Source organism: Pseudomonas sp. SLFW (assembly GCF_009905615.1).
GTDB classification, from domain to species: Bacteria; Pseudomonadota; Gammaproteobacteria; order Pseudomonadales; family Pseudomonadaceae; genus Aquipseudomonas; species Aquipseudomonas bambusae.
Genome location: NZ_JAAAKW010000002.1, coordinates 229438 through 453670 on the forward strand (window position 1 = coordinate 229438; position 224233 = coordinate 453670).

General features: G+C 60.1%; 217 protein-coding genes, 1 other RNA gene and 2 pseudogenes (2 of these 220 running past the window's edge). 118 read left to right on the forward strand and 102 right to left on the reverse strand.

Annotated elements, in window-relative coordinates:
* Positions 1-148: the end of a DUF3299 domain-containing protein gene (locus tag GVN17_RS04370; RefSeq protein ID WP_166594012.1), read on the forward strand. The gene continues 389 nt to the left of window position 1, outside the view; the window shows 148 of its 537 coding nt (coding positions 390-537); the start codon falls outside the window, past its left edge; it ends in the stop codon at positions 146-148.
* 166 nt (positions 149-314) lie between these two features.
* On the opposite strand, the gene GVN17_RS04375 is transcribed toward GVN17_RS04370, so the two are convergent.
* Positions 315-1226 (reverse strand): D-hexose-6-phosphate mutarotase, encoded by a 912-nt coding sequence (locus tag GVN17_RS04375; protein WP_166594013.1) that lies wholly within the window; start codon positions 1224-1226, stop codon positions 315-317.
* Positions 1227-1324: 98 nt separating this feature from the next.
* On the reverse strand, positions 1325-1726 hold the full coding sequence (locus tag GVN17_RS04380) for an acyl-CoA thioesterase (protein WP_108236231.1): 402 nt from the start codon (positions 1724-1726) through the stop codon (positions 1325-1327).
* Positions 1727-2104: 378 nt separating this feature from the next.
* On the opposite strand from GVN17_RS04380, the gene GVN17_RS04385 reads away from it, so the two are divergent.
* From GVN17_RS04385 to GVN17_RS04420, 8 genes are all read left to right on the forward strand, one after another.
* The gene (locus GVN17_RS04385) at positions 2105-3397 is read left to right on the forward strand and encodes an MFS transporter (protein WP_166594014.1); all 1293 of its coding nucleotides are present in this window, start codon (positions 2105-2107) and stop codon (positions 3395-3397) included.
* Positions 3398-3554: 157 nt separating this feature from the next.
* Complete coding sequence (locus tag GVN17_RS04390; RefSeq protein WP_166594015.1) at positions 3555-4526, forward strand: phosphate ABC transporter substrate-binding protein PstS family protein; 972 nt, start codon at positions 3555-3557, stop codon at positions 4524-4526.
* 194 nt (positions 4527-4720) lie between these two features.
* Positions 4721-7006, forward strand: coding sequence for an ABC transporter permease subunit (locus GVN17_RS04395; protein WP_166594016.1), 2286 nt, complete (start codon positions 4721-4723; stop codon positions 7004-7006).
* 13 nt (positions 7007-7019) lie between these two features.
* Positions 7020-8690 carry a phosphate ABC transporter permease PstA gene (gene pstA / locus GVN17_RS04400; protein ID WP_166594017.1) on the forward strand — a complete coding sequence of 557 codons (1671 nt, stop codon included), beginning with the start codon at positions 7020-7022 and terminating at the stop codon, positions 8688-8690.
* 103 nt (positions 8691-8793) lie between these two features.
* Positions 8794-9627, forward strand: coding sequence for a phosphate ABC transporter ATP-binding protein PstB (gene pstB / locus GVN17_RS04405; protein ID WP_166594018.1), 834 nt, complete (start codon positions 8794-8796; stop codon positions 9625-9627).
* Between the two features lie 54 nt (positions 9628-9681).
* Positions 9682-10440: a phosphate signaling complex protein PhoU gene (phoU, locus tag GVN17_RS04410; RefSeq protein WP_166594019.1), complete on the forward strand. Its 759-nt coding sequence runs from the start codon at positions 9682-9684 to the stop codon at positions 10438-10440.
* Positions 10441-10624: 184 nt separating this feature from the next.
* Positions 10625-11521, forward strand: coding sequence for a response regulator (locus GVN17_RS04415; RefSeq protein WP_166594020.1), 897 nt, complete (start codon positions 10625-10627; stop codon positions 11519-11521).
* A 323-nt stretch (positions 11522-11844) separates the two neighbouring features.
* Positions 11845-12753, forward strand: coding sequence for a M23 family metallopeptidase (locus GVN17_RS04420; protein ID WP_166594021.1), 909 nt, complete (start codon positions 11845-11847; stop codon positions 12751-12753).
* Positions 12754-12893: 140 nt separating this feature from the next.
* Here the strand turns inward: GVN17_RS04420 and GVN17_RS04425 are convergent, their stop codons facing one another.
* From GVN17_RS04425 to phoB, 3 genes are all read right to left on the reverse strand, one after another.
* Positions 12894-14234 carry a hemolysin family protein gene (locus GVN17_RS04425; RefSeq protein WP_166594022.1) on the reverse strand — a complete coding sequence of 447 codons (1341 nt, stop codon included), beginning with the start codon at positions 14232-14234 and terminating at the stop codon, positions 12894-12896.
* Between the two features lie 98 nt (positions 14235-14332).
* Positions 14333-15634 (reverse strand): phosphate regulon sensor histidine kinase PhoR, encoded by a 1302-nt coding sequence (gene phoR, locus GVN17_RS04430; RefSeq protein WP_166594023.1) that lies wholly within the window; start codon positions 15632-15634, stop codon positions 14333-14335.
* A 51-nt stretch (positions 15635-15685) separates the two neighbouring features.
* The gene (gene phoB / locus GVN17_RS04435; RefSeq protein WP_062379821.1) at positions 15686-16375 is read right to left on the reverse strand and encodes a phosphate regulon transcriptional regulator PhoB; all 690 of its coding nucleotides are present in this window, start codon (positions 16373-16375) and stop codon (positions 15686-15688) included.
* A gap of 171 nt (positions 16376-16546) precedes the next feature.
* On the opposite strand from phoB, the gene GVN17_RS04440 reads away from it, so the two are divergent.
* The gene (locus GVN17_RS04440; protein ID WP_166594024.1) at positions 16547-16927 is read left to right on the forward strand and encodes a hypothetical protein; all 381 of its coding nucleotides are present in this window, start codon (positions 16547-16549) and stop codon (positions 16925-16927) included.
* A 34-nt stretch (positions 16928-16961) separates the two neighbouring features.
* Here the strand turns inward: GVN17_RS04440 and ubiA are convergent, their stop codons facing one another.
* Both ubiA and GVN17_RS04450 read right to left on the reverse strand, forming a co-directional pair.
* Positions 16962-17852: a 4-hydroxybenzoate octaprenyltransferase gene (gene ubiA / locus GVN17_RS04445; protein ID WP_166594025.1), complete on the reverse strand. Its 891-nt coding sequence runs from the start codon at positions 17850-17852 to the stop codon at positions 16962-16964.
* The gene (locus GVN17_RS04450) at positions 17852-18427 is read right to left on the reverse strand and encodes a chorismate lyase (protein ID WP_178115699.1); all 576 of its coding nucleotides are present in this window, start codon (positions 18425-18427) and stop codon (positions 17852-17854) included. The genes ubiA and GVN17_RS04450 overlap by 1 nt, the downstream gene beginning before the upstream one ends.
* A 201-nt stretch (positions 18428-18628) precedes the next feature.
* Between GVN17_RS04450 and GVN17_RS04455 the strand changes: the two genes are divergently transcribed.
* The 4 genes from GVN17_RS04455 to GVN17_RS04470 all read left to right on the forward strand — a co-directional run bounded on the left by GVN17_RS04455 (position 18629) and on the right by GVN17_RS04470 (position 21027).
* Positions 18629-18796 (forward strand): rubredoxin, encoded by a 168-nt coding sequence (locus tag GVN17_RS04455; protein WP_108236219.1) that lies wholly within the window; start codon positions 18629-18631, stop codon positions 18794-18796.
* Positions 18797-18828: 32 nt separating this feature from the next.
* On the forward strand, positions 18829-19977 hold the full coding sequence (locus GVN17_RS04460) for an NAD(P)/FAD-dependent oxidoreductase (protein WP_166594026.1): 1149 nt from the start codon (positions 18829-18831) through the stop codon (positions 19975-19977).
* 188 nt (positions 19978-20165) lie between these two features.
* Positions 20166-20441, forward strand: a complete 276-nt coding sequence (locus GVN17_RS04465) for an HU family DNA-binding protein (RefSeq protein ID WP_166594027.1) — start codon at positions 20166-20168, stop codon at positions 20439-20441.
* Between the two features lie 208 nt (positions 20442-20649).
* Positions 20650-21027: an SCP2 sterol-binding domain-containing protein gene (locus GVN17_RS04470; protein WP_166594028.1), complete on the forward strand. Its 378-nt coding sequence runs from the start codon at positions 20650-20652 to the stop codon at positions 21025-21027.
* 165 nt (positions 21028-21192) lie between these two features.
* Here the strand turns inward: GVN17_RS04470 and GVN17_RS04475 are convergent, their stop codons facing one another.
* The 6 genes from GVN17_RS04475 to exbB all read right to left on the reverse strand — a co-directional run bounded on the left by GVN17_RS04475 (position 21193) and on the right by exbB (position 27915).
* Entirely contained in the window at positions 21193-22587 is a 1395-nt protein-coding gene (locus tag GVN17_RS04475; protein ID WP_166594029.1) for an aminoacyl-tRNA deacylase and HDOD domain-containing protein, read from the reverse strand.
* Positions 22588-22672: 85 nt separating this feature from the next.
* Complete coding sequence (gene recG, locus GVN17_RS04480; protein WP_166594030.1) at positions 22673-24748, reverse strand: ATP-dependent DNA helicase RecG; 2076 nt, start codon at positions 24746-24748, stop codon at positions 22673-22675.
* Between the two features lie 8 nt (positions 24749-24756).
* The gene (locus GVN17_RS04485) at positions 24757-25686 is read right to left on the reverse strand and encodes a hydrogen peroxide-inducible genes activator (RefSeq protein ID WP_166594031.1); all 930 of its coding nucleotides are present in this window, start codon (positions 25684-25686) and stop codon (positions 24757-24759) included.
* 91 nt (positions 25687-25777) lie between these two features.
* Positions 25778-26521 carry an energy transducer TonB gene (locus tag GVN17_RS04490; protein ID WP_166594032.1) on the reverse strand — a complete coding sequence of 248 codons (744 nt, stop codon included), beginning with the start codon at positions 26519-26521 and terminating at the stop codon, positions 25778-25780.
* On the reverse strand, positions 26518-26943 hold the full coding sequence (exbD, locus tag GVN17_RS04495) for a TonB system transport protein ExbD (RefSeq protein ID WP_166594033.1): 426 nt from the start codon (positions 26941-26943) through the stop codon (positions 26518-26520). The genes GVN17_RS04490 and exbD overlap by 4 nt, the downstream gene beginning before the upstream one ends.
* Before the next feature lie 3 nt (positions 26944-26946).
* Positions 26947-27915: a tonB-system energizer ExbB gene (gene exbB / locus GVN17_RS04500; protein ID WP_166594034.1), complete on the reverse strand. Its 969-nt coding sequence runs from the start codon at positions 27913-27915 to the stop codon at positions 26947-26949.
* 211 nt (positions 27916-28126) lie between these two features.
* Here exbB and GVN17_RS04505 point away from each other — a divergent pair, with 211 nt between their 5' ends.
* Positions 28127-28987, forward strand: coding sequence for an SDR family oxidoreductase (locus tag GVN17_RS04505; protein WP_166594035.1), 861 nt, complete (start codon positions 28127-28129; stop codon positions 28985-28987).
* A gap of 156 nt (positions 28988-29143) precedes the next feature.
* Here GVN17_RS04505 and GVN17_RS04510 read toward each other — a convergent pair whose 3' ends face one another.
* The 6 genes from GVN17_RS04510 to GVN17_RS04535 all read right to left on the reverse strand — a co-directional run bounded on the left by GVN17_RS04510 (position 29144) and on the right by GVN17_RS04535 (position 34547).
* Positions 29144-29881: a hypothetical protein gene (locus tag GVN17_RS04510; protein WP_166594276.1), complete on the reverse strand. Its 738-nt coding sequence runs from the start codon at positions 29879-29881 to the stop codon at positions 29144-29146.
* 66 nt (positions 29882-29947) lie between these two features.
* Entirely contained in the window at positions 29948-30328 is a 381-nt protein-coding gene (locus GVN17_RS04515; RefSeq protein WP_166594036.1) for a RidA family protein, read from the reverse strand.
* A gap of 23 nt (positions 30329-30351) precedes the next feature.
* Positions 30352-32460 carry a bifunctional GTP diphosphokinase/guanosine-3',5'-bis pyrophosphate 3'-pyrophosphohydrolase gene (gene spoT / locus GVN17_RS04520; protein ID WP_166594037.1) on the reverse strand — a complete coding sequence of 703 codons (2109 nt, stop codon included), beginning with the start codon at positions 32458-32460 and terminating at the stop codon, positions 30352-30354.
* Positions 32461-32520: 60 nt separating this feature from the next.
* The gene (rpoZ, locus tag GVN17_RS04525) at positions 32521-32784 is read right to left on the reverse strand and encodes a DNA-directed RNA polymerase subunit omega (RefSeq protein ID WP_004887180.1); all 264 of its coding nucleotides are present in this window, start codon (positions 32782-32784) and stop codon (positions 32521-32523) included.
* Between the two features lie 265 nt (positions 32785-33049).
* Positions 33050-33670 (reverse strand): guanylate kinase, encoded by a 621-nt coding sequence (gene gmk, locus GVN17_RS04530; protein ID WP_166594277.1) that lies wholly within the window; start codon positions 33668-33670, stop codon positions 33050-33052.
* Positions 33671-33683: 13 nt separating this feature from the next.
* Entirely contained in the window at positions 33684-34547 is an 864-nt protein-coding gene (locus GVN17_RS04535) for a YicC/YloC family endoribonuclease (RefSeq protein WP_166594038.1), read from the reverse strand.
* Between the two features lie 287 nt (positions 34548-34834).
* Between GVN17_RS04535 and rph the strand changes: the two genes are divergently transcribed.
* Positions 34835-35557, forward strand: coding sequence for a ribonuclease PH (gene rph / locus GVN17_RS04540; protein WP_166594039.1), 723 nt, complete (start codon positions 34835-34837; stop codon positions 35555-35557).
* 60 nt (positions 35558-35617) lie between these two features.
* A complete protein-coding gene (locus GVN17_RS04545) occupies positions 35618-35986 on the forward strand; it encodes a DUF4870 domain-containing protein (RefSeq protein WP_166594040.1) in 369 nt (122 codons plus the stop codon).
* A gap of 200 nt (positions 35987-36186) precedes the next feature.
* On the opposite strand, the gene GVN17_RS04550 is transcribed toward GVN17_RS04545, so the two are convergent.
* On the reverse strand, positions 36187-36966 hold the full coding sequence (locus GVN17_RS04550) for an exodeoxyribonuclease III (RefSeq protein ID WP_166594041.1): 780 nt from the start codon (positions 36964-36966) through the stop codon (positions 36187-36189).
* An 82-nt stretch (positions 36967-37048) separates the two neighbouring features.
* Here GVN17_RS04550 and pyrE point away from each other — a divergent pair, with 82 nt between their 5' ends.
* On the forward strand, positions 37049-37690 hold the full coding sequence (gene pyrE / locus GVN17_RS04555; RefSeq protein ID WP_166594042.1) for an orotate phosphoribosyltransferase: 642 nt from the start codon (positions 37049-37051) through the stop codon (positions 37688-37690).
* Between the two features lie 22 nt (positions 37691-37712).
* The gene (locus GVN17_RS04560; protein ID WP_371928476.1) at positions 37713-38327 is read left to right on the forward strand and encodes a DUF4124 domain-containing protein; all 615 of its coding nucleotides are present in this window, start codon (positions 37713-37715) and stop codon (positions 38325-38327) included.
* A 65-nt stretch (positions 38328-38392) separates the two neighbouring features.
* Here the strand turns inward: GVN17_RS04560 and argB are convergent, their stop codons facing one another.
* From argB to coaBC, 4 genes are all read right to left on the reverse strand, one after another.
* Positions 38393-39298, reverse strand: coding sequence for an acetylglutamate kinase (argB, locus tag GVN17_RS04565; RefSeq protein WP_062379782.1), 906 nt, complete (start codon positions 39296-39298; stop codon positions 38393-38395).
* Positions 39299-39323: 25 nt separating this feature from the next.
* Positions 39324-41924 (reverse strand): phosphomannomutase/phosphoglucomutase, encoded by a 2601-nt coding sequence (locus GVN17_RS29865; protein ID WP_166594043.1) that lies wholly within the window; start codon positions 41922-41924, stop codon positions 39324-39326.
* A gap of 98 nt (positions 41925-42022) precedes the next feature.
* The gene (gene dut / locus GVN17_RS04575; RefSeq protein WP_166594044.1) at positions 42023-42478 is read right to left on the reverse strand and encodes a dUTP diphosphatase; all 456 of its coding nucleotides are present in this window, start codon (positions 42476-42478) and stop codon (positions 42023-42025) included.
* A 6-nt stretch (positions 42479-42484) separates the two neighbouring features.
* Complete coding sequence (gene coaBC, locus GVN17_RS04580) at positions 42485-43693, reverse strand: bifunctional phosphopantothenoylcysteine decarboxylase/phosphopantothenate--cysteine ligase CoaBC (RefSeq protein ID WP_166594045.1); 1209 nt, start codon at positions 43691-43693, stop codon at positions 42485-42487.
* A gap of 132 nt (positions 43694-43825) precedes the next feature.
* On the opposite strand from coaBC, the gene radC reads away from it, so the two are divergent.
* Positions 43826-44500, forward strand: a complete 675-nt coding sequence (radC, locus tag GVN17_RS04585) for a DNA repair protein RadC (RefSeq protein ID WP_166594046.1) — start codon at positions 43826-43828, stop codon at positions 44498-44500.
* A 148-nt stretch (positions 44501-44648) separates the two neighbouring features.
* Here the strand turns inward: radC and GVN17_RS04590 are convergent, their stop codons facing one another.
* Positions 44649-46238, reverse strand: a complete 1590-nt coding sequence (locus GVN17_RS04590; protein WP_166594047.1) for an ABC transporter substrate-binding protein — start codon at positions 46236-46238, stop codon at positions 44649-44651.
* 361 nt (positions 46239-46599) lie between these two features.
* On the opposite strand from GVN17_RS04590, the gene rpmB reads away from it, so the two are divergent.
* Together rpmB and rpmG are read left to right on the forward strand one after the other, a co-directional pair.
* A complete protein-coding gene (rpmB, locus tag GVN17_RS04595; RefSeq protein ID WP_108236194.1) occupies positions 46600-46836 on the forward strand; it encodes a 50S ribosomal protein L28 in 237 nt (78 codons plus the stop codon).
* 11 nt (positions 46837-46847) lie between these two features.
* Entirely contained in the window at positions 46848-47003 is a 156-nt protein-coding gene (rpmG, locus tag GVN17_RS04600; protein ID WP_062379766.1) for a 50S ribosomal protein L33, read from the forward strand.
* A 93-nt stretch (positions 47004-47096) separates the two neighbouring features.
* Here rpmG and GVN17_RS04605 read toward each other — a convergent pair whose 3' ends face one another.
* Positions 47097-47459, reverse strand: a complete 363-nt coding sequence (locus GVN17_RS04605; protein ID WP_166594048.1) for a cupin domain-containing protein — start codon at positions 47457-47459, stop codon at positions 47097-47099.
* 276 nt (positions 47460-47735) lie between these two features.
* Here GVN17_RS04605 and GVN17_RS04610 point away from each other — a divergent pair, with 276 nt between their 5' ends.
* Together GVN17_RS04610 and GVN17_RS04615 are read left to right on the forward strand one after the other, a co-directional pair.
* Positions 47736-49229, forward strand: a complete 1494-nt coding sequence (locus GVN17_RS04610) for an aldehyde dehydrogenase (RefSeq protein ID WP_166594049.1) — start codon at positions 47736-47738, stop codon at positions 49227-49229.
* A gap of 365 nt (positions 49230-49594) precedes the next feature.
* The gene (locus GVN17_RS04615) at positions 49595-50740 is read left to right on the forward strand and encodes an MFS transporter (RefSeq protein ID WP_166594050.1); all 1146 of its coding nucleotides are present in this window, start codon (positions 49595-49597) and stop codon (positions 50738-50740) included.
* Here GVN17_RS04615 and GVN17_RS04620 read toward each other — a convergent pair.
* A complete protein-coding gene (locus GVN17_RS04620; protein ID WP_166594051.1) occupies positions 50737-52320 on the reverse strand; it encodes a phospholipase D family protein in 1584 nt (527 codons plus the stop codon). The two genes, GVN17_RS04615 and GVN17_RS04620, sit on opposite strands and share 4 nt — an antisense overlap.
* A 54-nt stretch (positions 52321-52374) precedes the next feature.
* Positions 52375-53808 (reverse strand): PLP-dependent aminotransferase family protein, encoded by a 1434-nt coding sequence (locus tag GVN17_RS04625; protein WP_166594052.1) that lies wholly within the window; start codon positions 53806-53808, stop codon positions 52375-52377.
* 175 nt (positions 53809-53983) lie between these two features.
* On the opposite strand from GVN17_RS04625, the gene GVN17_RS04630 reads away from it, so the two are divergent.
* Complete coding sequence (locus GVN17_RS04630) at positions 53984-54217, forward strand: DUF1127 domain-containing protein (protein ID WP_166594279.1); 234 nt, start codon at positions 53984-53986, stop codon at positions 54215-54217.
* A 129-nt stretch (positions 54218-54346) separates the two neighbouring features.
* Here the strand turns inward: GVN17_RS04630 and GVN17_RS04635 are convergent, their stop codons facing one another.
* Positions 54347-55636 (reverse strand): FAD-binding oxidoreductase, encoded by a 1290-nt coding sequence (locus GVN17_RS04635; protein ID WP_166594053.1) that lies wholly within the window; start codon positions 55634-55636, stop codon positions 54347-54349.
* Between the two features lie 270 nt (positions 55637-55906).
* Between GVN17_RS04635 and GVN17_RS04640 the strand changes: the two genes are divergently transcribed.
* Positions 55907-56260, forward strand: coding sequence for a YkgJ family cysteine cluster protein (locus GVN17_RS04640; protein ID WP_166594054.1), 354 nt, complete (start codon positions 55907-55909; stop codon positions 56258-56260).
* Positions 56261-56266: 6 nt separating this feature from the next.
* Here GVN17_RS04640 and GVN17_RS04645 read toward each other — a convergent pair whose 3' ends face one another.
* Positions 56267-56755: a winged helix-turn-helix transcriptional regulator gene (locus GVN17_RS04645; RefSeq protein ID WP_166594055.1), complete on the reverse strand. Its 489-nt coding sequence runs from the start codon at positions 56753-56755 to the stop codon at positions 56267-56269.
* A 154-nt stretch (positions 56756-56909) separates the two neighbouring features.
* Between GVN17_RS04645 and dadA the strand changes: the two genes are divergently transcribed.
* The 7 genes from dadA to GVN17_RS04680 all read left to right on the forward strand — a co-directional run bounded on the left by dadA (position 56910) and on the right by GVN17_RS04680 (position 63488).
* On the forward strand, positions 56910-58211 hold the full coding sequence (gene dadA, locus GVN17_RS04650) for a D-amino acid dehydrogenase (RefSeq protein ID WP_166594056.1): 1302 nt from the start codon (positions 56910-56912) through the stop codon (positions 58209-58211).
* Positions 58183-58536 (forward strand): RidA family protein, encoded by a 354-nt coding sequence (locus tag GVN17_RS04655; RefSeq protein WP_166594057.1) that lies wholly within the window; start codon positions 58183-58185, stop codon positions 58534-58536. The genes dadA and GVN17_RS04655 overlap by 29 nt, the downstream gene beginning before the upstream one ends.
* A 142-nt stretch (positions 58537-58678) precedes the next feature.
* Positions 58679-59752, forward strand: a complete 1074-nt coding sequence (gene alr, locus GVN17_RS04660; RefSeq protein ID WP_166594058.1) for an alanine racemase — start codon at positions 58679-58681, stop codon at positions 59750-59752.
* Between the two features lie 149 nt (positions 59753-59901).
* Positions 59902-60450, forward strand: a complete 549-nt coding sequence (locus tag GVN17_RS04665; RefSeq protein WP_074754671.1) for a cupin domain-containing protein — start codon at positions 59902-59904, stop codon at positions 60448-60450.
* Positions 60451-60624: 174 nt separating this feature from the next.
* Positions 60625-61047 carry a c-type cytochrome gene (locus GVN17_RS04670; RefSeq protein WP_178115700.1) on the forward strand — a complete coding sequence of 141 codons (423 nt, stop codon included), beginning with the start codon at positions 60625-60627 and terminating at the stop codon, positions 61045-61047.
* Between the two features lie 35 nt (positions 61048-61082).
* Complete coding sequence (locus GVN17_RS04675) at positions 61083-61382, forward strand: DUF2845 domain-containing protein (RefSeq protein ID WP_166594059.1); 300 nt, start codon at positions 61083-61085, stop codon at positions 61380-61382.
* 180 nt (positions 61383-61562) lie between these two features.
* Positions 61563-63488, forward strand: coding sequence for an acetyl-CoA hydrolase/transferase family protein (locus tag GVN17_RS04680; RefSeq protein ID WP_166594060.1), 1926 nt, complete (start codon positions 61563-61565; stop codon positions 63486-63488).
* Between the two features lie 161 nt (positions 63489-63649).
* Here the strand turns inward: GVN17_RS04680 and GVN17_RS04685 are convergent, their stop codons facing one another.
* The 4 genes from GVN17_RS04685 to rep all read right to left on the reverse strand — a co-directional run bounded on the left by GVN17_RS04685 (position 63650) and on the right by rep (position 68318).
* Positions 63650-64465: a sulfite exporter TauE/SafE family protein gene (locus tag GVN17_RS04685; protein WP_166594061.1), complete on the reverse strand. Its 816-nt coding sequence runs from the start codon at positions 64463-64465 to the stop codon at positions 63650-63652.
* 201 nt (positions 64466-64666) lie between these two features.
* Positions 64667-65551, reverse strand: coding sequence for an MBL fold metallo-hydrolase (locus tag GVN17_RS04690; protein ID WP_166594062.1), 885 nt, complete (start codon positions 65549-65551; stop codon positions 64667-64669).
* A gap of 148 nt (positions 65552-65699) precedes the next feature.
* The gene (locus GVN17_RS04695) at positions 65700-66269 is read right to left on the reverse strand and encodes a xanthine phosphoribosyltransferase (RefSeq protein ID WP_166594063.1); all 570 of its coding nucleotides are present in this window, start codon (positions 66267-66269) and stop codon (positions 65700-65702) included.
* 39 nt (positions 66270-66308) lie between these two features.
* A complete protein-coding gene (rep, locus tag GVN17_RS04700; RefSeq protein WP_166594064.1) occupies positions 66309-68318 on the reverse strand; it encodes a DNA helicase Rep in 2010 nt (669 codons plus the stop codon).
* Positions 68319-68520: 202 nt separating this feature from the next.
* Here rep and GVN17_RS04705 point away from each other — a divergent pair, with 202 nt between their 5' ends.
* A complete protein-coding gene (locus GVN17_RS04705; RefSeq protein ID WP_166594065.1) occupies positions 68521-70188 on the forward strand; it encodes a bifunctional diguanylate cyclase/phosphodiesterase in 1668 nt (555 codons plus the stop codon).
* A 166-nt stretch (positions 70189-70354) separates the two neighbouring features.
* Here the strand turns inward: GVN17_RS04705 and GVN17_RS04710 are convergent, their stop codons facing one another.
* Positions 70355-71737, reverse strand: coding sequence for a NorM family multidrug efflux MATE transporter (locus GVN17_RS04710; protein ID WP_166594066.1), 1383 nt, complete (start codon positions 71735-71737; stop codon positions 70355-70357).
* Between the two features lie 165 nt (positions 71738-71902).
* On the opposite strand from GVN17_RS04710, the gene GVN17_RS04715 reads away from it, so the two are divergent.
* From GVN17_RS04715 to GVN17_RS29875, 3 genes and pseudogenes are all read left to right on the forward strand, one after another.
* Complete coding sequence (locus GVN17_RS04715) at positions 71903-72823, forward strand: LysR substrate-binding domain-containing protein (RefSeq protein ID WP_166594067.1); 921 nt, start codon at positions 71903-71905, stop codon at positions 72821-72823.
* A gap of 423 nt (positions 72824-73246) precedes the next feature.
* Positions 73247-74368 (forward strand): annotated as a pseudogene (locus GVN17_RS29870) (Cache 3/Cache 2 fusion domain-containing protein); the annotation flags it as partial.
* Positions 74369-74500: 132 nt separating this feature from the next.
* Positions 74501-75223 carry a methyl-accepting chemotaxis protein gene (locus GVN17_RS29875; protein ID WP_371928483.1) on the forward strand — a complete coding sequence of 241 codons (723 nt, stop codon included), beginning with the start codon at positions 74501-74503 and terminating at the stop codon, positions 75221-75223.
* Positions 75224-75228: 5 nt separating this feature from the next.
* Here the strand turns inward: GVN17_RS29875 and GVN17_RS04725 are convergent, their stop codons facing one another.
* Positions 75229-77013 (reverse strand): helix-turn-helix domain-containing protein, encoded by a 1785-nt coding sequence (locus GVN17_RS04725; RefSeq protein WP_166594069.1) that lies wholly within the window; start codon positions 77011-77013, stop codon positions 75229-75231.
* 207 nt (positions 77014-77220) lie between these two features.
* Between GVN17_RS04725 and GVN17_RS04730 the strand changes: the two genes are divergently transcribed.
* From GVN17_RS04730 to GVN17_RS04775, 10 genes are all read left to right on the forward strand, one after another.
* The gene (locus GVN17_RS04730; RefSeq protein WP_166594070.1) at positions 77221-77811 is read left to right on the forward strand and encodes an amino acid synthesis family protein; all 591 of its coding nucleotides are present in this window, start codon (positions 77221-77223) and stop codon (positions 77809-77811) included.
* A 223-nt stretch (positions 77812-78034) separates the two neighbouring features.
* Positions 78035-79027: a flavin reductase family protein gene (locus GVN17_RS04735; RefSeq protein WP_166594071.1), complete on the forward strand. Its 993-nt coding sequence runs from the start codon at positions 78035-78037 to the stop codon at positions 79025-79027.
* Positions 79028-79041: 14 nt separating this feature from the next.
* Positions 79042-80553, forward strand: a complete 1512-nt coding sequence (locus tag GVN17_RS04740) for an aldehyde dehydrogenase (protein ID WP_166594072.1) — start codon at positions 79042-79044, stop codon at positions 80551-80553.
* A gap of 33 nt (positions 80554-80586) precedes the next feature.
* Positions 80587-81657: an LLM class flavin-dependent oxidoreductase gene (locus GVN17_RS04745; RefSeq protein WP_166594073.1), complete on the forward strand. Its 1071-nt coding sequence runs from the start codon at positions 80587-80589 to the stop codon at positions 81655-81657.
* Positions 81654-82484, forward strand: coding sequence for an alpha/beta fold hydrolase (locus GVN17_RS04750; RefSeq protein ID WP_218576089.1), 831 nt, complete (start codon positions 81654-81656; stop codon positions 82482-82484). Before GVN17_RS04745 ends, GVN17_RS04750 begins: the two co-directional genes overlap by 4 nt.
* Positions 82481-82795 (forward strand): NIPSNAP family protein, encoded by a 315-nt coding sequence (locus GVN17_RS04755; RefSeq protein WP_166594074.1) that lies wholly within the window; start codon positions 82481-82483, stop codon positions 82793-82795. The genes GVN17_RS04750 and GVN17_RS04755 overlap by 4 nt, the downstream gene beginning before the upstream one ends.
* A 183-nt stretch (positions 82796-82978) precedes the next feature.
* The gene (locus GVN17_RS04760; protein ID WP_371928478.1) at positions 82979-84184 is read left to right on the forward strand and encodes a glycine betaine/L-proline ABC transporter ATP-binding protein; all 1206 of its coding nucleotides are present in this window, start codon (positions 82979-82981) and stop codon (positions 84182-84184) included.
* A complete protein-coding gene (locus tag GVN17_RS04765) occupies positions 84177-85076 on the forward strand; it encodes a proline/glycine betaine ABC transporter permease (RefSeq protein WP_166594075.1) in 900 nt (299 codons plus the stop codon). The genes GVN17_RS04760 and GVN17_RS04765 overlap by 8 nt, the downstream gene beginning before the upstream one ends.
* A 171-nt stretch (positions 85077-85247) precedes the next feature.
* Positions 85248-86279, forward strand: coding sequence for a glycine betaine/L-proline ABC transporter substrate-binding protein ProX (gene proX / locus GVN17_RS04770; protein WP_166594076.1), 1032 nt, complete (start codon positions 85248-85250; stop codon positions 86277-86279).
* A gap of 156 nt (positions 86280-86435) precedes the next feature.
* On the forward strand, positions 86436-87896 hold the full coding sequence (locus GVN17_RS04775) for an NAD-dependent succinate-semialdehyde dehydrogenase (protein WP_166594077.1): 1461 nt from the start codon (positions 86436-86438) through the stop codon (positions 87894-87896).
* A 259-nt stretch (positions 87897-88155) separates the two neighbouring features.
* On the opposite strand, the gene GVN17_RS04780 is transcribed toward GVN17_RS04775, so the two are convergent.
* The 5 genes from GVN17_RS04780 to GVN17_RS04800 form a co-directional block, all read right to left on the reverse strand.
* The gene (locus GVN17_RS04780) at positions 88156-88653 is read right to left on the reverse strand and encodes an Lrp/AsnC family transcriptional regulator (protein WP_166594078.1); all 498 of its coding nucleotides are present in this window, start codon (positions 88651-88653) and stop codon (positions 88156-88158) included.
* 146 nt (positions 88654-88799) lie between these two features.
* Positions 88800-90092: a 4-aminobutyrate--2-oxoglutarate transaminase gene (gabT, locus tag GVN17_RS04785; RefSeq protein WP_166594079.1), complete on the reverse strand. Its 1293-nt coding sequence runs from the start codon at positions 90090-90092 to the stop codon at positions 88800-88802.
* A gap of 159 nt (positions 90093-90251) precedes the next feature.
* Positions 90252-91175 (reverse strand): glyoxylate/hydroxypyruvate reductase A, encoded by a 924-nt coding sequence (locus GVN17_RS04790; protein ID WP_166594080.1) that lies wholly within the window; start codon positions 91173-91175, stop codon positions 90252-90254.
* A 99-nt stretch (positions 91176-91274) separates the two neighbouring features.
* Complete coding sequence (locus GVN17_RS04795) at positions 91275-92768, reverse strand: YifB family Mg chelatase-like AAA ATPase (protein WP_166594081.1); 1494 nt, start codon at positions 92766-92768, stop codon at positions 91275-91277.
* 172 nt (positions 92769-92940) lie between these two features.
* Positions 92941-93204, reverse strand: coding sequence for an accessory factor UbiK family protein (locus tag GVN17_RS04800; protein WP_166594082.1), 264 nt, complete (start codon positions 93202-93204; stop codon positions 92941-92943).
* 414 nt (positions 93205-93618) lie between these two features.
* Between GVN17_RS04800 and glnK the strand changes: the two genes are divergently transcribed.
* The 4 genes from glnK to sutA all read left to right on the forward strand — a co-directional run bounded on the left by glnK (position 93619) and on the right by sutA (position 96432).
* Complete coding sequence (gene glnK, locus GVN17_RS04805; protein WP_002555808.1) at positions 93619-93957, forward strand: P-II family nitrogen regulator; 339 nt, start codon at positions 93619-93621, stop codon at positions 93955-93957.
* Between the two features lie 34 nt (positions 93958-93991).
* Complete coding sequence (locus GVN17_RS04810; RefSeq protein WP_166594083.1) at positions 93992-95338, forward strand: ammonium transporter; 1347 nt, start codon at positions 93992-93994, stop codon at positions 95336-95338.
* 239 nt (positions 95339-95577) lie between these two features.
* Complete coding sequence (locus tag GVN17_RS04815) at positions 95578-96009, forward strand: secondary thiamine-phosphate synthase enzyme YjbQ (RefSeq protein ID WP_166594084.1); 432 nt, start codon at positions 95578-95580, stop codon at positions 96007-96009.
* Positions 96010-96102: 93 nt separating this feature from the next.
* The gene (sutA, locus tag GVN17_RS04820; RefSeq protein WP_166594085.1) at positions 96103-96432 is read left to right on the forward strand and encodes a transcriptional regulator SutA; all 330 of its coding nucleotides are present in this window, start codon (positions 96103-96105) and stop codon (positions 96430-96432) included.
* Between the two features lie 124 nt (positions 96433-96556).
* On the opposite strand, the gene GVN17_RS04825 is transcribed toward sutA, so the two are convergent.
* From GVN17_RS04825 to GVN17_RS04850, 6 genes are read right to left on the reverse strand one after another with little or no spacing between them, the layout of a single operon-like run.
* Positions 96557-97252 carry an HAD family hydrolase gene (locus GVN17_RS04825; RefSeq protein WP_166594086.1) on the reverse strand — a complete coding sequence of 232 codons (696 nt, stop codon included), beginning with the start codon at positions 97250-97252 and terminating at the stop codon, positions 96557-96559.
* A complete protein-coding gene (gene xerC, locus GVN17_RS04830) occupies positions 97249-98145 on the reverse strand; it encodes a tyrosine recombinase XerC (protein ID WP_166594087.1) in 897 nt (298 codons plus the stop codon). Before xerC ends, GVN17_RS04825 begins: the two co-directional genes overlap by 4 nt.
* A 2-nt stretch (positions 98146-98147) precedes the next feature.
* A complete protein-coding gene (locus tag GVN17_RS04835) occupies positions 98148-98882 on the reverse strand; it encodes a DUF484 family protein (RefSeq protein ID WP_166594088.1) in 735 nt (244 codons plus the stop codon).
* A 13-nt stretch (positions 98883-98895) separates the two neighbouring features.
* A complete protein-coding gene (gene dapF / locus GVN17_RS04840) occupies positions 98896-99726 on the reverse strand; it encodes a diaminopimelate epimerase (protein WP_166594089.1) in 831 nt (276 codons plus the stop codon).
* A gap of 5 nt (positions 99727-99731) precedes the next feature.
* Positions 99732-100979 (reverse strand): diaminopimelate decarboxylase, encoded by a 1248-nt coding sequence (gene lysA, locus GVN17_RS04845; RefSeq protein WP_166594090.1) that lies wholly within the window; start codon positions 100977-100979, stop codon positions 99732-99734.
* Between the two features lie 9 nt (positions 100980-100988).
* Positions 100989-101153 carry a lipoprotein gene (locus GVN17_RS04850; RefSeq protein ID WP_166594091.1) on the reverse strand — a complete coding sequence of 55 codons (165 nt, stop codon included), beginning with the start codon at positions 101151-101153 and terminating at the stop codon, positions 100989-100991.
* A 238-nt stretch (positions 101154-101391) separates the two neighbouring features.
* Here GVN17_RS04850 and cyaY point away from each other — a divergent pair, with 238 nt between their 5' ends.
* Both cyaY and GVN17_RS04860 read left to right on the forward strand, forming a co-directional pair.
* A complete protein-coding gene (gene cyaY / locus GVN17_RS04855; RefSeq protein ID WP_166594092.1) occupies positions 101392-101751 on the forward strand; it encodes an iron donor protein CyaY in 360 nt (119 codons plus the stop codon).
* Positions 101748-101966: a DUF1289 domain-containing protein gene (locus tag GVN17_RS04860; RefSeq protein WP_166594093.1), complete on the forward strand. Its 219-nt coding sequence runs from the start codon at positions 101748-101750 to the stop codon at positions 101964-101966. Before cyaY ends, GVN17_RS04860 begins: the two co-directional genes overlap by 4 nt.
* A gap of 332 nt (positions 101967-102298) precedes the next feature.
* Here GVN17_RS04860 and GVN17_RS04865 read toward each other — a convergent pair whose 3' ends face one another.
* The 3 genes from GVN17_RS04865 to GVN17_RS04875 all read right to left on the reverse strand — a co-directional run bounded on the left by GVN17_RS04865 (position 102299) and on the right by GVN17_RS04875 (position 106236).
* Positions 102299-105148, reverse strand: a complete 2850-nt coding sequence (locus tag GVN17_RS04865) for a class I adenylate cyclase (protein WP_166594094.1) — start codon at positions 105146-105148, stop codon at positions 102299-102301.
* A gap of 184 nt (positions 105149-105332) precedes the next feature.
* The gene (locus GVN17_RS04870; RefSeq protein ID WP_166594095.1) at positions 105333-105581 is read right to left on the reverse strand and encodes a TIGR02647 family protein; all 249 of its coding nucleotides are present in this window, start codon (positions 105579-105581) and stop codon (positions 105333-105335) included.
* A gap of 364 nt (positions 105582-105945) precedes the next feature.
* On the reverse strand, positions 105946-106236 hold the full coding sequence (locus tag GVN17_RS04875) for a hypothetical protein (RefSeq protein ID WP_166594096.1): 291 nt from the start codon (positions 106234-106236) through the stop codon (positions 105946-105948).
* 182 nt (positions 106237-106418) lie between these two features.
* On the opposite strand from GVN17_RS04875, the gene GVN17_RS04880 reads away from it, so the two are divergent.
* Positions 106419-107087, forward strand: a complete 669-nt coding sequence (locus GVN17_RS04880; RefSeq protein ID WP_166594097.1) for a glutathione S-transferase family protein — start codon at positions 106419-106421, stop codon at positions 107085-107087.
* Positions 107088-107149: 62 nt separating this feature from the next.
* Here GVN17_RS04880 and argH read toward each other — a convergent pair whose 3' ends face one another.
* Positions 107150-108544, reverse strand: coding sequence for an argininosuccinate lyase (argH, locus tag GVN17_RS04885; RefSeq protein ID WP_166594098.1), 1395 nt, complete (start codon positions 108542-108544; stop codon positions 107150-107152).
* A gap of 126 nt (positions 108545-108670) precedes the next feature.
* On the opposite strand from argH, the gene GVN17_RS04890 reads away from it, so the two are divergent.
* The 8 genes from GVN17_RS04890 to rsd all read left to right on the forward strand — a co-directional run bounded on the left by GVN17_RS04890 (position 108671) and on the right by rsd (position 116341).
* Complete coding sequence (locus GVN17_RS04890) at positions 108671-109753, forward strand: sensor histidine kinase (protein WP_166594099.1); 1083 nt, start codon at positions 108671-108673, stop codon at positions 109751-109753.
* Positions 109750-110496, forward strand: a complete 747-nt coding sequence (locus tag GVN17_RS04895; RefSeq protein WP_074754601.1) for a LytTR family DNA-binding domain-containing protein — start codon at positions 109750-109752, stop codon at positions 110494-110496. The genes GVN17_RS04890 and GVN17_RS04895 overlap by 4 nt, the downstream gene beginning before the upstream one ends.
* 278 nt (positions 110497-110774) lie before the next feature.
* The gene (gene hemC, locus GVN17_RS04900; protein WP_166594100.1) at positions 110775-111716 is read left to right on the forward strand and encodes a hydroxymethylbilane synthase; all 942 of its coding nucleotides are present in this window, start codon (positions 110775-110777) and stop codon (positions 111714-111716) included.
* On the forward strand, positions 111713-112486 hold the full coding sequence (locus tag GVN17_RS04905; protein ID WP_166594101.1) for a uroporphyrinogen-III synthase: 774 nt from the start codon (positions 111713-111715) through the stop codon (positions 112484-112486). Before hemC ends, GVN17_RS04905 begins: the two co-directional genes overlap by 4 nt.
* 51 nt (positions 112487-112537) lie before the next feature.
* Positions 112538-113680 carry a uroporphyrinogen-III C-methyltransferase gene (locus tag GVN17_RS04910; RefSeq protein WP_166594102.1) on the forward strand — a complete coding sequence of 381 codons (1143 nt, stop codon included), beginning with the start codon at positions 112538-112540 and terminating at the stop codon, positions 113678-113680.
* Entirely contained in the window at positions 113677-114924 is a 1248-nt protein-coding gene (locus GVN17_RS04915; RefSeq protein WP_166594103.1) for a heme biosynthesis protein HemY, read from the forward strand. Before GVN17_RS04910 ends, GVN17_RS04915 begins: the two co-directional genes overlap by 4 nt.
* A 247-nt stretch (positions 114925-115171) precedes the next feature.
* Positions 115172-115699, forward strand: coding sequence for a disulfide bond formation protein B (locus tag GVN17_RS04920; protein WP_166594104.1), 528 nt, complete (start codon positions 115172-115174; stop codon positions 115697-115699).
* A gap of 183 nt (positions 115700-115882) precedes the next feature.
* Entirely contained in the window at positions 115883-116341 is a 459-nt protein-coding gene (gene rsd / locus GVN17_RS04925) for a sigma D regulator (RefSeq protein ID WP_166594283.1), read from the forward strand.
* Between the two features lie 58 nt (positions 116342-116399).
* Here rsd and GVN17_RS04930 read toward each other — a convergent pair whose 3' ends face one another.
* Positions 116400-117077, reverse strand: coding sequence for an FKBP-type peptidyl-prolyl cis-trans isomerase (locus GVN17_RS04930; protein WP_166594105.1), 678 nt, complete (start codon positions 117075-117077; stop codon positions 116400-116402).
* Positions 117078-117257: 180 nt separating this feature from the next.
* Here GVN17_RS04930 and GVN17_RS04935 point away from each other — a divergent pair, with 180 nt between their 5' ends.
* The gene (locus GVN17_RS04935) at positions 117258-118406 is read left to right on the forward strand and encodes an AlgP family protein (RefSeq protein ID WP_166594106.1); all 1149 of its coding nucleotides are present in this window, start codon (positions 117258-117260) and stop codon (positions 118404-118406) included.
* Here the strand turns inward: GVN17_RS04935 and GVN17_RS04940 are convergent.
* Positions 118403-118870 (reverse strand): TIGR02444 family protein, encoded by a 468-nt coding sequence (locus tag GVN17_RS04940; RefSeq protein WP_166594107.1) that lies wholly within the window; start codon positions 118868-118870, stop codon positions 118403-118405. The genes GVN17_RS04935 and GVN17_RS04940 overlap by 4 nt on opposite strands.
* Before the next feature lie 46 nt (positions 118871-118916).
* Between GVN17_RS04940 and GVN17_RS04945 the strand changes: the two genes are divergently transcribed.
* The 3 genes from GVN17_RS04945 (at position 118917) to GVN17_RS04955 (ending at position 122178) form a co-directional block, all read left to right on the forward strand.
* Entirely contained in the window at positions 118917-120827 is a 1911-nt protein-coding gene (locus tag GVN17_RS04945) for an ATP-binding cassette domain-containing protein (RefSeq protein ID WP_166594108.1), read from the forward strand.
* Complete coding sequence (locus tag GVN17_RS04950; protein ID WP_166594109.1) at positions 120827-121432, forward strand: mechanosensitive ion channel family protein; 606 nt, start codon at positions 120827-120829, stop codon at positions 121430-121432. The genes GVN17_RS04945 and GVN17_RS04950 overlap by 1 nt, the downstream gene beginning before the upstream one ends.
* Positions 121433-121551: 119 nt before the next feature.
* Positions 121552-122178, forward strand: a complete 627-nt coding sequence (locus GVN17_RS04955; RefSeq protein WP_166594110.1) for a LysE family transporter — start codon at positions 121552-121554, stop codon at positions 122176-122178.
* Positions 122179-122311: 133 nt separating this feature from the next.
* Here GVN17_RS04955 and GVN17_RS04960 read toward each other — a convergent pair whose 3' ends face one another.
* From GVN17_RS04960 to GVN17_RS04975, 4 genes are read right to left on the reverse strand one after another with little or no spacing between them, the layout of a single operon-like run.
* On the reverse strand, positions 122312-123055 hold the full coding sequence (locus tag GVN17_RS04960) for a penicillin-binding protein activator LpoB (protein ID WP_166594284.1): 744 nt from the start codon (positions 123053-123055) through the stop codon (positions 122312-122314).
* Between the two features lie 2 nt (positions 123056-123057).
* Positions 123058-123648 (reverse strand): penicillin-binding protein activator LpoB, encoded by a 591-nt coding sequence (gene lpoB, locus GVN17_RS04965; RefSeq protein ID WP_166594111.1) that lies wholly within the window; start codon positions 123646-123648, stop codon positions 123058-123060.
* A gap of 35 nt (positions 123649-123683) precedes the next feature.
* Entirely contained in the window at positions 123684-124055 is a 372-nt protein-coding gene (locus GVN17_RS04970; RefSeq protein WP_166594112.1) for a YcfL family protein, read from the reverse strand.
* A 13-nt stretch (positions 124056-124068) separates the two neighbouring features.
* A complete protein-coding gene (locus tag GVN17_RS04975; RefSeq protein ID WP_166594113.1) occupies positions 124069-125472 on the reverse strand; it encodes a COG3014 family protein in 1404 nt (467 codons plus the stop codon).
* Positions 125473-125487: 15 nt separating this feature from the next.
* Here GVN17_RS04975 and GVN17_RS04980 point away from each other — a divergent pair, with 15 nt between their 5' ends.
* The 3 genes from GVN17_RS04980 to GVN17_RS04990 all read left to right on the forward strand — a co-directional run bounded on the left by GVN17_RS04980 (position 125488) and on the right by GVN17_RS04990 (position 128351).
* On the forward strand, positions 125488-125763 hold the full coding sequence (locus GVN17_RS04980) for a hypothetical protein (protein WP_166594114.1): 276 nt from the start codon (positions 125488-125490) through the stop codon (positions 125761-125763).
* Between the two features lie 59 nt (positions 125764-125822).
* Positions 125823-127718, forward strand: a complete 1896-nt coding sequence (locus tag GVN17_RS04985) for an FTR1 family protein (RefSeq protein ID WP_166594115.1) — start codon at positions 125823-125825, stop codon at positions 127716-127718.
* Positions 127719-127883: 165 nt separating this feature from the next.
* Positions 127884-128351, forward strand: a complete 468-nt coding sequence (locus GVN17_RS04990) for a YaiI/YqxD family protein (RefSeq protein WP_166594116.1) — start codon at positions 127884-127886, stop codon at positions 128349-128351.
* A 265-nt stretch (positions 128352-128616) separates the two neighbouring features.
* Here GVN17_RS04990 and elbB read toward each other — a convergent pair whose 3' ends face one another.
* Positions 128617-129294, reverse strand: a complete 678-nt coding sequence (elbB, locus tag GVN17_RS04995; protein ID WP_166594117.1) for an isoprenoid biosynthesis glyoxalase ElbB — start codon at positions 129292-129294, stop codon at positions 128617-128619.
* Between the two features lie 188 nt (positions 129295-129482).
* Here elbB and GVN17_RS05000 point away from each other — a divergent pair, with 188 nt between their 5' ends.
* Positions 129483-130721, forward strand: a complete 1239-nt coding sequence (locus tag GVN17_RS05000) for a sterol desaturase family protein (protein ID WP_166594118.1) — start codon at positions 129483-129485, stop codon at positions 130719-130721.
* Here the strand turns inward: GVN17_RS05000 and GVN17_RS05005 are convergent.
* Positions 130699-131322 carry a DedA family protein gene (locus tag GVN17_RS05005; RefSeq protein WP_256665079.1) on the reverse strand — a complete coding sequence of 208 codons (624 nt, stop codon included), beginning with the start codon at positions 131320-131322 and terminating at the stop codon, positions 130699-130701. The two genes, GVN17_RS05000 and GVN17_RS05005, sit on opposite strands and share 23 nt — an antisense overlap.
* A gap of 343 nt (positions 131323-131665) precedes the next feature.
* On the opposite strand from GVN17_RS05005, the gene ppk1 reads away from it, so the two are divergent.
* Positions 131666-133888, forward strand: coding sequence for a polyphosphate kinase 1 (gene ppk1, locus GVN17_RS05010; RefSeq protein ID WP_166594119.1), 2223 nt, complete (start codon positions 131666-131668; stop codon positions 133886-133888).
* Here ppk1 and ppx read toward each other — a convergent pair.
* From ppx to GVN17_RS05035, 5 genes are all read right to left on the reverse strand, one after another.
* Complete coding sequence (ppx, locus tag GVN17_RS05015; protein ID WP_166594120.1) at positions 133875-135377, reverse strand: exopolyphosphatase; 1503 nt, start codon at positions 135375-135377, stop codon at positions 133875-133877. The two genes, ppk1 and ppx, sit on opposite strands and share 14 nt — an antisense overlap.
* Positions 135378-135639: 262 nt before the next feature.
* Positions 135640-136374, reverse strand: coding sequence for an amino acid ABC transporter ATP-binding protein (locus tag GVN17_RS05020; RefSeq protein ID WP_166594121.1), 735 nt, complete (start codon positions 136372-136374; stop codon positions 135640-135642).
* The gene (locus tag GVN17_RS05025; RefSeq protein ID WP_178115704.1) at positions 136361-137011 is read right to left on the reverse strand and encodes an amino acid ABC transporter permease; all 651 of its coding nucleotides are present in this window, start codon (positions 137009-137011) and stop codon (positions 136361-136363) included. Before GVN17_RS05025 ends, GVN17_RS05020 begins: the two co-directional genes overlap by 14 nt.
* Positions 137008-137673, reverse strand: coding sequence for an amino acid ABC transporter permease (locus GVN17_RS05030; RefSeq protein ID WP_166594123.1), 666 nt, complete (start codon positions 137671-137673; stop codon positions 137008-137010). The genes GVN17_RS05025 and GVN17_RS05030 overlap by 4 nt, the downstream gene beginning before the upstream one ends.
* A 40-nt stretch (positions 137674-137713) precedes the next feature.
* The gene (locus tag GVN17_RS05035) at positions 137714-138499 is read right to left on the reverse strand and encodes a transporter substrate-binding domain-containing protein (protein ID WP_166594124.1); all 786 of its coding nucleotides are present in this window, start codon (positions 138497-138499) and stop codon (positions 137714-137716) included.
* A gap of 266 nt (positions 138500-138765) precedes the next feature.
* On the opposite strand from GVN17_RS05035, the gene GVN17_RS05040 reads away from it, so the two are divergent.
* From GVN17_RS05040 to GVN17_RS05080, 9 genes and pseudogenes are all read left to right on the forward strand, one after another.
* On the forward strand, positions 138766-139470 hold the full coding sequence (locus tag GVN17_RS05040; protein ID WP_166594125.1) for a FadR/GntR family transcriptional regulator: 705 nt from the start codon (positions 138766-138768) through the stop codon (positions 139468-139470).
* Positions 139471-139776: 306 nt separating this feature from the next.
* Positions 139777-140106, forward strand: coding sequence for a thioredoxin TrxA (gene trxA / locus GVN17_RS05045; RefSeq protein ID WP_166594126.1), 330 nt, complete (start codon positions 139777-139779; stop codon positions 140104-140106).
* A gap of 227 nt (positions 140107-140333) precedes the next feature.
* Positions 140334-141593, forward strand: coding sequence for a transcription termination factor Rho (gene rho / locus GVN17_RS05050; RefSeq protein WP_110948772.1), 1260 nt, complete (start codon positions 140334-140336; stop codon positions 141591-141593).
* A 101-nt stretch (positions 141594-141694) separates the two neighbouring features.
* On the forward strand, positions 141695-143659 hold the full coding sequence (locus tag GVN17_RS05055; protein ID WP_166594127.1) for an acyltransferase family protein: 1965 nt from the start codon (positions 141695-141697) through the stop codon (positions 143657-143659).
* Between the two features lie 73 nt (positions 143660-143732).
* On the forward strand, positions 143733-145199 hold the full coding sequence (ubiD, locus tag GVN17_RS05060; protein WP_166594128.1) for a 4-hydroxy-3-polyprenylbenzoate decarboxylase: 1467 nt from the start codon (positions 143733-143735) through the stop codon (positions 145197-145199).
* Positions 145199-146167, forward strand: a complete 969-nt coding sequence (locus tag GVN17_RS05065; RefSeq protein WP_166594129.1) for a CDP-6-deoxy-delta-3,4-glucoseen reductase — start codon at positions 145199-145201, stop codon at positions 146165-146167. Before ubiD ends, GVN17_RS05065 begins: the two co-directional genes overlap by 1 nt.
* Positions 146168-146354: 187 nt before the next feature.
* Complete coding sequence (locus GVN17_RS05070) at positions 146355-147029, forward strand: gamma-glutamylcyclotransferase (RefSeq protein ID WP_166594130.1); 675 nt, start codon at positions 146355-146357, stop codon at positions 147027-147029.
* A gap of 75 nt (positions 147030-147104) precedes the next feature.
* The gene (locus GVN17_RS05075) at positions 147105-147299 is read left to right on the forward strand and encodes an antitoxin (protein WP_166594131.1); all 195 of its coding nucleotides are present in this window, start codon (positions 147105-147107) and stop codon (positions 147297-147299) included.
* Positions 147289-147557: pseudogene (locus GVN17_RS05080) on the forward strand (type II toxin-antitoxin system RelE/ParE family toxin). Before GVN17_RS05075 ends, GVN17_RS05080 begins: the two are co-directional and overlap by 11 nt.
* Before the next feature lie 53 nt (positions 147558-147610).
* On the opposite strand, the gene glpT reads toward GVN17_RS05080, so the two are convergent.
* Entirely contained in the window at positions 147611-148960 is a 1350-nt protein-coding gene (glpT, locus tag GVN17_RS05085) for a glycerol-3-phosphate transporter (RefSeq protein ID WP_166594132.1), read from the reverse strand.
* 265 nt (positions 148961-149225) lie between these two features.
* Here glpT and GVN17_RS05090 point away from each other — a divergent pair, with 265 nt between their 5' ends.
* Positions 149226-149624 (forward strand): TonB family protein, encoded by a 399-nt coding sequence (locus tag GVN17_RS05090; protein WP_166594133.1) that lies wholly within the window; start codon positions 149226-149228, stop codon positions 149622-149624.
* Positions 149625-149683: 59 nt separating this feature from the next.
* Positions 149684-150271, forward strand: coding sequence for an energy transducer TonB (locus GVN17_RS05095; protein WP_166594134.1), 588 nt, complete (start codon positions 149684-149686; stop codon positions 150269-150271).
* Between the two features lie 45 nt (positions 150272-150316).
* Here GVN17_RS05095 and GVN17_RS05100 read toward each other — a convergent pair whose 3' ends face one another.
* Positions 150317-151294 (reverse strand): NADPH:quinone oxidoreductase family protein, encoded by a 978-nt coding sequence (locus GVN17_RS05100; RefSeq protein WP_166594135.1) that lies wholly within the window; start codon positions 151292-151294, stop codon positions 150317-150319.
* Between the two features lie 135 nt (positions 151295-151429).
* On the opposite strand from GVN17_RS05100, the gene GVN17_RS05105 reads away from it, so the two are divergent.
* On the forward strand, positions 151430-151837 hold the full coding sequence (locus tag GVN17_RS05105; protein ID WP_166594136.1) for a flagellar basal body-associated protein FliL: 408 nt from the start codon (positions 151430-151432) through the stop codon (positions 151835-151837).
* Between the two features lie 126 nt (positions 151838-151963).
* On the opposite strand, the gene GVN17_RS05110 is transcribed toward GVN17_RS05105, so the two are convergent.
* Entirely contained in the window at positions 151964-152413 is a 450-nt protein-coding gene (locus GVN17_RS05110; RefSeq protein WP_166594137.1) for an EVE domain-containing protein, read from the reverse strand.
* Positions 152414-152608: 195 nt separating this feature from the next.
* Between GVN17_RS05110 and GVN17_RS05115 the strand changes: the two genes are divergently transcribed.
* A complete protein-coding gene (locus GVN17_RS05115) occupies positions 152609-152758 on the forward strand; it encodes a hypothetical protein (protein WP_166594138.1) in 150 nt (49 codons plus the stop codon).
* 126 nt (positions 152759-152884) lie between these two features.
* Here the strand turns inward: GVN17_RS05115 and GVN17_RS05120 are convergent, their stop codons facing one another.
* The 4 genes from GVN17_RS05120 to GVN17_RS05135 all read right to left on the reverse strand — a co-directional run bounded on the left by GVN17_RS05120 (position 152885) and on the right by GVN17_RS05135 (position 154354).
* Entirely contained in the window at positions 152885-153511 is a 627-nt protein-coding gene (locus GVN17_RS05120) for a 5-formyltetrahydrofolate cyclo-ligase (RefSeq protein WP_166594139.1), read from the reverse strand.
* Positions 153512-153620: 109 nt separating this feature from the next.
* A non-coding RNA gene (ssrS, locus tag GVN17_RS05125) (6S RNA) lies at positions 153621-153799 on the reverse strand.
* A gap of 31 nt (positions 153800-153830) precedes the next feature.
* Positions 153831-154148: a cell division protein ZapA gene (locus GVN17_RS05130; RefSeq protein WP_166594140.1), complete on the reverse strand. Its 318-nt coding sequence runs from the start codon at positions 154146-154148 to the stop codon at positions 153831-153833.
* Complete coding sequence (locus GVN17_RS05135; RefSeq protein WP_062379587.1) at positions 154145-154354, reverse strand: TIGR02449 family protein; 210 nt, start codon at positions 154352-154354, stop codon at positions 154145-154147. The genes GVN17_RS05130 and GVN17_RS05135 overlap by 4 nt, the downstream gene beginning before the upstream one ends.
* A gap of 150 nt (positions 154355-154504) precedes the next feature.
* Between GVN17_RS05135 and GVN17_RS05140 the strand changes: the two genes are divergently transcribed.
* From GVN17_RS05140 to gcvH, 8 genes are all read left to right on the forward strand, one after another.
* Positions 154505-155056 carry a YecA family protein gene (locus GVN17_RS05140; protein WP_166594141.1) on the forward strand — a complete coding sequence of 184 codons (552 nt, stop codon included), beginning with the start codon at positions 154505-154507 and terminating at the stop codon, positions 155054-155056.
* Positions 155057-155133: 77 nt separating this feature from the next.
* A complete protein-coding gene (pepP, locus tag GVN17_RS05145) occupies positions 155134-156468 on the forward strand; it encodes a Xaa-Pro aminopeptidase (RefSeq protein ID WP_166594142.1) in 1335 nt (444 codons plus the stop codon).
* A complete protein-coding gene (ubiH, locus tag GVN17_RS05150; RefSeq protein WP_166594143.1) occupies positions 156465-157652 on the forward strand; it encodes a 2-octaprenyl-6-methoxyphenyl hydroxylase in 1188 nt (395 codons plus the stop codon). The genes pepP and ubiH overlap by 4 nt, the downstream gene beginning before the upstream one ends.
* A 71-nt stretch (positions 157653-157723) precedes the next feature.
* On the forward strand, positions 157724-158944 hold the full coding sequence (locus GVN17_RS05155) for a 2-octaprenyl-3-methyl-6-methoxy-1,4-benzoquinol hydroxylase (protein WP_166594144.1): 1221 nt from the start codon (positions 157724-157726) through the stop codon (positions 158942-158944).
* Between the two features lie 249 nt (positions 158945-159193).
* The gene (locus GVN17_RS05160) at positions 159194-160195 is read left to right on the forward strand and encodes an extracellular solute-binding protein (RefSeq protein ID WP_166594145.1); all 1002 of its coding nucleotides are present in this window, start codon (positions 159194-159196) and stop codon (positions 160193-160195) included.
* A gap of 182 nt (positions 160196-160377) precedes the next feature.
* Positions 160378-161994 (forward strand): iron ABC transporter permease, encoded by a 1617-nt coding sequence (locus GVN17_RS05165; protein ID WP_166594146.1) that lies wholly within the window; start codon positions 160378-160380, stop codon positions 161992-161994.
* Positions 161995-162149: 155 nt separating this feature from the next.
* On the forward strand, positions 162150-163232 hold the full coding sequence (gene gcvT, locus GVN17_RS05170) for a glycine cleavage system aminomethyltransferase GcvT (RefSeq protein WP_166594147.1): 1083 nt from the start codon (positions 162150-162152) through the stop codon (positions 163230-163232).
* Between the two features lie 70 nt (positions 163233-163302).
* Complete coding sequence (gene gcvH, locus GVN17_RS05175; protein ID WP_166594148.1) at positions 163303-163686, forward strand: glycine cleavage system protein GcvH; 384 nt, start codon at positions 163303-163305, stop codon at positions 163684-163686.
* Positions 163687-163758: 72 nt separating this feature from the next.
* Here the strand turns inward: gcvH and GVN17_RS05180 are convergent, their stop codons facing one another.
* From GVN17_RS05180 to GVN17_RS05195, 4 genes are all read right to left on the reverse strand, one after another.
* The gene (locus tag GVN17_RS05180; protein WP_166594149.1) at positions 163759-164076 is read right to left on the reverse strand and encodes a DUF2388 domain-containing protein; all 318 of its coding nucleotides are present in this window, start codon (positions 164074-164076) and stop codon (positions 163759-163761) included.
* Positions 164077-164199: 123 nt separating this feature from the next.
* Positions 164200-164646: an NfeD family protein gene (locus tag GVN17_RS05185; RefSeq protein WP_166594150.1), complete on the reverse strand. Its 447-nt coding sequence runs from the start codon at positions 164644-164646 to the stop codon at positions 164200-164202.
* 3 nt (positions 164647-164649) lie between these two features.
* The gene (locus tag GVN17_RS05190) at positions 164650-165603 is read right to left on the reverse strand and encodes an SPFH domain-containing protein (protein ID WP_166594151.1); all 954 of its coding nucleotides are present in this window, start codon (positions 165601-165603) and stop codon (positions 164650-164652) included.
* 111 nt (positions 165604-165714) lie between these two features.
* Positions 165715-166608, reverse strand: coding sequence for a LysR substrate-binding domain-containing protein (locus GVN17_RS05195; protein ID WP_166594152.1), 894 nt, complete (start codon positions 166606-166608; stop codon positions 165715-165717).
* A gap of 162 nt (positions 166609-166770) precedes the next feature.
* Between GVN17_RS05195 and GVN17_RS05200 the strand changes: the two genes are divergently transcribed.
* Together GVN17_RS05200 and GVN17_RS05205 are read left to right on the forward strand one after the other, a co-directional pair.
* Positions 166771-167541: a glucose 1-dehydrogenase gene (locus tag GVN17_RS05200; RefSeq protein ID WP_166594153.1), complete on the forward strand. Its 771-nt coding sequence runs from the start codon at positions 166771-166773 to the stop codon at positions 167539-167541.
* A 14-nt stretch (positions 167542-167555) separates the two neighbouring features.
* Complete coding sequence (locus GVN17_RS05205) at positions 167556-168605, forward strand: L-idonate 5-dehydrogenase (protein WP_166594154.1); 1050 nt, start codon at positions 167556-167558, stop codon at positions 168603-168605.
* A gap of 390 nt (positions 168606-168995) precedes the next feature.
* Here the strand turns inward: GVN17_RS05205 and GVN17_RS05210 are convergent, their stop codons facing one another.
* Together GVN17_RS05210 and GVN17_RS05215 are read right to left on the reverse strand one after the other, a co-directional pair.
* On the reverse strand, positions 168996-170780 hold the full coding sequence (locus tag GVN17_RS05210; RefSeq protein WP_166594155.1) for a GspE/PulE family protein: 1785 nt from the start codon (positions 170778-170780) through the stop codon (positions 168996-168998).
* Positions 170781-170892: 112 nt separating this feature from the next.
* Entirely contained in the window at positions 170893-171237 is a 345-nt protein-coding gene (locus tag GVN17_RS05215; protein ID WP_166594156.1) for a hypothetical protein, read from the reverse strand.
* Positions 171238-171388: 151 nt separating this feature from the next.
* Between GVN17_RS05215 and GVN17_RS05220 the strand changes: the two genes are divergently transcribed.
* Positions 171389-171859 (forward strand): Lrp/AsnC family transcriptional regulator, encoded by a 471-nt coding sequence (locus GVN17_RS05220; protein WP_166594157.1) that lies wholly within the window; start codon positions 171389-171391, stop codon positions 171857-171859.
* A gap of 127 nt (positions 171860-171986) precedes the next feature.
* On the opposite strand, the gene GVN17_RS05225 is transcribed toward GVN17_RS05220, so the two are convergent.
* Complete coding sequence (locus GVN17_RS05225; protein WP_166594158.1) at positions 171987-173354, reverse strand: inorganic triphosphatase; 1368 nt, start codon at positions 173352-173354, stop codon at positions 171987-171989.
* Positions 173355-173538: 184 nt separating this feature from the next.
* Here GVN17_RS05225 and argE point away from each other — a divergent pair, with 184 nt between their 5' ends.
* Both argE and argA read left to right on the forward strand, forming a co-directional pair.
* A complete protein-coding gene (gene argE, locus GVN17_RS05230; protein WP_166594159.1) occupies positions 173539-174687 on the forward strand; it encodes an acetylornithine deacetylase in 1149 nt (382 codons plus the stop codon).
* A 129-nt stretch (positions 174688-174816) separates the two neighbouring features.
* Positions 174817-176115: an amino-acid N-acetyltransferase gene (gene argA, locus GVN17_RS05235; RefSeq protein WP_166594160.1), complete on the forward strand. Its 1299-nt coding sequence runs from the start codon at positions 174817-174819 to the stop codon at positions 176113-176115.
* 123 nt (positions 176116-176238) lie between these two features.
* Here argA and gshA read toward each other — a convergent pair whose 3' ends face one another.
* The 3 genes from gshA to GVN17_RS05250 all read right to left on the reverse strand — a co-directional run bounded on the left by gshA (position 176239) and on the right by GVN17_RS05250 (position 180746).
* A complete protein-coding gene (gene gshA, locus GVN17_RS05240; protein WP_166594161.1) occupies positions 176239-177825 on the reverse strand; it encodes a glutamate--cysteine ligase in 1587 nt (528 codons plus the stop codon).
* A gap of 210 nt (positions 177826-178035) precedes the next feature.
* Positions 178036-178422 (reverse strand): PaaI family thioesterase, encoded by a 387-nt coding sequence (locus GVN17_RS05245; protein ID WP_166594162.1) that lies wholly within the window; start codon positions 178420-178422, stop codon positions 178036-178038.
* Entirely contained in the window at positions 178422-180746 is a 2325-nt protein-coding gene (locus GVN17_RS05250) for a Tex family protein (RefSeq protein WP_166594163.1), read from the reverse strand. Before GVN17_RS05250 ends, GVN17_RS05245 begins: the two co-directional genes overlap by 1 nt.
* 279 nt (positions 180747-181025) lie before the next feature.
* Here GVN17_RS05250 and ompR point away from each other — a divergent pair, with 279 nt between their 5' ends.
* Both ompR and GVN17_RS05260 read left to right on the forward strand, forming a co-directional pair.
* Complete coding sequence (gene ompR / locus GVN17_RS05255) at positions 181026-181766, forward strand: two-component system response regulator OmpR (protein WP_166594164.1); 741 nt, start codon at positions 181026-181028, stop codon at positions 181764-181766.
* Positions 181767-181931: 165 nt separating this feature from the next.
* A complete protein-coding gene (locus tag GVN17_RS05260; protein WP_166594165.1) occupies positions 181932-183245 on the forward strand; it encodes an ATP-binding protein in 1314 nt (437 codons plus the stop codon).
* A 102-nt stretch (positions 183246-183347) separates the two neighbouring features.
* On the opposite strand, the gene rimK is transcribed toward GVN17_RS05260, so the two are convergent.
* Positions 183348-184253: a 30S ribosomal protein S6--L-glutamate ligase gene (gene rimK, locus GVN17_RS05265; protein WP_093465889.1), complete on the reverse strand. Its 906-nt coding sequence runs from the start codon at positions 184251-184253 to the stop codon at positions 183348-183350.
* Positions 184250-184705: an ATP-dependent zinc protease gene (locus GVN17_RS05270; RefSeq protein WP_178115705.1), complete on the reverse strand. Its 456-nt coding sequence runs from the start codon at positions 184703-184705 to the stop codon at positions 184250-184252. Before GVN17_RS05270 ends, rimK begins: the two co-directional genes overlap by 4 nt.
* A gap of 288 nt (positions 184706-184993) precedes the next feature.
* Between GVN17_RS05270 and GVN17_RS05275 the strand changes: the two genes are divergently transcribed.
* The gene (locus GVN17_RS05275; RefSeq protein ID WP_166594167.1) at positions 184994-185395 is read left to right on the forward strand and encodes an RNA-binding S4 domain-containing protein; all 402 of its coding nucleotides are present in this window, start codon (positions 184994-184996) and stop codon (positions 185393-185395) included.
* 75 nt (positions 185396-185470) lie between these two features.
* Here the strand turns inward: GVN17_RS05275 and GVN17_RS05280 are convergent, their stop codons facing one another.
* Positions 185471-186280 (reverse strand): phosphatase PAP2 family protein, encoded by an 810-nt coding sequence (locus tag GVN17_RS05280; RefSeq protein ID WP_166594168.1) that lies wholly within the window; start codon positions 186278-186280, stop codon positions 185471-185473.
* A 99-nt stretch (positions 186281-186379) separates the two neighbouring features.
* Here GVN17_RS05280 and hslO point away from each other — a divergent pair, with 99 nt between their 5' ends.
* Positions 186380-187282: an Hsp33 family molecular chaperone HslO gene (hslO, locus tag GVN17_RS05285; RefSeq protein WP_166594169.1), complete on the forward strand. Its 903-nt coding sequence runs from the start codon at positions 186380-186382 to the stop codon at positions 187280-187282.
* A gap of 203 nt (positions 187283-187485) precedes the next feature.
* The gene (locus GVN17_RS05290) at positions 187486-189027 is read left to right on the forward strand and encodes a phosphoenolpyruvate carboxykinase (RefSeq protein WP_166594170.1); all 1542 of its coding nucleotides are present in this window, start codon (positions 187486-187488) and stop codon (positions 189025-189027) included.
* Between the two features lie 88 nt (positions 189028-189115).
* On the opposite strand, the gene GVN17_RS05295 is transcribed toward GVN17_RS05290, so the two are convergent.
* The 3 genes from GVN17_RS05295 to GVN17_RS05305 form a co-directional block, all read right to left on the reverse strand.
* Positions 189116-189832, reverse strand: a complete 717-nt coding sequence (locus GVN17_RS05295; RefSeq protein ID WP_166594171.1) for a hypothetical protein — start codon at positions 189830-189832, stop codon at positions 189116-189118.
* 304 nt (positions 189833-190136) lie between these two features.
* Positions 190137-191279, reverse strand: coding sequence for a hypothetical protein (locus tag GVN17_RS05300; RefSeq protein WP_166594172.1), 1143 nt, complete (start codon positions 191277-191279; stop codon positions 190137-190139).
* A gap of 121 nt (positions 191280-191400) precedes the next feature.
* Complete coding sequence (locus GVN17_RS05305) at positions 191401-192210, reverse strand: hypothetical protein (RefSeq protein WP_166594173.1); 810 nt, start codon at positions 192208-192210, stop codon at positions 191401-191403.
* A gap of 243 nt (positions 192211-192453) precedes the next feature.
* On the opposite strand from GVN17_RS05305, the gene GVN17_RS05310 reads away from it, so the two are divergent.
* Complete coding sequence (locus GVN17_RS05310) at positions 192454-194385, forward strand: ATP-dependent DNA helicase RecQ (protein WP_166594174.1); 1932 nt, start codon at positions 192454-192456, stop codon at positions 194383-194385.
* A gap of 171 nt (positions 194386-194556) precedes the next feature.
* Positions 194557-194985: a thioesterase family protein gene (locus tag GVN17_RS05315; RefSeq protein ID WP_166594175.1), complete on the forward strand. Its 429-nt coding sequence runs from the start codon at positions 194557-194559 to the stop codon at positions 194983-194985.
* A 73-nt stretch (positions 194986-195058) separates the two neighbouring features.
* Here the strand turns inward: GVN17_RS05315 and GVN17_RS05320 are convergent, their stop codons facing one another.
* The 5 genes from GVN17_RS05320 to yrfG form a co-directional block, all read right to left on the reverse strand.
* Positions 195059-195529, reverse strand: coding sequence for a glycine zipper domain-containing protein (locus tag GVN17_RS05320; protein ID WP_166594176.1), 471 nt, complete (start codon positions 195527-195529; stop codon positions 195059-195061).
* Between the two features lie 350 nt (positions 195530-195879).
* Positions 195880-198210: an FdhF/YdeP family oxidoreductase gene (locus GVN17_RS05325; RefSeq protein WP_166594286.1), complete on the reverse strand. Its 2331-nt coding sequence runs from the start codon at positions 198208-198210 to the stop codon at positions 195880-195882.
* A gap of 9 nt (positions 198211-198219) precedes the next feature.
* Positions 198220-199053 (reverse strand): formate dehydrogenase accessory sulfurtransferase FdhD, encoded by an 834-nt coding sequence (gene fdhD, locus GVN17_RS05330; protein WP_166594177.1) that lies wholly within the window; start codon positions 199051-199053, stop codon positions 198220-198222.
* A gap of 95 nt (positions 199054-199148) precedes the next feature.
* Positions 199149-200036, reverse strand: coding sequence for a LysR family transcriptional regulator (locus tag GVN17_RS05335; RefSeq protein ID WP_166594178.1), 888 nt, complete (start codon positions 200034-200036; stop codon positions 199149-199151).
* A gap of 220 nt (positions 200037-200256) precedes the next feature.
* Complete coding sequence (gene yrfG, locus GVN17_RS05340; RefSeq protein ID WP_166594179.1) at positions 200257-200919, reverse strand: GMP/IMP nucleotidase; 663 nt, start codon at positions 200917-200919, stop codon at positions 200257-200259.
* Positions 200920-201016: 97 nt separating this feature from the next.
* Here yrfG and nudE point away from each other — a divergent pair, with 97 nt between their 5' ends.
* Positions 201017-201583 carry an ADP compounds hydrolase NudE gene (gene nudE, locus GVN17_RS05345; protein ID WP_166594180.1) on the forward strand — a complete coding sequence of 189 codons (567 nt, stop codon included), beginning with the start codon at positions 201017-201019 and terminating at the stop codon, positions 201581-201583.
* Positions 201580-202422, forward strand: coding sequence for a 3'(2'),5'-bisphosphate nucleotidase CysQ (gene cysQ / locus GVN17_RS05350; RefSeq protein ID WP_166594181.1), 843 nt, complete (start codon positions 201580-201582; stop codon positions 202420-202422). Before nudE ends, cysQ begins: the two co-directional genes overlap by 4 nt.
* Before the next feature lie 101 nt (positions 202423-202523).
* Here the strand turns inward: cysQ and GVN17_RS05355 are convergent, their stop codons facing one another.
* The 7 genes from GVN17_RS05355 to rfbB all read right to left on the reverse strand — a co-directional run bounded on the left by GVN17_RS05355 (position 202524) and on the right by rfbB (position 209734).
* Positions 202524-202988, reverse strand: a complete 465-nt coding sequence (locus GVN17_RS05355; protein ID WP_166594182.1) for a YiiD C-terminal domain-containing protein — start codon at positions 202986-202988, stop codon at positions 202524-202526.
* Entirely contained in the window at positions 202975-204351 is a 1377-nt protein-coding gene (locus tag GVN17_RS05360) for a sigma-54 dependent transcriptional regulator (RefSeq protein ID WP_166594183.1), read from the reverse strand. Before GVN17_RS05360 ends, GVN17_RS05355 begins: the two co-directional genes overlap by 14 nt.
* Positions 204348-206162 (reverse strand): ATP-binding protein, encoded by a 1815-nt coding sequence (locus GVN17_RS05365; RefSeq protein ID WP_166594184.1) that lies wholly within the window; start codon positions 206160-206162, stop codon positions 204348-204350. The genes GVN17_RS05360 and GVN17_RS05365 overlap by 4 nt, the downstream gene beginning before the upstream one ends.
* Before the next feature lie 200 nt (positions 206163-206362).
* Positions 206363-207244 carry a dTDP-4-dehydrorhamnose reductase gene (gene rfbD / locus GVN17_RS05370; RefSeq protein ID WP_166594185.1) on the reverse strand — a complete coding sequence of 294 codons (882 nt, stop codon included), beginning with the start codon at positions 207242-207244 and terminating at the stop codon, positions 206363-206365.
* A complete protein-coding gene (gene rfbC, locus GVN17_RS05375; protein ID WP_166594186.1) occupies positions 207241-207786 on the reverse strand; it encodes a dTDP-4-dehydrorhamnose 3,5-epimerase in 546 nt (181 codons plus the stop codon). The genes rfbD and rfbC overlap by 4 nt, the downstream gene beginning before the upstream one ends.
* The gene (gene rfbA, locus GVN17_RS05380) at positions 207783-208658 is read right to left on the reverse strand and encodes a glucose-1-phosphate thymidylyltransferase RfbA (protein ID WP_166594187.1); all 876 of its coding nucleotides are present in this window, start codon (positions 208656-208658) and stop codon (positions 207783-207785) included. Before rfbA ends, rfbC begins: the two co-directional genes overlap by 4 nt.
* Positions 208655-209734 carry a dTDP-glucose 4,6-dehydratase gene (gene rfbB, locus GVN17_RS05385; RefSeq protein ID WP_166594188.1) on the reverse strand — a complete coding sequence of 360 codons (1080 nt, stop codon included), beginning with the start codon at positions 209732-209734 and terminating at the stop codon, positions 208655-208657. Before rfbB ends, rfbA begins: the two co-directional genes overlap by 4 nt.
* 278 nt (positions 209735-210012) lie before the next feature.
* Between rfbB and GVN17_RS05390 the strand changes: the two genes are divergently transcribed.
* From GVN17_RS05390 to GVN17_RS05425, 8 genes are all read left to right on the forward strand, one after another.
* A complete protein-coding gene (locus GVN17_RS05390; protein ID WP_166594189.1) occupies positions 210013-212937 on the forward strand; it encodes an aminotransferase in 2925 nt (974 codons plus the stop codon).
* A gap of 292 nt (positions 212938-213229) precedes the next feature.
* Positions 213230-214108, forward strand: coding sequence for an N-carbamoylputrescine amidase (aguB, locus tag GVN17_RS05395; RefSeq protein WP_166594190.1), 879 nt, complete (start codon positions 213230-213232; stop codon positions 214106-214108).
* Positions 214109-214111: 3 nt separating this feature from the next.
* Positions 214112-215218, forward strand: a complete 1107-nt coding sequence (aguA, locus tag GVN17_RS05400; RefSeq protein ID WP_166594191.1) for an agmatine deiminase — start codon at positions 214112-214114, stop codon at positions 215216-215218.
* Positions 215219-215395: 177 nt separating this feature from the next.
* Positions 215396-215599 carry a hypothetical protein gene (locus tag GVN17_RS05405; protein ID WP_166594192.1) on the forward strand — a complete coding sequence of 68 codons (204 nt, stop codon included), beginning with the start codon at positions 215396-215398 and terminating at the stop codon, positions 215597-215599.
* A gap of 250 nt (positions 215600-215849) precedes the next feature.
* The gene (locus GVN17_RS05410; RefSeq protein ID WP_166594193.1) at positions 215850-217118 is read left to right on the forward strand and encodes an OprD family porin; all 1269 of its coding nucleotides are present in this window, start codon (positions 215850-215852) and stop codon (positions 217116-217118) included.
* A 158-nt stretch (positions 217119-217276) separates the two neighbouring features.
* Positions 217277-218050 carry a helix-turn-helix domain-containing protein gene (locus GVN17_RS05415; protein WP_166594194.1) on the forward strand — a complete coding sequence of 258 codons (774 nt, stop codon included), beginning with the start codon at positions 217277-217279 and terminating at the stop codon, positions 218048-218050.
* Positions 218051-218281: 231 nt separating this feature from the next.
* On the forward strand, positions 218282-218455 hold the full coding sequence (locus GVN17_RS05420) for a DUF1427 family protein (RefSeq protein WP_166594195.1): 174 nt from the start codon (positions 218282-218284) through the stop codon (positions 218453-218455).
* 40 nt (positions 218456-218495) lie between these two features.
* Positions 218496-219455 (forward strand): zinc-binding alcohol dehydrogenase family protein, encoded by a 960-nt coding sequence (locus tag GVN17_RS05425; RefSeq protein WP_166594196.1) that lies wholly within the window; start codon positions 218496-218498, stop codon positions 219453-219455.
* A 42-nt stretch (positions 219456-219497) separates the two neighbouring features.
* On the opposite strand, the gene GVN17_RS05430 is transcribed toward GVN17_RS05425, so the two are convergent.
* From GVN17_RS05430 to GVN17_RS05440, 3 genes are all read right to left on the reverse strand, one after another.
* Entirely contained in the window at positions 219498-220247 is a 750-nt protein-coding gene (locus tag GVN17_RS05430) for an ABC transporter substrate-binding protein (RefSeq protein WP_256665081.1), read from the reverse strand.
* 131 nt (positions 220248-220378) lie between these two features.
* Positions 220379-220699 (reverse strand): hypothetical protein, encoded by a 321-nt coding sequence (locus GVN17_RS05435; RefSeq protein WP_074757986.1) that lies wholly within the window; start codon positions 220697-220699, stop codon positions 220379-220381.
* Between the two features lie 277 nt (positions 220700-220976).
* A complete protein-coding gene (locus GVN17_RS05440; protein WP_166594197.1) occupies positions 220977-221285 on the reverse strand; it encodes a hypothetical protein in 309 nt (102 codons plus the stop codon).
* A 178-nt stretch (positions 221286-221463) separates the two neighbouring features.
* Between GVN17_RS05440 and GVN17_RS05445 the strand changes: the two genes are divergently transcribed.
* From GVN17_RS05445 to GVN17_RS05460, 4 genes are all read left to right on the forward strand, one after another.
* Positions 221464-221787, forward strand: coding sequence for a helix-turn-helix domain-containing protein (locus GVN17_RS05445; protein WP_166594198.1), 324 nt, complete (start codon positions 221464-221466; stop codon positions 221785-221787).
* A 146-nt stretch (positions 221788-221933) separates the two neighbouring features.
* Positions 221934-222854: a LysR family transcriptional regulator gene (locus GVN17_RS05450; protein WP_166594199.1), complete on the forward strand. Its 921-nt coding sequence runs from the start codon at positions 221934-221936 to the stop codon at positions 222852-222854.
* A gap of 104 nt (positions 222855-222958) precedes the next feature.
* Positions 222959-224152 carry a CaiB/BaiF CoA-transferase family protein gene (locus GVN17_RS05455; protein ID WP_166594200.1) on the forward strand — a complete coding sequence of 398 codons (1194 nt, stop codon included), beginning with the start codon at positions 222959-222961 and terminating at the stop codon, positions 224150-224152.
* On the forward strand, positions 224149-224233 hold the start of the coding sequence (locus GVN17_RS05460) for a hydroxymethylglutaryl-CoA lyase (protein ID WP_166594201.1). It continues 854 nt past the right edge of the window; 85 of the gene's 939 nt are visible here — the first part of the coding sequence; its start codon is at positions 224149-224151; its stop codon lies beyond the right edge, outside the window. The genes GVN17_RS05455 and GVN17_RS05460 overlap by 4 nt, the downstream gene beginning before the upstream one ends.

The window sequence follows — 224233 nt, forward strand, 5'->3', positions numbered from 1 at the left end:
TCCCAAAGGGCTGAAGATCGATGATATCTACACACCGCTATGGGTCATTGGCACGTTGAAGATCGAGAAGGTCAGCAATGACTTGGCCGACGCGGCTTATGCGCTGGATGCAGGGAAAGTGCGAGTGGTGACTGAGGCGGATTTGTAAGCTGATCCGCCCTCTGCATCGATCACGCTGCGAATGTTGCGTAATGCCTGAAATCACCTGTGGGAGCGAATTCATTCGCGATAGGCCGGCACATTCACAACAATGTGTCGACTGTAAGATCCCATCGCGAATGAATTCGCTCCCACAGGGCAAGATCAGCGTTTGATTATTCTTCGCCCAAAGGCTCAGCCCAGATGCTGACGCCCATGACATGCATCTCACCCGGCGCGAGCGTCACGATGTCGGTCATGACGTTCGCAGTCTCGACACACACCATGCTCTTCCAGCCGTCGGCTTGCATGTCACTGAACGTCTTGGTCTTCTCGATCCACGGGTTCCAGACCACGGAGGATTTCGAGCCCTGCGTCTGGATTTGAATCCGACGCTTCCAGCCAGGGTCGACGATGGAAACCAAGTCCGGTGTGTCCTGATAGATACGGTCCGTCTCGCCGCTGAACGTAATGTCATCGGCCTGCACGTTCAGCGTCTCCCAACTTTCCAGCGTGTTCAGGTATTTCACGCCGTCGAGGCCTTCGATGCTCACTTGGTGCACGTCGCTCACTGCGAAATAGCTGTGCAGTGCCTGGCTCAGGCTGACGGTTTCAGGGCCCGCGTTGAAGCTGGCAAGACTGACGTTCAGCGCAGCGTCCATGCGGATCTGCAGCTTCACGCCTACCGTGTGCGGCCAGCCCGGTAAATGCCCTTCGGCCTTGGGTTGAATGAACTCGACGATCAGCGCGTCGCCGTCTTCGCCCATGCCCATCAACTCCCAGTCGATGGCCCGAACTTCGCCGTGGGCGTTCGCCGGTTCGCTGCTCTGGCGCATGTCCTGCACGCTTTGCGGGTTGCGCTGGAAATTGCCGAACCACGGCCAGCACACGGGCATGCCGCCGCGAATCGCTTTTCCGTGTTTGAAAACCGCACCGGGGTTGGACCAGATCAGGGGCTCATCGCCGTCGATCTGATAGCTGACGACGTGCGCGCCCTGCTGGGCGACCACCAGTTCGGCCTGACCGTGGCGAATGCGCCAGCAGTTCAGCTCACCGAGCTGGATGGATTCGACTTCTGGCGTAGGCATACGGGTACTCACTCAAAGGACAGTGACTGAATCAGACTGTGCCAAGCTTGATGAGTTTACTGCGCGCTGCCAAGTGCAATGAGGCGCTGACCCGATGTTCAGCGCCGGGCTGGAACCGACCGGGTGCGCCCACTGCCGTCGATGGCAACGAACACAAAGACAGCCTCAGTCACCTTGCGCCATTCGCTGGACAGCGGATCGTCGCTCCAGACTTCGACCATCATCTGAATCGAGCTGCGGCCGATTTCCAGCGTCTGGGTATAAAAGGACAGCTGCGCGCCTACGGCCACAGGGACCAAAAACGCCATACGGTCGATCGCGACGGTGGCGACACGTCCGCCCGCGACTTTGCTGGCCATTGCTGTGCCGGCCAAGTCCATTTGTGCGACCAGCCACCCGCCATAGATATCGCCGAAACCGTTGGTTTCGCGCGGCAAGGCGGTGATTTGCAAGGCGAGATCGCCCTGCGGGATTGGATCTTCTTGCTCTAACTCATTCATCAAGGGGTCCCTCTGACCCATCACGCTCAGTCTTCACTACGTTTAAAGGGGGAAGTTCTGCGAAAACGACTTGGGTAAATGGTTTCGCACAAATTCCCCGAAAGACCGGTTGAGTCACGGCCGGGCAGTATATCGGTCAAGGTCCGACGAAACGACCGCCGGGTTTCCATTTTGCCCGACGCTCGTTGCAATCCATGTGCAGCGACGCGCAATTTGCTATCGTGCCGAACCGATTTGGCCCACTCCGCCAAAATTGGCACGCAATTTTGATGCCCGATTAACGTGTCGAGTCGATAAATCGCGTGCACAGCCGCTACCCATGGCTGCCTTGCTACCGATCACTCGTCCCAAAAGAGTCTCAAAAGAGAAGCCATTGTCATGTCCTCTGTGTCTTCAAGTGCCGCGCAATCTTCGCGTCCGCTGACCCGCAACGATTACAAAACCCTGTCGCTTTCTGCCTTGGGTGGCGCGCTGGAATTTTACGATTTCATCATCTTCGTGTTCTTCGCCGCCGTGGTGGGCAAGCTGTTTTTCCCCGTGGACATGCCGGAATGGCTGCGTTTGATGCAAACGTTTGGCATTTTCGCGGCGGGCTATCTGGCGCGTCCGCTGGGCGGAATCGTGATGGCGCATTTCGGCGACCTGCTTGGCCGCAAGAAAATGTTCACCCTCAGTATTTTCCTGATGGCGGTGCCGACCCTGATCATGGGCCTGCTGCCGACCTATGCGCAGATTGGCATCTGGGCGCCGCTTTTGTTGCTGCTGATGCGGGTCATTCAAGGCGCCGCCATTGGTGGCGAAGTGCCGGGTGCGTGGGTATTCGTTTCCGAGCACGTTCCCGCACGTAACGTCGGTTACGCCTGTGGCACGCTCACCTCGGGTCTGACCGCAGGCATTTTGCTCGGCTCGCTGGTCGCCACCTGGATCAACAGCATCTACACACCTGCCGAGGTTTCGGACTACGCCTGGCGTATTCCATTCCTGCTCGGCGGGGTATTCGGTCTGATGTCGGTGTACCTGCGCCGTTGGCTGCACGAGACACCGGTGTTCGCCGAGCTGCAACTGCGCAAGCAACTCGCCGAGGAAGTGCCGCTCAAGGCCGTTCTGCGTGATCATCGCAGTGCCGTCGTGTTGTCGATGGCCCTGACCTGGCTGCTGTCAGCGGGTGTCGTGGTGGTTATTCTCATGACCCCGACTCTGTTGCAGACCAGTTATGGCTTCGCACCCGCGGTCACACTCAAGGCCAACAGCCTGGCGATCGTGATGTTGAGTCTGGGCTGCATTGGCGCAGGCGCGCTGGCCGACCGCTTTGGTGCAGGCTTAGTCTTCCTGCTCGGCTCATTGGGTTTGCTGGTCAGCTCGTGGACCTTCTATCACACCGTTGGCGCTTCCCCGGATTGGCTCTATCCGCTGTATGCCATCACCGGTCTGTTCGTCGGCACCATCGGCGCCGTGCCGTTCGTGATGGTAAAAGCCTTCCCGCCTATCGTCCGATTCTCTGGGCTGTCGTTCTCCTACAACCTGGCTTACGCGATCTTCGGCGGCCTGACCCCGATGGTCGTCACTCTGATGCTCAAGGCCAACCCGATGGGGCCCGCCTGGTATGTCGCGATTCTGTGCGCGCTGGGCATGGTGATTGGGGTGTATCTGCTGAAGAGTAAACGCGCCTGATTCGTGAGAAATAGCCCGTAGCAATTAATCGGCTCCATGTGAGGCCGCCACCTGAAAAGGCTGGCGGCCTTTCATTTAATTGTCACAACTTGGTCATACAGTAGTCACATGGCCATCATTCACCCGGCCAGACTTTTGACCTCGCCAGGAGCCAGGCATGACATTCAAGCGTTTGATGACTGTACTCACCTTTGTTGCAGCCAGCGTTGCCACCGCAAGCGCTGTTGCTGCGGTTGATCCGGCGATCAAACCTTACGTCAAAACCTCCGGCGTCTCGGGCAATCTGTCGAGCGTTGGCTCGGACACCTTGGCCAACCTGATGACCATGTGGGCCGAGGCTTACAAGAAAGAATACCCAACGGTGAACATCCAGATTCAGGCGGCGGGCTCGTCCACGGCGCCTCCGGCACTGACCGAAGGCACTGCAACCATTGGCCCGATGAGTCGCAAGATGAAGGACGGGGAGATGTCGGCTTTCGAGCAGAAATACGGCTACAAGCCGACCGCGATTCCGGTGGCGGTGGATGCGTTGGCGGTGTTCGTGCACAAGGACAACCCGATCAAGGGCCTGACCTTGCAGCAAGTGGACGCTATCTTCTCGGCAACACGCCTGTGCGGCGTCAAGACAGACGCAAAAACCTGGGGCGACGTAGGTGTGACCGGGGATCTGGCGGGGAAGTCGATCCAGCTGTTTGGCCGCAATTCGGTTTCGGGCACTTACGGCTACTTCAAGGAAGTCTCGCTGTGCAAAGGCGACTTCAAGCCCAACGTCAACGAGCAGCCCGGCTCCGCCTCAGTGGTCAGCTCCATCAGCAGCTCGCTCAACGGCATCGGTTATTCGGGCATTGGTTATAAAACGTCCAGCGTGCGCACCGTGCCGCTGGCCAAGAAAGAGGGCGATGCCTTCATCGAAGACAACGAAGCCAACGCGCTGAATGGCACGTATCCGCTGGCACGGTTCCTTTATGTCTACGTGAACAAGGCGCCGAACAAGCCACTCAACCCGCTGGAGGCCGAGTTCGTCAAACTGATCCTGTCAAAACAAGGTCAGGAAGTTGTCACGAAAGACGGGTACATTCCTCTACCAGCCAAGGTTGTCAGCAAAGCATTGGCTGATCTGGGGCTATAAGAACGCGGCAGTGCGAAGCGCTGCCAGACAACCCTGCGCGGGGTGACAGGTTCGTCCCGCCGCTGAACCCAAGGGCCTTATGGAACGAGGCTTGCGAAACATGAACAGTCCGTTGCCACGGTTCCGAGGCGACGGGCTTTTTTGCGTCACTATGCTGTCATGTATCTGTCATACATTGCCGCTAGGGTGTGCGCATGAATGATTTGGCCAATTCATCAATGACCGAGAAGTCCCCGCCTGAGCGCATTGATTTCAATGCGCCGGAGCTGCAACGCAAGCGTCGTATTCGTGCGCTCAAGGACCGACTGACGCGCTGGTACGTGTTGGTGGGTGGCCTCGCCGTTCTTGCGGCAATCACGCTGATCTTCTTTTATCTGGCCTACGTCGTCGCCCCTCTGTTTCAGGGCGCGAAGCTGACCGCCCAGACCGTACAGGCTCCCACCTGGATGCAGGACGCTGGCAAACCGCTGGTGCTCGTCCTCGAAGAGCAGAACCAGGTCGGCCTGCGGGTCTCGGACAAGGGCGAAGCGCTGTTCTTCAATATGGCCGACGGCAGCGAGGTCACCCGTGTTGCGCTGCCGGTCCCTGCTGGCGCCCACGTGACGTCGGTGGCGCAGGATCAGCCCGGCAAGCCGCTGATGGCGGTAGGTTTGTCCAATGGCCAGGTGCTGGTGTTCAAGCACGCCTACCCGATCAGCTACCCCGGCAACAAAAAGACCATCACCCCGGCTATCACGTGGCCCTACGGCGAAACCCCCTTGGTGTTGGATGACGCTGGGCGTGCACTTGAGCATGTCAGCCTCAACGCCAACGACACCACGCTGATTCTCGCGGGCGCGACGGGTGCGGAACTGCACGTGCTGTCGCTGACCCAGTCCGAAAACCTGATGACCGGCGAAACCACCCGCGAACAGAACCGCATTGCGCTGCCACAACTGTCGGCCATGGTGAAAGCGATTTACGTCGATCCGCGTCAGCAATGGCTGTACGTCATCAATGGTCGCGCCCAGGCCGACGTGTTCAATCTGCAAGACCGCACGCTCAACGGTCGCTACAAGCTGCTGGAAGACGCCAACGCTGAAACCACCGCCAGCACGCAGCTGGTGGGCGGCATTTCTCTGATGATAGGCAGTTCTCGCGGCAACATCGCCCAATGGTTCATGGCCCGCGACGTCGATGGCGAGATGCGCTTGCAGCATATCCGCGATTTCAAAATGAGCGGCGCACCCATCTCGCAGATCACCGCCGAGCAACGCCGCAAAGGCTTCATTGCCATGGACACCTCCGGCAAGCTGGGCGTGTTCCACAGCACGGCCCATCGCACGTTACTGGTCGATCCGGTCGCCAGCGGCCCGTCGGTCATGGCCCTGTCGCCGCGCGCCGATCGCATCGTCGTCGAAGACAACGGCAAGCTGGTGCCTTTGACCCTGAACAACCCGCACCCGGAGGTCTCATGGAGCGCGTTGTGGGACAAGGTCTGGTACGAGAACTACGACGAGCCCAAATACATCTGGCAGTCCACGGCCTCGAACAGTGACTTCGAACCCAAGCTGAGCCTGGCCCCGCTCACCTACGGCACGCTCAAGGCCGCGTTCTACGCGATGCTGCTGGCCGCGCCGCTGGCCATTGCCGCTGCGATTTATACGGCCTACTTCATGGCGCCTGGCATGCGCCGCAAGGTCAAGCCGGTCATCGAGCTGATGGAAGCCATGCCGACCGTCATCCTTGGCTTCTTCGCCGGGCTGTTTCTGGCGCCGTACCTGGAAGGGCACTTGCCGGGGATTTTCAGCCTGCTGCTTCTGACCCCCATCGGCATTCTGCTGGCGGGTTATCTGTGGACGCGCTTGCCTGATTCGATTCGCCTGCGCGTGCCCGACGGCTGGGAAAGCGCGGTCCTGATTCCGGTCATTCTGCTGGTGGGCTGGTTCTCGCTGGGCATGAGTTCGCACATGGAGAATTGGTTCTTCGAGGGCGACATGCGTTCATGGATCACCAACGATCTGGGCATCACCTATGATCAACGCAACGCCTTGGTCGTCGGTATCGCGATGGGTTTTGCCGTGATCCCCAACATTTATTCGATTGCCGAAGACGCCGTGTTCAGCGTGCCTCGCGGCCTGACACTCGGCTCCCTGGCGCTGGGCGCCACGCCTTGGCAGACCTTGATGCGCGTGGTGTTGCTCACGGCCAGTCCCGGAATATTCTCGGCGCTGATGATCGGCATGGGCCGCGCGGTGGGCGAAACCATGATCGTGTTGATGGCCACGGGCAACACGCCAATCATGGACATGAACCTGTTCGAAGGCATGCGTACGCTCGCGGCCAACGTTGCGGTCGAGATGCCGGAATCCGAGGTGGGCGGCAGCCACTACCGTGTGTTGTTCCTCGCGGCGCTGGTGCTTCTGGTCTTCACTTTCATCATGAACACCTTGGCAGAGCTGATTCGTCAGCGCCTGCGCAAGCAGTATTCATCTCTCTAGGGCAGGTATTCAGATGAAAAAGACCGCCCTCAAGAGCTGGTTCAACAGCGGCGCCCCCGGCGTTTGGATCAGCGCGGGTGCCGTGTCGATTGCCGTGATCATGACCATCGGCTTGTTGGCGGTGATTGCCGTGCGTGGGCTGGGGCATTTCTGGCCAGCGGACGTGATTTCCGCCCAATACGACGTTCCCGGTCAGGAAAAACACGTGCTGGTCGGCGAGCTGGTGCAGTCCGAGCAAGTCCCACGTGCCCGCCTCAAGGCGACCGGATTGCCGGTGCCGGATCAAGGGCCGGAGTTCATGACCCGCGACCTGTTCAAGGTCGGAAACCGCGACCTCAACCCCAGCGATTTCAGCTGGGTCATCGGTGAGTGGCTGAAGGACCAGAAAAGACCCGCCGAGCTGATGACGATCGAGCGTCGGGAGTGGGGCAATTTTTACGGCTATCTGGTCAACGTCAAAGAAAACGGCAAGGTCATTGCCGAGGGCGAGGCCGCGTGGCCACAGTTGCGCGAACGCATCGAGCGGGCGCAAACAATCTCCGATGAATTGGACAGTCTGGAAAAGACCGACATCGGCGCGATCAACCACGGCATCGAACGCCTGCGCCTTCAGGCTCGCAAGCTGGAGCTTAACGGCCAACTGGACGCCGAGGCCCAGGCCGACATGGCGACCGAGCGCGCCGAGTACGACGCGCGTTACAAGGATATCGAGTCGCGCCTCTCTGCCTTGCATGCTGATTTTGCGCGCGACAGCCTGACCGCCCGTGACGCCAACGGCAAAGAAGTGGAAATCAGCCTTGGCAAGGTTGTGCATGCGTATCAGCCCAATGCCATGAGCGTCGCGACCAAGTTGGGCTTCTACTTCCAGAAGCTGTGGGAATTCCTCAGCGACGACCCGCGCGAAGCCAACACCGAGGGCGGGATTTTCCCGGCGATCTTCGGCACCGTAATGATGACCCTGATCATGGCGGTGATCGTGACCCCGTTCGGCGTGCTGGCGGCGGTCTACCTGCGTGAATACGCCCGTCAGGGGCTGGTGACGCGGCTGATCCGCATCGCCGTGAACAACCTGGCCGGGGTCCCGGCCATTGTGTATGGGGTGTTCGGTCTGGGCTTCTTCGTCTATGTGCTGGGCGGTTCGCTGGATCGGCTGTTCTTCCCCGAAGCGCTGCCTACGCCGACCTTTGGCACGCCGGGTCTGCTTTGGGCGTCGTTGACCCTCGCGCTGCTCGCGGTGCCGGTGGTGATCGTGGCGACCGAGGAAGGTCTGGCGCGCATCCCGCTGACCCTGCGCGAAGGCTCGCTGGCACTCGGCGCGACCAAGGCAGAAACCCTGTGGAAGATCGTGCTCCCGATGGCAAGCCCGGCGATGATGACCGGCCTGATTCTGGCTGTCGCTCGCGCAGCGGGTGAAGTCGCGCCGTTGATGCTGGTGGGCGTGGTCAAGCTTGCGCCGTCGCTGCCCGTGGACGGCAACTACCCGTATTTGCACCTCGATCAGAAGATCATGCACCTGGGCTTTCATATTTATGACGTGGGCTTCCAGAGCCCCAACGTCGAAGCTGCAAGGCCGCTGGTGTACGCCACGGCGCTGTTGCTGGTGCTGGTGATTGCGCTGTTGAACCTGTCGGCAGTGACCATTCGAAACCGGCTGCGCGAGAAGTACCGCGCCCTCGATGGATGACCGCAGCGACGAGCTTCAAGCGGCAAACTACAAGCCGCTCCCCGTTTGCTCCACTTGTAGCTCACGGCTTAACGCCTGCCGCTAAAAACGATGTGAGAGAGAGATGCAGAAAGATCCACACACACACGGCGTGAACATGTCGGCTCTGGGGCGCAAGCGCCAGGGGCTGGACATGGCCAGCGAAGACGTGGCGCTGGAAGTGCCGGGCCTGAACCTGTTCTACGGTGACAAGCAGGCGCTGTTCGACATTCAGATGAACATCCCGAAGCAACGGGTGACGTCGTTCATCGGCCCGTCGGGCTGTGGCAAATCGACCTTGTTGCGCACGTTCAACCGCATGAACGATCTGGTGGACGGCTGCCGGGTGCAGGGCGAGATCAAGATGTACGGCCACGACATCTACACCAAGGGTGAGGATGTCGCCGAACTGCGCCGTCGCGTGGGCATGGTGTTCCAGAAGCCGAACCCGTTCCCCAAGACCGTGTATGAAAACGTGGTCTATGGCTTGCGGATTCAGGGCATCAACAAAAAGCGCACGCTCGACGAGGCGGTCGAGTGGGCACTGCGTGGCGCGGCGCTGTGGGATGAGGTCAAAGACCGCCTGCACGAGTCGGCGCTCGGGCTTTCCGGTGGTCAGCAGCAACGTCTGGTGATCGCCCGCACTATCGCCGTCGAACCTGAAGTGCTGCTGCTGGATGAGCCGTGCTCTGCGCTCGACCCGATTTCGACGTTAAAAGTCGAAGAGCTGATCTACGAACTGAAATCCAAATACACCATTGTGATCGTTACCCACAACATGCAGCAGGCGGCGCGTGTATCGGATTACACCGCTTTTATGCACATGGGCAAGGTGGTCGAGTTTGGGGACACCGATACGTTGTTCACCAATCCGACCAAAAAGCAGACTGAAGACTACATAACCGGTCGTTACGGCTAGCACGTGTTTCGTCAGCCCTGAACCACCGCGCAATCAATCGGACGGACACTCAGCATGATCAAAGACAGCCACACACATCACATCTCCCAGCAGTTCAACGCTGAACTGGAAGAGGTTCGCAGCCACCTGCTGGAAATGGGTGGCCTGGTCGAGAAGCAGGTCAATGACGCGGTCACCGCGCTGATCGAAGCCGATTCGGGCCTGGCCCAACGGGTTCGCGAAGTCGACGATCGCATCAACCAGATGGAGCGCAACATCGACGAAGAGTGCCTGCGCATTCTGGCCCGTCGTCAGCCTGCCGCTTCCGACCTGCGTCTGATCATCAGCATCTCCAAGTCGGTCATCGACCTGGAGCGCATCGGTGACGAATCCACCAAGATCGCCCGTCGCGCCATTCAGCTGTGCGAAGAAGGCGAGTCGCCACGCGGTTATGTGGAAGTGCGCCACATCAGTGACCAGGTGAGCAAAATGGTCCGTGACGCTCTCGATTCGTTCGCCCGTTTCGACGCCGATCTGGCGCTGTCGGTCGCGAAGTACGACAAGACCATCGACCGCGAGTACAAGACCGCGCTGCGTGAGCTGGTCACGTACATGATGGAAGACCCGCGCTCGATTTCTCGCGTGCTCAACGTGATCTGGGTCCTGCGTTCGCTGGAGCGTATCGGCGACCACGCTCGTAACATCTCGGAGCTGGTGATCTATCTGGTGCGCGGTACCGATGTGCGTCACTTGGGTCTGAAGCGCATGCAGGAAGAAGTCGAAGGTCTGTCCGCCGAAATACCTAATGTTCCGGCCTCGCCTGACGATAAGTAAGATTGCCTGAGAAAAAACGCCTGGCGAACGCCGGGCGTTTTTTTTGGGGGATTCAGTCCTTTCAGGCCGCCTATTTTCTGTCACCCGCGAATAAATGTCCCGGTGTCGTCAAACAATTTTGGCAGTTGGCCACCAGCCAGCGATATGCTCGCCATTTGCGGTGAACACGCCATCAGGAGCGTCGATGAGTAAAGTCAGTGTATTGGTGGTGGATGACGCGCCGTTCATCCGCGACCTGGTTAAGAAAGGGCTGCGTAACGCCTTTCCCGGCGTCACGCTGGAAGACGCAGTCAATGGCCGAAAAGCTCAGGTCCTGCTGACCAAAGAGGTCTTCGACCTGGTGTTGTGCGATTGGGAAATGCCCGAGATGTCCGGGCTTGAATTGCTGACCTGGTGCCGTCAGCAAGAAAGCCTGAAAGGCATGCCGTTCATCATGGTGACCAGCCGTGGTGACAAGGAAAACGTCATTCAGGCGATTCAGGCGGGCGTTTCCGATTTCATCGGCAAGCCGTTCACCAATGAACAGTTGCTGACGAAAGTGAAGAAGGCGCTGCACAAGGTCGGCAAGCTGGAGGCCTTGATGTCGTCCGGCCCGGCTCGTGCTGCAGCGGCGTTCGCCAACGACTCTCTAAGCGCGCTGACGGGCAATCGTCCGGAAGTCGTGTCCGCGACGCCAGCGGTGTCTGCTCCGACGCAACCGTTGATCAGGCCCGCCGCTCCGGCCGCGGCGTCGACTGAGCCCACCGGCCGTGGTCAGGGCCAGTTGCGTCTGTCCAGCGGCACTCAGCAATGCGTGATCAAGGCCTTGACGCTGAAAGAGGCGTCGCTGGTCGTACGCCGCAGTGAAACCCTGCCGCAGATTCTGGACAGCGCCGTGCTCGATCTGGAACAGGGCGAGAACGCCGAAGTGGCGCGGTTGAACGGGTACCTGCACGCCATCGCCGCGTTCGAACAGAAACCAGACAGTGACTGGCTGCAACTGACTTTCCGCTTCGTCGACCAAGACACCCAGAAGCTCGACTACCTGTCGCGCCTGATTGCTCGCGGCACAGCGCTCAAGCACTTCGTGCCTGGGGCGTAAGTAAATCCAACTGACCGCAATTACAGGACGGTCACAAAACCTGTGGGAGCGAATTTATTCGCGAAAGGCCGGTGCGGTCGCAGCAGATGTATCGGCTGTACGATTGCATCGCGAATGAATTCGCTCCCACAGAGTCGTTGCAGCCCGACAAGCTGACCAAACGCATTCCCAACTCAGCATAGAAATTGCAAAACCCTTCGCGCCTGACCCTGACGCGATTTCCTTGACGCTTCGTCTATTGCCGATTGATACGGATAAGTCCCGTTCTATCGGCTTCGCTGCTAGGCTGGGCGCCAATCGTCCCTTACGCCAGGCCTATCCCGATGTTAGAGCGCTTGCTGGTCGTGTGTGCATTGCTGCTGGCTGCGCAGTCGGCCTCCGCCATCACCATTTATCGATTCACCGACGCCAACGGCGTGGTCTCGTTTACCGACCAACCCGTCAAAGGCGCCCAGGTGATGAAGCTGCGCGAGCGCATGGTCGAGCACATCGACAGTCAGGTACGCCTGAACGTCAAAAAAGCCAAAGGCACCGACAGTCTTTACGTGCGCAACGACCTGTATGCGCCGGTGGAAATCGAGCTGAAGCTGTCAGGCGTGAAGAACGTCGTTGGCGTCGCCGATCAGGTCATTCGCCGCACGATTCCCGCCCGCAGCAACGAACGGCTGATCGCCCTCAGCCCGCAAATCCCGAGCAAGGCCATGGCCTACAAGCCGAGCTTGCGCTCGATTGTCGGCGACCCGCAGCGGGGCCTTGTGAGCAACGTGGGAGGGTATCGTTATCCGCTGCCGTGGGTCGGCGGGCCATTCCGCATCAGCCAGGGCCCCAACGGCGCCTACAGCCATGTGGGTGCGAGAAGCCGCTACGCCATCGACATCGCCATGCCGGAAGGCACACAGATCATCGCCGCGCGCAGCGGGACCGTGATCAAGACCGAGAACAGCCAGACAGGCCGAGGCGCGAACCCCTCAGGCAACTTCGTGCGCATCCTTCACGACGACGGGACGATGGGCGTGTACCTGCATTTGAAGCAAGGGTCGGTCAGCGTGAAGGAAGGGCAGCGCATCGTGGTGGGCACGCCACTGGGGCTTTCCGGCAACACCGGCAACAGCACTGGGCCGCACCTGCATTTCGTGGTGCAGCGCAACGTCGGGCTGGCGCTGGAGTCAATCCCCTACGAATTCGCCCAGCCAGTGCAGAGCCTGCCGAATTTTGCGATTGGCGGGAATTGATACTGGTGCGGCGGGGCGTGTCTCTGTAGGAGCGAATTCATTCGCGAGAGGCCGGTGAAGCCAACACATCCCCGTCGGATGTGTCGCCGCGTCGCGAATGAATTCGCTCCCACAGGTTTTCCATATCGTTCGGGCTTACATCAATCCAGCTTCAACACCTTCGCCAGCACGATCTTCGGGCCCTTCATCTTTTTGATGATGATGCGCAGCCCTTCGACTTCCATGACTTCCTCTTCCTCAGGCACGCGCTTCAGGCTGTCGTAAATCAGGCCGGCAAGGGTTTCGGCCTCGACGTGGTCCAGATCGATGCTCAGCAGCCGCTCGACCTTGAACAGCGGCGTGTCGCCCCGCACCAGCAGTTTGCCCGGTTGGTACGCGAGGATGCCGCGCTCGGCCTTGCGGTGTTCGTCCTGAATGTCGCCCACCAGCACTTCCAGCACGTCTTCCATGGTCAGGTAGCCGATCACCTTGCCGTCGGCTTCCTCGACCAGCGCAAAGTGCGCGCCGCCCTGACGGAACTGCTCCAGCAGGCGCGACAGCGGCATGTGTTTGGACACGCGCTCAAGCGGACGGGTCAGCTCAGCGAGGTCGAACGCTTCCGGAAGGTGATCCAGCGCCGCCAGTTCCAGCAGCAGGTCCTTGATGTGCAGCAGGCCGACAAATTCGCCACGCTCGGCGTCGTACACCGGATAGCGGCTGAACTTGTGGCGGCGGAACAGCGCGAGGATTTCCTTGAGCGGTGCGTTGAAATCCAGCGTGACGAGGTCTTCGCGGGAGTTTGCCCAGTCCACCACTTCCAGCTCGCCCATTTCCACGGCTGACGCCAGCACACGCATGCCTTGGTCGCTCGGGTCCTGGCCCCGGCTGGAGTGCAGGATCAGCTTGAGCTCTTCGCGGCTGTAATGGTGCTCGTGATGCGGGCCAGGCTCGCCCTGGCCTGCAATGCGCAGGATACCGTTGGCGCTGGCGTTGAGTAGGTAAATCGCCGGGTACATGGCCCAGTAGAACAGGTACAGCGGCACCGCCGTCCACAGCGACAGCAGCTCTGGTTTGCGAATGGCCCAAGACTTGGGCGCCAGTTCGCCAACCACGATGTGCAGGTACGAAATCACGAAGAAGGCGGTGAAGAACGACACGCCTTTGACGACTTCCGGCGAATTCACGCCCAGCATTTCCAGCAGCGGCGCCAGCAAATGCGCGAACGCAGGTTCACCGACCCAACCCAGGCCAAGGGAGGCGAGGGTGATGCCCAGCTGACAGGCCGAGAGGTAGGCATCGAGTTGACTGTGAACCGTGCGCAGGATGCGGCCGCGCCAGCCGTTTTTCTCGGCAATGGCTTCCACGCGTGTAGAGCGCAGTTTGACCATGGCGAACTCTGCCGCAACGAAGAAGCCGTTGAGCAGGACCAGAATCATTGCGAAGAGAATCATGCCGAAGTCGGCGAAAATCGAAGCGAGGCTAATACCAGGGGAAGGGTCCATGATGGAGTTTTGCAGGTTCCGTTTTGATAAGGGACGTCATAAACCCCCACGAATCGGGGGCATAAGCGCAGCAATTTAGCGGCTATCCACGTGCTTTGCTAGGGCTTGGTCATTTGCGCGGGAGCGAAGTTGCAGATAAATACGCTGCCTTTGCCCAACACACTGTTGATCTCCATTGCGCCCCGATGGCGCAACAGCACGTGCTTGACGATGGCCAACCCCAATCCGGTGCCGCCCGTATTTGAAGCACGGCTGGAATCAACACGGTAGAAACGCTCGGTCAAGCGTGGGATGTGCTTGGGATCGATGCCGATGCCCGAGTCCTGGACGCTCAGGTGTGCGCCACGTCCGTCAGCCCACCAGCGCACGCGTATCCTGCCGTCGGCGGGGGTGTATTTCACGGCATTGAAGATCAAGTTGGAGAACGCGCTTCGCAACTCCGCTTCGCTGCCTTTGAGGTTCACGTGGTCTTCGATATCCAGCGTGATCTGCTGATTCTTGCTGCCGGACAACGCCTGCGCGTCACTGGTAATGGATTGCAGGAGGGCGGGGACCGACACGGGCTGGTTGTCCGACGGGTAATCGGTGGCTTCGAGCTTCGCCAGCAACAGCAGGTCGTTGAGCAGGGTCTGCATGCGGCCACCTTGCTGGTTCATCTGCTGCAACGCACGCAGCCAGCGAGGGTTCACGTCTTCGGCGTTATCGAGCAGGGTTTCCAGATAACCACAGATCACCGTCAGCGGCGTGCGCAGCTCATGGGACACGTTGGCGACGAAGTCCTTGCGCATCTGTTCCAACTGATGAAGGCGGGTGACATCGCGCACCAGCATCAGGTGCTCGTTGTTGCCGTAGCGGGTGATCAGCATCTGAATGCGCAAGCGGTCATTCACCGGCGATGGAATCTCCAGCGGCTCGGCGTAATTGGCTTGCTCGAAATATTCCTTGAAGCGCGGGTGGCGCACGAGGTTGGTGACCGGCTGACCGCTGTCTTGAGGGGTTTTCAGGCCCAGGAGGGTTTCAGAAGCGCGGTTCCACCATTCCAGGTTGCCATCGCTGTCGAGCATGATCACCGCGTCTTTCAGTGCTGCCGTGGACTCCTGCACGCGATCGATGACCGCTTGCAGACGCCCCCGCACGCGTTGGTCGCGGCGTTGCAGGTGATAAATGCTGTCGAAGACGTCGCCCCACAGGCCGTAACCGTCAGGCGGCGGCTCGTCGGGTTTGTGATGGCGCAACCAGTCGTGCAGGCGCAGCAATTGTTTGAGGGTCCAGGCCAGGTACAGACCCAGAGCGACAGCCAGGCACGCGCCGTAATGCCCACTGATCAGCCCGGCCAGCAGTGCGGCCGTGACCAATAGCAGCAGATGGCGGATCAGGGTGCCATGCCAGTTGTGATTCAATTAACGCGTCCTTGTTTTCAGCGAATGGCGAATCCGCTCCCAAAAGCGTGCTCAGCTTTTGGTGGAGAAACGGTAGCCAGTACCGCGGACGGTTTGTACCAGATTTTCATAGGCATCGCCGAGGGCTTTGCGCAGACGACGGATATGAACGTCCACGGTGCGCTCTTCAACATAAACGTTGCCGCCCCAGACCTGATCGAGCAGTTGCCCGCGGGTGTAGGCCCGCTCCTGGTGCGTCATGAAGAATTGCAGCAGGCGGTATTCGGTCGGACCCATCTCAGCAGGCTTGCCGTCGATGGTCACGCGGTGGCTGATCGGGTCGAGCAGCAGACCGCCAACTTCGATCGGCGACTCGCCGTCGTTCGGACCCGCACGACGCAGCACGGCCTTGAGGCGCGCGACCAGTTCGCGGGGGGAGAAAGGCTTGGTGATGTAATCATCGGCGCCGACTTCAAGCCCCTGGATCTTGTTGTCCTCTTCGCCTTTGGCGGTGAGCATGATGATCGGGATGTCGCCGGTCAGCTCGTCGCGCTTCAAACGGCGCGCCAGCTCGATGCCGGAAGTGCCAGGCAGCATCCAGTCGAGCAGAATCAAATCGGGTTTGCGGTCGACGATGACGGCGTGAGCCTGTTGAGAGTTCTCTGCCTCCATGCAGTCATAGCCGGCCATTTCCAGTGCGACGGCGATCATCTCGCGAATCGGCGCTTCGTCGTCGACGATCAGAATGCTCCTGCCAACCATGCCTCGAACCTCATGTCATTTAACTGTCTTGGGGCGCATTAGATAACGGAATTATTGCAGTCGTGTGACAGGTTAGTTCGAATGAGGCGGGATGTCTGGCCTCGCGCTAGACTGTCGGTCCTGTCCTACAACAAATGTCTAAATATCGACGAACAAAAAGAGGATGTACCGATGGCTAAAATTTCTTCCGCATTCATGAGCCTTCTGGCCGCTGCTGCCGTGGCCTCGTCCGGCCTGGCGTTCGCTGCCGCGCCGGCAATGACCACTGGGGGCGTGCTGACAGACCACAAAGGCATGACCCTCTACACCTTCGACAAAGACACCTCAGCCGGTAAGTCGGTGTGCAACGATCAGTGCGCGACCAACTGGCCACCGTTGACCGCCAGCGCCAGCGATAAAGCCGAGGGTGACTGGACCATCATCAAGCGTGACGACGGCGCTTCCCAGTGGGTCTATAAAGGCAAACCGCTGTACACCTTCAAGGCCGACAAAGCCGAGGGTGACAAAACCGGCGATGGCAAGGGCGACGTCTGGCACGTGGCCAAGCCTTGATCTGAGGCTTGAACCTGCGCTGTCCCGCAACGGGTCAGCGCAGCGCGTAGTCCACGACAATTCCGACGAAGATCGCCAATCCCGCCCAGTGGTTATGTAGAAAGGCTTTGAAACAGGCTTGCGGGTCTTTGTCCCGCGTCGACCAGAACTCCCAGGCGAAACACCCGGCGGCCAACAGCAGGCCGAGGAAGAAATACAGGCCCAACTCGAAACGTGAGCCGGCCAGCATCAGGCAGAACAGCGCCAGGCCCTGCAGCGTCAGGATGATCACCCGGTCCGCATCGCCGAACAGCACCGCCGTGGATTTCACGCCAATCTTCAAGTCGTCTTCGCGGTCGGTCATCGCGTAATAGGTGTCGTAGCCCACGGTCCACAGCAGATTGGCGATGTACAGCAGCCATGCGGCAGCAGGCAGATCGCCGGTCTGCGCCGTGAACGCCATCGGCATGCCCCACGAAAACGCCGCCCCCAGCACCACTTGCGGGTAATAGGTGTAGCGCTTCATGAATGGGTAGGTTGCCGCCAGCGCCAGGCCGCCAAACGACAGCCAGATCGTGGTGGCGTTGGTCAGCAAGACAAGACCAAAACTCAGCGCCACCAGAATCGCGAATAGCGCCAGCGCTTCCTTCGACGTGACTTTGCCACTCACCAGCGGGCGTTGCTCGGTGCGTTTGACGTGACCATCGACCTTGCGGTCCGCGAAGTCATTGATCACGCAGCCTGCAGCACGCATCAGAAACACGCCGATCACGAAAATCAGCACATTACCCAGCGACGGCGAGCCTTTGCCCGCGATCCACAACGCCCACAGCGTCGGCCACAGCAGCAGGTAAATGCCGATCGGCTTCTCGATGCGCATCAGTTGAATGAAGTCCCACGCGCGAGGGTGCAGCCGGGAGAGGGCTTTGAGCAGCGACAGGTACATCAGCGGCGCTCCTGATGGGAATCGGCAATGTGATGGATGGCGTGCCAGACCGTCGGCAAAAACACTTCAGCCACCAGAATGCTCAACGGGCCGCGGCTGAAGCATGAGCGTCGCCCCCAGAGACCGGGCGCGACATCGGCGTCGGGCAGCCATGGCGCGGGGTATTGGCAGATTTGCAATGGGCCGCGTGCGAACGCGCGGTCGCTGAACAACAATTCGCCCAGCGAGCGCGTGCCCAGTTCATCCATGTGCAGACCGTCCCGCTCCAGCGCGGCACGACCGGCCACGCTGCGGGCGAACACCCATTTTTCGCCATGACCCAGCAGGTAAACCTCTCGCACCCAGCCTTCGCTGCCATCGGGCAAGTCCAACGCCGCGCATTCGTCGGCACGCAGACGTTGCCAGCCCTCGAACAACGGCATGACGCTAAAGCCATCGTGAGAGAGCCGGGTCAGGCGGCGGGTCAGGGAGTCTTCGTGGAACAGCCATTCGAGGACGACGGTGTCAGGCGCTTCGATCAGTTGATCACGCGACAGCCAGTGAGGGGAGGGGCATGCAGGATTTTGCTGGATCACAGTGAGCAGATATTGGCAGCAATCGAGGCGGCGAGCTTAGCATGATTGACGATTCTGGCCGACGACCGGAGCGGGCCATAAGCGTCGATGAAACTTGCGTCATCGCCCTCCGATCAGTAAAACGCCCTGACCCATTCGAAAAAGTGCGACGACCGCCAAACGTCTGGGCCCGTCCAGCCTGAGAACCGAGAGAACCGACTGATGAAAAAGTGGCAATGCATTGTCTGTGGCCTGATTTACAACGAAGCCGACGGTTGGCCCGATGACGGCATTGCACCCGGTACCCGCTGGGAAGACGTGCCGGAAGACTGGCTGTGCCCTGATTGTGGGGTCGGCAAGATGGATTTCGAGATGATCGAAATCGCCTGATTTTTGTTTTCTGACTGACTTTGGAGAAATGAATGAACGCGCCTGTGGTGATCATCGGAACTGGCCTGGCGGGCTATAACCTCGCCCGCGAATTTCGCAAGCTCGATGGCGAAACCCCGCTGTTGCTGATCACCGCCGATGACGGTCGTTCCTATTCCAAGCCCATGCTCTCCACCGGGTTTGGCAAGAACAAGGAAGCCGACGGACTGAGCATGGCCGAACCCGGCGCGATGGCCGAGCAATTAAAGGCCGAAGTGCGCACCCACACCCGCATCAGCGGCATCGACCCCGGCCACAAACGCCTGTGGATCGGCGAAGAGTCGGTTCACTACCGCGACCTGATCCTGGCGTGGGGCGCGGAAACCGTGCGCGTGCCAGTCGAAGGTGACGCGAGCGATGCGATCTTCCCGATCAACGATCTGGAAGACTACGCGCGTTTTCGTGCAGCCGCGTCGGGCAAGCGTCGCGTGCTGATTCTGGGCGTTGGCCTGATTGGCTGCGAGTTCGCCAACGACCTGATTCTTGGCGGTTACGAGGTCGACTTGGTCGCGCCGTGCGAGCAAGTCATGCCGACCTTGCTGCATCCAGCGGCTGCGGCTGCCGTGCAGGCAGGGCTGGAAAGTCTCGGTGCGCGTTTCCATTTGGGACCCGTATTGAGCCGCCTGACCCGGACTGAAGACGGCCTCGAAGCGCACCTGTCCGATGGCGAAGTGTTGCAGTGCGATCTGGTGGTTTCGGCCATTGGGTTGCGCCCGCGTGTCGACCTCGCGGCGGCAGCGGGTCTTGAGATCGGGCGCGGCGTGGTGGTCGATCGTCACCTTAAAACTTCTCACGCCAACATTTATGCGCTGGGCGATTGCGCCGAAGTCGATGGCCTCAACTTGCTGTATGTGATGCCACTGATGAGTTGCGCCCGTGCGTTGGCACAAACCCTCGCCGGGACGCCAACTGCCGTGAAGTACGGCCCGATGCCGGTCACCGTCAAAACCCCCGTTTGCCCGCTGGTGGTTTCGCCGGTGCCAAAAGGGCTGGAAGGCATCTGGAGCGTCGAAGGGCAAGGCGCTGACATCAAGGCGCTGTGCCACGACGCGAGCGGCAACCTGCTGGGCTACGCGCTCACCGGGGCGGCGGTGGTGGACAAACTGGCGCTCAACAAGGCACTCCCGCCACTCTTGGCGTAAATACTTGTCGTTCTGTCGGATAAGGCACGTTTTTGTTGCTACAAACGTCGCTCCTGCACTGGCGCGGGATTCTGCAGCATGCCATCCTCATTCCGGTCTGCCGCTACGTAGAGCCGTCGCGGCACCTGCTCGCTGCCCGCCAGGGCCGCACGGGACATAAAAACAAAAAACCGTAAAAGAGGCTTCATATGCGTAAACCAGAACTCGCAGCCGCTATTGCTGAAAAAGCAGATCTCACCAAAGAACAAGCCAATCGCGTCCTCAATGCCGTCCTGGACGAAATCACCAACGCCTTGCACAAAAAGGACAGCGTCACCCTCGTGGGCTTCGGCACTTTCCTGCAACGCCATCGTGGCGCACGCACGGGTAAAAACCCGCAGACGGGCGAGCCGGTGAAAATCAAAGCAAGCAACACCGTAGCGTTCAAGCCAGGCAAGCTTCTGAAAGACACTGTTAACCCGTAATAAATCGCTGGACGCCTTGCGGAAGGCGAACGGCAGCCAATGGGCATACCTGCAAAAGCGGGATGCCCATTTTTATTGCCCGCGATATACGGAGCGCTGTCTATCCCGCCATTTTGCGACCAGCAGGTTCTGCTCGTTCACCTCGTCTTCAAGCTCGCTACACTGGCGCTCAACGCTGTATTCGCACGTGTCGGTAGAGGCCTTGAACATGAAGTTTCGCTTTCTTCTCTGGATGCTGGGCCTGTTGATGGCGCGCGCCAGTCGCACTAACCCGGCTTTTCAGCAACAACTGGCGGGCAAAGACCTGACGTTTCAGTTGCAGACGCAGGATGGCAAGGTTGCACGGCATTTTGTGGTGCGCGATCAGCGCGTCAGCAGCCAGCGTGGCGCGGTGGCCGCGCCCGCCTTTGCGATTTCGTTCAGGGATGCCGCCTACGGTTTCGCCACGATGCAGGCGAAGAACAAGCAGTTGGCGTTCATGCAGGGGATTCAGGACAAGAACATTCAGGTCACCGGCAACACCGGACTGGTGATGTGGTTTCAGGGCCTGACGAAGTATTTGAAGCCGAGGAAGAAGAAGGCGTAATTCTGTAGGAGCGTGGCTTGTCCCGCGATCGGGGACGCAGTCGCCGTGAAATCAGCTGATGCGGTCTCTCAGACAGTCAGAGTCTGCCGGTTTTACTGTCGGTGCCCGACAGATCGCGGGACAAGCCGCGCTCCTACAGTATGTAGGGCGCAGCAAGTATTCGGCTTAATGAAACTGCGACGCCAACTCGCGTAGCAACACTTCGGCTTCCAGCACTTTCTGCACCACGTCTTCAGCTTTTTCGCGCGGCAATTGCAGACGCTCGAACAGCTCATCCGGAATGCTTTCCATCGGGCCAGACCCGATGCCTTCCTTGCGCAGCAATCGCACCGCCAGACATACCAGGTTGGCGTACTTGTGGTGTTCGCCGTCGTAATGCGGGTCGTGCTGGAAGCGCAGGGCTGTGGCCAGCTCGTCGGGCATGTCCCAATTGCGCATCAGCCACGCACCGATCTGCTCGCGGGTAATGCCCAGCAAGTGCTGTTCCACGAAACTGTGGTGCAGGTGCGGGTTGACCTCGATCTGGCGACAGATCAGCGAAAAGTGCGGCGGGAACACGTGGGCCAGCAGCAGGTAACCGAAATTGTGCAGCAAGCCCGCCAGGTAGGTCAGGCCGCTCTCAGGACGCTCTGCGCGTGGCATTGCACGGGTGAGGCCCTCGATGACCGCTGCTGTGTAGATCGACTGCTGCCAGTACGGCGTCGCGTGCTGCGGGTGATCCTTCGGCAATTCCAGGGTTTTGCCCAGCGCCAGGCCCAAGGCCAGGTTGATCACCAGATCGAAACCCAGCACGCGAACAATGGCATCTTCAACCGAGCGAATCTTGCCTGCCGAGCCGTAATAGGGCGACGCGGCCCAGCTCACCACCTGGGCGGCCAGCGCTGGGTCTGTTTCGACGACGCCGGTGATGTCATCAATCGTGGCATCCGGGTCGACCCGCAGCTTGATGATCTTCTGCGCGGTGTCGGCCAGCGGCGGGATTTCCACGGTCGCTTCCAAGCGCTGCTGGATGCGGCGCGCAGTGAAGTTCTGCACGGCTTTGGTGATTTCCTCGCGGTCGTCGTCCGGGCGCTTGAGGTTCGGCGTGACGGTCGAGACCAGGTGGCCAAACGTGGCGGCGCTGGCCTTGCTCAGGAGCGTCTTGAAGTCATCGCTGCTGATTTCCAGCAACAAACCCGGCTCGCCAGACTCGATCAGTACGGTCGGCTCCAGCAGGAGGCGTTCGTCGTACAGGCACGGTGAGCTGGTCAAGGCGGGAAGGGCAGGCAGGCTGCGCAGGTTGTTCTTGCTGAGCATCTGGTCCAGATGATCCTGCGAAACCGCTGTCAGTTTGCGGCCGGTCAGCTCGGTAATGCGATTCAGGTCCAGCAGTTGGTTTTGCGGAAACAGGACCAGCAGCGCGCCGACGGTGTCATGGGCCAAGATGGCCTGCACCTTTTGCGCAGTGGGAAGTGTGTCGTCGTCCATGACTTCGCGGAAGTTGATGGCAGCTTTGCCAAGCAACTGTCGAATGACAGACGGGGCGTGTTGGGTTGCGTCGATTTGGGCAACTTCTGTCATGGCCTGTATCCAGATTCCTACAATTGCTGAAGTATAACCAGCTTGGTTGTTCTATAGGTGAGACACGTTCCGATTGCCGACCACTTCACACTTGCCCGTATTGCTGGCCGTGGCGCAACCAGCGTTCCAGCAACGGACTCACGTGTGCTGGCCAGCGTTCGAGCAATGCCTGGGCAGCGTCTCGGACTGCCGGCAGCAGATCAGCATCTCGCATCAGGTCGGCGACCTTGAATTGCAGCAGGCCTGTTTGTCGCGTACCGAGCATCTCGCCCGGGCCGCGTAGTTCGAGGTCTTTTTCCGCAATCACGAAACCGTCGTTGGTCTCGCGCATGATCCCCAATCGCTGTTTGCCGATCTGCGACAGAGGTGGATGGTACAACAGCACGCAATGGCTGGCTGCACTGCCGCGTCCCACTCGTCCGCGCAATTGGTGCAATTGCGCCAGTCCCAGTCGCTCGGGGTTTTCGATGATCATCAGGCTGGCGTTGGGCACGTCCACACCGACCTCGATCACAGTGGTGGCGACCAGCAACTGTAAATGGCCTTGTTTGAATTCGGCCATGACGGCGGCTTTCTCGACCGGCTTCATGCGACCGTGGATCAGCCCCACCTTGAGTTCGCCAAGGGCACTGGTCAGTTCTTCGAACGTGGTCTCGGCGGCTTGGCAGGTCAGCTCTTCAGATTCTTCGATCAGCGTGCACACCCAGTAAGCCTGGCGCCCTTCAGCGCAGGCGTTTCGAACACGTTCGACGACTTCGATCCGGCGGCTGTCAGCCACCAGCACGGTGTTGACTGGCGTCCGACCGGGCGGCAGCTCATCAAGGATCGACGTGTCGAGGTCCGCGTAAGCGCTCATCGCCAGCGTGCGCGGGATGGGTGTCGCCGTCATGATCAGCTGGTGCGGGCACATCCGACCGCCGACGCCTTTCTTGCGCAGGGCCAGACGCTGTTGCACACCAAAGCGGTGCTGCTCGTCGATGATCACCAAGGCCAGGTTCTTGAACTGCACTTCGTCCTGAAACAACGCATGGGTCCCGACCACCATGGGCGCACCGTTGGCGATCTGTTCAAGCGACGCAGCCCGAGCCTTGCCCTTGAGCTTGCCTGCCAGCCACGCGGTTTCAATGCCCAAGGGTTCGAGCCAGCGGGTGAAATTGATGAAGTGCTGCTCGGCGAGAATCTCGGTCGGCGCCATCAGTGCGACTTGATAACCCGCTTCCAGGGCCTGCAACGCAGCGAGGGCCGCGACAACGGTCTTGCCCGCGCCCACATCGCCCTGAATCAGCCGCAGCATGGGTTCCTGCTGGCTGAGGTCGTAGGCGATTTCCTTGCCGACCCGCTGCTGGGCCCCCGTCGGTGGAAAGCCGAGGTTCGCCAGAAACTGCTTCGGTAGCTTTTTAGCCAGGGGCAGGGCGGGGGCGCGCTGGGAGCGCAGGCTTTCGCGCAGGCGTTGCTGGGACAATTGGTGCGTCAGCAGTTCTTCGAAGGCCAACCGGTGCTGGGCCCAGTGATGGCCGAGTGCGAGTTCTTCGACATCGGCGTCTGCCGGTGGGTGGTGCAGATAATGTATGGCGTCCGACAGCGGGGCGAGTTGGTAGTCCCGCGCCAGCTCGTCGGGGAGCCAGTCAGGCAGGCTTTTCGGGCCGAGCATGCCGAGGCTTTGCTGGCACAACTGGCGCAATCGCTGCTGTGTGAGGCCTTCGGTCAGGGGATAAATCGGCGTGAGCGTCTGCTCCACGGCGACGTGCTCTTCACCGGTGATGGCGCGGTATTCCGGGTGATAGATTTCCAGCCCCGACGCGCCGGGCCTCGCTTCGCCGTAGCAGCGCACGTGGGTGCCACGCTTGAGGCCGTCTTTCTGCGCGTTGCTGAAGTGATAGAAACGCAGGCTCAGCACGCCTGTGCCGTCACCCAATCGCACCAACAGGCTGCGACGCTTGCCCATCACCACGTCAGCGCCGCTGACCACCCCTTCGATCACCGCGTCCTGCCCCGGCCGCAACGCGCCGATGGGCACGACACGGGTGCGATCCTGATAGCGCAGGGGCAAGTGAAACAGGACGTCCTGAATGTTTTCCAGGCCGACCCTCGCCAGCTTTTCGGCCATGGCCTCGCCGACGCCCTTGAGCGCCGTGACCGAGACGTGGGACAGCTCAGTCATACCGCCACTTAGCTCGCTTCGGCCTGGGCTTTAGGGCGCGCAACCGAGCACAGGCGGATCGAGTCAGCCAGGATTTCGATGGCTTTAGGCCGTGGGAAACTGGCACGCCAAGCGATGGCCACTGTGCGGAACGGCACAGGTGGCGACAGCGGACGGACCTCGATCACGCCAGGCGCGTAGTGGTGACTGTCCACAGCGGACATCGGCAGAATTGAAACCCCAAGCCCCGACGCAACCATGTGACGGATGGTTTCCAGCGAACTGGATTCGACCGTGGTGTGCTTGGCGCTGTCGCCGCCCTTGACCAGCGTCGGGCAGGCTTCGAGGACCTGATCGCGGAAACAATGGCCTTCGCCCAACAGCAGCAGGCTCTTGTCGTTCAGCGCCGAAGCGTCGATGGTGGCTTTCTGGGTCCACGCGTGGTCGGCCGGCATCAGCACGTAGAACGGCTCGTCGTACAGCGACATGGTCAGCACGTCGGCTTCGTTGAACGGCAGAGCGATGATGATCGCGTCGAGTTCGCCGTTGCGCAGCTTGTCGCGCAGCACGTGAGTGAAGTTCTCTTCGATGTACAACGGCATTTGCGGGGCGACCCGATGCAGTTGCGGAATCAGATGAGGGAACAGGTAAGGCCCGACGGTGTAAATCGCGCCGACTTTGAGCGGGGCGGTCAGTTGGTTCTTGCCGGTCTGGGCGAGTTCACGGATGCCTTGAGCTTGTTCGAGCACCTTCTGTGCCTGAGCCACGATGCCCTCGCCAACCGGCGTAAGACGTACCGCACTCTTGCTGCGCTCGAAAATCAGCACACCGAGTTCATCTTCCAGCTTCTTCACGCCCACCGACAGCGTCGGCTGGCTGACATGGCACCGCTCGGCCGCGTGGCCGAAATGCTGCTCTTGAGCGAGGGTAACGATATAGCGCAATTCTGTGAGGGTCATAGCGTGCGTCCATGAAGTTGCGGCCCCAGCATAGCGGGTGCAATCGATAGACGCACGTTATCAGGCACTCTGTCATTGTAAAAACGTCGTTTCAGCGTTTATCCAACGAGTAAACGAACGGCGCAACGACTTCGAGCGTGCCGTTGTTGAGCAATTCCGGTGGCGGCTTGGGCAGCGGCTGAGCGCGACGGATCATTTCCAGCGTCGCCCGATCCAGTGCCGCACTGCCCGAACCCCCCGCGATTTCGTACGACAGCACGCGACCTTCACCATCGACGACGAAGCGCAAACGGTTGATGCCTTGCATGCCGCGACGACGCGCGTCTTCCGGGTACTTCTTGAATTTGCTCAGGTGACGCAGCAGGTCGCCCTGCCAGCTCGGCAATGCGGTGCTCGGCGGCGCAGGCGGGGCCTGTTCCGGGGCGGCGGATTTTTCCGGCTTGGCGTTGGACGGCTGAGTGTCTACCGGTTTTTCATCGGCAGGCTTCTCTTCCTTCGGCGGCTCGACCTTCTTCACCGGTTTCGGCGGCTGAGGCTTGGGCTTCGGCTTGACCGGTTTCGGAATCGCGATTTCGGGTTTTGGCGCTTCGGCGATAGGCGGAATCGGCAGTTGCTCTTCAGGCGCAGGGGGCTGCGGCGGTTGAACGACTTTCGGCGGTGGCGGCGGTGCTGGCTCGGGAACAGGCGCCAGCTCGATCATCATCGCGGCCGGTGGCAGTTCGACGGCCTGCGGAGAGGACCACCGCAGGGCGACGAGAATCGCCACGGCGTGGACCGCCAGCACCAACAACAGACTACCGCTATAGCGCGTCAGTTTTTGGCGCGTATTGATCATTTCTTACCAACCGTCTCAAGACCCACCAGGCCGACTTTCAGGTAACCGGCGCCGCGCAGAAGGTTCATCACCTCCATCAGATCGCCGTAATCCACGCCTTTGTCGGCCTGGAAGAAGATCGTCGTGTCCTTCTTGCCTTTTGTCTTGGCGTCCAGCACCTGACCGATCTGCTCGCGAGCGACCTTTTCGTCGCCCAGGTACAGGCTCTGGTCGGCCTTGACGCTCAGGAACACTGGCTTTTCGGGTCGGGGCGCGGGTTTCGCCGTGGAGGCGGGCAGGTCAACCTTGATGTCGACCGTGGCCAGCGGCGCCGCCACCATGAAGATGATCAGCAGCACCAGCATGACGTCGATGAACGGCGTCACGTTGATTTCGTGGTTCTCGGCGAGGTCATCGCCACCTTCGTTAAGATGCAGGCCCATGGTTTACCCCATTTTTACCATGTGCGGCTGTTGGGCACGTTCAACGGCGGGCTGGTGATCCAGATCGCGGCTGACGAGCAACAGAACCTGCGCCGACGCATCGGACACTTGCGCCTTGTAGCCTGCGATGGAGCGGGCGAAGACGTTGTAGATCACCACCGCCGGAATCGCGGCGACCAGACCCAGTGCCGTAGCGAGCAGGGCTTCGGCGATACCCGGCGCTACGACGGCGAGGTTGGTGGTCTGAGTCTTGGCGATGCCGATGAAGCTGTTCATGATGCCCCACACGGTGCCGAACAGGCCCACGAACGGCGCGGTGGAACCGATGGTGGCGAGTACGCCGGTGCCCATGCTCATGTTGCGACCGCACGCGGCAACCAGACGCTCCAGACGGAAGCTGACGCGTTCCTTGATGCCCTCGCGTTCGCGGCTGTTCACCGACAGGTGCATTTCTTCGAGGGCGTCATGAACCAGAAGATTGGCGAGCGTGCCTTGCTTCTTGGCACCGGCGCTGGCTTCGTCCAGAGTACGCGCGCGTTTGAGGGCGGCGATTTCGCCCTTGAGGCGACGCTTCGCGCCCAGCAGTTCGAAGCCTTTGGCGATCCAGATGGTCCACGTGATGATCGAGGCGATGGCCAGGCCGATCATCACGGCTTTGACGACAATGTCGGCGTTTTTGTACATGCCCCACGGCGACAGGTCATGGGACATACCCAGGCTGTTGTCTTGTGCAGCGGCTTCAAGCGACTCGGTCGGTGCGGCAGGGTCTTGAACGGCAGGCGCCGCCGAGGTGTCCACTGGGGTGGCGGTTGGCGCGGCCGATTGCACGGCAGGCGTTTGCGCGGGGGCATTGGAGTCGGCGAAGGCAATGGGTGTCAGCATCAGGCTGAACAACACCGCTGCGAGTGCGCGAACTGCGCGTGGCAGACCTGAAGACATAGTGGGGGAAGCGGGGGATTGAGTGCGTGTCATGCTGGCCCGACCTGATATTGAAAAGGTGTTTCGTTCTAAGTGCGTCGCGCTGGCGCGAGGCGAGCGGAGGAGAACAAAGGGCCGGTATTATTGCAAGTAATTCTTGTTAACAAAAGTAATAGAGTATCTTTTTTTAACACGAACGCGTCCCGGTGGTCGCTTTTTGGCCCGGAATCATGGGCTCAAACCTATTTTTGATGTGGAGATTGTCATGGCAACGCCATCCGTTTTGATTGCCGGATGTGGCGACATCGGAGGGCGTCTGGCCTCCCGGTTGCTGCAACAGAGATGGTCGGTGCATGGACTGCGCAGGAACGTGGCGAAATTGCCGCAAGGCGTACGGGGCGTCAGTGGTGATCTGTTCGATGCGCGGATTCCGGAGCAATGGCCTGAAGGGCGAATCGATTATCTGGTGTATTGCGCAACTCCCACGGAGCGGGATGAAGCGGGTTACCGGGCGGCGTACGTGCAGGGATTGCGCAACGTGCTGGGCTGGATCGCGCGCAGCGGGCAGAAACCACGGCGGGTGCTGTTCGTATCAAGCAGCAGTGTGTATGGGCAGCAGCATGGGGAATGGATTGACGAAACCTCTCCAGCCGAGGCTTCAGGATTTTCCGGACAGATCATGCGCGAGGCTGAACAGGTGGCGCTCACCAGCGGCTGGCCTGCGAGTGTCGTCCGTCTCACCGGCATTTACGGGCCGGGTCGCAGTGATTTGATGAACCGGGTACGTCAGGGCTACAGCGTGGCTGTCGAGCCGCCTTTGTATGGCAACCGGATTCACGCCGATGATGCAGCGAATCTGTTGGCGTTTCTGCTCCAGGCCGATGCTGACGGGAGGGTGCTGGAGGACTGCTACATCGGTGTCGACGATGCCCCCGCGCCATTGGCGGAGGTAGTGGACTGGATGCGTGAGCGGTTGGGCGTTACGCAGTGGTCGGACGAAAACACCGTCCGCCGCACCGGCAGCAAACGTTGCAGCAACGCCAGGGCAAGAGCGCTGGGCTGGGTGCCGCAGTACGCGAGTTATAAAGAGGGGTATGAGGCGCTGTTGGCGGGGGAAGCCTCGTAACAGCCAACGTGAACTCAGCATTGTAGGAGCGAATTCATTTGCGAATGGTCGACCCCAGACGATACATCTCTATCGGCTGGGAGATTTTGGCGCATGAATTCGCTCCCACAGGTGGGTCCGCTCTAGCGTCGGACACCGCCTAGTAGGCGATCGAGGCTAATTCTTCTCCAGCACCCAGTGCCGCTCGCCCGGACGAAGGTCCGGCATTTCGGTCGCCTGGGCATTGTTCACCGCCTGGAAGATTTCCAGCTGTTTGCCTTGGCGCACGAACACCCACGGGTTGCCGCGCTCGTTTTTCTCCAGCCACATGCTGTCGTATTCGCCGCTCATGGCCGCGCAGTCGCCTGCCAGACACAGCGCATAACGGTCATTGCCCGGCAATCCACTCACGCTGCCGTCGGGTTCGAATTCGACGACGCTGCCTTGGCCGTCGCCGTTAACGATGGTCCATTTGCCGCCCAGATAAGCGGTGTAGAGCGCACGTTCAAAGCTTGTCCCCGGTTGGGCGCCTGCTGGAGCGGCTTCTCTGGGAGTGCGAAAATGCTGCTCAGGGCCGGTGTCACTGGCAGCCTGCACCAGCTCATCACCTTTGAGCTTCAAATCGTCGGAAGCGCTGCCGTAGACGTTGACCTTCCAGTCGCCTTTCGGGTCCTTGGCAATCTTGCCCTCGGTCAGCTCAAAGCCGTTGTAGGACGTTGCCTGACCCGCTGCTGTGTTGATATTCCACTCCAGCGTCGGCCCATACGCCAGCAGCGATTGACGCAGATTGCCACCTTCGGCTGCAGCATCGATAGCGGCCTGGTTAATCCAGACACCCTCGGGGGTTTTGTTGGAGTGGCTGGCGCAACCGGTCAGCATTGCGGCCAGCAGCGAGAAAGCGAACGCGACGCGCATACGCATGGCGGAGTCCTTCCGTTGCTCTGAGAGGGTGGCGGAGCGTGTAGGCGCTCCGCGAGAGATTTACTCGATGACCAGCACAGCGTCCATTTCGACCTGGGCGCCACGTGGCAGCGCGGCAACGCCGATGGCAGCACGGGCCGGGTAAGGCTGTTCGAAGTATTTGCCCATGATTTCGTTGACCTTGGCGAAGTGGCTCAGGTCGGTCAGGAAGATGTTCAGCTTGACGATGTCCTTGAACGAACCGCCTGCGGCTTCGGCCACGGCCTTAAGGTTTTCGAACACCTGAACGGTCTGGGCTTCGAAGCCTTCGACCAGTTCCATGGTTTTCGGGTCCAGAGGAATCTGGCCGGACATGTAGACGGTATTGCCAGCTTTGATCGCCTGAGAATACGTGCCGATGGCGGCAGGGGCTTTGTCGCTGGAGATGACGGTCTTGCTCATGAAAAACTCCTGTTGGCGGTTGGCTACGCGCGCATGCGGGTGATGCGGATCACGCCGGTAAGGGCGCGCAGTTTCTTGATCACTCGGGCCAGGTGCACGCGGTCGTGCACACTGACCACCAGTTGGACCACGCTGATACGACCATCGCGTTCGTCCATGCTGATTTTCTCGATGTTGCCATCGGCCGCGTTGACGCTGCTCGCCAGCAGGGCAATGAGCCCGCGCTGATGCTCCAGCTCGACCCGCAGCTCGACATTGAATTCGCCGGTGACGTCCTTGGCCCAGGACAGCTGGATGCATTTTTCCGGGTTGTGGCGGATTTCACTGATGTTGCGGCAGTTGTCCAGGTGCACGACCATGCCTTTGCCCGCCGACAAGTGGCCCACGATCGGGTCGCCCGGAATTGGCGTACAGCATTTGGCGTAGCTGAGCACGAGGCCTTCGGTGCCGCGAATCGCCAGCGGCCCTTCGGCGCTCGGCAGCTCTTCGCCTTCACTGGCCAGCAAGCGGCGAGCGACGACATAGGCCATGCGGTTACCCAGGCCGATGTCTTCGAGGAGGTCTTCGATGACCTCGACCCGGTATTCGGCGAGGATCAGTTGCAGGCGCTCGTTCGGAATCTTGTCCAGCGTGCTGTCGAAGCCGTTCAGCACCTTGTTCAGCAGGCGTTCGCCCAGGCTGATGGACTCGGAGCGGCGTTGCAGTTTGAGGGCGTGACGAATGTGCGTGCGCGCTTTGCCGGTAACCACGAAGTTGAGCCAGGCCGGGTTCGGACGTGCGCCCGGAGCGCTGACAATCTCGACGGTCGAGCCGCTTTGCAGCGGTTCGGACAGTGGCGCCAGACGACGGTTGATCCGACAGGCAATGCAGCTGTTGCCGACGTCGGTGTGTACAGCGTAAGCGAAGTCGACCGCCGTGGAGCCTTTGGGCAGCTCCATGATCCGGCCTTTCGGCGTGAACACGTAGACCTCGTCCGGGAACAGGTCGATTTTCACGCTCTCGATGAATTCCAGCGAGTTGCCGGCGCGTTGCTGCATTTCCAGCACGCCCTTGACCCACTGACGTGCGCGGGCGTGGGTGCCTTTCGGCTGCTCGTCGCCCGACGATTTGTACAGCCAGTGCGCGGCGATGCCGTTGTTGGCCATCTCTTCCATCTCGCGGGTGCGGATCTGGATTTCGATGGGCACGCCATGCATACCAAACAATGTGGTGTGCAACGACTGATAGCCGTTGGCTTTGGGAATCGCAATGTAGTCCTTGAAGCGCCCCGGCAGCGGTTTGTACAAATTATGTACAGCGCCCAGCACGCGGTAGCAGGTGTCGACCTTGTCTACGATGATCCGGAACGCGTAGACGTCCATGATTTCGTTGAAGGCCCGACGCTTGCCGCGCATCTTCTTGTAGATACCGTAGAGGTGTTTCTGCCGCCCGCTGACTTCGCCTTCGATACCGTCCACCGCGAGGCAGTGGCTCAGCGACTCTTCGATCTTGTTGACCAGTTCCTTGCGGTTGCCGCGCGCACGTTTGACGGCTTGACCGATGCGCGACGAGCGCATGGGGTACATGGCTTTGAAACCCAGGTCTTCGAATTCGATCCGCACGCTGTGCATGCCAAGGCGGTTGGCGATGGGGGCGTAGATTTCGAGGGTTTCTTTAGCGATGCGTCGGCGTTTTTCGCCAGACAGCACTTCCAGGGTGCGCATGTTGTGCAGGCGGTCGGCGAGCTTGACCAGGATCACGCGAATGTCGCGGGCCATGGCCATGGCCATCTTCTGGAAGTTTTCAGCTTGCGCTTCGGCCTTGGTCTCGAAGTTCATCTGGGTCAGTTTGCTGACGCCATCGACCAGTTCGGCCACGGTTTCGCCGAACTGCGCACAGAGCGCTTCCTTGGCGATACCGGTGTCTTCGATCACGTCATGCAGCATCGCAGCCATCAGGCTCTGATGGTCCATGTGCATGTCGGCAAGGATATTGGCCACCGCCAGCGGATGCGTGACGTAAGGCTCGCCGCTGCGACGGCGCTGGCCGTCGTGGGCTTGTTCGGCGTAGAAGTACGCTCGGCGGACCAGATTGACCTGATCAGTGCCGAGGTAGGTCGACAGGCGATCGGCGAGGGCGTCTATGCTCGGCAAGGGAGAACTCCTTGCCGAAGCGGGTGACCCTGCGCGTTGCTACGTCGACCGGGCATAGGCTTAGACGGCCTCGTTGGACTCGTCCTCGAACGCAGCGAACAGTGGTTCATCTTCAACGATTTCAGCTTCTGCAATGACAGCGTAATCCATCAGGCCCGCTGCGATTTCGCGCAGGGCAACAACGGTAGGCTTGTCGTTTTCCCAGGCCAGCTTTGGCTCTTTGCCGCCGGTCGCCAGTTGACGCGAACGTTTGGTGGCGAGCATGACCAGCTCAAAGCGGTTATCTACATGTTCCAGGCAGTCTTCAACGGTCACGCGGGCCATGGGTATTCCTCGTAGCAAATGCGTATGCGCGGTGCCCGGATGGGCGAGCGGACTCGGTAGTTTACAAGTGGACGGCCACAAGCTTCAAGCGGCACGCCACAGGCGGTCGGTTTTGGTGCTTTTTCGATGCGTTTCAAACGGCCCCTGTAGGAGTGAGCTTGCTCGCGATAGCTATCCATCAGGCGAATGCAGTGCCTGATCTGACGCATCGCGAGCAAGCTCACCCCTACAGGTTCGCGGTGTCACCACGCGGGCAGTGGTGTGATTATGCGAGCAACTGTGACAACAGCCCGGCGTGACGCTGTTGTTGATGCTCATTGCTCAGCAGGTTGGCGCGGAAGATGGCTTTCAAGTCTTCCAGCGCGGTCGCGAAATCGTCGTTGATGACGATGTAGTCGTACTCGACATAGTGGCTCATCTCGCTGACCGCTTCACGCATGCGGCCTTCGATGATGTCGTCACTGTCTTGGCCGCGGTTGGTCAGACGCTGACGCAGCGCCTGTTGAGTCGGCGGCAGAATGAAGATCGAGCGGGCGTGGGGCAACAGCTTGCGCACTTGCTCGGCGCCCTGCCAGTCGATTTCCAGAATCAGGTCATGGCCTTCGTCCAGTGTCTGCTGGAGACGGCTTTGCGAGGTGCCGTAGAGGTTGCCGAACACTTCCGCCTGTTCGAGAAAATCGCCGTGCTCGATCATCCGCACAAACTCGGCGCGGTCGACGAAGTGGTAATTCACGCCGTCCATCTCACCCGGACGCATGGCCCGCGTGGTGTGGGAAACGGAGACGCGGATCTGTGGCTGCGCATCGATCAGGGCTTTGACCAGGCTGGTCTTGCCCGCGCCCGAAGGGGCGGAAACGATGTAGAGAGTGCCGGTGCTGTGGGTCATGTCGTGGTTGGCCTTACTCAATGTTCTGCACTTGTTCGCGCATCTGCTCGATCAACACCTTCAGGTTGACCGCGGCTTGTGTGCTGCGAGGGTCGAAGGCTTTGGAGCCCAGTGTGTTGGCTTCGCGGTTGAGTTCCTGCATCAGAAAATCCAACCGACGCCCCGCCTGTCCGCCGGCCTTGAGCACGCGGCGCACCTCGGTGACATGGGTGCTCAGGCGGTCGAGCTCTTCGGCGACGTCGCTCTTCTGCGCAAGCAGCACCATCTCCTGTTCCAGACGCTGCGGATCGAGCTCGGCCTTCATGTCGGCAAAGCGATCAAGCACTTTCTGGCGTTGGGTGGCGAGCATCTGGGGCACGAGGGTGCGCAGGGTAGCGACTTCGGTCTTGATCGATGTCAGCCGTTCGTCGAGAAGTTTGGCCAGATCGGCGCCTTCGCGAGCGCGGCCTGCTTTCAGTTCGTCCAGCGCTTCATTGAACAGGGCCAATGCGTCGTTGTTGAGCGCCTGCGGGTCGGCCGCGTCGGCCACCAGAACACCGGGCCAGGCCAGGACTTCCAGCGGGTTCAGCGCTGCGGGCTGTTTGATCAGGCTGGCGACGGTTTCAGCGGCAGCCACCAGTTGACTGGCGCGCTCGCGGTTCACTTGCAGCGGCTTGCCGGCCGTTTCTTCGGTAAAGCGCAAGGTGCATTCGATCTTGCCGCGAGACAGCCCTTGGCGGAGCGCTTCACGTACGGCCCCTTCCAGATCGCGGAAGGATTCCGGCAGGCGCAGATGGGGTTCGAGATAACGATGATTGACCGAGCGCAATTCCCAGCTCAGCGTGCCTTGGGTGCCGGCTCGTTCGGCACGGGCGAAAGCCGTCATGCTGTGCACCATGGGGAATACCTCTAAAAAGTCAGGCGTACGGGGCGATGTGCCGCCCGAAGTTGCCGTGAAGAAACGGCAGGCTATAAAGGCGCAAGATTGTAGCTCAGAGCAGGGGGCGCGCCCAAATGTGGCAGTGTCGCAGCCGTGAAAGAATGTCGCTGTTTCGCTGCCTTACAGCGCCTTTCTGTAACCTTGGGCGTACGCCAATCATCATTGAAGCGTTACAAGATGTCCCAAGGCAGGGCGTGCGCCCCTATAATGCACGTCAGTTTTCCGTCTCAGCACAGGTATCCCAGATGAAACGTCCAAGTGGTCGCGTTGCCGATCAGCTCCGCTTGATCCGCATCACCCGCAACTACACCAAGCACGCCGAGGGTTCTGTGCTGGTCGAGTTCGGCGACACCAAGGTGATCTGCACCGTCAGCGTCGAAAACGGCGTCCCGCGTTTTCTCAAAGGCCAGGGCCAAGGCTGGCTGACCGCCGAGTACGGCATGCTGCCGCGTTCGACCGGCGAGCGTAACCAGCGCGAAGCGAGCAAGGGGAAACAAGGCGGACGTACGCTGGAAATCCAGCGGCTGATCGGCCGTTCTCTGCGCGCCGCGCTGGACATGTCCAAGCTGGGCGACATCACCCTGTACGTGGACTGCGACGTGATTCAGGCCGACGGCGGCACTCGCACGGCGTCCATCACGGGTGCCATGGTGGCGCTGGTCGATGCACTGAAAACCATCAAGAAGCGCGGTGGTCTCAAGGGCGGCGACCCGCTGAAGCAGATGATCGCTGCCGTTTCTGTTGGCATGTACCAGGGTGAGCCCGTTTTGGATCTGGACTACCTCGAAGACTCCGCTGCCGAAACTGACCTGAACGTGGTCATGACCAGCGCAGGCGGTTTCATCGAGGTTCAAGGCACTGCCGAAGGCGCGCCGTTCCAGCCTGAAGACCTGAACGCCATGCTGGCCTTGGCGCAGAAGGGCATGAACGAAATCTTCGAATTGCAAAAAGCCGCATTGGCAGACTGATCGCTACAAGCGCGGTTTTTTATTCACAGCTCGCTTCACAACCGTCAGAACAGGGAAAGCATGATGATTGACCAGACGCCTTTATCCGCACCGAGCAAGGAAGTCCGTCAGTGGGCAATGCTGTGCCACTTCGCGGCGTTTTTCGGGTTGATCTTCCCCTTCGGCAACCTGCTGGGGCCGCTGATCGTCTGGCAATTGAAGAAAGAAACCGACCCGTACATCGACAGCCAGGGCAAGGAAGCACTGAATTTTCAGATCACCGTCGCCATTGCGGCGATGGTCTGTTTTCTGTTGATGGTGATCGTCATCGGCTTTCCGCTGTTGATGCTGGTGGGAATTGGCGCACTGGTGCTGACGATCATTGCGGGCATCAAGGCAAATGACGGGGTTGCCTACCGGTATCCGTTCACCTGGCGGTTGATTAAGTAATATCTGCCAGCGCTGGACAACTCTGTGGGAGCGAATTCATTCGCGAGACGATGGTACGGTCGAAGGTAATGCGTCGGATGTACCGACCTCTCGCGAATGAATTCGCTCCCACAGGGGATGTGCTGCGTCTGTAGGGGCGTGCCAACTGCCAGACAAACAAAAGCCGACTTCACGTCGGCTTTTTTTTGAGCAACTGGACGTCAGATGGTCAACGTCCAGTCGTAGTCCACGATCAGCGGCGCGTGCTGTGAGAAGCGCGGCTGGCGTGGCAGGCGTGCGCTGCGTACGAAACGGCGCAAGCCCGGGGTCAGCAGTTGGTAGTCGAACCGCCAGCCCAGATTCAGCATCTCGGCCTGCTCGTTATCGGGCCACCAGCTGTACTGATCGCTCTCACGGCTGACTTCGCGCAAGGCATCGACATAGCCCATGTTGCCAACGATCTCGTCCATCCACGCACGCTCCGGTGCCAGGAAACCCGGAGATTGCTGGCTGTCGCGCCAGTTCTTGATGTCCAGTTTCTGCTGCGCAACGTAGAGCGAGCCACAGTAAATGTACTCACGACGTTTACGACGCTGCTTGTCCAGATACTTGCCGAAATCGTCCATGAGCTTGAACTTCTGGTTCAAGTCGTCATCGCCGTTCATCCCGGACGGGAGCAGCAAAGTTGCGATACTGACTTTATCGAAATCTGCTTGCAGGTAACGCCCATAACGGTCGGCTGTTTCAAAGCCAAGACCGTAGATTACCGCCTTTGGTTGCAGTCGCGAGTAAAGTGCCACGCCACCCTGGGCGGGAACTTCGGCATCGCGGGCATACAGGAAGTAGCCATCCAGTTGGAAGGCTGGATCATCCATTTCAAAGGCGGAGGCACGGGTGTCCTGAAGGCAGATGACGTCGGCATTCTGGGCTTGCAGCCAACTGAGCAACCCGCGCTCGACTGCAGCCTGAATACCATTAACGTTCACACTGATGATCCGCATAAATGGCCCCAAAAATCACGTGCGTGTATGATACCCGAGCTCTACCTAATTAGCTAAATCCGTGGTATTCGGGGCTTTTTTCATGCAGGCGTATCAGCGCGAATTCATTCGTTTTGCCATCGATCGCGGGGTTTTGCGCTTCGGTGAGTTCACTTTGAAGTCGGGGCGCACCAGTCCTTACTTCTTCAACGCCGGTCTTTTCAACAGCGGCTCGGCACTTGCCCAACTGGGTAAGTTCTATGCGGCGGCTGTTGTAGAGAGCGGTATTTCCTTCGATGTCCTGTTCGGGCCTGCGTATAAGGGTATTCCTTTGGCGGCTGCGACGGCCGTGGCATTGGCCGATCGTCACGACCTTGACCTGCCGTGGTGTTTCAACCGCAAGGAAGCCAAGGCTCACGGCGAGGGCGGCACGCTGGTCGGTGCACCGTTGACCGGCAACGTCTTGATCATCGACGACGTGATCACGGCAGGCACGGCGATTCGTGAAGTCATGCAGATCATTCAGGTTCAGGGCGCGACCGCCGCTGGCGTGTTGATTGCATTGAATCGCCAAGAGCGTGGGAATGGCGAGCTTTCGGCCATCCAAGAGGTCGAGCGTGATTTCGGCATTCCGGTCGTGAGCATCGTCTCGTTGAATCAGGTCCTTGAGTTCCTGGCAGACGATCCTCAGCTCAAGCAGCATTTGCCCGCCGTGGAAGCGTATCGGGCGCAGTACGGCATCTGAAGGGTCAGGGGATCGCGTTGTTATGCTCAAGCTGGGCACGGTAGGACTTTGTTTGTCGCTGGGAGTGGGGTGTATCGCGAGCGTTCACGCCGACGACACCTCCGGCATGGTGTTCTATCGGTACATCGACAGTCGCGGTGTGACCGTGCTCGACCGTCAAGGCGTGCCCGCGGAATATGCGGGCAAGGGCTATGAAGTCTTGAATATGCGCGGTCGCGTGATTCAGGTCATTCCGCCCGCGCTCACCGGCGACCAGGCACGGGAAGCCCAGGCTGCCGCGCAAGCCGCCAAGGCTCAAGCCGATGCGGATGCCCAGCTGACGCGTCTCTACAGCAGCGTGACCGATGTTGATCGGGCCCGCGCGCGCAAGCTCGCCGAGCTGGATTCGCTCATCTCCGTAGCCCGCAGCAATATTCAAGGGCTGGCAAGCCAACAGGCGTCGCTCCAGAGTCAGGCAGCGGATCAGGAGCGGGCTGGCCGCGTGGTGTCTCAAAGCCTGATCGATCAGATGAACGACACCACCGATCAGCAACAGCATCTCAACGACGAGATTCAGCGTTATCAGAGCGCCAAGCAGCAGGCCGACAAGGGTTTCGCGCAGGATCGCGCTCGGTTGCAGCAGTTGCTTTCGCAATAAGCTCCGCCCAATGAAAAGGCCCCATCGGTTTGTGCCAGTGGGGCCTTGTTCATTGCGTGGCGGAATCAGTGACGCTTGCGGTTGCTGATCAGCGTACCCACGCCGGTGTCAGTGAAGATTTCCAGCAACACGGCATTCGGGACGCGACCGTCGATGATGTGCGAGGTGGTCACGCCACCCTGCACGGCTTCCAGCGCGCAACGGATTTTCGGCAGCATGCCGCCGTAGATGGTGCCGTCGGCGATCAGGCCGTTGACTTGCTCGGTGGTCAGGCCGGTCAGCACCTTGCCTTCTTTGTCCATCAAACCGGCGATGTTGGTCAGCAGCATCAGCTTCTCGGCCTTGAGGGCTTCAGCGACTTTGCCTGCGACCAGGTCGGCGTTGATGTTGTAGGACTCGCCGTCCGCACCTACGCCAATCGGCGCGATCACCGGAATGAAATCACCCTTTACCAGCATGTTCAGCAGGTCGGTGTTAATGCCCACCACTTCGCCTACGTGACCGATATCGATGATTTCCGGCTTGGTCATCTCCGGCGTCTGACGGGTGACGTTCATTTTTTTTGCGCGGATCAGCTGCGCGTCTTTACCGGTGAGGCCGATGGCGCTGCCGCCGTGGCGGTTGATCAGGTTGACGATGTCCTTGTTGACCTGGCCGCCCAGCACCATTTCCACGACGTCCATGGTCTGCGCATCGGTGACGCGCATGCCGTCAATGAAGTGGCTTTCGATGGACAGGCGCTTGAGCAGGTCGCCGATTTGCGGGCCGCCGCCGTGAACGACGACCGGGTTGATGCCCACTGCCTTCATCAGCACGATGTCGCGCGCGAAGCCGGTTTTCAGCTCTTCGCTCTCCATGGCGTTGCCGCCGTACTTGATCACCAGCGTCTTGCCGACGAAACGTCGGATGTAGGGCAACGCTTCGGAAAGGACTTTGGCGGCATTGGCTGCGGCATCGCGTTCGAGGGTCATTTGGGCTCCACTCAAAAAAGGTTGATCAAAAAGGAAGTTCTAGGTCCGGTGCTACGTTTTTAAGCTGGGTACGGAACACGTCCTTGATGCGTTGCAACTCGTCCTCGGTCTCGGCTTCGAAGCGCAACACCAACACGGGGGTGGTGTTGGAAGCGCGCACCAGGCCCCAGCCTTTCGGGTAATCGACACGCACGCCGTCGATGTTCGTCAGGTTGGCGTTGCCCCATTGCGCGTCCTGCTCCAGCGCCTTGATGATGCTGAATTTGCTGGTTTCAGTGACCTTGACGTTGATTTCCGGGGTCGACAGATCGTTCGGGAACGTCTGGAACAGCTCTTCGGCGCTGAGTTTTTCCTGACTGAGAATCTCCAGCAGGCGCGCAGCGCTGTAAATGCCGTCGTCGAATCCAAACCAGCGTTCCTTGAAGAAAATGTGGCCGCTCATCTCGCCAGCCAGCAGCGCGCCGCTTTCTTTCATCTTCTTCTTGATCAGCGAGTGACCCGTCTTCCACATCACCGGGCGACCGCCGTATTCCTGAATCAACGGGATGAGGCGGCGCGTGCACTTCACGTCAAAGATCACATCCGCGCCCGGATTGCGCTTGACCACATCACGGGCGAACAGCATCAACAGGCGATCAGGGTATACGACGCTGCCTGCGTTAGTGACGACACCTACTCGATCACCATCGCCGTCGAATGCCAGGCCCAGGTCGGCACCGGTCTCTTTCACCTTGGCAATCAGGTCTTCCAGGTTTTCCAGCTTGCCCGGGTCAGGGTGATGGTTCGGGAAATTGCCGTCCACGTCGCAGAACAGTGGAATGACTTCGCAATTCAACGCGGTGATCAATTTCGGGGCGATCACGCCTGCTGCGCCGTTGCCGCAATCGATCACCACTTTGAGGCGGCGTGCAAGCACGACATCGCTGGTGATCTGGCCAGCGTACAGGTCGAGGATGTCAACTTTACTCACGCTGCCTTTGCCTGGCGGCAGGTTGTTGCGTTTGATGCGATCGTGCAGCGCCTGAATCTGCTCGTTCGCGAGGGTGTCGCCTGCGATGACGATTTTGAAGCCGTTGTAATCCTTGGGGTTGTGGCTGCCGGTGAGCATCACCCCCGTGCGGCCGTCCAGCACGTTGGCGGCGTAATACAACGCAGGGGTCGGTACGAGGCCGACATCGCTGACGTGGCAGCCGCTGTCGTAGAGGCCCTTGATCAAATGGGCCACGAGTTCAGGGCCGGACAAGCGGCCGTCGCGGCCAACAGAAACGTTGGGTTCACCTTGGGCCAGGGTTTGTGCGCCGATGGCACGGCCAATCCAGTAGGCGGTTTCCCCGCTCAGGGTTTCGCCGACGATGCCGCGAATGTCGTATGCGCGGAAGATCGAGTCGGGAAAACTGGGGGCGATGGATACGGTGCTGCTCATTGCGTGGGCTTGCTCCGACTTCTGAAAGTCTTGCGATTCATCGAGCATGTCGAGATCGAGAATGTCGGTGTCCTGGAACAGTGGGTCGGTCAACTCGGTTTCTGCTGGATCGAGAGGTTCAAACACGGCCCTGCTGGTCGTCGAACCTGACGTGGCGGTGGGCGAGCCGGGGTTGGCTGCCGTGGTAGACGGGGCCGGTTGGTTGCGCAACGAAAACCTCGCCAGGCTCTGCGCCAACCCGTTCAGGGCCGGCATGCTCAGGCCGAAGGCTTTGACGGCTTTCCCGCCCGAGAGTTCTTGCAGCAGTTGCTCCAACTGTCGGGCATCGGCGGCGACCCGGCGCTTCAGCGCGCTTTCGTTCAGGTACAGGCCCAGCAGCATGCTGCCGAGTGCCACCAGTGCCGCCAGAAGCAGCATCAGCGACGGTGGGGACGAGTTAAGGGCGGGCCCTGGTGTAAACGTCAGCTTCCAGTTGGGGTAACCCGTGGGAAAGTCAGTGCCACGGCCACCGTCAGACTGGCCGCGTGTCAAAAAGCTCTGTGCGGTAGCGTCGCCGAATTGCTGGCTGAGGACAGTCTGGCCGGCTTCCGGTGGCGCTTCCGGCAAGGCATTGGTCACGCGTTGAAGTTTGAACGCCAACAGCAGCGTGCCGGTGACAGGGGTGTCGGCTGAGGCCCGCAGCGGCGCGACGCTGTAGATCATCCAGCTGTCGCCGACTTTTCGGGCTTCGGGGGCAGGGGTTTCACCCTTGCTGGCCCGGGCGAGCATGTCCAGCGTGGCGAAGCTGATCGGCAACGGACCCTGATCGTCGACGCTGTTGAAACCCAATGGGTTCAGGCGTGCGCCAATCACACTGTCGCGATACAACAAACGGTTCTGGGCGATCTGGATCTGCACCGGGTCGTTGCTTTGCAGCGCTTGAGCCAGCGCTGCATCCGTCGCGGCGGCCTGCGTACCTGCGCTGAGCTGACGCAGTGTCTTGCCTATGGCGCCAGCTTGCGCAGTACCCCAGGCTTGAGCGAGCTGATCTTTCTGCTGAGGCTGACTGAGCAAGCCCAGCCAGACGAGAATGCCAGCCGCGATCAAGCCAATGATCGCAGGGATAAGGCCTGGACTTGCCAGGCTCAGGTTCGAGTCCTTGACCGGTGCATCAGTCGTTTCTGGGCGAGAAGCCGCCTTCGCTGTGCGCTTGATGCCTTTCAAACTGGACTCTCCCTGCTCTGACTGCCTGAGGTGGTTTACGTAGGTCGTGGGGCGACTCAAGCGTTTAGCGACATCCGTGCCAAGAGGTTTTACGCGATTCAGTGGCTGCCCGAATGGCCGAAACCGCCTGCGCCGCGCTGACTTTCGTCGAACTCCTGAACGATTTCGAAGTGCGCCTGCACGACCGGCACCAGCACCAGTTGAGCGATGCGCTCACCCACGGAAATCTTGAAAGCGGTCTGGCCACGGTTCCAGCAGGACACCATCAACTCGCCCTGATAATCGGAGTCGATCAGGCCGACAAGGTTGCCCAGCACAATCCCGTGCTTATGGCCCAGGCCCGAGCGCGGCAGAATCAGCGCGGCAAGGGCAGGGTCTGCGATGTATATCGACAGGCCGGTAGGAATCAACAGGGTCTGACCGGGTTCCAGTACCGTTTCCTCTTTGAGCATGGCGCGCAGGTCCAGACCGGCGGAACCGGTGGTGGCGTAGGCCGGGAGCGGGAATTCGCCGCCAATGCGGGGGTCGAGGATTTTGGCTTGTAGAGCATGCATACGTGATTAAACCTGGTTCAAACGTTCGGCGACAAAAGTGACCAACTGGCGGGCGATCTTGGCCTTGCTGGTCTGGGCGAAGAGCGTTGCTTGCAGCGCTCGGTCGATCACGCTGCACGCGTTTTCTTCGCTGTTGAAGCCAATGCTGGGATTGGCAACGTCGTTGGCGATGATCAAGTCGAGGTTCTTGTCCTTGAGCTTGCGTGCAGCATAGTCGAGCAGATGTTCGGTTTCGGCGGCGAAACCGACACTGAATGGACGATCCGGACGCTGGGCGATGGTGGCGAGAATATCCGGGTTGCGGACCATTTGCAGCAAAAGGCCATCACCGGTCGTAGGGTCTTTCTTCAATTTCTGTGGCGCGACGACCTCCGGGCGGTAATCCGCGACAGCGGCAGACGCGATGAACAGATCGCACGGCATTGCGGCCTCGCACGCAGCCAGCATGTCGCGGGCGCTCACGACGTCGATGCGCGACACCCGGTCAGGCGTCTGCAGGTTGACCGGGCCCGTGATCAGCGTGACGCGAGCGCCCGCTTCGGCGGCAGCTTCCGCCAGCGCGAAGCCCATTTTTCCCGAGCTGTGGTTGGTGATGTAACGCACCGGATCGATATTTTCCTGAGTCGGCCCGGCTGTGATCAACACGTGTTTACCGGTCAGGCTCAGGCGCTGGAAGCAATCGGCAGCGGATTGCGCCAGATCGTTGGGTTCAAGCATCCGGCCATAACCCACGTCGCCACAAGCCTGGCTGCCACTGGTAGGACCGAAGGTACGGAAGTCGCGGCTTTCGAGGGTTTGCAGGTTGGCCTGGACGGAAGGGTCGCGCCACATGGCCTGATTCATGGCCGGTGCAACGGCGACGATGGCGTCGGTGGCGAGCACCACGGTGGTCAGCAGGTCATTGGCGATGCCTTGGGCCAGGCGCGCGATCAGGTCGGCGGTGGCGGGGGCGATCAGCACCATGTCGGCCCATTTTGCCAAGTCGATGTGGCCCATGGCCGCCTCAGCGGCAGGGTCGAGCAGGTCGAGATGGACGGGGTGCCCGGAGAGGGCCTGCATGGTCAACGGGGTGATGAACTCGGCGCCGCCTTTGGTCATGACGACCCGCACTTCGGCGCCGTGATCTTTCAACCGACGGACCAGTTCTGCGCTTTTGTAGGCCGCGATGCCACCGCCTACGCCGAGAACGATGCGTTTCCGATACAGCCGCTGCATAGGCCTGCCTTTCAGTCGAGTTACACGCGGCAATCATGTGGCCTTCCGAGGCCGGGTCGACGCGTAAAAAAGATGGCTAAGATAGCACAGCGACCGCACGGGAACAGCGGCGCCCACAGACAGGGAGGTGCTATGAGTATTCGTGATTGGCCTGCGTCGGAGCGGCCTCGGGAGAAGCTGTTAGAGCGGGGGGCATCAAGTCTTTCCGACGCCGAATTGCTCGCTATTTTTCTGCGCACCGGCGTATCAGGGAAGAGCGCTGTGGACCTTGCGCGTCACCTACTGACGCAGTTCGGCAGCCTGCGTGCGTTGCTGGAGGCCAACCTGCCCGCGTTCAGCGCCGAATTGGGGCTAGGGCCCGCCAAATTCGCTCAGTTGCAAGCGGTCATGGAAATGGCCAAGCGGCATATGGGCGAGAATCTCAAGCGTGGGTCTGCGCTGAAAAGCCCTGGACAAGTCCGCACCTATCTCAAAGCGTTGCTCAGAGACGAGCCTCATGAAGTGTTCGGTTGCCTGTTTCTGGACAGCAAGAACCGCGTTCAGGCGTTCGAAGCGCTGTTTCAGGGGTCGATCAATGTCGCGCATGTTCACCCGCGACAGGTGGTCAAACGGGCGCTGGCGCATAACTCGGCGGCGGTCATCCTCTGCCACAACCACCCGTCCGGCGTGTGCGAGCCGAGTGAGGAGGATGTTGAACTGACGGAGCTGCTGAAAAATGCCTTGGCGATGATCGATGTGGTGGTCGTCGATCACCTGATCGTCGGGGATGGAGACCCGATGTCATTGGTGGAATTGGGGTTGATGTAAGAGAGAGGTTGTGTCCGGGTCCCTCTGTAGGAGTGAGCTTGCTCGCGATGGGTATCTCAGACGACGAAGATATGGAGGTCTGAAAAGACGTCTCGCGAGCAAGCTCACTCCTACAACGGTTTGCCTTCCTGTTTGGTCATGCCGCGCGTTACTTCACCGTCACCTTGGAGAAGTCCTGCCGCCCAAACGGGCTGACGTCATACCCCAGCACATTCTTGCGAGTCAGGGCGAAGGCGGTCGGGTGGGCCAGCGGCAGCCACAGCGCTTGTTTCTGAATCTGCTCCTGCACCTGATGGTAGAGCTTGCTGCGTTGCCCTTGATCGGTCACGGTCTTGCCCTGGCTGATCAGCTTGTCCAGACCTTCATCGCAATAGCGGGCGAAGTTGGTGCCGGATTTCACCGCCGCGCACGAGAACTGCGGCGTCAGGAAGTTATCCGGGTCGCCATTGTCGCCCGCCCAACCCATGAACAGCAGATCGTGCTCGCCGGTCTTGGCGCGACGAATCAGCTCGCCCCATTCGATGACCTTGATCTCGGCCTTGATACCGACAGCCGCGAGGTCATTTTGCAGCAACTGCGCACCTGCACTGGGGTTCGGGTTGAGCAGACTGCCGGACGGACGCGTCCAGATCGTGGTCTTGAAGCCGTCTTTGAGACCCGCCTTCGCCAGCAACTCCTTCGCCTTGGCGACGTCATGCTTGTACCCCGGCAAATCGCTGGCATACCCCCATGTGTTAGGCGGATACACGCCATTGGCGGCCCGCGCCGAGCCTTCGAACACCGCCTTGAGGTACGTATCCTTATCGAACGCGAGGTTGATTGCCTGACGCACTTCCGGCTTGTCCAGCGGAGGATGTTGGCTATTGATTGCCACGAACGCCGTCATGAATGCGTCAGTCTTTTCGACTTGCAGGTTCGGATCCTTGGCCGCTTCCGCGACATCCAGTGGCTTGGGCGAGAGCGCGATCTGACATTCGTTCTGCTTGATGCGTTGCAGGCGCACATTAGCGTCCGGGGTGATCGCGAACAGCAAGGTATCGATGGCCGGCTTGCCCTCGAAATAATCCGGGTTGGCGGTGTAACGCACCACCGAGTCCTTCTGGAAGCGTTTGAAAACGAACGGTCCGGTGCCGATTGGCTCGCTGTTGAGCTTCTCGGGTGTGCCGGCTTTCATCAGCTTGTCGGTGTATTCCGCGGAATAAATAGAAGCGAAGCCCATGCTTAAAGTGGCGAGGAAGGTGGCGTCCGGGTGGTCCAGGGTGATGCGCACGGTGTTGGCGTCAGGCGCTTCGATCTTCTTGATCAGAGAGGGCCATTGCATTGACTGGGCGTGAGGAAAGCCCTGCACCGCAACCTTGTTCCACGGATTGGCCGGGTCAAGCATTCGCTGGAAGCTGAACACCACGTCATCAGCGTTGAAGTCGCGAGTCGGCGTGAAATACTCGGTGTGATGGAATTTCACGCCCGAGCGCAGTTTGAAGTCGTAGGTCAGGCCGTCCGGCCAGACGCTCCAGCTTTCTGCCAGGCTGGGGACCAGCTTGCCGGTCTGGGCGTCGTGGTTTACCAGGCGATTCATCAGCACGTCGGCCGAGGCGTTGGTGGTGGTCAGCGAGTTGTATTGCACCACGTCGAACCCTTCGGGGCTGGCTTCGGTGCACACGCTCAGGCTGGTGGCGGCCTGTGCCATCAAAGGCGCGCTCAGGGACGCAAGCAAAAAGGGTAAAACAGCTAGGCGCATGGCGATGTTCCTTTCAGAGATAGCCCATCTGCCGGCGCAGTCTGGAGAGGGAGTTACCCTAGACCATGGATAGACAGAGGACAATCTATCTGGCGCGACGAGTGGTATATTTCCCCTCCCGCCCTTTGCCGCTGGCCTTGTCAGCCGGAAATTCGGGCGTTTCTTGCAGGTCATGCGTCGTTTGTGTTGTTGCGTGAAAGGCTTTCTGGTATAAAGCAGCGCTCTTTTCTAGGGGCCCGCTTCCTTCTTCGTAGGTGTGGCCGGTAAGACCCCTGAAGAAACGCGGCGCCTAGCGCCATGACTGAGAGATTAAGCGGCCAACCCATGCCGGGTTGGGCATGTGGTTTTAGAGGGCTGAGGCATGTCGAGAGTATGTCAAGTTACCGGTAAGGGTCCGGTAACCGGGAATAACATTTCCCACGCAAACAACAAAACCCGTCGTCGTTTCCTGCCAAACCTGCAGCATCACCGCTTCTGGGTTGAGAGCGAGAAACGCTTTGTACGTCTGCGCGTATCTGCTAAAGGCATGCGTATCATCGACAAGCGCGGCATTGATGTCGTTCTGGCCGAAATTCGCCGTGATGGCGCTAAGGTTTAAGGGAGAAAATCATGCGTGAATTGATCCGTTTGGTGTCGACCGCTAACACCGGCCACTTCTACACCACCGACAAGAACAAGCGCACTACCCCGGACAAAATCGAAATTAAAAAATTCGATCCGGTTGCTCGTAAGCACGTGATCTACAAAGAAGCCAAAATCAAGTAATTGATTTTCGCCTCTTACGAAAAAGCCCGCAGCGATGCGGGCTTTTTTGTGGGCGAGATCTGGAATCTTGCCTCCTACAAGGTGGTGGGGCATTCAAGCCTTCTGTTCGAACACCACATAAATTTTGCGGCACGGCTCCAGCACTTCCCATGTGCCTTTGAACCCCGCCGGGATCACAAAGCGATCTCCTGCGCGCAGCGTCTTGGCGTTGCCTTCCTCATCGCGCAACACCGACACGCCCTGCACGATTTCGCAGTATTCGTGTTCGGTGTAATTCACCGTCCATTGCCCGATTTCACCTTCCCACACCCCGGCGTTCATTTGCCCGCACGGGCTGTCGTAGTGGTTGTACACCGTCTGCTCCGGGTCGCCCTTTAGGATCTTTTCTGCGGCGGGCTTGAAACGCTCGGCGTGGGTGTTGGCTTCGCTGAAGTCGACGATGCTCTCGATGCTCATGTCCTGGCTCCTGAAACAGCGGTGGAAGAGGGTGTTTGGATAGGTACTGTCGGCGATAGTGCCCCGCTCGTTTGGTCACTATTGAACTGGGCTGTTGAATAAAATGCACGGTAAAACGTCGTTTTAGGTCTTTTTGTCCAATATATTGGAAATTCCCCTGACGCTGGTTTAGGGTGGACGGATGCCTTTTGCCGATCCGGCAGCTCATCAAGCAATTCCCCTGGAGCTCGGATCATGAGCACGAGGGCGCGCACATTCATTAGAGGAGGACGCTTCATGACTACCCTGACTCATGCTGACTGGGAAAAACGCGCCCAGGCGTTGAAGATCGAAGGCCGTGCCTTCATCAATGGTGAATACACTGACGCCGCGTCCGGCGCCACCTTCGACTGCATCAGCCCGGTCGACGGTCGTTTCCTCGCAAAAGTGGCCAGCAGTGACGTTGCCGATGCCCAGCGTGCAGTCGAAAGCGCTCGCGCCACGTTCGATTCCGGTGTCTGGTCGCGTCTGGCCCCGACCAAGCGCAAGGCTGCGATGATTCGCTTCGCCGCATTGCTCGACGAACACAAAGAAGAGCTGGCGTTGCTTGAAACCCTCGACATGGGCAAGCCGATCAGCGACTCCTATGGCATCGACATTCCGGGCTCCGCACGCGCGTTGAGCTGGAGCGGCGAGGCCATCGACAAACTGTACGACGAAGTCGCAGCCACTCCCCACGATCAATTGGGTCTGGTCACCCGTGAGCCTATTGGCGTCGTTGCGGCCATCGTGCCGTGGAACTTCCCGCTGATGATGGCGTGCTGGAAACTCGGCCCTGCGCTGTCGAGCGGTAACTCGGTGGTGCTCAAGCCGTCCGAAAAGTCCCCGCTGACCGCCATCCGCGTCGCAAAACTGGCCATCGAAGCCGGTATTCCCGCAGGCGTACTCAACGTGTTGCCTGGTTATGGCCACACCGTCGGCAAGGCGCTGGCGCTGCACATGGACGTCGATACGGTCGTGTTCACCGGCTCGACCAAGATTGCCAAGCAACTGCTGGTGTACTCGGGCGAGTCGAACATGAAGCGCGTGTGGCTGGAAGCCGGTGGCAAAAGCCCGAACATCGTGTTCGCCGACGCGCCGGACCTCCAGGCTGCTGCCGAATCGGCTGCCAGCGCCATTGCCTTCAACCAGGGCGAAGTGTGCACCGCAGGTTCGCGTCTGCTGGTGGAGCGTTCGATCAAGGATAAATTCTTGCCGATGGTGATCGAGGCCCTCAAGGTCTGGAAGCCAGGCAACCCGCTGGACCCGGCCACCAACGTTGGCGCGCTGGTGGACACGCAACAGATGAATACTGTGCTGTCGTACATCGAAGCGGGCCATACCGATGGCGCCAAGCTGGTCGCGGGCGGCAAGCGCATTTTGCAAGAGACGGGCGGCACGTATGTCGAGCCGACGATTTTCGACGGCGTGACCAATGCCATGAAGATCGCTCAGGAAGAAATTTTTGGCCCAGTCCTGTCGGTGCTGACGTTCGACACCGCAGAAGAAGCGGTGCAGATCGCCAACGACACGCCGTACGGCCTGGCGGCGGCGGTGTGGACCTCCGATCTGTCCAAGGCCCACCTGACCGCCCGCGCGTTGCGTGCAGGCAGCGTGTGGGTGAACCAGTACGATGGCGGCGACATGACCGCTCCATTCGGCGGCTTCAAGCAATCCGGCAACGGTCGCGACAAATCGCTCCATGCGTTCGACAAATACACCGAGTTGAAGGCGACGTGGATTAAGTTGTAACCGCGATTCCAGTGGACACGGGTCAACTGTAGGAGCGAATTCATTCACAATGCGGCTGTAGATCCGGTGAAGATGCATCGGATGTACCGGCCAATCGCGAATAAATTCGCTCCCACAGGGATAATCGCCGCCGCGAAGTAGGGGGCTTATGTTGGCTTAACTGTAGGAGCGAATTCATTCGCGATGCGGGGGAGGCATCGGATGAAGATGCGTCGAATGTATCGGCCAATCGCGAATAAATTCGCTCCTACAGGGTGTTACCACTGCCCCCGGGTTCTTCAAACGACTCGCTTTTCAGGACAGCCGGGCTTCCCCAAAAAGCCCGGCTGTTTCGTCTCTTCCCTTTGAGCCACAGGAGCGTGGTGATGCGTTGGGGTACTTATTTCGCGGTGCTGTCGTCCGTGTTGAGCGTCGGTCTGGCGCTGGGCGTGAGCATGCCGCTGGTGTCGTTGCGCCTCGAAGCCTGGGGTTACGGCGCCTTTGCCATCGGCGTCATGGCCGCGATGCCTGCGATTGGTGTGTTGTTGGGCGCCAGTCTGGCCAGCCGGTTGGCGTCCGCCCTTGGCACTGCGAACGTGATGCGCCTGTGTTTGTGGGGCGGGTCGATATCGGTTGGGTTGCTCGCGCTGCTGCCCCATTACTGGATCTGGCTGGTGTTGCGCCTGATGCTCGGGGTGATCCTGACCATGGTCTTCATCCTCGGTGAGAGCTGGATCAACCAACTGGTGACCGAGAACCTGCGCGGTAAACTTGTTGCGCTGTATGGCAGCTGCTACGCCCTCAGTCAGTTGGGTGGCCCGTTGCTGCTCGGCGGGATTGGCACTGAGCACGATTACGGCTTCTGGGTCGGCACCGCACTGCTCGCGACTTCACCTCTTTTGCTTCTGGGCCGATCCGGCGCGCCAAGCGCAGAATCCAGCCACGTTTCCCTGCGAGACCTCGGTGGTTTCTGTCAGAAGCTGCCCGCTATCGCGTGGGCCATCGCGCTGTTCGCCGGTTTCGAAGCGATGATTCTGACACTGCTGCCGGTGTACTGCCTGCAGCAAGGCTTCACGCCCGAGATCGCGCTGGCGATGGTCAGTACCGTGGTGGTGGGCGATGCGTTGCTGCAACTTCCGATTGGCGCACTGGCGGACAAGGTTTCCCGGCGGGGCCTGTTCTCGGGCTGTGCGCTGGCGTTGATGCTGTCGAGTCTGGCGATCCCGTTGCTGGTCGACACCATCGCCATCTGGCCGCTGTGGGTGCTGTTCGGCGCCAGTGCGGGTGGGTTGTTCACGTTGTCGCTGATTCTGATCGGCGAGCGTTATCGCGACGATGCGCTGGTGCGGGCCAATGCCCATGTCGCGCAGCTTTGGGGCATCGGCTGTCTGTTGGGGCCGTTGGCAGCGGGGGCCGGCAGCCAGTGGATCAGCGGTCAGGCGCTGCCCTTGCTGATGGCGGCAGGCGCGCTGGGCCTGGTGATCTTGTCGCAACGCCCACAGGCGTTCGGCGTGCAGCCGGTCGCCGCCTAGAGCATTCTTTCCAGCCCCACGGCGCTGCTGAACCACGCGTTCAGTCGGCGCCACCAGTCCCCGGGCTCCTTGTACAGCGTGTGTATTTTGCCGTTGTCCTCGGTGACCCAGACCACGCGATCATTCTCCAATTTGGCCTGGTAGCTGATCGCAGGCGCCATACCTTGCAAGGCCAGTTCGCGCAGGTATTCGGTGAGTTCGGGACTGTCGACCAGCACGCCGACCTCGGTATTCCACAGCACGGAACGGGGGTCGAAGTTGAACGAGCCGACGAAGATTTTCTGCCGGTCAAAAATCATCGCCTTACTGTGCAAGCTGGATTCGGAACCGCCTTTAAGGGTTTTGGTGCGCAGAAACCGGGGTCCGCTGCCTCGCGCATTGCTCGGGTCGCCAGGCTGACGGCGCAGTTCAAACAGCTTCACGCCGTGGGCCAGCAACGCCTTGCGATAGGGCGCGTAACCGCCGTGGACGGCGGGCACGTCCGTCGCCTCCAGCGAATTGGTCAGCAGATTTACCGACACGCCTTTGTCGGAAAGGCCCGTGAGGTATGTCAGACCTTCCGGCCCCGGCACGAAGTAGGCCGAGATCATCATCAGCTCCTGATGCACGTTCATCAGGTCGGGGCTCAGCTGCGTGGTCAGCAGCAAGTGGGGATCGGGATCGCCACGGGACAGCACCTTGGTCGGCGCGTCCCATAGAGCCTGGTTGTGCGCCCAGATCAGCTCGTTCAGCCAGGTCTTCAAACGCGGCTGATCTTTGTAGGCCATCAACCGTTCGTATAACGCTTTTTTCTCGACGTGAGCCTGCTCCAGCGACGCGTCCAGCCGCTTGCGCGCTTCGGCGAGGTCCTTGGTGTCGGGCGGCCAATAGATGAAATCGTCCACCGGCCTGCTCAGGGTGCTGTTCCAGTATTGATCGAAACTGTGGCTCAACTGTTCGGCCACAGGCCCGACGCTGAGCATGTCGATATCGGTGAAATTAAGGTTGGGTTCGGCGTCGAAATACTCGTCGCCGAGATTGCGCCCACCGACGATGGCGACGGCGCTGTCTGCCAGCCATAGCTTGTTGTGCATGCGCCGGTGCTGCTGGGACAGATTGAAGAGACGGCCGAGCGAGCGCGTGGCCCCGGTGCTGCGCCCCAGATTGAGCGGGTTGAACAGCCGAATCTGGATGTTCGGGTGGGCGGCGAGGGTGGCAATGACCTCGTCCAGCCCGTCGCTGGTGGTGTCGTCCAGCAAAATGCGCACGCGCACGCCTCGGTCGGCGGCTTTGAGCAATTCATCGATCAGCGCCCGGGTGCTGAGTCCGTCGTGGACGATGTAGTACTGCAAATCGAGGCTGGTCTTGGCGTTGCGAATCAACTCGGCGCGGGCCATGAAGGCCTCAGTGCTGTTGGGCAGCAGCCGGAAACCAGAGCGGCCGCCGTAGGGCGCCGCTTCCGCCAGGATCGAGCGCCCGAAAGGCGAGGCCGACGCGGGCAATGCCTGGCTCGGGCCGTCCTGCTGCGAGGACCTGCTCGCGCAGCCGCTGATGCCGAGGGCAAAGGCCAAAAGGAGGGGCAGTGCCCATGTTTTCGTCAACGGCATCATCCGGAAGTCACGTCATGGCGATATGACCGCATTTTCCGCCAAAGGTTAAGTCACTGGCGTTTCCGCGTGAGCCATTAACCGGGCCGCCGTGGCCCCTACCTTGCGCACGGCGTCCTCGATCTGCGGCGTAGGCTTGGCGGCGAAGTTCATGCGCAGGCAGTTTCTGTACTTGCCCGAGGCCGAAAAAATATTGCCGACTGCGATCTGTACGCCTTGGCCCTCCAGTGCACGATTCAGTCGCAGGGAATCGAAGCCCTCAGGCATTTCGATCCACAGCATGAACCCGCCTTGTGGACGGCTGACCCGCGTGCCCTCCGGAAAATAGCGCGTGACCCAATCGGTCATCAGGTCACGGCTGCGCTGATATTGGCCGCGCATCCGGCGCATGTGGGGTTCGTAATGGCCGTTCTTCAGAAAGTCGGCAATTGCCAGCTGCGGCTGGGTCGCCGTAGAACCGGTGCTGATGTATTTCATGTGCAGCACACGGTCCAGATAGCGGCCCGGTGCAATCCAGCCAACCCGCAAACCCGGCGCCAGCGTCTTCGAAAACGAACTGCAAAGTAAGACGCGTCCGTCTTCGTCGAAGGATTTGATCGTGCGCGGGCGTGGGTACGTATACGCCAGATCGCCGTACACATCGTCTTCGATGATCGCCACGTCGAAACGCTGCGCGAGGGTGAGCAACGCCCGTTTGCGCTCTTCGGGCATGTTGTAGCCCATGGGGTTATTGCAGCTCGGGGTCAACTGTATGGCTTTGATCGGCCACTGTTCGAGCGCAAGTTCCAGCGCGTCCAGGCTGATGCCGGTGATGGGGTCGGTGGGGATTTCCAGCGCCTTCATGCCCAAGCCTTTGAGTGCCTGCATGGCACCGTGAAAGCTTGGGGAGTCCACGGCAACGATGTCGCCGGGCTGGCAGATCGAGCGAATGCTGACCGCCAGCGCTTCCTGTGCGCCGGTGGTGATCACCAGATCGTCAGGGCCGACGCGTGTGCCCGAATCCAGCAACAGGCGCGCCACCTGCTCACGCAGGCATTCGGTGCCATAGATATTGTCGTAATACAGCCCCGGCATGTCGTGGCGACGGCTGATTTTGCCAAGGGCTTGGGTGAGCGGGCGCAGCGTCGGGCTGGTGATGTCCGGCATGCCGCGCGCCAATTGCACGATGTCCGGGCTTGGCGCGGCGCGCGCCAGTTCCAGCACTTGGTCCCATTGGGAAATATCCACAGGCCTTTGCGCCGGACGACCTACCGCGGGCAGGGCCGGAGTCTTACGGCCAGCGGGCACGAAATAACCGGATTTGGGACGGGGAGAGGCCAGGCCGTTGTCTTCCAGCAAGCGATACGCCTGTTGAACGGTGCTGAGACTGACGCCGTGTTCAAGGCTCAACGCCCGAACCGAAGGCAGGCGATCGCCCGGCCGGTAAAAGCCGTTCTCGATGCGTGTGCCGAGCAGTTCGGCAAGGTTGACGTAGAGGGTCATGGCGTACTCCCGCGCAGTTCCGTCGGTTGACCGATACAGATGTAGCGAAAATACAGCATTCAGGCAGAGAAGTGACGTGTCTGTATGCAAAAAATTTGAAATCTTTGGATCTGTAATGGTTTTCCATACAGACGCATCATGGACTCACTTGAAACCCATGATGAGGTGTCTGGAAATGAGCGGGATGAGCGATGTTCGGTTAACGCTGTATGCGCGGGAGCTGGTTCAGCAACAGGAAGCGACCGTGCGGGTGAACGCGCCGAAAGGGCTGAGCCTGTTGGGTCTGTTTCAGCATCGTCGGCGTACACGGCAGGCATTGTTGGGGCTGACGGATGATCAGTTGCGTGATGTCGGCCTCACCTATGAGCAAGCAAGGCGTGAAGGGACGAAACCGTTTTGGAGGGGGTGAAAAGTCAGGCACAGAACGCGGTTTCTGTAGGAGTGAGCTTGCTCGCGATAGGGTTCTTGCTGCCGAAGGTACTGTGATAGATACAGCCTTATCGCGAGCAAGCTCACTCCTACAGTATGGTACGAAGATTCAGATCAGCTCCTTCATCCGATGCCACAGCATCCCCAACGCCAACAATGGCGAACGCAAATGCTTCCCGCCCGGGAAAGTCATGTGCGGGACTTTTGCAAACAGATCAAATCCGCCGCTCTGCTGGCCACTGATGGCCTCGCCCAGCAACTTGCCCGCCAGGTGCGTGGCATTCACGCCGTGGCCTGAGTACGCCTGCGCGTAGTACACGTTCGAATGCTCCTTGAGCCGCCCGATCTGCGGCAATCGATTGGCGCCGATGCCGATCATTCCGCCCCACTGAAAATCGACCTTCACGTCCTTGAGCTGCGGGAACACCTTGAGCATCTTCGGCTGCATGTACGCCGCAATGTCCTGAGGGTCGCGACCGGAGTAGTGGCAGGCGCCACCGAACAACAGTCGGCGGTCTGCCGAAAGCCGGAAGTAATCCACTGCCACCCGCTGATCGCACATGGCTGTATTGCGGGGCAGCAATTGCCGAGCGAGTTCTTCGCCCAACGGCTCGGTGGCGATGATGTAGCTGCCTGCCGGGAGGACTTTGCCGCTCAGCGTTGGATCGAGGCCGTTCAGGTAGGCATTGCAACCCAGCACCAGCGTATTGGCGCGCACCACACCTTGGGCCGTGTGCACCTTCACTTGAGGGCCGTATTCCAGACGGGTCACCGCCGAGTGTTCGAACAATTGCACACCGAGAGACTGCGCCACACGTGCTTCTCCGAGCGCCAGATTCAGCGGATGAAGATGGCCCGACCCCATGTCGAGCAGGCCGCCCGCGTAGTTGCCAGAGTCGATCACGCTGCGAATGTCCTCGGGCTGGATCAACTTGAGTTCGCGACGATAGCCCAAGCCTCGCAGTTCTTCGGCATCTTCAGCGAAACCTTCGAACTCCTTGGGCTTGTTGGCCAGGTCGCAGTAACCCCACGTCAGGTCGCAGTCGATTTGATATTTCTCGACGCGCTCGCGGACGATCTCTACCGCCTCAAGGCCCATGAGTTTGAGCTGTCGCACGCCTTCGGCACCGATCACATCGCGAAAGCGCTCGACGTGATGACCCACCCCGCGAATCAACTGGCCGCCGTTGCGTCCGCTCGCGCCCCACCCGATCTTGTGCGCTTCCAGCAGCGCCACGCTCATTCCCCGCTCGGCCAGTTCGATGGCTGTGTTCAGCCCCGAATACCCACCGCCGACCACGCATACATCGACAGACAGTTCGCCTGCGAGGGCCGGGTGGTCAGGCTGAGCGTGGCTGCTGGCGGCGTAATACGAAGCGGCATGGCGGGAAGCATTCATGCGGTCGGTCCCTGCGTGACTGTTTGGAAAATTTTACGGAGGGTAGCGGGGGTGGGCAGGCGGGGCAAGGTACTCGGGCGCTGAGCAAGAGCAACGCAGTGCATTAACCTGTGGGAGCGAATTCATTCGCGAAAAATAGGCCGGACGATTGAGATGTGTTGTCTGCACCGGCGCCTCGCGAATAAATTCGCTCCTACAGGTTGGTACATCGCTGTTGGTTTGCGATTCGCCTGGGGCACAATGTCGGCTTTCACAGGGGAATCTCACGCGATGAGCTGCAACAGCCAGAAAATCCGCGATTTGCGGCGGCAGATTCCGTCGTTCGAATGTGTACCTGGCTGTCACGATTGCTGCGGACCCGTGACCACCTCTTCCGAAGAGATGGCGCGTTTGCCGCGCAAGACCGCGGCGGAACAGGAGGCGGCGCTCAATGAGCTGAATTGCGTGCACCTGGGGCCGAACGGCTGCACGGTCTACGACGAACGCCCCCTGATCTGCCGTCTGTTCGGCACCACGGCGAGCTTGCCGTGCCCGAACGGGCGCCGTCCCGAGACCTTGATCCACCCGCGCGTCGAAAAGCAGGTGCACGATTTCATCGCCACAACGCGGCAGGTCCTGGTCTGATCGCCGTCATTCCGGGATCGGCAGATTCAAGCTCTCTTTCACCTCTTCCATCACGATGTAACTCTTCGATTCCCGCACGTGGGGCAGCTTGAGCAGGATGTCGCCCAGCAGCTTGCGGTAAGACGCCATCTCGGAAATGCGCGCCTTCACCAGATAGTCAAAATCCCCCGACACCAAGTGGCACTCCAGCACGTGGTGCAGTTTAAGGACCGCTCGGCGGAATTCCTCGAAAGTGTCGCCCGATTTGTAGTCCAGGCTGATCTCGACAAATACCAGCAGACTCGCCTTGAGGTTCTGCGGATTGAGGCGGGCGTTGTAGCCCATGATAATGCCTTCGCGCTCAAGCCTGCGGACTCGCTCCGTGCATGGCGTGGTGGACAGGCCCACGCGTTCTCCCAGTTCCGTAAACGAGATTCGGCCGTCGGCTTGCAGAATGCGCAGGATGTTGCGGTCGATTTTATCCAGCTCACGTTTTGACTGGTGTTGGGTGCGCATTGAAACCCCCTCTGCGAATGGGTTGGTTGCCGAGAATTACCGCCGAATATAGGCATTTATATAGTGAAAAGCACTGCTCATTGCTTTTTATACTGCGCACATCCTGGCTTGAAACTTCAAAACGTCAGCGGATATCCGCGATGAGGAAATCAACATGCGCGTTCTGGTCCTTGGAAGTGGCGTAATCGGTGTTACCAGTGCTTACTACCTGGCCCGCGCGGGGTTTGAGGTGACGGTCGTCGATCGTCAACCCGCCGCCGCTCTGGAAACCAGTTTCGCCAACGCCGGGCAGGTCTCGCCGGGCTATGCATCGCCGTGGGCCGCACCGGGCGTTCCTCTCAAAGCGATGAAATGGTTGCTGCAACGCCACGCGCCGCTGGCCATCAAGGCTACGGGCGACATCGATCAGTACCTGTGGATGGCGCAAATGCTGCGCAACTGCACCCAAAGCCGTTATGCCGTGAACAAAGAGCGCATGGTGCGCCTGTCCGAATACAGCCGCGATTGCATGGACGAGCTGCGGGCCGAGACCGGCATCGCCTATGAAGAGCGCACCTTGGGCACGACTCAGCTGTTCCGCACACAGGAACAACTGGACAACGCCGCCAAAGACATCGCCGTCCTCGAACAAGCCGGTGTGCCATACGAAGTGCTCGACCGCCAAGGCATCGCCCGCGTCGAACCCGCACTGGCAAGCGTCAGCAATATTCTCTCCGGTGCCCTGCGGCTGCCAAACGACCAGACTGGCGACTGCCAGCTGTTCACGACACGTCTGGCCGAGATGTGTGTGAAGTTAGGCGTTGAATTCCGTTTCGGCCAGTCCATCGAGTCGATTGATTTTGCGGGCGACCGGATTAACGGCGTGCGCATCAACGGCAAACTCGAAACCGCTGATCGCTACGTGCTGGCACTGGGCAGCTACTCGCCGCAGTTGCTCAAGCCACTGGGCATCAAGGCCCCGGTGTACCCGCTCAAGGGCTACTCGCTGACGGTGCCGATCACCAACCCGGCGATGGCGCCGACGTCGACCATTCTCGACGAGACGTACAAGGTCGCGATCACCCGTTTCGACAACCGCATTCGTGTGGGTGGCATGGCGGAAATCGCCGGTTTTGACCTGTCGCTCAACCCGCGTCGGCGCGAAACGCTGGAGATGATCGTCAACGATCTCTATCCTCAGGGCGGCAATCTGAGCGAGGCCAGTTTCTGGACCGGTTTGCGTCCTGCCACGCCAGACGGCACCCCTATCGTCGGTGCCACGCCGTTCCGTAATTTGTTCCTCAATACCGGCCACGGAACATTGGGCTGGACCATGGCTTGCGGCTCCGGTCGTTTGCTGGCCGATCTGATCGCCCGCAAACAACCGCAGATCAGCGCCGAAGGCCTCGATATTTCCCGCTATGGAAGTTCCAAGGAGATCGCCAAACATGTCAGTACAGCGCCAGCTCACCAATGAACGAATGAGCCAGATCGTCGTGCACAACGGCACCGCGTACCTCGCGGGGCAAGTGGGTAACGATCTGACTGCAGGGATCGAGCAGCAAACCCGCGAAGTGCTGGGCAACATCGAGCGCCTGCTGGATCTTGCGGGCACCGACAAGAGCCGCCTGTTGTCGGTGACGATTTACCTGAATGACATCGGCTCACAGTTCGCCACCATGAACGGCATCTGGGACACCTGGCTGCCAAAAGGGGTCGCGCCTGCCCGTGCCACCGTCGAAGCGAAGATGGCCGCGCCCAATGTGCTGATCGAGATGTCGGTGATCGCTGCACTGCCATAAATCGCCGCCGCTATACCGTCCTTGTAGGAGTGAGCTTGCTCGCGAATGCGTTGTATCTGTGCTGGATCATTGGCTGACACAACGCGATCGCGAGCAAGCTCACTCCTACACGTCGAATACCTCCAGACCTGAGCCCCACCCCATGCGTCCAGCCCGCGCCCTCATCGATCTTCAAGCCCTTCGCCACAACTACCAACTGGCTCGTGAAACCACCGGCGCCAAGGCCCTCGCTGTGATCAAGGCTGACGCCTACGGTCATGGTGCGGTGCGCGTGGCGCAGGCGCTGGAAGCCGAAGCGGACGGTTTTGCCGTGGCCTGTATCGAAGAAGCGCTGGAGCTGCGTCAGGCCGGGATCGGTGCGCCGATTTTGCTGCTGGAAGGCTTTTTCGAAGCGGATGAACTGGCGCTGATCGTCGAGCATGATTTCTGGTGCGTGGTGCATTCGCTGTGGCAGTTGGAGGCCATTGAAAAGGCTGCGGTCGGCAAGCCGCTGAATATCTGGTTGAAAATGGACTCGGGCATGCACCGCGTCGGCATTCATCCGGCTGAATATCAGGCGGCCTATCAGCGTCTGCTGGCGACGAACACAGTCGGCAAGGTCGTGCTGATGACCCACTTTGCTCGCGCTGATGAGTTGGACAGCGTACGCACCGACGAACAGGTCGCGATATTCCAGTCGGGCCGCGCAGGGCTGGGGGCAGAACTGAGTCTGCGTAACTCGCCGGGTGTGATGGGTTGGCCGAGCGTGCCCAGCGACTGGGTGCGCCCGGGCATCATGCTGTACGGCGCGACCCCCTTCGATCAGCCGCAGTCGGTGGCCGATCGTCTGCAACCGGTCATGACCCTTGAGTCGAAAGTCATCTGCGTGCGCGAACTGCCTGCCGGTGAACCTGTGGGTTACGGCGGCGCGTTCGTCACTGACCGCACTATGCGCATTGGCGTGGTCGCGATGGGTTATGCCGATGGTTATCCGCGCCAAGCGCCTACCGGTACGCCGGTTTTGATCGACGGCCATCGCAGCCAATTGCTGGGCCGTGTGTCGATGGACATGCTCTGTATCGACCTCACCCACGTGCCAGGTGCAGGTCTGGGAAGTCGCGTCGAGCTCTGGGGCAAAAACATCCTGGCAAGTGACGTCGCGGCCCATGCAGGCACCATTCCGTATCAGATTTTCTGCAACCTGAAACGCGTGCCAAGGCTCTATTCCGGGGGGTGAGCGCACCGCTCGCTGTATCCCGTTGCGGCCCCTCGTGGCCGCCAGTCTCTTTGCTAATCTGGCAATGGGCTCAAGTGTTGTAAATACTGAACGCTGTTGCCATCATGGCGACCACTTGACCGTGCTTGATTAACAGGAGGACCCCCGCATTGGACGTCGGTGAACGACTGCAATCCATTCGCAAACTCAAAGGTCTGTCGCAACGAGAACTCGCCAAAAGAGCGGGCGTGACCAACAGCACCATTTCGATGATCGAGAAAAACAGCGTCAGCCCCTCGATCAGCTCACTGCGCAAGGTGCTGGGCGGCATCCCGATGTCCATGGTGGAGTTCTTTTCCGAAGAGCTGGAGCCTGAGAATCCGACCCAAGTTGTCTACAAGGCCAGTGAACTGATCGATATTTCGGACGGTGCTGTCACCATGAAACTCGTCGGCAAGTCCCACCCCGACCGGGCGATTGCATTTCTGACCGAGGTTTATCCGCCGGGCGCCGACACCGGTGAGGAAATGCTCGTTCACGAAGGCGAAGAAACCGGGATTCTGGTCGAAGGTCGCCTTGAGCTGGTGGTCGGGCTCGATACCTATGTGCTGGAAGCGGGCGACAGCTACTATTTTGAAAGCACACGACCTCATCGCTTTCGTAATCCGTTCGACGTGCCAGCGCGCCTCATCAGCGCAGCGACGCCCGCGAATTTCTGATCGGTGACACCCATCCCCTGCGTAAGGCGGGGGACAGCGGTTCAGCTCGAAGCCAAGGTCGACGCGCCGACAGCCCTGCTTCGCACAGGGATGTGACGACCAACGAGCTATACTTTCGCCACCTGCAGACTACCGTGACGGCGGGGACGTGATAGCCACCATGAGGGTGAGAGCGTGAACCATACCAATAAGATCCTGACGGCCCTTGCACTGCTCGCCTACTGGGTGTTCGCCGCCCAGGCCTCCACTCAGGATGACCTCGCCAAACGACTGGAACCGGTCGGACAAGTCTGCATTCAAGGCAAGGAATGTCCGGGCATGGACGTTGCCGCCACAGCAGGCGGAGCGGGCGGCGCCAAATCTCCGGATGATGTGATCGGCAAACACTGCAACGCCTGCCACGGCACCGGTCTGCTGGGCTCGCCGAAAATTGGCGACCGCGCTGACTGGGGCAAACGCGCCAAGGAGCAGGGCGGCCTTGATGGGTTGCTCGCCAAGGCAATCACCGGCATCAACGCCATGCCCCCGAAAGGCACTTGCGCGGACTGCTCGGATGACGAGCTGAAGGGCGCGATCAAGAAAATGTCGGGGCTTTGATGGCGGTAAGTCACCATTCAGGGAAATACCGTTGGATGTTCAGAGCGCCGTGGTGGTTGGGGTTTTCCCTGTTGCTGTTCGCGGGCACTGCGAGCGCCACGATGCGCTGCGGGACTGCGCTAATCAGCCTGGGCGACACGGCAGCGGTGGTGCGCGACAAGTGCGGGCCGCCGGATAGCAGCGTTGATCAAATGCCCGCGGCGCGCGTCAATGGCGTACCTCGCCTGAACGCCGTCAAAGTCAGCCTATGGGTTTATGGCCCGCGCAACGGCGCGTTTCAGCACCTCAAGTTCATTGAAGACAAACTCGTGAATATCGATACCCGGCGCGACTGATCGGATTTTTGTAAGAGTGAGCGTGCTCGCGATGGCTGGGTATCATGCGCAGATGCATTGACTGATCGCCCTTGATCGCGAGCAAGCTCACTCCTACAGGTACGGGTTACGGCATTCATGCAGCAATTCCCGCTCATCCCCGGTCCAAGCTCCATCGAATAACAAACCAGGAGAGGCCGGATGCCGCATTCCTGCTCGATCGAGCAAGCCGTCGATCACGTGTTGGCCGAGCTGCCGACGCACATTCGCATGGGGATGCCCTTGGGGCTGGGCAAGCCCAATCGCTTCGCCAACGCGCTGTATGCCCGCATCAAATCGCTGCCGGACCGGCAACTGACGATTTACACCGCGCTGTGTCTGGGGCGCCCCGAGGCGGGCGATGGTTTGCAGGGACGTTTTCTTGAGCCTTTTCTGGAGCGCGTGTTCGGCGATTACCCCGAGCTGGATTTCCTCGCCGATCTGCACAAAAGCAGCCTGCCGCCGAACGTCCAGGTCGAGCAGTTTTTCATGCAGCCGGGCAGTCTGCTGGGCAGTGCACAGGCGCAGCAGGACTACGTCAGCAGCAACTACAGCCACGCCGCGCGGGACATCAACGCCAGCGGCTTGAACCTCATTGCGCAATTGATCGCCCACGACCCAGCGCGCCCTGAGCACATGAGCCTCAGCTGCAACCCGGACATTACCCTCGACCTCTTGCGGATGCTGGAAAAGCGCCGCGCCGCAGGAGAAACCATTCTGGTGCTGGGTCATGTGCACGCTGATCTCCCCTATATGCCGGGCAACGCTGAGGTCAGCACCGACACATTTGACCTGCTGATTGAGCACGCAGAACGTAGCACGCTGTTCTCGACACCGAACATGCCAGTGGGCGTTCAGGATCACTTTATCGCCCTGTATGCCAGCACGTTGGTGCGCGATGGCGGCACGTTGCAGATCGGCATCGGTTCGATGGGCGACGCATTGACCGCAGCCTTGCTGGCGCGGCAGGCCAACAACGAAACCTATCGCGCGTGCCTCGCCGAGCTGGACGGCATTTCCACCTGGAGGCCGTTGATCGAGGCCGAAGGCGGGGTCATGCCGTTTGCGGCCGGTCTGTACGGCTGCAGCGAAATGCTGGTTAACGGCCTGTTGGTCTTGCTCGACGCGGGCATCATTCGGCGCAAGGTCTATCCCACTGTCGAACTGCAGACGCTGGCCAACGAGGGCGAGCTGGACGAATCAATCCATGAGAATGGCGTGCTGATTCACGGCGGCTTTTTTCTGGGACCGCGCAGTTTTTATGAGCGCCTGCGCGAGTTCTCGCCCGCGCAGATGGCGCAGATCGATATGACGGCCATCAGCTACATCAACGAGCTGTACGGCAATGAGACCCTGAAGCGCCTGCAACGGCGGGATGCGCGGTTCATCAACAGCGCGTTCACCGTGACGCTGCTCGGGGCGGCGGTCTCGGATCAACTGGAGGACGGTCGCGTCGTCAGTGGCGTCGGCGGCCAGTACAACTTTGTCGCTCAGGCCCATGCGCTGGAGGATGCGCGTTCGATCCTGATCCTGCGCAGCTGGCGAGAATCCGGCGGTGAGGTCAGCTCCAATATCGTCTGGGAGTACGGCCACACCACCATTCCCCGACACCTGCGGGACGTTGTCATCACCGAATACGGCATTGCGGATTTGCGCGGCAAGACTGACTCGGCTGTGATCGAAGCGTTGCTCAACATTACTGATTCACGCTTTCAGCCTGCGCTGATCGATCAGGCGCAGAAGGCCGGAAAGCTGCCGAAGGGCTTTCGTCTCGACCCGCTGTTTACCCAAAACACGCCGGAGCGGTTGAAAGACATTCGCGACCGTTTCCCGGCGTTGTTCGTCGAATACCCGCTGGGCAGTGATTTCAGTGCTGAAGAGCGTGATTTGCTGCGGGCGCTGAACTGGTTGAAGAGCAAGTTCAAGCTCACGGAGATTATCGAATTGGGCAAGGCGACCCTTGAGGCGCCGGAGCCGAAGGCGTTTCCTGAACACCTGCGGCGCATGGGGCTAGATGATCCACAAGGGCTGCGGGAGGAGCTGTATCAGCGGCTGTTGCTGGCGGGGTTGCAGGCGACGGTTGGTTAGCTATCCGACGTCACATGCGATCCTCCTGTAAGAGTGAGCTTGTTCGCGATGACGCGTGGTCTGGCGCTTATTCAGTGACTGACATACTGCAATCGCGAGCAAGCTCACTCCTACACGGAGTTGCGTCAGGCGTGATAGCTAAGTGCATTCCTGCAGGGGCGTTAAGCGACAGACTTGATGATCAACAACGCCGCCGCGCAGAACCCGCTGACCGCGAACAGCTGCTGCAAGCGAGGCCCTGCCAGAAAACCTGCCACCTGCCGCCCTGCCATTAACCCCACCACGGCGCCTATCGCAAACGGCAGGCCGACGGCCCAATGCATCGCGCCCGTGACGCTGGCCGTGATGACACTGCCGGTGGACACCAGCGCGATAACGGCCAGTGAGGTCGCGACGATGCTTTTCAGGTTCAGGTCGGTGTAGCGGGTCAGTGCCGGGACGATCACGAAACCGCCGCCGACGCCCAACAGTCCCGAGAGCAAACCGGACAGCATCCCGGTGATCGCCAGAAAGCGGGCGCAGGGCAGGGTCCAGCGCAGACGGCCTTCGAGGGGGTTGAGCACGCAAGGCAGAAACGCCGCGCGTTCGGCAGGCTTCCCGTGGTGCAGTTCAAGCGTGGCCTTTCTGAAAATACGCCCGCAGGCGTACAGCAACACCAGCGAGAACCCAAGCGCCAGGGGCGTGTTGGGCAGACGATGCGCGAGCCACAACCCGACCGGCGAAAGGCAGATGCCGATCCCGGCGATGAACAACGCTGCGCGATACCGCACGATGCCCTGACGCAACCCAAGCAACGCGCCCACCGCTGCCGCCAGGCCAACCGCCAACAGCCCGACCGGCGCGGCTTCAACCATCGTCAGACCCAGACCAAACACCAGCAGCGGCACCGCAAGAATGCCACCGCCCGCACCTGTCAGCGCGAGTACCGCTCCAATGACCGTACCGAGGCCGGCTCCGATCAGTTCGTGTTCATTCATCTGGGAAAAGCGCCTTCTAGCAGGTCCCGACGGGAGCGAATCTGTGGTGAGGGTTCAGCGCTGGGTGCACCGAACGGAGATTTCCTGTGGGAGCGAATTTATTCGCGAGACGTACGTACAGTCGATAGGGATTTGCCGACTGCACCGGCCTTTCGCGAATGAATTCGCTCCTACAGGTCAGGGTTGCGAGCGCATCAGCACTCACAACGCATTAATCGGCACTTTCAAATACCGCACGCCGTTGTCTTCCGGCTCCGGCAGGTGGCCGCCGCGCATGTTGATCTGCACCGATGGCAGGATCAGCACGGGCATGTCGAGGGTGGCGTCGCGGGTTTCTCGCATCTGCACGAACGCGTCTTCGTCGATGCCTTCGCGGATGTGAATGTTGTTGGCGCGCTGCTCGGCGACGGTGGTCATGTACATCAACTCGCGCCCGTTGGGCAGGTAGTCGTGGCACATGAACAGCCGTGTTTGCGGCGGCAGGGTGAGGATCTTGCCAATTGAACGGTAAAGCATGCGCGCATCGGCGCCGGGGAAGTCGCAACGCGCCGTGCCGTAATCCGGCATGAACAGCGTGTCGCCGACAAACGCCACCGTCTCGCCATTCACTTCGATCAGGTAGGTCATGCACGCAGGCGTGTGGCCGGGGGTGTGCATTGCTCGGGCCTGCAGGGTGCCGATCTGGAAATGCGCGTCATCCTCCAGCAGCCGGTCAAACTGGCTGCCGTCGCGGGCGAACTCGCCTTTGGCGTTGAACAGCGTGCCGAAGACTTTCTGCACGCGGGTGATGTGGCTGCCGATGGCGACCGTCCCACCCAGCTGTTCCTTCAAGTACGCCGCTGCGGAGACATGATCGGCGTGGACGTGGGTTTCCAGAATCCACTCCACCGAGACGCCCAGTTCACGCACGCGGGCGATCAGCTTGTCCGCCGACTCGGTCTTGGTGCGCCCGGATTTGTGATCGTAATCCAGCACGCTGTCGATCAGCGCGGCCTTGAGGGTCGAGCGGTCCACGACCAGGTAGCTGATGGTCCAGGTGTGCGGATCGAAGAACGCTTCTACGCTCAGTTTTTCACCGATGTTCATGCTTCTCTCCGTTTGTTGGCAGCTACCTGTAGGAGTGAGTTTGCTCGCGATCAAGGTGTGCCAGTTGATGAAGACGTGTCTGGTAAACCGGAATCGCGAACAAGCTCACTCCTACAATGACTAATGCATGCCGCCCATGGGCCAGTGTTCAGACGAACGTCACCACGCCGCCGTTCAGCGATTTCACCCGTGCCAATGACTCTACACGATAGCCCTGCGCGTCCAGCTCCGCGCGGCCGCCCTGGAAGGACTTCTCGATCACGATGCCCAAACCGGCCACGGTCGCGCCAGCCTGTTTGATGATCGAGATCAGCGCCTGAGAGGCTTTTCCGTTGGCTAGAAAGTCGTCGATGATCAGCACGCGGTCGCTGCTGGTCAGGTGCCGGGTGGAAATGGCGATGGTGCTTTCGGTCTGCTTGGTGAACGAGTAAACCGTCGCCGAGAACAGGTTTTCGGTCAGGGTCAGCGACTGATGCTTGCGCGCGAAGATCACCGGAATGCCCAGTTTCAGACCGGTCATCACCGCCGGGGCGATCCCCGACGCTTCGATGGTGACGATCTTGGTAATGCCCGAATCGGCAAACAACGTGGCGAACTCGTCACCGATCTGCTGCATCAGGACCGGGTCGATCTGATGGTTCAGAAACGCGTCGACCTTCAGGACCTGGTCGGAAAGTACGATGCCTTCCTCGCGAATTTTCTTGTGCAGTGCTTCCACGTTGCTGTTCCTCAGGGCGCAAATGCGCGAAATGTCGGTTTATCTTTTCAGCATGGCGCGAATGTCCGCCAATGCCGTATTGCCGCGAACGGCTTTCACTTCGGTCGGTGTGTCGTCGTTGCCTTCCCAGGCCAGATCATCCGGGGGCAGTTCGTCGAGGAATCGGCTGGGCAGGCAGTCGATGATCTCGCCGTATTGCTTGCGCTTGGCCGCGAAGGTGAACGCGAGTGTCTGACGGGCGCGGGTGATGCCCACGTAGGCCAGACGGCGCTCTTCCTCGATGGTGTCGGCCTCGATGCTGGAGCGGTGCGGGAGGATTTCCTCTTCCATGCCCATGATGAACACGTAAGGAAATTCCAGACCCTTGGAGGCGTGCAGCGTCATCATTTGCACGCCTTCGGCGCCGTCCTCTTCTTCCTGCTGGCGTTCGAGCATGTCGCGCAAGACCAGCTTGCCGATGGCCTCTTCGATGGTCATGCCGCCTTCTTCGTCTTTCTCCAGCGTGTTCTTCAACGCTTCGATCAGGAACCACACGTTGCCCATGCGGTAATCGGCGGCCTTGTCGCTGGAGCTGTTCTGACGAATCCAGTTCTCGTAATCGATGTCCATGACCATGCTGCGCAGGGCCGCAATCGGGTCTTGGGTCGCGCACTGCTGGCGCACGCCGTCCATCCAGTGCTTGAAGCGCTTGAGGCGGTCGGTGAAGCGGCTGTCCAGATGTTCGCCCAGACCGATTTCGTCGGTGGCAGCGTACATCGACACTTTGCGCTCGGTGGCGTAGTTGCCCAGTTTTTCCAGCGTGGTCGAGCCGATTTCCCGGCGCGGCACGTTGATCACGCGCAGGAAAGCGTTGTCGTCATCCGGGTTCACCAGCAGGCGGAAATAGGCCATCAGGTCTTTCACTTCCTGACGCCCGAAGAAGCTGTTGCCGCCCGAAAGGCGATACGGAATCTGGTGGTGTTGAAGCTTCAGCTCGATGAGCTTGGCCTGATAGTTACCGCGATAGAGGATCGCGAAATCGCTGTAAGGCCGGTCGGTGCGCAAGTGCAAACTGAGAATCTCAACCGCCACGCGCTCGGCTTCGGCGTCTTCGTTCTTGCAGCGGATGACGCGGATTTCGTCGCCGTGACCCATCTCGCTCCACAGCTGTTTTTCGAACGCGTGGGGGTTGTTGGCGATCAGCACGTTGGCGCAGCGCAGAATGCGGCTCGTGGAGCGGTAGTTCTGCTCCAGCATCACCACTTTCAGCGACGGGTAATCGTCCTTGAGCAGCATCAGGTTTTCCGGCCGCGCGCCGCGCCAGGCGTAAATCGACTGGTCGTCGTCGCCCACCACGGTGAACTGGCAGCGGGTGCCGATGAGCATCTTCACCAGCAGATACTGACTGGCGTTGGTGTCCTGGTATTCGTCCACCAACAGGTAACGGACCTTGTGCTGCCACTTTTCGAGGATGTCGGCGTGTTCCTGGAACAGCTTCACCGGCAGCAGGATCAGGTCGTTGAAGTCCACCGCGTTATACGCCTTGAGCGTGCGCTGGTAGTGGGTGTAGACGATGGCGGCGGTCTGTTCCTTGGGGTTGCGCGAGTTGGTCAGGGCCTCCGCAGGCAGGATCAGGTCGTTTTTCCAGGAATCGATCATGTTCTTGATCTCGTCGACACCGTCGTCGCCCGAGTATTCCTTCTGCATGATGTCGGTCATCAGCGCCTTGACGTCGGTCTCGTCGAAGATCGAGAAACCCGGTTTGTAACCCAGGCGCGCATGTTCCTTGCGGATGATGTTCAAGCCCAGGTTGTGGAACGTCGAAACGGTAAGGCCACGTCCTTCACCGGCTCGCAGCAGGGTGCCGACCCGCTCCTTCATCTCCCGCGCCGCCTTATTGGTAAAGGTCATGGCGACGATGTACTGCGCACGAATGCCACAGTTCTGAATGAGGTGGGCAATCTTGCGGGTGATCACGCTGGTCTTGCCGGAGCCAGCACCGGCGAGCACCAAAAGAGGGCCGCCGACGTAGTTCACGGCTTCTTGTTGCCGGGGATTGAGTCGGGACATGAGGAAAAGGGGATCGCTTGCAAAATGGGCGGGCATTTTAACAGGGTCGAAGGATTGTGCAGCGACCGTCCGACACTGTGATGCGTCACGCTATCTATATTTCGCCGTTTTGTTACATTTGCGCAGCACGCGGTGAATCTACGCGTTTGACGCCCCTCGTTTGAATGGGCGCCGATGTCTTTTGTTTGTGTGGGGAGCTAGCTTGTCTACGCCTGTCGAACCCTTGCGTTTGCTGCTTCTGGCGGACACGCCGGAATGGCCAGCGATATTGCGCGAGTGCCTGGCCCCCTTGGGGGAAGCCGTTTTTCTCGACTGCGTGTCGAGCTGGGACGCTATTGGCCAGCCTGACGATCCCTCGCATTCCTTCATCCTGTTCACCACGCCCGCCTTGCAGCCAGCGGCCGGTCAATGCAGCTGGCCGACCGTGCTGTTGCTCGATGTCGAGCCTGATACCGATCCCGTGGGCGTCAGTGACTGGCTGATCCGCGAAGCCCTGAACACCCAAAGCCTGCGCCGTTGCCTGCGCCATGTGCGCGAACGGGGGTTGCTGGAAAACACCCTGCAACGCCTCGCTGAGCAAGACCCGCTAACCGGCATCGCCAACCGTCAGGGGTTTCAGACGTTGCTCGCGGCGCGCCTGGTCGAGTTCGATGGGCGAGGGCTGGCACTGGGGCACCTTGACCTCGACAACTTCCGCCGAGCCAACGATGCACTCGGTCATCAGGCCGGGGACCGCTTGATTCTGCAGGTCGTGGCACGCATGAAAAGCCAGCTTGAAGCCTGCGATCAGTTGGCACGCTTGGGCAGCGACGAATTCGCGCTGTTGATCGACACCCGCCGCGCGCCTGAGCGTGCCGAGTGGATGGCCGAGCGCATCACTGAAGCGCTGTCCGAGCCTTACTGGGTCGATGGCGAGAGCCTGTTGATCGGTTGCAGCCTCGGGATTGCCCATGCCCGTGCTGACGCCGGGGCTGATCCGCTGATGTGGCATGCGCACATCGCGATGCAGCAGGCCAAAGGCATTCAGGGCTGCACCTTCCACGTCTTCAACGAGCGCATCAATCGCAACGCCCGCAGCCTTGCCGATCTGGAAAGCGAGCTGCGTCGGGCTTTGCGCCGCGATGAGCTGGAGCTGCACTACCAGCCGCGGCTATGCCTGAACACCGGCAAAATCCTCGGCCTTGAAGCCCTCGTGCGCTGGCGCCATGCCGAGCGCGGGCTGTTGCCGCCCAGCGAATTCGTGCCATTGGCCGAGCAGAGCGGGTTGATCGTTCCTTTGGGCTATTGGGTGATCTCCCGCGCCTTGCGCGACATGCAGACGCTGCGGGAAAAAGGCCTGCCGCCGCTGCACATGGCGATCAACCTGTCGTTCCGCCAGTTCCAGGACAATCAGTTGCTGGCGACTCTGGACCGGCTGATCAGTGATCGCGGGGTGGATGCACAGTGGCTGGAGTTCGAACTGACTGAAACCGCCGTCATGCGCCGCAGCGATCTGGTCAAGCAGACCATGGATGCGCTGGGACGCTTGGGCGTGCGGTTCTCGCTGGACGACTTCGGCACCGGCTTTTCATCATTCGTGCACCTCAACAGCCTGCCGATCACGCTGCTCAAGATCGACAAAAGCTTCGTTGGCGAAATGGAACAGCGCGAGGAGAACCGCAAGCTGGTGCACGCCATGATCAATCTGGCGCACAACTTGAGTCTGGAAGTGGTGGCGGAGGGGGTCGAGACGCCGGAGCAATTGGCGTTGCTGCGCAGCTTCGGTTGCGATCAGGCCCAGGGTTACCTGATCAGCCATCCGTTGGCGTTGCCGGAATTGCTGGATTACCTGATGTTCGATCAAAAAGGGCGGGTGGCGCAGGGGCTGTGAAATGCCCCCAACCTTACCTGTAGGAGCGCGCTTGCCGACGGTGGCGGTTTTACGCTTCATCTGTAGGAGTGAGCTTGCTCGCGATGGCGGTGTGTCAGGCACTGATAACGTGACAGACACGTCGCCATCGCGAGCAAGCTCACTCCTACAGAAGCAGGGGTGTGTGTCAGCCCATCACCACAACGCCCGTCGCTTCTTTACGCAGCAGCTTGGCGACCTTGTGTTCGAAGGCGTAGGTCAGTGCGACTGCCGAACACAGCAATCCGACCGCCAAGCCCCACCACACACCTTCAGCGCCTTGGCTGGCCAAGAAACCCAGCCCCCACGCCAGCGGCGCGCCGACGACCCAATAGCTCGCCAGGCCAATGAGGAAGGTGGTCTTGGCATCCTTGAAGCCCCGAATGGCGCCCATCGCGATGGTCTGCGTGCCGTCGAGAATCTCGAACCACGCGGCAATCGCCAATAGCTTCACGGCCAGTTCGACGACGTCCTGATATTTCGGGTCGTTCAGGTCCACGAACAGCCCGATCACTAGATGCGGCGCCACCCAGAACAGAATCCCGAACGCCAGCATGAGCAGGCCGCCGAAGGCGATGCCCACACGACCCGCCATGCGCGCCATCAGCAGGTTGCCGCCACCGTAATGCAGGCCGATGCGCATGGTCACCGCGTAGGAAATGCCGACGGGAATCATGAATGCCATCGACACCGACTGCAGCGCGATCTGGTGCGCCGCCATCTGCGTGCTGCCCATCGCACCCATGCAGAACGCCGCGAAGGTGAACAGGCCGACTTCCACCGCGTAAGTGCCGCCAATCGGCAAGCCCAGCCGCCACAACTCTTTGAGGCTGGCACGCGACAGGCTCATCAGCCCTACGTGTAAAGGGTACGCGGCGTACACCTTGTGGTAACGAATGTGCAGCCAGAGTGCCAGCGCCATGCTGTTGGTGACGATGGCCGTGACCAGCCCGATCCCCATCAGGCCCCAGTGCGGCAAACCGAACAGGCCATGAATGAAGGCGTAGTTGAGACCGAAGTTGGCCGCGACTCCAACCAGACTCACCACCATCACCGGCGTGGCGTGGCCCAGTGCGCTGGTGAACCCGCGAAGTGCCATGAAGCTCAGCAAACCCGGCAGCGCCAGCGGCAAGGTGAGCAAGAACTGGCTGGCCATGTGGACGTTGGCTTCGGCTTGACCGAAGTGCAGCAGAATCGGCGTCAGGTTCCAGAGGATGAGCGCAGCGACCAGTGCCATGCCCCACGCGAGCCAGAGACCCGCTTGCGTCAGCCGGGTCGCACCGAGATCATCATTGGCGCCTCTGCGGATCGACACCAGCGTGCCCACCGCGGCCATCACGCCCACGCAGAAAAACGAAACGAAGTTATAGCTCGCCGCCCCCAGGCCCCCGCCCGCCAAGGATTCCGGGCCGAGCTTGCCCATCATCACGGTGTCGGTGAAGACCATCAGCATGTGCGCCATCTGCGACGCAATCAGCGGCCCGGCCACGCGCAGGATGATCCACAGTTCTTTGAAGGCGTTCTGTTGCATGTGCGTGGCGCTCGGGAGGGTGAGGCATTGATGAGCAGTCCATTGTCGTGATTCGGGGGGTAATGCACAAAGGGATAAATATGATCCTTCGCATGAGTAAAACTCATCCTGGGATTTTTACAGTACAGTGCCGAGATCGCCATCACGCCAAGAGGAATGCGCCCGATGCCTCGTAGTCTTCCGCCTTTGTATGCGCTGCGTGCATTTGAAGCTGCCGCGCGGCACAGCTCGTTCACCCGCGCTGCCGAGGAGTTGTCCATCACGCAAAGCGCGGTCAGTCGGCACATTCACACCCTTGAGCAGCACTTTGCCTGCCGATTGTTTCGTCGCAACGGGCGCAATCTGCAACTGACTGAAGCGGCTCGGGAGCTGTTGCCGGGGGTTCGTGAAGGGTTCTCGGCGCTGGAGCGGGCGTGCAGTGCGTTGATGGCCGAAGAAGGGATTTTGCGCATGAAAGCACCCTCGACGCTGACCATGCGCTGGTTGCTGGCGCGGCTCAGCCGGTTTCGTCATTTGCAGGTGGGCAATGAGGTGCAACTGACGAGCGCGTGGATGGACATTGATAACGTTGACTTTGCTCAGGAGCCTTTTGACTGCGCGGTGTTGCTGAGTCGTGGGCATTTTCCGCCGGACTGGGAGGCGACTTATCTGTTTCCGGAACTGTTAATTCCGGTGGGATCGCCCAGCCTGCTTGATGACGCTCCGTGGGACGTTGCACGGCTGGCCAGCGCTGAATTGCTGCACCCCACGCCGGATCGACGGGATTGGCGCAGCTGGCTTGAGCGCATGGGTTTGTCGGATCAGGTGTCGCTCAAGGGCGGGCAGGTGTTCGACACGCTGGAATTGGGGATGATCGCGGCGGCGCGGGGATATGGGGTGTCGATGGGCGACCTGCTGATGGTGGCCGAAGACGTACTGCAAGGCCGGCTCAGTCTTCCGTGGCGTACGGCGGTGGTCAGCGGCGAGAACTACTACCTCGTCTGGCCCAAGACCCGCCCCGGCGGAGAGCGGTTGCGCAGACTCAGCGACTTCCTGCAGGGCGAGGTGCAGGCGATGGAATTGCCGGATGTGACGATATTGGAGTAGCTGTTGCCGGTTTTGCTTTTGGCCGCAGGCCTTAGGAGTGCCGGGGGCGATGCGGTCTGGCTTTTGGTTCTGGCCGAAGGCCGTGGGAGTTGGCTTGCCTACGATTGGCCCGGGGTCGCGCCCGACCGTAGCGGCAGTAAAGCCGAGGTCTGAGGTGTGTCAGGCATATTGAGTCTTCAGGTATTGCTACTGCTTTGCAGCAGATCGCAGGCAAGCCAGCTCCCACGGCCTGCGGCCAGAGGCGGCTGCCCGTTGCCTTCCGTCCTAAGACCCCGTGTAGGACTCAAGTATTTTCGGTGTCAGCCGAAGGTGTTATTGCAGAGCCGATAGCAATCAATCGGCCCATCGATACCCTCTATTAGAAATCAGCCCGAACGGTTTGCCTGAGGTCAGGACGATCCGGTCGTTCGGCAAGGAGTTTTCATGCCCCAGCCCCGTGCCCGCATTGCCTCGCAACTCGGCATCGCCCTGGCCGTCATCCTGGCGGTCGTCATCAGCGGCAGTACCCTGTTCGCCCTGCGTTCGCTAGATTCCGCGAACCTCGTTATCCGCGAAGAGCACATGGGCAGTGAAGCGCGATTGTTGGCCGACCAGCTCAATACCTTCCACAGCACCTTGCGCGACAGCACTCAACGCTTGAGCGGGCTGTTCGAGAAGCGCTTCAGTGGCGGCCTGACGTTGCAGCCCGAGCAGCAAATCACCGTTGCCGGGGTACAAACGCCCGCACTTCTGCTCAATGGCAACCCGCTGAACAATGATTTCGCCGAAGTCGACGACTTCAAGAAAATGACCGCAGGCGTCGCGACGGTCTTCGTACGCAATGGCGACGATTTCATCCGCGTCAGCACCTCGTTGAACAAGCAGGACGGCTCTCGCGCCATCGGCACGGCGCTGGACCATAAACACCCGGCGTACGAAAAACTGTTGGCCGGGCAGGGGTATGTGGGCCGGGCGCTGTTGTTCGACCGGCTGTACATGACTCAATACAGTCCGGTGCGGGACGCGGGCGGCAAGGTCATCGCCGTGCTGTTTGTGGGTTTCGATTACACGGACGCGCAAAAGGCGCAGTTCGACAACCTCAAAAGCTTCCGCATCGGCTCGACGGGTTCGTTGGCGCTGCTCGACGAACAGAACAAATGGCTGGTGCCGCCAGCGGGCGTGAAGGATCTGGATCAGGCGAGCAAGACCTTGGCCGAATTCGTCAAAGCGCCGAACAAGGGCGGTTTCTGGCAAGACGCGGGCGACGAGTTCTACACCGTCGCCGAACCGTTCACCGGCGGGCCATGGGTGGTGCTGGCGACGATGCCCAAAGCGGAAATCAGCGCGGTGACGTGGAGCGTCGGCACTCAGCTCGCGATTGGCAGCCTGTTGGCGATGCTGATCGCAGTCGGCTCGGCGATCTGGCTGTTGCGCAGCAAATTGCAGCCGCTGTCGGACCTTGTGAATCAGGCCGAAGCCCTCGGCGCAGGCGACCTGAGCGCGCGCCTGAATGTTACGCGCCACGACGAGATCGGCCAGTTGGCCAGCAGCTTCAACCAGATGGGCCAGGCGCTGGAAACCATGGTCTCGCACATTCGTATCGCGGCCCAGGAAGTCAGCGGTCGAGCGCAGGCCTTGTCCGGCCTGTCGGGCGGCGCGTATGAAGGCATGGAGCAGCAATCCGGTGAGATCACCAGCATGGCGGGGGCTGTCGAAGAGTTCAGCGCCACGGCCCTGACCATCGCTGACAACATGGGCAACACCGAGCGTCTGGCCCAGGGTAACGCCCAGCAAACCCGCATCGGTCGCGCGTCGATGGAAGAAGCGTCGGCCTCCCTTGAACAGATCGCCGGTTCGCTCGGCAGCACCGCCGCCGTGATCGACACCCTTGGTCAGCGTTCGCAGGAAATCGGCGGCATCGTCAGCGTCATCACGTCCATCGCGGAACAGACCAACCTGCTCGCCCTCAACGCCGCCATTGAGGCTGCTCGGGCCGGGGAGCAGGGGCGCGGGTTCGCTGTGGTCGCCGACGAAGTCCGTAACCTCGCTTCGCGCACCCGTCAGGCCACCGATGAAATCTCCGGCATGATCGCCAGCATCCAGCAGGAAACCGGCAACGCCATCAGTACCATGGAGCAGGGCAACACGCTGATGCAGGAAGGCCTGTCGCGTAACGCCAAAGTGGCGGCTGCACTGGCCCATATCGACGAGCAAAGCCGCTCAGCGGGTGAACAATTCGCGTCGATCACCACCGCGACCCAAGAGCAGAGCAACACCGCGACGCTACTCAGTGCCAATTTGCAGAGCATCGCACTGGCCAACAGCGAGCAGCGCGAAGTGGTCTCGAACCTGGCGGTGACCGCGCAGGAGTTGAACGCACTGGCGGCGGATCTGCGCAAGGAAGTGGATCGCTTTAGATAAAAAAACTAGCTGCCCATGACGTTTTGCAGGCGGATAGCGAGTTCGATGGCGAAACGTCGTTCCGGCGTTTCGACGTCGATGTCGAACAACTCTTGAATGCGCGTCAGCCGATAACGCAGCGTGGTGACATGCACCCCCATCGCATCCGCGCAGGCCTGGCTGCGGCAACAGACTTGCAGGTAGGTCGAGAGGGTTTCGAGGTACGGCGTGCCGTGCTGTTTGTCGTGGGCGATCATGGCCCCCACGCTGTCGGCGACGTAGGCGCGAATGTCCTCGCCGCCGACAGCAGCGATCAGCATCGGCATCGGCCCGAAGTCCTGGCCTGAGAGCGGCCCGGTTCGTCCGAACGAGCGGGCAATGTCGATCATCCGGCGGCAACGCTCCCACGCCACGGGGTAATCGTTCAGCGTCGTGCAGCAACCGCTGGCCAGCACGATGGGTTCGACGGACAGGTAATGCATCAGGTCGTCAGTGATGCGGCGCATGACCTTGGTGATTTTCTCGGCGCCTTTTTCCCCTTCGAAAGGCACCAGACACACCAGCCCCTTATCGATGGCGATCACCGTTGCGTCCATCCCGGCGCGTTGCAGGATGCGCGATGCGTTGTGATGGAAGTGGCTGGGCGCGTTTGCGTGCTTTTTTGCCCCGTCGGAAAAGTCCACGACGATCATCTGTTGCGGCGCGTTGAGATGAATATCCAGCCGCTGTGCCCGTTGCAGCACGTCGTTGGCGTCCCGCCAGCGGCGCTCGATGACCTCGAAAAACAGCTCGGTCTGGGTGCGGGTTTCGAAGCGGAAGCGAATGACGCTGCGCATCATCTGCACGCTCAGGGCGAACTTGGCGCTTTCCAGCATCAGTTGGTCCAGCTCGCTCAGCGACGGCGCAACGGCAAACAGCACCAGCGCGCCCACCAGTTCGTGATCGACCGTCAATGGCTCGATCTGCGCCTTGAAGGTGAAATGCCGCGTGCCGTCGTCGAGGAACAGATTGACTGGGGTGCGCACTGAGCTGTTCAAGGTGTCGCGACAGGTTTTCGAAATCTGCGAACTGAGCACCCCTGCCACGGCGTTCTGCCAGCTGGCGTCGTCGAACATCAGTGTGTCCGGCGAGCGTCCCGCGATGACCTGATTCGCCGCGAAATCCACTGCCACCAACGGGCTGGGCAACAGGCTGCCGACCATGAGCGATAGCGATGAAACCGAGCCTTCCGCCAACACGTGTTCGAGCAGCGTAGTGTGCACGCGTAACGCTTGCTGCAAGCGTTCGGCGGCCAGGCGTTGCGCTTCCAACTGGTGCTCGCGCTCAACGGCAATGGCGCCCAGATGAATGATCATTCCGAGGAAGGCCAGGTCCTCATCGCCGACTTCTTTGATGTGGCGCGACACCACGCTCAACACCATGGGGCGCCCTTCGAAATCCCGGCAGCTCATCGGCATGACCAGCACCGTGCGGTAATCGCGCTCGTAGGATTCCATGCGATAGCCCGAGTACTCGCTTTCGCGGACGTCGCGGATGTAGATCGGCTCGTTGCGTTGCAGGGCGATCACGGCGGGGCTCGACGCTAATTCCCAGCGGTCGCTGAGCGGGCGCTGCAACAGCGTCGGGTCGTGACGGGCGACGACGTACGCGTAGCCCTGGCTAATGTCGATGGACATGATCGACCCCAGCGTCCAGTCGGTGTGCTGGCAGCTGACCCGCACCAATTGGCGCAAGGTCGAGTCCAGATCGCCACCGGAGTTGATTTGGCTGGCGACATCACGCAATGACAGCAACTGCATCGTTCTATTCACGTTCGTCACCTTGCCTGGCCGGTGGGGTTTAAAACTACCGTGGCCGATGACGCCAATACTTGCATCATTCCAGAGTAATGTTCTCGCTTTTTATCCGTCGAAACGCTGGAAGACGCACCCCATTACGCTCCCTAACCTGATGTCCATGCCCTCCACCGCGCTGTCCACGCAGCGCACGATTCATTTAACGAGAGAGTGACGATCATCATGGATACAGGCGTAAGAAAATATTCCACGTTCATTGAGGAAACGTTTATCGAAGGCGGCAAGGAGGCCGATCGCCCCATCACCATGGTCGTCGTCGCGGCGGTTTTGAAAAACCCGTGGGCAGGCCGCGGATTCGTCGAAGATTTGCGCCCTGAGATCCTGCGCCTGGCCCCAACGCTTGGGCAGGAGCTGACGCGACGTCTGGTAGCGCTGATGCCGCCGGACAAGGTGGAAGCCTACGGCAAGGCCGCGTGTGTCGGCGTCAATGGCGAGATCGAACACGCGTCCGGCCTGATTCACACCCTGCGGTTTGGCAACATGTTCCGCGAAGCGGTCGATGGCACGGCCTACCTGAGCTTCACCAACGTGCGCAACGGGCCGGGCGCGCTGATTGCCCTGCCGATGGTGCACAAAAGCACCACCGGCAAGCGTTCCCACTTTCTCACCGCCAACTTCCAGATTGCCGATGCCCCCGGCCCGGATGAAGTGCTGATCGCCATTGGCGCCGCCGATGGTTCGCGTCCGCATCCCCGCATCGCGGACCGATTTCAGGACATGGCTGAAATGGAAGCCGAGAAGCAACAGCGCTGACACCCGTGGGCCCCGCGCCCACCGACTTATCGCCTCTTCAAAGCAGCCCGGTCACGAATCGGGCTGCTTTTTTTTGCGTCGAAGATTCGCTGCAACAGGTGTGCTCTGAATACTCGGAAGGGCAGCAAAAAAAATCCCGACATTGCTCTTTTTCGATGGAAGAACGCGAGCAATGGCAGGACTAGCCTTGCATCAAACCCGAGCAACAAAAAGGACAGAGTCAATGTCGAGCACGATGATCAGCGCCAACGATGCAGCAATCGATCCGGGTGCACTTCGCCAAGCGTTCGGCACTTTCGCCACCGGGGTGACGGTAATCACCACGCACGATGCCGACGGCCAGCCACGCGGAATGACGGCCAACTCGTTCACCTCGGTCTCACTCGATCCGCCGCTGTTGCTGGTCTGTGTCGGCAAATCAGCCCTGAGCTACAACGCCTTTGCGAGCGGCGACTGCTTTGCGGTCAATCTGCTGCACGAAGGTCAAACGGATGTTTCGGCCACCTTTGCCTCCAAATCGCCGGACAAATTCAAAACCGTCAATCATGACGTCGTGCACACCGGCGCGCCGATCCTGATGGACAGTCTGACCTGGTTCGATTGCTCGGTGGATCAGCGCGTCGACGCCGGTGATCACATTGTCCTGATCGGCCAGGTGCGTGCATTTGGCACCAGCCCGAAATCACCTCTGTGTTTCTGCCGTGGCAGCTACGCCAGCCTCAAGGAGCCGCTGCCGTCGAAATGGCTGGAGTCCCACGGCATGATCAGCGGCTACCTGATCGAAGCCGACGATTCGATTCTGCTCCGCGCCGATGGCAAGGGCGGGTGGAGCCTGCCGGTGTCGGGCCGCAGCCGCGGCAAAACCGAGCTGCCCGTGGATCAAGGCTCGCTCATGCTGGTGCCCGAATCCACGTTTCTCTATTCGGTGTTCGACGTCGATGACATCGACCCTGGTTACCTGATCTTCCGCGCCCAACTCGACACCGCCAGCTCCTCGCAAGCGTTGCCCGAGTCCCTGCGGTTCTTTCCGGTCGATCAGCTCCCCTACGACCTCATGCCCAGCAACGAAATGCGTTCGGTGATGCGCCGCTACGTTCGCGAGCGCAAGGATCAGCGTTTCAGCATTTACATGGGTTCGAGCGACGGCGGCCGCGTGGCAATGATCGACGGCGCCGCCCGGACCTGGGCCGACTTCTCCCGCGAACAACAACTGTGACAGCAGGAAGACTCATGAAAACGACGGTTAATTCACTGGAAGGCAATCGCCTGGACCTATTCATTGACGGGCAGTACGTGGCGCCCAGCAAGGGACGCTATGTCGATAGCTTCGACCCCACCACCGGGCAGGCGTGGTACCAGTTTGCCGAAGCGGATGCGGATGATGTGGATCGCGCCGTTCAGGCGGCCCGTCGAGCGTTCGTCAATCCGGCCTGGCGGCGCATGACCCAGACGGATCGCGGCAAGCTGGTGCGTCGTCTGGCCGAGTTGGTGCTGGAAAACGCCGAGGAACTCGCCCTGCTCGAAACCCGAGACAACGGCAAGCTGATGCGCGAAATGCGTGCCCAGATGCGCGCCCTTCCTGACGCCTACACCTATTTCGCCGGCATGGCGGACAAGCTGCAAGGCGACACCATTCCCGTCAACAAGCTCGACCAGCTCAATTTCAACATTCGTGAACCGTTGGGCGTGATCGGCATGATCACTCCTTGGAATTCCCCGCTCATGCTGCTGACCGGCACCCTGGCGCCCAGCCTGGCCATCGGCAACACGGTTGTCATCAAACCTTCCGAGCACGCCACGGCATCAACGCTGGCGTTGGCGGAGCTGATCATGGAAGCCGGTTTCCCGGCAGGCGTGGTCAACGTGGTCAGTGGCGGCGGTGCGATCACCGGCGAAGCACTGACCCGGCACAAGGACATCGACAAATACGTGTTCACCGGCAGCACCGATACTGGTCGACGCATCGCAGGCAACGCGGCGAACAACCTCGCGCCGTGCCAGATGGAACTGGGCGGCAAATCCCCGCACGTGGTGTTCGCCGACGTGGACATCGAGAAAGCCGTGAACGGCGTCGTCTCGGGTGTGTTCGCCGCCGCTGGCCAGACCTGCGTGGCCGGGTCGCGCTGCTTCGTCGAAGCTAGTATTTACGACCGGTTCGTCGAAGCGCTGGTCGCCCGTACGCAACGCATCACCGTTGGCCATCCGATGGAAGACAACACCGACATCGGCCCGCTGGCCCTGCAAGCCCAATTGCAAAAGCTCCAGCACTACATCGCGTCCGGTTCCAGTCAGGGGGCACGGGTGGCCATCGGTGGCAAGCGCCCTGACACGTCGAACCTGTCCCAAGGCTGGTACTTCGAACCGACGGTCATGGCCAACGCCACCAACGACATGACGTTCATGCGCGACGAGCTGTTCGGGCCGGTGGTGGGCGTGGTGCCGTTCAACTCCGAAGAAGAAATGATCACCTTGGCCAATGACAGCGCTTACGGCCTGGCCTCGGGGGTCTGGACCCAGAACATTGATCGCGCCATGCGCTTCGCCAGCCGCATCGACGCCGGGACCGTCTGGATCAACACCTACCGCTCGGCGGCCTACATGTCGGCCAACGGCGGGTTCAAGGACAGCGGCTACGGGCGGCGCGGCGGGTTTGACGTCATGCGCGAATTCTCCCGCGCCAAAAACATCGTCATCGATTACTCAGGCGCGATGCAGGATCCGTTCGTGATCCGTCTGCGCTGATTCATTCCACGCGTCTGCCCAGGGGGAATACGCATGAAATTCGCTGTCTCGATCAGCATGGAACGCGCGTCGCCGAACGTGCCCATGCACACTGTTATCGCCAACGTGCTGGAACTGGCGCGCATGGCCGATGAAGGCGGTTTTGAAACGCTGTGGACGTCCGAGCACCACACGCTCGAATGCACCATCGCGCCCAACCCGTTTCAGACGCTCGTGTGGCTAGGCCAACACACTCAACGCATTCGGCTGGGCACCGCGACGATTGCGGCCGCCTACTGGAACCCGATTCGTCTCGCGGCCGAAGCGGCGCTGTGCGACCACCTTACCAACGGGCGGCTCGAATTCGGCATCGCCCGTGGCTCGTATCAGTATGAGTTCGACCGCATGAACCCCGGCGTCGTCCAGCAGGAAGGCGTGGCCTACATGAAGGAACTGGTGCCTGCCGTGCAAAAGCTCTGGCAGGGCGATTACGCACACGAGGGCCATTACTGGAATTTCCCGCTGACCGCTGCTGTGCCCAAACCGTTGCAGAAAGCCCCGCCGATCTGGGTCGCGGCCCGTGATCCAGGCACCTTCGACTGGGCCTTGAGCATCGGTGCGAACATTCTCTCCACGCCGCTTTCCCTGCCCGCCGCCGAGATCAAGGTGCTGAGCGACAAGTTCGAAAAGGCCGTGGCCGATCACCCGGAAGTGCCGCGTCCCCGCTTCATGATGCAACGCCGCACCTGCGTGTATGCCCGGCAGGACGACTGGGAAATTCCGGTGCGTCACAGCATGGACTTCGGTCGCACTTTCGAGAACCTGATGCAGAACATCGGCTCGGTTCACGACGGTTTCCCTGAGGCGGTGCCATTCGAAAGTGTGAAAGGCAAGGAGAACTACAACCCGGAAAACATCCGCCGCAACCTGATGTTCGGCACCCCCGAGGAAGTGATCGAGAAGCTGCTGGATTATGAGGCCGCCGGGGTGGATCAGTATTGCCTGGGCCTGAGCTTCAACCTGCCGTTTGAACTGCAGAAGCAGACGCTGCGGCTGTTCATCGATGAAGTCATGCCGTTCTTCGCCGAGCGTGAACGCACTCGCCAGCGGGCCGTGAATCAATGAACGCCGTGGCTCAGGATCGGCAGCTGACAGTGGGACGCGTCAGCCTGAATTACCGCGTGGACGGCGAGGGCGCCGAGCGGCTGGTGTGCATCCACGGCGTCGGCTCCAGTCTGCTGGCGTGGGAAGGCGTGGTGGAACGGCTCAAGCAGCGTTTCACGATTCTGACCTTCGACCTGCGGGGCCACGGGAATTCCACCCGGCTCAAGGGTCGCTACGACATTGATGAGATGGTCGATGAGGCGCTGGCACTGGCCGACGCCATCGGGTTCTCGCGCTTTCATCTGGCGGGTTTTTCACTGGGTGGCCTCATTGCCCAGCGGCTGGCCCTGACCCACCCCGAGCGCGTGCGTCGGCTGGTGCTGCTGTCCACGGTCGCGGGGCGCAACGCGCAGGAACGTGAACGGGTCATGGCGCGCCTGGCGGCGTTGCAAGCTGGCGAACCGGGCTCGCATTACGACGCCTCCCTGTCGCGCTGGCTGACCGAGGATTTTCAGATGAAAAACCCGCAGCTGGTCGCGCAACTGCGCGAGCGCAACGCCCAGAACGACCCCGAATGTTACGCGGCGGCGTATCGAATTCTGGCCGAGAGTGATTTTGGCGACACGCTTCATCAGATTCAGTGCCCGACGTTGATTGCCACAGGCGCTGACGACGCCGGTTCCAATCCACGCATGGCGGCTTTCATGCACGAGCGTATAGCCGGTTCGCAGTTGCGGATTCTGCCGGGGCTGCGGCATTCGATCCTGACCGAGGCCCCCGAGTTGGTGGCCTCAATGATGCAAGGCTTTCTGCTGGAAACCGCGACTGAACCCGAGGCGCAATCATGATTCTTGAAGAGCGCATTTACCGAATCCGCTCGGGGCAGATGAGCAACTACCTGGCGTTGGTCCGCGAAGAAGGCCTGGCGATTCAGCAGCCGATTCTGGGCCGCCTGATCGGCTACTTCGTCAGCGAAATCGGGCCACTCAGCCATGTGGTGCACATGTGGGCCTACGACAGTTTTGAAGAGCGGGTCAGGCGCCGACAGTTGCTGGCGCAGGATCCGCGATGGCAGGTATTCATTCCCAGACTCACGGCGCTGATCGAGAGCTCGGAAAATCGTATCTTGTTACCCACTGACTTTTCACCGCTGCAATGAACAAAAAACGAGCGTGGTCACGAGACCGCGCCACTGAGCCTGTTTGCTGATGCGTGCTTGCTCACCGATCGATAAGACAGCGCCTGGAAGCCAGATTAACGGCTCCGGCGCGAATGCCAGCAACTGCCATCGCCAACAGATTACGGTTTGAATTTCCGCATCTTGGAAAAAATGGAGGCACGGGTGAGTGAACGTCTGAAGATTGAGAACCTGTACAAGGTCTTTTCCTCCACCCCGCAAAGAGCCATGCAGCTCTTGGCGCAAGGGGCGAGCAAGGACCGGATTCTGGCGGAGACCAGCACGGTCGTCGGCCTGAACAATGTCTCGCTGTCGGTCTCCAGTGGCGCGATCTACATGATCATGGGGCTGTCCGGCTCGGGGAAATCCACGCTCGCCCGGTGCATCAACCGCTTGAACGAGCCGACAGCGGGCAAGATCTTGCTGGACGGCCAAGACATCGTCGGCCTGAATGAAAAGGACCTGCGAGAAGTGCGCCGTACGCGCATCTCCATGGTCTTCCAGCATTTCGCGCTGTTACCTAACAAATCCATCATCGAGAACACCGAGTTCGGCCTGAAGCTGCGTGGCATTGCGCCCGCCCAGCGCCGTCAGCGGGCTGAGGAAGTGTTGTCAGTGGTCGGGCTGTCGAAGTGGGCCTATCACTATCCGCACGAACTGTCCGGCGGCATGCGCCAGCGGGTCGGGCTGGCGCGGGCGCTGACCACGGACGCCGACGTGTTGATCATGGACGAAGCCTTCAGCGCGCTCGACCCGCTGATCCGCTGCGAAATGCAGGACGAATTGTTGCGCCTGCAGCGCAGCCTGAAGAAGACCATTCTGTTCATCACCCATGATTTTCAGGAAGCGCTCAAGCTCGGCACGCGCATCGCGATCATGGCCGACGGGCAGGTGGTGCGCGAGGGCACGCCGCAATCCATCGTCATGGAGCCGGGCAGCGAGTACGTCTGCGGTTTCACCCGTGAAGTTGATCGCTCGCGGCTGTTCGACGCGCGCTCGGTGATGCAACCGGCCTCGACATTCCTGGATGATGCGCTGGGCCGTGTGGTGGGTAATCAGCAAGCGTTCCGCAAGGACGCCTTCGTGCTGACCCCGGGCAACAAAGTCCTCGGCGTGCTGGACGCGCAATCGCTGCTCAAGGTCCGCGCGGGCAGCCCGGCGAGCAATCTGGTGTCGACTAATTTCGTCACGGTCTCGGCCAACACCAAGCTGGTGGAGATCTCGCGGATGATGAAGGCCGATCAACCGGTCGCGGTCGTCGATGAAAGCGGTGCCTTCATCGGCACGCTGGAGCCGGAAAACATTCTGGAGTGCATCGGCACCGTTGCCTCTCCACGAAACCTCACACAAGAAGGTGCACACCATGCTTGAGGCACAAGACCTGGCCGTTTTCCCCGTCGATGAATGGGTGTCGGATGGCGTGCAGTGGCTCGGAATCCACTTCCGGCCCATCTTCCTGGCGATCCGCTGGCCCATCGAAAACCTGCTGGCGTTCAACGACTACCTGCTGCACGCCGTCCCATTCCCGGTGATGGTGGTGCTGATGTTTTTGCTGGCGTACCGCGCCGCGAGCCTGGGCATCGCCTTTTTCAGTGCGGCGGCGCTGATCGCCATTGCCGCCCTGGGCGTCTGGGACGAAGCCATGACCACGCTGTCGCTGATCACCACGGCGATTGTCATGTGCATGATCATCGGCATCCCGATGGGCATTCTCTGCGCTCGCAGCGAGAAGGTCTGGAGCGTCGTCCGGCCGATTCTCGACATCATGCAGACCACACCGACCTTCGTGTACCTGGTGCCGGTGGTGATGCTTTTCGGCGTCGGCACGGTGTCCGGTGAAGTGGCGGTGGTCATCGCGGCTGCGCCACCGCTGATTCGCTTTACGTACCTGGGCATTCGCATGGTTGATCAGGAAATCGTCGAGGCAGGCCTCGCGTTCGGTGCGGACAAGCGTCAGTTGCTCTGGGAAATCCAGTTGCCGATGGCTATTCCGACCATGCTCGGCGGCCTCAATCAGACGGTTCTCACGGCCATGGTGATGTCGGTCGTGGTCGCGATGATCGGCGCAGAAGGCTTGGGTCTCGTGGTGTTACAGGGCCTGGGTCGACTGGACGTGGGACGCGCCGCGGTGGGCGGTATCGCCATCGTGCTGCTGGCCATGATGCTCGACCGCATCACGCAGAAACTCGCGCTGCCGGTCAAACGCGGCAAACGCCAATCACTGTTCAAACGGCTGGTCAGCCCGAACCGGGTCAACGCCTGATTCATTCGAGGTCCGCACTCACCGAAAATCCGTTCACCCAACGTTGTACCGATCACTGCACCGATTCGTGAAACAACTAAAACAACAATGAGTGCCTGATCTTCATCGCCGTGCTTAGGCTGCAAGAAGCAACTGCCATCACTGAAGAAACGGACACGCCAAGGGGAAACCATGAAACAGATGCTAAAGCGCTTGCTTGCAACGATGACCGCCGCAGTCCTTGTCAGCGCCTCGGTCCTTGCCGTGGCGGCCGACGAGCCCGGCAAAGGCAAAACGGTCCGTCTGGCGCAATCCGACAGCATGGGCGGCAACTACGTGTTGACCACCATCACCGCCGAAGCCCTGAAACAGCTGGGCTACGACGTCAAAGTGAGCACCGTCAACTCGACGCTGTTCTTCCAGGCTGCCGCCCAAGGCGATCTGGACATCGCCATGGACCTGAACTTCCCCCAGCGTCAGCCGGGCTTCGACAAGGTCAAGGACAAGGCGCAAATGGTGGGCAAAGGCTCGATTCAGGGCGGGGGCTACAACGGCTACCTGATCGACAAGAAGACCGCCGACAAATACAACATCACTTCGCTGGAACAGTTGAAGGACCCGAAAATCGCGGGGCTGTTCGGCAAAAACGGCAAGGCTGAGCTGATCAACTGCGATCCTGGCTGGAGCTGCGGTGACGTGGTTGAGTACCAGCTCGACAAATTCGGCCTCAAAGACACCATCACCTCCGTGCGTGGCAAATATGAAGCGCTGATGTTCGAAGTCGTCGCCCGGGAAAAACGCGGCGAGCCGGTGTTCTTCTACGCGTGGATTCCGTCGTGGATGACCAATGCCCTGGTGCCGGGCAAAGACGTCGTCTGGCTGCCGACCCCGTTCGACGCGCTGCCGCCGAACGTGCCGAATGCCGGTTCCGCATTGATTCCCGGCGTTCCTGGTTGTGCGGGCAATGCCGACCCATGCCGCATGGCAATGGCGGTCTGGAACTGGAACGCCGTCGCCAACAACACCTTCATCGACGCCAACCCGGCTGTGAAAGCACTGGCTGAGCAGATTTCGTTCTCCCGCGAGACGTGGTCCGCTTGGGAAAAAGCCATCAGCACCGGCGGCGGCAGCGACCGCAAGATCCGCAAGATGGCCGAGGACTGGATGAACGAAAACAAGACCACTTTCGATGGCTGGGTCGCCGCTGCGAAGAACGCCGGTTGATTCGCCCCCGCTGACGAGACTGGCCGGACATGACAGCACAGTCTGCTGCGTGACTGGCTCAGTTCAGCAGGTCCTGTGGTCCCGAACCGCGATACGGCATCCGCCGTTCGCGGTTTTTTTTAGACTTTTTTCACCCTCCCGGATAAGGCGCTCGTCATGCTCAAACTGCGACTCAAAGACCCCTCCCTGTTCGCTGATCATGCCTACGTGGGCGGTCACTGGATTCAGGCGGACAACGGCGTGACACTCCCCGTGACCAACCCCGCGACCGGCCAGGAGCTGGGGCTGATCCCCGCGCTGGGTGTCAACGAGACGCGGCGTGCCGTGGAACATGCGAACGAGGCGTGGAAAGACTGGCGCCACGTGACGCCCGCCGAGCGCGCCAAATTGCTGGAAAGGTGGCACCAGCTGATTCTGGAGAATCAGGAAGACCTCGCGCAGATCATGACGGCGGAGCAGGGCAAGCCGCTGGCAGAAGCTCGGGGCGAGATCGCCTACGGCGCCAGTTTCGTCAAATGGTTTGCTGAAGAGGCCCGGCGCATTTACGGCGACACCATTCCCGCTCCCACCGCGGATCGCCGCATCCTCACGCTCAAGCAGCCAGTGGGTGTGACGGCTGCCATCACGCCGTGGAATTTCCCGAACGCGATGATCACCCGCAAATGTGCCCCGGCCTTGGCGGCAGGCTGCACAGTCATCGTCAAACCCTCTGAGATGACGCCGTATTCCGCATTAGCGTTGGCGGTGCTGGCGGAGCGGGCGGGGTTTCCCAAGGGCGTCATTCAGGTCGTCACCGGACTGCCGACGGAGATTGGTGCGGAGCTGACCGGCAATCCGCTGGTGCGCAAGCTGTCGTTCACCGGCTCCACCCGCGTCGGCCAGTTGCTGATGAGCCAGTGCGCCAGCAGCATCAAACGCCTGAGCCTGGAATTGGGTGGCAACGCGCCTTTCATCGTCTTTAATGACGCTGACCTTGAGCTGGCGATTGCCGGGGTCATGCAGAGCAAATTTCGTAATGCCGGACAGACTTGCGTCTGCGCCAATCGCATTCTGGTGCAAGACGGCATTTATGAGCGGTTTGCTGAGCGGCTGGCGGCCGAAGTCGCGAAGCTCATCGTTGGCAACGGGCTGGAGCAGGGCGTGACCATTGGCCCGCTGATCAACCGTGCTGCGGTCACGAAAGTGGCGTCGCACATTGGCGATGCGCTGGAAAAAGGCGCCACGGTGCTTGCGGGCGGGATGCCGGAAGGCGAAGGTTTGTACGTGCAGCCGACCGTCCTGCTGGAAGCGACCCCCGACATGCTGATGGCCAACGAGGAAACCTTCGGCCCCGTTGCGCCGTTATTTCGGTTTACCGATGAGGCCGAAGCGATCGAAATGGCCAATGCCACGCCGTTCGGTCTTGGGGCGTATTACTTCACCCAGGACATGCGTCGCTCGTGGCGCGTCGGCGAAGCGCTGGAATTTGGCATGGTCGGGTTGAACACAGGGATCATTTCCATGGAAGTCGCCCCGTTTGGCGGGGTGAAGCAATCCGGCATTGGACGGGAAGGCTCCAAATACGGCCTCGATGAATTTCTTGAAGTGAAGGCTTGGCACATTGGCGGTTTGGGGTGAGGGCGCTTTGGTGGTGAGTCAGTTGCCGGCGCGTTGATGGACATCCCGCCTTCGCTGCCGTCGTAACCTCCGGCGTCTCCCACAGGTCACTGTTGAATGCACATCTACGGCTTGGCACACCTGCACAATTGGCGTCGGCCACAAACCTCAGGAACGCTTTAAATCCTGTGGGAGACGCCGGAGGTTACGACTGCAGCGAAGCGGTGCGTCTGATAAAGAGGAGGCAACTGACACACCGCTATCGCGGGCAAGCGCGCTCCTACAGGTTCGGCGGCTTGAGCAGGCTGCGCAACGGCAATGCATTTCTCATGACTGGCGACTTGATCACGATGTAGCTGAAGTACTTCTCGATGCCGATGTTCTTGTCAAGCAGCGACTCCATCAACTCCTGGTAGTACTGAATGCTGCCCGTGACGAAGCGCACGAGGTAGTCGTAACCGCCGCTGATCAGGTGGCATTCCAGCACCTCGTCGATGTTGCGGATGCACGATTCGAACTTCACGAAATCACTGCGTTTGTGGTCCGAGAGGGTGATCTCGGTGAACACCGTCACTGTGTTCACCAGCTTCGAAATGTCCACCTGCGCTTCATAACCGCTGATGTAACCCGCCGCCTCCAGACGTTTGACCCGTTGCAGGCACGGGCTCGGCGACAGCCCCACCGCCTCGGCGAGCGCGATGTTGGTCATTCGCGCATCCTTTTGCAGATGAACCAGAATGTTGATGTCGATCCGGTCCAGCTTCATGCCTGCGTGCATCTGACTACCTCGAACACCAAAAGTGAATGGCACCGCGCGAACCCCGGCGCTGGCGTAGTTGTACTGTGTCGAAGGGATGCCCTGCAAACAGAAGCTTGCCAGCCCCGGCAATCGTTATCGCCTTGCCGGGACCGGCGACGGGAAGATCAGGCCCCGGCCTTCAGTAATGCCTGCTTGAGTGCCTGAAGGGCTTCGTCGATCTGTTCAGGCGTGGTCGTCAGCGGCGCCAGGAAGCGCACGGTGTTGCGATGCACGCCGCACTTGATCACCAACAACCCGGCTTCGCGCGCGTGATCGATGACGTTTTGCGCCAGCACGGCATCCGGGGTTTGCGCCGCATCCGCCGCCACCATTTCAATCGCCAGCATGAACCCCCGCCCGCGCACTTCCCCAATGCGCGAGTGGCTTTTTTGCAAGTCCAGCAAGCCCGCCCGCAATTGCGTCGCGAGGCGTTCGCCCTGGGCCAGCAGGTCTTCCTGTTCGAACAGATCGAGCACCGCGAGCGCCGCCGCGCACGCCACCGGGTTCCCGCCGTAGGTGCCGCCCAAGCCTCCGGGCGTCGGTGCTTCCATGATCTCGGCGCGTCCGACCACGCCGGACAGCGGCAGACCGCCCGCCAGGCTTTTCGCCGTGGTCACCAAATCAGGCTGAATTCCAGAATGCTGGAAACCGAACATCGTACCGGTGCGACCGAACCCCGCCTGAATCTCATCGCAAATCAGCACGATGCCATGCCGCGTGCAGCGTTCTCTGAGCGCTCGCATGAATTCCACCGGTGCCGCGAGAAATCCACCATCGCCCTGTACCGGCTCGACGATGATCGCCGCGACCCGCTCTGGCGCCACATCAGTCGCGAACACCTCGTCCAGCGCCTGCAAGGCTTTTTCGGTGGTCATGCCACGAAACGCATCAGGGTAGGGCGTGTGGAAAATGTCTGCGGGAAACGGACCAAAGTTCTGTTTGTAGGGCTGGCTCATCCCCGTCAGCGTGACGCCCAGCAACGTGCGGCCATGAAAGCCGCCGCGAAACGAAATGATGGCAGGGCGATTCGTGTAGCCCCGCGCAATCTTGATCGCGTTCTCCACCGCCTCCGCGCCGGACGTGAACAGCACGCTTTTGTAGTGTTCGTCGCCGCCGACCAGCTTATTCAACCGGGCACAGACGTTGATGTAGCTCTCATACGCCACCACCTGAAAGCTCGCGTGGGAGACTTCACCGACCTGCTTGCGCACGGCTTCCACCACCTGGGGATGGTTATGGCCGGTATTCAACACCCCAATGCCGCCCACGAAATCAAGATAGCGCTTGCCATCGACGTCCCATAACTCGGTGCCTTGGGCGCGGGCGACGACAACCGGATGTGCCGTCGCGACGCCGCGCGCCACATGCTGCTCGCGCAGGGCCAGAAGTTGGTCATTTCGCGTGTTTGCAGAAGTCATGTCGCTCTCCCTTACGGGCCGCCGGAATGGCTGCCAACCTGCTAAGAGGGTAAGCAGACGGCCGCGTGGAGGACGCTGAAGTTGACTGGGCGACTGATCGAATTGGCCGTTTTCATGCCGTCAAACAGCATAAATGACTGGATGATCGATGGGCGCGATTCAGTACCCTCTGAGCCGTTCGATGACACCTGTCATCGCCTCGCCTCGCTGATGCCGTCGGATGTTGTCCAGCAACGCGCCGAAGGCCGATTGCGGGAATGTCATCGCGCCGATATGGGGCGTCAGCCAGATCTTGGGGTGATCCCAGAAAGGATGCTCTTCGGAAGGTGGCTCCTGCTCCAACACGTCAATGACCGCTTGATCGAGGTGCCCGCTGTTCAAGGCCGTCAGCAGATCGGCGTCGACCAGTTGAGCGCCGCGCCCCAGATTGATCACGCTGGCGCCAGAGGGCAACGCTGCGAACAGGTCGGCATTGAGGATCCCTCGGGTCTCGTCGGTCAACGGCAGCAGGCACAGCAGAATGTCGCACTGACTCAGAAACGCGGTCAGTTGCGCTTTGCCCGCATAACATTCGACGCCTTCGATGTGATGCGCCGACCGCGCCCACCCCAAACGCTTGAACCCATAGGCACCCAAGTGCTGCAGCACCGCAGTGCCCAGATTGCCCAGGCCCATGACGCCAATCCGACGCTCGCTGGGCGGCGTCAGCGCATGGGCTGTCCATTCATGATGGTGTTGTTGGCGCAGGTACAGCGGCACCTGTCGATGCAGGCTGAGCACCGCGAGGCTGGCGTATTCGACGATGCCTTGCGCAATGCCAGGGTCCAGCACGCGAACCACCGGCACATGGGCGGGCAGTTCGCTCAGATCGAACTGATCGACGCCAGCGGACAGCGCATAAATGACTTCCAGGTTGCTGAATTCCGCCAAGTTTTCCGGCGGCAACCACGCCGCCAGATAACGAATCTCGCTCGGGTCGCCCACGTCGGGCCACAGGCGGACTTCGATATCGGGCGCGTGCTCCGCAAACAGAGCTTTCCAGGTCGGGCCACGGCTGGGGTCGGACTTATAAAGCAGGGCCATCGGTCGCTCCTTAAGGGTGAGTCCCGGCATAGTGCCCCGTTTGCACAGAATGTTTGCCTGAATGGTCAGGATCAAACGGCAGATTACGCGGACCGATCCTCAGTTGACGGCTGGCCGATACTGCAACGCCTCCGCAATGTGGCTTCTGGAAATCGCCTCGACCCGCTCTAGATCCGCCAGCGTGCGCGCGACTTTCAGCAGTCGATGGGCTGAACGAAGTGACAGGCTCAAGCGCTCGCACGCGGTTTCGAGCCAGGCTTCGTCTTCTGGCAGCAAGGCGCAGTGTTGGCGTAAGGCGGGAAGGTCAAGGAAGGCGTTGGCGCAGCCTTGGCGCTTTTGCTGGCGCTCGCGAGCTTCGGAGACCAGCCGTGCGGCGCTGGCACTGCTTTCGCCGGTTTGAGCGGTGGCGGCCAGCGACGTCGCTTCGCGGGCGACGGTCAGGTGCAGGTCGATGCGATCCAGCAACGGCCCGGACAGCTTGTTGCGATAACGCTGAATCTGATCGGTGGAGCAGCGGCAACGCCCGGTCGGCTCGCCGTGATAGCCGCACGGGCAGGGGTTCATTGCGGCGACCAATTGAAAGCGCGCCGGAAAGCGCACGCGATCCCGGGCGCGGGAAATCACGATATGGCCGGACTCCAGCGGCTCACGCAGCACCTCCAGCACGCGCCGATCAAACTCGGGCAATTCATCGAGAAACAGCACGCCGTGGTGAGCCAACGTGATTTCGCCGGGTTGCGGACGACTACCACCGCCAACCAGCGCTGGCCCGGACGCCGAATGATGGGGTTGTCGAAACGGCCGCTGGGGCCAACTGGTGAGGGGCGCATGACTGGCCACCGACTGAATCGCCGCGACCTCCAGCGCCTCACGCTCGTCCAGCGGTGGCAAAAGACCGGGAAGACGACTCGCCAGCAGGGTTTTGCCCGTCCCCGGCGGACCGCTGAACAGCAGGTTATGCGCCCCGGCAGCGGCGACCAGCAACGCACGTTTGGCGGCGGGCTGGCCCTGAACCTCGCTCAAGTCCGGATAAGGCTGGGTTTGCAGAATCAGGCCGTTGGATTTATACGGCGCAATCGGGGTATGGCCGTTGAGGTGAGACACCAATTCCAACAGATGACTGACCGCAATTACCTTCAAACCCGACGCCAGACACGCCTCTTCAGCGTTCACCGCCGGGACGATCAGCGTATGCCCCGCCTCCCGCGCCGCCAACGCCGCAGGCAACACACCCTGCACCGGACGTATCGCGCCCGACAGCGCCAGCTCGCCCAGACATTCCACGCCATCGAGGGCCAGCGTGGGTAGCTGCCCACTTGCCGCCAGCAAGCCCAATGCAATCGCCAGATCGAAACGCCCGCCATCCTTGGGAAGATCGGCGGGCGCCAGATTCAACGTGATCCGCCGCGCCGGAAAGTCCAGTCGACAATTCAGAATCGCCGAACGTACCCGATCCTTACTTTCCCTCACCGCCCCCTCCGGCAACCCCACCAGCGTCAACGCCGGCAGGCCGTTGGCGAGATGAGTTTCGACGGTCACCGCAGGGGCTTCGACCCCGACTTGAGCGCGGCTGAGAACGATGGCGAGGGACATGACTGATCCTTGAAGGCAGCACCGCTTCCTGCGGCGTGCTGAAGGATAGTCAGGGGAGTGGGGTGAGGAAGGGGGTAAGTTCTACGGGGTATTTCCGCAGATCGTCTCAGGGCATAAAGCCAATCAGGCAAACGATCGTGCCCCTGAGCGGGGCACCGGGAGGGCGAATGGTTTATTCCTTCGGCTGCCCCGCCAACTGCGCTTCCATCTCTGCCATCTTCGCTTCCAGTGCCTCAAGACGGGCACGGGTTCGGGCCAGGACGACCATCTGGCTGTCGAATTCTTCCCGGCTGACCAGATCCAGTTTGCTGAAGCCGCTTTGCAGCAGGGCTTTGAACTGGGTCTCGAATTCGTTGCGGGGCAGTGGGGTCTCGCCGTTGAACAACCGCGAGGCGTGGCCGCTCAGGGCATCTAGAAAGGCTTTTGGCGGGAGCATCTTCGTCTTCCGGAATCAGAGGGGCGGCAGTGTATCACGCAGCGTCTATAGTCATTTCACGCTGGCGGCGTTGCACGCTTTTCGAGCATTTGGTCGTGCACGTTCGCACTGTTGTTGTGCGACGGGATTGAGTGATGGCGATCTGAAGTCGCGTGGAGTGAGCTGAGGGGCCGTAATTCGCGGGTTTTCACGAGATGGCAAGGTTTCTGCTTAGTGGCATATGACCCATGCACTGATGCAGTCGCTGTGACGAATGCAGTGCGGCAGGCGGAGCGGGGAAGTGTTTCGTCAGAAGCGGTTTTCTGGAGTTGACCTGTTTCGGGCCAACGACGCGTTACAAAGCCAGACACTGCGCTTAGACTTGAGACGGGTTTGTTTTCCTGGGGCAAGTCCACCAATTCGGGAGAAAGTTTCATGAAGCTAGTCACTGCCATCATCAAGCCGTTCAAGCTGGACGACGTACGCGAGTCGTTGTCGGAAATCGGCGTGCAGGGCATCACGGTAACTGAAGTCAAAGGCTTCGGACGTCAGAAAGGCCACACCGAGCTGTATCGCGGTGCGGAATACGTTGTCGACTTCCTTCCCAAGGTGAAGATCGACGTTGCGATCGATGACAAGGATCTGGACCGCGTTATCGAAGCGATAACCAAAGCGGCCAACACCGGCAAGATCGGTGACGGAAAGATCTTCGTGGTCAATCTGGAACAGGCTATTCGCATCCGTACCGGCGAAACCGATACCGACGCAATCTAAGCCGCCAAACCCCAACGCCCCAGGAGAAAACAATATGACTCTGCGTCAATTCGCAGGGCTAGGAGCCCTGTTGTCCCTCGTAACCCCTGGCTTGGCCATGGCGGCAGACGAAGTGGCAGCCCCCGCAGCACCTGTACTCAACTCAGGCGACACCGCCTGGATGCTGACGTCTACCGCGCTCGTACTGTTCATGACCGTTCCCGGTCTGGCACTGTTCTACGGCGGCATGGTTCGTCAGAAAAACGTGCTTTCCGTGATGATGCAGTGCTTCGCCATCACCGGCCTGATCAGCATCCTGTGGTGCATCTACGGTTACAGCCTGGCCTTCGACACCACGGGAATGGAAGCCAACGTCATCAATTTCAACTCCTTCGTCGGCGGTCTGTCGAAGGCGTTCCTGGCGGGCATCACACCTGCCAGCATCACCGGTGCGACGGCGCTGTTTCCTGAAGCCGTGTTCGTCACCTTCCAGATGACCTTCGCCATCATCACCCCGGCTCTGATCGTCGGCGCCTTCGCAGAACGCATGAAGTTCTCCGCGATGCTGATTTTCATGGCCATCTGGTTCACCCTGGTTTATGCGCCAATCGCGCACATGGTCTGGAGTGGCGTGGGTGGTCTGCTGTGGGACTGGGGCGTTCTCGACTTCGCGGGCGGCACCGTTGTTCACATCAACGCCGGTGTGGCTGGCCTGGTAGCGTGCCTGGTACTGGGCAAACGCAAAGGCTTCCCGACCACCCCAATGGCTCCGCACAACCTGGGTTACACCCTGGTCGGCGCAGCAATGCTGTGGGTAGGCTGGTTCGGCTTCAACGCAGGCTCGGCTGCTGCAGCCAACGGCACTGCCGGTATGGCGATGCTGGTCACTCAGATCGCAACCGCCGCCGCTGCACTGGGCTGGATGTTCGCCGAGTGGCTGACCCACGGTAAGCCAAGCGCACTGGGCATCGCCTCGGGCGTGGTTGCCGGTCTGGTTGCCATCACCCCGGCGGCCGGTACTGTCGGCCCAATGGGCGGCCTGATCATCGGTCTGGCGGCGGGCGTGGTCTGCTTCTTCTGCGCCACCACCCTGAAACGCAAACTGGGCTACGACGATTCGCTGGATGCCTTCGGCGTTCACGGTATCGGCGGTATCCTCGGCGCGATCTTGACCGGTGTCTTTGCAGCCCCTTCGCTGGGCGGCTTCGGCACTGTGACTGACATCGCGGCACAAGTCTGGATTCAGTGCAAAGGCGTTGGTTTCACGATCATCTACACCGCGATCGTGACCTTCATCATCCTCAAGGTGCTGGACGCTGTCATGGGTCTGCGTGTCACTGAGGAAGAAGAAGCGGTCGGCCTCGACCTCGCGCAACACAACGAGCGTGGCTACAACCTGTAATCACGACTCTGAAAAAAATGCCCGGGTTTCCGGGCATTTTTTTGCCTGGCGTTTGTCGATAGGCAAGACCGCTGACGAGTGATGCGCGAAGCCTGTTCCGGCCCCGTTTCAGGGCGTCCTTTGCAATGTTTGCAACGGCTTGCAGTTCCGGGCTTTCGGCTTACAAAAAACGTCACTCATTACGCGCTTTGTTTTTTTTTCCAGCGCGTTAGAATGCGCGCCGAAGGGCGGAGAACGGTATGTGGCAACAGACCAGAATCATGCTGCGGGCCAGGCCTCGCGGATTCCATCTGGTAACCGACGAGATCGTGGCAGGGCTTCCGTGGCTGCGTGAATGCCGAGTGGGCCTGCTGCATGTGTGGCTGCAACATACGTCGGCCTCGTTGACCATCAACGAGAATGCCGACCCGGCGGTGCGCCGTGACTTCGAGCGTTTTTTCAACCGGCTCATTCCGCAGGATCAGACTGGTTTTGAACACGACGACGAAGGACCCGACGACCTGCCCGCGCACTTCAAAGCCAGTTTGCTAGGCTGCCAGCTGACCCTCCCGGTAACGGACGGACGGTTGGCACTCGGGACCTGGCAAGGTGTTTATTTAGGAGAGCATCGCGATTCAGGCGGTGCGCGTAAAGTCCTCGCAACCCTTCAGGGCGAGCCGTACGACCGCTGAGGGTTGGCGGTGGTTGAATTTTTTCTGGCTGTCTTAGAAATTATGTGCAGCTGGGCTATAACTAATCTGCTTTCGCAAGTCATGAGGTAGAACATGAGCGACGACGACAACGACGATCTGGTTGAAGACGGTCTGGAAGACGAGGATGACGGTGAGGAGCTTGCAGCTGCTCCCGAAGACGACGGCTCCGAGATAGACGACAGTCCTGAAGCGGCGGCCACCCCCACCAAAGGCAAGGCCAAGGCTGCGGTCTCGGTCGATGAGCTGCCTAGCGTTGAGGCCAAGAACAAAGAGCGTGATGCTCTGGCTCGCGCGATGGAAGAGTTCCTCGCCCGTGGCGGCAAGGTGCAGGAAGTGGAGGCCAACGTGGTCGCCGATCCGCCCAAGAAGCCTGACAACAAGTACGGTAGCCGCCCTATCTAAAGGGTGTCAGATACCTGCTGAAAAAAGCCCGCTGTCGCTGCGGGCTTTTTTTTGGCTGGGGTTTGACCTGGAATACTTACTCTGTTGCCCGCAGGGCAACAGAGTAAGAATCTCCAGCCAAGCGTCACCCCCAACGCGCCAGAACCCCAGGCAAATCCGTCAAGCTCCTGATCTCCGCATCCGGCAATTTGTCGGCCTCCCACGCCTTGCCACTCGGGTTGTACCAGATGGCGCGCAAGCCAGCCTGCTGGGCGCCTGCGATGTCGTCGCCGGGGTGATCCCCAACATGCACGGCATGGGCGGCTTCGGACTTTCCGCGTTTCAGCGCTTCGAGAAATGGCGCTGGGTCGGGTTTGCCGATGCCCAAGTCTTCCGCGCACAGCGCGAACGCGAAATAATCGGCCAGCCCCAGTCGGCGCACGTCGGCGTTGCCGTTGGTGACCACACCCAAAGTGTAGGACTTGGTCAGAATCTCCAGCGTTGGCACCACCTCCGGGAAGATATCCAGCTTGTGCCGCCCTTGAAGAAACACTTCGAAGCTCTGCTCGGCCAGATCTTCAGCTTCGGCATGGCCGTAACCGGCATCCTCCAGCGCGTGAAACAGTACGCGACGACGTAGCGCACTGATGCGGTGCTTGAAGCTTGGGTCCGCGTCCACCAGCCGCGAGCGGATTTCCCACAGGTGTTCCACCGGGACCGGACCCAATTTAGGGGCGTTCTCGGCCAGCCAATCCCGCAACATGGCCTCCGCGCTGACGATAGCCGGTGCGGTTTCCCACAGGGTGTCGTCCAGGTCGAAGGTGATCAGCTTGATGCTCATTCGGAAGAATCCTTGCGTTTGGCCCTTGGATGGGCGCGGTCGTACACCGTCGCCAGGTGCTGGAAATCCAGGTGGGTGTAGATCTGAGTCGTTGTGATGTCGGCGTGGCCGAGCAATTCCTGTACGCCACGCAGGTCTTGAGAGGACTCCAGCAAGTGGCTGGCGAACGAGTGACGCAGCATGTGCGGGTGCAGATTCTGCCCCAACTCGCGCTCACCTGCCGCCTTGACCCGCAGCTGAATCGACCGCGGCCCGAGGCGTCGGCCCTGTTGGCTGATGAACACAGCATCGTCTTTGGGATTGGCCAACTCGCGTTGTTTCAGCCATGCCTCCAGCGCTTCGCGAGCCTTGCGGCCCACGGGTAACACGCGGGTCTTGCTGCCCTTGCCGAGCACTTCGACCAGCCCATCGGCCAGGTCCAACTGGGCGCAATTCAGCCCTGTCAGCTCAGAGAGGCGCAGCCCTGACGAGTAAAACAGTTCGAGAATCGCGTGATCACGACGGGCCAGAAATTCGTCCTCAACGCCGCCTTCCAGCAGCTGCAAGGCGCGGTCGGCGTCCAGCGTCTTCGGTAACCGGCGTTCGCCTTTGGGTGGCGACAAGCCGTTGGCCGGGTCGTGCTCGCACAGGCCTTCGCGATTGAGGTAGTGATAGAAGCCGCGCACCGCCGACAGGAGTCGGGCAATGCTGCGCGATGACTGACCGTCCTGATGCAGACGCGCAACGAGGCTGCGCATGGACTGAACGTCCAAAGCTTTCCAGCTCTCGATGCGTTGTTTTTCACAGAACCCAAGCACTTTGCTCAAGTCACGACGATAGGCTTCCAGCGTGTGGCCCGACACTTGACGCTCACTGCGCAGGTGCGTGCAGTAAGCGTCCAGCTGCCGTTCCATGACTAGCGAACCGAGCGCAGGGCGTTGGTGAAACGCGGCAGCAGGCGGCTCAGCACATCGGCGATGTAAGTGAGAAACAGCGTGCCCACCGAGCTTTTGTAGTGCTGCGGATCGCGGCTGCCGATGGCCAGAACGCCGTGCAGGCCCTGATGGTTCAGCGCGACGATGGCGGTGGAGCCGACCTCCTTGCTCTGTTCGGCACCAAACAGAAACTCCAGCTCATGCTCGCGCAACGCGCCGCACACCGTCTTGCCGCCAGAAATCAGGCCGCCGATGGCTTTTTGCGCTTCGGCGCTGCTGACCCAGCGGCCCACGGTCATCGGGTTATCGCTGAACAGAATCAGGCTCACGAACGGCACCTGGAATTCCTGGCGCAGACTGTCTTCTACAGCGATGACAATCTCTTCAAGGCTGGTGGCGTCCATCAAGGCGAGGATCAGACGACGGGTCTTCTCAAACAGACGGTCGTTGTCCCGCGCGACGTCCATCAGCTGCGACAGGCGATGGCGCATCTCGATATTGCGTTCACGCAAAAGTTTGAGCTGGCGCTCGACCAGCGAAACGGTGTCGCCGCGCTGGTGGGGGATGCGCATCGCGGTGAGCAAATCGTCGTGCTCGGCGAAGAAGTCCGGATGTTGTTGCAGCCAGGCCGCAACGGCCTCGGCTTCAAGGGCAGGCACTTTGGTATCGGCAGGTTCGCCGGGCGTGTCGGTTGAAGTCTGAGGCAAATCGGTCATCGGATACTCTCACTCATAGACGTACTTGGCCTTCGTAGACCCGGACAGCCGGGCCGGTCATCACCACCGGATGGCCCGGACCCGCCCACTCGATGGACAGACGCCCACCCGGCAGATCGATCAGCAGTGGCGAATCCATCCAACCCTGGCTGATGGCGGCGACGGCAGCGGCACATGCGCCGGTGCCACACGCCTGGGTTTCGCCCGCGCCACGTTCCCACACGCGCAATTGTGCACGCTGGCGATCGACGACGTGGAGGAAGCCCACGTTCACCCGCGCCGGGAAGCGTGGATGGTGCTCGATCTTCGGACCGAGGCTGTGAACCGGCGCATTGTTAATGTCGTACACCCGGAGCACGGCGTGGGGATTGCCCATCGACACGGCGGCCAGTTCAACGCTCTCGCCCTCGACATCCAGTGTGTAACTGAGTGCCTGTTGCGGCGCCTCGAAGGGGATGTCCGCAGGGACCAGACGCGGTGCGCCCATGTCGACGCTGATCTGGCCGTCGTTACGGATGTCCAGCTCGATGATGCCGCCTTTGGTCTCGACGCGGATCTGCTTTTTGGCCGTCAGGCGCTTGTCCAGCACGAAGCGGGCAAAACAGCGCGCGCCGTTGCCACACTGTTCGACTTCAGAGCCGTCGGAGTTGAAAATCCGATAGCGAAAGTCCACGTCGGGGTTGCTCGGCGCTTCAACCAGCAGCAGTTGATCGAAACCGATGCCGGTGTGCCGGTCGCCCCATTGCTTGGCGTGCTTGGGCAGAATGTGCGCGTGCTGGCTCACGAGGTCCAGCACCATTAAATCGTTGCCCAGGCCATGCATCTTGGTAAAACGCAGCAGCATGGGGATTACTCCGGCAGCAGGCTTTCGCCGGCATACAGCTCAGTCACGGTTTCACGACGACGCACTTCGAACGCCTGATCGCCATCGACCAACACCTCGGCGGTGCGGCCGCGCGTGTTGTAGTTGGAGCTCATGACAAAGCCATAGGCGCCTGCGGAATGCACGGTCAGCAGATCGCCTTCGGCCAGTGCCAGTTCGCGCTCTTTGGCGAGGAAGTCACCGGTCTCGCAGATTGGGCCGACGATGTCGTAGCTGCGCGCAGCGCCGTCGCGGGGTTGCACGGCCTTCACGTCCATCCAGGCTTGATACAGCGCTGGGCGGATCAGGTCGTTCATCGCCGCGTCGACGATGGCGAAGTCTTTGTGTTCGGTGTGCTTGAGGTATTCGATGCGGGTCAGCAACACGCCAGCGTTGGCGACGATGAAACGGCCCGGTTCGAACATCAGCGCCAGGTCGCGACCGGCGATGCGTTCACGCACGGCCTTGATGTAATCGCCCGCCAGTGGCGGCTCTTCATCGCGGTAACGCACGCCCAGACCACCGCCCAGATCAAGATGGCGCAGATGAACACCGCAATCGCTCAGGCGATCAACCAGATCCAGCAGGCGATCCAGCGCATCGACGAACGGGGAAAGCGTGGTGAGTTGAGAGCCGATATGGCAATCGACGCCGATCACTTCCAGGTTCGGCAACTGCGCGGCGCGAATGTAAACGTCTTCGGCGTCAGCGATGGCGATGCCGAATTTGTTTTCTTTCAGGCCGGTGGAAATGTACGGGTGGGTGCCCGCATCGACGTCCGGGTTGACGCGCAGGGACACCGGGGCGCGTTTGCCCATCTCGGCGGCCACGATCTGCAGGCGTTCGAGCTCGTCGGTGGATTCGACGTTGAAGCAATGAACGCCAACTTCGAGTGCGCGGCGCATGTCGTCACGGGTCTTGCCGACGCCGGAGAACACGATCTTGTCCGCCTGACCGCCTGCGGCCAGAACACGCTCCAGCTCGCCACGGGACACAATGTCGAAACCGGCGCCGAGGCGCGCCAGGACATTGAGTACACCCAGGTTGGAGTTGGCCTTGACCGCGAAGCAGACCAGGTGCGGCATGCCGCTCAACGCGTCGGCGTAAGCGAGGTACTGGGCCTCGATGTGGGCTCGGGAGTAGACATAGGTCGGCGTGCCGAAACGCTCGGCAATGGCAGACAATGCAACTCCTTCCGCGAACAGCTCACCGTCGCGGTAGTTGAAGGCGTCCATGGTCAATCCCTAGTAGGTCGAGGTCTGATGCTTGTGCGAGTGCGATGAGGTCTCGCTGCCAGGCGCATTGGACGTTTCGCCATCGGGCAGGTACAGCGGACCTTTTTGACCGCAGGCAGAGACCAGGCACGCAACAGCGAGGAGCGCGGCCAGGGAGGAAATCAGGCGCTTCATGGCGAAATCCTTTGTATAAGCATTAATTGCGCCCGAGTATACCGACCACCCGACAGATTGCCTATGCGCCACGGCTCCCGTCCGGCGGGGCTTTGACGCAACTGCCGGATATGTTGGCGATGGTCGCGCATTTTTTGGCGCGTCGACCTGCAAATGGGCGGGTATGCTTTGCAATTGGCTGGAAGCGACCGTATCTTGCGTCGCTGCGCCGTCCGTAGACACTTTCGAGGTTCCTGCAATGAGTTTGACCGAAGCCCGCTTTCACGACCTGGTCGATGCGACCCAAGAAAAGCTCGAAGACATCTTTGACGAGAGCGATCTGGACCTGGACCTTGAGAGTTCGGCCGGCGTGTTGACCGTCAAATTCGAAAACGGCACGCAATTCATCATCAGCCGCCAGGAGCCACTGCGTCAGCTGTGGTTGGCGGCGCCTGCCGGTGGTTTCCACTTCGATTACGACGAAGAAGCAAAACGTTGGGTCTGCGACAAGAGTGAAGAGCTGCTGGGCGAGATGCTTCATCGTCTGGCGTTGAAGCAGGCCGGTGTCGAGATCGAGTTCGACGATGTTGACGGTCATGAAGACGGAAACCGCCAGTGACCAACGCTGCACCTGCCAAAGCACCCAAGCCGTTGTTCAGCAACGTCAGCCCTGCCGTACCGTCGCCCTGCATCAGCGTTTGCCGGCTCGATGAGCAGAAGGTCTGTACCGGCTGTCATCGCCATGTCGAAGACATCCGCGAATGGCGTGCGGCGACGGATGAGCGCAGACGCGAGATTGTGAGTCAGGCCGATCAACGCCGGGCTCAATGCTGATTCAAGGTTGCAGCCGAACGGCCGCGGGAGCGAACTGGCTCCCGATTGGTCGTTACAGCCGATACGTCTCCGCCGCCTGATCTACCTTCGCGAATGAATTCGCTCCCACAGGATTCGCAGGCACCTCAAATCTCCGGCCTGCGACAGGTGCCATCTGTGGGAGCGAATTCGCAGGCACCTCAATTCTTCGGTCTGCCACCGGAGCCATCTGTGGGAGCGAATTTATTCGCGATTGGCCAGTACAGCCGATACATCTCTGTGGTCGGTCTACTTTCCCGAATAAATCCTCTCCCACACGGGTCAGCGTTCTCGGATATCGACGCCCTGGCCGCTCAAGCCTCTTCCATCGCATCATTCAGCGACTTCTCAAGCTCGGCCTTGTAACGCAGGAACAGGATCGTCTGCCCCCGCGTATCCGCCAGAACCCCCGACAAATCCAGGTCCGTGATGTAGCAGCGATAGCGTTGCGGCTCTCGGCGCTGATCGAGAATCTGCCGCGCCACGACGCTGAACAGTTGTTCGCCAAACTCCAGCTCCGAAAACTCCATGCCGTCGCAATACAGCGTGACGCTCACCTGACCCGGTGACGCCTCTTCGACGATGGCCTGCACGTCGTAAAACGGCTTGTCGGTGGACATGACCGGCCCCAGCCGTTGCTCGATGCGCCGCGCCCGACCCGCGCCATCCGGCATCACGCGGTAATACAGGGTTTCCAGGTTTTGCGGCTCAAGCGTGTTGTCCAACGGTAACAGCGCACCACGCCGAAACATCAGCGATTGCAGAAAACGTTGCAGCGGCACCAGCAGGCTTGGCTCGTCGTGATACGGCAAACGCTGATGCCACAGCGCGTTGTGCTCATCCAGCACGTACAGGTCCGCGTTGGGTTCGCTGATCCGGTAAAACACTTGAGTGCATTCCGGCTGACCATGGGGAATGATGAGCGAGAGGTCACTGTCGTCCAGCGCCTGGGGGTCCAGATGAATCGGGCTGTAAGCGGGCAGCTCTTCACCGAGGTATTCATAGAGCGTGGGCAGGTCATGGAGCGTGACATGCGAAACTTGGCCCGGCGTCATCTCCATGACGTGATAGTGATGCTGAACCTGAATCAGATAGCGATGGTTCAGGCCGCGAGACAGCAACAATTGCGCCGTCTGAATCAGCTCTTCGACCCGTTGGGCAATGGCCGGGGCGCGGTTGTGGCAGAAGCAGCGCACGCTGATCACCGGTTTTGGCAACGTCGCGGGCAGGTTGTTGAGCAAGTCGGTCATGCAATCCAGCAACGCATCGGGCCCGTCGAATCGATTGACCAACACCTCGTTCCAACTGTTGAGCGCGATCTGGTCGAAGGTCAGCACCAGGTTCTCCCGGACCCCGGCGTAACTCAGGGAGTCGGTCCGCTCGGTGGTCATCAGGATGTTCAGGTCCTTGTGGTGTTTGAGCGGATCGACGCCAACGTTCACCAGCAGCAGGATTTCGCTCGGCACGCTGGGGCGCAGCAGCACGTCTTCGGCCACCGTGCCCAGCGGCATGGGGATGCTGTGCTGCAGCGCGCCCTGGAGGTTGAACAGCTCGAACTCGGTCAGGTCGCTGCTGCCGGGGTGCAAGGCCAGGCGGGTGCTGCTGTCGATCACGTTATTGCGGTGGCACCACGCGAGCAGCTCCAGCAACTCGCGGCTGCGCTTGATCGGCGCGAAAGATTCCCACTCGTGGGCGCCAAGATTGCCGTTGTACAGGCCCCACTGATATTTGCCAGGCTCGCGTTTGTTCGGCGACTGCACCAGCGTCAGCGTGTCTTCGGCCAGGTCCGGCGAAATCCCGGGATTGATGAATTCGACCTTGCCCGCCTTGCGTTCAAACGCGGCGTACAGCCGACGACCCAGGATGTTGAGGTCGCGTTTGTTGATCGAGTTAACCGTGTTTTGCTCGCGGGCAAATTGGGTCAGGAAGCGGTAGCTGTAATTCAGCTCGCTGACCAATGCGCGGCGTTCGCTGGCCACCTGACGCACCTTCCACTGGCTGCGGCTATCGAGCAACGCCAGTTGGCGCTCATCCCACTTCCATTCTTTCGCCAGACGCTCCAGCAACAGACGCTGCCAGCTCGTGGTGCGCTGGCGGGGCAAGCCGGTGAGCTTCTTGTTCACTTTCAGGTACAGGCTGCGGCGCACCAGTTCGAGTCGTTCCGGTTCGCCTCGGGCCAGCAGATATTCCTCAATCCGGCGATACACCATCATGTACGGGTCAAGCTCGTCGAGGTCCACGCGATTGGCGAACACCTCTTTTTTCAGGCGCATGCTCAAGCACTGCACCTGTGGGTGCTCACTGGCGTAGGCCTCAGTCAGCAGCAGCTTGAGGACGGACTTGTAGGGCGATTCGATCCCTTTGAACAGCTGCCAGAGGCCTGCGCCGAGGAATTCCCCCGGCGGGATGTGGGACAGGTTGCCAAGGTCCAGCACTTCATCCTCCCGGATGAAGCGCTTGGACAGCAGCGTGTGGGTGTATTCCGCGTAGCGCGTTTCTTCGTAGACCGGCACCAACCACCAGATGGGGGTGCGCCCGGCCAGCCAGATCGCAGTGCGGTAGAACTCGTCGAGCAACAGGTAATGCTGAGTCGTTCCGCAATCCTCGCCACTGAGCTGCGCATCGCGCTCGCCGAGCACGAAGCGTTCAGGGTCGATCAGGAAAAAATGCGCTTCTGCCCCCATCGTGGCGGCCCAGACTTCCAGCGCGTGGCACTTTTTGCGCAGCTCCAGAATGTCTTCGGGCGAGAGGTTCGTGTCGTGGCAGATCCACACGTCCATGTCGCTGTCGTCAGCCTGCGCCAGTGTGCCCAGGCTGCCCATCAGGAAAATGCCGTGGATCGGCTGCGGCGGGTTGCCTCGGCGGGGCTTGTAGGAAAACGAGCGCGTCAGCCGTTGCGCTTCGGCGAGGGCCTGGGCGTCCGGTTCGTAATGTGAAACCCCGGCCGGGGTTGCGCCGGAAACGTAGCCAGGCAACAGCGGATGGTTGACGTGGAAAAACAGCGGCAGCAGCGCCAAAACTGATTGCTGGCGGGTGGACAGCCCTTCGTTGGCGCGGCCGAGCCGCCCTTCGTTGAGGGTCAGAAATCGGTTGCGCAACTGGCTGAGGACCTTACGGTCGATGCCCTCATCCAGATCGGGGCGGATCTCGAAACTACGGGTCATCGTGACTCAAGGCCGACGAACGGCACTGCTGGGGAACAAGAATGGCGACGGCAAGAAGACCCAGCATCAGGCGGCTGTGAGTTTTTATGGCGCCAATTTTTTATCGGCGCAGCATCTTACAAATGAAGGGTTCGCGAAACCTTTATTTGATGCCTCTTGGTAAAGGTTTCGCGAGGCGACGATGTCAGGCCGCTTCCTGGGTCGTGGCAAGGATGATCAGCAGGGATTGCGCGTGTTCGGCGGCATCCAGTCCCAGACTGGTGAGGTAGCCCCCGTCGACCTGAGTCGTCAGGCCTTTCTCGAAAAGACGTTTGGCGGCGGCAACGGCAGAAGGCGCGGCCACGTGATGGACCTTGAGGCCCTCCTGGGTATTGCGCAGATTGAACAGTGACAGGATTTCCAGTTCGGCAACCAACTCAGGGGTATACGACATAGAGGCTCCAGACTTTTTGTAATGGATGACGCGGCGAAGGAATCGCAGACGTGACAGCCCCGTAGGTCAAGCGGCAGCGAGGCCTCTGCAGTGTAGTTAGGGTCTGGGGATTTTGCAGGAAGTATCTGGCCGGTCGTCAGGTGAAGCTTAGAGCGCATGTATCTGTAGGAGCGTGGCTTGTCCCGCGATCGACGGGGAACCCGTCGTAAACCCTGCGCATTCGGTGTATCAGGTATACCGCGTTAATCCGATTGGCTGCCGCTTCGCGGCAGGTCGCGGGACAAGCCACGCTCCTACAGACCTGCGCAATTAGCGATTTCAATGACATCGCTGTCGGCAAGCCGGACTGCCACGGGGCTGGATGTCATTCTTCTTCCAGCTTCACGCCCGGTGGCAGTTCTGGCAGGGCGCGAAGGGCTTTTTCATACCATTCGGTGTTGAACGGGCGGTCTTCTTCGAGAATGCCGTCAATCTCGACGGCCAGCACGTGAGCCATCATTTCCAGAATGTCGTCACGTTCGTAACCCACCAGTGTCAGCTTGTTGAACGTGGCTTTGGCGGCAGGCGGTTTGTCGCTCTCGATCTGGTTTTCGATGGCCTGGATCAGGGTCGATTCAGCGAACTCTTCTTCGTCGTTGTCGATGCGGTCGCTCATGGCGGACTCCTCAGGAAAGGCCGGCAGTTTAACTGCAATCGGGGGTCAGGTGATCGTCAGTGCGCATGATGCACGTCAAGCCCGACGACGTAACCGGTTGTTAGGGTTCCTCCGCTCAGGTCCGGCAACGCGTGTCGGACAGGGCTGAAATGACCGCTTCAAAAGGCCAAGGAGGCCTGCCAATGCTCAAGCTTTACGGATTCGCCTCAAGCAACTATTTCAACATGGTCAAACTGGCGCTGCTGGAGAAGCAACTCCCGTTTGAAGTCGTGTCCATGCACGGCTGCCAGAACCCGGACACCCTCGCCGTCAGCGCGCGGGGCAAGGTACCGGTTTTGCAGACGAACGAGGGGTTCATCAGCGAAACCGACGTTATCCTGCGCTACCTCGAAGACACACACCCTCACATCCCCTTGTTGCCCGCTGACCCGTTCCTCCGTGCTCAGGTCTGGACGACCGCAAAGGAAATCGAGCTCTACATCGAACTGCCCGCACGGCTGTGTTACGTCGAAGTGCTGTTTGGCGGGCGGGCAACGCCGGATGCGCTGAAGGCCAAGGCCAAACGGGATCTGATCAAAGGCTTTGCCGCGCTGGCGAGGCGGGCGCGATTCGCCCCCTATCTGACGGGCGCCGACTTTACGCTGGCGGACATCTATTTCATGTACAGCGTGGATCTGGCGCAGCAGGTGGGCGAGCGCCTGATGGGCTTGAACCTGCTGGATGAGGTGAAAGGGGCGAGGGAGTTGCTGGCGCGACTGAATGACCGGCCGAGTGCGCGCATCGTGGCGGCGGATCGGGAGGTGGATTATCCGGTGTTTCTGGAAAGGGTCAGGCCCACAGGGGTAGCGTAGCGGGGCCTTTGAGGAGCGCGTTTGCCCACATCTTGGGCAAGCGCGCTCCTACTGAGCCAGGGTCAGCGGGTAGCGAGCAGTTGCTTGCCGCGTCCGACTGCCGCTTTTACCTGCGCAGGCGCAGTGCCACCGATGTGGTTTCGGGCGTTGACCGAACCTTCCAGCGTCAGAACAGCGAACACGTCCTGTTCGATCTGATCGCTGAATTGACGCAGTTCTTCCAGCGTCATTTCCGCCAGGTCCTTGCCGGTTTCCACGCCGTATTTAACGGCATGGCCCACGATTTCGTGGCAGTCACGGAACGGCAGGCCACGGCGAACCAGGTAGTCGGCCAGGTCGGTCGCGGTCGAAAAACCACGCAGGGCCGCTTCACGCATGATCGCGGGTTTAGGCTTGATCGCAGGAATCATGTCGGCGAAGGCTCGCAGCGAGTCGCGCAGGGTATCGGCAGCATCGAACAACGGTTCTTTGTCTTCCTGATTGTCCTTGTTGTAGGCCAGCGGTTGGCCCTTCATCAAGGTCAGCAGGCCCATCAGCGCGCCGAACACGCGGCCGCTTTTGCCACGGACCAGCTCCGGCACGTCAGGGTTTTTCTTTTGCGGCATGATCGAGCTGCCGGTGCAGAAGCGGTCCGGCAGATCGATGAACTGGAATTGCGCGCTGGTCCACAGCACCAACTCTTCGGAGAAGCGCGACAGGTGCATCATCGCCACGCTGGCCGCCGAGCAGAATTCGATGGCGAAGTCGCGATCGGACACGCTGTCCAGCGAGTTGCCGCCCACGGCTTCGAAACCCAGCAACTGGCAGGTCAGTTCGCGATCAATCGGATACGTAGTGCCGGCCAGCGCCGCGCTGCCCAGCGGCATGCGGTTGGTGCGTTTGCGGCAATCGACCAGACGTTCGTAGTCGCGGCTCAGCATCTCGAACCAAGCGAGCATGTGATGCCCGAAGGTCACAGGCTGTGCGGTTTGCAGGTGGGTGAAGCCCGGCATGATGGTGTCGGCTTCGCGTTCGGCCAGACCCAGCAGGCCTTCTTGCAGGCGAGTGATCTCAGCCAGAATCAGGTCGATTTCATCACGCAGCCACAGGCGAATGTCGGTGGCTACCTGATCGTTACGGCTGCGACCGGTGTGCAGCTTCTTGCCGGTGATGCCGATGCGGTCGGTCAGACGCGCTTCGATGTTCATGTGCACGTCTTCCAGGTCCACGCGCCAGTCGAACGCACCTGCTTCGATTTCGCCCTGAATAGTCTTCAGGCCATCGATGATGGTGTCGCGTTCGGCATCGGTCAGCACGCCTACTTTCGCCAGCATCGTGGCGTGGGCGACGGAGCCCATGATGTCGTGGCGGTAAAGGCGTTGATCGAAGGTGACGGAGGCGGTGAAGCGTGCGACGAAGGCGTCGACGGGTTCACTGAAGCGGCCGCCCCAGGACTGGTTGGTCTTGTCGGTGCTCATGGTTTCGCTCGCTGCTCTGCTGATGGCTGTGCTGATTTGAAAAAGGCGCGGGCGATGATAACAGCATTGCCGCTTTTTTATCCCGGACAGCTTGCCCACCGGGGTGCGAGCGCAGAGACTGGGCCCATGCAAACCGAGCGCAACAAACCGGGCCAGAGCGCTTCTCCCGGCAAAGAGTTCTTCCTTCCGGAGCTGTGCCTGCCTCAGGCGCTGCTGGTGCTGGTCGTGCTCGCCGAGCTGCTGGTGCTGGTCCTGGTGCTGGTGGAACCGATGCATCCGGGCTTCGATTGGGTACGGCTGGCGCTGATTTCACTGTTCGTGCAGTGGATCGTGTTGCTGTCGGCGGCGCTGCTGTGCGGTTTGCGCCCTTGGTTGGCGCGTCTGAAACCCGGCGTGGCGGGAGCGATAGGGTGTTTGTTAGTGGTGGCAGTCACGCTGGCTTGCACGGCCGTGACTGACTACTGTCAGTTGGACGGAGCCTTGCCGGTCGACAGCGACATCGAACGCTACCTTCGTTATTCATTGATTGCGCTGATCATGTCAGCGCTGATGTTGCGCTACTTTTACTTGCAGAGTCAGTGGCGCAAACAGCAACAGGCCGAATTGCGAGCCAGGATCGAGTCGTTACAGGCCCGCATCCGGCCGCACTTTCTGTTCAACACGCTCAACAGCATTGCGAGTCTGGTCACCAGCGACCCGCTCAAGGCCGAGCAGGCGGTGCTGGATTTGTCGGACCTGTTCCGCGCCAGTCTGGGCAAGCCCGGCAGCCTGACGACATGGGGGGAAGAACTGGAGTTGGCCAGACGTTATCTGTCGATTGAGCAATATCGACTTGGCGAGCGTCTACAGTTGGACTGGGACGTCAGCGCAATTCCCGACGACTTGCCGATTCCCCAGCTAACCTTGCAGCCATTACTTGAGAACGCGTTGATCTATGGCATCGCTCCCCGTGTGGAAGGTGGCGTGGTCAGGGTCGAGGCGAACTACGAACGGGGAGTATTTATATTGCGCGTTAGTAATCCCTATGACGAAGTCGCCCTCCGGCAGACTTCAAGCGGCACTCAGCAGGCCTTGGCAAACATCGGCGCTCGAATCACGGCACTTTTTGGCCCTCTCGCGAGTCTGAGCGTGGAGCGCCGTGACGGTCGTCACTTCACCTGTCTACGCTATCCTTGTGCGAGACTCACGCAGGAAGCCAGAGCAATATGAATGTCCTGATCGTTGATGACGAACCCCTAGCCCGTGATCGCCTGAGCCGTCTGGTTGGCGACCTTGAGGGTTACCGGGTCCTTGAACCCAGCGCCACCAATGGCGAAGAAGCCTTGACGCTGATCGATAGTCTGAAGCCCGACGTGGTTTTACTCGACATCCGCATGCCGGGCCTGGATGGCCTGCAGGTTGCGGCCAAATTATGCGAACGCGACACACCACCAGCCGTGGTTTTTTGCACGGCTCACGACGAGTTTGCCCTGGAGGCATTTCAGGTCAGCGCCGTGGGGTATCTGGTCAAACCGGTGCGTCCTGAAAACCTGCTTGAAGCACTGCGCAAGGCCGAGCGCCCGAACCGCGTGCAACTGGCGGCGATGACCCGTCCGGCCGCCGAAAGCGGGAACGGCCCACGCAGCCACATCAGTGCTCGCACCCGCAAAGGTATCGAGCTGATTCCGCTGGACCACGTGATCTATTTCATCGCTGACCACAAATACGTGACCCTGCGCCATGAAGATGGCGAGGTCTTGCTCGATGAGCCGCTCAAGGCGTTGGAGGATGAGTTCGGGGATCGCTTTGTGCGCATCCACCGCAATGCGCTGGTGGCTCGCGATCGCATCGAGCGTTTGCAGCGCACGCCTTTGGGGCATTTCCAGTTGTTCCTCAAAGGGCTTAATGGCGATGCCTTGATCGTCAGCCGTCGGCACGTGGCCGGTGTGCGCAAGATGATGCAGCAGCTGTAGCCCGCGTCTGTCTGGCGTGTGGGGATCCTCTGTGGGAGCGAATTTATTCGCGAAAAATAGTCCAGGCGACAACGATGTGTTGAATGTACCGCCGCTTCGCGAATGAATTCGCTCTTACAGAATTGCGCGCAATGAGACGGATATTCCGCGGCGACATGCCGTCGCATGGCTTCCGTGCATCGATTGAGAACATGATGCGAGCAGATTGACGACAGTCATTCGGCCCGATTGGGCCGAGCTGTTATTATCCGCCGCATTCACTCAGTACGGATTGATCCATGTCCACTCGCGAAATCCGCATCGCTACGCGCAAAAGCGCGCTGGCACTCTGGCAAGCCGAATACGTCAAGGCTCGTCTGCAGGAAGCTCACCCCGGTCTGATCGTAACGCTGGTGCCCATGGTGAGCCGGGGCGACAAGCTGCTGGACTCACCGCTGTCGAAAATCGGCGGCAAGGGCCTGTTCGTCAAAGAGCTGGAAACCGCGCTGCTGGAAAACGAAGCGGACATCGCCGTTCACTCGATGAAAGACGTGCCGATGGATTTTCCGCAAGGCCTGGGCCTGTTCTGTATCTGCGAGCGCGAAGACCCTCGCGACGCATTCGTCTCCAACACCTTCGCCAGCCTCGATGAGCTGCCAGCGGGCAGCATCGTCGGCACGTCGAGCCTGCGTCGTCAGGCGCAATTGTTGGCGCGGCGTCCCGACCTGAAAATCCATTTCCTGCGTGGCAACGTCAACACGCGTCTGGCCAAGCTCGACGCGGGCGAATACGACGCGATCATTCTGGCAGCCGCAGGCCTGATTCGGCTGGGCTTCGAAGACCGCATCACGTCCGCTATCAGCATTGAACATAGCCTCCCGGCAGGCGGGCAGGGCGCCGTCGGCATCGAGTGCCGCAGCGTCGACACTGAGCTGCACGCCCTCTTGGCCCCGCTGCACCACACCGACACCGCTTTGCGCGTCACCGCCGAGCGCGCACTGAACAAGCACCTCAATGGTGGCTGCCAAGTGCCTATCGCCTGTTACGCCGTGCTCGAAAACGACCAGTTGTGGCTGCGTGGCCTGGTGGGCGATCCGGCCGGCAGTTTGCTCTTGCACGCCGAGGCCCGTGCACCCCACGCTGATGCCCAAGCGTTGGGCGTGCAGGTTGCTGAAGCGTTGTTGGCACAGGGCGCCGCAAAAATTCTCAAAGCAGTCTACGGCGAGGCGGACGAGGAGTGACGGGCTGGCGCCTGCTGCTGACGCGGCCAGCCGAAGAGTCGCAGGCGTTGGCCGAGACCTTGGCGCAAGCGGGCGTTTTCAGCGCCAGTCTGCCGTTGCTGGACATCGAACCGTTGCCGGTCTCGGAAGAAAATCGCTCGATCATTTACGACCTCGCGGCCTACTGCGCGGTGATCGTCGTCAGTAAGCCCGCCGCGCGACTGGGGCTGGAAATGGTCGACGAAATCTGGCCGCAGCCGCCCATGCAAACGTGGTTTACCGTCGGCGCCGCCACAGGGCAGATTCTCGACGACTATGGCCTTCGCGTGTTCTTCCCCGAACACGGCGACGACAGCGAAGCGCTGCTCGATTTGCCTCAACTTCAAGACGCCATTTCCGGTTACGACCCCAAGGTGCTGATCATGCGCGGCGAAGACGGCCGCGAATTGTTGGCCGAGCGCTTGCGCGAACGGGGTGTTAGTGTCGATTATCTGCCGCTGTACCGCCGCAACCTGCCGCAATACCCGGCGTCTGTCTTGCCACAGAGGGTGGCGGCGGAACGCTTGAACGGGCTGGTGGTCAGCAGTGGACAGGGTTTTCAACATCTGCGTGATTTGGCGGGCGATGCATGGCCGTCCCTGGCGCAGATGCCTTTATTCGTACCGAGCCCTCGGGTCGCTGAACTGGCGCGTGAAGCCGGGGCTCTGACCGTAGTGGACTGCCGTGGCGCCAGCGCTTCGGCCTTGCTGGCAGCGTTGCGGGCTCAGCCTGCACCTGCCTCTCAGGCGTAATGATCGACGGGTCGGATTACGCGATTACGCCCAAATGCAAAGGATGGATACGTGAGCGAAACAGTCTTGCCAAAAGATGACGTTGAACCGGTACTGGTCAAACCTGAGCCGCTGCCTGATTCCGCGCAAAAAGAACCTTCTCCCCGCCGTTCCAGCAACGGGCTGGCCGTTTTGGCACTCTTGTTGGGTGCGGCAGGCGTGGCGGTCGGTGGCTGGAGCGTGTGGCAACTGCGCGCGATCCAGGCCGGTCATCAGCAGCAGTCAGGGGAGCTGCAGGATCTCGGTTCGCAAACCCGCTCCCTCCAGCAAAGCGAGCAGCAATTGTCGGCACGTCTGGCGCAACTGCCGCCTGCGCAGGAGCTTGAAGACCGCCGCCGTCTGGTCACTCAATTGCAGGGCGATCAGCAGCGTTTGAGCCAGCGCGTCGAGACCGTGCTGGGCGCGAGCCGCAAGGATTGGCGTCTGGCCGAGGCCGAGCATCTGCTGCGTCTGGCAAGCCTGCGATTGTCTGCGCTGCAGGACATCAACAGTGCCCAGGCGCTGGTGCAGGGTGCAGACGAAATTCTGCGCGAACAGGATGATCCGGGTGCCTATGCCGCACGTGAGCAGTTGGCGAAGAGCCTGGCGGCTTTGCGCAGCGTCGACCAACCGGACCGCACCGGGCTGTTCCTGCAACTGGCCGCCCTGCGCGATCAAGCCCTCCAATTGAACGCGCTGGCGCCGGAATACAAGGACAAAGGCGAGTCGTTGCTGGGCCTGACCGATGGCAGCGAAGACAGCTATTGGGCGAAATGGTGGGACAAGATTTCCCAATACATCCGTCTCGACTTCCACGCCGACAAAAACATTCGTCCGCTGTTGGCGGGCCAGAGCCTGACCCAAGTACGACTGGCGTTGAGCCTGACGCTGGAACAGGCGCAGTGGGCCGCGCTCAATGGCGAGCAGCCGGTTTACGCCAAAGCCGTTGCCGAAGCGCGTAGCGTGCTGGACGCCAACTTCAATCAGGACAACCCACAAAGCAAGATCCTGGGCGAGCGTCTGGACGAACTGGCCAAACAGCCTGTGGCAGTCATCACGCCTGACCTGACCCAGAGCCTGAGCTCGGTGCAAGCCTATTTAGAGCAGCGGCACACCCCGGTGGGCGGAGCATTGGAGCAACCTGCTGAAGGGGCGCAGCCGGGGAGCAAACCATGAAGCGCGGCTATGTGATCGTCTTCGTCCTGATCGTCGTCGCGGCATTGGTCGGCCTGGCGATTTCCCGTCACGCCGGTTACGTGCTCATCGCCTATGACACCTTCCGCTACGAGTCCAGCCTGTGGGCAGCTCTGGCGTTGCTGGTCGCCATTGCGATCGTGGTCTGGCTGGTGCGGGGGCTGATACGGCTGCTAACGACCTCGGGCGGTGTGGTCAATCCGTGGTCGCGCCGTAACCGCAGCCGTCGTGCACAGATTGCTATCGAGCGTGGTCAGATGGACCTCGCCGAGGGTCGTTGGGCCAGCGCTCAGCGTCACCTGCATCGCGCCGCCGAGGCTGAACCTCAACCGCTGCTGTATTACCTCGGTGCCGCCCGTGCGGCGAACGAGCAAGGCCGGTATGAGGAGAGCGACAACCTGCTTGAACGCGCCCTTGAACGTCAGCCTCACGCCGAGCTAGCGATTGCCCTGAACCATGCGCAGTTGCAGCTCGACCGTGGAGACAGCGACGGTGCGCTGAGCACCCTGCAGGCGATGCACGAACGCCATCCGCATAACCCTCAGGTGTTGCGTCAGTTGCAGCGTCTCTATCGTCAGCGCGGCGAATGGTCTGAGCTGATTCGACTGATGCCTGAGCTGCGCAAGGACAAGGTTTTGCCTGCGCAAGAACTGGCTGAGCTGGAAAAGCGCGCCTGGGGCGAGAACCTGTCGCTGGCGGCTTATCACGGAAACGATAGCGAGACGGGTCCGGCGGGTCTGCCTGCGCTGGAAACGGCTTGGCAGCAACTAACCTCGGCTCAGCGACAAGAACCAGCGTTGATCCTGGCGTACGCCGAGCAGCTGCGTCGCCACGGCGCTGACGTGCAGGCCGAAGAGGTTCTGCGCAACGCGATGAAGCGTGACTACAACAGTCATTTGGCGAGACTCTACGGCCTCGTCAGAGGGAGTGATCCCGGCAAGCAATTGCACACGGCGGAGGGCTGGTTGAAGCAGCATTCAGACGATCCTGGTCTGTTGCTGACGCTGGGGCGCCTCTGTTTGCAGAGCAGCCTGTGGGGCAAGGCGCGGGATTATCTTGAAGCGAGCCTTAAGCTACAACGCAATCCCGAAGCCTGTGCCGAGTTGGCACGGTTGCTCGGTCAGTTAGGGGAAACCGACCGCAGCAATCTGTTGTTTCAGGAAGGTTTGGGCTTGTTGGACGAGCGTTTATTGGCGCGACCGCTTCCCGCACTCGCGCGCGCCTGATCCTCGGCAGGTTTGCCGCAAAAGGCCCGCTCTGCGGGCCTTTTTGTTGGGTTGTCGCCAATTCGTGTAGGGCGTTTCTCAAAATGCGACAGGATTTTTTCTCGCTTGATGCCAGTTAGCGTAAATTCCTATTTGTGTGGTCGGTAAATCCTTACTCACGCTAAGAAATATCCTCCTCTGGTTGCCTTGAAAGCGAGTCTCGCTTTCCTCTACCGTAACCGCCTTCGTCTTTTGTTACGGATTTTCCATGCATCTGGCCCGCACCCGCACCCTGTTCTTTCTGGCGTTTATCGCCTGTGCGTTGATCGTGTGCGCGACGTTTTATCTGGAGCGTGTGGTGGGAAATGCCCCATGCCCACTCTGTTTTGCTCAGCGCGTGCTGTTGCTCAGTTGCTCGGTCGTTTGTCTGGTGGCTGCGGTCCACGGGCCTCGCGCGCTCGGTTGGCGTATCTATTCCGGCGTTCTTCTGCTGGCTTCCTTGACGGGAGCGGGGCTGGCAGGACGGCAAGTCTGGCTGCAGGCTTCACCGCCAGAAAACCCTGCCGCTTGCCTCGTGAACCTTCAATACCTGCTCGATACCCAGCCTTGGCTGAAGGTGTTGGCCATGATTTTCGCAGGCCACGCCGGATGCTCGGAAATCACCTGGTCGTTGTTCGGCATCAGTCTTCCGGAGTGGAGCCTGCTGGCATTTTCGGGTGTCGCGCTGTTCGCGATGTATTACGTGTTCATCGAATTTTGCCGATTCAGATCAATGGATACGGACATGACAGATTAAACACTTGTATGAACTTTATCGTCTGCGTACCTTGAAGGCCTGGTCGCACGGGCATAATCTGGCCCGCACGCGTCATCGGAATAATGCTGCTGTCGACGTATTTCAGAGCCGGTTTTCATACGCATCCGGCCGTATCGCCAAGCGATTACAGGCAGCATGCCCCTGAAGGGAAGAGAGAACATCATGCTCGAAAGTTGTCAGAACGCTCAGGAACGCTGGGGTGGGGTTCACAAGCTGATTGATCGTTGGTTGCTGGAGCGCAACGAACTGATCAAGGCTTACGATGTTCTAGGTGCCGAGCCGAACGCGTTGTCTGAAACCACGAAGCAGCTGCAGGAATTTTGCGGCACGCTCGTCGACTATGTGTCGGCCGGTCATTTTGAAATTTATGAGCAGCTTACAGGCGAAGCCAAGGCGTTCAATGACCAGCGTGGGCTTGAGCTGGCGGACACCCTTTACCCTCGCATCGATGTGATCACCGAGAAGCTGCTGGCTTTCAATGATCTGTGTGATGAAGGGAAGTGTGTGGCGGAGAAGTTCAAGGAGCTGGGTGGTTTGCTCCATGAGCGCTTCGAGCTGGAAGATTGCCTGATCGAAGTGCTGCACAACGCGCACAAAGAACAGGACGCGGTTCAGGCCTGATTCGTTTCACGTTAAAAAAGGGCGCCATCGAGGCGCCCTTTTTTATTGTGTGGGGTTTCTACTGAGAGACCGCCAGCAGTTCGATCTCGAACACCAACGGGGTGTAAGGATCGATCAAGTCGCCTGCGCCCTCTGCGCCGTAGGCTTGTGCGGAAGGGATCACCAGTCGCCATTTCGCACCGACCGGCATGTCCACCAACGCGGTGGTCCAGCCCGCGATGACGCTGTCCAGACGGAACCATTGAGGCTGTTGGCTCTGATCGAAGATCGTGCCGTCAGGCAGGCGTCCGACGTATTTCACTTGGACGCGGCCATTGATATCGGGCTTGGCACCGCTGCCGGGCGTCAGTTCGGTCATCAGGATGCCGTCGGCCAACTGGCGAACGCCAGGCTTGGCTTTTTCGGCGTCCATGAATTTGCGTTCTTCTTTCAGCGCGGCTTCGGTCTGGGGTTCGGACTGCCCGGAATTTTCCGCTTGCGCGAGCGCCGCATCGTGATCGCTGAGGATTTGCTCCATGCGCTCCGGCTTGATGGCGAGCGGTTTGTTTTGATACGCCTGTTGCAGGCCTTCGATCAGCGCAGGCAATTGCAGGTCCGGCGCTTCCTGACGCAGCCGTTCACCCAGGCTCGCCCCCAGGCTGTACGACAGATCGTGGGCGTTGTCGGAAGCGGGAGCGTCGGTCGCGTGGGCAAGGTTTACCAAGAGGAACAACGACATTAACAAATAGCGCGACATGAATGCTCTCCGGCCTGGGAAGTGGCGATTATGCCAGCGCCGGCTGCCAAATGTGATGACGATGTGAAGGGATTTTGGCCGAACTGCAACAGAGCCCGATTTGTAGTGTCAAGATGCCCTAGCGGCGGTGCGGGCAGAGGTCTAGTATGAGCCGCATTCAAATCAGCCAGGAGGTAAGTCATGTCGGCCACCAAGAAGCCAGTAAACACTCCGTTGCATTTGCTCCAACAGCTTTCGAGCAGCTTGCTCGAACACCTTGAAGATGCCTGTTCCACAGCGTTGGCTGATGCCGAGAAGTTGCTCGCCAAGCTTGAGAAACAACGCGGCAAGGCGCAGGAAAAACTGCACAAGTCCCGCATCAAATTGCAGGACGCCGCTGCCGCTGGCAAAGCCAAGGCGCAAACCAAGGCGAAGGGCGGCGTCGCGGAGCTCGAAGCTCTGCTCGACGCGTTGAAAGATCGTCAGACCGAAACGCGCGCCTACATTCTCAACCTCAAGCGCGATGCCCAGGAAAGCCTGAAGCTGGCGCAAGGCGTGGGTCGTGTGAAAGAAGCGGTAGGCAAAGCACTGAGCGATCGTGCAGCCAAGGCACCTGCCAAAGCGACCAAGCCAGCTGCTAAAGCGGCTGCCAAACCTGCCGCGAAAGCTCCGGCGAAAGCGCCTGCCAAGGCCGCTGCCAAACCAGCCGCCGCTGCCAAGCCCGCTGCGAAAACCACTGCTGCCAAACCAGCCGCTGCGAAAGCGCCTGTGAAAGCTGCCGCTGCGAAGCCTGCTTCGAAAACCGCCGCCGCTAAACCGGCTGCCGCCAAAGCGCCGGTTGCTGCCAAGCCAGCGGCTAAGCCAGCTGCCAAGGCTGCGAGCAAACCTGCTGCAAAACCCGCCGCGAAAGCACCTGCCGCTGCGAAGGCGCCTGCTAAAACTGCAGCCGCAAAACCTGCTGCCAAACCTGCGAGCGCTGCTGCCAAGCCGGCTGCAAAAACTGCCGCTGCCAAGCCAGCGGCTAAAGCTCCAGCTGCAAAAACTGCCGCCGCCAAGCCTGCTGCCAAGCCAACGACTGCTGCTGCCAAACCGGCCGTTAAGCCCGCCGCTGCCAAGCCCGCTGTCGCCAAACCAGCGGCTGCGAAACCAGCCGTGAAGCCAGCGGCCAAACCTGCCGCCGCCAAGCCTGCTGCGAAACCAGCGGCCAAGCCTGCCACTCCGGCAGCGGCTGCGAAGCCTGCGACTCCGGCTCCAGCAACGTCCGCTTCGACCACGCCAGCCGCTCCTGCTGCGCCGACCGCGCCCGCGGCTACGCCAGCGACCGGTTCGACGTCGAACAGCGCGTCCTAAGTAAGATCCTCCCCGACGCGTTGCAGCACGTGCAGCGCGTCGGGAGCTTCTTTTCCAGCGTCACCTGCGAGCGCATTCAGCCAGACAGCAGCGTGCTCTGCGTCATGCTCAGGCCAGTCCTGAATCAGCCGCTGCAATCGCACCAGCAATTCCCGCTCGGCATCCAGCTCCAACCCCTTCACACGTTCCCGCAGCGCACTGAGTTCTTCGTCCGTCACTGCGGCGGCTTTCCATTGCGTGCGCACAGACCGTAGCGGCCCAACGACCTGATCGTGCCAAGGCGTCGCCAACTGTCTGATTTCTTCTGCCCGTTGCGGATTGAACGAGATGTTGCGCTGATCCAGCCAGACGCCACACAGCAAGGCGCAGACGTTGCCGCCCCTGGCCTGCAGCGCCAGACACGCCTGCTCGACGCCCGGTCGGGCATAGAAATCGAGGGTGAAACTCCAAAGGTCGGAAGGCATAGTCATCTACCTGTTTTGGACGAAGCTGGTAGACTCCGCCGCCATTATGATCAGACTTCAAAGCCTTACCTTACAGCGTGGTCCGCAACGTCTGCTAGAAGACGCCGAGCTGACCCTGCACGCTGGCCAGAAAGCCGGCCTGATCGGCGCCAATGGCGCCGGCAAATCCAGCCTGTTCGCCTTACTGCGGGGTGAACTGACCCCCGACAACGGCGACTGCTCGCTGCCCGCCGATTGGCGCATCGCGCACATGCGCCAGGAGGTCGATACCCTCGAACGTCTGGCAGTGGACTACGTGCTCGATGGCGACCTGCGCCTGCGTCAGGTGCAGCATGACCTGGCGGCGGCCGAAGCGGCTCACGACGGTGCGGCTCAAGCACGTCTGCACTCGGAGCTCGACAGCGCCGATGGCTACACCGCCGACGCTCGTGCCCGCAAATTGCTCGCGGGCCTGGGCTTCACCAACGAGCAGATGGAGCGTCAGGTCGGCAGTTTCTCCGGTGGCTGGCGGATGCGACTGAACCTGGCGCAGGCACTGATGTGCCCGTCGGACCTGCTGTTGCTCGACGAACCGACTAACCACTTGGACCTCGACGCCATTCTCTGGCTAGAAGACTGGCTCAAGGGTTATCCGGGCACGCTGCTGCTGATTTCCCACGACCGGGATTTCCTCGACGCCGTGGTCGATCAGATCGCTCACGTCGACCAGAAAAAGATCACGCTCTATCGCGGCGGTTACAGCGCATTCGAACGTGCCCGCGCTGAACGTCTGGCCCAGCAGCAGCAGGCCTACGAGAAGCAGCAGGCGCAGCGTGCGCACATGGAAAAGTACATCGCCCGCTTCAAGGCGCAAGCCACCAAAGCCCGGCAGGCGCAGAGCCGGATCAAGGCACTGGAGCGGATGGAAGAGCTGTCGGCCGCCCATGTCGATTCGCCGTTCAACTTCGTTTTCCGCGAGTCCGACAAGATTTCCAGCCCGCTGCTGGACCTGTCTGACGCACGTCTGGGCTACGGCGACAAAGCCGTGCTGCAGAAGGTCAAACTGCAACTGACGCCGGGAGCGCGGATCGGTCTGCTCGGCCCGAACGGTGCCGGTAAATCCACCCTGATCAAAAACCTCTCCGGCGAGCTTGAGCCGTTGAGCGGGCGCTTGGTGAGGGGCGAAAACACGGTCGTTGGCTACTTCGCGCAACACCAGCTCGATTCCCTCGACGCCAAGGCCAGTCCGTTGCTGCATTTGCAGCGCATCGCGCCGACCGAGCGCGAGCAGACGCTGCGCGATTTCCTCGGTGGCTTCGACTTCCGTGGTGCGCGTCTGGAAGAGCCGGTGCTGAATTTTTCCGGCGGCGAGAAGGCTCGTCTGGCGTTGGCCCTGATTGCCTGGGACAAACCGAACCTGCTGCTGCTCGATGAACCGACCAACCACCTGGATCTGGAAATGCGCCTGGCCCTGACCATGGCGTTGCAGGAATTCAGCGGCGCGGTACTGGTGGTTTCTCACGATCGTCATTTGCTCAAAAGCACGACCGACAATTTCCTGTTGGTCGCTGATGGCGTGGTCGAAGAATTCGACGGCGATCTGGACGACTACACTCGCTGGCTTGCCGATTACCGTCAGCGCAACGCGCCGGTCAGCAACACCCCGGCCAACGCCGACAAGACCGACAAGAAGGCCCAGCGGCAGCAGGCTGCGGCGCTGCGTCAGCAACTCGCCCCGCACAAACGCGAAGCCGAGAAGCTGGAAAAGGAACTCGGCACGGTCCACGAAAAACTGGCGAAAATCGAAGCGGCCCTTGGCGACAGCGCGATCTACGAAGCGGCCAACAAGGACAAACTGCGTGATTTGCTGGCCGACCAGGCCAAGCTGAAAACCCGCGAATCCGAGCTGGAAGAGGCGTGGATGGAAGCCTTGGAGCTGTTGGAATCGATGCAGGCCGAGCTGGAAGCGTTGTCCTGATGGAGGCGTTGGCGCTACCGGTTCCGGCGTACTGGATCGAGCCGATCCTGATTGGCTTGCAGATTCTGTTGATCCTGCTGATCGGCTACACCTTGCAACGATTCGTCGCGCGTTTCCTGACCCGGATGGCCGAGCGTTATCCGCTGCTGCCGCCCGAGCTTTTGGTGATGGTTCGCGGCGGGTTGCGCTGGTTGATCATGGGCACGGCTTTCGTGGCTGTCCTCGGTCGTCTCGGTGTTTCCGCTTCGGTGTTGTGGGCGGCGCTTTCGGGGTTCGTGGCCGTGGCAGCTGTGGCGTTCTTTGCCATGTGGAGCGTGCTGTCGAACCTGCTGTGTGCGGTGTTCATCTTCACCATGGGGCCGTTTCGCATTGGCGATGTGGTCGAACTGGTGGACACCACTGACAAGCCCGGCATCAAAGGCCGAGTGACCGCCATCAACCTGATGTTCACCACACTGGTCGAGCCCGCCGAGTTGGGCGGCACCTTGGTGCAGGTGCCTAACAGCCAGTTCTTTCAGAAGTCAATCCGCCGCTGGCGGGGCAACGACGGCATGGCGATCATCTCTGGCGAAAAGCGCTCAAGCGACGGCCCCGCGCCGAAATAGCCTCACAGCTGCGTGCAAAACAGCTATTCGTGAATCTGGCGTAACAGTTAGAAATCATTGGTCTTTGGGCCGCGTAAACACTAGGTTAGACGGAGTTTCCGTTCTGCCAGAGGTGCGTCATGTCGCTCGAAACGTGGTTGGCCTTTTTCGCCGCCTGTTGGGTCATCAGTCTTTCTCCGGGTGCCGGTGCCATTGCATCAATGTCCAGCGGTCTTCAATACGGATTCTGGCGCGGTTACTGGAACGCGCTCGGCCTGCAACTCGCGTTGATCGTCCAAATCGCGATTGTTGCCGCGGGCCTCGGCGCCGTGCTGGCGACGTCGGCATTGGCGTTTACGCTGATCAAATGGTTTGGTGTCGCGTACCTCGTGTACCTCGGCGTCAAACAGTGGCGCGCCCTGCCGAGCAATTTGTCTGACGATGCAGCCATCCGCCCAATCGGCAAGCCGCTGGCGTTGGTCACCCGTGGCTTTCTGGTGAACATCAGCAACCCCAAGGCGCTGGTATTCATGCTCGCGATCCTGCCGCAGTTCATCGACACCCACCTGCCGTTGCTGCCGCAGTACCTGACGATTGGCGTGACGATGGTCACCGTGGATTTGATCGTGATGGCGGGCTACACCGGGCTGGCGTCGAAAGTGCTGCGCGCGCTAAAGACGCCGAAGCAACAGCGTCGGATGAACCGCACGTTTGCCGGATTGTTCGTGAGTGCGGCGGCGTTTCTCGCGACGTTGCATCGCGCGTAACGTTGGATCATGAAGGACCTGTGGGAGCGAATTCATTCGCGAGCGGCCGGAACATCCGAAAGAGATCGATTGGATGTACCGCCGCATCGCGAATGAATTCGCTCCCACAGTTGATTTGCGGAGGCCTTTAAGCTCAACGCAAAATCTTCGGCGCTTCATCTCGCGGCAGATTGTTCCGAGGCGCAGGCTGCTCTTGCGAATACTCGATCTCTCCCCGGAGTTGCTCTCGCAGCTGTCGCGCTACATCCAGTCCGATGGACTTCGACACTTCCTTCACCACCCGACCCCGATTCGGCGTGACGCGTACGTCATTGCCATTCACCAGCTTGGTGTCCTGGCCTTCGCCCATCGCCGTAAACGCCGAGGTGATTTCGAAGGTGCGAGTGTTGATCAGGCTGAAGTCGCCCACCAGCGTGAGTCCCAGCACCGCAGAGTGGGCGTTGGTGTTGGCGATTTCGTTAACGTCCTGACGGAAGTCGATGTCCGACACGGTGCCGAACAGCACGTAGTCAGCCCCTTTGAAGTTACCATTCTTGATGCGCTTGATCACGTCGTACACGTCTTCCTTCGCACTGGCGGTGTAAGGCGTGCCCTGCACCAGCTGGAACATCCCGGACTTGAGAATCTCGCCCTTGATGTCGCCGCTGAATTTTCGCAGCTCGCTTTGTTCGATGTACGTGGTGCGTGCTTCGTATTCGTTGTAGCTCGACGAGCCGCTGGCACCGTAGCGATTGACCTGAACGTTGGTCTGCGCCGACACCGTGTGGATGTACTCCTCCACCTGTTGCTCGAACGCCAGATCGGTGACCGCGATTTTTGGTGCGGCCTGGGCGCCGAACGCGCACACCAGACCCAAAATGCCGATCCATGCACGCATCATCAGCGCTCCGTGGTCTTGCGGATTTCTTTCTCGTCCATCCACTCGGCCAGACCGCTTTCGACATCGATCAATTGCAGGCTGAATTTGTAGAAGACGTCTTTGTAGTCGCTGCTGCGCTTGACGAGGGAGCTGATCGAGCCTTCAAGGCGGTATGTGGCCGCGACCATGTTGCCGGTTTTGCTGACCGTGGACTGTTTGTACAGGCCACTCTGGTTTTGCAGCTTCAGTTGATCGACCTGGCTCTGCATGTCGGTGTTGTCGCTGGCGAAACGCGCGGTGCCGGACTTCATGAGCTGGGTCTTGATCGACGTGGTGATTTCCCGCGTGTCGATGTATTCGCTGGTCTTGTTCTTCACGTCATAGACCTGCACCACCGGGCGCCCCTGCAAAGTGCCGGACCGCGCCAGTGAGCGGGTCATGCTCTCTGCAATCATTTGCAGGTCGGTGGAGCCGAATTCGTTGGTCACGGTTTCAACAGCCTTGGTGTCGCCGTAGCTGATGTTCTTGCTGCCCAACGTGGGCGAGTTGTTGGCGCAGCCGGTGGCCAGCAGGGCGACGGCAGCGAGCAGGGAGAGGCGAATGAATGGCATGGAAGGGGTCTCTTTTGCTGAGCGAATAAGGGGCATCAAGGGGTTTTGACTTCGAGGCGGAAGTCCGTGGCCCTGGGCACGGGCGCGATGGCGGGGAGGAAACTGCTCTGCGAGCCATACAAAGTCAGGCTTTTCCAAGTCTCGGGCTCAGCGACCGGGAAGCCGTCATTACCCAGCCAGGCGAAGCGGTAGTACATCGTCTTGTTGTAGCGGCTGGTGTTGTTCAGCGAGACATTGACGGTCAGGAAGCCGTTTTCACGGGCGACCCGCATCGGCCCGATGTCGATGTTTTTCAGGTCACCCAAGGCGACCACCTTGCTGGCGGCGCTGCCCGGGGCGGGTGGCGGCGGGGTGGCGCAACCGGCGAGCAACGCCAGGGCCATCAGGGCGCAGATCTTGCGAAGCATGTTGTGTCTCCGTTCAAGGGGTGTTGAGGGCCACGGCTTGCGGCAGGGTCGACGGGATCACCTGCGCGGCCAGGCCGCTGGTGAACACTTGATTGCCGATGGCACGCAGGGTGACCACTTGGTAAGGGCGGTCGATGTTGAGTTGCACATGAGTACCGCCCAGCGAAGAGGGCAAAGTCACCTCGTGCGCCCCCGGTTTGAGGCGCATGCGTGCCACCAGGGTGTGGTCCGGTAAGGTGCGCCAGGTGCGGGTGTCGGCACCTTCCGTGACGGCGGACGCGATGCCGACGGCCAACCCTGCTAGCGGATTGACTTCGTTGAGCTTCTTCTGCGCGACACCCCGGCTGATGGCCCGCACGGTGGTGCGCAGCAAAATGCCCGGCATGTCGTCACGCAGGGCGCGGCGGGACATGGCGGTGGTGCTGTTGAGCGACGTCAGGTTGACGGGCTGACCGTCCACGCCGACCTGATTGAAGAGCGGCGTCGAGTTGTCGGCTTTGACGACTGGAAACGACAGGGTGGTGATGACCAGATTGTCGTCGATCGGCAATGGAAGCGGGATACGAATAGAGTCACGCGCAGGTGCGAGGCCGGTCTGCACCACCAGCAACACGTCACTGCCGTCGGTGGCGGTGTTTTTGCTGCCAGCGGCATCGAGGTCCATCAGGGCCTGATCCAACAGCGGTGTGTTGGGACGTAGCTCGGCCGCCTGACGATAGCCTGGCGCTGCCAAGTCTTTTTCGCCCAGCGCTTCGTACACGAAACCGGCAAGGTAGTGGCTGAAGGCGCTCTGATAGCTGTTCTTCAGGTTTATGACTTCCGGCGCGTCGAGGGTTTCGACCGGATAGCCCTTGAGGTCTTTGTACTGAAACGCCATGCCTTGGCTTCGGGCGTCGTCTTCGCTCTTGAGGTACTGTTTGTCGCGCAGTTCGGCGATCACGGCTTCGCGCTCGTGGGTTCGCTTGATGTCAGTGCGGGCGCCATCGAAGTCGTTTTCCGCCAGCCGGTTCAGTGCCATTTGCGTGGTCAGCATGACTTTTTCGTAGTCGTAGCCTTGGTAGCGCCGCACTTTGTCGTTCATCAGGTAGCTGCCGAACTGCGCCAGATATTTGCCCCTGTCCAGCTTGACGGCGTCTTCCCAGGCGATGACGGTCTGGTCAGCGCGGCCCCACGCCAGCTGGCTACCCGCGAGATCGCCTTTGGAGCGCAGCAGTTCGCCTTTCTCGAAGTAGTAGAGAAGGTCCTTGTCGTCCCCGGTGTTGTGTTTTTCCAGCAATAGCAGGGCGCCATCGACGTTGCCGCTGGCAAGCTGCTGATTGGTCTGCTGCAGCTCGGTGTCATAGCTGCGAAACGCAGCGCAGCCGGTCAGTTGCGCGGCAATGATCAGCACCAGTGTGCCGAGGGCGCGAGAGCACATCGAATCTGTCCTTGAGTGAGCCAGCCGGTTTCCATGACGCTCGGCTGTGCAATTCCTTTTTTGAGAGCGGGGGCTTCCAGCGGGGCCAGCCATCAAGCGATAGCTGTGTGCCAAGAAGCGGCGGCGGGGGATTATAAGGACCGAGACGCTTTAAACAATGGCTTTTTGATGTCGCACGGGATTTTCGGACATGTCTTACGCAGCCTCTATGCCGCGCTGTTTTCGGAAAAAAAATTGATGCGTCGCAGCTTGGCCTGCAAAAAACGGCGTGAAAGATGCCGTAAAACTTGAGTGCAAGTCTCTCAACATGAACAATGACAACCCTTCGCATTCCTGTTTGAGATCCACTCATGTTTTCCCCTTCACGTTTCATGGCTGGCTTGGGTCTGGCGCTGCTGATCCTGCTCAGCGTGACCGCTCGCGCGGATTCCGTTGATGGCGCCGCGCAAGCCCTTCACCTGTTCAACTACGTCAGCGCCGACTACCCGGCGACGGTGGCGGACGGCAAGGTGATCGACGAGGCTGAATATCGGGAGCAACTCGAATTTCTCGGCGCTGTTCAGGCTTTGATCGCGGGCTTGCCCGAGCGGCCGGAGCGTGCCGAACTCACGCAAGGCGCGAAGGCGCTGCTGTCGGCTGTCGAGCAAAAGGACGATGGCGCGCAGGTCGCGCATCAAGCGCGGCAGTTGGGGGCGAAGCTGGCCGTGGCGTACGAAGTGAGCCAGGCACCGATCATCACCCCAGACGCGACACGCGGTGCGCCGCTGTACGCGCAGTATTGCTCGGTCTGTCACGGTAATGCGGGAGCGGGTGATGGTCCTGCGGCTGTCGGCATGTCGCCACCCCCTGCGAACATACGTGATGCGTCGCGGTTTGATCGCCTGAGCCTGTATGACGTCTACAGCACGTTGGGCCTGGGCATCGAAGGCACGGACATGCCGTCGTTCGCCGACCAACTGGATGACCGTCAGCGCTGGGATGTGGCGACCTACATCGCAAGCTTCACGGCCGACCCCAAATCCGAAGCGGTCAAGACGTTCAACCTCGCGGATCTGGCCCGCCAGACTCCGACAGAAGTGCTGGTTGTGGAGGGCCCGAAAGCCGCTGCGGCTTTCCGCGCCCAGCGTGCCCAGCCACCGCAGGTCCAGCGGGGTCCCTCGCAACTGCTCGATTACACCAGCTCGACGCTGGACAAGAGCCTGGCGGCGTACCAGGCCGGTGATCGCGAGCAGGCCTATGACCTGTCGGTGGCGGCGTATCTGGAAGGCTTCGAGTTGGTCGAAAGCTCGCTGGACAACGTCGACGCCACGGTGCGCAAGGACACCGAGAAGGCGCTGATGGCCTACCGTCAGTCGTTGCAGGACGGGCTGCCCGCTGCAGAAGCGGCTGAGAAACTGGCGGCGGCGAAGGCAAAACTCAAAGTATCTGCCGATCTGCTTGGCAGCGATGGCCTCAGCACGTCCCTGAGCTTCATCTCGGGCCTCTTGATTCTGTTGCGCGAAGGGCTGGAAGCGATTCTGGTGCTGGCGGCGATCCTGGCGTTCCTGCGCAACACCGGCCAGCAATCGGCGGTGCGCAGCGTCAACGTGGGTTGGGGTTTGGCGCTGCTGGCAGGCTTGGGAACGTGGGCGCTGGCAGCGTACGTGATCGATGTCAGCGGTTCGCAGCGGGAATTGCTGGAAGGCGCGACGGCGCTGTTCGCCAGCGTCATGGTGCTGTGGCTGGGCGTGTGGATGCACGACCGTCGTCACGCGGCGGCGTGGCAGGACTACATCAAGAGCAGCCTTGTGGGCGGTGGCGGTCGGTTCGGCTTCGCAGTGCTGGCATTCTTCTCGGTGTATCGCGAGCTGTTCGAGGTGATTCTGTTCTACGAGACGTTGTGGCTGCAGGCAGGTCCCGCCGGGCATAACGCCGTGCTGGCTGGCGGTGCCACGGCGCTGGTGCTGTTGGTGGGCCTTGCGTGGGTGATTCTGCGCGGCTCGGCGAAACTGCCGTTGGCGATGTTCTTCGGTATCAACGCTGCGCTGCTGTGCGCGTTGTCGGTGGTGTTCGCCGGGCATGGCGTCAAGGCGCTGCAAGAGGCTGGCATCTTTGGCACGCGGCCCGTGCCGTTCTTCGAGTTCGATTGGTTGGGCATTCACGCCGATGCGTATTCCTTGGGCGCGCAGGCGGTTGCGTTGCTGGCGATTGCGGTGCTGTATGGTCGCAGCCGGTTATCAGAAAAGCGCCGGGTTGCGGCTGTGTGATTGACCTGTAGGAGCGTGGCTCGTCCCGCGATCGGCGACGTAGTCGTCGTGAATCCGGCAGGCGCGGTGCAACAGAAGGACTGCATATGCGGGTTTTGCGGCGGGTTCCCCGCCGTTCGCGGGACAAGCCACGCTCCTACAAAAGCAGATTGATGGAGTTCTAACATGCGCGTCTGGATCGATGCCGATGCCTGTCCGAAAGCGGCCAGGGATCAAGTGGTCAAATTCGCCCTCAAGCGCCAGTTCGAGGTCGTGCTGGTGGCGGGGCAAGCGGTGCCTCGGCCTGCGTTCGCGCTGGTCAAGCTGATCGTGGTGCCCAGCGGCCCTGATGCGGCTGACGATTACCTGGTCGAGCATGCAGCGCCGGGCGAACTGGTGATTTGCAGCGACGTGCCGCTGGCGGATCGGCTGGTGAAAAAGGGCGTTGCGGCGCTGGACCCGCGTGGCAAGGAATTCGACGAGCAGAACATGGGTGAGCGACTGGCGGTGCGCAATCTGTTCACCGACCTGCGTGAGCAGGGCCAGGCTGGAGGCGGGCAGGGGGCGTATGGTGATCGGGAGAAACAGGCATTCGCCAATTCGCTGGACCGGATTCTGACCCGGTTGACGCGAGAGAGGAATGCACGCGGTTGAAGCTGTGGGACCGAATTCATTCGCGAAAGGCCGGTACATCCGACACATCCCTGATGCCTGGAACATTTTTCGCGAATGAATTCGCTCCCACAGAGGTCTTGCGTCAGCAGTGATAGCAGCGTGTCCGGCAGACACGGACTCCCTGTAGGCGCGAATTTATTCGCGATTGGCCGGAGCAGGCGACACATCGCTGCGGTCTGACCCATCTTCGCGAGTGCGTCGCTCCCACAGATTGAATCCCCTGAAGTTTCGGTCCAGCGGTGTATCAGGCCGAAACTTCCTCACTTTCCTGCACCAACTCCAACACCCGATCCACCAGCTTGTTGATCCCCGACGCTGCTTCGCCAATCGACTTGGCAACCATGTACGCCGGGGTGCTGACCAGCTTGCGGGCCTTGTCTTCAACGATGTCCGTGACGTCGCATTCTTCGTGCTGGCCACCCATCTTGGTGATTTTGGCGGCAGTTTCGGGGCAATTGCCAACGGTGCAGGTTACGCCCGGGCCGTAGATCTTGGCCGCCAGCGCGGGCGACACACAGATCAATCCAATGGGTTTGCCCGCCATGGCGAAGGCTTCTGCCATGGCCAGCACTTCCGCTTGAACCTTGCAGCCTGATCCTTCTGAGGCGAAGTTCGACAGGTTCTTCGCCGCGCCAAAGCCGCCCGGGATGATCAACGCATCGAACTCAGTGACGTCCGCCTCACGGATGTCCTCAATGGCGCCCCGCACGATGCGCGCTGATTCCACCAACACATTGCGGGTTTCGGGCATTTCTTCGCCAGTGAGGTGATTGATCACGTGGTACTGAGGGATGTTTGGCGCGAAGCACTTCACCTCGGCGCCGCGTTGATCCAGACGCAGCAGGGTGAGCACGCTTTCGTGAATTTCCGCGCCGTCCTGGACGCCGCAACCGGAAAGAATGACGGCCACTTTTTTGCTCATGCCTGTGTTCCCTCTCTTGAGCGATCCGGGCTAGACCGGGTACGCCGGTGATGTCGTGTTCCCTGGCGTTTACGAGCGGCTCGTCGCGCCAACGATGTCCTCAAATGTCTACTAATTTGTCATCTGTTGCCATAGGGTTTTGCCGTGGTGACGCCTAATCTTCGAGGTTTCGTTGTCGGGTGGCGTCGATGAATTTCATTCTGTACGCAGTGCCGTTTTTCTTCGTGCTGATCGGTGTCGAGCTGGTCGCCGACCGTTGGCGCAAGGTCAACAATTACCGGGTCGCCGATGCGATCAACAGCCTCAGTACAGGCGTGTTATCGACGACCACGGGTCTGCTGACCAAAGGCGTGGGGCTGGTGACCTACGCCTTTGCGCTGGAGCATCTGGCCTTGTGGCGGCTGTCTGCCGAGAGCGTCTGGGTCTGGGTGTTCGCCTTCATCTTTTACGACTTCTGCTATTACTGGCTCCACCGCATGGGACACGAGCGCAACATCCTCTGGGCCGCGCACTCTGTGCATCACCAGAGCGAGGACTACAACCTCTCGACCGCCTTGCGCCAGACCAGCACCGGCTTTCTGCTGAGCTGGATTTTCTATCTGCCGCTGGCCGTGGTCGGCGTGCCGCTGGTGGTGTTCGTGGCGGTGGCCTCGCTCAATCTGCTTTATCAATTCTGGGTCCACACTCGGCACATTCCCAAGCTGGGCTGGTTCGAATGGTTCTTCGTGACGCCATCCAATCATCGCGCTCACCACGCGCAGAACCGTGTCTACATGGATCGCAACTACGGCGGGGTGTTCATTGTTTGGGACCGACTGTTCGGCACCTTCCAGGAAGAGCTGGATGAGGAGCCGCCGATTTTCGGGGTCACAACCCCTTTGAGAAGCTGGAACCTGCTGTGGGCGAACGTGCAGTTCTATGCTCAATTGGCAGCGGATGCGCGACGGGCCGAATCGACGTGGGACAAATGGCGGATCTGGTTCATGCCGACCGGGTGGCGGCCTGCGGACGTGGCGCGGAAATATCCGATCAGCAAGCCGGACCTTGTGCAATTCCGCAAATTCGAGGTGCCGTTGAGCCTGACGCAGCAGCTGTACATCGGCGTACAGTTTTCGCTGTACACGCTGCTGGGGAGTTATCTGCTGTCGAACGGCGACGTGTTGCCGTGGGCTGCGCTGATCGTCGGCTGGTCATGGGTGGCGTTGGGGCTGTTCGTGTTTGGCGCGGCGTTGGAGAATCGACCTGCGGCGTTGAAGCTGGAAGGGGTGAGGCTGGTGGCGAACCTGCCGTTAATGGCGGTGGCTCCGGCAGTAGGCCTGTGGCCCGCGAGTGCGTTGGGCTGGACGGTATTGCTGACTTACATGGTGCTGAGCGCAATCGCTGTGTATTGCGCTCGGGGTCGATTCACTCGTCTGGCCGGTCCTTGACCTCGACGGGGGCCACGGCTGAAACCGCCAGTTTGGCCTCGCGCGCAATACGGGCGTTTTTGATACGACGTCTGATCCAAAGCAGGCCACCAATCACCAGCAGGGCGCCCAGTACCCACAACTCGTATTTCTTGACGTTGCCCAGCAAACCTTCAAGCACCGCGCCGAATTTGTAGGCCGCCGCGCCCAGCGCCGCCGCCCAGACCGCAGCACCGATGCCGTTGAGCAGCAGGTAACGTCCCGGCGGATACCCGGAAAGGCCGATGGCCACCGGCATTACCGTGCGCAAACCGTAGACAAATCGGAAGCTCAGCACCCAGATGTCGGGGTGCCGACGAATATGTTCCAGCGCGCGATCGCCCAGCAGTTGCCAGCGCGGCTTGCGTGCCAAAAGCTTGCGGCCATGCTTGCGCCCCATGAAATACCAGAGCTGATCGCCTGCGTAGCTGCCGAAGAAGGCAACCACCACGACCAGATTGATGTCCATGTACCCTCGGAATGCGAGAAATCCAGCGAGAACCAAAATGGTCTCACCTTCAAAAAAGGTCCCGAGGAAAAGGGCGAAGTAGCCAAATTCTTGTAAAAAATGCTGGAGCATCATATGGGTGCTGGCGAAATGAACGCGCAGCCTAACGCGCCGGACACATTCAGGAAAGTGTCGAAATGTGTCACCACGTTAAAGTTTCCTACGACACCAGCAGAATAGTCGTCTAGGAAGCGCGTTTAAGTCCTGCAAGACTGTCTCGACATACAACTGTCATGCAGGAGTCATAATGCTGGCTTATAACTGTCACGTTTGCCCGCACGCTCGGGCCCGCAGGTGTCCGGTGTGACCGGTCTGCGCCACTGATCGTCCCTTCTGTCGTGAAGGGACCGACAGATCGATCTCTTCGGCCGTTCTCCCGGCCCAACTGTTACAGGGCAACAGCCTTACAGGATTATTCATGAGTACCGAAGGAAGCACCGAAGCCTCAATTGAACTTGAACCCGAAGTCTCTTCTGCGGAAGTCACCGCCGTGGTCGAACCGACTATCGAGGTGCTGCCCGCCGTCGAGCCGCAGCAGCCTGCCAGCCCGGCGATCGTGATCCCCAACCTGGATGACAGCAGCCTTTATATTCACCGCGAGCTGTCGCAGCTGCAGTTCAATATTCGCGTACTTGAGCAGGCGCTGGATGAATCCTACCCGCTGCTCGAACGCCTCAAGTTTCTGCTGATCTTCTCCAGCAACCTGGACGAATTCTTCGAAATCCGCGTCGCGGGCCTCAAGAAACAAATCACCTTCGCCCGTGAGCAGGCCGGTGCCGATGGCTTGCAGCCTCATCAGGCGCTGGCGCGCATCAGTGAGCTGGTGCACGGCCACGTGGATCGCCAGTACGCCATCCTCAACGACATCCTGTTGCCCGAGCTTGAAAAGCATCAGGTGCGCTTCATCCGTCGTCGTTACTGGACCACCAAGCTGAAGACGTGGGTCCGTCGTTATTTCCGCGACGAAATCGCACCGATCATCACACCGATCGGCCTCGATCCGACGCACCCGTTCCCGTTGCTGGTCAACAAATCTCTGAACTTCATCGTCGAGCTGGAAGGCATCGATGCCTTCGGTCGCGATTCGGGTCTGGCGATCATCCCGGCCCCGCGCCTCTTGCCGCGCATCATCAAGGTGCCGGAAGACGTCGGCGGCCCGGGCGACAACTACGTGTTCCTGTCGTCGATGATCCACGCCCACGCCGATGACCTGTTCCAGGGCATGAAGGTCAAGGGCTGCTACCAGTTCCGCCTGACCCGTAACGCCGACCTGGCGCTGGATTCCGAAGACGTAGAAGACTTGGCCCGCGCCCTGCGTGGCGAGCTGTTCTCCCGTCGCTACGGCGATGCGGTGCGTCTGGAAGTGGCCGACACCTGCCCGAAACACCTGTCCGACTACCTGCTCAAGCAGTTCAACCTGAGCGAGACCGAGCTGTATCAGGTCAACGGTCCGGTGAACCTGACGCGTCTGTTCAGCATCACCGGTCTGGACAGCCATCCGGAGCTTCAATACTTGCCGTTCACCCCGGCGATTCCAAAGCTTTTGCAGAACAGCGAAAACATCTTCAACGTGATCAGCAAGCAGGACATTCTGCTGCTGCACCCATTCGAATCCTTCACGCCGGTGGTGGATTTGCTGCGTCAGGCCGCAAAAGATCCTCACGTTCTGGCTGTGCGTCAGACGCTGTACCGCAGTGGCGCCAACTCGGAAATCGTTGATGCGCTGGTGGATGCCGCGCGTAACGGCAAGGAAGTCACGGCAGTCATCGAGCTGCGCGCGCGGTTCGACGAAGAGTCCAACCTGCAACTCGCCAGCCGCTTGCAGGCGGCCGGTGCGGTGGTGATTTACGGTGTGGTCGGCTTCAAGACCCACGCCAAGATGATGCTGATCCTGCGTCGCGAAGCGGGCGAGATCGTGCGTTACGCCCACCTCGGGACTGGTAACTACCACGCGGGCAACGCCCGTCTGTACACCGACTACAGCCTGCTGACCTCCGACGACGCCTTGTGCGAAGACGTCGGCAAACTGTTCAGTCAGTTGATTGGCATGGGCAAGACGCTGCGCATGAAGAAGTTGCTGCACGCGCCGTTCACACTCAAGAAGGGCATGCTCGACATGATTGCCCGCGAGACGCAGTTCGCGACCGACGGCAAACCTGCGCACATCATTGCCAAGTTCAACTCGCTGACTGATCCGAAGATCATCCGCGCGCTGTACAAAGCCAGCCAGATGGGCGTGAAGATCGATCTCGTGGTGCGGGGCATGTGCTGCCTGCGTCCGGGGGTTCCGGGCGTGTCGCACAACATTCAGGTGCGCTCGATCGTGGGTCGCTTTCTGGAGCACACCCGCGTGTTCTACTTCCTGAATGGCGGCGACGAGCAGATGTTCCTGTCCAGCGCCGACTGGATGGAACGCAACCTCGACAAGCGCGTCGAGACCTGCTTCCCGGTGGAAGGCAAGAAGCTGATTCTGCGCGTGAAGAAGGAGTTGGAGGGGTATCTGACCGACAACACCCACGCGTGGCTGCTGCAGCCGGACGGGCGCTACCTTCGCAGCACGCCAACCGGCAACCAGAACGCCCGCAATGTGCAGGCGTCGCTTCTGGAGAAGTTGAGCAACCCGGTCCTCAGCGTACGCTGAGGTTGATGTTGACTCGGGTCAGCCACTCCGCTTCCAGCGCGAAGTCGGCCTGAGTCAGCTGGTTGTTTTCCAGCCAGCCATCCGGGAACAGGATGTCGAGGTCGTTGCCATTGGCGGTCAGCACAGGTTGCGGCATCTCTTGGGTGCCGCGAATGTGGTGGAACAGGATCGCGAAGCGCAGCAGCACGCACAGACGAATCAGCTTCACGCCTTCATCGCCAAATTCGGCGAACTTGTCCTTTGGAATGTTCCGACGATGGCCGCGCACCAGCAGCGCGAGCATCTGTTGGTCTTCCCGCGAGAAACCCGCCAGATCCGAGTGCTCGATCAAGTACGCGCCGTGCTTGTGGTAGTGATAGTGGGCGATGTCCAGACCCACTTCATGCACCTTGGCGGCCCAGCTGAGCAGCTCGCGATACAGATCGTCTTCCAGCTCCCACGCCGTGGCGACCTGCTCCAGCGCTGACAACGCCTTGCGCTCGACCCGTGCGGCCTGTTCCAGATCGACGTGATAACGGTCCATCAGCGAGCTGAGGGTGCGTTCGCGCACGTCTTCGTGGTGATGACGGCCCAGCAGGTCATACAGCACGCCTTCACGCAGCGCGCCTTCGCAGTGGTCCATGCGTTTCAGTTCAAGAGCGTCGAAGATCGCTTCGAGAATTGCCAGACCGGCCGGAAAAATGGCCCGACGATCGGGCTTGAGGCCGTCGAAGTCGATCTTGTCCACTTCGCCGAGCTTCATCAGTTTGCGCTTGAGCCAGGCGAGGCCTTCGGCGTTGACTTCGCCGGTGCCATGGCCGCCTGCTTTCAGGGCCAGGCCGATGGCGCGGATGGTGCCGGACGAGCCAATTGCCTCATCCCACGTCAGACGATGCAACGCATGCTCGATGCTCATGATCTCCAGCCGCGCAGCCGTGTAGGCCTGGGCATAACGGGCCGGGGTGATCTTGCCGTCTTTGAAATAGCGCTGGGTAAAGCTCACGCAACCCATTTGCAGGCTTTCGCGCAGCAACGGTTCGAAGCGCTGGCCGATGATGAATTCGGTACTGCCGCCACCAATGTCCGCCACCAAGCGTTTGCCCGGTGTGTCGGCGAGGGTGTGGGACACGCCGAGGTAGATCAGGCGCGCTTCTTCACGGCCGGAAATGACCTCGACAGGGTGGCCAAGGATTTCTTCGGCGCGGTGGATGAATTCGTTGCGATTGCGCGCTTCGCGCAGGGCGTTGGTGCCGACGATCCGCACGGCGCCCGGTGGCATGCCGTTGATCAGTTGGGCAAAACGCTTGAGGCAATCGAGCCCCCGCTGCATGGATTCTTCGTTGAGCTTGCGCTCGTCGTCGATCCCGGCGGCCAACTGCACTTTCTCGCCGAGCCGCTCAAGAATGCGGATTTCACCCTGATTCGCTTTGGCGACCACCATGTGGAAGCTGTTGGAGCCCAAGTCGATCGCGGCGATCAGCGAGAGGTTTTTGGCTGTGGATGGCGACATGGTCAAAAGGTCTCGGTCGTTAACCCCGACATCGTGCCACGAACCATCACTGCCGCCAAACGCGCATTTAAGCGTTGGGCGTGACGTGATGGTTCCCACGCTTCACGCGGGAACGATCATTACGTTCCACCGCCATCACTGTAGGAGTGAGCTTGCTCGCGATAGCGGTGATCAGCCACCACAGCTTTGTCTGATCCCCCGCTATCGCGAGCAAGCTCACTCCTACAGATGCGCGTTTACAGGTCGATGGCAAGCGGCATGTTCAAGCGTGTTCCACCGACCCAATGAAATTCGCCAGTTCCGGCGTTTTCGGGTTGGCCATCAACTCTTTCGGGTCCCCCACTTCATGCACCTTGCCCTGATGCATGAACACCAGCTTGTCGCCCACTTCCCGAGCGAAACGCATTTCGTGGGTCACCATGATCAGCGTCATGCCGTCTTTCGCCAGCTCGCGCACGACGCTGAGCACCTCATTCACCAGCTCCGGGTCCAGCGCCGAGGTGATTTCATCGCACAGCAGCACTTTCGGCGACATCGCCAAGGCCCGCGCAATTGCCACGCGCTGCTGCTGGCCTCCCGACAAACGATCAGGGAACGCGTCGAATTTCTCCCCGAGTCCGACGCGATGGAGCATTTCCTTGGCGAGCTTCGTCGCTTCAGCCTTGGAGACCTTTTTCACCACCTGCGGCGCGAGCATCACGTTTTCGCCGACGGTCAGGTGCGGGAACAGGTTGAACTGCTGAAACACCATGCCGACTTTCTGCCGCAGGCTGCGCAAGTCGGCCCGCGCTGCGTCGAGGTATTCGCCATCGACCTCGATCACACCGTCGTTGATCGATTCCAGCCCGTTGAGCGTGCGCAGCAACGTGCTTTTGCCCGAGCCGCTGCGGCCGATGATCGCCACGACCTGGCCTTCCTCGACGCTGAGGTCGATGCCTTTGAGCACGTGGTGATCGCCGTAGTATTTGTGCAGGGCAGAAATTCTAAGCAGAGGCATGAAGTCTCCTTTCCAAATAACGGGCGCTGAGCGACAGCGGATAACACAGCAGGAAGTAGCCCAGGGCGACGAAGCCGTAGACCATGAAAGGCTGGAACGTGGCGTTTGCGAGCATGCCGCCGGTCTTCGTAAGTTCTGTGAAACCGATGATCGACGTCACGGCTGTGCCTTTGACGACTTGCACCGAAAAGCCCACGGTCGGGGCCACGGCGATGCGCAACGCCTGGGGCAGAATCACGTAGCGCAGTTGCTCGAAGGGGGTGAGGGCCAGGCTTGCCGACGCCTCCCACTGACCGTTGGAAATCGACTCCACGCAGCCCCGCCAGATTTCAGCCAGGTACGCGCTCGTAAACAGTGTCAACGCGAGGGCGGCCGCGACCCAAGGCGAGATGTCCACACCCATCAGCGCGACGCCGAAGAACACCAGAAACAGTTGCATCAGCAGCGGCGTGCCCTGAAACAGCTCGATGTAGCAGCGGGCGAGCCTGCGCCAGAAACCCTTTTCAGAAATGCGCATCGTCATGACCAGCAAGCCGATCACGCCGCCGCCGATGAACGCGACCAGCGACAGCGCCAGCGTCCATTGCAGGCCTGTGAGCAGGTTGCGCACGATGTCCCATAGCGTGAAATCCATCAGCGGCTCCTCGCGATGTAGCGACGTCCGATCCACCCCAGCAACTGACGAATCATCAGCGCCATGAACAGGTAGATCAGCGTGGTAATGATGTACGTCTCGAAGGCGCGGAAGTTGCGCGACTGAATGAAGTTCGCGGCGAAGCTCAATTCTTCCGTCGCAATCTGAGAGCAGACCGCCGAGCCGAGCATGACGATGATGATCTGGCTGCTCAGCGCGGGCCAAACCTTGCCCAAGGCCGGAATCAACACTACATGGCGAAACGTCTCGAAGCGCGTCATCGCCAGTGCGGCCGAGGCTTCCAGCTGCCCACGAGGAATCGCCTGAATGCCTGCGCGAATGATTTCGGTCGAGTACGCGCCGAGGTTGATCACCATCGCCAGCACCGCTGCTTGCCATTCGGAAATCTGCACCCCCAGCGACGGCAGGCCGAAGAAGATGAAGAACAGCTGCACCAGAAACGGCGTGTTGCGTATCAGCTCGACGTAGACCCCAAACAGGGCCGAGAACGGCTGGATCTTCCAGGCCCTGACGATGGCGCCGACAATACCGACGCTGACGCCCAGCAGAGTGCCGATGGCCGTCAGCTCAAGGGTGAACAAGGCCCCACGCAGCAGCAGGTCAGCGTTTTGCAGGACCGGGATGAAGTCGAACTTATAGGCCATCTGAAAACCTCAACCAGACGCAGTGACTAAAGCGAGGCGATCAGAGATCGGCAGGCAACGGCTGTTTCAGCCAGGTCTGCGAGTTCTTCTCCAGCGCGCCATCTTGCTTCGCCGCTTCCAGAATCTCGTTGACCTTGGCCAACAGCTCCGGCTGGCCCTTGTTCACGCCGACGTAGACCGGCGAATCCTTGAGCTTCACTTTCAGCGACGGGATGCGTTTCGGGTTCTTTTCGCTGATCGCGACCATCACCACGTTGCCGCTGGCAATCAGGTCGGTCTGGTTGGCGAGGTAAGCGGCGATGGTCGAGTTGTTGTCTTCGAAACGCTTGATGGTGGCTTCTTTCGGTGCCACGGCAGTCAGCTCGATGTCTTCGATGGCGCCACGGGTCACGCTGATGGTTTTGCCTTTGAGGTCGTCCACGCCGCTGATGGCAGCGTCAGGTGGACCGAACACGGCGAGGTAAAACGGCGCATAGGCACGGGAGAAGTCGATGACTTTCTCGCGATCCGGGTTTTTGCCCAGGCTGGAGATCACCAGATCGACCTTGCCGGTGGTGAGGAACGGGATGCGGTTGGTGCTGTTCACCGGGGTGAGTTCCAGCTTCACCTTGAGCCGGTCGGCGATCAATTGCGCGGTGTCGATGTCCAGGCCGCGTGGTTTCAGGTCCGGGCCTACCGAACCGAAGGGCGGGAAGTCTTGCGGTACGGCGACTTTCAGCGTGCCGCGCGCGGTCACATCATCCAGCCCGTTGGCGTGGGCAGGGGCCTGGCCGAGCAGGAAGCTGGCAAACAGGGCGGCAAGCAGAGCGCTGTAACGCTGGGTCATGGGACGTCTCCGAATCGAACAAGGGTGAAGGCAATGCATGGGTGATGTTCAAGGGCCAGTGCACAGCCCATGCCATCGCTGCGTTTGCGACCGTGGAATGAGGGCTGGCGCCCTGATCCGGTCTAACTGGTCTGAACAGTTGGGCGCCGGGTCGCCCCGCTTTGGCGCGCCTGAAAGCCTCGCCGCCCTTCACTTGGGCGTCACTTGCCGAATCAGCGGGATGACTATAAAAGAAGGTTTTCCACGGTCATTGCGCCTGAAAACCCATGCACACGAGCCCGATTGCAGTACCCGAAGCCGCCTTCCAGGCGATCCGCAAATTGATCGCCGAGCAAGGCTATGGCCCTGGCGACAGCCTGCCCTCGCAGCGGGATCTCGCGGTTCGTCTGGGGGTCAGTCGCGCTTCGTTGCGCGAGGCGCTGTCGTCGTTGAGCGCGTTAGGTGTGGTCAGCGTGCAGCCCGGCAAGGGGGTTTTCGTTCAGGCGATTTCTGAACCACAACAGCGCACCAGTGGTTTTTCCTGGCCTTTTGCGGCCCACGCTTCGCCGTCGGAGACGTTTCAGCTGCGTTACGCGCTCGAAGGTTTTGCGGCAGGGCTGGCGGCTGTGACCCTGACGGCAGATGAGCGCGATGTCCTGGAGGACAACGTTGAAGCCATGCGCCTCGAACTCAAGGCCGGTGATTTCGACGGCGCCGCCAAACTGGACTTCGATTTCCACCGACGGATTCTTGTGGCGAGCGGCAATCAGGCGATTCTTGGGATCATTACGGCCAGCGCCGACATTTTTCTGGAGAGCCAGAAGCTGCCATTCATTCGCGCGGGCAGGGCGATGGAAACCTGGCAGGAACACCGCAAGATTCTCCGCGCCCTCGCTCGCAATGCTTCAGGCCCGGCGCAGAAGGCCATGCAGGAACATATAAGAGGCGCTGCGTTGCGTACGGGGATTGTGTTCGTGGCGCCTTCGGCCTGATTTCGGTCCCAAACGGGGCGCTTGTCTTGAATTCGAACGCATGACCTGTGGGAGCGAATTCATTCGCGATGCGGTGGCACAACCGATGGAGATCCGTCGGATGCGCTGGCCAATCGCGAATGAATTCGCTCCCACAGGGATCGTGCTCCACGCGCCAACGGGGCCGGCTCCTACCTGATGGGGGTCACTTCAATAAAGCTAGTCATCCAAACCCATAGCAAGAGACAATCGCCTCTACCTTCCTGTCACGACCCGACACAGTTATGATGGTCCACGTTTTTTTGCCTATGACCTCGGAGAAATCTCATGAGTAGCGACCTTATCAAACACGTCAGCGACGCGAGCTTCGAAGCCGATGTCCTGAAGGCACAAGGCCCTGTGCTGGTAGATTACTGGGCTGAGTGGTGCGGCCCTTGCAAAATGATCGCCCCGGTTCTGGACGATATCGCTGGCACCTACGAAGGCAAACTGACCATTGCCAAGCTGAACATCGACGAAAACCAGGAAACCCCGGCCAAGCACGGCGTTCGTGGTATTCCGACCCTGATGCTGTTCAAGGACGGCGAAGTCGCTGCCACCAAGGTTGGCGCTCTGTCCAAGTCCCAGTTGCAAGCGTTCCTCGACGCCAACATCTGATGGCGCAAAGGCCCCGCAAATTGCGGGGCTTTTTTCTGGCGTTGTACTAGACGCTTCGAAAATCAAGTGGTACATTCGGCCCCGCAACGGCTTCTCCGTTGCCCCCTGCTAGCCGTCGCCGACGCTCTCCTTTCGATTTGTACGCGATCCTGTCGCCTTCTCTGCGGCGCGGCCTCATTAAGCCAAAAGCTTAATTTCCCCCTCATACACGATTACGTCATTCCTATATGAACCTGACTGAACTCAAGCAAAAGCCTATTACCGATCTGCTCGAAATGGCCGAACAGATGGGCATAGAAAATATGGCCCGTTCGCGCAAGCAGGATGTGATCTTCTCCCTGCTGAAAAAGCACGCTAAAAGCGGCGAGGAAATCTCGGGTGATGGCGTGCTGGAGATCCTCCAGGACGGCTTCGGCTTCCTCCGCTCTGCAGACGCTTCCTACCTCGCGGGCCCAGACGACATCTACGTCTCGCCTAGCCAGATCCGCCGCTTCAACCTTCGCACGGGCGATACCATCGTTGGCAAGATCCGCCCGCCGAAGGAAGGCGAGCGTTACTTCGCACTGCTCAAGGTCGACACCATCAACTTCGACCGTCCAGAAAACGCGAAGAACAAGATTCTGTTCGAAAACCTGACGCCGTTGTTCCCGACGATTCGCATGAAGATGGAAGCCGGGAACGGCTCCACCGAAGACCTCACCGGTCGTGTCATCGACCTGTGCGCCCCTATCGGCAAAGGTCAACGCGGTCTGATCGTTGCCCCGCCGAAAGCGGGCAAGACCATCATGCTGCAGAACATCGCGTCGAACATCACCCGTAACAACCCTGAAGTTCACCTCATCGTTCTGCTGATCGATGAGCGTCCGGAAGAAGTGACCGAAATGCAGCGCACCGTGCGCGGCGAAGTGGTTGCCTCGACGTTCGACGAACCGCCAACCCGTCACGTGCAAGTCGCCGAAATGGTGATCGAGAAGGCCAAGCGCCTGGTCGAGCACAAGAAAGACGTGGTCATCCTGCTCGACTCCATCACCCGTCTGGCTCGCGCCTACAACACTGTGATTCCGAGCTCCGGCAAGGTACTGACCGGTGGTGTTGACGCCCACGCGCTGGAAAAACCAAAGCGCTTCTTCGGTGCGGCTCGTAACATCGAGGAAGGCGGCTCGCTGACCATCATCGCCACCGCGCTGGTTGAAACCGGTTCGAAAATGGACGAAGTGATCTACGAAGAATTCAAAGGCACCGGCAACATGGAGCTGCCTCTGGATCGTAAGATCGCCGAGAAGCGCGTCTTCCCGGCCATCAACATCAACCGTTCCGGCACACGCCGCGAAGAGTTGCTGACGGCTGACGACGAGCTGCAACGCATGTGGATTCTGCGCAAGCTGCTGCACCCGATGGACGAAGTCGCTGCCATCGAGTTCCTGGTCGACAAGCTGAAACAGACCAAGACCAACGATGAGTTCTTCCTGTCGATGAAGCGTAAATAACACGCTCAACGGCACGCGCTGAACGGCTGTAGAAAAATGGTGTCCTTTTGGGGCACCATTTTTTTTGACTTTTTTTAACAAGAAAGCGGACAAGGAGCGTCATGCACACCTTTGGCAATCGTCGGGACATCGACGGACTGCGCGCGTTGGCCGTCATTCCCGTGGTGCTTTACCACTTCGGGTTTGGCCTGTTCAGCGGCGGGTTCGTGGGCGTCGATGTGTTCTTCGTGATCTCCGGCTTCCTGATCACCTCGATCATCTTTCGGGAAATCAGCGCCGGGCGCTTCAGCTTTGTGGATTTCTGGGCCCGCCGCGCCCGACGCATCATTCCCGCCCTGAGCGTCATGATGCTCGCCGCCTTGCTGGTCGGCTGGGTGCTGATGCCCGCCAACGACTATTCACAACTGGGCCGGGCCGTCCGGTATCAGGCGATGTTCGCGTCCAACATCCTGTTCATGCGTCAGGACGGGTATTTCAACCCCGCCTCCGATTTCAAACCGCTGCTGCACACCTGGTCCCTGTCGGTGGAGGAGCAGTACTACATTCTGTTTCCCCTGCTGATGGTGTTGTTGACCCGTTACCTGCGGCAGTGGCGCTGGATGCTGTTCGGGCTGTTGGTGGTGTCGTTCGCGCTTAACGTCTGGGTGATCAAGCGCAACCCTGATGAGGCGTTTTTCCTGCTGCCGATGCGGGCGTGGGAGTTGTTGTGCGGCGCGATGCTGGCGGTGCTTCCGGTCTCGGATCGCAAGATGCCGCATTGGATGTATGAGGCGGTGAGCCTGGCGGGGCTGCTGGCGGTGCTGTACGCGATTTTCGGTTTCGACAAATACACGCTGTTTCCCGGGTGGGCGGCGCTGTTTCCGGTCCTTGGTGCGACGGCGATGATCTGGGCAAATGGACAGGCCTCCACCGTCGTCGGCCGGTTGCTGAGCGTGAAAGGGATGGTTGGGGTGGGGCTGATTTCCTATTCCTGGTATCTCTGGCACTGGCCGGTATTTGTCTACGCGAATGCGGTGTCCATTGACGGCATGCAGGCGCTTGAGGCCGCAGGGTGGGTCGTGCTCACGCTCGTGCTGGCGTGGCTGAGCTGGCGTCTGGTCGAGCTGCCGTTTCGCGAAAAACGGGTGTTGGCTGGGCGCAAGCCCGTTTTGTTTGCGGGTTTGGCGACGCTGTTGATTATCGGTTTGGCCGGCCAGTTGATACGCACCACCGACGGGGTGCCGAAACGGGTCTCAGGGCAAGCGCTGCAATACGCCGAAGCCCGCGACTGGCAGCGCGGGCAGATGGACTGCCTGTTGCAACGCGACAGCCCGGACATGAGCAAAATCTGCCGCTTTGGAGGCAATGAGCAAACCGCGCCAGTGCAGCTCGTGTGGGGAGACAGCCATGCGGCGGCTTTGCTGCCAGCCATTGAGGCTGACGCCAATCGCTACGGCATCCCGGTCTGGCTCGCCAGTCTTTCGGGTTGCCTGCCGATCCTCGGGCATGAAACCCGCCAGCAATGTCAGGATTTCAATCAGGCTACGCTGCAATCCATTCGCGAGCACAAGATTCGCGACGTCGTGCTGGCGGCACGTTGGAGCCTGTATCTGTACGGCGAAGAGGACGGCGACATGCAGCACGTTCTGTATCCGGACGACAGCCGCCCGGTCGCCGAGCAGGAAGTGGCCAAAGACCTGACTGCGATGGTCCACAGCCTGCGGGACGCGGGTGCGCGGGTATGGATTTTCAAGGAAGTCCCGCTGCAACGGCAGGGCACGGTGGCGCGGTTGGCGAGCCTGGCGATGGTCGGGCGTTCTGCCGAACGATTGGGACGACCCATCGCCGAGCACCTGGCGCGCCAGCAGTTTCTGAACACGCTGTTTACAGAGCTCAGCCAGCAGGACCCGAACGTGCGCGTCCTCGACCCTGCGCCCTTGATGTGTCCCGGCGGGATTTGTCGCGCCGAATTCGACGGTTATTCGCAATACATGGATGAAAATCACCTGTCGGATAAAGGCGGCGAGCGCATGAAGCCTTTGCTGGCGCCGATTTATCTCAGCGAAAACGCCGCTCAGGGCAGATGAATCCGCGTTCGGCTGCTGCCGTTGCCCGCCAGAGCAGGTAGGATGTGCATCTATTTGTTAAGTGGCCGGGTTAATGAAATTCAAGGATCTACGGGATTTCGTGCAGCAGCTTGAGCAGCGCGGAGAGTTGAAACGCATTCAAGTGCCTATTTCTCCTGTGCTGGAGATGACCGAAGTCTGCGACCGGACCCTGCGCAACAAGGGGCCGGCCTTGCTGTTCGAAAACCCGACGGGTTTTGACATTCCTGTGCTTGGCAACCTGTTCGGCACGCCAGAGCGCGTGGCCATGGGCATGGGCGCCGAGTCCACCGAAGAGCTGCGGGAGATTGGTAAACTGCTGGCGTTCCTCAAGGAACCCGAGCCGCCGAAAGGCCTGAAAGACGCCTGGTCGAAGCTACCGATCTTCAAGAAAGTCATCTCCATGGCGCCGAAAGTTGTCAAGGACGCCCCGTGCCAGGAAGTGGTCGTCGAAGGCGATGACGTCGATCTTGGCATGCTGCCGGTGCAGACGTGCTGGCCTGGCGACGTCGGCCCGCTGATCACGTGGGGCCTGACCGTCACCAGAGGCCCTAATAAAGAGCGCCAGAACCTGGGCATTTATCGCCAGCAGGTCATTGGCCGCAACAAAGTCATCATGCGCTGGCTCAGCCATCGCGGCGGCGCGCTGGACTTCAAGGAGTGGTGCGATAAGCATCCCGGCCAGCCTTTCCCGGTTTCCGTCGCACTGGGTGCTGACCCCGCGACGATTCTCGGTGCGGTCACGCCGGTGCCGGACAGCCTGTCCGAGTACGCTTTCGCAGGTCTTTTGCGTGGCAACCGCACCGAACTGATCAAATGCCGTGGCAACGACCTGCAAGTGCCGTCGAGCGCGGAAATCGTCCTGGAAGGCGTGATTCATCCGGGCGAAATGGCCGATGAAGGCCCTTACGGCGACCATACCGGCTATTACAACGAAGTCGACCGCTTCCCGGTCTTCACCGTCGAGCGCATCACTCACCGCATCAAGCCGATCTACCACAGCACCTACACCGGGCGTCCGCCGGATGAGCCCGCGATTCTGGGCGTGGCGTTGAACGAAGTGTTCGTGCCGATCCTGCAAAAGCAGTTCCCGGAGATCACCGACTTCTACCTGCCCCCCGAAGGGTGTTCGTACCGCATGGCGGTCGTGACCATGAAAAAGCAGTACCCCGGCCACGCCAAGCGCGTGATGTTGGGTGTGTGGTCGTTTTTGCGACAGTTCATGTACACCAAGTTCGTTATCGTCACCGACGACGACATCAACGCCCGTGACTGGAACGACGTCATCTGGGCGATCACCACGCGCATGGACCCCAAGCGCGACACCGTGATGATCGACAACACGCCGATCGATTACCTCGATTTCGCCTCGCCGGTCTCCGGGTTGGGGTCGAAAATGGGGCTCGATGCCACGCATAAATGGCCGGGCGAGACCACCCGTGAGTGGGGTCGCGCCATCGTCAAGGACGAAGCCGTCACCCGCCGGATCGACGATATCTGGAATCAGCTGGGAATAGATTGATGCGCGTAACCTTGCAGCCGTCGGGCGCAGTGCTTGAAACCTTGCCCGGCGAGCGGATTCTCGACGCCGCCCAGCGACTGGGGTACGAATGCCCGCAAAGCTGTCGCAACGGCAATTGCCATATCTGCTCCGCGCTGTTGGTCGAAGGCAGCGTCGAGCAGGGTGGTGAAGTGCGCGGGCATGGCGAAATCTACACCTGCCTGGCCGTGCCGCAAGAAGACTGCGTGGTGCTGTGGGACAGCGTGTTGCCTTTGGGAGAATTGCCCGTGCGAACGTTCGCGTGTCAGGTCACTGAATGCGTCGAGGTCGGCGGTGATGTCTGGCGCGTGATGCTCCGCGCCCCTGCAGGCAAGCCGCCGCGTTACCACGCCGGTCAGTACCTCATGATCGCCCGCGACGACGGCGAAAAGTCCGCATTCTCTATGGCGTCGGCGCCGGAAAGTGGCCGTGACCTGGAATTCCACGTCCTGGCCCGCGAAGCCAGTGCACAAAATCTGATCGAGCAGCTCCAGCGCGACGGCATGGCCCGCGTCGAGCTGCCCTTTGGCGACACTCATTTGGGCGAGTTGCCCGATGGCCCGCTGGTGCTGATCGCCGCTGGCACGGGCATGGGTCAGATGCACAGCCTCATCGAACATTGCCGTTCCAAAGGTTTTCCGTATCCCGTGCACGTTTATTGGGGCGTGCGACGTCCGGAGGACTTCTACGAACTGAAGCACTGGGACGAGTGGAAAAGCCTGCCAAACCTGCATTTGCACAAAGTCGTCAGCGACTTGTGCGGTTGGGAAGGGCGCTGCGGGATGTTGCACGAAGCCGTGTGCGAAGACTTCGCAGACCTGAAATCGATTCAGGTTTACGCCAGCGGATCGCCCAACATGGTGTACTCCACGCTGGACGCGCTGGTCGTCGCGGGTATGGACGCCCATCAAATGCGCGCGGACGTCTTCGCCTACGCGCCGCGTGCGTGACCGTCCGCCCGATGGCAGCTGCCGTGGAGAGCTAATTGCATCAGAATATGTGCAGGGTCGGTTTTAAGGCGTCACGACCTGCACATTGCTCAGAACCGTGAAAAGGTGTTGATTCACTGTTGCCTGAGCCGCTTCGACCGTTGTTCAGCACTGCACTGGCGTTATCACCGGCCAGTGAGGGAGCCAGATGGAGAACCAAATCAATAGCTTGGTGGAGGCCGTACATGACGGTCTTGGGCTGTCTTACCCACCTGTTATCGACCTCGGGCCAAAACTGACCCGCGAACAACTCCTTGCTTCCATGCACGCCACGATGAGCCGACACACTGGCGGCCCTGTCTGGCTGTTCGCGTACGGCTCACTGATCTGGCGCCCCGAATGCTCCGCCGTGGAGCGCGTGCGCGGCCGAGTGCACGGCTACCATCGCGGTTTGTACCTGTGGTCCCACGAACATCGCGGCACGCCCGAACAACCTGGGCTGGTGTTCGGCCTTGATCGCGGCGGCTCATGCAGTGGCTTCGCCTATCGACTCCCCGAGGAAAATATCGAAGCCTCATTGCTGGCGTTGTGGGAGCGGGAAATGCCATTCCCTTCCTACCGCCCCCACTGGCTCAGCTGCCGCCTCGAAGACGGCAACAAGGTTCAGGCCCTGGGTTTCGTGCTTGAACGGCATTTGCCCAGCTATGCGGGGAACCTGCCCGACAGCGTCCTGACCCAGGTCTTGGCCAGCGCCAGCGGTCGGTATGGCACGACGTGGGAATACGTCGAGCAGACGATTCACGCGCTGCGAAATCATGCGATGCCGGATGTGAGTCTGGAAGAGCGGTTCAAGCGGTGTAAGCCGATTTTGTTGGCGGTTTAACATCCGGTTGCCACGTCGCTGTCGTCTGCTGCCCGCGAAGCGTCAGACTTCGCTGACTTACACAGGAGGTATCCCGTGAGCGCTCAACTTTCTCCGATCGTTTCCGAGTTTGAATCAGAAGAACAGGCCGCGAGTTACGATGCTTGGTTCCGCGCGAAGGTACAGGCGTCTCTGGACGATGAGCGACCTAGCATCTCTCATGACGAAGTGATGGCCGAGATGAAGATGAGGTTGGCCGCCAAGCGCGAAAAGCGTCGCAATGATCGTTGATTGGCGACCGAAAGCACGCGAGGACCTCTGGAGATCCTCGAATACATTGATGAGCGAAACCCGAAAGCAGCTGACGCGCTACAGGCGGAAATAGAAAGAGCGACTTCCGCCCTTCCTGAACATCCTTATCTTTACCGAATACGCCGAGCGCCAATGACCCGGGAGATAATTGCTCATCCGAATTATCTGGTCGTTTATCAAATCACTGATCGGATTGAAATCGTGAGTATCCTCCATGCTCGTCAGGAATATCCCTGAGCGGAGTTCGGCGCGATAGGCCCCAGGACCAACCGCGCCGTAGTTTTAGACCACTAAGCCGCAGTGTCACGCGACTGACTGGCCACGCGCGTATGCCGTAACGTCGGTGCCAGAAACACCATCGCCAGCACGCACGACGACACCAGGATCACGAAACCGCCATCCCAGCCGAAATGGTCCACGGTGTAGCCCATCAGCGCACTGGCCGCGACCGACCCACCCAAATACCCGAACAGCCCTGTGAAGCCTGCCGCCGTGCCCGCTGCCTTTTTAGGCGCAAGTTCCAGCGCTTGCAGGCCGACCAGCATCACCGGCCCGTAAATCAGAAAGCCGATGGAGATCAGCGCGACCATGTCGATGGTCGGGTTGCCCGGTGGATTGAGCCAGTACACCAGCGTGGCCACGGTCACCAGCAGCATGAACACGATGCCGGTCAGGCCGCGGTTGCCACGGAAAATCTTGTCCGACATCCAGCCGCACAGCAGCGTCCCCGGAATGCCCGCCCACTCATAGAAAAAGTAGGCCCAGGACGTCTTGTCCACATCGAAATGCTTGGCTTCTTTCAGATAAGTCGGCGCCCAGTCGAGTACGCCGTAGCGCAGCAGATACACGAATACGTTCGCCAGCGCGATGTACCAGAGCATTTTGTTGCGCAGGACGTATTTGACGAAGATTTCCTTGGCGCTGAATTCCTCTTCGTGGCTTGCGTCGTAGCCTTCCGGGTAGTCGTTCTTGTACTCCTCCACTGGCGGCAACCCCACGGATTGGGGCGTGTCGCGCATGGTGATGAATGCGAACAGTGCGACGAACAGCGCGACCGCCGCTGGCACGTAGAACGCCGCGTGCCAATCGTTGGTCCAGCCCAGGCCGAGCAAGAACAGCGGGCCGATCAGGCCGCCGCCCACGTTGTGCGCCACGTTCCACACCGACACCACACCGCCGCGTTCTTTCTGCGACCACCAGTGCACCATCGTCCGCCCGCTCGGCGGCCAACCCATGCCCTGCGCCCAGCCATTGATAAACAGCAGGATAAACATGATCGCCACGCTCGACGTCGCCCAAGGCGCGAATCCGAACACGAACATCGTCGCGGCAGACACCAGTAATCCGAACGGCAGGAAATAACGAGGATTGGAGCGGTCCGACACCAGCCCCATTAGAAACTTCGACAGGCCGTAGGCGATGGCAATCGCCGAAATCGCTAGCCCCAACTCACCTCGTGTGTAGCCCTGATCGATCAGGTACGGCATGGCCAGCGAGAAGTTCTTGCGCAGCAAGTAGTACCCCGCATAGCCGAAGAAAATACCGGCGAAAATCTGCCAGCGCAGGCGACGATAGGTGCTGTCGACACGCTCGGCAGGCAACGGGGCCTGATGCGCGGCAGGTTTGAAAAAGGCAAACATCGAGACACTCCGAGTTCTTATTTTGGTATGCGAATTCGAATATTACATTTTCATTACAGAAAATAGGAAGGCTTCTCGTCTGATGCACCGCCGAAATTTGGCTGTTTGACGTGTTGGAATATGAACATGGTACAGGTGTGTAATCGGGAACAGAGGCTTTCGGATTCGTCCTACTTGAGAACCAGAATCGATCACCTTACTAACGAGCACGCAGACCCCTACCATCGCCGCCATCTGCCACAGGGCGTTGGGGACGAGGTAAAGGGTGAAATCACAATGGAAGGTGTCAGCCATTTTGAGTGGCTGTGCGCTGATGCTGAGCATGTCCGTCGGTGCGCGCGAGATGCACCCCCTCTTCGAGCGCTATGTCTCGCCAGACTATCCCTCTGCGTTGCGCGGCGGGAAGCTGTTTTCAAGCGTGCGGGTCCACTACGACATCCACCATGACGGCACTGTCACTGACGTCAGGGTCGTGGAGCAAACCGATCAGAAAGCCGCGAACTCTGCGCTGTCAGCCGTCAAACGTTGGCAATTCAAACCGTGGGACGTGACCGAAGAAAGGCCCGCCCGGATCGGTGAATCCGTGCATTTCGTTTTCGATCAGGAGCGGCTGGAGAAGCGATTGCGGATAGTGATCTCGTGGGCACGGAGGGATGTCTCATGAGCGGCCGGAAACGGTTCGCGCGATGGCTGCTGTGGTGGTCAGTGCTAATATCTGCCTCCTTGCACGCCAGCCAAAGGCCGGAATACGAACGCCAGATCCCACCCCCCTATCCCCGATCCTTGTACGAAGAAGGTCTGTCGGGGTTGGTTATCTTCGAATTTCTCGGGCACAACGACGGCTCGGTCACGGATGTGAAAATCATCGACAGCTCCCATCGCCATTTCGCCAAATCCGTTGAACGTACCGTCCCCAAATGGCGGCTCAAACCCTGGCAGGTCAGTGCGCAGGCGCCTGAAACGATGAGCTTTCGGCAAGAATTCTATTTCACCCACACCCGCGAGCGGAACGACCCGCACGGCTGGATGCGTCGATACCTGCGAACGCTCTCGTGCAACGCCTTCAACAAAGCGCTGACGACGTTCAAGGTCGAGTCTCCCAGCCAGAACCTGCACGACCTGCACTACATCACCTACACCTTCAGGGTGTTGGGAAAGGCCGCCACGCGGCACAAGATGACAGACAATCAGCGAGCGGAATTAGGGGATGAGTTTGATCGGTCTATACCCGGGGTGGTCGAGCAATGCGCAGCGCAGCCCGGTCTTCGCTATAAGCAAGTGTTGCCGGAGAGTGTCCGTGCATTGCTCTGAGTCAGCCTTTATCAAGCCCCGAACTGAGCCGGGGCTTGGGAGCAATCATCTGACCCCAACCACCACCTTCCCAACCGCGTTTCTCTGCCCCAACGAATCAATCGCTTCACCTGCCTGTTCCAGCGGATAAACCTTCGACACCAGCGGCTTCAACTTCCCCTCAGCGAACCACGTGAACAGCTGCTGGAAGTTCGCCGCATTGTCTTGCGGCTGGCGCTGTGCAAACGAGCCCCAGAACACGCCAACGACCGAGGCGCCTTTTAGCAGGGCGAGGTTGACGGGCAGTTCGGGGATGCGGCCGCTGGCGAAGCCGACGACGAGGAGGCGGCCGTTCCAGGCGATGGAGCGGACGGCCTGGTCGAAGAGGTCGCCGCCGACGGGGTCGTAGATGACGTCGACGCCGTTGCCGTTGGTGAGGCGTTTAAGTTCGTCCTTGAGGTTGGTTTCGCTGTAGTTGATGAGCTCGTCGGCACCGGCGTTTTTGGCGACTTCGAGTTTGTCGGCGCTGCTGGCGGCGGCGATGACGCGGGCGCCCAGGGCTTTGCCGATTTCAACCGCAGCCAGGCCGACGCCACCGGACGCCCCGAGGACGAGCAGGGTTTCGCCGGGTTGCAGGTTGGCGCGCTGTTTGAGCGCATGCATGGAGGTGCCGTAGGTCATGCTGAACGCCGCAGCGGTGGTGAAATCCATGGCCTCGGGAATTGGCAGGACGTTGTATCCGGCGACGGCGATTTGCTCGGCGAAGCTGCCCCAACCGGTGAGGGCCATGACCCGGTCGCCGACTTTCAGGTGACTGACTTTTTCACCGACGGCTGCGACGACACCCGACGCTTCGCCCCCCGGCGAAAAGGGGAAGGGCGGTTTGAACTGGTATTTGCCCTCGATGATCAGCGTGTCGGGGAAGTTGACCCCGGCGGCGTGCACGTCCAACAGAATCTCGTTTTTCTTGGGTTCTGGCGTCGGAACGTCTTCCAGCACAAGGTTTTCGGCAGGGCCGAAGGCTTTACAGAGCACGGCTTTCATCGGGGACTATTCCTTTTCCAGTGATGGCCGATAAGTGTAGGTAGAGGGGGTGTGGGGTCAATGAGCATGCCCCGGCCTGATAGGCGTGCATAAGCTGGAGTAAGCTATGGCGCGAACCGGACGAGGAGTGGGACTGTGAAAGCGTGGATTCTGATGTTGTTGGCGCTGTCGGCGCCTGTGCTGGCCAATGAAGAAGGCGGCGAGAAAGATGACCCGAACAAGGTCTCATATGTGGCGTTAACGCCGCCGTTCGTGGGCAACTACGCGCTGGATGGCAGCCCAAAACTTCACGTGTACAAGGCTGACGTGGCGTTGCGTGTGACCGGTGCCGAAGCGCAGAAGCTGGTCAAGGCGAACGAGCCGTTGATCCGCAATCAGTTGGTGGCGCTGTTCACTCAGCAAACCCTCGAAAGCATGAGCAACGTCGACGCTAAAGAAAAACTGCGTCAGGAAGCATTGAAGCAGACCCAGCAGGTATTGAGCCAGGAAACCGGCAAGCCTGTGGTGGATGACCTGCTGTTCAACAACTTCATCGCCCAGTAAATATTGGCCTGAATCTGTAGGCGTGAGCTTGCTCGCGATGGCGGCGAGTCAGTTAGCAAATCTATCGCTGACACAGTGCAATCGCGAGCAAGCTCACTCCTACAGGAGCAGTCGGCGGTCGTGAATTCAACGCAACGCCAACACCGCTGCCCACTGTTCGGGCGTGACGGACATGACGGAAAGCCGACTGCCCTTTTGAACCAGCGGCAGTTGTTCCAGCGCGGTCTGCTGTTTCAAATACCCTAGGCCCAACACTTTCGGAAACGTCTCTACGAACGCCACATCAATGGCGCTCCATGGATTTTTCTCGTCATTGGCTTTGGCGTCGAAGTAGTGGCTGTCTTTGTCTAGCGCGGTGGGATCGGGATACGCCGTCCTGGTGATTTTCCCGATGCCCGCGATCCCCGGTTCAGGGCAGCTGGAGTGGTAAAAGAAAAACTCATCGCCTTCAGCCATGGCCCGAAGAAAGTTGCGCGCCTGGTAATTTCGAACGCCATCCCAGCGGGCTTGGCCGAGAGTTTGCAGGCCAGTGATCGACAGCTCGTCGGGCTCGGATTTCATCAGCCAATAGGCCATGGATTGGGGCTCCTGAAGACGTAATGGACAGGTTGTCCGACGCTTTTATGACAAACCGACGGTCGGTTGACGCCAGCATTTGCGTGTTGCATCACGTTAACGCAGAATGCCGCCATTTTCAGCGCTACACCGTTTCGCGGCCTATAGAAACATGTCGTGAACGACAGCTTTTGATTTGCCAAAGGGGGGCAATCAATGCAACGCAAGCCGGATTTACTATGGATTTTGGTCATTTTGTTCGGCTTGGGCATTGTCACCACGGGTTATGCACAAAGTTTGTGGTCCGCGAAGCCGGATGCACCGGTTGAAGTCACGCAGCAACAGCCTCAACAGACGCGTCGTTAATCGCCTGACGCCTTCGCTTTAATGACTGTGGGGCTGAATTCATTCGGTACGGCCATGACGATGTGTCGGATATACCGGTCTATCGCGAATGAATTCGCTCCTACAGAGCGTTCCGCGCCTCAGCCATCACGCCATATACCAACGCTTGTCGGACACCGTTCCCTGCAGCGGCACATCCCAACTGGCCACCGCCAGTTTTCCAACCTTCTGACACTCATGCGCTAAACCCAGCAACACCGGTTTCTGCCAGTCTTTCCGACGTGCCTGATACGCCAGGCTGCGGTCGTAGAATCCCCCTCCCATGCCCAGCCGACCACCCTGATCGTCGAACCCCACCAGCGGCATCAGGATCAGGTCCAGCGCCCAGATTTTGCGCTGCTGGCGGGGGTTGATGTGCGGCTCGGGGATGCGAAACCGGTTGGGCCTGAATTTATCTCCCGGTCGAACCCGCTGAAACACCATCTTGGTCCGAGGCCATGCACTGAGCACCGGCAGATAGGTCGCCTTGCCCCGGCGTTGTGCTTCGCGCAGCAGCAGGCGTGGGTCGATTTCACCGTCCATCGGAAGGTACAGCGAAACATGCCGTGCGCGACGAAAAAGCGGGTTCTGCGCCAATTGGTTGTACAAACCGCGTGCCGCCTGTCGCTGTTCTGCTCGGTTGAGCGAGCGACGCGCCTTGCGCAACAAACGACGCAATTGAGGACGGGAAAGGGTCGAGGGATCGTTCAGGGAAGGGGCGCCAGAGGAAGTCATGCAGGCGGGTCCGAGAGAGTAGGAGAGGGACTGTCTGGAGTCAGGGCGATTCACGATGGTCCCCGGTTCCACCGCCAGACAGGACGTCTGGCAATGGCTTGAGAATTTGAGACTCCCCGACGAACCGCTGTCGGTGTAGCCCTTGAACCCGAAAGTTCAAGGTGGAGATTGCAGGAGGCTTTAAGGCTTTCCGTCGAGCGGACATGCACACCAACCCCAACGTGCAACCCCCGTGGTTGTGCGTATCGGCTCAGGGACATGACCGACTGGCAAGCACTCCAGGGAGCGGTCGCCAGTATAACGAATGATGCTCGAACAATCAGCCTTGTGCTTTTGGCTCATCCGTGGCAAGGACCAGGTCCACGCGGTCCAGCAGGTCACGCACTTGCTCACGAGTCGAGCCGCTGGTTTGAGTCTCGGGCAGTTCCTGTTTGTGCAGCAGGTCATGAGTAATGTTCAGCGCGGCCATCACGGCAATGCGGTCGGCACCGATGACTTTGCCGCTGCTGCGGATCTCACGCATCTTGCCGTCCAGATAACGCGCGGCGCTAACCAGATTGGTGCGCTCCTCTTGAGGACAGATGATCGAATATTCTTTGTCGAGGATTTGCACGGTGATGCTGTTGCCATTACTCATGAGTCTTGCTCCAGGGCCTTGAGGCGCGAAATCATGGACTCGACCTTTTGCCGGGCGATTTCGTTCTTTTCAATGAGGTGAGCGCGTTCCTCGCGCCAGGTTTTTTCCTGAGCTAATAGGAGTCCGTTTTGACTTTTTAGTTGCTCGACCCGATTGATCAATAATTCCAGTCGGGCCATCAACGCTTGCAGGTCGTTGTCTTCCATCGTTTTCCACTGATTATTTTCTGATGAGTGGTGCAGGAGCTGGCCTCAGGAACTGCCTTGAATGTCGCCTGGATAGCTTGGGCGCGTCTGCCGGTGCTACGATACAAGGCCTCCATTCTAGACATTGCGCCGCTTGGCGCCTAGTTGCCCATGCCTAATCAGAATTCCCCGTACAACGCATTCGCCACCCTGCTCACCAGCGGTGGTCATCCTGTCTCTCCTGCCGAGTTGCATGGCCTGTTGCTGGGCCGCAGTTGCGCGGGCGCCGGCTTCGACGCCGAGGGCTGGTTCGACGACGCGCACGAATTGCTGCAGACCGAGCCTGAGGCCAATGTCCGTCAGGCTTTGATCGGCTTGCAGGAGATGGTCAAGAACGAGCTGACCGGCGACGACATGGCTGTCGTGCTGCTGTTGCCTGGCGACGATGAATCGCTGACCGCCCGCACCACGGCGATTGGCCAATGGTGCCAAGGCTTCCTCCACGGCTTCGCGCGCGTCGGTGGACAGCCGATGAGCGACGATGCCAAGGACGTCTTGCAGGACCTGGCCGCCATCGCCCAGATTCAGGACTCGCTGGACGAGTCCGAAGACGGTGAAAGCGACTACATGGAAGTCATGGAATACCTGCGCGTCGCCCCGCTGCTCCTGTTCACCGAGTTCAACAAGAAAGCGGAGCCTGAAGCGAAGCCTTCCCTGCACTGATTGCCATCGTTGTCGTTCGGTCATTGGCCTGCGTGCGCTGATGACCGGAGCGCCCACCCGGAGGACCGCACTTGCCCATGATCCATATCCCGAAAGCCGAATACGCCCGTCGCCGCAAAGCCTTGATGGCGCAGATGGAACCCAACAGCATCGCCATCCTCCCGGCAGCCGCTGTGGCCATTCGAAATCGTGATGTCGAACATGTGTACCGCCAGGACAGCGACTTCCAATACCTGAGCGGCTTCCCCGAGCCGGAAGCGGTGATCGTGCTCATCCCCGGTCGCGAATATGGCGAGTACGTGCTGTTCTGCCGCGAGCGCAATGCCGAGCGAGAGCTGTGGGACGGCTTGCGTGCCGGACAGGACGGCGCGATCAGCGAGTACGGCGCCGACGACGCATTCCCCATCACGGACATCGACGACATCCTGCCGGGCCTGATTGAAGGGCGCGACCGAGTGTATTCCTCGATGGGCAGCAACCCCGAGTTCGATCGCCATGTCATGGAGTGGATCAACGTGATTCGCTCGAAGGCGCACTTGGGCGCGCAGCCGCCGAAAGAGTTCGTTGCGCTGGATCACCTGCTTCACGACATGCGCCTGTATAAGTCTGCGGCGGAAGTGAAGGTGATGCGCGAAGCGGCGCAAATTTCTGCTCGCGCTCATGTACGGGCGATGCAGGCCAGTCGTGCCGGTCTGTACGAGTTCAGCCTCGAAGCCGAGCTGGATTACGAATTTCGCAAGGGCGGGGCGAAGATGCCGGCGTACGGCTCCATCGTCGCGTCGGGCCGCAACGGCTGCATTCTTCACTACCAGGAAAACGACGCGCCGTTGAAGGACGGCGATCTGGTGTTGATCGACGCGGGCTGCGAGATCGACTGTTACGCCAGCGACATCACGCGGACGTTCCCTGTCAGTGGAAAATTCTCGCCTGAACAGAAAGCGATTTACGAACTGGTGCTCAAATCCCAGGAAGCGGCGTTCGCAGCGATCAAGCCGGGCAATCATTGGAACCAGGCCCATGAGGCCACGGTGCACGTGATCACGGCCGGGCTGGTGGAACTGGGCCTGTTGCAAGGCGAGGTCAGTGAACTGATCGCCAGCGAGGCGTACAAAGCTTTTTATATGCACCGCGCCGGGCACTGGCTGGGCATGGACGTGCATGACGTCGGCGAATACAAGGTCGGCGGCGAATGGCGTGTGCTGGAAGTCGGTATGGCGCTGACCGTTGAGCCGGGTATTTACGTATCGCCGGACAATCAGAACGTCGCGAAGAAATGGCGCGGGATTGGTGTACGAATCGAGGACGATGTCGTGGTGACCAAAAAAGGCTGTGAAATCCTCACCGGTGGCGTGCCCAAGACGGTGGCTGACATCGAGGCCCTGATGGCCGCTGCGCGAACCGAAGCTGCATGAGCCGTTTCAATCTGGCGATTGTGGGTGGCGGGCTGGTCGGTGCGAGTCTGGCGCTGGCGTTGCAGGCGGGTGCCAAGGCGCGGGGCTGGAAGATCGTCATGATCGAACCCTTCGCACCGGGCGATACCTATCAACCGAGTTACGACGCGCGTTCATCGGCGCTGTCCTTCGGCGCTCGGCAAATTTATGAACGCCTGGGCCTGTGGCAGCAGATCAGCCGCCGCGCCGAGCCGATCCTGCAAATTCAGGTGTCCGACAAAGGCCGTTTTGGCGCAGCGCGTCTGTCTTCGATGCAGGAAGGCGTACCCGCGCTGGGCTATGTGGTGGAAAACGCCTGGCTCGGGCAATGCCTCTGGCAGGGTCTTGATAAAGACGTGATCACCTGGCGCGTGCCCGCTGAAGTCAAACAGATGCAGGCGCAGCCCGAAGGCTATCGCCTGACCCTGAGCGACGACACTCAATTGGACTGCGATTTGGCGATTCTCGCCGACGGTGGCCGGTCCAACTTGCGCGAACAGCTCGGCATCGGCGTGCGCGCCACGCCATACGATCAGAGCGCGTTGATCGCCAACATCACCCCCGGCGAGGCCCATTGCGGTCAGGCGTTCGAGCGCTTCACCGAAGAAGGCCCAATGGCGCTGCTTCCGTTGCCGGAGAATCGCTGTGCGTTGGTCTGGACCCGCAAACCGGACGAAATCATACGGCTGATGGCATTGGACGACCGCAGTTTCCTCAGCGAATTACAGAGCGTGTTCGGTTACCGACTCGGCGCGCTGAAGCAGGTCGGCGTACGCCACACTTACCCGCTGTCGTTGATCGAAGCGGAAGAGCAAGTGCGCTCGCATCTGGTGGTGTTGGGCAACGCCGCGCACAGCCTGCACCCGATTGCCGGGCAGGGCTTCAACCTGTCCCTGCGCGATGCCGCGTCGTTGGCCGAAGCGCTGCTGGCCAGCGATGCCGCACCGGGAGAGCTGGCGACTTTGCAGGCCTACCGCGACCGCCAGTTTATGGACCAGAAACTGACCGTGGGCTTTTCCGATCAGGTCACGCGCCTGTTCGGCAGCCAGCAGGCTGCGATCACGGCAGGGCGCAATATTGGCCTGCTCGGTCTCGACCTGCTGCCGTCGGCCAAAAGCTGGTTTGCTCGTCAGGCCATGGGCCTGGGAACGCGGGCCGATGTTTGACCCTTCTTTCATTCGTGGCTAATGCCGCACTTCATTCCGTGGCGCCAGCCACCAACGAGACGATTCAAAGCATGGAAACGCGCGCAGATCTGCTGATTGTCGGGGCCGGAATGGTCGGTAGCGCACTCGCGCTGGCGCTGCAAAACAGCGGGTTGAACATTCTGGTGGTCGACGGCAGCCCGTTGAGTGTCAAACCGTTCGACGCGAGCACGCCCTTCGAACCGCGTGTCAGCGCGTTGTCGGCGGCGAGTCAGCGGATTCTCGAACGTCTGAACGTCTGGGAAGGCATGGTCTCACGGCGCGTCAGCCCTTACAGCGACATGCACGTGTGGGACGGCAGTGGCACGGGCAAGGTGCATTTCTCTGCATCGAGCGTGCACGCGCAGGTGCTGGGTCATATCGTCGAAAACCGTGTGGTTCAGGATGCGTTGGTCGAGCGTTTGCACGATTCCGATATCGGCCTGTTGGCGAATGCGCGCCTGGAACAGATCCGGCATTCCGGGGATGACTGGCTGCTGACCCTGTCCGATGGTCGCACCCTGCGTGCACCACTGGTGGTCGCTGCCGACGGCGCCAACTCCACGGTTCGACGCATGACCGGCATGGCCACCCGCGAATGGGACTACATGCATCACGCTATTGTCACCAGCGTGCGCACGGCACAATCCCACCAGAGGACAGCGTGGCAGCGTTTCACCGACGAAGGCCCTCTCGCGTTCTTGCCGCTTGAGCGTGAAGGCGAGCATTGGTGCTCCATCGTCTGGTCGGTCACGCCCGAAGAGTCCGAGCGCTTGATGAGGCTGGAAGATGACGCGTTCTGTCGCGAGCTTGAGAAGGCGTTCGAAGGCTGTTTGGGTCAAGTTATTTCAGCCGATCCGCGTTTGTGTGTCCCGCTGCGTCAGCGTCATGCCAAGCGGTACGTGGCGGACGGGCTGGCGTTGATCGGCGATGCGGCGCACACCATTCACCCATTGGCAGGCCAGGGCGTAAACCTGGGGTTCCTCGATGCGGCCGTGCTGGCCGAAGTGCTTCACAACGCCGTAGAGCGCGGCGAGCGTCTGGCGGACCAAAAGGTGTTGAGTCGCTTTGAGCGCCGTCGCATGCCTCATAACTTGGCGCTGATGGCCGCGATGGAGGGCTTTGAGCGTTTGTTCCAGGCCGATCCGTTGCCGGTGCGTTGGTTGCGCAATACCGGTTTGAAGATGGTCGATCAGTCATCTGAAGCCAAGGCGATGTTCGTTCGCCAGGCGTTGGGGTTGACGGGGGATTTGCCGGAGCTGGCGAAGATCTGATCCAGCCTGTTTCGCGTTGGGAACGGGACTCTCTGTAGGAGCGAATTCAATCGCGAAGATGCGTCAGGCGCCAGAGGTGTGTCGGTTCTCATGCCCTCTCGCGAATAACTTCGCTCCCACAGGTGACAGCGTTTTTTCAGACGGATCGGTTGTCATTTAGCGCTGCAACATCTGGTAACTGCTCGATCCGGACTTCGGGGATGCGATTCACTACCATTTCGCCTCATTTTGAAAACGTGAGATTTCAGCATGCAGGCGAGCAAGCGTCTTCTGGCTGCCCTGGCATTGTCCGTGCTCGGCAGCACCGCCCAGGCCGCTGATGAAGTGGTGGTGTATTCCTCCCGAATCGACGAGCTGATCAAACCGGTCTTCGATGCCTACACCGCCAAAACCGGTGTGAAGGTCAAGTTCATCACCGACAAGGAAGCGCCGCTGATGCAGCGCATCAAGGCCGAGGGGCAGAACGCGACGGCGGACCTGCTGCTCACGGTCGATGCCGGCAACCTCTGGCAGGCTGAGCAGATGGGCATTCTCCAGCCCTTCACCTCGCCGGTGATCGACGAAAACATTCCCCCGCAATACCGCGCTGCCAGTCACGCCTGGACCGGCTTGAGCCTGCGCGCGCGCACCATCGCGTATTCGACCGACCGGGTTAAGCCAGCGGAGCTGACCACCTACGAGGCGTTGGCTGACAAACAGTGGGAAGGCCGCCTGTGCCTGCGGACCGCGAAGAAGGTTTACAACCAGTCGCTGACCGCCACGCTGATCGAAACCCATGGCGCCGAGGCTTCAGAAAAAGTGCTCAAGGGCTGGGTCAACAACCTTTCCACCGACGTGTTTTCGGATGACATCGCCGTATTGGAAGCGATCAACGCTGGGCAATGCGATGTGGGGATCGTCAACACCTACTACTACGGCCGCCTGCACAAGCAAAACCCGGATCTGGCCGTGCGCCTGTTCTGGCCCAACCAGACGGACCGTGGCGTTCACGTCAACCTGTCGGGCATCGGCCTGACTAAACACGCGCCACACCCCGAGGCTGCGAAAGCGTTGGTGGAGTGGATGACCGGGCCTGACGCGCAAAAGATTTTCTCGGGCATCAACCAGGAATTCCCTGCAAACCCGAAAGTGGCACCGTCGGAAGAAGTGGCGAGCTGGGGCGAGTTCAAGGCCGACACCATTCCTGTGGAAATTGCCGGACGCCGCCAGGCCGAGGCGATTCGCATGATGGATCGTGCGGGTTGGAATTGATTCTGCGCCGCATCGACATCTGATCGATCATCGACACTGCAGGTACACACGTTTCTGTGGGAGCGAATTCATTCGCGAAAAATGCGTCAGGCGATGGAGGTGTATGCGCCTTGGCGCCGCATCGCGAATGAATTCGCTCCCACAGTGATTCTCTACGACCCCCAGACTTTCTGAGACCCCCTTTGGCCCATCCCGCCCAGCGCCGCTGGTACCCCCTCGTTTTTACCATCGCTGCGTTGGTCCTCCTGCCACTGAGCGTTTTGCTGTTCTCCTGGCAGACCATCGACTACGAAATCTGGTCGCACCTGTGGGAAACCCAGATGCCGCGCCTGCTTGGCAACACCCTCACGCTGGTGATCGGTGTGGGCGTGGGCGTGACGATTTTGGGCGTGAGCCTCGCGTGGCTTACGGCGCTGTGTGAATTCCCCGGCCGTCGCTGGCTCGATTGGGCCTTGATGCTGCCGTTTGCCATCCCTGCTTATGTATTGGCCTTCGTATTCGTCGGCCTGCTCGATTTCGCGGGACCGGTGCAAACGCTGATGCGTGAATGGTTTGGCACCGGCATCCGCTTTCCTCGCGTACGCTCCACCGGCGGGGTGATCGTCGTGCTGGTGCTGGTCTTCTATCCCTACGTTTACCTGCTGGCGCGCACGGCGTTCCTCGCTCAAGGGAAGGGCTTGATGGAGGCGGCGCGGATTCTCGGACAGTCACCTTGGCAGGCGTTCTGGCGCGTGGCGCTACCGATGGCACGACCGGCAATCGGCGCGGGCGTCGCGTTGGCCCTGATGGAAACCCTCGCAGATTTCGGTGCGGTTTCCGTTTTCAATTTCGACACCTTCACCACCGCCATTTACAAGACCTGGTATGGATTCTTCAGCCTGTCGAGTGCGGCGCAGCTCGCGAGCCTTCTGCTGCTGGCGGTGATGCTGCTGTTGTACGGCGAGCATCGTGCGCGGGGCGCCAGTCGCACCAGCAACGAGCGGCCCCGCGTCCAAGCCCTCTATCACTTGCGTGGCCTCAAGGCGGTTGCGGCGTCCACCTGGTGTGGGCTGGTCTTTGCCTGCGCGTTTGTGGTGCCGCTGTTGCAACTGACGGTGTGGGTCTGGCAGCGCGGGCGTTTTGATCTGGACGACCGTTACACCGGGCTGATCCTGCACACGCTGTATCTCGGTGGCATCGCGGCGCTGGTGACGGTCAGCGTGGCGATGGTGCTGGTATTTGCTCGCCGACTGGCGCCGACCCGTGCGATTCGTTCGGGTGTCAGCCTGGCCAACATCGGCTATGCGCTGCCGGGTTCCGTGCTGGCGGTGTCGATCATGCTGGCATTCAGTTATCTGGACCGTGAGCTGGTGGTGCCGCTGTCCAGCTGGCTGGGGGGCGCGGGCAAGCCACTGTTGCTCGGCAGCCTGGCAGCGTTGGTGCTGGCATACCTGGTGCGCTTCATTGCCGTGGCGTACGGTCCGCTGGAAAACAGCCTGTCGCGAATTCGCCCATCGCTCCCCGAGGCGGCCCGCAGCTTGGGTGTCAGTGGACCACGTTTGTTTTTCAAGATTTATCTGCCGTTGTTGATTCCCGGCACCTTGAGCGCTGCATTGCTGGTGTTCGTCGACGTCCTTAAGGAAATGCCCGCCACGTTGCTGATGCGCCCGTTTGGCTGGGACACGCTGGCGGTGCGCATCTTTGAAATGACCAGCGAAGGCGAGTGGGCGCGAGCGGCTTTACCGGCGCTGACATTGGTCCTTGTCGGTTTACTCCCAGTGATTGGCCTGATCAGACGTTCTGCCAGACCCATCGGCTAGGTGCGGGGGCACGACCTTGCGGCTACAATGCGCCGCAATCGACGCGGTCTGTCAGACAATTCCGCACATTCGCAAAGGCTTCAGACCCCAAATTACGGGGGATTTGCGGTAATTGTGAGACGCCGCGTCTTCGCCAAGCCCGGAAGGAGACACCCATGGGACAGCGTACGCCCCTGTTTGACCTGCACCTCGCCCTCGGCGCGAAGCTGGTCGATTTTGGTGGTTGGGATATGCCGTTGCACTACGGATCACAGGTCGAAGAACACCATCAGGTGCGCCGCGACTGTGGGATTTTCGACGTGTCGCATATGCACGTCATCGACATCACCGGCAGCCAGGCCAAGGCCTGGCTGCAACACCTGCTGGCCAATGACGTCGGCAGGTTGCAGCACACCGGGCGCGCGCTCTACAGCGCGATGCTCGACACCCAAGGTGGGATCGTTGACGACATGATCGTCTACCTCACCGACTCGGGTTATCGATTGGTGGTCAACGCAGCCACCGGCGCCAAGGACCTGGCCTGGATGAACGCCCACCTTTCCGGTTTCGACGTGCACCTGACGCACCGTTCCGAGTTGGCCATGCTGGCCATTCAGGGGCCGCACGCCCGACAGAAAATCGCCGAACTCGTCACACAAGCCCGGACTGAGCTGATCCACACCTTGCGACCGTTCGAAGGTCAGCAGGAAGGTGACTGGTTTATCGCGCGCACCGGATACACCGGTGAAGATGGGCTGGAAATCATCCTGCCAAGCGATCAGGCCTGCAGCTTTTTCAATGACATGGTGGGCGCGGGCATTCCGCCAATTGGTCTGGGCGCTCGTGACACGCTGCGTCTCGAAGCGGGGATGAATCTCTACGGTCAGGAAATCGACGAACAGGTTTCACCGTTAATCTCCAATATGGCCTGGACAGTCGCATGGACCCCAGAGGATCGCGATTTTATCGGACGCGGCGCGTTGGCGGCTGAACGAGCGAAAGGGGCTGCCTCAAAGCTTGTAGGGCTTGTCCTGGAGGAGCGTGGTGTTTTGCGCGCACATCAGGTCGTCCGAATAGCGGAAGTTGGCGAAGGAGAGATCACCAGTGGTAGTTTCTCTCCTACGCTAAGCAAGTCGATTGCCTTGGCACGTGTGCCGGTTGCGACCGGTGACCGCGCCGAGGTGGAAATTCGCGGCAAGTGGTACCCGGTTCGCGTGGTTCAGCCGACCTTTGTACGACACGGCAAGACCCTGGTTTAACCCGGTTTTCAAGAACAATTCCCTTTGGCGGGCTTTCCGCTGACCTGATGATGTAGAGAGGACAAAGACTATGAGCAACGTTCCCGCCGAGCTGCGTTTTGCCGAAAGCCACGAATGGGCCAAGCAAGAGGGTGATCTGATTGTTGTCGGTATTTCCGATCATGCGCAGGAAGCGCTGGGTGACGTGGTGTTCGTCGAGCTGCCGGAAATTGGCAAGGTGTTCGCGGCTGGCGACGCTGCAGGTGTGGTTGAGTCCGTCAAAGCGGCTTCTGACATCTACTCGCCGGTTGCCGGTGAAGTGGTAGAAGTGAACGAAGCGTTGGGCGACGCCCCGGAATCGCTGAACTCCGACTCTTATGGCGCATGGATCTTCAAGGTCAAGCCAAGCAATGCGCAAGGCGATCTTGCCAAACTGCTGGACGCTGCCGGCTACAAGACTGCCATCGGCGAATAAGCCACCGCAGAGGCAATTGTAGGAACGCGCTTGGTCCGGGTCGTACGTGACCAAGCACGCTCCTGCACAGTCTTACTGCTCAGCCACCAGATTCTTCGCCAGAATCGCGTTGGCCAGATCCATGTCCGACGCGTTCAGGCTCGGATTGTCCTGACGCACTTGATTCAGCGCCGCTTCCAGATACGGACCACGAATGGCACCGTTGCTGGCGACGAAACTGCCTGCGTCGTCTTGAGCTGCGACGATCAGTTTGTGATGACGGAAGGTCAGGTAGGTCGAACCGGTGGTGGCGCCAGACGACAGAACGTCGCGCAGGAAACCGTCAGCCATTGCTGAACCGACCGGCAGGGAAAGCAAAGCTAACGTGGCTACAGCAAGTTTTAGACGCATGACGGGGTACTCCGACTTTGGTTGTTCTGAAACGATTTGATACGCCGCGTCCTGATCTAGTTCCACAACCTCCTTTAAAACCTCGCGGCAGTCACTCCTCTAGCGCCTTCTCGATTCGACGAATCACGCTGATTCGACCTTCAAAATCGCGCCGTCCTGCGCAATCACGCGTACATGATCCCCAGCAGGTGTGTCTGGCCCGACCACCATCCACACCCCGTCACCGACCTTGATCTTGCCGCGCCCGCCGACGATCGCGTCATGCACGACGAAGGTCCGGCCAATCAGCTCCGAGCCCCGCATGTTCAGGCCTGGCTGGTCAGATTTGCGCAACACGTTACGCTGTCGCCGCCACCAGTACAGCGCCGTAAGCACCGACAGCACGGCGAACAGCAGAAACTGCACTTCCCAGCTCATGGCCGGGATGATGTACGTGAGGATGCCGACACCTGCCGCTGCCACGCCGATCCAGAGCAGATAGCCGCCCGCACCGAAGACTTCCAGAATCAGCAGCACCGTGCCAAGTCCCAGCCAGTCCCAGAACGACAGATTTTGCAGGTAATCCCACATGGCTCAGACCCGCTTGCCGGTGTCGGGTCTGCTCTTGTCGAGCGGTCCCTTGTCGAACGTCGCTTTGACGATTTCCCCGATTCCGCCAATGGCGCCGATCATTTGGCTCGCCTCCAGAGGCATCAGGATGACCTTGCTGTTGTTCGCCGACGACAGCCTGCCCAGCGCGTCGATGTATTTTTGCGCGACGAAATAATTGATGGCTTGCACGTCACCGGCGGCAATGGCTTCGGACACCACTTGCGTCGCACGGGCCTCGGCTTCTGCCTGACGTTCCCGGGCTTCGGATTCGAGAAACGCGGCCTGACGCTCACCTTCGGCTTCGAGGATCTGTGCCTGTTTCTTGCCTTCGGCGGTCAGAATGGCCGAGGCGCGCAGGCCCTCGGCTTCAAGAATCTGTGCGCGCTTGATCCGCTCGGCTTTCATCTGCCCGGACATGGCCGCCATCAAGTCGGCGGGCGGGCTGATGTCCTTGATCTCGATTCGTGTGATTTTGATGCCCCACGGGGCAGTCGCCTCATCGACGATGCGCAGCAGGCGTTCGTTGATGCCATCGCGCTGGCTGAGCATCGCGTCCAACTCCATTGAGCCGAGCACGGTGCGGATGTTGGTCTGCAGTAAGTTGCGGATCGCATGCTGCAGGTTGTTGACCTCGTACGCCGCCTGGGCGCAGTTGACCACCTGATAGAAGCACACTGCGTCAATTTGCACCGTTGCGTTGTCGGACGTGATGACTTCCTGCGGCGGGATGTCGAGCACGGTTTCCATCATATTGATCTTGTGCCCGATGCGATCCACCACCGGCACGATGATGTTCAAACCCGGCTTGAGGGTGTTGGTGTAGCGACCGAAACGCTCGACGGTCCACTGATACCCCTGCGGCACGACCTTGAACCCCATGAACACGATGGCGATGGCCAACGCGACGAAGAGTAGAACCACACTACCGATTTGCATAACCTGTCCCTGTCGATTGCTGAGTGAAGAATGCGGCGAAGAGTACGGGGATCGGAATCCGTTCTGCGAATATTTCTTGTAACAGCCCCGCTCACGGCGCCAGCGTATGGATCACGTAAGCGGCTGATTGAAGAATAGCTCGCGCATCAGGTTGAAGACCGTGGTCTTCACGGCGGTGTCGAGCGAGGTCCACGCAAGTCCGGTCACGGCACGGTAACCGCCAAGCTGCAAAGGTCGCGACACAACGTTGGGCGGCAGCGCCCGTCCCGCGTGATAGGGCAGCAGGCCGATGCCCAGCCCTGCGGACACGAGGGCGAGCATCGTCGTGAATTCGCCCAACTCTTCCGCCACCTCAAGCTTGCCGCCCTCATGAGCAATCGCCCGCAACAGCCCGTCGTGAAAACCTGCCGCGTAGCGCCGGGCAAGCATCAGGACCGGCAGATGCGCCAAGGCTTGCACGTCGAGGCTTTCCAACGCCGTCAGCGGATGATCGGCGGGCAGGGCGACGATGATGGGTTCGTGCAGCACCACCTGCGTCTGCACACCGGCATGGGGCGCGGGCAGGCGCATCAGGCCGAAGTCGAGCTGTCCGCTTTTGAGGGCGTGCACCTGATCCGGCCCCGGCATGTCCTTGAGTTCCAGCTGAATGCCGGGATAACGCTGGTGCGACTGCCGAATGAGCATCGGCAGCAACTCGGGCAGCACCGAGGACACGAACCCCAGACGAATCCGCCCCGTCTCGCCACGCCCCAATCCGCGCGCCACATCGGCTGAATGCTGCGCCTGATGCAGCGTTGCCCGGGCTTCGTCGAGGAACAGCTGTCCGGTCTCGGTCAGCGTCACCGAATGCCGATTGCGGTCGAGCAGGCGAACGCCCAGCCACGTCTCCAGTGACTTGATCTGCATGCTCAAGGCGGGCTGAACAATGGCCAGCCGCTGGGCAGCTCGACCAAAATGCAGCTCCTCCGCCAGCGTCACAAAGGCCCGTAGATGCTTGAGTTCCAAGGCGACTCCGCTGGTGATCAAAAATAATGATCAGCCGATCATCAACGACCATTGGACCCGGTACGAAGGATGCGTTGAAGTATCGACTTTTACGGATGATGGACGTTGACGCGACTCATCACAACGGATGATTCGATATCGGTCCGACACGAGGAGAACACCATGGCCGTTCTGGAAAGCTTTCGCCTTGATGGAAGAGTGGCGCTCATCACCGGGTCCAGTGCGGGTATCGGCCTGGCGATTGCGCGGGGGCTGGCAGAGGCGGGCGCGCGCGTCGTCCTCAATGGGCGCAACGTCGAAACGCTGCAATCGGCGGCTGCGGCGCTGGCTGCTGAGGGGCACGAGGTCCACACTCAGCCTTTCGACGTCACCGACAGCACAGCAGTGAGCGCGGCGGTTCAGGACATCGAACAGCGCGTCGGCCCGCTGGAAATTCTAGTCAACAACGCAGGCATCCAGCGTCGTGCGCCATTGGCCGAATTCAGCGAAGCGAACTGGAGCGAGCTGATGCGGACCAACCTCGACAGCGCTTTTTTTGTCGGGCAGGCCGTCGCCCGCTGCATGATTCCTCGCGGGCGGGGGCGGATCATCAACATCTGTTCGGTTCAGAGTGAGCTGGGACGCCCAAATATCGCCCCTTACGCTGCGAGCAAGGGCGCGCTGAAAATGCTGACCAAGGGCATGGCGATCGATTGGGGCCCGCACGGGCTGAACGTCAACGGGATCGGGCCGGGGTATTTCAAAACCGAGCTCAATGCAGCGCTGGTCGCGAACCCCGAGTTCAGCGACTGGCTGGTGCAGCGCACGCCGAGTCGTCGCTGGGGTGAAGTCTCTGAGCTCGCAGGGGCTGCGGTTTTCCTCGCGTCCGATGCCTCCAGCTTCGTCAACGGCCACATTCTTTATGTCGACGGCGCCATCACGGCGTCGTTGTGATTCGGAGAGCTTCCATGCAAGCCATTGTCTGCCACGCCCCGAAAGACCTGCGCGTCGAAGCCGAGGAGCAAGCCTCCGCGCTGACCTCTGGTCAGTTGCGCGTGCGCGTCGCCCGGGGCGGGATCTGCGGTTCGGATCTGCATTACTACCAGCACGGCGGTTTTGGAGCAGTGCGCCTGAAAGAGCCGATGGTGCTGGGCCATGAAATTTCAGCGGTCATCGCAGAAGTCGGGGGTGACCAGAACGGCTTCAGCGTCGGCCAGCGTGTCTCGGTCTCGCCTTCACGCCCCTGTGGCGGCTGCAAATACTGTCACGAAGGGCTGCCCAATCACTGCCTGAACATGCGGTTTTACGGCAGCGCGATGCCATTCCCGCATATTCAGGGTGCCTTTCGCGAAACCCTGGTGATCGACAGCAGCCAGGCGCACCTGTTGGCCCCGACGACGACCTTGGCTGAAGGCGCACTGGCCGAGCCGCTGTCGGTGGGATTACACGCGATCCAGCGTGCGGGCGGCGTGTTCGGCAAGCGCGTGCTGGTGACCGGCTGCGGACCGATCGGCAACCTGTTGATTGGCAGCTTGCGCGCCGCCGGTGCATTGCAAATCGTGGCGGCAGACCTGAGCGACAGCGCTTTGGCCTGCGCACGCCGAATGGGCGCCAGTGAGGCGCACAATCTGAAAGACGAGCCTGAAGCACTGAGCCGCTATAGCACCGAGAAAGGGCATTTCGACGTGATGTTCGAAGCCTCCGGCAGCGCTCAGGCCTTGCGCGACGGCCTGACCTGCGTGCGGCCCCGAGGCGTGGTCGTGACAGTCGGACTCGGCGGCGATGTGTCGATCCCGTTGAATCTGGTGGTCGGCAAAGAGATCGACTTGCGCGGCACTTTCCGCTTTCACCCTGAATTCGCGCAGGCGGTGGATTTGTTGAACCGGAAAGTGATTGACGTGAACCCGGTGATTTCTCACACGATCCCGTTCAACGACGCGGTTCAGGCGTTCGAATTGGCGGGGGACAAGCAGCAAGCAATGAAAGTGGTGCTGGATTTTGGGGTCAAGGATCTGTGAACACCTGTTGTGGGAGCGAGTTATTCGCGAGAAATGGCATGACCGATACGGCTTTATCGTCTGGTCTGCCGCCTCGCGAATAAATTCGCTCCCACAGTGGAATGAGCGTCTGACTCAGACCAGGCGGCACAGATAAATCTCTGTAGGAGCGAATTCATTCGCGATTGGCCAGGACAGACGACGGAGATGCAGTGGATGGTCTGCCGCCTCGCGAATAAATTCGCTCCTACAGTGGGATGCGCGTCTGACTCAGACCAGGCGGCACAGATAAACCTCTGTAGGAGCGAATTCATTCGCGATTGGCCAGTACAGACGACGGACTTGCAGTAGATGTTTTACCGTTTCGCGAATAAATTCGCTCCCACAGCGAGGGGGGCGCTAATCCCGGTGCTATCGCTGTTCGCTCTGCGGCGTCACGCGCAGCACTTCTTCGATGGTGGTCAGTCCCGCCGCGACTTTTTGTGCGCCTGAGAGACGCAGGCTGCGCATGCCGTCCTTGAAGCCCTGCCGACGCAAGGCGGTGAGGTCGAGGTCGGCCGTGATCAGCGTCTTGACGGCGTCCGACATCAGCATGATTTCGTACACCCCCGCACGCCCTCTGTAGCCCGTGTCCCGACATTCCGCACAGCCTACCGCCCGATGCGCTCCGCTCGGTACGCCTGCTTGCCACGGGCGGGTCAGGGCCTGCCAGTCCGCTTCGTCGATTTCCACCGGGGCTTTGCAATGCGGGCACAGCGTTCGCACCAGACGTTGCGCCATGACCCCCAGAATCGTGGCTTTGAGCAGGTAATGCGGCACGCCCAATTCCAACAGGCGACTGATGGCACTCGGCGCGTCGTTGGTGTGCAAGGTCGATAACACCAGGTGACCGGTCAGTGCCGCCTGAATCGCCATTTCAGCGGTTTCCAGGTCGCGAATCTCACCAATCATGATGATGTCCGGGTCTTGCCGCATCAGCGCGCGCACACCACTGGCGAAGGACAGATCGATGTTGTGCTGCACCTGCATCTGGTTGAACGCAGGCTCGACCATCTCGATCGGGTCCTCGATGGTGCAGAGGTTCACCTCCGAGGTCGCCAGTTTTTTCAGTGTCGTGTACAGCGTCGTGGTCTTGCCGGAACCCGTCGGCCCGGTCACCAGAATGATGCCGTTGGGCTGGTGGGTCATGCCTTCCCAGCGCCGCAGGTCATCACCGGAAAAACCCAGTTGGTCGAAGTCCTTGAGCAGCACCTCCGGGTCGAAAATCCGCATCACCATTTTCTCGCCGAACGCGGTGGGCAAGGTCGAGAGACGCAACTCCACTTCGCCGCCATCGGGGGTCTTGGTTTTGACGCGGCCGTCCTGAGGTTTGCGCTTCTCGGCAACGTTCATCCGGCCCAGACTTTTCAGGCGGCTGGTGACCGCCATCGTCACCTGTGGCGGGAATTGATAGACGTTGTGCAACACGCCATCAATGCGAAAGCGCACGGTGCCCGCTTCGCGACGGGGCTCGATGTGAATATCGCTCGCGCGCTGTTGATAGGCGTACTGGAACAGCCAATCTACGATATTGACGATGTGCGCATCGTTGGCGTCTGGCTCCTGATCGCTGGCACCGAGCTTGAGCAACTGTTCGAAGTTGCCCAGATTGCTCACCTTTTGATCAGTTGCGCTGGCCCCGCTGACCGATTTTGCCAGCCGGTAAAATTCCACGGCCAGTTTCTGAACATCGACCGGGTTGGCGACCACGCGCTTGATCGGCATTTTCAGCACGTGCATCAGGTCGGCTTCCCACGCCTTCACGTACGGCTGGGCGCTGGCGATGGTCACGCATTCCCGGTCTACGGCAACTGCGAGGATCTTGTGACGCTGGGCGAAGGCGTAGGACATCAGCGGCGTAACGGCGGCCACGTTGATTTTCAGCGGGTCAATGCGCAGGTAGGGCTGACCCGCCTGCTCGGCGAGCCAGGCGGTGAGGGATTCGAGGTCGAGTTTTTTGCCGGGGCGCTTGAGGTTTTCAAACTGCTGCGCGGCGATGAATTCAAGAGGATGGGTTTGCAGGTTCTGCGCGGTGCGGCGCAAGGTCAGTGCGTATTCGGCATTGTCCTGATCGAGATAACCCTGTGCGACCAGATCGCGCAGAACTTCATTGAGATCCAGCCAGCGGTCCTGGGACGAGGGGGCAAGGACGGACATGCGGGCTCCTTTGGACGAGACGGCTTACTTCGTAGGTAAGCAAGAGTAGTCCCAAGCGTGCCAGTTGTTGCGTCCTGCAGGTAGTGAAGCGTTGCCAATATTTTCGGCGTTCTCAACCGACAGCCAGTGAGACGGGCTCGGATAGGACGTGAAAATCGCCGATGGGTTCCAGCTCCACTGAACAAACATTGATCAAATTGCGCATTTTTTCGCCAATCACCTGCGCGCGATGCCACGTCATGCCGTCCACTTCCACCTCGATCATCAGCATGCCTTCCTGCTGCAAAACGCTGACCTGTTGCGGGGTCAGGTACTGCATTGCGAAGTAATTCAGCACCCGGCAGATCAGGTCTGGCTCGGCTTCGGCAAGAATCTGGTAACGCGAGCGGCAGTGCGCGTTGTTGGCCGACCAGGCGTCATGACGATGCGGGGCAGGAACGGCTTCGAGGTGCGGCATGCTGAACTCTCCTGTTTCGTCTATGAAATGAGTTGGCTGACGAGTGGAAGAGAGTTTTACATGCGGAAAAAGAAATATCTGGTCGGTCTTGGGCTGTATTAAACTTATTTCGACTTGTTAATGCGGCATCAAACGTTGCTGAGAATAAATTATGCAAACCGAGCTGGATGCCTACGACCGTAAGATTCTGGCGCTGCTGCAAGAGGACGCGTCGCTCTCCAGTGCGCAGATCGCCGAAGCGGTCGGACTGTCGCAATCGCCGTGTTGGCGCAGGATTCAGCGACTCAAGGACGAAGGCGTGATCCGGCGGCAGGTCACGCTGCTGGACCGCAAGAAAATCGGGTTGAACACGCAGATTTTCGCCGAGGTGAAACTCAACGCCCACGGCCGCTCGAACTTCACGGAATTCACCGAAGCGATTCGCGGGTTTCCGGAGGTGTTGGAGTGTTACGTGTTGATGGGGTCGGTGGACTTCTTGCTGCGCATCGTCACGCCAGACATCGAGGCGTATGAGCGGTTTTTCTTCGAGAAACTGTCACTGGTGCCGGGGATTCAGGAGGTGAATTCGACGGTGGCCTTGTCGGAAATCAAATCGACAACGAGTTTGCCGATTGTGCGATGACGCAGATCCTGTAGTAGTGAGCTTGCTCGCGATTGCGGTATGCCATTCAGCATCTCCATAGCTGACATATAGCTATCGCGAGCAAGCTCACTCCTACAGGCTCCTACAGTAGGGATTGCGATGTTGCTTAAAGCTTCAACAGCGTCTTCCATGCCCGGCTTTGCAGTACGGTGATGGTCTGTTGCACGCGGGCGTCGAGGATTTCGTCGCTGATGTCCAGGTGTGCCAGTTGCTCCAGCTTGTTCAGCTCGCCGTATAAACGGTCCAGCTCAGGCAGTTCAACGGTCTGGCGGGCGTAGTGCAGCCAGACTTGAATGCGCTCGATGCGCGGCAGTTGCTCGGCCAGGTCTTCCGGCTGCTGCTGATAACGCGCGAGATTCAACGCAATGGCCTCGTCACCGAGGAAGCGTGGCACCCAACTGCTCAGCATCGCGTTGCCCTGACGATTGCCGCGGTTGTTACGCTCGGCGGTCCAACTGCGTTCCATCAGCCAGCGCGAGGTCGTCAGCGAGAACAGGCCCCAACGCGGGTCTTCCAGCTCTTCGATGAATTGCTCGTGGGCAGCGGCGCGAACATCCGGGTCTTCCTGACCGGCCTGAACCAGCGTGCGCCAGTCTTCGAGCAGGGCATCCAGCGCGGCGCGCAGGTCATGGGTACTGGCGCGTGGGGCGGCCTGGCCGAGGCTGCCGGTCAAGGCGCGCAGTTCGGCGAGCACTTCCACCCACTCCTGCAACAGGCTCCAGTGGCCATTGAAGCGATATTGCTCGGCCAGACGCTGGCTGCTGCCCAACAGATACCAGGCGAGCGCGCTGTAGGCGTCGTCCACGGATGTTTCGGCATGCAGCTCTGGCAGCGGCAATTTGACCGAGTAGCTGCTGGCATCGAACAGGCGATAGCCGCGCTCGGCCTTGCTGATGTCACACGGCATCAGCGCCAGTTTTTCAGCCAGCTCGGCGGCCAGTTCCAACAACGCGGCAGGCTCACCTTCGCGCAGTTCGAGTTCCAGCTCGCAGATTTCTTCCTTCTGCTTGCCGACGATCACGTTGCCCAAGTCGAGCGCCGCTTCGATCACGACCTTGGATTTACCACGGCCCCAGGCGATTTCGGCTTTTTCACGCACGAAATCGGTGGTGAACAGCGGCTTGATGGTTTTCTTGTCCAGATCGGCCAGTTGCTCGGGCCAGCATTCGCCGTCGAGTTTTTTCAGGTCCAGCTTGGCCTTGGGCAGATCCCAGTTGTACTCGTTGCGCTCGGACAGCCCGGCCACGCTCTGGCCACGGGTTTTCAACGTCTGGATGATCGCATCGCCGTCACGGCGCAGGCGCAGGGCCACTTTGGCATGAGCCAGCTCGCGCTCGGGTGTGTCGAAGTACTGGTTGAACAGCTCCAGCCGCTCCCAGCCACTTTTGTTGCGCTTTTTCAGCAGCGGGTGCTCGCGCAGAGCAGTCAGGGTTTCGCGGCTGACGCGGAGTTTGATTTCGGTTTCTTTCTGCATGGCCGGGAATCCAGGCGCGCTATCGCGGATAGGCGCTCTATCTCTTGAACAAGGGGACGCAGCCGGAATCGACACAGCCGCGCGGGTCGTGCAGTGTACAGGACATCACCCGTGACAGTTTATTCCTGCGGTCCAATCACCCTATGATGGTTCGCACATTGCGCCTGCATTAGAGGACACGCCTATGCCGTTGCCGTCCATGAAAGACCAGTTTGCAGCTTTGATCGCCGCGCCATCGGTGAGCTGCACGCAGCCTGCGCTGGACCAGTCCAACCGCACCGTTATCGACCTGTTGGCCACGTGGCTGGGCGATCTGGGTTTCGCGTGTGACATCCAGCAAGTCAGCCCCGGCAAATTCAATCTGCTGGCGACCTACGGCACTGGCCCTGGCGGTCTCGTGCTATCGGGCCACAGCGACACCGTCCCGTATGACGACGCGCTGTGGAAGACCGATCCGCTGAAGCTGACAGAAGTGGACGGCAGTTGGGTGGGACTCGGCAGCTGCGACATGAAAGGCTTTTTCGCGCTGGCCATCGAAGCGTTGCAGCCCCTGCTCGACAAACCCTTCAAGCAGCCGCTGATCATCCTCGCGACCTGTGACGAGGAAAGCTCAATGGCGGGCGCCAAGGCCCTTGCGGCAGCGGGAGGCGTGTTAGGGCGTGCCGCAGTGATCGGTGAGCCGACAGGCCTCAAGCCGATTCGCCTGCACAAAGGCGTGATGATGGAGCGCATCGACATTCTCGGGCGCAGTGGCCATTCGTCGGACCCCAGCCTGGGACACAGCGCTCTCGAAGCGATGCACGACACGATTGGCGCGCTCAGAGGCCTGCGCCAGCAATGGCAAACCCAGTTCAACAATCCCCAATTCAGCGTGCCGCAGCCGACCATGAACTTCGGCTGCATCCACGGCGGCGACAACCCCAACCGCATTTGTGGCCAGTGTTCGCTGGAGTTCGACCTTCGTCCCCTGCCGGGCATGGACCCGGAAATGCTCCGCGCTGCGATTCGCCAGAAGCTGCAACCGCTGGCCGAGCAGCATCAGGTGAAGATCGACTACGCGCCGCTGTTCTCGGAATGCGCGCCGTTCGAACAGAGCGCCGATGCGGAACTGGTGAGGGTCGCCGAGCGTCTGACGGGTCATACGGCCGAAGCAGTGGCATTTGGCACCGAAGCGCCTTATCTTCAGCGCCTTGGTTGCGAAACGATCGTGTTGGGGCCGGGCGACATTGCTTGCGCGCACCAGCCGGGCGAATATCTCGAAATGTCACGTTTGCAGCCTACAGTGCGTCTATTGCGTCAATTGATCGAACATTACTGCCTGACTCCGATGTGAGTTGGCACTACAGCCCAAACCCATCCAGAAGGAGAGTACGCGTGTTGCGATGCCTGTTCCGACGATAAAGCTCATGCCGCTGTGAGTGTTTTCACCCTTCGTCCCTCTTTATTACAGGCTCATTCGGATATGCCCGATTACGTCAATTGGCTCCGCCACGCGTCTCCCTACATCAATGCCCACCGGGATTGCACCTTCATCGTCATGCTGCCCGGCGACGGCGTTGAACACCCGAACTTCGGCAACATCGTCCACGACCTGGTGCTCTTGCACAGCCTGGGCGTACGTCTGGTGCTGGTTCACGGCTCTCGTCCGCAAATCGAAAGTCGCCTTGAAGCCCGAGGCCTGACGCCGCACTTTCATCGCGACATGCGCGTCACCGACGCTGCCACGCTGGAATGCGTGATCGACGCCGTGGGCGCGCTGCGGATTGCCATCGAAGCCCGTCTGTCGATGGACATGGCCGCGTCGCCGATGCAGGGCTCGCGGCTGCGGGTCACTGGCGGCAATTTCGTCACGGCTCGCCCGATTGGCGTGCTGGAAGGCGTCGACTATCAACACACCGGCGAAGTCCGTCGGATCGACCGCAAAGGGATCAATCGCCTGCTCGACGAACGCTCCATTGTGCTGCTGTCGCCTCTGGGCTACTCGCCGACGGGAGAAATCTTCAACCTCGCCTGCGAAGACGTCGCCACCCGCGCCGCCATCGACTTGGGTGCGGAAAAGCTGCTGCTGTTCGGCGCCGAATCTGGCCTGATGGACGAGCAGGGGCGTCTGGTGCGCGAACTGCGGCCACAACAAGTGCCAGCGCACCTTCAGCGTCTTGGCAGCAATTACCAGGCGGAATTACTGGACGCTGCGGCGCAGGCTTGCCGTGGCGGCGTGGCGCGCAGTCATATCGTCAGTTACGCCGAGGATGGTGCGCTGCTGTCTGAACTCTTCACCCGCGCGGGCGGCGGTACGCTGGTGGCGCAGGAGCAGTTTGAGTTGGTGCGCGAAGCGTCGATTGGCGACGTTGGCGGCTTGATCGACCTGATCACGCCGTTGGAAGAGCAAGGCATTCTGGTGCGTCGTTCACGCGAAGTGCTGGAGCGCGAGATCGAGCAGTTCAGCGTGGTCGAGCGTGAAGGGCTGATCATTGCCTGCGCGGCGCTGTACCCGATTGCCGATTCCGAAGCGGGCGAGCTGGCGTGTCTGGCGGTGAATCCCGAATACCGTCACGGCGGGCGCGGCGACGAGCTGCTTGAACGCATCGAAGAGCGCGCCAAGGCTCAAGGCTTGAAGACGTTGTTCGTCCTCACGACTCGTACCGCCCATTGGTTCCGCGAGCGTGGTTTCGAGCCGAGCAGCGTTGATCGCCTGCCGAGCGCCCGTGCGTCGCTGTACAACTATCAGCGTAATTCGAAGATTTTCGAGAAGGCGATTTAGTGCTGCATGCAATGCGCTCTTGATTCTGGCCGGAGGCCGTGGGAGCGCAGCTTGCTCACACGGCCTCCGGCCAGAATCAAAAGCAGATGCGCCGAGTCAGTGGATGATTCGGCGCCAGCTCTTTCAGTTACTGATCGCCAGAATACTCGCCTGATAGGCCCCGACGAAGGTGTCGAAATCCACCGGCTCTTCGACCTGTTCCAGCTCGGATTGTTGAGCCAGGGATTCGCGGGCGCGGGTTTCGAAATCCGTTTGGTCGTCGACGCTCAGCGGGCGGCTGCGGAAGTATTCCGCGTGAACCTGCGCCTGACGCAGTGAGAACGCCGTAAAGCCTTCCTTGCGCTCCGTCATGGCAGCCAGTACTTGTGCCGACGGCGTCAGTGACGCATCCGCGACTTTGGCCCGTTGAACGGCCAGCGATTCTGCGTGTTCAGCGATCCCTTGGCTCTTGTCCAGCAGTGCGATGATCGGTTCGATTTTGTCCAGCAACTCATCCGCCCAGACTTTCAGGTCGATGGTGGACGTGTTACGGCTCAGTTGCAGGCCAGGACGACGGCCTTCCTTGACCACGGTGAGGAAGTTGCTGCTGGCATTGCCGCATTCGCAGTCAGCCAGCTGCGGGCTTTCCTGCAGGGCACAGAACAGAATGAAGGCGTCGATGAAACGCGACTGTTGCAGGTCGATCCCGACCGGCAGGAACGGGTTGATGTCCAGGCAACGGACTTCGACGTACTGAACGCCGCGGGCCATCAAGGCCTGAATCGGACGCTCGCCGGAGTAAGTCACGCGCTTCGGACGGATCGTCGAGTAGTACTCGTTTTCAATCTGCAACACGTTGGTGTTGAGCTGAATCCACTCGCCATCCTTGTGCGTGCCGATTTCGGTGTACGGCGCGTAGGGCGTGGCTACCGCTTTGCGCAGGCTGTCGGTGTAGGTCAGCAAATCGTTGTAGCACGGCGTCAGGTCGGCTTGGGCGTTGCTCTGATAACCCAGATCGCTCATGCGCAGGCTGGTGGCGTAAGGCAGGTAGAGCGTGTCGGCGTCGAACTGCTCCAGCTGGTGCGAGCGACCGCGCAGGAAGCTGGCATCCAATGCAGGCGAGGCGCCGAACAGATACATCAGCAGCCAGCTGTAACGACGGAAATTGCGGATCAGGCCGATATAGCTTTCGGACTGGAAGTCGCGATCGGTGCCGTCGAAATCTTCGGTCTTGCGCAGAACGGCCCAAATGTCTTCAGGCAGCGAAAAGTTGTAATGGATGCCCGCGATGCATTGCATCGTCCTGCCGTAACGCAAGGCGAGGCCCTGGCGGTATACGTACTTGAGCTTGCCGATGTTCGACGTGCCGTAATAGGCGATCGGGATGTCTTCTTCGGCCGGCAACGGGCACGGCATCGAAGGGCTCCAGATGTACTCGTTCCCCAGCTTGCTATAGGCGAAGCGGTGGATCTTTTCGAGGCTGTCGAGGGTGTCGGCAGGATTGGCCAGTGCTGGCGTGATGAACTCCAGCAACGACTCCGAATAGTCGGTGGTGATCTGCTCGTTGGTCAGTGCAGAACCCAGGCTTTCAGGGTGTGGCGTCTGGGCCAGGCGGCCCTCGCCCGTAACGCGCAGGCATTCACGCTCGATACCGTGCAGGCACTTCTCCAGAAGGGAGAGGTGAGATTGCTCGCCGAGCAGAGCCAGGCGGCGATTGAGAAGTTCGCTCAAGTTGGATTCCTTCACGCGTCAGTCGGCCCTATATGGGGGCGATATGGCGATCTACAAGGGTGAAGAAAGGAACTGGCGTTTTCGCCTCGTTTTCGGTCCGAACGCCGATGCCCGTCACTGATCATTCCCACAAGCTGTCATGTGGGAATGACCAGAAAATTTCGACACTGATACACAGCGCCGAAATTAACCCATATCCCTATCGGACAGCTACACGATCGCGAATGTGCCTTGTGCTTTCGCGACCAGTTTGTCGGCCTGATGCACGGCAGCTTCGACCACAAGTGTGCGACGACCGGCGTGCAGCACCGTTGCGACACAGATGACTTCGCCATCCGCCACGCCGCGCATGTAGTTGATCTTGCACTCGACCGTCACGCTTTGCTTGTCGAAGCCATGCGCGCTGGAGCAGGCCAGCCCCATGGCGATATCGACCAGACTGAACAGCGCGCCGCCGTGCATGACATTGCCGCGATTGCGCAGGTGTGGCTCCAGCGCCAACGCCACCTCTGCGACGCCTTCCTCACTGAGCCGCACGACACGGCAGCCCAGGGTCTTGAAGTAAGCGCTTTGTGTCAGCTCGTCCGGGATATCCATCAGCGTTTCTTCAGTTGCTTGGCGTTGGCGAACAGCGAAGCCATGGCGTTATTGGCCGGGGCGGCTGTCGCGGTTTCTTTGCGCGGCGCGCTGGTTTGTTGCTGCCGTGGTGCTGCCCCAGGCCGTGCACCACGGGCGCCGTCGATTTTCTCGCCCGGCGTGTCGCTCATGCGCATCGACAGGCCGACGCGTTTGCGCGGGATGTCGACTTCCATGACCTTCACTTTCACCACGTCACCGGCTTTGACGGCTTCGCGAGGGTCCTTGATAAATTTCTCCGACAGCGCAGAGATATGCACCAGACCGTCCTGGTGAACGCCAATATCGACGAACGCGCCGAAGTTGGTCACGTTGGTGACGACACCTTCGAGGATCATGCCCAGTTGCAGGTCTTTCAGGTCTTCGACGCCGTCCTGGAACTCGGCGGTCTTGAATTCCGGGCGCGGGTCGCGGCCTGGTTTCTCAAGTTCCTGAAGAATGTCGGTGACGGTTGGCAGGCCAAAGGTCTCGTCGGTGAATTTCTTCGGGTCCAGACGCTTGAGGAAGCTGGCGTCGCCGATCAGCGAGCGAATGTCGCGGTCGGTTTCGGCAGCAATGCGTTGTACCAACGGGTACGCCTCAGGGTGAACGGCGGACGAATCCAGCGGGTTGTCGCCGTTCATGACGCGCAGGAAGCCTGCGGCCTGTTCGAAGGTTTTCTCGCCCAGACGCGCGACTTTCTTCAGCGCGGCGCGGGTTTTGAAAGCGCCGTTCTCGTCACGGTGGGTCACGATGTTTTGCGCCAGTGTCGTGTTCAGACCGGAAATGCGGGCGAGGAGGGCGACCGACGCCGTGTTCACATCGACGCCCACGGCGTTCACGCAGTCTTCGACCACGGCGTCCAGACCACGGGCCAGCTTGAGCTGCGACACATCGTGTTGGTACTGGCCGACGCCAATGGATTTCGGATCGATCTTCACCAGCTCGGCCAACGGGTCCTGCAGGCGACGGGCGATGGACACCGCGCCACGGATCGACACGTCCAGATCCGGGAATTCCTTGGCGGCCAGTTCCGACGCCGAGTACACCGATGCACCGGCCTCGGAGACCATGACCTTGGTCATTTTCAGGCCTGGGTATTTTTTGATCAACTCAGCGGCCAGTTTGTCGGTTTCGCGACTGGCGGTGCCGTTGCCGATGGCGATCAGGTCGACCGAATGTTTGGCGCACAGGGCAGCCAATACGGCGATCGTCTGATCCCACTGGTTTTTCGGCACGTGCGGGTAAACCGTAGCGTGGTCCAACAGTTTGCCGGTGGTATCGACCACGGCCACTTTGCAACCGGTGCGCAGGCCAGGGTCGAGACCCAGTGTGGCGCGCGGGCCCGCCGGGGCGGCCAGCAGCAGGTCATGCAGGTTGTGGGCGAAGACGTTGATCGCCTCGGTCTCGGCGCCATCGCGCAGCTCGCCCAGCAGGTCGGTTTCCAGATGGGAATACAGCTTCACCTTCCAGGTCCAGCGCACCACTTCACCCAGCCATTTGTCCGCCGGGCGGTTCTGATTCTGCAGGCCGAAGCGCTCGCTGATCATCATCTCGCACGGGTGCAGCGTGCCTGGCAGCTCTTCACCCACTTTTAGCGCAGAGCTGAGAATGCCTTCGTTGCGGCCGCGGAAAATGGCCAGCGCACGGTGGGACGGCATGCTTTTCAAGGGCTCGTCGTGTTCGAAGTAGTCGCGGAACTTGGCGCCTTCTTCTTCCTTGCCGGCTACGACGCGGGCGCTGATCACGGCTTCCTGCTTGAGGAAGCTGCGCAGTTTCTCCAGCAGCGTGGCGTCTTCGGCAAAACGCTCCATCAGGATGTATTTGGCACCTTCCAGCACGGCCTTGACGTCAGCGAAGCCTTTTTCGGCATCGACAAAGCGCGCGGCTTCGGTGTCCGGCGTCAGGCTCGGATCGTTGAACAGGCCATCCGCCAACTCGCCGAGACCTGCTTCAAGAGCGATCTGGCCTTTGGTGCGGCGCTTCTGTTTATAAGGCAGGTACAAATCTTCGAGGCGGGTCTTGGTGTCGGCGAGCTTGATGTCGCGTGCCAGTTCCGGGGTCAACTTGCCTTGCTCTTCGATGCTCGCAAGGATGCTGACGCGACGTTCGTCCAGTTCACGCAGATAGCGCAGACGCTCTTCCAGATGACGCAGTTGAGTGTCATCGAGGCTGCCAGTCACTTCTTTACGGTAGCGAGCGATGAACGGCACGGTAGAGCCTTCATCCAGTAACGCGACGGCCGCTGCGACCTGTTGCGGGCGGACGCCGAGTTCCTCGGCGATGCGGCTGTTGATGCTGTCCATAAAACCACCTGGCAAATGTGTGTGCAAAAAATCCGGCTGCTGGCGAAGGCCTTGAGCGAGTGGTGCCTGATCTTGAGGGCGGCGCATTATACCCAGTGAACCCGGATTAGGGGATTGCCTCGTCGGAGGGCTTGTCAGGACTGCACGGCTACGCTGTGGATATCTGTAATGCCCCGCGCAGAGCATCCGTGTGACCCCAGGAAAAATCTGCTAACAATGCACACGGTGCACATAACAGCAGCTACGCCATAATGCGCGCCGAGATCAAAGGAGCTTCCAATGAGCAGCACTGCACAAACGGCTGAAGGCGAGAAAATCCTCATCGTTGATGATGACCCGGGTCTGAGCAGCCTGTTAGAACGTTTTTTTACCAGCAAGGGCTACCGCGCCCGTGCTGTGCCCAATGTCGAGCACATGGATCGTCTGCTGGCTCGGGAAGTGTTCCATCTCGTCGTGCTGGATTTGATGCTGCCCGGCGAAGACGGCTTGTCTGCCTGCCGCAGACTGCGTGCCGCGAACAACCAGGTGCCGATCATTATGCTGACGGCCAAGGGCGACGAGTTGAGCCGCATCAAAGGGCTGGAACTGGGCGCCGACGATTACCTGGCCAAGCCATTCAACCCCGATGAACTGATGGCCCGTGTCAAAGCGGTCCTGCGACGCCAGTCCGCGCCGGTGCCCGGTGCGCCTGCCAGTGAAGACGAAACCGTCACGTTCGGTGAATACGAGCTTTCGCTCGCCACTCGCGAGCTGAAAAAGGGTGATCAGGTTCACATGCTCACCACCGGCGAGTTCGCTGTTCTCAAGGCGTTGGTCATGCACGCTCGGGAGCCGCTGACTCGCGACAAACTGATGAATCTTGCCCGAGGCCGCGAGTGGGACGCGTTGGAGCGATCCATCGATGTACAGATTTCACGCCTGCGCCGTTTGATCGAAGTCGATGCCGCCAAACCGCGTTATATCCAGACCGTCTGGGGTGTGGGTTATGTATTCGTGCCAGACGGTGCCAACAAGCAGTAAGCACATCGACAGGTTGCCTGTTGGGCGCTTTGATCGCCTGCTTACGCCAGCCAGTCATTTCGCGCCTCCCAAGAGGGGGTGTCGAGGTGGCTGGTTTTGCTGTCTCTTGCCATCCGCGACATCTCGCGAGTTTGCCTCGCTCCTGCAAAGTGTATAGCCACCGTTATGAAGACTCCGCTCTGGTTCCCGCAAAGCTTCTTTTCCCGCACCCTGTGGCTGGTGCTCATCGTCGTGCTGTTTTCCAAGGCGCTGACGCTGGTGTATCTGCTGATGAACGAAGACGTGCTGGTCGACCGTCAGTACAGCCACGGCGTCGCGCTCACCTTGCGGGCGTATTGGGCGGCAGATGAAAGCGACCGGCAGACGATCGCCGATGCGGCGGGGCTGATTCGTGTCGTCGGCGGTGGCGTACCGGAAGGCGAGCAACACTGGCCTTACTCGGAAATTTATCAACGCCAGATGCAGGCCGAGTTGGGAGCCGACACCGAAGTACGGCTGCGGGTCCACGCGCCGCCTGCGCTGTGGGTTCGCGCGCCGAGTCTGGGCGATGGCTGGCTCAAGGTCCCTTTGTATCCTCACCCGTTACGCGGTCAGAAAATCTGGAGCGTACTCGGCTGGTTCCTCGCCATCGGTTTGCTGTCCACGGCGTCGGCCTGGATTTTCGTCAGCCAGCTGAATCGGCCACTCAAACGTCTGGTGTTCGCGGCTCGCCAATTGGGGCAGGGGCGTAGCGTCCGTTTGCCCGTCAGCGACACCCCCAGCGAAATGACCGAGGTGTACCGCGCCTTCAATCAGATGGCGGAGGACGTCGAACAGGCAGGGCAGGAGCGGGAGCTGATGCTGGCCGGGGTTTCCCACGACTTGCGCACGCCGCTCACGCGATTGCGCCTGTCGCTGGAATTGATGCCCAAGGACAACGAATTCATGGATGGCATGGTCCGGGACATCGAAGACATGGACGCGATTCTCGATCAGTTCCTGGCGTTCATTCGTGATGGACGCGACGAAGAAGTCGAGGAAGTCGATCTGGTCGAACTGGTTCACGAAGTGGTGGCGCCGTACAACAGCCCGGTCGAGCAGGTGCGTTTATGCCTGGAATCCATCCCGCCGTTTCCGCTGCGTCGCGTCTCGATGAAACGCCTGCTCGCCAATCTCATCGGCAACGCCATGCACCATGCGGGAGATGGCGTTGAAGTAGCAGCTTATGTGTCAGGTGACAGCGGCGCGCCTTATGTTGTGCTCAGCGTGCTGGACCGAGGCATGGGCATTGACCCCTCCGAGCTGGAAGGCATCTTCAACCCCTTCATCCGCGGCGACCGTGCCCGCAGTGGCAAAGGCACCGGGCTGGGCCTCGCCATCGTCAAACGCATCGCTGCCATGCACGGCGGCAACGTCGAACTGCGCAATCGATCGGGAGGCGGGCTGGAAGCGAGGGTTCGGCTGCCGTTGGGGTTGATGCTGCCGAGGGATGCGGATTAGTCATCCGATCCTGTAGCAGCCCGGCTTCCCGGCGGAGGCGTTCACTGGCGCGCCAGCGCCGGCAAGGCGGACTGCTACAGACATTCGAGGTTGATTACCGAATCACCCTTTCCCTTTCGTGCGCGTCATGTGCGGGCCGCCGTTTTTTTCGATGTATTGGATGATCATCCCCGCCACGTCCTTGCCGGTCGTGGCTTCGATGCCTTCCAGGCCCGGCGATGAGTTCACTTCCATCACCAGTGGCCCGTGGTTCGAGCGCAGGATGTCGACGCCCGCGACGCTCAGGCCCATGACCTTGGCGGCGCGGATGGCAGTCATGCGTTCTTCCGGCGTGATCTTGATCAGGCTGGCGGTGCCGCCCCGGTGCAGGTTGGAGCGGAATTCACCGGGTTTGGCCTGACGCATCATCGAAGCAATCACCTTGTCGCCCACCACGAAGCAGCGAATGTCCGCGCCTCCGGCTTCCTTGATGTACTCCTGCACCATGATGTCCTGCTTGAGCCCCATGAAGGCTTCGATCACCGATTCCGCTGCCGTTGCCGTTTCGCAGAGCACGACGCCGATGCCTTGGGTGCCTTCCAGCACCTTGATCACCAACGGCGCGCCGTTGACCATCTGGATCAGGTCGGGGATGTCGTCAGGGGAGTGAGCGAAACCCGTCACCGGCAGGCCGATTCCGCGCCGCGACAACAATTGCAACGAACGCAATTTGTCCCGGGAGCGCGCGATGGCGACGGATTCGTTGAGCGGGAACACGCCCATCATCTCGAATTGACGCAGCACGGCGCAGCCGTAGAAGGTAACGGAAGCGCCAATGCGCGGAATGACCGCGTCAAAGCCTTCCAGGGGTTTTCCTCGATAGTGAATCTGCGGCTTATGACTGGCGATGTTCATATAGGCGCGCAGGGTATCGATCACCACGACCTCATGGCCACGCTGAATGCCAGCTTCGACCAGACGGCGAGTTGAATACAGACGCGGGTTTCGCGAAAGCACAGCGATCTTCATGCAACACCTGTGGCAGAGGGATTGGAGGCCGGAAAAACCGGTTTGTCCTGAACGTAAGTAATGCCCGGATTGACCACCAGTTGGCCGTCAATCAAAGCCTTGGAACCCAATAGCAACCGGTAACGCATGGCCTTGCGGCAGGCGAGGGTGAATTCCACCGGCCAGACCCGATCTCCCAAGGCAAGGGTGGTGCGAATCACGTATCGCACCTGCGCCTGGCCGTTGGAGCTTTTGATGGTCTTCATCGCCACCAGCTGCGCTTCGCAACGGCGATGTCGTAACTGCACGACGGTCCCCAAGTGAGCGTTGAAGCGCACCCACTTTTCGCCGTCGCGTTCGAAAGGTTCGATTTCCGTGGCATGCAGGCTGGATGTGCTGGCCCCGGTGTCGATTTTCGCGCGCAAGCCTGCCACCCCCAAGTTGGGCAGCGCCACCCATTCGCGAAGGCCGATGACTGTGAGATGGTCGAATGTTTTCAAAGCGATTCCGTCAAGTTGCGCGTTCTCCCTGACACCCGAAAAGCCGGGGACAAGGCTTGAAATGCAGGCTGCTCAATGCCAGCGCCGATGACTCTAACGGCCAACGCGGTCTGCTGTGTGACAATCCGGGAACGATAGCCGCACGAGCGATAAAGCGCATACCCCTACGCATGTGCGGGGAATTCTAATCAAGGTTTGAGATTACTGCGCGCCCGGCGTTGCGTAGTACAGTTCTGACTATTACCCGGTTGAGGAATTCAGATGGCACAAAAGGCAGAAGAGGACGACAAGGTTCGTCTGGACAAATGGCTCTGGGCAGCGCGTTTCTTCAAGACGCGCGCGCTGGCGAAAGCAGCGATTGAAAGCGGCAAGGTGCATTGCCGAGGCGAGCGTTGCAAGCCCGGGAAGGAGCCGCGCATTGGTGACGAGTTTCAGATTCGAGCCGGGTTCGATGAGCGCACGGTGGTGGTTCAGGCGCTGTCCATCGTTCGTCGGGGGGCGCCGGAAGCTCAGTTGCTGTACAGCGAAACACCGGAAAGCCTCGCGAAGCGGGAACAGGCGGCCGAGATGCGCAAGGCTGGGAGCCTGGGCGTGACCACGGACGGCAAACCGACCAAAAAGCAGCGACGCCAGCTGTTTCATTTTCGGTCGGGGGATGACTGAGTACGCGTTCGCGGGGTGAACGTCTGGTCGCGGTGTGCAGGCGCCACCCCCGGCGGCCCTGCCAATGCGGATCTCTTACAATCGTGCGCCCGGCTTCATGATGCTCAGACAGCCCAGCAGCGGCACCTTGGCGAACAGGTTGAAAATCGGCGCCGTGACTTGCAACAGAAAGCGTGTGGCCACTGCCACGAACGGCGTGTAACAACTCCAAGCCAACGCCAGCAGGGCGATCATCACGCCGCCAATGTAATCGTCCTGGCCCCAATGAGCGCCAGCCACCAGGCGGGGCATCATGAACAGCAGCGCCAGCACCCAGATGATCACGCGCTGACCCACCGTACGGCTGAACACAGTCATGAACATCGCCCAGATCAGCAGCACCGAAGCGTGGTCGCCGGGAAAACTCTGGCTTGAGCGGTCCTTCAACTGCCATTTGTCTTCCAGTGTGGGGAAGATTTCGCTGAGCTTGATCGCGTCCGGGATCACCATGGAGGCGCTGTCATGTTGCAGGGAGGTGTGATCGATGATTTTGGAGAACACCGTGCGAATGATCAGCAACAGAATCAACGTCAGTACGAAGCCGATCAGCGCGGCGCGGGTTTGTACCGCTTTGAATACCCAGTCGCCCTTGATCAGCAGCACCAGCAAGATCAGCCCGACGACGATATCGAACGGGCGCATACTGGCAATCGTCCAGATCCACAACCACACTTTGTTTTGCTCAAGTGGGCGGTTCAGCACATGAAAAAGCCATTCGTCGAATTGGGTGAAAGCGGCGTGGCCTGTGGGCCAGATCCACACCAGCAGCAGTGCTAGCGCGATCAGATTACACAGCAGGAATTTTTTGGCGTTCCACTTGGCTTGGAACAACGCGGGATAGTCCATAAGATGCCCCCATCGGCATGACAGTGCACCCATCGGTGCTAAACGGCGTTTTATAAGCGCTTGTCATCACTTTGTCATTACTCAGATACCTTTCTTCATATGCAAAATTTCCCGGACATTGATTACACCCAACGTTTCATCTTCGACGAGAGCGACGTTCGCGGTGAGCTTGTGGCACTGGAGCGTAGCTACGCTGAGGTACTTGCCAAGCACCCTTACCCCGAACCGGTTGCGCAACTGCTCGGCGAAATGCTCGCTGCAGCTGCCTTGCTGGTCGGCACGCTGAAATTCGACGGCTTGCTGGTCTTGCAGGCGCGCTCGCTGGGGCCGGTTTCGCTGCTGATGGTCGAGTGCTCCAGCGACCGCGAAATCCGCGGCATCGCCCGTTATGACGAAAGCCTCATCACCCCGGCAGCCACGTTGCAGGAGCTGATGCCAGACGGCGACCTGACCATGACCATCGATCCTCGCCAGGGTAAACGCTACCAAGGGATCGTGGGGCTGGACGGCGTCGACCTGTCGGCTTGCCTCTCCAGCTACTTCGTGATGTCCGAGCAATTGCCTACGCGCTTCTGGATCAAGGCTGACGGCAAGCGAGCGCGCGGTCTTCTGCTTCAGCAACTCCCTCCCGCACGTCTCACTGACGCGGAAGAGCGCGAAGCCAGCTGGCAGCACGTCAATACCCTCGTCGATACCCTTACCGCCGAAGAGCTGCTGAGCCTGAACAACGAAACCGTGCTGCATCGTCTCTTCCATGAGGACGCCGTGCGCATGTTCGACATTCAGCCGCTGGTGTTCCGTTGCAGCTGCTCCCGCGAGCGCTCCGCTAACGCGCTGGTCAGCCTGGGCCTTGAGGATGCGCAGCAGTTGGTGATCGAACACAACGGCATGGTCGAGATCGATTGCCAGTTCTGTAATCAGCGCTACCTGTTCGATGCCGCTGACGTGGCGCAGCTGTTTGCAGGCGGTGGGATCGATACCCCTTCTGACACCCGTCATTAATGTAGTGTCGATGTAGTGCCAAGGTCGGGCTGAATGGTTTCCGCCCGGCCTGCTTGGCTCTGGATTATGTAGTTCTGACAGTTGGCCCCTACCTTTTTTGGCCTTTTCTGGCATAATCCGGCCCACTTTTCAGCTGTAGTAGTTTGGGTTTTTCTACTACAAAACGTTTGGAGCACTCGGCCAGCGGGCCGACGGGGAATCTCATGACGCAAGCCAACAACGCCGTTTACGCCGATCTCAGTGTCGACGAACTGGTTAAAGAAGCCCTCAAACGCGAAGAAGGCGTACTGTCCGACACCGGCGCGCTCGTCGTCGAAACCGGTCACCGTACAGGTCGCTCGCCAGCGGACCGTTTCATCGTCGATGAGCCGAGCACCTCGGCCGCCATCGCCTGGGGTCCGATCAACCGCAAATTCCCTGCTGACAAGTTCGATGCCCTGTGGGCGCGTGTCGAGTCGTTCAACAACGCTCAGGAACATTTCGTTTCTCACGTCCACGTAGGCTCGGCATCCGATCACTACCTGGCCGTCAAGATGACCACTCAGACTGCCTGGCAGAATCTGTTCGGTCGTTGCCTGTTCATCAATCCGGCCCAGTACAACCCTGCTGGTCGCCAGGAATGGCAGGTGCTGAACGTTGCCAACTTCATCTGCGAGCCAGAACGCGACGGCACCAACTCCGACGGCTGCGTCATCCTCAACTTCGCACAGAAGAAGGTGCTGATCGCAGGCATGCGTTACGCCGGCGAGATGAAAAAAGCCATGTTCTCCGTGCAGAACTTCCTGCTGCCGGCCGCTGACGTGCTGCCAATGCATTGCGCCGCCAACATCGGCGAAGAAGGCGATGTGACCCTGTTCTTCGGTCTGTCGGGCACTGGCAAAACCACCTTGTCCGCAGACGAGAGCCGTTACCTGATCGGTGACGATGAGCACGGCTGGGGCGAAGGTGTTGTGTTCAACATTGAGGGCGGTTGCTACGCCAAGTGTATCGACCTGTCGGAGAAGAACGAGCCGGTCATCTGGAAAGCCATCAAGCATGGCGCTGTGCTGGAAAACGTCGTTCTCGACGCCAACCAGCACGCCGACTACGCAGACAGCAGCCTGACCCAGAACAGCCGCGCCGCGTACCCGCTGGAACACGTTGAAAAGCGCTCCGAGAAAAACTTCGGTGGCGAGCCAAACGCTGTGATCTTCCTGACCTGCGACCTGACCGGCGTTCTCCCGCCCGTGTCGATCCTCAGCGAAGAACAAGCGGCCTACCACTTCCTGTCGGGCTACACCGCGCTGGTCGGTTCGACCGAAATGGGTTCGGGCGCTGGCATCAAGTCGACCTTCTCCACCTGCTTCGGCGCACCGTTCTTCCCGCGTCCGGCCGGCGAATACGCTGAGTTGCTGATCAAGCGTATCCGCGGCTTCGGCTCGAAGGTTTACCTGGTTAACACCGGCTGGACCGGCGGCGGCTACGGTGTTGGCAAACGCTTCAACATCCCGACCACCCGTGGCGTTATTGCCGCGATCCAGAGCGGCGCGCTGATCGGTGCAGAAACCGAGCACCTCGACACCGTTAACCTGGACGTGCCGAAATCCGTTCCAGGCGTCGACACCGGGCTGCTGAACCCACGCAATACCTGGGCCGACAAAGCAGCGTACGACGAAGCGGCCAAGGCGCTGGCCGGTCTGTTCATCGAGAACTTCAAGAAGTTCGACGTGAGCGATGCGATCAAGGCAGCGGGTCCGAAGTTGTAAGACCGGGCTTTGCTGACCAAAAAACCGCCTCTAGGGGCGGTTTTTTTATAGATATCTTTCGGCGTCAGATCTTGCCCGATCTTATGGCTCAGCCTGATTTCCCCGTCACCGGAAAATCCTGCGTGATATCAAAACTGCCCTTGGCAACGACGTTCTTCGCGTTGCACAGTTTCGCGTCGAAGCCGGGGTGGCGTTCGCCGTGTTGGGCCGCGAAGGCGGCGGCTTCTTTGGTGCATTCGTCGGTGGGCTGTTCGGGGGAGAGTGCGGCGTTGAACTGAAACGTGCCTACCAATCTATAACGGTCCAACAGCTTGTTGGATGACGTCAGCTTCTCGATCTTGCTGAAGTCGAGTTTGACGTTGCTGTTCGTGCCGTCCTTGTCTGTGTCGAAATACTGGTAGTACGAGCCGGTGTCGTAGGACGCGCTGTTTTCATCGTGAGCGACTTCAACGCGGCCACCCTGAAACATGATCGCCTGTTTCTGCTGGTCCGGGTCCTCGAAAGAGAAACCGAGGATGGGGCCGATGCTGACTTCGTTGCGATCACCGTCTGCTTCCTGGTCCGCACTGAGCGTCAGCCAGTTCGCGCCGGGCAGCTTGCCGGGCAGGAAGCCAACGCTGACGGCATCGCCTTTGGCTTCGTAGTGCAGATTCATGGCACCGCTCACGTCTACCGTCATCGACTTCGAGAGGCCGCGAGCGTCGGCAGAGGCGCTGCTGGCTTTCTCGGGATTTTTATCGCCGCAGCCTGCGAGGGTGGCAATCAGGGCGGCGAACATGAGCGGAAGGTAGCGAGTGTGGGTCATGGGGTTTTCCTGAAGTGATCGGCTGAAAGCCTCTGCTTGGCGGAAGGTATGACCGCTGAAATCGCGTTTTGTCGAGCCAGTGACTGAAAAATGTTGCCGAGGTCTTTGTTGGCAAACTCGCCCTCGACGGTGATTCATGATCCCGGTCAAGAGCGAGACAGTTGCCTGGAATTCTTGATGACGTATTGCCGCTTCGTTTATGTCACGGCAGGGTGTCAATCGGTTTTTCAGTTTTACGTATAATGTGAAGCGATACAGCTTGAACGGTCTTGTAAATCACATTCAATAAAATGGAAGTGAAATTTCAACTAATGGGCTTGTGAAAACTCGACGTTGGCGCAACAGGGGCGGACAAGCCTGCGTTGGGAAAGAATGCATTGCCGTTCACGGCTGAAAACTTCACACCCTTATCGCCCCACGAGACGCGGCGCTCTCCGGCGTCCGCTTCCGTAATGGCGGTATAAGATTTGCTGCGCATACCGATAAAACTCTTATCGTTTCGTGCAATCACTTTCAAATACTCATCAATTTTGGCGGAAGTCAGCTTGAGCATTTTATTCAGCGGAGCCCCCCAGCGAGTCAGACTTTGCTCGGCGTAATGACGGATGATCAAACCCGGTTCCGTAAAAGCATTTCTGCCATTGGCGCCATCATCGGCCGCGTTGCCCACTAACGTTGCGTGGCGACCTGCCATTGGGAAGATATGTACCTGGGTGCTTGGCGCGGTGTGCGGCGCTACGCAGGCGAAACCTTTGGAGCGTTCATCACGTGCGTAAAAGCCAATATACTGTTTGACGTTGGCACCGAGCGTGACGCGGTGAGCCTGGAAGTTCAGCGCACCCGGCACAGGGTCGATGGCGAAGATATTGACGGCAATGTGCTTCAGCTCAGGGTCTGCCAGCATGGCATTGGCCAGCATGTGGCAACTGATACCCCCGCGGCTCCAGCCCACCAGATTGACCTGTTTGGGAATCGGGCGGCCTTTTTCATCTTTCTTGCGGAAGATCTGGATGATTTTTTCCTGAAGCTGCTGGGGGGTGACTTTGCGATCCCCGTAGTCGTAAGTGCGCCACAGCCAGCACCCGGTTCGATCAAGGTCTTCAACAGGAATGTTGGCTTTCTTCAATCGATCGTATTCCTGCTTGGTCAACTTCGTGCGCTGCCAGTTCGTTTTGCCTTTTATCATCGCCAATGCATGACCGACATTTTCTTCCCAGCCTTTGCCAAATAGCGTTCCGGTCATGCCATAGCCGCCGGGCTCAGTGAACAGGTTATCGGCTTGCAAGTTGCCACTGCCAGGGCCATCAATAATGATCCAGTCGGCAAACTCTCGGTTGTTCATGTTTGAAGCCAGTGTGGATACCAGCTCGCCGTCCCAATAGCTTTTATTGAATGGGTCAAAACTGTTAGAGCCGGTACCGCAAAAGAATACTGTTAAAACACTCATGATTAATTATCCTTTGGGTTGATAGGTCTCCAAAAGGTAGGTTGAGGATATTCATTTGGCAAAAGCGTAACTGTTTCGCAATATGAGCCTGTCAAAAGGCTCCAAAGTGTGTCAGTCCGCATCAGGGTCGATAAGTATTAGCCGCCTCACAGAACTGTTCCTGTGCGAGTTTGTTTTTCTCGTCCCTGTCTTTGGCAGCGCGCTTGGTCCAGTCGCTGCACATGTCTTTGAAGTACGGTGCAGCGGCGCGACGGCATTCGCGATATTCGACGCTGTCCGCTTTGAAGTTCATGCACACGCTATTGTTTTCGACGTGATTGTTGTAGATGCGGTAGCGCGCTTCATACCGATTGCGCCCATCCACTTCCCTGATGAGTACGCCCGCGACTTCATAGCGACGGCCCGTTTCAGCCTGAGGCTTGGCGGCGGTCGCCTTGTACTGCGCCATGTAACGGTCAGACACCATGCCCTGTGGTCGGGGTGCGTTGTAGTCCGTCGGTTGAATATCGCCAAACCGGCAATTGATGACGTCTCGGTCGATCACATTGCCTTGCTTCATGCAGTCGTCGAGCGGCTTTGACGTCGCAGGTTGGGTGGTATCTAGCTTGGGAGCGACGTAGACCACTTGCTCGGTCGTCCGTATTTCGGGTGTTTGAGCCTCGGGTTCAGGTGCTTCGATGACGTCAGCCGCCGGTAACGTGGCGACGGGCATTGGAGCGGGTTTCTGCGTATGAAACATCTGAGCGACGAGGTAGAGAATTGCCATCACTAGCGCCAGACAAATCAACACGCTGCTGAGCGGCCACGTATGTTTGGCAGGTGGGAGTTTTCTTTTTGCGGGGTGCGAACCGAGCACGACGTCGAACTGGTCTGGCGTCAGACGCTGCATGACGATCTGGCCGTCATCCTCGGGCGGCAGGGTGGGTTGCATGGCCTCTCCTTGGCGATTTTCGTGCTGCAATGGGGCCTCTAGGCCCTCTTCAGCGAGTGAAATCAGATGTGAGTAAAAGTTGCGGCGAGGTTAAACGGCGCGATGTCGTTTTGCTAGTCGTACACATCCCTCGCTTATCAGAGATGTATCCTGTTTGGCATTTCTGTAACGGTTTAGGTGTTCGTCGCCCGAACCTGCCGCGCTAAGGTTCAGGCCTTTGCGACGGTTCATGGAGGACGGTACATGCATCAAACGCTTGAGCAGGTTTTCGGCTATCGGCAGTTCCGCGCTGGACAAGAGGCAGCGATCAGCGCGGTATTGGCGGGTCGTTCCGTTGCCGCGATCTTTCCCACCGGCTCCGGAAAATCGCTGTGTTACCAGTTGCCAGCCTTGCTATTGCCAAACCTCACACTAGTGGTTTCTCCGTTGCTGGCGCTGATTCAGGACCAGTTGACCTTTTTGCAGCGCCACGGCATCTCAGCGGCGAGTATCGATTCGGCACAGAGTCGTGAAGACGTGACAGACGTGATGAACCGCGCCCGCTCCGGCGAACTGAAAATTCTGATGATTTCGGTAGAGCGTCTAAAAAATGAGCGATTCCGGCACTTCATCGCGCAGGTGCCGATCTCGCTGTTGGTGATCGACGAGGCGCATTGCATCTCGGAATGGGGGCACAACTTCCGCCCGGACTATCTCAAGCTTCCGGACTACCAGCGCGAATTCAGTATCCCGCAAGCGCTATTGCTGACCGCGACTGCCACTCCACACGTCATCGAAGACATGCAGAGCAAATTCGCCATCGCGCCCAAAGACGTGGTGACGACCGGATTTTATCGGCCGAATCTCACGCTGTTGGTCGAACCCACGCCGGGGCGTGACAAACGCAGACGCCTGACGCAGTGGCTGGGCGAGCGGGCCGGGCAGCCGAGCATTGTGTATGTCACCTTGCAGAAAACCGCCGAATTCGTGGCGGCGCATTTGGCGGAGCAGGGCATTCCGGCGCAGGCCTATCACGCCGGATTACCCCACGACAGACGCGAATCGATCCAGCGTCAGTTCATGGCGGGGCGCCTGAACTGCATCGTCGCTACCATTGCGTTCGGGATGGGCATCGACAAAAGTGACATCCGCAACGTCGTGCATTTCGATCTGCCAAAATCGGTCGAGAACTACAGCCAGGAAATTGGCCGGGCAGGGCGCGACGGTGCCGTCTCCGAGTGTCTGGTGCTGGCCAATCGCGACAGCCTCAACGTGCTGGAAAATTTTGTGTACGGGGACACGCCCGAGCGCGAGGGGATTCGTCGGGTGCTGGAGGATTTGCTCAGTGCGCGCCATGACGGCCAGTGGGAATTCTTGCTGCTGCATCTTTCCGACATGAGCAACATCCGCCAGCTGCCGTTGAAAACGTTGCTTGTTCAGCTTGAACTGCGCGGGATCATCGCGCCCCGTTACTCGTATTTCGCGGAGTACCGCTTCAAATATTTGATCGAGCCAGACGCGTTGGTGCAGCAGTTCCAGGGAGAGCGGCAGCTGTTCGTGCAGGCGTTGGTCGACACCTCTCGCCGTGCGCGAACCTGGGCGACTGTGGACTTCGACGCGATTTACCAGCAATACAAGGCGGAGCGCGGGCGTGTGGTGACAGCCCTGGATTTCTTTCAGGAAAAGGGTTGGATCGAGCTGGAAACCAAGCAGATGACCGACGTCTACAACGTGCTGGTCACGGATTTTGATATCCAGGTGCTGAGCGAAGAGCTTCACGCATACTTCGTGCATCATGAGACGACCGAAGTGGCGCGTATTCACGCGATGCTGGTTCTATTCGCGAGTGAACAGTGCCTGAGTCATCGCCTTGCTACGTACTTTGGCGATGAGCGGGCGCCTGATCGCTGCGGGCATTGCTCGGTGTGTGCAGGGCATGTCGCGGTGTTGCCGGAGCCTCCCGAGCTGAGGCCGCTCGATGAGCGGGATCTGGGGGATTTGTGCAGCGAGTTTGTCAGCAAGCATTTGCAGGCGTTGGGGCATGATCCCAGCCTTGAATGCCTGACCCGATTTTTATGCGGAATCAGCGTGCCGGTGTTTACCAAACTCAAGGCCCGGGGCATTCCTGGTTTCGCGGTGCTGGAGGATTACCCCTATGGCGAAGTGAGGGCTTGGGTTCAGGGCCAACTTCATTAGGGGCTGCAGATGCAGTCTCCTGTGGGAGCGAATTCATTCACGATGCGTATTCTCAGGCGCAGGTGATGGTGTTGTTACGCCGCCATCGCGAATCAATTCGCTCCCACAGGTTTCATGGATACCCTAAATCGTCGTAGTGTCAGGTCCACACTTGCCCACCGAGGACAACGCATGAGCGAAACTCCGATACGCGCCGACTACCGCCACTTTCAGCCCATCACCACACGCTGGCATGACAACGACATTTACGGCCATGTGAACAACGTCACCTACTACAGCTTCTTCGACAGCACCGTGAACAGCTACCTGATTGAGCAGGGCGGGCTGGATATCCACGATGGGGCGGTGGTGGGGTTCGTAGTCAGTTCGTCCTGTGATTACTTTGCGTCAGTCGCTTATCCCGACCTGATTGAGGTGGGGTTGCGCGTCGGAAAACTGGGGAACAGTTCAGTGCAGTACGAGCTGGCAGTGTTCAAGGTGGGTGAAGAAGAGGCGTGTGCGGCGGGGCGGTTCGTGCACGTGTTCGTGGATCGGGTGTCGAATCAGCCTGTGCCGATTCCTGTAGCGTTGCGCGCGGCGATGGAGCGTCTGGTGCTCTGAAGCGCCTGGAAACGCAAACCGGCCGCGTTATCGGCGGCCGGTGAATGTCCCTGTCGAAGGCGTTGCGCTGCTGTCAGCGATGACGCCAGCCGCGATGACGGCCGTGGTCGTAGTGACGCTTGCCATGACCGCCGTGGTAGTCGCGACGGTCACCGCGATAGCCGCGACGATTGTCGTCACGACGGCTCTCTTCGCCCATATAGTTACCCAGCGCGCCACCGGCACCGCCGCCTGCCGCTGCGCCGATCAGGCTGCCGGTGCTGCCGCCGACACTCCGACCAATCACGTTGCCGCCTGCCGCGCCCAAACCGCCGCCGATGGCGGCTTCGGTACGGTTGTGACGGTTGGCGCCCACTGCGCCGCCAGCCGCGCCGCCCAGTCCTGCGCCGATGGCAGAACCGGTGCTGCCGCCGATTTGTTGACCGACAACTGAACCCAGTACCCCACCCAATGCGCCGCCCACGCCAGCGTTCAGGTTATCGCCTGCTGAGGCGAAACCGGTGGCCAGCGAGAGGGACAACAACAGAATCGAGGAATACTTCATGTAGGGATGCTCGTAGGGATGACGACGCGATCCTGCAATCATGAAGAAAATGTCACAATCGAAATCCGACGAATAACACGACTTGTATACAAAAGCCTAAGTTATTGTTTTTGATGCGGAACTTAGTGAGGTTTGACGAGTCCTAGATTACTTCCCACAGGCCCAAATCATGCGATTTGGGCCTTTTTTGTGGGCAGGATAGGGACTTCGGGGCAATGCGGAGTTGAGCGTATGGGGAGCCCCTGTGGGAGCGAATTCATTCGCGAAGCGTGAGTACACTCGACGCATCACTGTCGACTTCAAGACCCTTTCGCGAATGAATTCGCTCCTACAGGGGATAGCGGCGTTAGTTAAATAATCCGCGCCACCTCGGCGTGCCGCTCCAGTTTGATCGCCACAAACTTGGACGTTGGCGTATGGCTGCCATCGCCAATGCTTTCCAGCGGCACCAAGGGGTTGACCTCTGGGTAGTAAGCCGCTGCCTGGCCCGCCGGAATATCGAACGGCAGCAGGGTAAAGCCCTTCACGCGCCGTTCGATGTCATCGCCCCAGATCGACACGATGTCGGCTTTCTGGCCGGGTACGAAGCCCAGGCGCACGATGTCGGCCTCGTTGAGGAACATCACGTCACGCTGGCCTTTCACGCCGCGATAGCGGTCATCCAGCCCATAGATTGTGGTGTTGTACTGATCGTGGGAGCGCATCGATTGCATGATCAGGTCCGGAATAATGCCGGTCCCACGGATGCTTTCGTGCACAAGGTCCACCGGCAGCTCGTTTGCCTTGAAATTGGCGCGGGCGCTTGGCGTGTTCCATTTGCGCGAACCGGCGGTGCTGCCCAGATAGAAACCGCCCGGGTTCTTGATCTTCTCGTTGAAGTCTTTGAACGCCGGGATGGTGTCGGCGATCAGGTCGCGAATGCGCCCGTAATCTGCCGCCAGCCACAGCCAGTCCACAGGCTGCTTGCCCAGGGTGGCGTTGGCGATGCCTGCCAGAATGGCGGGCTCGGAGCGCATGTGACGCGACAGCGGTTTCAACTGGCCGTTGGATGCGTGAACCATGCTGAAGGAGTCTTCCACGGTGACGGCCTGCGGGCCTTCAGCCTGGATATCGATGTCGGTGCGACCGAAGCACGGCAGGATCAGCGCCTCCTTGCCGTGGGCCAGGTGGCTGCGATTGAGCTTGGTGCTGATCTGCACGGTCAGGTCGCAATTGCCCAGGGCTTCGAACGTACGCGTGCTGTCCGGGGTTGCCTGAGCAAAGTTGCCGCCCAAGGCGATAAACACTTTCGAGCGCCCTTCCAGCATCGCGTGGATCGCTTCAACGACGTTGTGGCCGTTTTCGCGTGGCACTTTGAACTGGAAGCGTTTTTCCAGCGCATCGAGGAAGAACGCCGGTGGACGCTCGTTGATCCCCATGGTGCGGTCGCCCTGCACGTTACTGTGGCCTCGCACCGGACACAGGCCCGCGCCGGGCTTGCCGATGTTGCCGCGCAGCAGCATCAGGTTGGCGACTTCCTGGATGGTCGGCACCGAATGGCGATGTTGGGTGATGCCCATCGCCCAGCACATGATCACGTTCTTGGCGCGGGCATACATCCGGGCAGACAGCTCGATGTCGTCCAGCGTCAGGCCCGATTGCTCGACGATGAATTTCCATGAGGTCGCGTCGACGGTGGCGAGGTAATCCTGCACGCCGTCGGTATGCTCGTTGATGAAGGCGTGGTCGAACACGGCTGGCTCATTCTTGGCCTGGGCTTCACGTTCCCATTGCAGCAGGAACTTGGCCATGCCACGCATCATGGCCATGTCACCGCCCAGTGCAGGGCGGAAGAACGCGGTATTGGTCGGCTCGGAGCCGTTGGTGAGCATTTCCAGCGCATGTTGCGGGTGCTGGAAACGTTCCAGGCCACGCTCCTTGAGCGGATTGACGCTGACCACCTGGGCGCCGCGCTGTACGGCTTCACGCAGCGGTTCAAGCATGCGCGGGTGGTTGGTGCCAGGGTTCTGGCCCAACACGAAGATCGCGTCGGCGTGTTCGAAGTCGTCGAAGGTCACGGTGCCTTTGCCGACGCCCACACTTTGCGACAGCGCAACGCCACTGGCCTCGTGGCACATGTTGGAGCAGTCAGGGAAGTTATTGGTGCCGTAGGCGCGCACGAACAGCTGATACAGATAGGCGGCTTCGTTGCTGGCCCGGCCCGAGGTGTAAAACTCGGCCATGTTCGGGCTGGGCAGATTGTTAAGGTGCTTGGCGATCAGCGCAAACGCGTCGTCCCATGCGATCGGCTTGTAACGATCGGTCTGGGCGTCGTAGACCATCGGCTCGGTCAGGCGGCCTTGATACTCCAGCCAGTAATCGCTCTGCTCCAACAGCGCGCTGACGCTGTAGCGGGCAAAGAAAGACGGGTCGACGCGACGCTTGGTGGCTTCCCAGTTGACCGCCTTGGCCCCGTTTTCACAGAACTTGACCAGGCCGCTTTCGGGCGAGTCGCCCCACGCACAGCCCGGGCAGTCGAAGCCGCCGTTCTGGTTGGTCTTGAGCATCATGCGCAGGTTTTTCAGCGCGTTGTCACTGGTCAGCCAGGCTTTACTCACACTGATCAGCGCGCCCCATCCGCCGGCCGGACCTTTGTACGGCTTGTAGCGGGGAACGGGGGTCTTGTCGGCTTGTTTGTGCATGCTCACGCGTTAATTCTCCAAGGCCGGGCTGTAGACCCGCGGCGCGCTGTGTTTTGGCAGATGAATGAGGTTGAGGTTGTGCCGACGCGCCCATTGCAGCGCCAGGCCGGTAGGCGAGGACAGGCTGACAAGGGTTTGTATCCCGGCACGCAGGACTTTCTGGATCAATTCGAGGCTGCAACGGCTGGTCACGACCGCCAAGCCGCCCGCCGTAGAAATGTTCTGGCGAATCAGCGCCCCGATCAGTTTGTCGAGGGCGTTATGGCGACCGATGTCTTCACGTCCGAGCAGCAGTTCGCCCTTATCGTTCATGAACATCGCGGCATGGACGGCGCCGCAGTACTGGCCCAGCGGCTGGAATTCGTCCAGGCGCTCACGCAGGCCGTGAAGCCATTCGGCCGGGGGCAGCGGAGCACCGGGGAGCACGTTCAGCTCAGGCAAGGCCTGTTCCACGGCTTCGACCCCGCACAGGCCGCAACCGGTGGTTCCGGCCATTTGTCGACGCTGAGTCTTGAGATTCCAAAAGGCGCGACTGGCGATTTCAACTTCCGCCGTTTGCGCAGAACCGCAGCCGCCAAGCTTGATGTCGTAGATTTCGTCGGGGGATTCGATGATGCCGCTGCCGATGCTGAAACCGACGATAAAGTCTTCCAGATCGGAGGGCGTCACCAGCATCACCGCCTGGCTGATGCCGTTAAAGGCAATGGCCAGCGCCACTTCTTCCGCGAGCACGGTGGGCTCAGAAGCGTCGTGCTCCAGATTCGAGTAGGTGTAGGGCTGGCTTGCGGCAGGCGCGGGCAGTTGTTTTGCGGGCGCCGTGCTTTCCTTGTGCTTGGTATGCATCGGGACGTACCGGCAGAGTTTCCAGGCCCCTAGCCTAGGCCTCTCGTCGGATGGCGTCTAATCGCTAGTACTGATGCCGTAATAGATGACGTCGATCAAGATGCTGCGATCATTTTGTGATACTCGCCAAAGCACGCCTCGGCCAGCGCGGATCGTGGCGCCGAGCGGCGCATGATGAGTCCCAGGCGGGCCAGCGTCTGCGCCTGTTCGATGGGCTGCAGACGCAGGTGATCTGTCAGCGTTTCGAGCCCGCCGTCCAGCGGCATGATCGCGCAGCAGAAACCGGCCTGAACGGCTTGCAGCAGTTGATGGACGGCGTCGGTCTGGATCAGCGGCTGGGGTTCCAGCCCGCGGGTCTGGAAGTTGTGGTCGATGGACTGACGAAAGTGCATGCCGCTGGTCAGCATGCCCAACGGCAATTCGATCAGGCTCTCCCAGCTCAGGGGGGTGTCACCGAAGCTGAAGTGGCGCTGGTCGTACATGAGGCCCATGCGCGTTTCCGCCAGCTCCAGCGAGTCGAAGCGTTCCGAGTCCAGCCGTTCCAGGTATGAAACGCCGAGGTCGAGCCGGTTGCTCGCCAGTTGGTCGAGGATTTGTTCGGAACTGAGGGACGACAATTCGAAGCGCATGCTTGGGTGATTGTTGTGCAGGCGTTGCAGCAACGGCAGCGGATCGAAGTTGGACAGTGGCACGACGCCCAATCGCAAGGTGCCGACGAGGTGACCGCGACAGGCAGCGGCTTCGGCCTGCAAACCGTCATAGGCCGCCAACACCGTACGTGCCCACGCCAGCACGCGCTCGCCGGGGGCTGTGAAACCTTCGAAACGCTGCCCCCGATTGACCAGCGGCAGGTCCAGCTCTTCTTCCAGACTGCGCAGACGCATGGAGAGGGTCGGCTGAGTGATGTGGCAACGCGCAGCCGCCTGCCCGAAATGACGGGTTTCGTCGAGGGCGATCAGGAATTTCAGCTGTTTGATGTCCATCTTCACTCCGCAAGGCACAGGTCGGCTCGGGGATTCTAGCGCGGCAGGATGTCGCATGGGGTGATGATTGGGACTGAGACGAACAGTTGCGCAATGGGCAACCTATAGGAGTGAGCTTGCTCGCGATAGGCCTGACACTCGATACATACCTGTTTGTTCCAGGCATCCATCGCGAGCAAGCTCACTCCCACAGGGATTGGTGTGTGTGACAGGGGAACGATCACAGGCCTTGGATCAGGGTCCGGTAATCTTCAACGGCTTCGAATTCTTCGGTCTCCTTCGGCCCCTTTCGGCTGTCGGGTTCACGCACGGCCAGCAGGTGTTTCACGCCATAACGCCCGGCGCTGCGCAGGATCGGCAGCGTGTCGTCAATGAACAGACTGCGTGCCGGATCGAAATCGATATCTGCGTGCAACGCGTCCCAGAACTGCGGGTTTTCCTTGGGGTAGCCGTAATCGTGTGAGCTGATCAGCCGCTCGAAATAGGGCGCCAGCTCCAGCCGCTCCATCTTCAACGACAACGAATCCCGGTGTGCATTGGTGATCATGATCACCCGCTTGCCAGCCTGTTTGATGGCGCCCAGAAACAGCTCGGCGTCGGGGCGTAGCGCGATCAGGTGGGCAATTTCCACTTTCAGCTCTTTCACCGAGAGCTTCAGTTCGCTGCTCCAGAAATCGGTGCAATACCAGTTCAGCGTGCCTGCGTTCTTCTCAAACAGCGGCGTCAGCTCCATTTTCGCCATCGCGAGGCTCACGCCATGCAGCTCCGCGTAGCGTTTAGGCAGGTGTTCAAGCCAGAAATGATTGTCGAAGTGCAGGTCGAGCAGTGTTCCGTCCATGTCCAGCAGAACGGTGTCGATGTCGCGCCAGGGCAAAGAAGGCATACGGGTCTCTCGGCATTGAATAAGTCGCTGTGGTTTTCCGACACAGACATTCAGAAAAGCCACGGTATAGTAACCCGTCTACGCCAAGGAGCTTGTCATGCGCCAGAAACCCACCGTACTCGCCCGTGAAATCGTCGCGAGCAGCCGTCTATTCCGAGTCGAAGAAGTGCAATTGCGCTTTTCCAATGGCGTCGAACGCGTTTATGAACGTCTGGTCGGACGCGGCAACGGTTACGGGGCGGTGATGATCGTGGCGATGCTCGATGCCGACCACGCCGTATTAGTGGAAGAGTATTGCGGCGGCACCGATGAATACGAGCTGTCCTTGCCCAAAGGGCTGGTCGAGCCGGGCGAAGACGTGCTGGCCGCCGCCAACCGTGAGCTCAAGGAAGAAGCGGGTTACGGGGCGCGCAACCTTGAACATCTGACTGAGCTGTCGCTGTCGCCGGGCTACATGAGTCAGAAGATTCAAGTGGTGCTGGCCACCGATCTGTATGAAGAGCGCCTTGAGGGCGACGAGCCTGAGCCGATGCGCGTGGACAAGATCAACCTGCGCGAACTCGCCAGCCTGGCGCAGCACCCGCAGTTCTCAGAAGGTCGCGCCTTGGCTGCGTTGTATCTGACCCGCGATCTGTTGACCCAGCGCGGGGTCTTCCAGCCATGACTGATCTGTTCGCTGGTTTGCCCCACCCGTTGCTGGCCCCGGTGATCGACCTCTGCCGTCGCGCGGGAGAAGCCATTCTGCCGTTCTGGCGCTCGGGCGTTGAAGTGACGTCCAAATCCGACAATTCCCCCGTGACCGCTGCCGACCTGGCCGCTCACGAGCTGTTGGTAGCGGGACTGAAAGCGCTGGACCCGAGCATTCACATCCTGTCCGAAGAAGACGCCAACATTCCGTTGAGCGAACGCAGCCAGTGGCAGCGTTGGTGGCTGGTCGATCCGCTGGATGGGACCAAGGAATTTATCTCCGGCAGCGAAGAGTTCACCGTCAACGTCGCGCTGGTCGAGAACGGGCGCGTTGTGTTCGGCGTGGTATCGATGCCGACCAACGACCGCTGTTACTTTGGCGGAGCGGGCCTGGGGGCCTGGCGCAGCGATGCTGTTGATCACGTCGAGCCGATTACCGTGCGTGATCAGCCCGGTGTGGGCGAGGCGTTTACCGTGGTCGCCAGCCGTCGCCATTCCAGCCCGGAGCAGGAGGCGTTGCTCGCGGGACTTTCTTCCGTGGTGGGCGAACTGAAGCTGACCAACATCGGCAGCTCGTTGAAATTCTGTCTGCTGGCAGAGGGTTCGGCTGATTGCTACCCGCGTCTGGCCCCGACCTCGCAATGGGACACCGCCGCTGCGCAGGGCGTGCTGGAAGGGGCGGGCGGTGTGGTGCTGGACCTGATGGGCGAAACGTTCGATTACCCGGCGCGTGAGTCGTTGCTCAACGGGTTTTTTCTGGCGTTGCCGGGCAATGCGCCGTGGCGCGGGGCGTTGGTGGAGTTGGCGAAAGGCTGATCGCAGCCAACTCAACATTCTGCGGCGGACACGATTCCGATCGTTCCTACGCCCCGCGTGGGAATGCCGCCTTCGACGCTCTTCGTCCGCTGATGCCGCGCTTATTTATGCAACACATACTGCCCAACAAACTCCACCGCTGAGTCGTCCGACCCTTCGGCCACGATTCGGGTGTTCAGCGCCAATCGCGCACGCCCGCGACGCTGATACAGCTTCAGGAATTTCTCCCAGGTCGCGTCATCCGGCGCTTCGCAAATTGCCACGCCGTCGCGCTTCACCGGCAGCGGATAGCTGATCTGGCCGTCCTGGATCACGATATGGCCGTCGTCGATCCCGGCTTCTTTCAACCGCAGGTACAGCCAACCCCAACCCGCCAGCACGGCGCCGCAATACAGGCTGCCGCCAAACAGCGTGCTCTTGTGGTTGATGTTCTGCGCCAGCGGCAAGTGCAGGCGCAGTTGATGGTTTTGCCAGGCGATGACTTTCATGCCCATGTCGCGGGTCAGGGGGATGTCGTGATGCAGCACGGTTTCCAGGTAGCTGGCCGCAGATTCATTCGTTGTCATCGGAACCGCCACCACTGAAGATCAGGCCGTGTTTGCGCAGTTTGTCGTGCAGGGTTTTGCGGGGGATGCCCAGTGCTTCGGCGAGGCTGCGAACAGAGTTGTGAGGGCGGGTCAGTTCGGCGGCAATCAGAGCGCGCTCGAAGGCTTCGACTTGATCACTCAGGCCACCGGTCGAGGCAGGTATGTGCGGCGATGTGCCTTCCAGTTCCAACTCCAGACCCAGCGCAAAACGCTCGGCGGCATTTTGCAGCTCGCGCACATTCCCGGGCCAACTGTGGCGCAACAGCATTGCCCGTTGCCCCGGTTGCAGTTCGTGGCGAGGCAAGCCGTGACGCAGGCTCCCGGCATCCGCGAAATGCTGAAACAGCACCAGTGCATCCTCGCCTCGTTCGCGCAGAGGGGGAATGCGCAGCGGCGCGACGTTCAGACGGTAATACAGGTCGGCCCGGAAACGGCCTTGATCGGCGGCGTGGCGCAGGTCTTCCTTGGTGGCGGCGACGATGCGAATGTCCAACGGAATCTGCTGATTGCCCCCCAGCCGTTCGACCACCCGTTCTTGCAACAGCCGCAGCAGCTTGACCTGTACGTCCATGCTCATGCTCTCGATCTCATCGAGAAACAGCGTGCCGCCGTTGGCGAATTCGAATTTACCGATGCGCCGTTTTTGCGCCCCGGTGAAAGCGCCCGGCTCGTGACCGAACAGCTCGCTCTCGACCACCGACTCCGCCAGCGCGCCCGCGTTGATCGCAACAAAAGGGCCGTTGCGACGGTTGGACAGATCATGCAGCGCGCGGGCCACGACTTCTTTGCCGGCGCCGGTTTCACCGAGAATCAGCACATCGGCCTTCGTGGCCGCCAGTGCACCGATCTGGTCGCGCAAGCGCTGCATCTGGGGCGAGAGGCCGACCAGTCGCGCACTCAGTTGCTGACGATCACTCAGCTCGAGACGCAGGCTCCGGTTGTCCAGCACCAACCGGCGCAAGGCCAGTGCCCGGCGCACGCTGTCGAGCAGCGCGTCGCTGGCGAAGGGTTTTTCCAGAAAGTCATAGGCCCCGGCCCGCATCGCCTGGACTGCCAGCGGTACATCGCCGTGACCGGTGATCAGCAGTACCGGGAGTTCCGGGTCTTGTGCGTGGAGTTGATTGAGCAGTTCGAGGCCGTCGATGCCTGGCATGCGGATGTCACTGACGATCACCCCCGGCCAGTCACGCTCAATGCGGGCTTGCAGGCCAGTGGCGTCGCTCAGCGGCAGGACTTTCAGACCTGCCAGGTCCAGCGTCTGACTCAGGGCCTGACGCAAGTGTGGGTCGTCGTCGATCAGCACAACCTGAATACGGCTGTCGATGGCGGTGTCCGTGGTCATGCAGATAGATCCTCCGGCGGTTGAAGACTGACCCCTGAAGCCCCGGTGCGCATGCGCAACGTCAGCAGCGCGCCCCCCTCGGGGTGATTGGCGAACAGCAGTTCGCCGCCCAGCGCGCGCATCAGCGTATCGCAGATCGCAAGGCCCAGCCCCAGGCCCTGCGTGCGCGTCTTGGTGGTGAAGAAGGGTTCGCGCGCATGCTCCAACGCCTCACGGGAAAAGCCCGGGCCGTTGTCGCGAATGTACAGGTTGACGCCCTCGGCGTTGTACTCGGCACTTATCCACAATTTGCGCGGCGGGCCTTTCTCGGTGAGGGCGTCCAGTGCGTTCGCCAGCAAATTGCCGAGCACCTGCCGCAAGCGGGTTTCGCCAGCCTGCACCCACAGCGTGGCGTCGGGCAGGTCGCGAATCAGCTCGACGTCCATGGCGCGGCGTCGTTTGGCGAGCAAGGCCAGCGCGTCATCAAGGGCTGGTTGCAGGGCCACGCTTTCAGGCGCGTGCCGGTCACGCCGGGCGAAGGCCCGCAAGTGCGCGATGATCGACGCCATGCGCCCCGTGAGTTCGCTGATCAGCTTGAGGTTGCCCCGCGCATCGTCGGTGCGCTGGTGATCGAGCAGCACTTCGGCGTTTTCTGCGTAGCTGCGAATCGCCGCCAACGGCTGGTTGAGCTCATGGCTGATGCTGGCCGACATGGTGCCCAGCGCCGACAGCTTGCCCGCTTGAACCAGCTCGTCCTGCGCACGAAACAGCTCCTGCTGCGCATGTTCCCGTTCCAGCACTTCCTGGCGCAGCCGCTGGTTCAAGCCTTCCAGGTCGCTGGTGCGTTCCATCACCCGCACTTCCAGTTCGCGGCGGGCTTTGCCTTCGAAGTTGATGCGGTCAAGGTAGTGACGCCGCCGCTGCATCATGATGCCGAGCAGCAACATCAGCACCAGCAACGTCGCGCCGCCGATGGCGACCACCGTGCGCACTGGACGCGAGACCAGCACTTTCGGGGCGAGGATGTTCACGCTCCAGCCGGTTTCGTCGATCTGCTGGGTCTGGGTCAGCCAGCCGTTTTCATTCAGTTGAAGCGGGCGCGGGTCGCGGGTCGGGTACGGCTGAATCGCAACGATGGCCTGTTTTTCTTCTTCGCTGAGCGGCCGTGTCGCGCGGAAACGCCAGGCCGGGTTGGACGTGAGGATCACCACGCCGTTGTGGTCGGTGACCAGCAATTGCTCAGGCGTCTTGCCCCACAGGGTTTCGGTCAGGTCCAGATCGACCTTGACCACCAGCACGCCGATGACAGTGTTACCGTCATGCACGGCGGCGGCGAAGAAATACCCGCGTTTGGCCGACGTGGTGCCCAAGCCGAAGAAGCGACCCAGTTTGCCGGCCATGGCGTTGCTGAAATACGGGCGGAAGGCGAAATTCCGACCCACGAAACTGTCGCGCTTGTCCCAGTTGGATGCCGCGAGGGTTTCGCCGTTAGGCGCCATCAGGTAAATGACTTCCGCGCCGGTTTGCTGGGCCGTATTCATCAACAGCAGATTGGCCTGCTCCTGGGTCTGCTTGTCCTGAGGGTTGGCCAGCATGGCGCGTAAGCCCGGCAGGTCACCGAGGATTTGTGGCAGCACTTCGTAACGGTGCAGGGTGCCGAGCAGGTTGGCGACGTAGAGGTCCAGCGTCTGACGGTTCTGGCTCAGCAGCTCATTGAGGTAATAACGCTCGGCCAGGCGTTCGAGCGGCCACAGCAGCGGCGCGAGGATCAACGCCAATAACGCGAGGCTGCGCCAGCGAGGGCGACGGGGGAGAGAGGAAGTGCTGGTCATGAAATCGCCCGGTGAGTCCGTTGCGATGCTTGTGTGACAGGCATTTGGCTGGTGTCGCTCATGCCGCCGCTATCGCGAGCAAGCTTACTCCTACAGGCGGGAGCCGTTGAATGTAGGAGTGAGCTTGCTCGCGAAGGCGTGAGGTCAAGCGAAGCATCGGTCGGCCAGCGCCACTCAGCATCTGATAGGCAACATTATGCCTATCGCTGCTGAGCTAAGCACTCCAGCAATGCAGCGTGCCAATCCGGTTGGCTCACGCCCCATTCCTGTTGCAGGCGGCTGCAATCCAGGCGGGAGTTGAGCGGGCGTTTGGCGGGGGTTGGGTAGGCGCTGGAAGGGATCGGCTCAATTGTCGCGCACGGCTTCCCGACCTTGATCAGTTCCTGACCAATCGCCCCGGCAAAACCTGCCCATGACGTTTCACCGCTGGCCGTCAGGTGATACACGCCCCATGCGCCCGGCTCGCCGTCACGCCAGCGCTCTATCAACGCCCGCGTGCTCTGCGCGATGGTGCCCGCCCACGTCGGTGCGCCAATCTGGTCGGCCACGATGGTGAGTTTTTCGCGCTCTTGCAACAGGCGTTGCATGGTCAGCAGAAAGTTGCGGCCGGTCAGGGAATAGACCCAACTGGTGCGCAGGATCAGGTACTGACCACCGGCCTTTTCGATGGCCTGCTCCCCGGCGAGTTTGCTGCTGCCGTAGACGCCCAGCGGGTGGGGCGTATCTGTTTCCGTCCATGCTTCGTTCTTGCTGCCATCGAACACGTAATCGGTGGAGTAATGAATGAATGGGATGCCCAGCGCGGCAGCTTCTTCAGAAAATACGCCGGGAGAAGTCGCGTTGATCGCGTAGGCCAGGTCGGGTTCGCTTTCGGCCTGATCCACTGCCGTGTGAGCGGCAGCGTTGATGATCAGGTCCGGTTTGACCTCACGCACGACATTGCGGATCGACTCCGGCGCACTCAAATCGAGCTGGTCGCGACCCACCACGATCAGCTCACCGAGGTCCTTCAGAGTGTGCTGCAGCGCTTGCGAGACCTGGCCGTGTTGCCCGCTGATCAGAATCCGCAGTGGCGCACTCACGGGAACAATTCCGCGTCTTTGAGGCTTTTGCCGACCTGGTCCTTCGCTGACAAGGTTGGCGCGTCGCTCAGGCCCCAGTCGATGCCCAGCTCTTCGTCGTCCCAACGAATGCAGCGTTCGGCAGACGGCGTGTAGTAGTCGGTGGTCTTGTACAAGAACTCGGCGTGATCGCTGAGCACCACGAAGCCGTGGGCAAATCCTGGTGGAATCCAGAGCTGGCGGGCGTTTTCCGCCGACAGCTCAAGGCCGAACCATTTGCCGAAGTGCGGCGAGCTGCGGCGGATGTCGACAGCGATGTCCAGCACCTTGCCCGCCGTGACGCGCACCAGCTTCCCTTGAGGGTTCTGGATTTGATAATGCAGACCGCGCAACACGCCTTTCTGCGAACGCGAGTGGTTGTCTTGCACGAACTGATCGGTAATCCCGGTGGCTTCGGCGAATGCTTTGGCGTTGAAGCTTTCGTAGAAGAAACCGCGCTCATCACCGAACACTTTAGGCTCGATGATGAGCACTTCTGGCAACTCGCTTTGAGTGACGTTCACTGGCTTTCCCCGGCAATTTTGAACAGGTACTGACCGTAGCCGGTCTTGCCAAAATAGTCAGCCCGTTTGAGCAGATGATCGCGATCGATCCAGCCGTTCTGATACGCAATTTCTTCGAGGCACGCCACTTTCAGGCCCTGACGATGCTCGATGGTCTGCACATATTGCGAGGCGTCGAGCAGGCTGTCGTGAGTGCCGGTGTCGAGCCAGGCAAAGCCCCGCCCGAAACGCTCGACGCGCAGGTCGCCGCGTGTGAGGTAAGCGTTGTTGACGTCGGTGATTTCCAGCTCGCCCCGTGGCGACGGTTTCACGTCTTTGGCGATCTGAATGACGCCGTTGTCGTAGAAATACAAACCCGTCACGGCGTAGCTGGACTTCGGTGCCTTGGGCTTTTCTTCGATGGACAGCGCGTGGCCGTTCTCGTCGAAATCAATCACGCCGAAGCGCTCCGGGTCCTTGACCCAATAGCCGAACACGGTTGCGCCCGAGGTGTGCTCAGCCGCTCGCTTGAGCTGATCGCTGAAGTGCTGACCATGGAAGATGTTGTCGCCCAGGATCAGGCACACCGAATCGTCACCAATGAACTCCTCGCCGATCAGGAACGCCTGCGCGAGACCGTCCGGCTTGGGTTGTTCGGCGTAGTGGAAATGCACGCCGAACTGGCTGCCATCACCGAGTAGGGCCTTGTATTGCGGCAGGTCCAGCGGCGTGGAAATGACCAGGATTTCCTTGATGCCCGCCAGCATCAGCACCGAGATCGGGTAGTAGATCATCGGTTTGTCGTAGATCGGCAACAGTTGCTTGGAGACCCCGAGGGTGATGGGGTGCAGGCGCGTGCCCGACCCGCCTGCCAGTACGATTCCTTTAGTCATGCGATCAGATCCTTCACGTTGGTGCCCAAGCGTTCGCCCTGGTAGCTGCCGTCCTGCACGTTACGGCACCATTCCAGGTTGTCGAGATACCACTGCACGGTTTTACGCAGCCCGGATTCGAAGGTTTCTTCCGGCGTCCAGCCCAGTTCGCGTTCGATCTTGCTCGCGTCGATGGCGTAGCGCATGTCATGGCCAGGGCGGTCGGTCACGTAAGTGATCAGGTCCGCGTAGTTGGCCACGCCTTTGCGCTGCTCCGGCGCCAGTTCTTCAAGCAGGGCGCAAATGCCACGCACCACGTCGATGTTCTTTTGCTCGTTATGGCCGCCGATGTTGTAGGTCTCGCCGACCTTGCCTTCAGTCACGACCTTCAGCAGCGCGCGGGCGTGATCCTCGACGAACAGCCAGTCCCGCACTTGCAGGCCGTTGCCGTAGACCGGCAGCGGTTTGCCCGCGAGGGCGTTGAGGATCACCAGCGGAATGAGCTTTTCCGGAAAATGGAACGGCCCGTAATTGTTCGAGCAGTTGGTCACGACGACTGGCAGGCCGTAGGTGCGTTGCCAGGCGCGAACCAGGTGATCGGACGCCGCCTTGCTGGCCGAATAGGGCGAGCTGGGCGCGTAAGGCGTGGTTTCGGTGAACAGGTCATCGACGCCATGCAGGTCGCCGTACACCTCATCGGTGGAAATGTGGTGGAAGCGGAACGCGGCGCGCTCGGCCTCAGGCAAGGTCAGCCAGTAACCGCGAGTCGCTTCCAGCAGGCTGTAAGTGCCGACGATATTGGTCTGGATGAATTCCGACGGGCCGTCGATAGAGCGGTCCACGTGGGATTCCGCTGCCAGGTGCATGATCGCGTCAGGCTTGAAACGCGCCAGCACCTTGCTGACTTCGGCCTGATTGACGATGTCCTGCTGCACGAATTCGTAGCGGGTGTTCGTCACGATGCTGTGCAGCGATTCGAGGTTGCCTGCGTACGTCAATTTGTCGAAATTCAGTACGTCGTGGTCGGTGTTATTGATCAGATGACGGATCAGCGCCGAACCGATAAATCCGGCGCCACCGGTGACAAGTATTCGCATAGCCAGACCTTCTTCCCTGGATGGACGTCAAGATTACGAAGCATAGCTTGTGGGCGGGCGGTGACAGGCGCAAGGCACAAACGCCCCGAAGGCCATGAAATTAATTGATGGCCAGACCCGATTAGCGTCATAAAACCGCCGCAAGTGTTTCATTCGTGTAACGACTACGCTATCTATCGATCAGCTAAATGATTTCTTTACGTTGCACTGTTGCAGGGTTGCGCATTTCACGAGCAACTGGCGATATTGCGCGTTCATCCTGCCCCGAGACCCTTCATATGCCGCTCGCCACCCTGATTCATCGATCCAGCCTGCCTTGCCCGGAGGTCACTCCCGACCAGGCGGCCGAACTGCTTTCGGTGCATTACGGGCTGGTGGGTTCGTTGAAGGAACTGGGCAGTCAGCAAGACCGAAATTTCTTGCTGGACACAAACGAAGGGCGGCGCTTTGTGTTGAAGATCTGCCGTGGCGACTACGCCACCGCTGAGTTGGCGGCCCAGCATGCGACGCTTCGGCACCTCGGAGCGCATCCCGATCTACGGGTGCCGGGGGTGGTGCCTGCGGTCAGCGGCGACGACATCTTGTCGGTCGAGGTGGGTGGGAACGCGGTGCACGTGCGCTTGCTGGAGTTCATCGACGGGCAGTCGCTGGCCGATGTTCAACACCTGAGCCGGGACGTGGTGACCCGTTTGGCTGAGTTGTGTGCCAAGGTCGATGTCGCACTGGCTGACTTCGACCATCCGGGGCTGGAGCGCATTCTGCAATGGGACCCTCGCCATGCGAGCGCGCTGATCAAGCACCTGCAGCCAGTGATTGAAAACGCTGACGAGCGCGCATGCATCGCCAATGCAACGGACCAGGCCCATGCCCGGTTATTGCCATTGATCGCTGCATTGCCGATGCAAGCCATTCACCTGGACATCACGGAATACAACGTCGTCTGGGAACGGGACGGACACCATATGTGGCAGTTGCAGGGCCTGATCGACTTCGGCGATGTGGTGCGTACCTGGCGCATCGCGGACCTCTCGGTGACCTGCGCCGCGCTGCTGCACCATGCCGAAGGCGATCCGCTGTACATCCTGCCGGCGATTCAGGCGTATCACCGAATCAACCCCTTGCAGATCGAAGAGCTGAAAGCGCTGTGGCCGTTGATCGTCAATCGCTCGGCGGTGCTGGTGCTCAGCAGTGAGCAACACGCCAGTGTCGAGCCGGACAATGCTTACATTCAGGCCAACCTCGACAGCGAATGGAACATCTTCGACGTGGCGACTTCGGTGCCGATGGCGTTGATGGAAGCTGCGATTCTGGACGCCGTGGGTCTTGAAACGACCCACGAATCAAAAGGCGAAACGCCGTTTTCGCCCCTGTTACCAAGTCTGGCGGGGCAGGCATTCAAAACCGTTGATTTGGGTGTCCTCAGCGAGCATTTCGAGGCGGGAAACTGGGAGCAGAGCGGCATCGACGAGACGCTCCTCAAGGAGGCGGCCCACCAGCACGGCCTGGCCGCCAGTCGCTACGGGGAGTTCCGGCTCTCCCGAACGCTGCCCGACAGCGCCCATGAGCCGGACACCTTCGCGCTGCACGTCGAACTGCTGATCCCCCACGGGACGGCGGTGCACGCGCCTTTTCACGGCACCTTGCGACACACCGCCGACGGCGCGTTAATGCTCGTCGGTGCCCATTCGAACCTGCGCCTGTGGGGCGTGCGATCGGATTTCGATTCCGGAGTCGAGTTCGGGGCCAGCGATGTGATCGGGCAGGGCGGCGGTTCATTGATCGTGCAGCTGTGTTCCGAACGCAACGTCAGCCCGCCGCTGTTTTGTACGCCCTCCCGCGCTGCCGGCTGGCGCACGTTGTGCCCGTCGCCAAGCGGGTTGCTGAGGTTCGATTGCGACGCGCCGCCCCCCTCTGACGCTGCCGAGTTGCTGGCCCGTCGCGACACCAGTTTCGCTCGCTCACAGAAGCACTATTACCAGGCGCCGCCGCAGATCGAGCGTGGTTGGCGCAATCACCTGATCGACATGCAAGGCCGCTCGTACCTGGACATGCTCAACAACGTCGCAGTCCTCGGTCATGGTCATCCGCGCATGGCGCAGGTCGCGGCGCGGCAATGGTCGTTATTCAACTCCAACTCGCGCTTTCATTACGCGTCCATCGCTGAATTCTCCGAGCGTCTGCTCAAGCTGGCGCCGCAAGGGATGGATCGGGTGTTTCTGGTCAACAGCGGCACCGAAGCGAACGATCTGGCAATCCGGTTGGCTTGGGCCTACAGCGGCGGGCGCGATGTCTTGAGCGTGCTGGAGGCGTATCACGGCTGGTCGGTGGCGACCGATGCGATTTCCACGTCCATCGCCGACAACCCACAGGCGTTGAGCACGCGTCCGGATTGGGTGCATCCGGTGGTCGCGCCGAACACGTATCGGGGCGAAGCGCGTGGTGCGGACAGCACGCCGTTCTACCTGAAAAGCGTGGATGCGCATTTGGCACGTCTGGCCGGGCAGGGGCGTCAGGTGGCGGGTTTCATGTGCGAGCCGGTGTACGGCAATGCGGGCGGCATCTCGCTGCCGCCGGGTTACTTGAGCGAGGTGTATCAGAAAGTCCGCGCGCAGCGCGGGGTGTGCATCGCGGACGAGATTCAAGTGGGTTACGGCCGTCTAGGGCACTATTTCTGGGGCTTTGAAGAGCAGGGCGTGGTGCCGGACATCATCACCATGGCCAAGGGGATGGGCAACGGCCACCCGCTTGGCGCGGTGATCACACGGCGCGAGATTGCTGAGGCGCTGGAAGCCGAGGGCTATTTCTTCTCATCGGCGGGGGGCAGTCCGGTGAGCTGCCAGATCGGTCTGGCGGTGCTGGATGTCATGGAAGAGGAACGGTTGTGGGAGAACGCGCAGGTGGTGGGCGGCTATTTCAAGGAACGGCTGCTGGCGCTGATCGACCTGCATCCCCTGGTGGGCGCGGCCCACGGTTCGGGTTTCTATTTGGGCCTGGAGCTGGTGCGCAATCGCCAAACGTTGGAACCCGCCACAGAAGAGACCACTTACCTGTGCGACCGGCTGCGTGAGCTGGGCATCTTCATGCAGCCTACCGGTGATTACCTGAACATCCTCAAGATCAAACCGCCGATGGTGACGACGCGCCGTAGCGTGGATTTCTTCGTGGACAGCGTTTCGAAGGTTCTGGCTGAGCTTGAAGGTTAATTGAACCTGCGTCCCTGTCAGGCATGGGACGGTCGTCTGTGGGAGCGAATTCATCCGCGAATGGCCGGTACATTCGACGCATCTCCGTCGTCTGTGCCACCGCTTCGCGAATGAATTCGCTCCCACAGGGAGTCTGTATTTTCAGATTAATATCGGATTTATCAGCCTAAATTCAATTAAGGAATTTGGTAATAGCTTCAAATACGGATATTTATCGGCTATAAAGACGCCAGATTGTCATCGCTGATCTGTCACGATGACGCGCCCTTCGTCTTTGTCGCCGGAGATTGTCATGAGCCGTATCGTCACTGTTGCTGCCACCCAGATGGCCTGTTCGTGGGAGCTGGACGCCAATATCGAGACCGCCGAAAGGCTGGTGCGTGACGCTGCGGCGAAGGGCGCGCATATCATCCTGATTCAGGAGCTGTTCGAAACCCCGTATTTCTGCCAGAAGCCCAACCCCGAATACCTGCAGTTGGCGACGTCGACCGACACCAACGTGGCCATTGCGCATTTCCAGAAAGTCGCGAAAGAGCTGCAAGTGGTGCTGCCGATCAGCTTTTTCGAACTCGCCGGGCGGGCGCGATTCAACAGCATCGCGATCATCGACGCGGACGGCAGCAACCTCGGGATTTATCGGAAGAGCCACATCCCGGACGGCCCCGGCTATCACGAGAAGTATTACTTCAACCCCGGTGATACGGGCTTCAAGGTCTGGAACACCCGCTACGCGAAAATCGGCGTCGGCATCTGCTGGGACCAATGGTTTCCGGAGTGCGCGCGCAGCATGGCGTTACTCGGGGCGGAGATTCTGTTCTACCCGACCGCCATCGGCAGCGAGCCCCACGACAAGACCATCAGCTCTCGCGATCACTGGCAACGGGTGCAACAGGGCCATGCAGGCGCTAACCTGATGCCTTTGGTCGCGAGCAACCGCATCGGCAACGAAGCTCAAGACGGCTACGACATCACGTTTTATGGCTCCTCGTTCATCGCCAATCAGTTTGGCGAGAAAGTCGAGGAACTGAATCAAACCGAGGAGGGCGTGCTCGTGCACCGCTTCGACCTCGATGAACTGGAACACATTCGCAGTGCCTGGGGCACTTTCCGTGACCGCCGTCCCAACCTGTACGGCCCACTCAAAACCCTCGATGGCTCACTGGAGTCCTGATCAATGACCACACTCAACAGTACACCACGCGCCGACGGCTTCTACATGCCCGCCGAATGGGCCCCGCAAACCCAGACCTGGATGGTGTGGCCTGAGCGCCCTGACAACTGGCGCCTGGGCGGTAAACCCGTGCAGAGCGCCCATGTCGCGGTGGCCAAGGCGATCGCCCGTTTCGAACCTGTGACCGTCGCCGTATCCGCTGCGCAATACGACAACGCCCGCGCGCGTCTTGATGTGCCGAACATCCGTGTCGTCGAAATCAGCAACGACGACGCTTGGGTGCGTGATACCGGCCCGACCTTCGTCATCAATGACCAAGGCGAGGTGCGCGGCGTGGACTGGGGCTTCAACGCGTGGGGCGGTTTCGATGGCGGCCTGTACTCGCCGTGGAATCTGGACGAACAGCTCGCCAGCAAAGTACTGGAAATCGAACGCTGCCCGCGTTACGTCACTGAAGGTTTCGTGTTGGAAGGCGGCTCGATTCACGTCGACGGCGAAGGCACGCTGATCACCACCGAGGAATGCCTGCTCAATCGCAACCGCAACCCGCATCTGTCTCGGGAAGAGATTGAAGCCGTGCTGCGCGATCACCTGTCGGTCGAGAAAATCATCTGGCTGCCGGATGGTCTGTACAACGACGAAACTGACGGGCATGTGGATAACTTCTGCTGTTACGTGCGCCCAGGTGAAGTCCTGTTGGCGTGGACCGATGATCCGAAAGACCCCAATTACCCGCGCTGTCAGGCCGCCATGGGCATTCTGGAAAACGCGCGTGATGCCAAGGGGCGACCGTTCGTCGTGCACAAGATGCCGATTCCCGGTCCGTTGTTCGCCACGGAAGAAGAGTGCGCAGGCGTCGATCAGGTGCACGGCAGCCAGGAACGCAACCCATCGGTGCGCCTGGCCGGTTCGTACGTGAACTTCCTGATCGTCAACGGCGGCATCATTGCCCCGAGTTTCAATGATCCGCTCGACGAAACGGCACGTCAGATCCTGCAACGCCTCTTTCCGGAACATGAAGTGGTCATGGTCCCAGGCCGTGAGCTGCTGCTGGGCGGCGGCAATATCCATTGCCTGACGCAGCAGCAACCAGCGCCGCACCGCCGCTGAGTTGGTTCACTTCTTGCTCTCATCAAAGCCTGTCGAACGACGGGCTTTTTTGTGGGTAGCGACTTCTCGTTTTTCGGCGAGGGGGTGTTTCCACGAAGGCTTGACGGTGACACGAGTCGTTCGTCTGTAACAAAAGCTCCGTAGATTTCGCAGTCCAAGACGCAAGAGGTTATCCCTATGAACGCAGGTCATGAGCCACGCGTGACTCGAGGTTTGTCTGCGAGCAGTGAAGCACGGCAGATGATGGCGGACTGGTTACGGATAACCCAGGCTTCAAAACACCAGGCTCCGGATTACCGGGCCATGCTCTCCGAGCGCTACCCCTCTGGCCTCATCAACGATGCGGAAATCGAGGCGTTGCTCGGTATTTGGCACAAATGATCATGCGCGCCTATTCCAATCTGGAGTAGGCGCACTCATCGTTTCGGCCTTCATCAAATTGACACCCATCGGTGCTGGCGATAGCATTCGCGCCTCAACCGCCTGTGGCCAAGCGCCATGTACGTGCATCAGTAGTCCACTGCGATGATTTCGTGCGGGCTTCCGGGACTGAAAGTAAGTCTGGGGAGACGCAATTACCTGTCCGGTTTTTGCCACAGCGCGAGATCAATCTGCCTATAAGGACAACAAGATGAAACAGCGTATCGGTCTGCTCGCTCTGGGCATCCTGGCGGCCACTCAGGTCATGGCTGATGGCCAAGCCGACTCCAAAGGCTTCGTCGAAGACAGCAGCCTCAACGTCAATCTGCGTAACGTCTACATCAACCGCGATTACAAAGGTGGTCCTCAAGACCGCGCTGAATGGGGCCAAGGCTTCATCGCCAATTACTCGTCCGGTTACACCCAGGGCACCGTGGGCGTCGGCGTTGACGCATTCGGCCTGTACGCCGTTCGTCTGGACGGCGGTCGCGGTAAAAGCGGCGCCGGCGGCATCGACTTCTTCAAGCAAGACAGCAACGGCAAAGCGGCTGACGACCTGTCCCGCTTCGGCGGCGCGGTCAAATTCCGCATCTCCAACACCGAGCTGAAATACGGCGACATGATGCCGGAGCTGCCGGTGCTGAGTTACGACAACTCGCGTCTGCTGCCAGAAACCTATACCGGCACCATGATCACCTCGAAAGAGATCAAGGACCTGACGCTGGTTGCAGGCCGCTTCACTGCTCAGACCCGCAAGAGTGCGGAAGGCCGCGACAGCGGTGATCTGAAAAGCATCAACGTCTACGGCGGCGCTTACAAATTCTCCGATGCGTTCAGCGCGGCCTACTACGCCTCCGACGACGAAGACACGCTGAAGAAGCAGTACGTCAACCTGAACTACGTCCTCGCGCTGCCGACCGATCAGTCGCTGACGTTCGACTTCAACGGCTACAAGACCAAGCTGGATCGTGACGTGGCGGTCGATGACGCCCGTGACAACAAGATCTGGAGCCTGGCGGCGACGTGGGCAGTGGGCATCCACTCCTTCACCATCGCGCACCAGCGCAGCACCGGCGAAACCGGCTACAACTACGGCGGCTATCGCAACAATGGCGGCTTCAGCGATGGCGGCAACTCCATCTACCTGACCAACTCCTACTGGTCGGACTTCAACGCCAAGGACGAGCGTTCGTGGCAGTTGGGCTACGGCGTTAACCTGTCGACCCTCGTGACCCCAGGCCTGAGCTACAAAGTGGCTTACGTGCGCGGCGACAACATCGACGATGGCACCAACCGTGGCGATGGCGAAGAGCACGAACTGTTCAGCCAGATGACCTATGTCGTCCAGAGCGGCCCGGCCAAAGACCTCTCTCTGCGCCTGCGCAATTCCTGGCTGCGTGTATCGGACAACGCTTCCAACTACAACGTTGGCGGTAACGAAACCCGCATCTTCATCACCTACCCGATCAACGTTTTCTAATGTTGAACGGCGATTGAGCTGAAGCTGCAAAAGAGCGCCCCGGTCGAGAGATCGGGGCGTTTTTGTTCGAGCGCTCGCCTGGATACGCTAATCGCTGGTCATCTTCGACCCCGCGTCGCTAACATTGCCCACACCCGATCTTTTGTTGGTCACCCCCCATGGCCCTTGCCGCACCTCCCGATCTCACTAACACCACCGTTCCGGTTCAGCGTGTTTCGCGCACGTACCCGCGTGGGCTTTACATCGAACCGCATGAGCATGACTGGGGGCAGGTGCTCTATGCGATGTCGGGGGTAATGTGGGTCGAAACACCCAACGAGGCATTGGTGGTGCCGCCACAGCGGGCGGTCTGGTTGCCGCCGGGGGTGTCTCATGGCATTCGTGTGGTGTCCGACCTGGAGATGCGCAACATCTACTTACGTCCGGCGTTGTCCGAGACGCTGGAGCCGACCGTTCAGGTATTCGAAGTGGCACGGCTGTTGCGCGAGCTGATCGTCCATCTGGTGGCCGAGCAGGACAAGGATTCCGAGTATTACAGTGCCTTGGTCGGTCTGGCATTGCTGGAGCTACGCCGGGCAAAGCGCTCGTTGCTGAAGGTGCCGATGCCTGACGACAGCGACCGTCGGCTGATGAATATTTGTCAGGCGGTGATGATCGAACCGTCCATTGGCGTCTCGTTCGAGCAACATGCCGAAAACGCCGGGGCCAGCGTACGCACGCTGTCCCGGTTGTTTCAGGGCACGCTGGGCATGGGTTTCGCCGAATGGCGCAGGCAGGTGCAATTGGCGACGGCGGTGGCGGAGATCATTCAGGGCGTGCCGGTCAGCACCATTGCGCGTTCGATGGGGTATTCCCCCAGCAGTTTCAGCGACATGTTCCGTCGTGAGCTGGGGATGGCGCCATCGCAGTATCCGTTGGGCGAAATGGCGTAATCGCCAGACATCTTGTGGGAGTGAGTTTGCTCGCGATGGCGGTGTGTCAGACATGAATGAACCGACTGATTCACTGCTATCGCGAGCAAGCTCACTCCTACAGGTCAGCCATCGCACTCAGCCTGTCCGAAATTCAGAAGCACTTGGCCGGTAGGCATTTCCACCTTTCCCTAAACTCTGGTCCATCGCCAACGCTGTCGTGCTTCACGACACACGGTCCCGGAGTTCGTCATGAGCTACATCATTTCACTCGCCATTGGTATCGCCGTCGGCTTGCTGTACGGCGCACTCGACTTTCGCTCACCCGCGCCGCCCTTGGTGGCGTTGGTCGGGCTGCTCGGCATGCAGGCGGGCGAAAAGCTGTGGCCCATGGGCCGCCAGTTGTTCGCCAACCTGATGTCCTGAATAGAACGAATTCTGTATTCCCACTCTGGATTTGAACGCCATGAAAGCACTGCAATTTTCCCGAACCGGCGACCTGGCTGCACTGGAAGTCGTCGAACTGCCCACTCCCGTTCCTGCAGCGGATGAGGTTCTCGTACAGATCAAAGCGGCAGGCCTGAACCCGAGCGACGTGAAAAACGTCCTGGGCCGTTTCCCTTACACGACGCTGCCACGGGTGCCCGGTCGCGACTTCGCAGGCGTCGTCGTCGAAGGTCCAAGTGAGTTGATCGGTGAGGAAGTCTGGGGCACAGGCAACCAGATCGGTTTCTCGCGTAATGGCTCCCACGCGGGTTACATCACGTTGTCAGCCAAAGGCGTAGCGCTCAAACCCAAGTCCTTGAGTTTCGTGCAGGCCGCGAGTCTTGGCGTGCCGTACACCACTGCATGGGATGCGTTGGAGCGCAGCCTGGTAAAAGCCGACACCCGCCTGCTGGTGATCGGTGCCAATGGTGCGGTCGGCAGCGCTGCCATCGCGTTGGCTAAAGTCCGCGGGGCCCAAGTGCTGGCTGCCGTACGCCGTCCGGAACAGGTCAAAGCCCTTCAGGACCAAGGCTACAACGCCATTCTGCTGGGCAAGCCTGAAGAACTCTCGGCCCAAGTGAACGCAGTCTTCCAGGGCGGCGCGGACGTGATCTTCGACACCACCGGTTTCTGGCTGCCCGCGTCGGTTCAGGCACTGGCCCCATTCGGGCGCATCGCAATCATCGCCGCCCCGGTGGACGGCCACGTCCAGCTGCCAGCGCTGGCGCTGTACCGAAAAGGTGGCTCGGTGGTGGGCGTCAATTCGCTGCTGTACGGCGTCGAAGCCTGCGCGCGGATGCTGGAACAGTTCGGCAAACTGTTCGACGACGGCACCTTGCCGCTGCCGACCGACTTGATCGAGACGCCAATTGAAGAAGGGCTCGCGCGTTACGCAGAAGTGAATGAGGGGAGTGCGGACAAGATTATTCTGCTGCCGTGATCCCTCGCGTCGCTGGGCGAACCTTGCTGCGTTCGCCCAATCTCACCAAACCGGCAACCCTTTCACATACCCCGCCTCAATCCTCGCCGACGTGCCATTGGCTTCCAGCGTATCGAGGGCCGTCCGCAGGCGTTCGACCATCTGCGGATCGCAATCCTTGGAGCAGGCCAAATAGAGGTTTGCGGTCATCAACACTCGGCTCATCACCAGCGGCCGGTCGCTGATTTGCTTCCAGATGTAGCGGGTTTCAGGCACGCCGTTGAACCACGCATCCACACGTCCTTTGAGCAGCATTTGCGCCGGGTTTTCACCGATCTTCAACGGGTAGATTTGCGAGGCGGGGAAGCCTTCTTCGCGTAGACGGGTTTCCTGCGCTGTGCCGATTCCCACGGCGATGAGCTTGAAGGCTTTCTTTGCTTCGTCGAAGGTATCGACGCGCTGGTCGAGGCTGAAAAACGTACGGTCCATCGTCATCACCGGGGCGATCCAGGTGAAGAGGCCTTCTCGGCTTTGCGTGCGCGTGAGAGGGGCGATCAGCATGTCTTTGCCACTGCTGACTTCCCGTTGTGCACGGGGCCAGGGTGGAGAGACAAAGTTGCCCGAGTACCCTGTCATCGCCATTGCCTGAACCACAATGTCGCCCACGATGCCGTGCGCGTCTGCCTGATTGAGCATGGTCAACGGTGGCGCTTCGGGAACGTAAAGGTCAACGGCGGAGGTGGCGAATGCCATGGGTGGGCCTGCCAATACCGCACTGATGGCGTATCGGATAAAGCGGGAAATCCATTTCATGGCAGCAGCGCTCAAGGTAAATACAGGGCCTGTCAGGGCAGGCCTCTTGCCTGGCTCACGAGTCGGTCGGAAAGCCGCTCATGATTTTGCTGGAAAGGTACAACATTCAAGCTGCGAGGGCTTCACAAGACTCACGTCTTATTGTGCTCATTGGTGTAGCGGCCGCTCAGTTCCCATCCACATTCGAGCAACATGTCGATCCAGTCCTCATAGGAATCGTCGACGTCCAGCAGGTTCATGAACTGATCTTCGATGTGACAGCGAAAGGTCTGCTCTTCAACGTTCCATTCAACGTCCCGGATTCGCCAGGCGCGTTGATCGGGCAACTGAATGTTCAGGCCATGGAAGGGCACGAACGGCAACTCGACCTCATACAGAAGCTTCGACCATTCAGAAGAAATTTCGGGGGTCTGGTGAGTCCAGACGTATTTGATCAATCGAACATTGTGCACGGTTGGGCCTTCTCTCGTGTTTCGGGTGACGGCTCGCTGTCGCTGCGGGCGAAGGCGCGGGCCAGTCGGAATGCCTATACGTTACTAGATGGGCGCGTGATCGGGGAGGGGGCGCGTGAGATCGCTGCCGCAGAGGCTCGGGTGTGCGAGGCTTGTTGGTCAGCGTTGACGACGAATGGTGGGGGCGACGAGGGTTTTGAGTCAGTTTCGGGAGACCGTCTGGCAGAATCAGGGGCTGCAGGACAATGATTCGACATCCCTCAGCCCAATCGTGCTATCACAGAGACAGTCTCATCTCCTCTACGGCGCTATCCAGCTTTTCGCGTAACGGATCGATCAAGCACCAGATCTGATCCGCATCGAGCTTTTCGGTGTGAGCCGCCTCAAGCAGGCGGGTCGTCAACGCCAGCGCCATATTAACGTTCGCGACCTGCTGCATCGCCGCGCCGACGGCGCCCACATGGCTCTTTACATCTTTCAACTCAGTCAACCATTCCAGTACGCGGGCCGCAGGTATTGGGGCCTTACCCTGGACGCTATTTTCAAGCAAAAGCTCAAGTGAGCAGAGGCGTGCTTCGATATTCATGGGCGACGCTCTCTGAGTGTGGAGGGAAGTGTGGCATTTGTCTGAAAGCGGGCAGTTGTTGCTCGCCAAATTTCATGATCTACAAAAAAGGCCCTACAGATAATTTCAAATCCTAAGTATGTCTTAGTACGCGGTCAACCTGATTCTAAGAATCTCTTAGCCTTTTAGCGGCTAATAAATGAGCATTTTTAGCAAACGATTGAAGGAAGCCCGAACGGCTGCCGGGCTGTCCCAGGAGCGTTTGGGCATTGAATCAGGGATCGATCCCGCCTCCGCCAGTGCGCGGATGAATCAATACGAAAACAATAAACACACGCCCAATTCATTGACCATCATTCAAATCGCCGCCGCTCTGGATCTTCCGCCCGCCTATTTTTATAGCGCTGATGATGAAGAGGCCAGAATGTTGCTCCTGTTTTATCGCCTCGATTCGCCAGGGAAAAAACAGATTTTGACATTGGCCGTTGAATTACACGGTCAGACCAAATTCCTGAACGTCTGAAATATTCAATCAGTTTGCAGATGTTTAGAAGACGATATTGATCCACATCTCTCATTTGTTGTCTTCCAAATTCCTGTTCTGGTGGGATGATAGCCAGCGGTCGTTTTACGTATATGCTGAGCGGGCCCCGTGGCCGAGACCTGCCCATGCTTCACAAAAATCTCATTCGTCGCCTTGATCTGATCACCCTCAAGCTGTTCGTTGCCGTGCATGAAGAAGGCACGCTGACCCGTGCAGCGGCTCGCGAGGCCATTGCTGTATCGGCCGCCAGCAAGCGATTGATGGAGCTCGAAGAGGTCTTGGGCATTGGGTTGTTCGTGCGCAACGCCAAAGGCATGGTGCTGACCGCTGCGGGTGAAACCCTGTTGCACCATGCTCGGCGCATGCTGTTCGACCTGGAAAAGATGGGTCTTGAACTCGATGAGCACCTGCAAGGCATGCGCGGCTATGTACGCATGTTGGCTAACCTTTCGGCGATTATTCAGTTTCTCCCGGAAGACCTGCACGACTTCACCATCAGCCATGAACGGGTCAAGGTCGATCTAGAAGAGCGGCCCAGCACCGGCGTGGTTCAAGGCTTGATCGACGGCGTTGCCGACATCGGCATCTGTTCGGAAGACACCGATGTTCAGGGACTCTACAGCGTGCCGTACAGGCGCGACGAGTTGGTCGTGGTCATGCGTTCCGACCATGCGCTGGCTCAACGGCATCACGTCGCTTTCGAAGACACACTGGGCAGTGATCACATCGGCCTGCACGCCGCCAGCTCCATCAACATGCGCACCCACACGGCAGCGCGCTCCCACGGCAAACCTCTACGCGTGCGTATTCATGTTCCGGGCTTCGACGCCATGTGCCGAATGGTGCAGGCGAACATGGGAATAGGCGTCCTGCCGCGTAAGGCGTTTGATTTGCTGGGCACACCATTAGGCCTGACAGCCGTAGGCTTGAGCGATACGTGGGCCAAACGCACATTGATTCTGGTGGTGCGCGACAAGGCCGCGTTATCCCCGGTCAGCCTTTTGCTGTTCGATCACCTCCAGCAGCACGAGCAGCACGGTCGCTAGCGTTCGCGTTTCGCGAACGATCCTTGCCAACATACGGTTGGATTTGCGAAACCCCGGTCCTCTAGTCTTGGGTACAAATTCCAAGAAACACTGAGGTATCCGCTATGACAGGCCCCCTGAACGGTGTGCGCGTAATTGAAATCGGCACACTGATCGCAGCGCCCTTCGCCGCACGCTTGATGGGCGAGTTCGGCGCTGAGGTGATCAAGATCGAATCCATGGGACAGGGTGACCCGCTTCGTAAATGGCGAAAGCTGCACGAGGGCACCTCGCTGTGGTGGTATCTCCAGTCTCGGAACAAAAAATCCCTGTCGCTGAACCTCAAATCCCCCGAAGGCATCGAGATCGTCAAGCGTCTGGCCGAAAGCGCCGACGTGTTGATCGAAAACTTGCGCCCCGGCGCGCTGGAAAAACTCGGTCTTGGCTGGGATGTCCTACACGCCTTGAACCCCAAGCTGACGCTGGTTCGTATCTCGGGCTACGGCCAATCCGGTCCTTATCGTGATCGTCCGGGCTTTGGTGCCATTGGCGAGGCCATGGGCGGCATTCGTTACACCACCGGCACCCCCGGTTCGCCTCCGGCGCGAGTGGGCGTCAGCCTCGGTGATTCACTGGCTTCGATGCACGCTGTGATGGGCGCGCTGATGTCGTTGCTGCGCGTGAAAACCGGGCAAGGCGATGGCCAGATCGTCGATGTCTCGCTGGTCGAAAGCGTGTTCAACCTCATGGAAAGCCTGGTGCCGGAATACGACATGCTTGGCCATGTTCGTGAGCGCACCGGCGGTGCACTGCCCGGCATCGCACCCTCCAACACCTATCCGACCGCTGATGGCGCATTTGTCGTCATCGCCGGCAACAGCGATCCGATTTTCAAGCGCTTGATGCACACGATTGGCCGTCCTGACCTGGCTGAAGCCCCTGAGCTTGCACAGAACGATGGCCGTGCTGCGCAAAGCGAGATGCTCGATGCGGTGATCAGCGCATGGTCGTCCAATTTGCCTATCGACGACGTCCTTGAGGCGCTTGAACAGGCGGAAGTGCCCGCCGGCCGGATCTATAACGTCGCTGACATTGTGGCCGACCCTCACTATCAGGCGCGCGAGATGATCCTCGACGCGCAACTGCCCGGCGGCGCCCACGTGAAAATGCCCGGCATCGTGCCCAAACTTTCCGAAACACCGGGTTCGGTGAACTGGCAAGGGCCTGCCTTGGGTCAACACACTGACAGCGTCCTGAGCGATCTGGGCCTGACCGCTGCCGATATCGCACAACTCAAAACAGAGGGGGTGGTGCAATGATCACCGACTTTTCCGAGCGTTTGATCGTCCAGGAAGTTTCGCCGCGCGACGGTTTGCAAATCGAGCCCACTTGGGTCGAAA

What these genes read in the sequence shown, in the direction of transcription:
- GVN17_RS04790 (WP_166594080.1), bottom strand. Translation starts at nt 91,175, where the DNA reads ATGGCCCTGCTTTATAAGTCCGACCCCAGCCGTGGCCCGACCTGGAAA.
- dapF (WP_166594089.1), bottom strand. Translation starts at nt 99,726, where the DNA reads ATGCTGCTGCGTTTTACCAAGATGCATGGCCTGGGCAACGATTTAATG.
- GVN17_RS05055 (WP_166594127.1), top strand. Translation starts at nt 141,695, where the DNA reads ATGCACACCTTTGGCAATCGTCGGGACATCGACGGACTGCGCGCGTTG.
- GVN17_RS05425 (WP_166594196.1), top strand. Translation starts at nt 218,496, where the DNA reads ATGAAAGCACTGCAATTTTCCCGAACCGGCGACCTGGCTGCACTGGAA.
- GVN17_RS04740 (WP_166594072.1), top strand. Translation starts at nt 79,042, where the DNA reads ATGAAAACGACGGTTAATTCACTGGAAGGCAATCGCCTGGACCTATTC.
- GVN17_RS05310 (WP_166594174.1), top strand. Translation starts at nt 192,454, where the DNA reads ATGCATCAAACGCTTGAGCAGGTTTTCGGCTATCGGCAGTTCCGCGCT.
- GVN17_RS05210 (WP_166594155.1), bottom strand. Translation starts at nt 170,780, where the DNA reads ATGTCCGTCCTTGCCCCCTCGTCCCAGGACCGCTGGCTGGATCTCAAT.
- GVN17_RS05325 (WP_166594286.1), bottom strand. Translation starts at nt 198,210, where the DNA reads ATGCACAAACAAGCCGACAAGACCCCCGTTCCCCGCTACAAGCCGTAC.
- argH (WP_166594098.1), bottom strand. Translation starts at nt 108,544, where the DNA reads ATGAGCACCGACAAGACCAACCAGTCCTGGGGCGGCCGCTTCAGTGAA.
- GVN17_RS04825 (WP_166594086.1), bottom strand. Translation starts at nt 97,252, where the DNA reads ATGAGCATCAAGCTGATCACCTTCGACCTGGACGACACCCTGTGGGAA.
- GVN17_RS04655 (WP_166594057.1), top strand. Translation starts at nt 58,183, where the DNA reads ATGTCAGTACAGCGCCAGCTCACCAATGAACGAATGAGCCAGATCGTC.
- GVN17_RS05115 (WP_166594138.1), top strand. Translation starts at nt 152,609, where the DNA reads ATGCAACGCAAGCCGGATTTACTATGGATTTTGGTCATTTTGTTCGGC.
- gcvH (WP_166594148.1), top strand. Translation starts at nt 163,303, where the DNA reads ATGAGCAACGTTCCCGCCGAGCTGCGTTTTGCCGAAAGCCACGAATGG.
- aguB (WP_166594190.1), top strand. Translation starts at nt 213,230, where the DNA reads ATGAGCCGTATCGTCACTGTTGCTGCCACCCAGATGGCCTGTTCGTGG.
- GVN17_RS04985 (WP_166594115.1), top strand. Translation starts at nt 125,823, where the DNA reads ATGTTTTCCCCTTCACGTTTCATGGCTGGCTTGGGTCTGGCGCTGCTG.
- GVN17_RS04590 (WP_166594047.1), bottom strand. Translation starts at nt 46,238, where the DNA reads ATGCGCCTAGCTGTTTTACCCTTTTTGCTTGCGTCCCTGAGCGCGCCT.
- GVN17_RS04745 (WP_166594073.1), top strand. Translation starts at nt 80,587, where the DNA reads ATGAAATTCGCTGTCTCGATCAGCATGGAACGCGCGTCGCCGAACGTG.
- ompR (WP_166594164.1), top strand. Translation starts at nt 181,026, where the DNA reads ATGAGCAGCACTGCACAAACGGCTGAAGGCGAGAAAATCCTCATCGTT.
- GVN17_RS04455 (WP_108236219.1), top strand. Translation starts at nt 18,629, where the DNA reads ATGAAAAAGTGGCAATGCATTGTCTGTGGCCTGATTTACAACGAAGCC.
- rep (WP_166594064.1), bottom strand. Translation starts at nt 68,318, where the DNA reads ATGTCCCGACTCAATCCCCGGCAACAAGAAGCCGTGAACTACGTCGGC.
- cysQ (WP_166594181.1), top strand. Translation starts at nt 201,580, where the DNA reads ATGACTGATCTGTTCGCTGGTTTGCCCCACCCGTTGCTGGCCCCGGTG.
- glnK (WP_002555808.1), top strand. Translation starts at nt 93,619, where the DNA reads ATGAAGCTAGTCACTGCCATCATCAAGCCGTTCAAGCTGGACGACGTA.
- hemC (WP_166594100.1), top strand. Translation starts at nt 110,775, where the DNA reads ATGTCCACTCGCGAAATCCGCATCGCTACGCGCAAAAGCGCGCTGGCA.
- GVN17_RS04730 (WP_166594070.1), top strand. Translation starts at nt 77,221, where the DNA reads ATGGATACAGGCGTAAGAAAATATTCCACGTTCATTGAGGAAACGTTT.
- GVN17_RS05420 (WP_166594195.1), top strand. Translation starts at nt 218,282, where the DNA reads ATGAGCTACATCATTTCACTCGCCATTGGTATCGCCGTCGGCTTGCTG.
- GVN17_RS05260 (WP_166594165.1), top strand. Translation starts at nt 181,932, where the DNA reads ATGAAGACTCCGCTCTGGTTCCCGCAAAGCTTCTTTTCCCGCACCCTG.
- GVN17_RS05280 (WP_166594168.1), bottom strand. Translation starts at nt 186,280, where the DNA reads ATGGACTATCCCGCGTTGTTCCAAGCCAAGTGGAACGCCAAAAAATTC.
- GVN17_RS05335 (WP_166594178.1), bottom strand. Translation starts at nt 200,036, where the DNA reads ATGGACATCAAACAGCTGAAATTCCTGATCGCCCTCGACGAAACCCGT.
- coaBC (WP_166594045.1), bottom strand. Translation starts at nt 43,693, where the DNA reads ATGCAGCGGCTGTATCGGAAACGCATCGTTCTCGGCGTAGGCGGTGGC.
- nudE (WP_166594180.1), top strand. Translation starts at nt 201,017, where the DNA reads ATGCGCCAGAAACCCACCGTACTCGCCCGTGAAATCGTCGCGAGCAGC.
- glpT (WP_166594132.1), bottom strand. Translation starts at nt 148,960, where the DNA reads ATGTTTGCCTTTTTCAAACCTGCCGCGCATCAGGCCCCGTTGCCTGCC.
- hslO (WP_166594169.1), top strand. Translation starts at nt 186,380, where the DNA reads ATGCAAAATTTCCCGGACATTGATTACACCCAACGTTTCATCTTCGAC.
- GVN17_RS04610 (WP_166594049.1), top strand. Translation starts at nt 47,736, where the DNA reads ATGACTACCCTGACTCATGCTGACTGGGAAAAACGCGCCCAGGCGTTG.
- GVN17_RS05275 (WP_166594167.1), top strand. Translation starts at nt 184,994, where the DNA reads ATGGCACAAAAGGCAGAAGAGGACGACAAGGTTCGTCTGGACAAATGG.
- exbB (WP_166594034.1), bottom strand. Translation starts at nt 27,915, where the DNA reads ATGACACGCACTCAATCCCCCGCTTCCCCCACTATGTCTTCAGGTCTG.
- GVN17_RS05430 (WP_256665081.1), bottom strand. Translation starts at nt 220,247, where the DNA reads ATGAAATGGATTTCCCGCTTTATCCGATACGCCATCAGTGCGGTATTG.
- GVN17_RS05180 (WP_166594149.1), bottom strand. Translation starts at nt 164,076, where the DNA reads ATGCGTCTAAAACTTGCTGTAGCCACGTTAGCTTTGCTTTCCCTGCCG.
- GVN17_RS05445 (WP_166594198.1), top strand. Translation starts at nt 221,464, where the DNA reads ATGAGCATTTTTAGCAAACGATTGAAGGAAGCCCGAACGGCTGCCGGG.
- GVN17_RS04960 (WP_166594284.1), bottom strand. Translation starts at nt 123,055, where the DNA reads ATGCGTGCATGGATCGGCATTTTGGGTCTGGTGTGCGCGTTCGGCGCC.
- GVN17_RS04755 (WP_166594074.1), top strand. Translation starts at nt 82,481, where the DNA reads ATGATTCTTGAAGAGCGCATTTACCGAATCCGCTCGGGGCAGATGAGC.
- GVN17_RS05290 (WP_166594170.1), top strand. Translation starts at nt 187,486, where the DNA reads ATGACGCAAGCCAACAACGCCGTTTACGCCGATCTCAGTGTCGACGAA.
- GVN17_RS04690 (WP_166594062.1), bottom strand. Translation starts at nt 65,551, where the DNA reads ATGAACATCGGTGAAAAACTGAGCGTAGAAGCGTTCTTCGATCCGCAC.
- GVN17_RS04775 (WP_166594077.1), top strand. Translation starts at nt 86,436, where the DNA reads ATGCTCAAACTGCGACTCAAAGACCCCTCCCTGTTCGCTGATCATGCC.
- GVN17_RS04810 (WP_166594083.1), top strand. Translation starts at nt 93,992, where the DNA reads ATGACTCTGCGTCAATTCGCAGGGCTAGGAGCCCTGTTGTCCCTCGTA.
- rph (WP_166594039.1), top strand. Translation starts at nt 34,835, where the DNA reads ATGAAACGTCCAAGTGGTCGCGTTGCCGATCAGCTCCGCTTGATCCGC.
- GVN17_RS05110 (WP_166594137.1), bottom strand. Translation starts at nt 152,413, where the DNA reads ATGGCCTATTGGCTGATGAAATCCGAGCCCGACGAGCTGTCGATCACT.
- lysA (WP_166594090.1), bottom strand. Translation starts at nt 100,979, where the DNA reads ATGGACGCCTTCAACTACCGCGACGGTGAGCTGTTCGCGGAAGGAGTT.
- GVN17_RS04780 (WP_166594078.1), bottom strand. Translation starts at nt 88,653, where the DNA reads ATGCACGCAGGCATGAAGCTGGACCGGATCGACATCAACATTCTGGTT.
- GVN17_RS04425 (WP_166594022.1), bottom strand. Translation starts at nt 14,234, where the DNA reads ATGGACCCTTCCCCTGGTATTAGCCTCGCTTCGATTTTCGCCGACTTC.
- argA (WP_166594160.1), top strand. Translation starts at nt 174,817, where the DNA reads ATGCCCGATTACGTCAATTGGCTCCGCCACGCGTCTCCCTACATCAAT.
- GVN17_RS05360 (WP_166594183.1), bottom strand. Translation starts at nt 204,351, where the DNA reads ATGACCACGGACACCGCCATCGACAGCCGTATTCAGGTTGTGCTGATC.
- dadA (WP_166594056.1), top strand. Translation starts at nt 56,910, where the DNA reads ATGCGCGTTCTGGTCCTTGGAAGTGGCGTAATCGGTGTTACCAGTGCT.
- elbB (WP_166594117.1), bottom strand. Translation starts at nt 129,294, where the DNA reads ATGAGCAAAAAAGTGGCCGTCATTCTTTCCGGTTGCGGCGTCCAGGAC.
- GVN17_RS04975 (WP_166594113.1), bottom strand. Translation starts at nt 125,472, where the DNA reads ATGTGCTCTCGCGCCCTCGGCACACTGGTGCTGATCATTGCCGCGCAA.
- GVN17_RS05455 (WP_166594200.1), top strand. Translation starts at nt 222,959, where the DNA reads ATGACAGGCCCCCTGAACGGTGTGCGCGTAATTGAAATCGGCACACTG.
- pyrE (WP_166594042.1), top strand. Translation starts at nt 37,049, where the DNA reads ATGCAGGCGTATCAGCGCGAATTCATTCGTTTTGCCATCGATCGCGGG.
- GVN17_RS04515 (WP_166594036.1), bottom strand. Translation starts at nt 30,328, where the DNA reads ATGAGCAAGACCGTCATCTCCAGCGACAAAGCCCCTGCCGCCATCGGC.
- GVN17_RS05205 (WP_166594154.1), top strand. Translation starts at nt 167,556, where the DNA reads ATGCAAGCCATTGTCTGCCACGCCCCGAAAGACCTGCGCGTCGAAGCC.
- GVN17_RS04605 (WP_166594048.1), bottom strand. Translation starts at nt 47,459, where the DNA reads ATGAGCATCGAGAGCATCGTCGACTTCAGCGAAGCCAACACCCACGCC.
- ubiH (WP_166594143.1), top strand. Translation starts at nt 156,465, where the DNA reads ATGAGCCGTTTCAATCTGGCGATTGTGGGTGGCGGGCTGGTCGGTGCG.
- GVN17_RS04990 (WP_166594116.1), top strand. Translation starts at nt 127,884, where the DNA reads ATGCGCGTCTGGATCGATGCCGATGCCTGTCCGAAAGCGGCCAGGGAT.
- GVN17_RS04950 (WP_166594109.1), top strand. Translation starts at nt 120,827, where the DNA reads ATGGAGGCGTTGGCGCTACCGGTTCCGGCGTACTGGATCGAGCCGATC.
- GVN17_RS04470 (WP_166594028.1), top strand. Translation starts at nt 20,650, where the DNA reads ATGAAGTTTCGCTTTCTTCTCTGGATGCTGGGCCTGTTGATGGCGCGC.
- GVN17_RS05160 (WP_166594145.1), top strand. Translation starts at nt 159,194, where the DNA reads ATGCAGGCGAGCAAGCGTCTTCTGGCTGCCCTGGCATTGTCCGTGCTC.
- GVN17_RS04945 (WP_166594108.1), top strand. Translation starts at nt 118,917, where the DNA reads ATGATCAGACTTCAAAGCCTTACCTTACAGCGTGGTCCGCAACGTCTG.
- pstA (WP_166594017.1), top strand. Translation starts at nt 7,020, where the DNA reads ATGAAAAAGACCGCCCTCAAGAGCTGGTTCAACAGCGGCGCCCCCGGC.
- GVN17_RS05365 (WP_166594184.1), bottom strand. Translation starts at nt 206,162, where the DNA reads ATGACCAGCACTTCCTCTCTCCCCCGTCGCCCTCGCTGGCGCAGCCTC.
- GVN17_RS05315 (WP_166594175.1), top strand. Translation starts at nt 194,557, where the DNA reads ATGAGCGAAACTCCGATACGCGCCGACTACCGCCACTTTCAGCCCATC.
- GVN17_RS04645 (WP_166594055.1), bottom strand. Translation starts at nt 56,755, where the DNA reads ATGCGCACCCAACACCAGTCAAAACGTGAGCTGGATAAAATCGACCGC.
- GVN17_RS04640 (WP_166594054.1), top strand. Translation starts at nt 55,907, where the DNA reads ATGAGCTGCAACAGCCAGAAAATCCGCGATTTGCGGCGGCAGATTCCG.
- rimK (WP_093465889.1), bottom strand. Translation starts at nt 184,253, where the DNA reads ATGAAGATCGCTGTGCTTTCGCGAAACCCGCGTCTGTATTCAACTCGC.
- rfbB (WP_166594188.1), bottom strand. Translation starts at nt 209,734, where the DNA reads ATGCGAATACTTGTCACCGGTGGCGCCGGATTTATCGGTTCGGCGCTG.
- GVN17_RS05305 (WP_166594173.1), bottom strand. Translation starts at nt 192,210, where the DNA reads ATGCAACCCACCCTGCCGCCCGAGGATGACGGCCAGATCGTCATGCAG.
- GVN17_RS05250 (WP_166594163.1), bottom strand. Translation starts at nt 180,746, where the DNA reads ATGGACAGCATCAACAGCCGCATCGCCGAGGAACTCGGCGTCCGCCCG.
- rpmB (WP_108236194.1), top strand. Translation starts at nt 46,600, where the DNA reads ATGTCGAGAGTATGTCAAGTTACCGGTAAGGGTCCGGTAACCGGGAAT.
- rsd (WP_166594283.1), top strand. Translation starts at nt 115,883, where the DNA reads ATGCTCGAAAGTTGTCAGAACGCTCAGGAACGCTGGGGTGGGGTTCAC.
- GVN17_RS05415 (WP_166594194.1), top strand. Translation starts at nt 217,277, where the DNA reads ATGGCCCTTGCCGCACCTCCCGATCTCACTAACACCACCGTTCCGGTT.
- alr (WP_166594058.1), top strand. Translation starts at nt 58,679, where the DNA reads ATGCGTCCAGCCCGCGCCCTCATCGATCTTCAAGCCCTTCGCCACAAC.
- GVN17_RS05440 (WP_166594197.1), bottom strand. Translation starts at nt 221,285, where the DNA reads ATGAATATCGAAGCACGCCTCTGCTCACTTGAGCTTTTGCTTGAAAAT.
- GVN17_RS04865 (WP_166594094.1), bottom strand. Translation starts at nt 105,148, where the DNA reads ATGACCCGTAGTTTCGAGATCCGCCCCGATCTGGATGAGGGCATCGAC.
- GVN17_RS05130 (WP_166594140.1), bottom strand. Translation starts at nt 154,148, where the DNA reads ATGAGTAATGGCAACAGCATCACCGTGCAAATCCTCGACAAAGAATAT.
- GVN17_RS04545 (WP_166594040.1), top strand. Translation starts at nt 35,618, where the DNA reads ATGATGATTGACCAGACGCCTTTATCCGCACCGAGCAAGGAAGTCCGT.
- GVN17_RS04475 (WP_166594029.1), bottom strand. Translation starts at nt 22,587, where the DNA reads ATGACAGAAGTTGCCCAAATCGACGCAACCCAACACGCCCCGTCTGTC.
- GVN17_RS05185 (WP_166594150.1), bottom strand. Translation starts at nt 164,646, where the DNA reads ATGTGGGATTACCTGCAAAATCTGTCGTTCTGGGACTGGCTGGGACTT.
- proX (WP_166594076.1), top strand. Translation starts at nt 85,248, where the DNA reads ATGAAACAGATGCTAAAGCGCTTGCTTGCAACGATGACCGCCGCAGTC.
- recG (WP_166594030.1), bottom strand. Translation starts at nt 24,748, where the DNA reads ATGACTGAGCTGTCCCACGTCTCGGTCACGGCGCTCAAGGGCGTCGGC.
- GVN17_RS04835 (WP_166594088.1), bottom strand. Translation starts at nt 98,882, where the DNA reads ATGACCGATTTGCCTCAGACTTCAACCGACACGCCCGGCGAACCTGCC.
- GVN17_RS05410 (WP_166594193.1), top strand. Translation starts at nt 215,850, where the DNA reads ATGAAACAGCGTATCGGTCTGCTCGCTCTGGGCATCCTGGCGGCCACT.
- GVN17_RS04870 (WP_166594095.1), bottom strand. Translation starts at nt 105,581, where the DNA reads ATGTCGTATACCCCTGAGTTGGTTGCCGAACTGGAAATCCTGTCACTG.
- GVN17_RS04715 (WP_166594067.1), top strand. Translation starts at nt 71,903, where the DNA reads ATGCCTCGTAGTCTTCCGCCTTTGTATGCGCTGCGTGCATTTGAAGCT.
- sutA (WP_166594085.1), top strand. Translation starts at nt 96,103, where the DNA reads ATGAGCGACGACGACAACGACGATCTGGTTGAAGACGGTCTGGAAGAC.
- aguA (WP_166594191.1), top strand. Translation starts at nt 214,112, where the DNA reads ATGACCACACTCAACAGTACACCACGCGCCGACGGCTTCTACATGCCC.
- GVN17_RS04875 (WP_166594096.1), bottom strand. Translation starts at nt 106,236, where the DNA reads ATGAGCGACCGCATCGACAACGACGAAGAAGAGTTCGCTGAATCGACC.
- GVN17_RS05390 (WP_166594189.1), top strand. Translation starts at nt 210,013, where the DNA reads ATGCCGCTCGCCACCCTGATTCATCGATCCAGCCTGCCTTGCCCGGAG.
- ppx (WP_166594120.1), bottom strand. Translation starts at nt 135,377, where the DNA reads ATGTCGCCATCCACAGCCAAAAACCTCTCGCTGATCGCCGCGATCGAC.
- ppk1 (WP_166594119.1), top strand. Translation starts at nt 131,666, where the DNA reads ATGAGTACCGAAGGAAGCACCGAAGCCTCAATTGAACTTGAACCCGAA.
- xerC (WP_166594087.1), bottom strand. Translation starts at nt 98,145, where the DNA reads ATGGAACGGCAGCTGGACGCTTACTGCACGCACCTGCGCAGTGAGCGT.
- GVN17_RS04465 (WP_166594027.1), top strand. Translation starts at nt 20,166, where the DNA reads ATGCGTAAACCAGAACTCGCAGCCGCTATTGCTGAAAAAGCAGATCTC.
- GVN17_RS04735 (WP_166594071.1), top strand. Translation starts at nt 78,035, where the DNA reads ATGTCGAGCACGATGATCAGCGCCAACGATGCAGCAATCGATCCGGGT.
- GVN17_RS04895 (WP_074754601.1), top strand. Translation starts at nt 109,750, where the DNA reads ATGAATGTCCTGATCGTTGATGACGAACCCCTAGCCCGTGATCGCCTG.
- rho (WP_110948772.1), top strand. Translation starts at nt 140,334, where the DNA reads ATGAACCTGACTGAACTCAAGCAAAAGCCTATTACCGATCTGCTCGAA.
- GVN17_RS04915 (WP_166594103.1), top strand. Translation starts at nt 113,677, where the DNA reads ATGAAGCGCGGCTATGTGATCGTCTTCGTCCTGATCGTCGTCGCGGCA.
- GVN17_RS05035 (WP_166594124.1), bottom strand. Translation starts at nt 138,499, where the DNA reads ATGACCCAGCGTTACAGCGCTCTGCTTGCCGCCCTGTTTGCCAGCTTC.
- GVN17_RS05320 (WP_166594176.1), bottom strand. Translation starts at nt 195,529, where the DNA reads ATGAAGTATTCCTCGATTCTGTTGTTGTCCCTCTCGCTGGCCACCGGT.
- GVN17_RS04385 (WP_166594014.1), top strand. Translation starts at nt 2,105, where the DNA reads ATGTCCTCTGTGTCTTCAAGTGCCGCGCAATCTTCGCGTCCGCTGACC.
- GVN17_RS04750 (WP_218576089.1), top strand. Translation starts at nt 81,654, where the DNA reads ATGAACGCCGTGGCTCAGGATCGGCAGCTGACAGTGGGACGCGTCAGC.
- phoB (WP_062379821.1), bottom strand. Translation starts at nt 16,375, where the DNA reads ATGGTTGGCAGGAGCATTCTGATCGTCGACGACGAAGCGCCGATTCGC.
- argB (WP_062379782.1), bottom strand. Translation starts at nt 39,298, where the DNA reads ATGACCCTCGAACGCGATGCCGCAGCCAATGCCGCCAAAGTCCTTTCC.
- GVN17_RS04635 (WP_166594053.1), bottom strand. Translation starts at nt 55,636, where the DNA reads ATGAATGCTTCCCGCCATGCCGCTTCGTATTACGCCGCCAGCAGCCAC.
- GVN17_RS05000 (WP_166594118.1), top strand. Translation starts at nt 129,483, where the DNA reads ATGAATTTCATTCTGTACGCAGTGCCGTTTTTCTTCGTGCTGATCGGT.
- GVN17_RS04390 (WP_166594015.1), top strand. Translation starts at nt 3,555, where the DNA reads ATGACATTCAAGCGTTTGATGACTGTACTCACCTTTGTTGCAGCCAGC.
- GVN17_RS04485 (WP_166594031.1), bottom strand. Translation starts at nt 25,686, where the DNA reads ATGACCCTCACAGAATTGCGCTATATCGTTACCCTCGCTCAAGAGCAG.
- GVN17_RS04505 (WP_166594035.1), top strand. Translation starts at nt 28,127, where the DNA reads ATGGCAACGCCATCCGTTTTGATTGCCGGATGTGGCGACATCGGAGGG.
- GVN17_RS04630 (WP_166594279.1), top strand. Translation starts at nt 53,984, where the DNA reads ATGAGCGGGATGAGCGATGTTCGGTTAACGCTGTATGCGCGGGAGCTG.
- GVN17_RS05190 (WP_166594151.1), bottom strand. Translation starts at nt 165,603, where the DNA reads ATGCAAATCGGTAGTGTGGTTCTACTCTTCGTCGCGTTGGCCATCGCC.
- GVN17_RS04970 (WP_166594112.1), bottom strand. Translation starts at nt 124,055, where the DNA reads ATGCTTCGCAAGATCTGCGCCCTGATGGCCCTGGCGTTGCTCGCCGGT.
- GVN17_RS05300 (WP_166594172.1), bottom strand. Translation starts at nt 191,279, where the DNA reads ATGAGTGTTTTAACAGTATTCTTTTGCGGTACCGGCTCTAACAGTTTT.
- GVN17_RS05295 (WP_166594171.1), bottom strand. Translation starts at nt 189,832, where the DNA reads ATGACCCACACTCGCTACCTTCCGCTCATGTTCGCCGCCCTGATTGCC.
- fdhD (WP_166594177.1), bottom strand. Translation starts at nt 199,053, where the DNA reads ATGCATACCAAGCACAAGGAAAGCACGGCGCCCGCAAAACAACTGCCC.
- GVN17_RS04710 (WP_166594066.1), bottom strand. Translation starts at nt 71,737, where the DNA reads ATGCAACAGAACGCCTTCAAAGAACTGTGGATCATCCTGCGCGTGGCC.
- GVN17_RS05220 (WP_166594157.1), top strand. Translation starts at nt 171,389, where the DNA reads ATGCAAACCGAGCTGGATGCCTACGACCGTAAGATTCTGGCGCTGCTG.
- GVN17_RS05040 (WP_166594125.1), top strand. Translation starts at nt 138,766, where the DNA reads ATGCACACGAGCCCGATTGCAGTACCCGAAGCCGCCTTCCAGGCGATC.
- GVN17_RS05135 (WP_062379587.1), bottom strand. Translation starts at nt 154,354, where the DNA reads ATGGAAGACAACGACCTGCAAGCGTTGATGGCCCGACTGGAATTATTG.
- GVN17_RS04490 (WP_166594032.1), bottom strand. Translation starts at nt 26,521, where the DNA reads ATGATCAATACGCGCCAAAAACTGACGCGCTATAGCGGTAGTCTGTTG.
- GVN17_RS04460 (WP_166594026.1), top strand. Translation starts at nt 18,829, where the DNA reads ATGAACGCGCCTGTGGTGATCATCGGAACTGGCCTGGCGGGCTATAAC.
- exbD (WP_166594033.1), bottom strand. Translation starts at nt 26,943, where the DNA reads ATGGGCCTGCATCTTAACGAAGGTGGCGATGACCTCGCCGAGAACCAC.
- GVN17_RS04765 (WP_166594075.1), top strand. Translation starts at nt 84,177, where the DNA reads ATGCTTGAGGCACAAGACCTGGCCGTTTTCCCCGTCGATGAATGGGTG.
- gcvT (WP_166594147.1), top strand. Translation starts at nt 162,150, where the DNA reads ATGGGACAGCGTACGCCCCTGTTTGACCTGCACCTCGCCCTCGGCGCG.
- radC (WP_166594046.1), top strand. Translation starts at nt 43,826, where the DNA reads ATGAGTATTCGTGATTGGCCTGCGTCGGAGCGGCCTCGGGAGAAGCTG.
- pepP (WP_166594142.1), top strand. Translation starts at nt 155,134, where the DNA reads ATGATCCATATCCCGAAAGCCGAATACGCCCGTCGCCGCAAAGCCTTG.
- GVN17_RS05005 (WP_256665079.1), bottom strand. Translation starts at nt 131,322, where the DNA reads ATGATGCTCCAGCATTTTTTACAAGAATTTGGCTACTTCGCCCTTTTC.
- GVN17_RS04680 (WP_166594060.1), top strand. Translation starts at nt 61,563, where the DNA reads ATGCCGCATTCCTGCTCGATCGAGCAAGCCGTCGATCACGTGTTGGCC.
- GVN17_RS05120 (WP_166594139.1), bottom strand. Translation starts at nt 153,511, where the DNA reads ATGACTTCCTCTGGCGCCCCTTCCCTGAACGATCCCTCGACCCTTTCC.
- GVN17_RS05065 (WP_166594129.1), top strand. Translation starts at nt 145,199, where the DNA reads ATGCGCGTAACCTTGCAGCCGTCGGGCGCAGTGCTTGAAACCTTGCCC.
- GVN17_RS05215 (WP_166594156.1), bottom strand. Translation starts at nt 171,237, where the DNA reads ATGCCGCACCTCGAAGCCGTTCCTGCCCCGCATCGTCATGACGCCTGG.
- GVN17_RS05070 (WP_166594130.1), top strand. Translation starts at nt 146,355, where the DNA reads ATGGAGAACCAAATCAATAGCTTGGTGGAGGCCGTACATGACGGTCTT.
- yrfG (WP_166594179.1), bottom strand. Translation starts at nt 200,919, where the DNA reads ATGCCTTCTTTGCCCTGGCGCGACATCGACACCGTTCTGCTGGACATG.
- cyaY (WP_166594092.1), top strand. Translation starts at nt 101,392, where the DNA reads ATGAGTTTGACCGAAGCCCGCTTTCACGACCTGGTCGATGCGACCCAA.
- pstB (WP_166594018.1), top strand. Translation starts at nt 8,794, where the DNA reads ATGCAGAAAGATCCACACACACACGGCGTGAACATGTCGGCTCTGGGG.
- GVN17_RS04940 (WP_166594107.1), bottom strand. Translation starts at nt 118,870, where the DNA reads ATGCCTTCCGACCTTTGGAGTTTCACCCTCGATTTCTATGCCCGACCG.
- GVN17_RS04420 (WP_166594021.1), top strand. Translation starts at nt 11,845, where the DNA reads ATGTTAGAGCGCTTGCTGGTCGTGTGTGCATTGCTGCTGGCTGCGCAG.
- dut (WP_166594044.1), bottom strand. Translation starts at nt 42,478, where the DNA reads ATGCATGCTCTACAAGCCAAAATCCTCGACCCCCGCATTGGCGGCGAA.
- GVN17_RS04955 (WP_166594110.1), top strand. Translation starts at nt 121,552, where the DNA reads ATGTCGCTCGAAACGTGGTTGGCCTTTTTCGCCGCCTGTTGGGTCATC.
- GVN17_RS04850 (WP_166594091.1), bottom strand. Translation starts at nt 101,153, where the DNA reads ATGAAGCGCCTGATTTCCTCCCTGGCCGCGCTCCTCGCTGTTGCGTGC.
- GVN17_RS04615 (WP_166594050.1), top strand. Translation starts at nt 49,595, where the DNA reads ATGCGTTGGGGTACTTATTTCGCGGTGCTGTCGTCCGTGTTGAGCGTC.
- GVN17_RS04625 (WP_166594052.1), bottom strand. Translation starts at nt 53,808, where the DNA reads ATGACCCTCTACGTCAACCTTGCCGAACTGCTCGGCACACGCATCGAG.
- GVN17_RS05225 (WP_166594158.1), bottom strand. Translation starts at nt 173,354, where the DNA reads ATGCAGAAAGAAACCGAAATCAAACTCCGCGTCAGCCGCGAAACCCTG.
- gmk (WP_166594277.1), bottom strand. Translation starts at nt 33,670, where the DNA reads ATGACCCACAGCACCGGCACTCTCTACATCGTTTCCGCCCCTTCGGGC.
- GVN17_RS05200 (WP_166594153.1), top strand. Translation starts at nt 166,771, where the DNA reads ATGGCCGTTCTGGAAAGCTTTCGCCTTGATGGAAGAGTGGCGCTCATC.
- GVN17_RS04935 (WP_166594106.1), top strand. Translation starts at nt 117,258, where the DNA reads ATGTCGGCCACCAAGAAGCCAGTAAACACTCCGTTGCATTTGCTCCAA.
- GVN17_RS04800 (WP_166594082.1), bottom strand. Translation starts at nt 93,204, where the DNA reads ATGCTCCCGCCAAAAGCCTTTCTAGATGCCCTGAGCGGCCACGCCTCG.
- GVN17_RS05405 (WP_166594192.1), top strand. Translation starts at nt 215,396, where the DNA reads ATGAACGCAGGTCATGAGCCACGCGTGACTCGAGGTTTGTCTGCGAGC.
- lpoB (WP_166594111.1), bottom strand. Translation starts at nt 123,648, where the DNA reads ATGCCATTCATTCGCCTCTCCCTGCTCGCTGCCGTCGCCCTGCTGGCC.
- GVN17_RS05355 (WP_166594182.1), bottom strand. Translation starts at nt 202,988, where the DNA reads ATGACAACGAATGAATCTGCGGCCAGCTACCTGGAAACCGTGCTGCAT.
- rfbA (WP_166594187.1), bottom strand. Translation starts at nt 208,658, where the DNA reads ATGACTAAAGGAATCGTACTGGCAGGCGGGTCGGGCACGCGCCTGCAC.
- GVN17_RS04880 (WP_166594097.1), top strand. Translation starts at nt 106,419, where the DNA reads ATGCTCAAGCTTTACGGATTCGCCTCAAGCAACTATTTCAACATGGTC.
- GVN17_RS29875 (WP_371928483.1), top strand. Translation starts at nt 74,501, where the DNA reads ATGGCGGGGGCTGTCGAAGAGTTCAGCGCCACGGCCCTGACCATCGCT.
- trxA (WP_166594126.1), top strand. Translation starts at nt 139,777, where the DNA reads ATGAGTAGCGACCTTATCAAACACGTCAGCGACGCGAGCTTCGAAGCC.
- GVN17_RS04440 (WP_166594024.1), top strand. Translation starts at nt 16,547, where the DNA reads ATGGCTAAAATTTCTTCCGCATTCATGAGCCTTCTGGCCGCTGCTGCC.
- ubiA (WP_166594025.1), bottom strand. Translation starts at nt 17,852, where the DNA reads ATGTACCTGTCGCTGCTCAAAGCCCTCTCCCGGCTGCACCCTCGCGCG.
- GVN17_RS04380 (WP_108236231.1), bottom strand. Translation starts at nt 1,726, where the DNA reads ATGAATGAGTTAGAGCAAGAAGATCCAATCCCGCAGGGCGATCTCGCC.
- ubiD (WP_166594128.1), top strand. Translation starts at nt 143,733, where the DNA reads ATGAAATTCAAGGATCTACGGGATTTCGTGCAGCAGCTTGAGCAGCGC.
- GVN17_RS04415 (WP_166594020.1), top strand. Translation starts at nt 10,625, where the DNA reads ATGAGTAAAGTCAGTGTATTGGTGGTGGATGACGCGCCGTTCATCCGC.
- GVN17_RS05030 (WP_166594123.1), bottom strand. Translation starts at nt 137,673, where the DNA reads ATGGCCTATAAGTTCGACTTCATCCCGGTCCTGCAAAACGCTGACCTG.
- GVN17_RS05100 (WP_166594135.1), bottom strand. Translation starts at nt 151,294, where the DNA reads ATGAAAGCCGTGCTCTGTAAAGCCTTCGGCCCTGCCGAAAACCTTGTG.
- rpoZ (WP_004887180.1), bottom strand. Translation starts at nt 32,784, where the DNA reads ATGGCCCGCGTGACCGTTGAAGACTGCCTGGAACATGTAGATAACCGC.
- GVN17_RS05450 (WP_166594199.1), top strand. Translation starts at nt 221,934, where the DNA reads ATGCTTCACAAAAATCTCATTCGTCGCCTTGATCTGATCACCCTCAAG.
- GVN17_RS04920 (WP_166594104.1), top strand. Translation starts at nt 115,172, where the DNA reads ATGCATCTGGCCCGCACCCGCACCCTGTTCTTTCTGGCGTTTATCGCC.
- GVN17_RS04535 (WP_166594038.1), bottom strand. Translation starts at nt 34,547, where the DNA reads ATGGTGCACAGCATGACGGCTTTCGCCCGTGCCGAACGAGCCGGCACC.
- phoU (WP_166594019.1), top strand. Translation starts at nt 9,682, where the DNA reads ATGATCAAAGACAGCCACACACATCACATCTCCCAGCAGTTCAACGCT.
- GVN17_RS04550 (WP_166594041.1), bottom strand. Translation starts at nt 36,966, where the DNA reads ATGCGGATCATCAGTGTGAACGTTAATGGTATTCAGGCTGCAGTCGAG.
- GVN17_RS04375 (WP_166594013.1), bottom strand. Translation starts at nt 1,226, where the DNA reads ATGCCTACGCCAGAAGTCGAATCCATCCAGCTCGGTGAGCTGAACTGC.
- GVN17_RS04560 (WP_371928476.1), top strand. Translation starts at nt 37,713, where the DNA reads ATGCTCAAGCTGGGCACGGTAGGACTTTGTTTGTCGCTGGGAGTGGGG.
- GVN17_RS05245 (WP_166594162.1), bottom strand. Translation starts at nt 178,422, where the DNA reads ATGGATATCCCGGACGAGCTGACACAAAGCGCTTACTTCAAGACCCTG.
- GVN17_RS04815 (WP_166594084.1), top strand. Translation starts at nt 95,578, where the DNA reads ATGTGGCAACAGACCAGAATCATGCTGCGGGCCAGGCCTCGCGGATTC.
- GVN17_RS04890 (WP_166594099.1), top strand. Translation starts at nt 108,671, where the DNA reads ATGCAAACCGAGCGCAACAAACCGGGCCAGAGCGCTTCTCCCGGCAAA.
- GVN17_RS04685 (WP_166594061.1), bottom strand. Translation starts at nt 64,465, where the DNA reads ATGAATGAACACGAACTGATCGGAGCCGGCCTCGGTACGGTCATTGGA.
- GVN17_RS05155 (WP_166594144.1), top strand. Translation starts at nt 157,724, where the DNA reads ATGGAAACGCGCGCAGATCTGCTGATTGTCGGGGCCGGAATGGTCGGT.
- GVN17_RS04675 (WP_166594059.1), top strand. Translation starts at nt 61,083, where the DNA reads ATGTTCAGAGCGCCGTGGTGGTTGGGGTTTTCCCTGTTGCTGTTCGCG.
- GVN17_RS04930 (WP_166594105.1), bottom strand. Translation starts at nt 117,077, where the DNA reads ATGTCGCGCTATTTGTTAATGTCGTTGTTCCTCTTGGTAAACCTTGCC.
- gabT (WP_166594079.1), bottom strand. Translation starts at nt 90,092, where the DNA reads ATGACTTCTGCAAACACGCGAAATGACCAACTTCTGGCCCTGCGCGAG.
- GVN17_RS05140 (WP_166594141.1), top strand. Translation starts at nt 154,505, where the DNA reads ATGCCTAATCAGAATTCCCCGTACAACGCATTCGCCACCCTGCTCACC.
- argE (WP_166594159.1), top strand. Translation starts at nt 173,539, where the DNA reads ATGCCGTTGCCGTCCATGAAAGACCAGTTTGCAGCTTTGATCGCCGCG.
- GVN17_RS05020 (WP_166594121.1), bottom strand. Translation starts at nt 136,374, where the DNA reads ATGCCTCTGCTTAGAATTTCTGCCCTGCACAAATACTACGGCGATCAC.
- GVN17_RS04795 (WP_166594081.1), bottom strand. Translation starts at nt 92,768, where the DNA reads ATGTCCCTCGCCATCGTTCTCAGCCGCGCTCAAGTCGGGGTCGAAGCC.
- GVN17_RS04510 (WP_166594276.1), bottom strand. Translation starts at nt 29,881, where the DNA reads ATGCGCGTCGCGTTCGCTTTCTCGCTGCTGGCCGCAATGCTGACCGGT.
- rpmG (WP_062379766.1), top strand. Translation starts at nt 46,848, where the DNA reads ATGCGTGAATTGATCCGTTTGGTGTCGACCGCTAACACCGGCCACTTC.
- GVN17_RS04395 (WP_166594016.1), top strand. Translation starts at nt 4,721, where the DNA reads ATGAATGATTTGGCCAATTCATCAATGACCGAGAAGTCCCCGCCTGAG.